The sequence below is a fragment of the Thermanaerothrix daxensis genome (genome assembly GCF_001306145.1).
GTDB lineage: Bacteria > Chloroflexota > Anaerolineae > Anaerolineales > Anaerolineaceae > Thermanaerothrix > Thermanaerothrix daxensis.
Genome location: NZ_LGKO01000006.1, coordinates 1 through 226,809, shown reverse-complemented (window position 1 = coordinate 226,809; position 226,809 = coordinate 1). Strand labels below are relative to the sequence as shown.

The 226,809-nt window shown below is 64.3% G+C and carries 197 protein-coding genes, 5 tRNA genes, 3 CRISPR repeat arrays and 1 riboswitch (1 of these 206 only partly in view); of the genes, 95 read left to right on the top strand and 107 right to left on the bottom strand.

Features of this window, described 5'->3' with window-relative positions:
• Nucleotides 1-36: direct repeats of the CRISPR family, unit length 37 nt (it extends 3,510 nt beyond the left edge of the window).
• Between the two features lie 263 nt (nucleotides 37-299).
• The 7 genes from SE15_RS13665 (at nucleotide 300) to SE15_RS13640 (ending at nucleotide 4,097) form a co-directional block, all read left to right on the top strand.
• Nucleotides 300-1,355, top strand: a complete 1,056-nt coding sequence (locus SE15_RS13665) for a hypothetical protein (protein ID WP_054522682.1) — start codon at nucleotides 300-302, stop codon at nucleotides 1,353-1,355.
• Nucleotides 1,355-1,759 carry a hypothetical protein gene (locus SE15_RS13660; RefSeq protein ID WP_054522681.1) on the top strand — a complete coding sequence of 135 codons (405 nt, stop codon included), beginning with the start codon at nucleotides 1,355-1,357 and terminating at the stop codon, nucleotides 1,757-1,759. The genes SE15_RS13665 and SE15_RS13660 overlap by 1 nt, the downstream gene beginning before the upstream one ends.
• 3 nt (nucleotides 1,760-1,762) lie before the next feature.
• On the top strand, nucleotides 1,763-2,167 hold the full coding sequence (locus SE15_RS13655; RefSeq protein ID WP_054522680.1) for a hypothetical protein: 405 nt from the start codon (nucleotides 1,763-1,765) through the stop codon (nucleotides 2,165-2,167).
• A gap of 37 nt (nucleotides 2,168-2,204) precedes the next feature.
• Nucleotides 2,205-2,918, top strand: a complete 714-nt coding sequence (locus tag SE15_RS13650) for a Crp/Fnr family transcriptional regulator (RefSeq protein WP_054522679.1) — start codon at nucleotides 2,205-2,207, stop codon at nucleotides 2,916-2,918.
• A 152-nt stretch (nucleotides 2,919-3,070) separates the two neighbouring features.
• Nucleotides 3,071-3,226: a cupredoxin domain-containing protein gene (locus tag SE15_RS14530; protein ID WP_160316717.1), complete on the top strand. Its 156-nt coding sequence runs from the start codon at nucleotides 3,071-3,073 to the stop codon at nucleotides 3,224-3,226.
• A 20-nt stretch (nucleotides 3,227-3,246) separates the two neighbouring features.
• Nucleotides 3,247-3,507: a hypothetical protein gene (locus SE15_RS13645; RefSeq protein WP_054522678.1), complete on the top strand. Its 261-nt coding sequence runs from the start codon at nucleotides 3,247-3,249 to the stop codon at nucleotides 3,505-3,507.
• Between the two features lie 17 nt (nucleotides 3,508-3,524).
• A complete protein-coding gene (locus SE15_RS13640; RefSeq protein WP_054522677.1) occupies nucleotides 3,525-4,097 on the top strand; it encodes a hemerythrin domain-containing protein in 573 nt (190 codons plus the stop codon).
• A 47-nt stretch (nucleotides 4,098-4,144) separates the two neighbouring features.
• Here SE15_RS13640 and SE15_RS13635 read toward each other — a convergent pair whose 3' ends face one another.
• From SE15_RS13635 to SE15_RS14660, 18 genes are all read right to left on the bottom strand, one after another.
• Nucleotides 4,145-7,672 (bottom strand): ABC transporter permease subunit, encoded by a 3,528-nt coding sequence (locus SE15_RS13635; protein ID WP_054522676.1) that lies wholly within the window; start codon nucleotides 7,670-7,672, stop codon nucleotides 4,145-4,147.
• Nucleotides 7,673-7,781: 109 nt separating this feature from the next.
• Nucleotides 7,782-8,090, bottom strand: a complete 309-nt coding sequence (locus tag SE15_RS13630) for a phosphoribosyl-ATP diphosphatase (protein WP_054522675.1) — start codon at nucleotides 8,088-8,090, stop codon at nucleotides 7,782-7,784.
• A 2-nt stretch (nucleotides 8,091-8,092) separates the two neighbouring features.
• A complete protein-coding gene (gene hisI / locus SE15_RS13625; RefSeq protein ID WP_054522674.1) occupies nucleotides 8,093-8,449 on the bottom strand; it encodes a phosphoribosyl-AMP cyclohydrolase in 357 nt (118 codons plus the stop codon).
• Complete coding sequence (hisF, locus tag SE15_RS13620; RefSeq protein WP_054522673.1) at nucleotides 8,446-9,228, bottom strand: imidazole glycerol phosphate synthase subunit HisF; 783 nt, start codon at nucleotides 9,226-9,228, stop codon at nucleotides 8,446-8,448. Before hisF ends, hisI begins: the two co-directional genes overlap by 4 nt.
• Nucleotides 9,218-9,970, bottom strand: coding sequence for a 1-(5-phosphoribosyl)-5-[(5-phosphoribosylamino)methylideneamino]imidazole-4-carboxamide isomerase (gene hisA, locus SE15_RS13615; RefSeq protein ID WP_054522672.1), 753 nt, complete (start codon nucleotides 9,968-9,970; stop codon nucleotides 9,218-9,220). The genes hisF and hisA overlap by 11 nt, the downstream gene beginning before the upstream one ends.
• 12 nt (nucleotides 9,971-9,982) lie before the next feature.
• Nucleotides 9,983-10,603: an imidazole glycerol phosphate synthase subunit HisH gene (gene hisH, locus SE15_RS13610; protein ID WP_054522671.1), complete on the bottom strand. Its 621-nt coding sequence runs from the start codon at nucleotides 10,601-10,603 to the stop codon at nucleotides 9,983-9,985.
• Nucleotides 10,596-11,216 carry an imidazoleglycerol-phosphate dehydratase HisB gene (gene hisB, locus SE15_RS13605; RefSeq protein ID WP_054522670.1) on the bottom strand — a complete coding sequence of 207 codons (621 nt, stop codon included), beginning with the start codon at nucleotides 11,214-11,216 and terminating at the stop codon, nucleotides 10,596-10,598. Before hisB ends, hisH begins: the two co-directional genes overlap by 8 nt.
• Nucleotides 11,197-12,315 carry a histidinol-phosphate transaminase gene (gene hisC / locus SE15_RS13600; protein ID WP_054522669.1) on the bottom strand — a complete coding sequence of 373 codons (1,119 nt, stop codon included), beginning with the start codon at nucleotides 12,313-12,315 and terminating at the stop codon, nucleotides 11,197-11,199. The genes hisB and hisC overlap by 20 nt, the downstream gene beginning before the upstream one ends.
• Entirely contained in the window at nucleotides 12,312-13,346 is a 1,035-nt protein-coding gene (gene hisG / locus SE15_RS13595) for an ATP phosphoribosyltransferase (RefSeq protein ID WP_054522668.1), read from the bottom strand. The genes hisC and hisG overlap by 4 nt, the downstream gene beginning before the upstream one ends.
• Before the next feature lie 302 nt (nucleotides 13,347-13,648).
• The gene (locus SE15_RS13590; protein WP_054522667.1) at nucleotides 13,649-14,056 is read right to left on the bottom strand and encodes an OsmC family protein; all 408 of its coding nucleotides are present in this window, start codon (nucleotides 14,054-14,056) and stop codon (nucleotides 13,649-13,651) included.
• A gap of 58 nt (nucleotides 14,057-14,114) precedes the next feature.
• Entirely contained in the window at nucleotides 14,115-17,576 is a 3,462-nt protein-coding gene (locus tag SE15_RS13585; RefSeq protein ID WP_054522666.1) for a diguanylate cyclase, read from the bottom strand.
• A gap of 238 nt (nucleotides 17,577-17,814) precedes the next feature.
• Nucleotides 17,815-18,798, bottom strand: coding sequence for a 6-phosphofructokinase (gene pfkA / locus SE15_RS13580; protein ID WP_152965643.1), 984 nt, complete (start codon nucleotides 18,796-18,798; stop codon nucleotides 17,815-17,817).
• A 148-nt stretch (nucleotides 18,799-18,946) separates the two neighbouring features.
• Nucleotides 18,947-19,348, bottom strand: coding sequence for a cytidine deaminase family protein (locus SE15_RS13575; RefSeq protein ID WP_054522665.1), 402 nt, complete (start codon nucleotides 19,346-19,348; stop codon nucleotides 18,947-18,949).
• A complete protein-coding gene (locus tag SE15_RS13570; RefSeq protein ID WP_054522664.1) occupies nucleotides 19,345-23,241 on the bottom strand; it encodes a DNA polymerase III subunit alpha in 3,897 nt (1,298 codons plus the stop codon). The genes SE15_RS13575 and SE15_RS13570 overlap by 4 nt, the downstream gene beginning before the upstream one ends.
• Nucleotides 23,242-23,363: 122 nt before the next feature.
• Nucleotides 23,364-23,834, bottom strand: a complete 471-nt coding sequence (locus SE15_RS13565; RefSeq protein WP_054522663.1) for a calcium-binding protein — start codon at nucleotides 23,832-23,834, stop codon at nucleotides 23,364-23,366.
• A gap of 11 nt (nucleotides 23,835-23,845) precedes the next feature.
• On the bottom strand, nucleotides 23,846-26,221 hold the full coding sequence (locus tag SE15_RS13560) for an EAL domain-containing protein (RefSeq protein WP_054522662.1): 2,376 nt from the start codon (nucleotides 26,219-26,221) through the stop codon (nucleotides 23,846-23,848).
• Between the two features lie 83 nt (nucleotides 26,222-26,304).
• The gene (locus SE15_RS13555; RefSeq protein ID WP_054522661.1) at nucleotides 26,305-26,667 is read right to left on the bottom strand and encodes a hypothetical protein; all 363 of its coding nucleotides are present in this window, start codon (nucleotides 26,665-26,667) and stop codon (nucleotides 26,305-26,307) included.
• Between the two features lie 366 nt (nucleotides 26,668-27,033).
• Nucleotides 27,034-27,240, bottom strand: a complete 207-nt coding sequence (locus tag SE15_RS14660) for a transposase (protein WP_201778117.1) — start codon at nucleotides 27,238-27,240, stop codon at nucleotides 27,034-27,036.
• A 206-nt stretch (nucleotides 27,241-27,446) separates the two neighbouring features.
• Between SE15_RS14660 and SE15_RS14655 the strand changes: the two genes are divergently transcribed.
• Complete coding sequence (locus SE15_RS14655; RefSeq protein WP_236690044.1) at nucleotides 27,447-28,070, top strand: hypothetical protein; 624 nt, start codon at nucleotides 27,447-27,449, stop codon at nucleotides 28,068-28,070.
• A 101-nt stretch (nucleotides 28,071-28,171) separates the two neighbouring features.
• Entirely contained in the window at nucleotides 28,172-29,437 is a 1,266-nt protein-coding gene (locus SE15_RS13545) for a cysteine desulfurase-like protein (protein ID WP_054522660.1), read from the top strand.
• Between the two features lie 14 nt (nucleotides 29,438-29,451).
• On the opposite strand, the gene SE15_RS13540 is transcribed toward SE15_RS13545, so the two are convergent.
• From SE15_RS13540 to SE15_RS13520, 5 genes are all read right to left on the bottom strand, one after another.
• Entirely contained in the window at nucleotides 29,452-32,943 is a 3,492-nt protein-coding gene (locus tag SE15_RS13540; RefSeq protein ID WP_054522659.1) for a transglycosylase domain-containing protein, read from the bottom strand.
• Nucleotides 32,944-33,034: 91 nt separating this feature from the next.
• Nucleotides 33,035-33,814 carry a CPBP family glutamic-type intramembrane protease gene (locus SE15_RS13535; protein WP_054522658.1) on the bottom strand — a complete coding sequence of 260 codons (780 nt, stop codon included), beginning with the start codon at nucleotides 33,812-33,814 and terminating at the stop codon, nucleotides 33,035-33,037.
• An 87-nt stretch (nucleotides 33,815-33,901) separates the two neighbouring features.
• Entirely contained in the window at nucleotides 33,902-36,106 is a 2,205-nt protein-coding gene (locus SE15_RS14650) for a TadE/TadG family type IV pilus assembly protein (RefSeq protein ID WP_054522657.1), read from the bottom strand.
• Nucleotides 36,107-36,198: 92 nt separating this feature from the next.
• Nucleotides 36,199-38,019, bottom strand: coding sequence for a vWA domain-containing protein (locus SE15_RS13525; protein WP_054522656.1), 1,821 nt, complete (start codon nucleotides 38,017-38,019; stop codon nucleotides 36,199-36,201).
• A gap of 1 nt (nucleotide 38,020) precedes the next feature.
• A complete protein-coding gene (locus SE15_RS13520) occupies nucleotides 38,021-38,722 on the bottom strand; it encodes a TadE/TadG family type IV pilus assembly protein (protein ID WP_160316716.1) in 702 nt (233 codons plus the stop codon).
• Between the two features lie 189 nt (nucleotides 38,723-38,911).
• On the opposite strand from SE15_RS13520, the gene SE15_RS13515 reads away from it, so the two are divergent.
• Both SE15_RS13515 and SE15_RS13510 read left to right on the top strand, forming a co-directional pair.
• Entirely contained in the window at nucleotides 38,912-40,783 is a 1,872-nt protein-coding gene (locus SE15_RS13515; protein WP_054522654.1) for a tetratricopeptide repeat protein, read from the top strand.
• A gap of 9 nt (nucleotides 40,784-40,792) precedes the next feature.
• The gene (locus SE15_RS13510) at nucleotides 40,793-43,636 is read left to right on the top strand and encodes a penicillin-binding protein (protein WP_054522653.1); all 2,844 of its coding nucleotides are present in this window, start codon (nucleotides 40,793-40,795) and stop codon (nucleotides 43,634-43,636) included.
• Here the strand turns inward: SE15_RS13510 and SE15_RS13505 are convergent.
• Genes SE15_RS13505 through SE15_RS13490 form a run of 4 tightly spaced genes read right to left on the bottom strand, consistent with a single transcriptional unit; the run spans nucleotide 43,633 to nucleotide 46,241 of the window.
• Nucleotides 43,633-44,364: an ABC transporter permease gene (locus SE15_RS13505; protein WP_054522652.1), complete on the bottom strand. Its 732-nt coding sequence runs from the start codon at nucleotides 44,362-44,364 to the stop codon at nucleotides 43,633-43,635. The two genes, SE15_RS13510 and SE15_RS13505, sit on opposite strands and share 4 nt — an antisense overlap.
• The gene (locus tag SE15_RS13500) at nucleotides 44,354-45,298 is read right to left on the bottom strand and encodes an ABC transporter ATP-binding protein (RefSeq protein ID WP_054522651.1); all 945 of its coding nucleotides are present in this window, start codon (nucleotides 45,296-45,298) and stop codon (nucleotides 44,354-44,356) included. Before SE15_RS13500 ends, SE15_RS13505 begins: the two co-directional genes overlap by 11 nt.
• Nucleotides 45,298-45,612 (bottom strand): winged helix-turn-helix domain-containing protein, encoded by a 315-nt coding sequence (locus tag SE15_RS13495; RefSeq protein WP_054522650.1) that lies wholly within the window; start codon nucleotides 45,610-45,612, stop codon nucleotides 45,298-45,300. The genes SE15_RS13500 and SE15_RS13495 overlap by 1 nt, the downstream gene beginning before the upstream one ends.
• Nucleotides 45,609-46,241, bottom strand: coding sequence for a hypothetical protein (locus SE15_RS13490; RefSeq protein ID WP_054522649.1), 633 nt, complete (start codon nucleotides 46,239-46,241; stop codon nucleotides 45,609-45,611). The genes SE15_RS13495 and SE15_RS13490 overlap by 4 nt, the downstream gene beginning before the upstream one ends.
• Before the next feature lie 297 nt (nucleotides 46,242-46,538).
• Here SE15_RS13490 and SE15_RS13485 point away from each other — a divergent pair, with 297 nt between their 5' ends.
• The 12 genes from SE15_RS13485 (at nucleotide 46,539) to SE15_RS13430 (ending at nucleotide 56,063) form a co-directional block, all read left to right on the top strand.
• Complete coding sequence (locus SE15_RS13485) at nucleotides 46,539-47,456, top strand: DNA-methyltransferase (protein WP_160316715.1); 918 nt, start codon at nucleotides 46,539-46,541, stop codon at nucleotides 47,454-47,456.
• A complete protein-coding gene (locus SE15_RS13480) occupies nucleotides 47,456-48,664 on the top strand; it encodes a hypothetical protein (protein WP_054522647.1) in 1,209 nt (402 codons plus the stop codon). Before SE15_RS13485 ends, SE15_RS13480 begins: the two co-directional genes overlap by 1 nt.
• 312 nt (nucleotides 48,665-48,976) lie before the next feature.
• Nucleotides 48,977-49,813 carry a DeoR/GlpR family DNA-binding transcription regulator gene (locus tag SE15_RS13475; protein WP_152965642.1) on the top strand — a complete coding sequence of 279 codons (837 nt, stop codon included), beginning with the start codon at nucleotides 48,977-48,979 and terminating at the stop codon, nucleotides 49,811-49,813.
• A complete protein-coding gene (locus SE15_RS13470; protein ID WP_054522646.1) occupies nucleotides 49,785-50,300 on the top strand; it encodes a hypothetical protein in 516 nt (171 codons plus the stop codon). Before SE15_RS13475 ends, SE15_RS13470 begins: the two co-directional genes overlap by 29 nt.
• Nucleotides 50,301-50,303: 3 nt before the next feature.
• Nucleotides 50,304-50,621 (top strand): PTS sugar transporter subunit IIB, encoded by a 318-nt coding sequence (locus SE15_RS13465; RefSeq protein ID WP_201778115.1) that lies wholly within the window; start codon nucleotides 50,304-50,306, stop codon nucleotides 50,619-50,621.
• A 41-nt stretch (nucleotides 50,622-50,662) separates the two neighbouring features.
• A complete protein-coding gene (locus SE15_RS13460; protein ID WP_054522645.1) occupies nucleotides 50,663-51,961 on the top strand; it encodes a PTS galactitol transporter subunit IIC in 1,299 nt (432 codons plus the stop codon).
• A gap of 64 nt (nucleotides 51,962-52,025) precedes the next feature.
• On the top strand, nucleotides 52,026-53,123 hold the full coding sequence (locus SE15_RS13455; RefSeq protein WP_054522644.1) for a M42 family metallopeptidase: 1,098 nt from the start codon (nucleotides 52,026-52,028) through the stop codon (nucleotides 53,121-53,123).
• A gap of 63 nt (nucleotides 53,124-53,186) precedes the next feature.
• On the top strand, nucleotides 53,187-54,002 hold the full coding sequence (locus tag SE15_RS13450) for a BtpA/SgcQ family protein (protein WP_054522643.1): 816 nt from the start codon (nucleotides 53,187-53,189) through the stop codon (nucleotides 54,000-54,002).
• Nucleotides 53,999-54,676, top strand: coding sequence for a ribulose-phosphate 3-epimerase (locus SE15_RS13445; RefSeq protein ID WP_054522642.1), 678 nt, complete (start codon nucleotides 53,999-54,001; stop codon nucleotides 54,674-54,676). Before SE15_RS13450 ends, SE15_RS13445 begins: the two co-directional genes overlap by 4 nt.
• Nucleotides 54,660-55,148, top strand: coding sequence for a PTS sugar transporter subunit IIA (locus tag SE15_RS13440; protein ID WP_054522641.1), 489 nt, complete (start codon nucleotides 54,660-54,662; stop codon nucleotides 55,146-55,148). The genes SE15_RS13445 and SE15_RS13440 overlap by 17 nt, the downstream gene beginning before the upstream one ends.
• A gap of 155 nt (nucleotides 55,149-55,303) precedes the next feature.
• Nucleotides 55,304-55,816: a cyclic nucleotide-binding domain-containing protein gene (locus SE15_RS13435; RefSeq protein ID WP_054522640.1), complete on the top strand. Its 513-nt coding sequence runs from the start codon at nucleotides 55,304-55,306 to the stop codon at nucleotides 55,814-55,816.
• Nucleotides 55,791-56,063 (top strand): NifU family protein, encoded by a 273-nt coding sequence (locus SE15_RS13430; RefSeq protein ID WP_054522639.1) that lies wholly within the window; start codon nucleotides 55,791-55,793, stop codon nucleotides 56,061-56,063. The genes SE15_RS13435 and SE15_RS13430 overlap by 26 nt, the downstream gene beginning before the upstream one ends.
• On the opposite strand, the gene SE15_RS13425 is transcribed toward SE15_RS13430, so the two are convergent.
• Nucleotides 56,055-56,444, bottom strand: coding sequence for an SHOCT-like domain-containing protein (locus SE15_RS13425; protein WP_054522638.1), 390 nt, complete (start codon nucleotides 56,442-56,444; stop codon nucleotides 56,055-56,057). The two genes, SE15_RS13430 and SE15_RS13425, sit on opposite strands and share 9 nt — an antisense overlap.
• Nucleotides 56,445-56,475: 31 nt before the next feature.
• Between SE15_RS13425 and SE15_RS13420 the strand changes: the two genes are divergently transcribed.
• Nucleotides 56,476-57,090 (top strand): chromate transporter, encoded by a 615-nt coding sequence (locus SE15_RS13420; protein WP_152965641.1) that lies wholly within the window; start codon nucleotides 56,476-56,478, stop codon nucleotides 57,088-57,090.
• Between the two features lie 73 nt (nucleotides 57,091-57,163).
• Entirely contained in the window at nucleotides 57,164-58,495 is a 1,332-nt protein-coding gene (locus SE15_RS13415; RefSeq protein ID WP_054522636.1) for a hypothetical protein, read from the top strand.
• On the opposite strand, the gene SE15_RS13410 is transcribed toward SE15_RS13415, so the two are convergent.
• A complete protein-coding gene (locus SE15_RS13410; protein ID WP_054522737.1) occupies nucleotides 58,492-59,265 on the bottom strand; it encodes a tryptophan-rich sensory protein in 774 nt (257 codons plus the stop codon). The genes SE15_RS13415 and SE15_RS13410 overlap by 4 nt on opposite strands.
• Before the next feature lie 245 nt (nucleotides 59,266-59,510).
• On the opposite strand from SE15_RS13410, the gene SE15_RS13405 reads away from it, so the two are divergent.
• Together SE15_RS13405 and SE15_RS13400 are read left to right on the top strand one after the other, a co-directional pair.
• The gene (locus SE15_RS13405; RefSeq protein ID WP_054522635.1) at nucleotides 59,511-60,452 is read left to right on the top strand and encodes a hydroxyacid dehydrogenase; all 942 of its coding nucleotides are present in this window, start codon (nucleotides 59,511-59,513) and stop codon (nucleotides 60,450-60,452) included.
• Between the two features lie 33 nt (nucleotides 60,453-60,485).
• Nucleotides 60,486-61,988 (top strand): carboxypeptidase M32, encoded by a 1,503-nt coding sequence (locus SE15_RS13400; protein ID WP_054522634.1) that lies wholly within the window; start codon nucleotides 60,486-60,488, stop codon nucleotides 61,986-61,988.
• Between the two features lie 185 nt (nucleotides 61,989-62,173).
• Here the strand turns inward: SE15_RS13400 and SE15_RS13395 are convergent, their stop codons facing one another.
• The gene (locus SE15_RS13395; protein ID WP_054522633.1) at nucleotides 62,174-62,977 is read right to left on the bottom strand and encodes a polyphosphate kinase 2 family protein; all 804 of its coding nucleotides are present in this window, start codon (nucleotides 62,975-62,977) and stop codon (nucleotides 62,174-62,176) included.
• Nucleotides 62,978-63,155: 178 nt separating this feature from the next.
• Here SE15_RS13395 and SE15_RS13390 point away from each other — a divergent pair, with 178 nt between their 5' ends.
• The 3 genes from SE15_RS13390 to recF are packed head-to-tail and all read left to right on the top strand — an operon-like array spanning nucleotide 63,156 to nucleotide 66,675.
• A complete protein-coding gene (locus SE15_RS13390) occupies nucleotides 63,156-64,856 on the top strand; it encodes a cyclic nucleotide-binding domain-containing protein (RefSeq protein ID WP_083461959.1) in 1,701 nt (566 codons plus the stop codon).
• 44 nt (nucleotides 64,857-64,900) lie between these two features.
• Entirely contained in the window at nucleotides 64,901-65,407 is a 507-nt protein-coding gene (gene def / locus SE15_RS13385; RefSeq protein WP_054522631.1) for a peptide deformylase, read from the top strand.
• Between the two features lie 47 nt (nucleotides 65,408-65,454).
• A complete protein-coding gene (gene recF, locus SE15_RS13380) occupies nucleotides 65,455-66,675 on the top strand; it encodes a DNA replication/repair protein RecF (protein ID WP_152965639.1) in 1,221 nt (406 codons plus the stop codon).
• Nucleotides 66,676-66,795: 120 nt separating this feature from the next.
• On the opposite strand, the gene SE15_RS13375 is transcribed toward recF, so the two are convergent.
• The 6 genes from SE15_RS13375 to SE15_RS13350 form a co-directional block, all read right to left on the bottom strand.
• Entirely contained in the window at nucleotides 66,796-68,073 is a 1,278-nt protein-coding gene (locus tag SE15_RS13375; RefSeq protein WP_054522629.1) for a DapH/DapD/GlmU-related protein, read from the bottom strand.
• 28 nt (nucleotides 68,074-68,101) lie between these two features.
• Nucleotides 68,102-68,662, bottom strand: coding sequence for a hypothetical protein (locus SE15_RS13370; RefSeq protein WP_054522628.1), 561 nt, complete (start codon nucleotides 68,660-68,662; stop codon nucleotides 68,102-68,104).
• Nucleotides 68,631-69,467, bottom strand: coding sequence for an alpha/beta fold hydrolase (locus SE15_RS13365; RefSeq protein WP_054522627.1), 837 nt, complete (start codon nucleotides 69,465-69,467; stop codon nucleotides 68,631-68,633). Before SE15_RS13365 ends, SE15_RS13370 begins: the two co-directional genes overlap by 32 nt.
• A gap of 22 nt (nucleotides 69,468-69,489) precedes the next feature.
• Nucleotides 69,490-70,029 carry a GTP-binding protein gene (locus SE15_RS13360; RefSeq protein WP_054522626.1) on the bottom strand — a complete coding sequence of 180 codons (540 nt, stop codon included), beginning with the start codon at nucleotides 70,027-70,029 and terminating at the stop codon, nucleotides 69,490-69,492.
• A 28-nt stretch (nucleotides 70,030-70,057) separates the two neighbouring features.
• Complete coding sequence (locus tag SE15_RS13355; RefSeq protein WP_054522625.1) at nucleotides 70,058-70,867, bottom strand: DUF4388 domain-containing protein; 810 nt, start codon at nucleotides 70,865-70,867, stop codon at nucleotides 70,058-70,060.
• 208 nt (nucleotides 70,868-71,075) lie between these two features.
• Nucleotides 71,076-72,056 carry a LysM peptidoglycan-binding domain-containing protein gene (locus SE15_RS13350; protein WP_054522624.1) on the bottom strand — a complete coding sequence of 327 codons (981 nt, stop codon included), beginning with the start codon at nucleotides 72,054-72,056 and terminating at the stop codon, nucleotides 71,076-71,078.
• A 176-nt stretch (nucleotides 72,057-72,232) separates the two neighbouring features.
• Here SE15_RS13350 and SE15_RS13345 point away from each other — a divergent pair, with 176 nt between their 5' ends.
• The 3 genes from SE15_RS13345 (at nucleotide 72,233) to surE (ending at nucleotide 75,856) form a co-directional block, all read left to right on the top strand.
• The gene (locus SE15_RS13345; RefSeq protein WP_054522623.1) at nucleotides 72,233-72,892 is read left to right on the top strand and encodes a hypothetical protein; all 660 of its coding nucleotides are present in this window, start codon (nucleotides 72,233-72,235) and stop codon (nucleotides 72,890-72,892) included.
• 246 nt (nucleotides 72,893-73,138) lie between these two features.
• Nucleotides 73,139-74,944 carry a TIGR04190 family B12-binding domain/radical SAM domain protein gene (locus SE15_RS13340; RefSeq protein ID WP_083461957.1) on the top strand — a complete coding sequence of 602 codons (1,806 nt, stop codon included), beginning with the start codon at nucleotides 73,139-73,141 and terminating at the stop codon, nucleotides 74,942-74,944.
• Between the two features lie 99 nt (nucleotides 74,945-75,043).
• Entirely contained in the window at nucleotides 75,044-75,856 is an 813-nt protein-coding gene (gene surE, locus SE15_RS13335; RefSeq protein ID WP_054522622.1) for a 5'/3'-nucleotidase SurE, read from the top strand.
• A 15-nt stretch (nucleotides 75,857-75,871) separates the two neighbouring features.
• On the opposite strand, the gene SE15_RS13330 is transcribed toward surE, so the two are convergent.
• The 7 genes from SE15_RS13330 to SE15_RS13300 form a co-directional block, all read right to left on the bottom strand.
• Nucleotides 75,872-77,344, bottom strand: a complete 1,473-nt coding sequence (locus SE15_RS13330) for a LysM peptidoglycan-binding domain-containing M23 family metallopeptidase (protein WP_054522621.1) — start codon at nucleotides 77,342-77,344, stop codon at nucleotides 75,872-75,874.
• Nucleotides 77,345-77,370: 26 nt separating this feature from the next.
• Complete coding sequence (locus tag SE15_RS13325) at nucleotides 77,371-79,026, bottom strand: hypothetical protein (protein ID WP_152965638.1); 1,656 nt, start codon at nucleotides 79,024-79,026, stop codon at nucleotides 77,371-77,373.
• On the bottom strand, nucleotides 78,947-80,473 hold the full coding sequence (locus SE15_RS13320) for a LysM peptidoglycan-binding domain-containing protein (protein WP_054522619.1): 1,527 nt from the start codon (nucleotides 80,471-80,473) through the stop codon (nucleotides 78,947-78,949). Before SE15_RS13320 ends, SE15_RS13325 begins: the two co-directional genes overlap by 80 nt.
• Nucleotides 80,474-80,485: 12 nt before the next feature.
• Nucleotides 80,486-80,842, bottom strand: a complete 357-nt coding sequence (locus SE15_RS13315; RefSeq protein ID WP_236690043.1) for a histidine triad nucleotide-binding protein — start codon at nucleotides 80,840-80,842, stop codon at nucleotides 80,486-80,488.
• 5 nt (nucleotides 80,843-80,847) lie between these two features.
• On the bottom strand, nucleotides 80,848-81,963 hold the full coding sequence (locus SE15_RS13310; protein WP_152965637.1) for a polysaccharide deacetylase family protein: 1,116 nt from the start codon (nucleotides 81,961-81,963) through the stop codon (nucleotides 80,848-80,850).
• A 91-nt stretch (nucleotides 81,964-82,054) separates the two neighbouring features.
• Nucleotides 82,055-83,140 carry an inositol-3-phosphate synthase gene (locus tag SE15_RS13305; protein WP_054522617.1) on the bottom strand — a complete coding sequence of 362 codons (1,086 nt, stop codon included), beginning with the start codon at nucleotides 83,138-83,140 and terminating at the stop codon, nucleotides 82,055-82,057.
• A 107-nt stretch (nucleotides 83,141-83,247) separates the two neighbouring features.
• Entirely contained in the window at nucleotides 83,248-83,979 is a 732-nt protein-coding gene (locus SE15_RS13300; RefSeq protein ID WP_054522616.1) for a YceI family protein, read from the bottom strand.
• A 155-nt stretch (nucleotides 83,980-84,134) separates the two neighbouring features.
• Here SE15_RS13300 and SE15_RS13295 point away from each other — a divergent pair, with 155 nt between their 5' ends.
• Entirely contained in the window at nucleotides 84,135-86,381 is a 2,247-nt protein-coding gene (locus SE15_RS13295) for a hypothetical protein (protein WP_054522615.1), read from the top strand.
• Here the strand turns inward: SE15_RS13295 and SE15_RS13290 are convergent.
• The 5 genes from SE15_RS13290 to gatC form a co-directional block, all read right to left on the bottom strand.
• The gene (locus SE15_RS13290) at nucleotides 86,378-87,067 is read right to left on the bottom strand and encodes an acylneuraminate cytidylyltransferase family protein (RefSeq protein ID WP_054522614.1); all 690 of its coding nucleotides are present in this window, start codon (nucleotides 87,065-87,067) and stop codon (nucleotides 86,378-86,380) included. The genes SE15_RS13295 and SE15_RS13290 overlap by 4 nt on opposite strands.
• 13 nt (nucleotides 87,068-87,080) lie before the next feature.
• Complete coding sequence (locus tag SE15_RS13285; RefSeq protein ID WP_236690042.1) at nucleotides 87,081-88,796, bottom strand: M3 family oligoendopeptidase; 1,716 nt, start codon at nucleotides 88,794-88,796, stop codon at nucleotides 87,081-87,083.
• A 32-nt stretch (nucleotides 88,797-88,828) separates the two neighbouring features.
• Nucleotides 88,829-89,275 carry a hypothetical protein gene (locus tag SE15_RS13280; RefSeq protein WP_054522613.1) on the bottom strand — a complete coding sequence of 149 codons (447 nt, stop codon included), beginning with the start codon at nucleotides 89,273-89,275 and terminating at the stop codon, nucleotides 88,829-88,831.
• An 89-nt stretch (nucleotides 89,276-89,364) separates the two neighbouring features.
• Nucleotides 89,365-90,843 (bottom strand): Asp-tRNA(Asn)/Glu-tRNA(Gln) amidotransferase subunit GatA, encoded by a 1,479-nt coding sequence (gene gatA / locus SE15_RS13275; RefSeq protein WP_054522612.1) that lies wholly within the window; start codon nucleotides 90,841-90,843, stop codon nucleotides 89,365-89,367.
• Between the two features lie 3 nt (nucleotides 90,844-90,846).
• Entirely contained in the window at nucleotides 90,847-91,134 is a 288-nt protein-coding gene (gene gatC, locus SE15_RS14980; RefSeq protein ID WP_054522734.1) for an Asp-tRNA(Asn)/Glu-tRNA(Gln) amidotransferase subunit GatC, read from the bottom strand.
• 230 nt (nucleotides 91,135-91,364) lie between these two features.
• Between gatC and SE15_RS13265 the strand changes: the two genes are divergently transcribed.
• Nucleotides 91,365-92,639 (top strand): MFS transporter, encoded by a 1,275-nt coding sequence (locus tag SE15_RS13265; protein WP_083461956.1) that lies wholly within the window; start codon nucleotides 91,365-91,367, stop codon nucleotides 92,637-92,639.
• Nucleotides 92,640-92,664: 25 nt separating this feature from the next.
• Here SE15_RS13265 and SE15_RS13260 read toward each other — a convergent pair whose 3' ends face one another.
• Nucleotides 92,665-93,417 (bottom strand): DUF6062 family protein, encoded by a 753-nt coding sequence (locus SE15_RS13260; RefSeq protein WP_054522611.1) that lies wholly within the window; start codon nucleotides 93,415-93,417, stop codon nucleotides 92,665-92,667.
• A 47-nt stretch (nucleotides 93,418-93,464) separates the two neighbouring features.
• Nucleotides 93,465-93,528: riboswitch (Fluoride riboswitch) on the bottom strand.
• 137 nt (nucleotides 93,529-93,665) lie between these two features.
• Between SE15_RS13260 and SE15_RS13255 the strand changes: the two genes are divergently transcribed.
• From SE15_RS13255 to SE15_RS14390, 7 genes are read left to right on the top strand one after another with little or no spacing between them, the layout of a single operon-like run.
• Entirely contained in the window at nucleotides 93,666-94,613 is a 948-nt protein-coding gene (locus SE15_RS13255; protein ID WP_269082284.1) for a phosphoglycerate dehydrogenase, read from the top strand.
• 29 nt (nucleotides 94,614-94,642) lie between these two features.
• Entirely contained in the window at nucleotides 94,643-95,419 is a 777-nt protein-coding gene (locus SE15_RS13250; protein WP_054522609.1) for an SDR family NAD(P)-dependent oxidoreductase, read from the top strand.
• 5 nt (nucleotides 95,420-95,424) lie between these two features.
• Nucleotides 95,425-96,249, top strand: a complete 825-nt coding sequence (locus SE15_RS13245; RefSeq protein WP_236690041.1) for a 6-hydroxymethylpterin diphosphokinase MptE-like protein — start codon at nucleotides 95,425-95,427, stop codon at nucleotides 96,247-96,249.
• Entirely contained in the window at nucleotides 96,246-97,238 is a 993-nt protein-coding gene (locus SE15_RS13240) for a glycosyltransferase family 2 protein (protein WP_083461955.1), read from the top strand. Before SE15_RS13245 ends, SE15_RS13240 begins: the two co-directional genes overlap by 4 nt.
• A gap of 38 nt (nucleotides 97,239-97,276) precedes the next feature.
• Nucleotides 97,277-98,782 carry an ArnT family glycosyltransferase gene (locus SE15_RS13235; protein WP_160316714.1) on the top strand — a complete coding sequence of 502 codons (1,506 nt, stop codon included), beginning with the start codon at nucleotides 97,277-97,279 and terminating at the stop codon, nucleotides 98,780-98,782.
• Nucleotides 98,779-99,576 carry a glycosyltransferase family 2 protein gene (locus tag SE15_RS13230; protein WP_054522606.1) on the top strand — a complete coding sequence of 266 codons (798 nt, stop codon included), beginning with the start codon at nucleotides 98,779-98,781 and terminating at the stop codon, nucleotides 99,574-99,576. Before SE15_RS13235 ends, SE15_RS13230 begins: the two co-directional genes overlap by 4 nt.
• Nucleotides 99,577-99,909 (top strand): YkvA family protein, encoded by a 333-nt coding sequence (locus tag SE15_RS14390; protein WP_054522605.1) that lies wholly within the window; start codon nucleotides 99,577-99,579, stop codon nucleotides 99,907-99,909.
• Here SE15_RS14390 and SE15_RS13220 read toward each other — a convergent pair.
• The 5 genes from SE15_RS13220 to SE15_RS13200 form a co-directional block, all read right to left on the bottom strand.
• Nucleotides 99,900-100,640 carry an ABC transporter ATP-binding protein gene (locus tag SE15_RS13220; protein WP_054522604.1) on the bottom strand — a complete coding sequence of 247 codons (741 nt, stop codon included), beginning with the start codon at nucleotides 100,638-100,640 and terminating at the stop codon, nucleotides 99,900-99,902. The two genes, SE15_RS14390 and SE15_RS13220, sit on opposite strands and share 10 nt — an antisense overlap.
• A complete protein-coding gene (locus SE15_RS13215; RefSeq protein ID WP_054522603.1) occupies nucleotides 100,637-101,287 on the bottom strand; it encodes an ABC transporter permease in 651 nt (216 codons plus the stop codon). The genes SE15_RS13220 and SE15_RS13215 overlap by 4 nt, the downstream gene beginning before the upstream one ends.
• A 14-nt stretch (nucleotides 101,288-101,301) precedes the next feature.
• On the bottom strand, nucleotides 101,302-102,138 hold the full coding sequence (locus SE15_RS13210) for a substrate-binding domain-containing protein (protein WP_054522602.1): 837 nt from the start codon (nucleotides 102,136-102,138) through the stop codon (nucleotides 101,302-101,304).
• A gap of 1 nt (nucleotide 102,139) precedes the next feature.
• A complete protein-coding gene (locus SE15_RS13205; RefSeq protein ID WP_054522601.1) occupies nucleotides 102,140-103,111 on the bottom strand; it encodes a substrate-binding domain-containing protein in 972 nt (323 codons plus the stop codon).
• Nucleotides 103,112-103,259: 148 nt separating this feature from the next.
• Nucleotides 103,260-104,729 carry a potassium/proton antiporter gene (locus SE15_RS13200; protein ID WP_054522600.1) on the bottom strand — a complete coding sequence of 490 codons (1,470 nt, stop codon included), beginning with the start codon at nucleotides 104,727-104,729 and terminating at the stop codon, nucleotides 103,260-103,262.
• 406 nt (nucleotides 104,730-105,135) lie between these two features.
• On the opposite strand from SE15_RS13200, the gene SE15_RS13195 reads away from it, so the two are divergent.
• Genes SE15_RS13195 through SE15_RS13185 form a run of 3 tightly spaced genes read left to right on the top strand, consistent with a single transcriptional unit; the run spans nucleotide 105,136 to nucleotide 106,657 of the window.
• A complete protein-coding gene (locus SE15_RS13195) occupies nucleotides 105,136-105,753 on the top strand; it encodes a MarR family winged helix-turn-helix transcriptional regulator (RefSeq protein WP_054522599.1) in 618 nt (205 codons plus the stop codon).
• A 15-nt stretch (nucleotides 105,754-105,768) separates the two neighbouring features.
• The gene (locus tag SE15_RS13190) at nucleotides 105,769-106,035 is read left to right on the top strand and encodes a glutaredoxin family protein (RefSeq protein WP_054522598.1); all 267 of its coding nucleotides are present in this window, start codon (nucleotides 105,769-105,771) and stop codon (nucleotides 106,033-106,035) included.
• Nucleotides 106,036-106,075: 40 nt separating this feature from the next.
• The gene (locus tag SE15_RS13185) at nucleotides 106,076-106,657 is read left to right on the top strand and encodes a protoglobin domain-containing protein (protein ID WP_054522597.1); all 582 of its coding nucleotides are present in this window, start codon (nucleotides 106,076-106,078) and stop codon (nucleotides 106,655-106,657) included.
• Between the two features lie 1,087 nt (nucleotides 106,658-107,744).
• On the opposite strand, the gene SE15_RS13180 is transcribed toward SE15_RS13185, so the two are convergent.
• The gene (locus tag SE15_RS13180; RefSeq protein ID WP_054522596.1) at nucleotides 107,745-108,632 is read right to left on the bottom strand and encodes a helix-turn-helix domain-containing protein; all 888 of its coding nucleotides are present in this window, start codon (nucleotides 108,630-108,632) and stop codon (nucleotides 107,745-107,747) included.
• Between the two features lie 596 nt (nucleotides 108,633-109,228).
• On the opposite strand from SE15_RS13180, the gene SE15_RS13175 reads away from it, so the two are divergent.
• The gene (locus SE15_RS13175; RefSeq protein ID WP_152965635.1) at nucleotides 109,229-109,450 is read left to right on the top strand and encodes a hypothetical protein; all 222 of its coding nucleotides are present in this window, start codon (nucleotides 109,229-109,231) and stop codon (nucleotides 109,448-109,450) included.
• 42 nt (nucleotides 109,451-109,492) lie between these two features.
• On the opposite strand, the gene SE15_RS13170 is transcribed toward SE15_RS13175, so the two are convergent.
• Together SE15_RS13170 and SE15_RS13165 are read right to left on the bottom strand one after the other, a co-directional pair.
• Entirely contained in the window at nucleotides 109,493-110,005 is a 513-nt protein-coding gene (locus tag SE15_RS13170) for a flavodoxin domain-containing protein (RefSeq protein WP_083461952.1), read from the bottom strand.
• Nucleotides 110,006-110,087: 82 nt separating this feature from the next.
• A complete protein-coding gene (locus SE15_RS13165) occupies nucleotides 110,088-110,600 on the bottom strand; it encodes a DinB family protein (protein WP_054522594.1) in 513 nt (170 codons plus the stop codon).
• A gap of 200 nt (nucleotides 110,601-110,800) precedes the next feature.
• On the opposite strand from SE15_RS13165, the gene dnaN reads away from it, so the two are divergent.
• Both dnaN and SE15_RS13155 read left to right on the top strand, forming a co-directional pair.
• A complete protein-coding gene (gene dnaN / locus SE15_RS13160) occupies nucleotides 110,801-111,931 on the top strand; it encodes a DNA polymerase III subunit beta (protein ID WP_054522593.1) in 1,131 nt (376 codons plus the stop codon).
• Between the two features lie 6 nt (nucleotides 111,932-111,937).
• Nucleotides 111,938-114,361: a PEP/pyruvate-binding domain-containing protein gene (locus tag SE15_RS13155; RefSeq protein WP_054522592.1), complete on the top strand. Its 2,424-nt coding sequence runs from the start codon at nucleotides 111,938-111,940 to the stop codon at nucleotides 114,359-114,361.
• Between the two features lie 86 nt (nucleotides 114,362-114,447).
• On the opposite strand, the gene SE15_RS13150 is transcribed toward SE15_RS13155, so the two are convergent.
• A complete protein-coding gene (locus SE15_RS13150) occupies nucleotides 114,448-114,837 on the bottom strand; it encodes a NifB/NifX family molybdenum-iron cluster-binding protein (RefSeq protein ID WP_054522591.1) in 390 nt (129 codons plus the stop codon).
• A gap of 193 nt (nucleotides 114,838-115,030) precedes the next feature.
• Between SE15_RS13150 and nrfH the strand changes: the two genes are divergently transcribed.
• Both nrfH and SE15_RS13140 read left to right on the top strand, forming a co-directional pair.
• A complete protein-coding gene (gene nrfH / locus SE15_RS13145) occupies nucleotides 115,031-115,519 on the top strand; it encodes a cytochrome c nitrite reductase small subunit (protein WP_054522590.1) in 489 nt (162 codons plus the stop codon).
• A gap of 30 nt (nucleotides 115,520-115,549) precedes the next feature.
• On the top strand, nucleotides 115,550-116,863 hold the full coding sequence (locus SE15_RS13140) for an ammonia-forming cytochrome c nitrite reductase subunit c552 (protein ID WP_054522589.1): 1,314 nt from the start codon (nucleotides 115,550-115,552) through the stop codon (nucleotides 116,861-116,863).
• Nucleotides 116,864-116,947: 84 nt separating this feature from the next.
• Here SE15_RS13140 and SE15_RS13135 read toward each other — a convergent pair whose 3' ends face one another.
• The 10 genes from SE15_RS13135 to SE15_RS13090 all read right to left on the bottom strand — a co-directional run bounded on the left by SE15_RS13135 (nucleotide 116,948) and on the right by SE15_RS13090 (nucleotide 126,577).
• Complete coding sequence (locus SE15_RS13135; RefSeq protein WP_083461951.1) at nucleotides 116,948-117,406, bottom strand: rhodanese-like domain-containing protein; 459 nt, start codon at nucleotides 117,404-117,406, stop codon at nucleotides 116,948-116,950.
• A 353-nt stretch (nucleotides 117,407-117,759) separates the two neighbouring features.
• Complete coding sequence (locus tag SE15_RS13130; protein WP_054522588.1) at nucleotides 117,760-118,098, bottom strand: SCP2 sterol-binding domain-containing protein; 339 nt, start codon at nucleotides 118,096-118,098, stop codon at nucleotides 117,760-117,762.
• On the bottom strand, nucleotides 118,091-118,903 hold the full coding sequence (locus SE15_RS13125) for an HPr family phosphocarrier protein (protein ID WP_054522587.1): 813 nt from the start codon (nucleotides 118,901-118,903) through the stop codon (nucleotides 118,091-118,093). Before SE15_RS13125 ends, SE15_RS13130 begins: the two co-directional genes overlap by 8 nt.
• 17 nt (nucleotides 118,904-118,920) lie before the next feature.
• On the bottom strand, nucleotides 118,921-119,526 hold the full coding sequence (locus tag SE15_RS13120; RefSeq protein ID WP_054522586.1) for a class II aldolase/adducin family protein: 606 nt from the start codon (nucleotides 119,524-119,526) through the stop codon (nucleotides 118,921-118,923).
• A 20-nt stretch (nucleotides 119,527-119,546) separates the two neighbouring features.
• The gene (locus SE15_RS13115; protein WP_160316713.1) at nucleotides 119,547-120,482 is read right to left on the bottom strand and encodes a 1-phosphofructokinase family hexose kinase; all 936 of its coding nucleotides are present in this window, start codon (nucleotides 120,480-120,482) and stop codon (nucleotides 119,547-119,549) included.
• Between the two features lie 63 nt (nucleotides 120,483-120,545).
• Complete coding sequence (locus SE15_RS13110) at nucleotides 120,546-122,003, bottom strand: PTS galactitol transporter subunit IIC (RefSeq protein WP_054522584.1); 1,458 nt, start codon at nucleotides 122,001-122,003, stop codon at nucleotides 120,546-120,548.
• Between the two features lie 167 nt (nucleotides 122,004-122,170).
• The gene (locus SE15_RS13105; protein ID WP_201778113.1) at nucleotides 122,171-122,467 is read right to left on the bottom strand and encodes a PTS sugar transporter subunit IIB; all 297 of its coding nucleotides are present in this window, start codon (nucleotides 122,465-122,467) and stop codon (nucleotides 122,171-122,173) included.
• Nucleotides 122,458-124,032 carry a BglG family transcription antiterminator gene (locus SE15_RS13100; protein ID WP_054522583.1) on the bottom strand — a complete coding sequence of 525 codons (1,575 nt, stop codon included), beginning with the start codon at nucleotides 124,030-124,032 and terminating at the stop codon, nucleotides 122,458-122,460. Before SE15_RS13100 ends, SE15_RS13105 begins: the two co-directional genes overlap by 10 nt.
• A gap of 866 nt (nucleotides 124,033-124,898) precedes the next feature.
• Complete coding sequence (locus SE15_RS13095) at nucleotides 124,899-125,906, bottom strand: hypothetical protein (protein WP_054522582.1); 1,008 nt, start codon at nucleotides 125,904-125,906, stop codon at nucleotides 124,899-124,901.
• An 11-nt stretch (nucleotides 125,907-125,917) separates the two neighbouring features.
• Nucleotides 125,918-126,577 (bottom strand): deoxynucleoside kinase, encoded by a 660-nt coding sequence (locus SE15_RS13090; protein WP_054522581.1) that lies wholly within the window; start codon nucleotides 126,575-126,577, stop codon nucleotides 125,918-125,920.
• Nucleotides 126,578-126,806: 229 nt separating this feature from the next.
• Here SE15_RS13090 and SE15_RS13085 point away from each other — a divergent pair, with 229 nt between their 5' ends.
• Together SE15_RS13085 and SE15_RS13080 are read left to right on the top strand one after the other, a co-directional pair.
• Nucleotides 126,807-128,084 carry a glycosyltransferase family 87 protein gene (locus SE15_RS13085; protein ID WP_054522580.1) on the top strand — a complete coding sequence of 426 codons (1,278 nt, stop codon included), beginning with the start codon at nucleotides 126,807-126,809 and terminating at the stop codon, nucleotides 128,082-128,084.
• On the top strand, nucleotides 128,009-129,988 hold the full coding sequence (locus SE15_RS13080) for an ArnT family glycosyltransferase (protein ID WP_160316712.1): 1,980 nt from the start codon (nucleotides 128,009-128,011) through the stop codon (nucleotides 129,986-129,988). Before SE15_RS13085 ends, SE15_RS13080 begins: the two co-directional genes overlap by 76 nt.
• A gap of 123 nt (nucleotides 129,989-130,111) precedes the next feature.
• Here SE15_RS13080 and SE15_RS13075 read toward each other — a convergent pair.
• Nucleotides 130,112-130,184: transfer RNA gene (locus tag SE15_RS13075), tRNA-Lys, on the bottom strand.
• Between the two features lie 155 nt (nucleotides 130,185-130,339).
• Between SE15_RS13075 and SE15_RS13070 the strand changes: the two genes are divergently transcribed.
• From SE15_RS13070 to SE15_RS13050, 5 genes are all read left to right on the top strand, one after another.
• Nucleotides 130,340-131,230, top strand: a complete 891-nt coding sequence (locus SE15_RS13070; protein WP_054522578.1) for a pirin family protein — start codon at nucleotides 130,340-130,342, stop codon at nucleotides 131,228-131,230.
• Nucleotides 131,231-131,597: 367 nt separating this feature from the next.
• Nucleotides 131,598-134,314: direct repeats of the CRISPR family, unit length 36 nt; unit sequence GTCTTAATGCCCTTACGGGCATTTGATGATTCAGAC.
• 527 nt (nucleotides 134,315-134,841) lie between these two features.
• Nucleotides 134,842-135,150 (top strand): hypothetical protein, encoded by a 309-nt coding sequence (locus SE15_RS13065; RefSeq protein ID WP_054522577.1) that lies wholly within the window; start codon nucleotides 134,842-134,844, stop codon nucleotides 135,148-135,150.
• 215 nt (nucleotides 135,151-135,365) lie between these two features.
• A complete protein-coding gene (locus SE15_RS13060) occupies nucleotides 135,366-138,011 on the top strand; it encodes a hypothetical protein (RefSeq protein ID WP_054522576.1) in 2,646 nt (881 codons plus the stop codon).
• Nucleotides 138,012-138,181: 170 nt separating this feature from the next.
• A complete protein-coding gene (locus SE15_RS13055) occupies nucleotides 138,182-139,786 on the top strand; it encodes a histidine kinase N-terminal 7TM domain-containing diguanylate cyclase (protein ID WP_054522575.1) in 1,605 nt (534 codons plus the stop codon).
• 113 nt (nucleotides 139,787-139,899) lie between these two features.
• A complete protein-coding gene (locus SE15_RS13050) occupies nucleotides 139,900-140,538 on the top strand; it encodes a sulfite oxidase-like oxidoreductase (RefSeq protein WP_054522574.1) in 639 nt (212 codons plus the stop codon).
• Nucleotides 140,539-140,544: 6 nt separating this feature from the next.
• Here SE15_RS13050 and SE15_RS13045 read toward each other — a convergent pair whose 3' ends face one another.
• Nucleotides 140,545-141,276 carry a PilZ domain-containing protein gene (locus tag SE15_RS13045; protein WP_054522573.1) on the bottom strand — a complete coding sequence of 244 codons (732 nt, stop codon included), beginning with the start codon at nucleotides 141,274-141,276 and terminating at the stop codon, nucleotides 140,545-140,547.
• A 180-nt stretch (nucleotides 141,277-141,456) separates the two neighbouring features.
• Between SE15_RS13045 and SE15_RS13040 the strand changes: the two genes are divergently transcribed.
• Nucleotides 141,457-142,149 carry an HAD family hydrolase gene (locus tag SE15_RS13040; protein ID WP_054522572.1) on the top strand — a complete coding sequence of 231 codons (693 nt, stop codon included), beginning with the start codon at nucleotides 141,457-141,459 and terminating at the stop codon, nucleotides 142,147-142,149.
• On the opposite strand, the gene SE15_RS13035 is transcribed toward SE15_RS13040, so the two are convergent.
• Nucleotides 142,131-142,991, bottom strand: coding sequence for a DegV family protein (locus SE15_RS13035; protein WP_054522571.1), 861 nt, complete (start codon nucleotides 142,989-142,991; stop codon nucleotides 142,131-142,133). The two genes, SE15_RS13040 and SE15_RS13035, sit on opposite strands and share 19 nt — an antisense overlap.
• A gap of 167 nt (nucleotides 142,992-143,158) precedes the next feature.
• On the opposite strand from SE15_RS13035, the gene tatC reads away from it, so the two are divergent.
• Together tatC and SE15_RS13025 are read left to right on the top strand one after the other, a co-directional pair.
• The gene (tatC, locus tag SE15_RS13030; protein ID WP_054522570.1) at nucleotides 143,159-143,902 is read left to right on the top strand and encodes a twin-arginine translocase subunit TatC; all 744 of its coding nucleotides are present in this window, start codon (nucleotides 143,159-143,161) and stop codon (nucleotides 143,900-143,902) included.
• Between the two features lie 43 nt (nucleotides 143,903-143,945).
• The gene (locus SE15_RS13025; RefSeq protein ID WP_236690039.1) at nucleotides 143,946-144,140 is read left to right on the top strand and encodes a twin-arginine translocase TatA/TatE family subunit; all 195 of its coding nucleotides are present in this window, start codon (nucleotides 143,946-143,948) and stop codon (nucleotides 144,138-144,140) included.
• 10 nt (nucleotides 144,141-144,150) lie between these two features.
• Here SE15_RS13025 and SE15_RS13020 read toward each other — a convergent pair whose 3' ends face one another.
• On the bottom strand, nucleotides 144,151-144,498 hold the full coding sequence (locus SE15_RS13020) for a twin-arginine translocase TatA/TatE family subunit (protein ID WP_054522568.1): 348 nt from the start codon (nucleotides 144,496-144,498) through the stop codon (nucleotides 144,151-144,153).
• Between the two features lie 227 nt (nucleotides 144,499-144,725).
• Between SE15_RS13020 and SE15_RS13015 the strand changes: the two genes are divergently transcribed.
• The 3 genes from SE15_RS13015 (at nucleotide 144,726) to SE15_RS13005 (ending at nucleotide 148,389) form a co-directional block, all read left to right on the top strand.
• A complete protein-coding gene (locus SE15_RS13015) occupies nucleotides 144,726-145,922 on the top strand; it encodes a DNA double-strand break repair nuclease NurA (RefSeq protein ID WP_054522567.1) in 1,197 nt (398 codons plus the stop codon).
• 94 nt (nucleotides 145,923-146,016) lie between these two features.
• Nucleotides 146,017-146,649: a hypothetical protein gene (locus SE15_RS13010; RefSeq protein ID WP_054522566.1), complete on the top strand. Its 633-nt coding sequence runs from the start codon at nucleotides 146,017-146,019 to the stop codon at nucleotides 146,647-146,649.
• 12 nt (nucleotides 146,650-146,661) lie between these two features.
• Nucleotides 146,662-148,389, top strand: a complete 1,728-nt coding sequence (locus SE15_RS13005; RefSeq protein WP_054522565.1) for an ATP-binding protein — start codon at nucleotides 146,662-146,664, stop codon at nucleotides 148,387-148,389.
• A gap of 7 nt (nucleotides 148,390-148,396) precedes the next feature.
• Here the strand turns inward: SE15_RS13005 and SE15_RS13000 are convergent, their stop codons facing one another.
• The 3 genes from SE15_RS13000 to xseA are packed head-to-tail and all read right to left on the bottom strand — an operon-like array spanning nucleotide 148,397 to nucleotide 150,355.
• Nucleotides 148,397-148,852: a divergent PAP2 family protein gene (locus SE15_RS13000; RefSeq protein WP_054522564.1), complete on the bottom strand. Its 456-nt coding sequence runs from the start codon at nucleotides 148,850-148,852 to the stop codon at nucleotides 148,397-148,399.
• Complete coding sequence (gene xseB / locus SE15_RS12995) at nucleotides 148,852-149,100, bottom strand: exodeoxyribonuclease VII small subunit (protein ID WP_054522563.1); 249 nt, start codon at nucleotides 149,098-149,100, stop codon at nucleotides 148,852-148,854. The genes SE15_RS13000 and xseB overlap by 1 nt, the downstream gene beginning before the upstream one ends.
• A complete protein-coding gene (gene xseA / locus SE15_RS12990) occupies nucleotides 149,093-150,355 on the bottom strand; it encodes an exodeoxyribonuclease VII large subunit (RefSeq protein ID WP_054522562.1) in 1,263 nt (420 codons plus the stop codon). The genes xseB and xseA overlap by 8 nt, the downstream gene beginning before the upstream one ends.
• 108 nt (nucleotides 150,356-150,463) lie before the next feature.
• On the opposite strand from xseA, the gene SE15_RS12985 reads away from it, so the two are divergent.
• Genes SE15_RS12985 through SE15_RS14230 form a run of 6 tightly spaced genes read left to right on the top strand, consistent with a single transcriptional unit; the run spans nucleotide 150,464 to nucleotide 156,959 of the window.
• Nucleotides 150,464-151,411 carry a glycosyltransferase family A protein gene (locus tag SE15_RS12985; protein ID WP_054522561.1) on the top strand — a complete coding sequence of 316 codons (948 nt, stop codon included), beginning with the start codon at nucleotides 150,464-150,466 and terminating at the stop codon, nucleotides 151,409-151,411.
• 8 nt (nucleotides 151,412-151,419) lie between these two features.
• Entirely contained in the window at nucleotides 151,420-152,424 is a 1,005-nt protein-coding gene (locus tag SE15_RS12980) for a glycosyltransferase family A protein (protein ID WP_054522560.1), read from the top strand.
• Entirely contained in the window at nucleotides 152,421-153,887 is a 1,467-nt protein-coding gene (locus SE15_RS12975; protein WP_054522559.1) for a CDP-glycerol glycerophosphotransferase family protein, read from the top strand. The genes SE15_RS12980 and SE15_RS12975 overlap by 4 nt, the downstream gene beginning before the upstream one ends.
• Nucleotides 153,884-154,906, top strand: coding sequence for a Gfo/Idh/MocA family protein (locus SE15_RS12970; RefSeq protein ID WP_054522558.1), 1,023 nt, complete (start codon nucleotides 153,884-153,886; stop codon nucleotides 154,904-154,906). Before SE15_RS12975 ends, SE15_RS12970 begins: the two co-directional genes overlap by 4 nt.
• Entirely contained in the window at nucleotides 154,903-155,736 is an 834-nt protein-coding gene (locus SE15_RS12965) for an SDR family oxidoreductase (protein ID WP_054522557.1), read from the top strand. The genes SE15_RS12970 and SE15_RS12965 overlap by 4 nt, the downstream gene beginning before the upstream one ends.
• Nucleotides 155,730-156,959, top strand: coding sequence for an acylneuraminate cytidylyltransferase (locus SE15_RS14230; RefSeq protein WP_083461949.1), 1,230 nt, complete (start codon nucleotides 155,730-155,732; stop codon nucleotides 156,957-156,959). Before SE15_RS12965 ends, SE15_RS14230 begins: the two co-directional genes overlap by 7 nt.
• Here SE15_RS14230 and SE15_RS12955 read toward each other — a convergent pair.
• Nucleotides 156,956-157,717: a DUF429 domain-containing protein gene (locus SE15_RS12955; protein WP_054522556.1), complete on the bottom strand. Its 762-nt coding sequence runs from the start codon at nucleotides 157,715-157,717 to the stop codon at nucleotides 156,956-156,958. The genes SE15_RS14230 and SE15_RS12955 overlap by 4 nt on opposite strands.
• 245 nt (nucleotides 157,718-157,962) lie before the next feature.
• A CRISPR array of direct repeats spans nucleotides 157,963-158,810; the repeat unit is 37 nt; unit sequence GTTGCAACCCCCTCGATCCGTTAGTGGATACTGAAAC.
• Between the two features lie 588 nt (nucleotides 158,811-159,398).
• Between SE15_RS12955 and SE15_RS12950 the strand changes: the two genes are divergently transcribed.
• From SE15_RS12950 to SE15_RS12935, 4 genes are all read left to right on the top strand, one after another.
• The gene (locus SE15_RS12950) at nucleotides 159,399-160,058 is read left to right on the top strand and encodes a polysaccharide deacetylase family protein (RefSeq protein WP_160316711.1); all 660 of its coding nucleotides are present in this window, start codon (nucleotides 159,399-159,401) and stop codon (nucleotides 160,056-160,058) included.
• A 123-nt stretch (nucleotides 160,059-160,181) separates the two neighbouring features.
• Complete coding sequence (locus tag SE15_RS12945; protein ID WP_054522554.1) at nucleotides 160,182-160,901, top strand: methyltransferase family protein; 720 nt, start codon at nucleotides 160,182-160,184, stop codon at nucleotides 160,899-160,901.
• Between the two features lie 669 nt (nucleotides 160,902-161,570).
• Nucleotides 161,571-162,848 (top strand): serine--tRNA ligase, encoded by a 1,278-nt coding sequence (serS, locus tag SE15_RS12940; protein ID WP_054522553.1) that lies wholly within the window; start codon nucleotides 161,571-161,573, stop codon nucleotides 162,846-162,848.
• A gap of 4 nt (nucleotides 162,849-162,852) precedes the next feature.
• The gene (locus tag SE15_RS12935) at nucleotides 162,853-163,350 is read left to right on the top strand and encodes a DUF456 domain-containing protein (protein WP_054522552.1); all 498 of its coding nucleotides are present in this window, start codon (nucleotides 162,853-162,855) and stop codon (nucleotides 163,348-163,350) included.
• A 50-nt stretch (nucleotides 163,351-163,400) separates the two neighbouring features.
• Here the strand turns inward: SE15_RS12935 and SE15_RS12930 are convergent, their stop codons facing one another.
• Nucleotides 163,401-163,895, bottom strand: coding sequence for a ferritin (locus SE15_RS12930; protein ID WP_054522551.1), 495 nt, complete (start codon nucleotides 163,893-163,895; stop codon nucleotides 163,401-163,403).
• A gap of 255 nt (nucleotides 163,896-164,150) precedes the next feature.
• On the opposite strand from SE15_RS12930, the gene SE15_RS12925 reads away from it, so the two are divergent.
• A tRNA-Ser gene (locus SE15_RS12925) sits at nucleotides 164,151-164,241 on the top strand.
• 129 nt (nucleotides 164,242-164,370) lie between these two features.
• Here the strand turns inward: SE15_RS12925 and SE15_RS12920 are convergent.
• Genes SE15_RS12920 through SE15_RS12890 form a run of 7 tightly spaced genes read right to left on the bottom strand, consistent with a single transcriptional unit; the run spans nucleotide 164,371 to nucleotide 171,308 of the window.
• Nucleotides 164,371-164,898, bottom strand: a complete 528-nt coding sequence (locus SE15_RS12920) for a c-type cytochrome (RefSeq protein ID WP_054522550.1) — start codon at nucleotides 164,896-164,898, stop codon at nucleotides 164,371-164,373.
• On the bottom strand, nucleotides 164,889-165,425 hold the full coding sequence (locus SE15_RS12915; RefSeq protein WP_054522549.1) for a quinol:electron acceptor oxidoreductase subunit ActD: 537 nt from the start codon (nucleotides 165,423-165,425) through the stop codon (nucleotides 164,889-164,891). The genes SE15_RS12920 and SE15_RS12915 overlap by 10 nt, the downstream gene beginning before the upstream one ends.
• A gap of 13 nt (nucleotides 165,426-165,438) precedes the next feature.
• Nucleotides 165,439-166,878: an NrfD/PsrC family molybdoenzyme membrane anchor subunit gene (nrfD, locus tag SE15_RS12910; RefSeq protein WP_054522548.1), complete on the bottom strand. Its 1,440-nt coding sequence runs from the start codon at nucleotides 166,876-166,878 to the stop codon at nucleotides 165,439-165,441.
• Nucleotides 166,868-167,581 carry a 4Fe-4S dicluster domain-containing protein gene (locus SE15_RS12905; RefSeq protein ID WP_054522547.1) on the bottom strand — a complete coding sequence of 238 codons (714 nt, stop codon included), beginning with the start codon at nucleotides 167,579-167,581 and terminating at the stop codon, nucleotides 166,868-166,870. The genes nrfD and SE15_RS12905 overlap by 11 nt, the downstream gene beginning before the upstream one ends.
• Nucleotides 167,582-167,604: 23 nt before the next feature.
• Nucleotides 167,605-169,746, bottom strand: a complete 2,142-nt coding sequence (locus SE15_RS12900; RefSeq protein ID WP_054522546.1) for a molybdopterin-containing oxidoreductase family protein — start codon at nucleotides 169,744-169,746, stop codon at nucleotides 167,605-167,607.
• Nucleotides 169,747-169,773: 27 nt separating this feature from the next.
• Complete coding sequence (locus tag SE15_RS12895; RefSeq protein ID WP_054522545.1) at nucleotides 169,774-170,310, bottom strand: cytochrome c3 family protein; 537 nt, start codon at nucleotides 170,308-170,310, stop codon at nucleotides 169,774-169,776.
• A gap of 26 nt (nucleotides 170,311-170,336) precedes the next feature.
• Nucleotides 170,337-171,308 (bottom strand): c-type cytochrome, encoded by a 972-nt coding sequence (locus tag SE15_RS12890; RefSeq protein WP_054522544.1) that lies wholly within the window; start codon nucleotides 171,306-171,308, stop codon nucleotides 170,337-170,339.
• Nucleotides 171,309-171,595: 287 nt separating this feature from the next.
• Between SE15_RS12890 and SE15_RS12885 the strand changes: the two genes are divergently transcribed.
• The 4 genes from SE15_RS12885 (at nucleotide 171,596) to SE15_RS14640 (ending at nucleotide 175,845) form a co-directional block, all read left to right on the top strand.
• Nucleotides 171,596-171,684 (top strand) — tRNA-Ser (locus SE15_RS12885).
• A gap of 14 nt (nucleotides 171,685-171,698) precedes the next feature.
• Nucleotides 171,699-171,789: transfer RNA gene (locus SE15_RS12880), tRNA-Ser, on the top strand.
• Nucleotides 171,790-172,062: 273 nt separating this feature from the next.
• A complete protein-coding gene (locus SE15_RS12875) occupies nucleotides 172,063-175,539 on the top strand; it encodes an HD domain-containing phosphohydrolase (RefSeq protein WP_054522543.1) in 3,477 nt (1,158 codons plus the stop codon).
• Between the two features lie 9 nt (nucleotides 175,540-175,548).
• Complete coding sequence (locus tag SE15_RS14640; RefSeq protein WP_201778112.1) at nucleotides 175,549-175,845, top strand: hypothetical protein; 297 nt, start codon at nucleotides 175,549-175,551, stop codon at nucleotides 175,843-175,845.
• Between the two features lie 21 nt (nucleotides 175,846-175,866).
• Here SE15_RS14640 and SE15_RS12870 read toward each other — a convergent pair whose 3' ends face one another.
• Nucleotides 175,867-176,664, bottom strand: a complete 798-nt coding sequence (locus SE15_RS12870) for an aromatic ring-hydroxylating oxygenase subunit alpha (RefSeq protein ID WP_201778111.1) — start codon at nucleotides 176,662-176,664, stop codon at nucleotides 175,867-175,869.
• Between the two features lie 297 nt (nucleotides 176,665-176,961).
• Between SE15_RS12870 and SE15_RS12865 the strand changes: the two genes are divergently transcribed.
• Nucleotides 176,962-177,954 (top strand): DUF1848 domain-containing protein, encoded by a 993-nt coding sequence (locus SE15_RS12865; RefSeq protein ID WP_201778110.1) that lies wholly within the window; start codon nucleotides 176,962-176,964, stop codon nucleotides 177,952-177,954.
• On the opposite strand, the gene SE15_RS12860 is transcribed toward SE15_RS12865, so the two are convergent.
• From SE15_RS12860 to SE15_RS12840, 5 genes are all read right to left on the bottom strand, one after another.
• Nucleotides 177,951-180,761 carry a LuxR C-terminal-related transcriptional regulator gene (locus SE15_RS12860; RefSeq protein ID WP_054522542.1) on the bottom strand — a complete coding sequence of 937 codons (2,811 nt, stop codon included), beginning with the start codon at nucleotides 180,759-180,761 and terminating at the stop codon, nucleotides 177,951-177,953. The two genes, SE15_RS12865 and SE15_RS12860, sit on opposite strands and share 4 nt — an antisense overlap.
• A gap of 167 nt (nucleotides 180,762-180,928) precedes the next feature.
• A complete protein-coding gene (locus tag SE15_RS12855) occupies nucleotides 180,929-181,537 on the bottom strand; it encodes an HD-GYP domain-containing protein (RefSeq protein WP_054522541.1) in 609 nt (202 codons plus the stop codon).
• Between the two features lie 83 nt (nucleotides 181,538-181,620).
• Nucleotides 181,621-183,006, bottom strand: coding sequence for a glycerate kinase type-2 family protein (locus tag SE15_RS12850; protein ID WP_083461945.1), 1,386 nt, complete (start codon nucleotides 183,004-183,006; stop codon nucleotides 181,621-181,623).
• Entirely contained in the window at nucleotides 183,003-186,230 is a 3,228-nt protein-coding gene (locus tag SE15_RS12845) for a diguanylate cyclase (protein WP_054522540.1), read from the bottom strand. The genes SE15_RS12850 and SE15_RS12845 overlap by 4 nt, the downstream gene beginning before the upstream one ends.
• A complete protein-coding gene (locus SE15_RS12840; protein ID WP_054522539.1) occupies nucleotides 186,227-187,381 on the bottom strand; it encodes a polyamine ABC transporter substrate-binding protein in 1,155 nt (384 codons plus the stop codon). The genes SE15_RS12845 and SE15_RS12840 overlap by 4 nt, the downstream gene beginning before the upstream one ends.
• A gap of 58 nt (nucleotides 187,382-187,439) precedes the next feature.
• Here SE15_RS12840 and SE15_RS12835 point away from each other — a divergent pair, with 58 nt between their 5' ends.
• From SE15_RS12835 to SE15_RS12820, 4 genes are all read left to right on the top strand, one after another.
• A complete protein-coding gene (locus SE15_RS12835) occupies nucleotides 187,440-187,964 on the top strand; it encodes a hypothetical protein (RefSeq protein WP_054522538.1) in 525 nt (174 codons plus the stop codon).
• 182 nt (nucleotides 187,965-188,146) lie between these two features.
• Nucleotides 188,147-189,358, top strand: coding sequence for an LCP family protein (locus SE15_RS12830; protein ID WP_083461944.1), 1,212 nt, complete (start codon nucleotides 188,147-188,149; stop codon nucleotides 189,356-189,358).
• A 17-nt stretch (nucleotides 189,359-189,375) separates the two neighbouring features.
• Nucleotides 189,376-190,644 carry an imidazolonepropionase gene (gene hutI / locus SE15_RS12825; protein ID WP_054522536.1) on the top strand — a complete coding sequence of 423 codons (1,269 nt, stop codon included), beginning with the start codon at nucleotides 189,376-189,378 and terminating at the stop codon, nucleotides 190,642-190,644.
• Between the two features lie 36 nt (nucleotides 190,645-190,680).
• Nucleotides 190,681-190,766, top strand: a tRNA-Leu gene (locus tag SE15_RS12820).
• 88 nt (nucleotides 190,767-190,854) lie between these two features.
• Here the strand turns inward: SE15_RS12820 and SE15_RS12815 are convergent.
• The 10 genes from SE15_RS12815 to SE15_RS12770 form a co-directional block, all read right to left on the bottom strand.
• Nucleotides 190,855-191,052, bottom strand: a complete 198-nt coding sequence (locus SE15_RS12815) for a hypothetical protein (protein ID WP_054522535.1) — start codon at nucleotides 191,050-191,052, stop codon at nucleotides 190,855-190,857.
• 165 nt (nucleotides 191,053-191,217) lie between these two features.
• The gene (locus tag SE15_RS12810; protein ID WP_054522534.1) at nucleotides 191,218-192,402 is read right to left on the bottom strand and encodes a M20/M25/M40 family metallo-hydrolase; all 1,185 of its coding nucleotides are present in this window, start codon (nucleotides 192,400-192,402) and stop codon (nucleotides 191,218-191,220) included.
• A gap of 27 nt (nucleotides 192,403-192,429) precedes the next feature.
• A complete protein-coding gene (locus SE15_RS14635) occupies nucleotides 192,430-196,221 on the bottom strand; it encodes a pre-peptidase C-terminal domain-containing protein (RefSeq protein WP_054522533.1) in 3,792 nt (1,263 codons plus the stop codon).
• An 81-nt stretch (nucleotides 196,222-196,302) separates the two neighbouring features.
• A complete protein-coding gene (locus tag SE15_RS12800; RefSeq protein WP_054522532.1) occupies nucleotides 196,303-196,971 on the bottom strand; it encodes a hypothetical protein in 669 nt (222 codons plus the stop codon).
• Between the two features lie 30 nt (nucleotides 196,972-197,001).
• The gene (gene mutM, locus SE15_RS12795; RefSeq protein ID WP_054522531.1) at nucleotides 197,002-197,835 is read right to left on the bottom strand and encodes a bifunctional DNA-formamidopyrimidine glycosylase/DNA-(apurinic or apyrimidinic site) lyase; all 834 of its coding nucleotides are present in this window, start codon (nucleotides 197,833-197,835) and stop codon (nucleotides 197,002-197,004) included.
• Between the two features lie 11 nt (nucleotides 197,836-197,846).
• On the bottom strand, nucleotides 197,847-198,878 hold the full coding sequence (locus SE15_RS12790; protein WP_236690038.1) for a ribose-phosphate diphosphokinase: 1,032 nt from the start codon (nucleotides 198,876-198,878) through the stop codon (nucleotides 197,847-197,849).
• Nucleotides 198,857-199,399: a GNAT family N-acetyltransferase gene (locus tag SE15_RS12785; RefSeq protein ID WP_054522530.1), complete on the bottom strand. Its 543-nt coding sequence runs from the start codon at nucleotides 199,397-199,399 to the stop codon at nucleotides 198,857-198,859. Before SE15_RS12785 ends, SE15_RS12790 begins: the two co-directional genes overlap by 22 nt.
• Nucleotides 199,400-199,443: 44 nt before the next feature.
• Nucleotides 199,444-200,763, bottom strand: coding sequence for an aspartate--tRNA(Asn) ligase (aspS, locus tag SE15_RS12780; protein WP_054522529.1), 1,320 nt, complete (start codon nucleotides 200,761-200,763; stop codon nucleotides 199,444-199,446).
• A gap of 29 nt (nucleotides 200,764-200,792) precedes the next feature.
• A complete protein-coding gene (meaB, locus tag SE15_RS12775; RefSeq protein WP_054522528.1) occupies nucleotides 200,793-201,821 on the bottom strand; it encodes a methylmalonyl Co-A mutase-associated GTPase MeaB in 1,029 nt (342 codons plus the stop codon).
• Nucleotides 201,822-201,838: 17 nt separating this feature from the next.
• The gene (locus SE15_RS12770) at nucleotides 201,839-202,255 is read right to left on the bottom strand and encodes a cobalamin B12-binding domain-containing protein (RefSeq protein WP_054522527.1); all 417 of its coding nucleotides are present in this window, start codon (nucleotides 202,253-202,255) and stop codon (nucleotides 201,839-201,841) included.
• 438 nt (nucleotides 202,256-202,693) lie between these two features.
• Between SE15_RS12770 and SE15_RS12765 the strand changes: the two genes are divergently transcribed.
• Together SE15_RS12765 and SE15_RS12760 are read left to right on the top strand one after the other, a co-directional pair.
• Nucleotides 202,694-203,461, top strand: coding sequence for a polysaccharide deacetylase family protein (locus tag SE15_RS12765; RefSeq protein WP_054522526.1), 768 nt, complete (start codon nucleotides 202,694-202,696; stop codon nucleotides 203,459-203,461).
• 322 nt (nucleotides 203,462-203,783) lie between these two features.
• Nucleotides 203,784-204,206, top strand: coding sequence for a hypothetical protein (locus SE15_RS12760; protein WP_160316710.1), 423 nt, complete (start codon nucleotides 203,784-203,786; stop codon nucleotides 204,204-204,206).
• A gap of 9 nt (nucleotides 204,207-204,215) precedes the next feature.
• Here the strand turns inward: SE15_RS12760 and SE15_RS12755 are convergent, their stop codons facing one another.
• On the bottom strand, nucleotides 204,216-206,750 hold the full coding sequence (locus SE15_RS12755) for a DUF2298 domain-containing protein (RefSeq protein ID WP_054522524.1): 2,535 nt from the start codon (nucleotides 206,748-206,750) through the stop codon (nucleotides 204,216-204,218).
• A 238-nt stretch (nucleotides 206,751-206,988) separates the two neighbouring features.
• Here SE15_RS12755 and SE15_RS12750 point away from each other — a divergent pair, with 238 nt between their 5' ends.
• On the top strand, nucleotides 206,989-207,990 hold the full coding sequence (locus tag SE15_RS12750) for a class I SAM-dependent methyltransferase (protein WP_054522523.1): 1,002 nt from the start codon (nucleotides 206,989-206,991) through the stop codon (nucleotides 207,988-207,990).
• A gap of 1 nt (nucleotide 207,991) precedes the next feature.
• Here SE15_RS12750 and SE15_RS12745 read toward each other — a convergent pair whose 3' ends face one another.
• Nucleotides 207,992-209,257 (bottom strand): hypothetical protein, encoded by a 1,266-nt coding sequence (locus tag SE15_RS12745; RefSeq protein ID WP_152965628.1) that lies wholly within the window; start codon nucleotides 209,255-209,257, stop codon nucleotides 207,992-207,994.
• Nucleotides 209,163-209,636, bottom strand: a complete 474-nt coding sequence (locus SE15_RS12740) for a hypothetical protein (RefSeq protein WP_054522521.1) — start codon at nucleotides 209,634-209,636, stop codon at nucleotides 209,163-209,165. Before SE15_RS12740 ends, SE15_RS12745 begins: the two co-directional genes overlap by 95 nt.
• Before the next feature lie 224 nt (nucleotides 209,637-209,860).
• Here SE15_RS12740 and SE15_RS12735 point away from each other — a divergent pair, with 224 nt between their 5' ends.
• From SE15_RS12735 to SE15_RS12710, 6 genes are all read left to right on the top strand, one after another.
• Nucleotides 209,861-211,744, top strand: coding sequence for an ABC-F family ATP-binding cassette domain-containing protein (locus SE15_RS12735; protein ID WP_054522520.1), 1,884 nt, complete (start codon nucleotides 209,861-209,863; stop codon nucleotides 211,742-211,744).
• Between the two features lie 102 nt (nucleotides 211,745-211,846).
• A complete protein-coding gene (locus tag SE15_RS14520) occupies nucleotides 211,847-212,413 on the top strand; it encodes a hypothetical protein (RefSeq protein WP_054522519.1) in 567 nt (188 codons plus the stop codon).
• The gene (locus SE15_RS12725) at nucleotides 212,356-213,156 is read left to right on the top strand and encodes an aminotransferase class I/II-fold pyridoxal phosphate-dependent enzyme (RefSeq protein ID WP_160316709.1); all 801 of its coding nucleotides are present in this window, start codon (nucleotides 212,356-212,358) and stop codon (nucleotides 213,154-213,156) included. Before SE15_RS14520 ends, SE15_RS12725 begins: the two co-directional genes overlap by 58 nt.
• 215 nt (nucleotides 213,157-213,371) lie before the next feature.
• The gene (locus SE15_RS12720) at nucleotides 213,372-214,094 is read left to right on the top strand and encodes a prolipoprotein diacylglyceryl transferase family protein (protein WP_054522517.1); all 723 of its coding nucleotides are present in this window, start codon (nucleotides 213,372-213,374) and stop codon (nucleotides 214,092-214,094) included.
• Complete coding sequence (locus SE15_RS12715; RefSeq protein WP_054522516.1) at nucleotides 214,091-214,960, top strand: nitrilase-related carbon-nitrogen hydrolase; 870 nt, start codon at nucleotides 214,091-214,093, stop codon at nucleotides 214,958-214,960. Before SE15_RS12720 ends, SE15_RS12715 begins: the two co-directional genes overlap by 4 nt.
• A gap of 11 nt (nucleotides 214,961-214,971) precedes the next feature.
• On the top strand, nucleotides 214,972-215,799 hold the full coding sequence (locus tag SE15_RS12710; protein ID WP_054522515.1) for an NAD+ synthase: 828 nt from the start codon (nucleotides 214,972-214,974) through the stop codon (nucleotides 215,797-215,799).
• Here SE15_RS12710 and SE15_RS12705 read toward each other — a convergent pair.
• Together SE15_RS12705 and SE15_RS12700 are read right to left on the bottom strand one after the other, a co-directional pair.
• Complete coding sequence (locus tag SE15_RS12705) at nucleotides 215,796-219,128, bottom strand: C25 family cysteine peptidase (RefSeq protein ID WP_054522514.1); 3,333 nt, start codon at nucleotides 219,126-219,128, stop codon at nucleotides 215,796-215,798. The genes SE15_RS12710 and SE15_RS12705 overlap by 4 nt on opposite strands.
• Before the next feature lie 280 nt (nucleotides 219,129-219,408).
• The gene (locus tag SE15_RS12700; protein WP_054522513.1) at nucleotides 219,409-220,404 is read right to left on the bottom strand and encodes a LacI family DNA-binding transcriptional regulator; all 996 of its coding nucleotides are present in this window, start codon (nucleotides 220,402-220,404) and stop codon (nucleotides 219,409-219,411) included.
• 244 nt (nucleotides 220,405-220,648) lie between these two features.
• Between SE15_RS12700 and SE15_RS12695 the strand changes: the two genes are divergently transcribed.
• The 3 genes from SE15_RS12695 to SE15_RS12685 are packed head-to-tail and all read left to right on the top strand — an operon-like array spanning nucleotide 220,649 to nucleotide 223,805.
• A complete protein-coding gene (locus SE15_RS12695) occupies nucleotides 220,649-221,389 on the top strand; it encodes an HPr family phosphocarrier protein (protein ID WP_054522512.1) in 741 nt (246 codons plus the stop codon).
• Nucleotides 221,386-222,342, top strand: coding sequence for a 1-phosphofructokinase (pfkB, locus tag SE15_RS12690; protein WP_201778109.1), 957 nt, complete (start codon nucleotides 221,386-221,388; stop codon nucleotides 222,340-222,342). The genes SE15_RS12695 and pfkB overlap by 4 nt, the downstream gene beginning before the upstream one ends.
• Nucleotides 222,343-222,374: 32 nt before the next feature.
• Nucleotides 222,375-223,805 (top strand): PTS fructose transporter subunit IIC, encoded by a 1,431-nt coding sequence (locus SE15_RS12685; protein ID WP_054522511.1) that lies wholly within the window; start codon nucleotides 222,375-222,377, stop codon nucleotides 223,803-223,805.
• Between the two features lie 105 nt (nucleotides 223,806-223,910).
• On the opposite strand, the gene SE15_RS12680 is transcribed toward SE15_RS12685, so the two are convergent.
• Nucleotides 223,911-224,546 carry a CAP domain-containing protein gene (locus tag SE15_RS12680; protein WP_152965626.1) on the bottom strand — a complete coding sequence of 212 codons (636 nt, stop codon included), beginning with the start codon at nucleotides 224,544-224,546 and terminating at the stop codon, nucleotides 223,911-223,913.
• A gap of 154 nt (nucleotides 224,547-224,700) precedes the next feature.
• Nucleotides 224,701-226,809 (bottom strand): WD40 repeat domain-containing protein (locus SE15_RS12675; protein WP_236690050.1); only part of this gene is annotated, 2,109 nt, incomplete at its 5' end.

Below are 226,809 nucleotides of genomic sequence, written 5' to 3'. Positions count from 1 at the left end.
TTTCAGTATCCACTAACGGATCGAGGGGGTTGCAACCCAGATTTTCAACCCTTATTATACCATAAAATCTCAAAAAAACGTTCTACGTGCTTCTAGAAGGCCATTTTTAACCCACTCCTTTCTCTCCCTCTGCACCGCGTTCGCAAATCGCATTTTGCTTAAAAAACCGGGGGGATTTGCGAAAAAAGATCCCCCTTGCCCCCGGGAGGTGCCGCGCCACCTACTCAGCCGGGTTCGTCCCTCTCTTTGCGGCAGCGCAAGGACGGTTTCCCTCTCATCAACGCAAAATTAGTTTACCGATGCGTCCGATCCGCCTTCTCCTGCTGCTGGCTTTCCCGGCACTGCTGGCGGCCATCTGGGGCGGTTGGCACCGCCTGGGATGGAGATTGCCCACCCCACCGGCACTGACCACCGCCCACGGCCCGTTGATGGTTCTGGGATTTCTGGGAGCGCTCATCCCCCTGGAGCGCGCCGCCGCCCTGCGCCGCCCCTGGATGCTGGCCGCACCGCTGATGGCCGGCGCTGGCTGGGTGGCCTTGCTCATCGCCCCGCGCCCGGGAATGTTCCTCCTCACCCTCAGCAGTTGGGTCACCGTGCTCATCCTGGGGGTCATGCTCAAACAAGAGCCGCGCCCACACACCCTCACCATGGCGTTGGGCGCGCTGGCCCTGGCAGTGGGAAATGCACTCTGGCTGGCTGGCCAGCCCATTTTCAAAGTGGTCTACGCCTGGATGGCCTTTCTGGTCCTGACCATTGCCGGCGAGCGCCTGGAACTGAGCCGCGTCCTGCGCCCCTCCCCCGCTCAGATAAGCGCGTTCCTGGCCGCTGTGGTGCTTCTGACCCTCGCCACAGGCCTCATTTGGATCAATCTGGATAGGGGTGCCCGCCTCTTCGGGCTGGGAGCAGTCGTATTCGGTCTGTGGGGTTTGCGCTACGACCTGGCGGCGCGCAACCTGCGCCACCCGCAACCGCTCACCCGCTACATGGCCGTTAGTCTTTTCAGCGGCTTCATCTGGCTAAGCGTGGCCGGCCTCCTTCTCCTCATCCTGGGCGCACAGGTCGCCGGGCCGCTCTACGATGCTCCCCTGCACGCCCTCTTCGTCGGCTTCGTGATCACCATGATCTTCGCCCATGCCCCCATCATCCTGCCCACCCTGTTGGGACGCTCATCGGGCTTCACGCCCTTCTCCTACCTGAACCTGGGGCTCCTGCACGTCTCCCTCCTCCTGCGCCTGGTCGGTGACCTGACCCTGCAGCCCACCCTGCGCAGTTGGGGTGGGTTGTTCAACGGCGTGGCCATCCTGCTGTTCTTATTTTTCACCCTGGTCGCTCTCATGCGCAAGCGAGGTGCTTGATGCCCACCATCACCCGCTGGTTCGTTAAAACCTCCTTCGTATTTCTGGGAGCCGGCCTGGCCCTGGGGGTTTACCTGCTCCTCCCGGGCCGACCTGTGGGCGGGCTTTTTCCCGTCTATCTCCATCTGCTCACCGTGGGCTGGCTCACCCAGTTGATCTTCGGCATTGCCATCTGGATGCTGCCCAAATTCAGCCTGGAACGTCCGCGTGGCTATGAGGGCCTCAACTGGCTGGTTTACATCAGCCTGAACTTGGGATTGGGACTGCGGGCCATTTTTGAGCCCCTACCGATGGAGGCCCTGGCCCCCTGGCGCGGGGTAGCGCTGGCCGCCGCCGCGGGGCTGCAGTGGTTGGCCGGGGTGGTTTTCGCCGCTCAGGCCTGGGTGCGGGTCAAAGGACGGTAAGCCATGCCCCTGCTTTCCCGCATTGCGGTGCGCCTGGCGCTGATCAACCTTGCTCTGGGGATCACCTCGGGGGCGCTGATCCTGGTCCAGAAGGGGCTGGGCATCTTGCCGTGGACCTGGGCCACTCTGCCAGCGCACGTGGAATGGATGCTGGTCGGCTGGATGACCCAATTTGCGCTGGGGATCGCCTTCTGGATTCTGCCGCGCCTGCCCGGGCCGGCCCCGCGTGGCAACGAGGTGCTGGTCGCATTGGCGCTGGGGCTGCTCAACCTGGGCCTGGGGCTGATCCTAGCAGCAGCGTTCCTGCCCTGGCCCGGCAGTGGCGGCGTGGGGCGCCTGCTGGAAGCACTGGGCGTGCTGATATTCGGGTGGGGAGTTTGGCCGCGCATCCGCGCCCTGCACACCTGATCTGGGCCAAAACGGCATTTTAGGGTATATTTGGAGTGTGACCTACACCCCCACCGAGATCGAAACCATGCTTCAGCGGGTGGAGGCGCTCCGCCATGCTTCCCCCGAGGAGGTGCGCACGCTGGTTCGCCTGGGCCTGCCGCGCGCGGTGGAAGAAGACGGCTTCTTCTTTTTTCAGGATGACCCGGCCGAGCGCGCTTACATCCTGCTCGCAGGTCGGGTGAAAATGATCCAGGTCACCCCCGCGGGTCAGCAGGTCACCCTGCGCACCATCGGCCCCTACCGGCTATTCGGTGCCATCGGCGCGGTGAACCCCACGGCCACCTACCCCGCCAGCGCCCAGGCCTTACAAGACAGCCTGGCCTGGGGCATCGCCAGTTCCGATTTCCGCCGCCTCCTGCAGAACAACCCGGCGCTCCTGCTGGACCTGACCCACATGACCACCGACTACCTGCGCGAGATGCAGGAACGTTACCGCGAGATGGTCACCGAGCAGGTGGAGCAGCGCATCGCACGGGTGGTGGTGCGCCTGGCCGGCCAACTGGGGCGGCGCATTCCCGAGGGGATTGAACTTACCTTCTCGCGCCAGGACCTGGCCGAGATCGCCGGGACCACCCTCTACACCGTCAGCCGCGTGCTGAGTGGCTGGGAAAAGCGCGGCCTGATCCTGACCGGGCGCGAACGCCTGGTGATCCTCCACCCCCACGCCCTGGCGCAATTGGCCGCGGGCAGTCTGCCCCCCGCTCCCTGACCCCTCACCGGCCACCCGGCGACCCACCGCCCACCGGAATACTACCCGCCCAGAGTTTGCCCCAGCGCAAAGAGCCGGCGGGCTTTTTCACTTAATATCAGGGCTGAAAGAATCCTCTGAATTAAATCGCCCATGAGGCCAAGTCGGCAGAGATGGTGGAATTCAACATCGAGGTGCCCGGTTGTGACATCCCGGTGGATCATGCCCTCTCACGCCTCCAGCGTGGCCTGGCCGGCTACCTGATCGTCGAGGGCGAACCCAACCCGGAGATCTTCGCGACCACACTCGTGCCCGGCAGTGGTCACTAGTAATAAAGGGAGGAGCCCCCATGGAACGCCCCCGCATCACTCCGTACACCCTGGTTGCCGAAGCCCTGGCCCTCGGGCGGGAGATCGTGTTGCTCTTCCTGGAGTGGCGCACCGAGTGCGTGGGGTGCTCCCTGGTGCGCTTCTGCACCCTGGAAGATGTCAGTCGCTACTACGCCTTAGATCTCGATGCCATGATTCAGGAAATTGAAACCGCGCCGAACACGCTCGAGGCGTCCGCAAGTCCACCCCTTAGATCTCGATGCCATGATTCAGGAAATTGAAACCCGGAGCATTGCCCATGGAAGCCACTCACATCCTTAAAGAAGAACATGAGGTCATCGAACGCGTCATCGCAGCGCTGGAAAGCGCCGTCCAAAAATTGCAGGCGGGCCAGGATCTTCCGCCCACCTTCTTCCTGGAAACGGCTCAGTTCGTGCGCGGCTTCGCCGATGGCTGCCACCACAAGAAGGAAGAAGACGTGCTGTTCCCCGCCATGGTCGCCTACGGCATGGCCGTGGAGGGGGGCCCTATCGGGGTGATGCTGGCCGAACACGAGCAGGGACGGCGCGCCATTCGCGCCATGGTTGCCGCCGCCGAACGCTGGGCCAAGGGTGACCCTGCCGCTCGCGCCGAGGTCGTGCGCCACGCCCTGAAATACACCGCGCTACTGCGCCAGCACATCGAGAAAGAAAACCACATCCTCTTCCCGCTGGCCGAGGACATTCTGCCCATGGAAACCCAGGCGCGACTGGTCGAACGCTTTGAACGCTTGGAACACGAAGAGACCGGGGAGGGCATTCACGAGAAGTACCTGGCCCTGGCCGAGCGCCTGTGCACCGGGGTGGGGCTCTCCGGACACATCCACTCTTAGAGCCCCCACTCCCTTGCGCGGCGGGTTGCCCCGCGGCGCCCTTTTTTCTACCACCCGCTCATTTCACGGCTGAGCATGAGCAGGCTCAGCGCCGTGGTCTGACCCACCTTGCGCAAACGCTCCGGGTCAATGGAATTCAGATCATCCTGAGGGGTATGCGCCCATTGATCGGCGCCATCCCAACTGATGTAGGCGGTCAGCGCCGAGCGCCCTCCAAAGCCGGCCTGAACGGGCAGATCGGCATGCGGACCGCGCCCACGGGTGGTGAGGCCCACCCCCAGGCGGCTGGCCGCGCGCTGGAAAAGCCGCACCAGCCGGTAACTGCTTCCCTCCCCCAGGAGCATGTGCTTCCCCGTGCCTGCAGCCACCCCACTGAGTTCCAACACGGCCTCCACCGTGAGCGAACTGAAGCCGGTTTTTGCATTCATGACGTTGACCACGCTCAAGCCCTCACCGCGTTCGCCCCCTGCCCAGGCCACAAAAACCACCGCGCGCTTGGGTGGGTAGGGGCTTTCTTTCAAGAGGCGCGCCAATTCCAGGAGCGCGGCCACGCCACTGGCATTGTCATTGGCGCCGGGGTAAAGCGTGCCATCCGGGCCCACCCCCAACCCATCATAGTAGGCACTCACCATGATCACGTAGTGATCCAGGTTAAGCCCTCCCGGCACCTGAACCTCCGAGCCACTGCCGGGCAGATAACCGATCACATTGTAGTAGTTTTCATCCACCCCCGAATCCAAGGTAGGCAGGACCTGCATCTGCACCACCGCCCCCGGTGGGGTGAGCGCCACCTCACCCGCCCGCAGTTCGGCGGCGGAGGCGTAAAAATCGGCCAGGGTGCTCCCCGCCGTGGCCAGCAGGACCTCAGCCGCCTGGGGACTGATCCACATGATGGGCTGGCGACACAGGCCGCGCATGGCCTGGGGGTAGAGGAAGCGCCGCTGCAAGTTATGCGCATCCTCACTGATGACCAGGATGCCCGCGGCAATCTGCGGGGGCAGGCGCTCAAAATCCTCCTCGCGCATCAGGAGGATGTACTCACGCAGGTTGCGCCGGTTCAGCCCATAGGGATCCGTGGGGGACTCTTCCAGTAACGGCCCGGTGGTCACCCCAATAACGCGCCCCTGAGCCACCCCCGCACAGGCATGCGGCACCAGCCGTTCGGCAAAATCCTGACGGTAAACGAAAGACAGCAGGGAATGCCCTTGCGCATCCAGAAGTTCCAGGCGGGGGGGCTGGGTAAGATGGTAGCGCGGGTTCACCAGGGTCTGGATGTAGGTGTTGTTATCACCTGCCGGCAGGAGGCCAATGGCTTTCATTTGATCGGCAATGTAGCGGGCCGCAAACTCAGCGCCCGGCGTACCGGTTTCGCGCCCGCCCATGGCCGGGTCGGTAAGCGCCCGGATGTGCGTCAGGGCGCGCTGCGCATCAAACTGCACGGCCACGCGCTTGTACTGGCTGAGCGGCGTGGTGCCGGCCGTGGCCCAATTCAGGACCACCCCAATCACAAGCAGCCCCGCCAGGACATACCGATTGAATAGGCGCATCAGGTTCAGGTGCACCTCTGCCAGCAAGCGCCGCAGTCCCTCGCCCCACAGGTTGAAAGCCAGGATGGTGAGGAAAAAGGCCACCCCCGGGTACCAGGCCATCCAGGGATAACTGCGCCACCAATCGCGGATGTTGGCAAGCAGGGCGGCCCACTCGGGGATATCTGAAAAGCGCGCAATCACCGGCATCATCCGCCCGGTTTCGGCAATGGCGAGCTGGTACCCCCCGCCCAGGAAGATATTGAGGAAGCCCAGTTCGGCCAGGAGCATGAGCACACCCCCCATCTCCAGCACGGCCATGGTGATCAGCGCGGGGAACAACTGCGGCAGAATGTGGTAGAGCAAGATGCGGCGCGTGCTGGCGCCAATCACCCGGGCCGCCTCCACGAAAGGCTGAGGCTTCAGGCTGAGCACCTGACCGCGCACCATTTGGGCAATCTCTCCCCAACCCACCAGGCAGATCGCCACGATGAACACCCAGGCGCCCTGCTGGATGCCCAGGGCCTGGATGACGATCATGGCAAAGAGCGTGAGCGGAAAAGCCGCCCACACCCCCACCGCGCGGGAGATCAAACGATCCAGCCACGAGCCCTGCCACCACCCGGCCAGCAAGCCGAGCAGTGTGCCCAGCAAGATGCGCGCCAGCATGCCCCAGAACGCCAGGGTCAGGGTAGTTCGCGCCCCGTACAGCACCAGGGCTTGAATATCCCGCCCAATGTGGTCGGTGCCCCAGGGGAAAACCGAAGAGGGCCGATAGGGAGGTGCCCCGATCTTGCCCTCAATCATCATCACCCCATGAATTTGATACGGGTTGGCCGGGGTCAGGCGGGGGCCAAACACCATCAGCCCCACCAAGCCCAGGACAAGCCCCGTGCCGAGCACCAGCGCGGGGTTGCCCAGAATGCGGCGCACCCACCAGCGCCGGCGAGCGCCCTGCGTAGCCGCCGAAGGCGCCTCCATTACCACCGGCACGGTCCGTCGAGGCAGTGCCGCAAGCCCGATGCGTTCGCGCGGTTTGCGCCACGTGTGCACCCGCTGCCACAGATCGCGCCAGGCCGCCACCATCCGCGCCCAGCGCTGTGCCCAGGTGGGGCGCTCCTCTTCCTGGTGAAGGTCGTTCTGACGCAGGCGCGGATCCAACCAGGGGTAGAGCACCTCAACGATCAGATTGACCCCCAGAAAGAGCAGCCCCAGTAGCAGGATGAAATCGGTCACCAGTGGGATCACACCCGCCTGAATGGCTTCGATCAGCGTCAGGCCTACGCCGGGCCAGAGGAAGAAGAATTCCACAACCGGCAGAGTGGCCAGCGAGTAACGCAGGGAGGTGGCCGTGGTGGTGAAGAAGGTCACCCAAATATTGCGCAGCGCATGGCGGGCGCGAATCAGCCGCCGGGGCAGGCCTTTGGCCTGGGCCACGCGCATGAAATCCTGTCCCTCCACTTCGGCAAGCGCCACACAGGTGACTTGAGCGATCTGAGCCAGCGGACGCATGGCCAGCACCAGCGCCGGCATGAGCATGTGCGCATCCCAACCAAAGCCGGTAGGAGGCAGGGGCGGAGTCCCCAACCGGCGGGCCAGGGCGATGTTGAACACCCACAGCAGCATGCCCAGGAAGAAACTGGGCGTGGAGATGCCCAGGATGGAGAGCACGAGCAAGAGGGTGCGCCCCAGGCTGCGCCGTTCGGCCATGGCCACCCCCAGGGCAAAGCCCAGGATGGCCGCCAGCCCCAACGAGAAAAGGAGCAGGCCGGCACTGCGCCCAAAGATGGTCAGCACCAGCGCAGCAGCCGTCCACTCCTGGTGCTTCCACACGTAAGTACCGGGGTGATGAAGCAGGTAATCGGCCAGGCTGACCAGCGCCTCGCCGGCTGTCTGGAGCGGTTGCGCGGGCAGGCCACTGCGCCCGCGTTCGGCCAGCAGGAGGCCGAGGATGGTGAGGTAGGCAATGACCAGCAGGGTTAAGGCTGCTTCACCCAAACGACGTAACAAGGTTCGAGCCAGATGAGAGCGGACCGACGCAGATGGCATAAGATGGGCTCAAGCGGGAGCAAAATTGAGGATCGGCAGATGGCATCCCCACCGCAGGCAGGCATGTGCCCTGTGCCTTATTTTACTCCCACCCCTTTTTTAAAACGTTTCAAGCCGGGTTTTCCGTGCCGCCGCTCCGCTGCAGGTGGCGGCGCATCAGTTCGGCCTCCACATCCGCCGGGCGCAGGCCATGCAGGGCCAGCAGTACCAGCAGGTGGTAGGTCAGGTCGGCTACCTCCTCCACCAGGCGCTGATCGCCCTGGCCCTTGGCCGCCACAATCACCTCAATGGCTTCTTCGCCAACCTTTTTCAAAATCTGGTCCTCGCCGCGGGCCAGCAGATGGCTGGTGTAAGAATCGGGGCGCGGAGCATCGCGGCGCTCGCAAATGATCTCATACAGCCGTTCCAGCATGCTCATGTTCAGGCTCCTGTCTCAACGGAGGGATCGGCCGCCAGGTCTTCCAGGCGACGGTAAAAGCAAGTGCGGTTGCCGGTGTGGCAGGTGGGGCCCGCCGGGCGGACGCGGATGAGCAGGGCGTCGGCATCGCAATCCACGCGCACCTCCACCACTTCCAGGGTGTGCCCCGAAGTCTCCCCCTTACGCCAGAGAGCGCGGCGCCGGCGCGACCAGAAGTGCACCTGCCCACTTTCCAGCGTGTGGGCCAGCGCCGCGGCGTTCATCCAGCCCAGCATCAGCACCTCGCCGTTGGCCGCATCCTGCACAACGGCCGGGATCAGCCCCTGCGCGTCGTAGTTCAGAGCGGGCAGGCTGTTCATACGGCCTCCCGGAAGGGACGGATGGGAATGCCGCGCGCGGCCAGAAAAGCCTTGAGGTGCGGGATGTGCACCAGCCCATCGTGGAAGAGCGTCGCCGCCAGGGCCGCATCCGCCCCGCCGGTGGTCAGCACCTCGGCAAAGTGCGCCTCGCACCCCGCCCCGCCCGAGGCAATGATCGGCACGGGCAAGGCCGCAGCGAAGGCGGCAGTCAGTTCCAGGTCGTAACCGGCGCGCGTGCCATCGCGATCCAGGCTGGTGAGCAGGATCTCCCCGGCCCCCAGTTCCACACCACGCCGCCCCCATTCCAGGGCATCCAGGCCGGTGGGGGTGCGGCCACCGTCAATCATCACCTCCCAGCGCGGGGGGGTACTGCCGGGCACGCGGCGGGCGTCAATTGCCAGCACCATGCACTGGCTGCCAAAGCGCGCCGCGCCCTCGCTGAGCAGATGGGGCTGGCGCACCGCCGCCGAATTCAGGCTGATCTTATCCGCCCCGGCCAGCAGCAGGCGGCGCATGTCTTCCAGCGAACGCACCCCGCCGCCCACCGTTAGGGGCATGCGGACCTGCTCGGCCACCTGCGCCACCAGGTTGACGACCGTGGCGCGCCCGGCGGGGGTGGCTTCAATATCCAGGAAGACCAGTTCGTCGGCACCCAGCGCATCGTAAAGTGCGGCTTGTTCCACCGGGTCTCCCGCATCGCGCAGGTTGACGAAATTGACCCCCTTAACCACACGCCCCCCTTTGACATCCAGGCAGGGGATGATGCGCTTAGCCAGCATGGGACGCCTCCGCCAGCAGGGTAGCCAGATCGAGTTCGCCGGTGTAAAGCGCGCGCCCGACAATCACCCCTGCCAGCCCTCGCGCGCGGGCCTGGCGCACCTCCTCAAGGTGGGTTACTCCCCCAGCAAGGATGACGCACAGGCGCGGATCGCGTGCCAGCGTCGCGGCGGTATCCAGGTTGGCACCGGTCAGCATACCATCACGCTGTACGTCGGTAAAGATGACCCAACGCAGGCCGTAATCGGCCAGGCGCGCGAGCACCTCGGCTGGGTCATACGGCGCGCTGCGCTGCCAGCCATGGATCTGCACCTCCCCCTGGCGCAGGTCAAGGCTGTAAGCGATGCGCTCGGCTCCCCAGCGCGCAATGGCCGCCGCCAGCGTCTGCGGCTGCTGGATGGCCAGCGTGCCCAGAATGACGCGGCCCACTCCCATCCCCAGCAAGCGGGCAATGGCTTCCATCGAGCGCACCCCACCGCCCACCTGGATCTGCGCATCGTACTCTGCCGCCAGCGCGGCAATTTGGGCAATGGCCACTTCGTTGGCCTGGGCCGCCGCCGTCTCGCCCAGCGCGCCATCCAGGTTGATCACGTGCAGCCAGCGCGCCCCGGCGGTCAGGAAGCGCCGGGCCACCTCGGCGGGGTCGGTGCTGAACACCGTCTCGCGCGCCGGGTCGCCCTCTTGCAAGCGCACCACCCGCCCCTGGCGGAGATCAATGGCCGGAAACACGGTAAATTCAGGCATCGGGAACCTCCCTCACAGGCTCAAGAAATTGCGCAGCAGGCGTTCGCCCACCGCCTGGCTCTTCTCGGGGTGAAACTGCACCCCGAACAGATGATCCTGGGCCAACGCGCTGACAAAATCCAATCCGTAATCCGTCAGGCTCAGTGCGACCGCTGGGTCGGACACCTGGCAGTAGTAACTGTGGTTGAAGTAGGCGTAATCGCCGGGGCAAAGCCCCTGCCAGAGGGGGGATGTGCGCTGCGGCCAGAGCTGGTTCCAGCCGGTATGGGGCACTTTGTAGCCTACCGGCAGGTCAAAGCGCACCACCCGCCCGCGTACCAGGCCCAGGCCGGCATGCGCCCCCATTTCCTCACTCACTTCCAGCAGGGCCTGCATGCCCACACAGATGCCCAGCAGGGGGCGCCCTGCGGCCGCCACCTCACGCAGCGCCTCCTCCAAATGGCGCTCACGCAGGCCGCGCATGAACTCGCCAAACGCCCCCACCCCCGGCAGGACCACCCGCTCGGCACGGCGCACCACCTCGGGATCGTGGGTCAGCGTGACCACCGCACCGCACTTGCGCAACGCCGCCACCACCGAGCGCAGGTTGCCCGTCCCCGCATCCACCACCACAACCGGGATTGGCTCAGACATCCAGCACCCCCTTGGTGGAGGGAATCTGACCCTGACGGCGCGGCTCCAGGCGAGTGGCAGCGCAGAGGGCCCGCCCCAGAGCCTTGAAGAGGGCCTCGGCCCGGTGGTGGTCATCCCGCCCATAAAAAACGCGCGCATGCAGCGCACAGCGAGCGCGCTGGGCAAAGGACTCCAGGAAGTGGGCAAAAAGACTGGTGGGAAGTGTCCCCAGTAAGGGGGCCTGCCAGCGCACCTGCACCACGGCGTAGGGCCGGCCAGAAAAGTCCACCACCACCCGTGCCAGGCTCTCATCCATGGGGGCGTAGAAAAAGCCCATGCGGGTTAACCCGGCGCGTTCACCCAGAGCGCGGTCGAACGCCTCGCCTAGGGTCAGCGCCACATCTTCCAGCGTGTGGTGAGGGTCAATGTGCAAGTCACCCTGCGCCTCAATCTCCAGGTCAAACAGACCGTGGTAAGCCAGTTGCGCCAGCATGTGGTCCAGAAAGCCGATGCCGGTTTGAATGCGGTGCCGGCCGCTGCCATCCAGGTTGAGCGCCACACGGATGCGCGTTTCGGCAGTTTCGCGGCGCACCTCCGCGCGCCGACCTGCCGGTTCAACGGGATCGGGAATCATCGCCAAGCCTCCTTAAGACCGCGATCAGCGTGTCGCTATCTTCAGGACGTCCCACGCTGATGCGGAGGTAGTTTTGCAGATAGGGGGTATCGAAATAACGCACGAAGATGCCCTCGGCGGCCAGGGCTTCCTTGAGCACCCGCGCCGGGCGGTCTAGAACGCGGCAGAGGATGAAATTGGCCTGTGAGGGGATGGGCCGGAGATACGGAAGGGTGGAGAGCAAAGCCAACAGACGCGCCCGCTCGCGGCGCAGGCATGCCACACGTTCGGCCAGAGTGTCCAGGTCCCCCAGCGAGGCAATGGCGGCGGCGCTGGCGGCAACGTTGACGTTGTAGGGCTGTTTGGCCTTCCACAACGTGGGCAGTAGCCATTCCGGGAAGACGCCGTAACCCACGCGCAGGCCGGCCAGCCCGGCCCACTTGCTAAAGGTGCGCAAGACCACCACGTTCTCGCGTTCGAGCGGGGCACGGATGCTGCTCAGGCGCTCCCCCAGGCGCCCGCCATCTTCGGCAAACTCGATGTAGGCCTCATCCAGCACGATCAGCGTGGGCCAGGTAAACAGGCGCGCCAGGGTGCCGGCATCCAGCAGACTGCCATCGGGGTTGTTGGGGCTGGCGAGCAAGACGGCCTTGGGGCGGTAGGTGAACACGGCCTGCTCCATCGCTTCCAGGTCCAGGCTGAAATCGGGGCGGCGCGGGATTTCGATCACCTCGCCGGCATTGAGGCGGGCATCAAAGGCATACATGCCGAAGGTAGGCGGTGCGATGAGAATGCGGTCGCCGGGGCGGAGCAAGATGCGCAGGAGCAAGTCAATCAACTCATCGGCGCCGGCACCGGCCAGGATGTGGGCCATCGGCACGCCCAGAAAATCGGCTAGGGCCGCGCGCAGAGCCCGGCTCTCCGGATCGGGGTAGATGTGCGCCCATTCCAGGTGCGCCAGAGCCTCCAGGGCGCGCGGCGAGGGGCCATACGGGTTCTCGTTGGCGTCCAGTTTAATGATCTCATGCGGGGCACGCCCGTAACGCGCCGAGAGCACCTCGAAAGGTTCAATGGGGGTGTAAGGAGGGAGTTGATCCAGGTGGGGTGCAATTTGCATCATGCCTCCTCCTGAAAGGTGTAGGGCAGGGGAGGGGGCGCTTCCCGCTCCAGGGCGCGCAGCAGGGCCATGTAGCGCGGAGGCTCCTCATCGAAGATGTAGGTGACCGGGGTTACCACCACGCCGCTCCCCCCAACGGCGCGCAACTGGTTTACCGCCTGGAAGATCTCGTCCTTGCGCACCACCACGTGAACGGCATACCAATCGCCGTTGCCACCGGGAGTGATGACGGGGGAAAGGGTGGGGCCCTGCAAACCGCGGATGGTGCAGTGATCGAAAATGCGCTGGGCCACCTCCTGGGGCGATTTACCGCGCATATTGGCGAACACAGAGTAGTTATCGGCGGCGCGCAGGTGGGCTTCGATGAATTCGAGCAGGTGGCGCGCCAGGCTCAGCGCGGCGGGGTTGTGCTTGAGGGTGGCAAAATTGGCAATGAGGACGGCTTGAGAATCGAGAATGCGCCCGCTTTCCAGGGGACGCAAGCGGTTATCGCGCAGGGTTTGCCCGGAAGCCACCAGATCGCTGATCAAATCCGCATAGCCGATGGCAGGGGCGGTCTCCAAGGTGCCCTCGGCGGAGATGAGGGTATGGGGGATGCCGTGGCGGGAGAGGAAATCCCCACTTAGGCGAGGAAACTTGGTAGCCACACGCAGGGGACGGCCCAGGATGGTCGCGTGGCGGCGCAGGTCATCCAACGTCCACACATCCTCCCACGTCTCGGGGATGGCCAGGTAGAGACTGCACCCGCCGAAGCGCAGGGCCTCGTGCAGGATCAGCAGGGGGGTGGGCAGGGGAGTTTTTTCCAGCACCATATCCAGCCCGGTGATGCCGAAATCCACACTGCCATCAGCCACGCTGGCAACGATATCGCCGGGGCGCTGGAAGAGGACTTTGAGATCGGGCAGGCCGGGCAGGAGGGCCTCATACTGACGCGGGTTGGGTTTATAAACCGGCAAGCCGCAGGCTGCCAGGAACGCCAGGGCATCTTCGGCCAGGCGGCCTTTGGAAGGGAGGGAGATACGAAACGACGCCATACGCAACACTCCGCATGGGAATAGAAAACTCCCTCCGCCGATCGGCGGAGGGAGGCTTGTGCGGGAGGGGAATAAGAGGAGCGGACCTCGCTGCCGATCAGGCGGAGGGGAGTGCGTGCAAATGATGATGGAAGCGAACGATCCGCAACTGCATGATTGGCTCAAGTTTACGTAAAGGGCGCAAAATTGTCAAGGTTTCGTGTTAGTTCACATAAAATGTTACCGAAGTATCCTCGTTCCTTCAAAACAAAACGTTACCAATCCTCAAATTTTACCATCCGCCCAAGAGCACTGCCCCCTGCTCAGGCCTCTTCAATCTCGTAATCGTAGGTGATCTCGGCGCTGCCGCGCACCGTGGCCGCAACCGAGCAGTATTTCTCCTCCGAAAGGCGAATGGCCTGCTCCACTGCCTCCGGGGTCAGATCCGGCCCGCGCAAGGCATAATGCACGTGTATCTTGCGGAACGTCCAGGGTGGTTCAACCTCCTGCTCCCCGTGTACGCTGATGCGCAGGCCGCGCAGGTCCAGGCGCTTCTTGCGCAGAATCTCCACCACGTCCACGGCTGTGCAGGCGGCCAATGCCACCAGGAGCAATTCAGAGGGCTTCATACCCACCCCCTCATCCGGCGTCGAAAGCACCACGCTGTGGTGGGTCGAATCCATCCCCACAAACCGCTTGCCGCCAATCCATTCAACCGATGCCGTTGCCATGCAGGCCTCCCAAAATAAGATAGATGAACGGCCCTAGTTTAACCGTAAACCCCCAATTTCAGGAAGCCAATGCACCCCCGTTTTCGTGCACCGTCCCGCGCGGGTGGAGCAGACTCAGCGCCCGTCGCACCATCCCTTCTACCGTAAGGCCCTGCCACTCCGCCCGTGCTGCGTTCCCCGCCTCTTCGGTCACGGCCGCGCGGTCCAGGTCGCGGTAAACCACCTCGGCCCGTTGGCGAATTTCATGCACGGCCTGAGGATGCCCCCTCAGGCTCTCCAACAGCGCCAGGGCGTGCGCGATCTGCCCCTGCCGCGCCCACAGCGCGGCCACGTTGGTCAGAATCTCCAGCAGCAGCGGCCAGGCCTGGCTGTTCAAAGCCACCACCAGACCCTCACCAAAGGCATGGGCCGCCGCCTCCCACTCCCCCAGCCCGGCGTGGACCTTCCCCAAAGAATCCAGCACCGCCGCACTCAGAGCCGCCGCCCCCACCCGCCTGGCCATCTCCAGACTCTCGGTGAGCCAGGCGCGCGCCTGCACAAAATCCCCCTCCTCCAGGGCCACGTTGGCCAGGTTGTTCAACGCGCGAGCGACCTGGCCCTCGTAGCGCAGCGTGCGCCCCAAATCCAGCGCTTGGCGGAAGTACGCCGCCGCCAGCGCATTATCGCCGCGCTGATAGGCCGCCACCCCCAGGTGATTGATGACCTCACACACCGCACGCAGGTTACCCGCGCGACGGAAAAGATGCAGTGCCCGCTCCAAACGCGCCTGGGCTTCCTCCAGCCGCCCCAAGGCGCGCAGCGTGCTGGCCAGGCTATCCAGCGCCAGGGCATGCGCCTGGACTTCATTCTCGGCATCCAGCAGAGCAAGCGCCTGCTCCAGGTAGCCCAGGCTTTCCTCGTAATGTCCCAGGTGGTAGGCAAATTCCCCGCGCCGCACCAATACCTGAGCCAGGAAGCGCCGCGCTTCTGCCTCAACGGCGACCTCCTCTGAAGCCAGCGCCAGCAGGGTCTCATTCAGCCAGTGAGCCGCTTCCAGGAAGCGCCCGCGTGTGCCCAGCAGGGTACTGAGCGTATCCAGCGCTGCGAGCAACCAGTCGTAACGACGCCGTTCCAGCGCCCACGCCCAGGCCTGGCGCAGATTCGGGTAATCCTGCTCCAGCGTTTGCAGAGCCCGGGCTTGCTCGGCCCCATACAGCCGGGCATTGGCTTGTGCTGCCCGCCACAGCATCCACTCAGCATGGCGGTAGCGGGTTTCCTCCTCCAGCTCGGGCAAAGCGTGCAGATGATCTCTGGCATACTGGAGCAAGATCGGGTGAGCCCGGTACCGGCCCTCCGGCTCCAGGCTCAGGTAGGCTTTACCCGCCAGCCCATCCAGAAAGAAGATTGAGGCCCCTGCCACTACCCGCGCCGCATCGGTGGTAAAGCCACCCTGGAACACGCTCAACCGCATCAGCACGCGCTGCTCCTCCGGCGAGAACAGATTCCAGAACGAATCCAACACCCCCCGCAAGCGGTGCTCCCCGCCCGGACTCAGGCTCAGGTCCTCCGACCAGGGGGGGCGCTGGCGGATCAGGCGCAGGGCTTCGGCACAGCCGAGTGAAGCCGCCCACGCCGCCACAATTTGAATGGCCAGCGGCAGCCCTCCGCTCAAATGGCATAGTTCTGCCACCTGCTGGCGCTCATCCCCGCTCAAGGCAAAGGCAGGCTGAAGCTGGCGCACCCGCTGCAAGAACAATTCCACTGCCGGATAGGTTTCCAACCCCTCTGCCACTGCCGAAGGGGGGCAGGCCAGCCCGCGCAGTGGATACAGCCACTCCGCCGGCAGGTGCAGCGTCTCCCGACTGGTGACCAGCAGGTGAACGCGCGGCGCACCATCCAAACACTGCAGCAGGAAGGTGCGCAATTCGGGGTAGTGCTCCGTATCTTCCAATAAAAGCAGCAGGTGACGCGGGCGCAGGTGATCCAGCAGTTGCTCCCAGAGGGAAAGAGCGGGATAATGGAAGGTCAGACCAAGCACCTCACCAAGGCCCAGGGCCACATCTTCGAGTGAGTTGGCCTCCGCCACCGAATAGCGGAAGACCCCATCCGGAAAATCATCCAGGTGCTCCCAGGCCACCTGCATCGCCAGACGGGACTTGCCCACCCCGCCCGGCCCAACCACCACCGCCAGGCGGCGTTGAAACACCATCCGTTCCAACGCCCAAAGCTCCTCTTCGCGCCCCACAATCGGGGACCACAGCAGGGGTTCAGGCAGGTTATGCGGAGGCCGCGGCGGACGCAACTGCGCCGGATCCAGCCCTGCCCAGGCCAAAGGCGCCTGAAACTGCCACCCGGCCAGGGTGGGCAGCAGCACCTGATGCGCAATCAGTCCCTCGATCAGATCTTCCAGCGCGCCGGGCAGACCACTGCTGGCCGCATGCAGCCAGGCCAGGAGATCCGGCGCAGGTTCCATCTGCAACGACTGGCGCACCCACAGGCGCGTGCCGTATTCCGAAAGCGGACCCAAACGGATAACGGAAAAAAGTGAGGCGCGGAAATCGCCCGCCATACCTTGGGTGGTGTAGACCACCCCCAGCGGCCAGGGCGTTTCTTCGCTCAGCAAGGCCCGGATCGCCTGCAGGGAAGCCGCATCTATCCAGGCGGGGTTGTCCACCGTGATCAGCAGGCCGCGCGCGTTTTGGCGCGCCACTTCACGGAAGAGAGCGGCAAAAAACGGCGCCAACCCCTGCGCAGGGCGCACCTCTAGCGGCCAGGTGCGGGCGGCTTCGCTGAGTGCCCCCAGGTGGCGGCGTGAGAGCGCCGGGTTGCCGTTCAGGGCCAGCACGGCCAGCCCGCGCAGATGTGCCAGGCGCCGCACTTCTTCCAGAAAGCGCGTCTGGCCCCCTTGCGGAGGGGCTTCAATGCGCAAAACCCCACGATAATGACTTTCCAGATCGTTGAACCAGGTCCGCAGTGTCCCCAGGGCCGCTTCGCGCTCGATCAGGCGCGGCGGCACCAGCGGCAGGTAGCGCCATTCCAGCGCCGGGCTGTACGGCCCGACCACCTGCCCCTTTCCGCTACGCTTGGCCTGGTAATGACGCCGATCCGCCACCCCCAGCAGAGTCTCGATCTCCGTCCCATCCTGCGGGTAGAGGGCCACCCCCAGGCTTAGGCGCAGGCGCAAGGGAGGCTCGCCCGAGAACTCCTGATTTTGAACGCTGGTGACCAGCTCTTCCCCCAGCGCCACCGCGGCGCGGGCTTCCAGATTGGGCAAGAGGACTAGAAACTCATCCCCGCCGTAACGCACGACCAGGCCGCGATCGCCCAGAAAAGCGCGCAGGTGCGCCGCCAGCGTCGCCAGGATGGCATCGCCGCGAGCGTGGCCAAACGCATCGTTGATGGACTTAAAATCGTCCAGATCCAGAAAAAACAGCGCCCAAGGCCGCTCAGGGGGCTGGGCCCGGGCCAGCACGGCCTGCACCAACGGCATCAATGCGGCGCGCGAATAAACGCCGGTCAGGGTATCTAGGGGTAAGTCCACATTCCACCTGCACTTTCTATCTCTCCCCGTTTAAAAACGGTGCCTGTATGGACGCCCTGAGGAACGTTCGGGAACGCTTCCATCTCCCGGCGCCGGTGAAGGGTAAAGAATAAGCGCCATATACAACCGCCCAACGTTCTCTAAAACGCATAAACCCTCTTGAAAGGGGCGGGATGCGTGCGGGAATGACGAGGGTTGTTGAGTTAAGCGCTACACTCCCCCTGACGGTCATCAGGGGCTACCGCGCCAGCGTTATCGCCATCTGGTAGTATTCCATGGGCAGTTCGCGCTTGCGGCTGGCAACATCGGCCAGGTCAACCGCGACCACCTCGCGGCCGCTCAGCCCCACCATCACGCCGCGCCGTCCTTCGCGTAGGAGTTCCACTGCCCTGGTGCCCAGGCGCGAGGCCAGCAAACGGTCAAAAGCGCTGGGCTTGCCGCCACGCTGAATGTGGCCCAGAATGGTCACCCGCATGGTGAATCCCACTTCCATCTCATCAATCTGGCTGGCCAGTTGCGCGACCGATGGGCGCGCTCCTTCTGCCGCCACAATGATGGCGTGGGTCTTCCCACGGCGGTACGCATCTTGAATGGCCTGAGCCACCGCCTCCACCGAGGTTTCAATCTCCGGGATGAGCACCAGTTCGGCCCCACTGATGATGCCGGCTTGCAGGGCCAGGTAGCCCGACTCGTGCCCCATGGTCTCGACCAGGAAGGCGCGGTTGTGCGAGGAAGCCGTATCGCGCAGTTTGTCAATGGCATCCACGATGGTGTTGAGGGCCGTATCCACACCGATGCAGATATCGGTGCCGTAGATGTCGTTATCAATGCTGGCGGGGACGCCCACCACCGGCACGCCGCGCTGATGCAGGGCCAGCGCCCCACGCTGACTGCCCCCACCGCCGATGACAACCAGCGCATCCACCCCGGCAGCGTTGAGCTGACGCAGTGCCTCCTGCTGGGCAAACGGTTCCAGGAAGGTCTTACTGCGCGCGGTTTGGAGGATGGTGCCGCCGCGCTGGAGAATGCCGCCCACGTCGCGCGCGCCCAGCGGCGTGAAGTTGCCCCGGATCAGCCCATCAAAGCCCCCCACCACGCCCAGGACCTTCATTTCGTAATTCAGCGCCGTGCGCACCACGGCCCGAATACACGGGTTCATGCCCGGGGCATCGCCCCCGGCGGTCATCACGGCCAGCGTGCGAATTTTCGGCGTTGCATCCATGCCGTTCTCCCTCTGCATAATTGCCTGATCAACGTGCTGTGCGTTGCCCTGGATTGTACCCGACTCTCCGCCGGCGTGGAAGGGGCACGGGTGGCGGATTTAATCCCCGGGGGCGGGTATGACCCAACCCGTGGCATGGGGGATGACGCTACACACCCACATAAGGGTGGGGCAGTAAATCTGCCAGGCACACCACCCAGTGCTCGCCCAATATGACCTCGGTGTGGGCCAGGTTGCTCTCGTCAACCTGAGCCATGAATTCGCGGCAACGGCCGCACGGCGGGAGCACGCGTCCCCCTTCGCCCACCGCCACGATTTTCGCAATCGCCGTTTCGCCCGCGGTGACCATCGCCGCAATGGCGGCGTGCTCGGCACAAAAACCGATCCCACTGCTCACGTCTATGCACACCCCATAATACAGGTGTCCTCCGGCGCTGAGCAGGGCACAGGCCACCGAGCCGGCGGAGTGACCAAAACCCAGGGCTCGCGGGTAGCACAGGCGCTGCGCCGCCGCGATCATCTCTGCCGGGGTGAGATCGGGCGTGCTCATTGCACCCGGATGGTTTCCATGAAGATGTTGGTCTGCCCCACCAGGCGCACCAGGCTCTGGATCAGTTCCGGGGTGATGCCGGTGCTCTCGTTGGGAAATTCCAGCAGGTAGCGCGCGCCCCCCTCGAAGACCCAAAAGGCAAAGCGATCCCGCCCGGGCGAGGAGCGCAGCAGGTAGTAGGCGTGCCGGATGCGGCGCACATCGCGCACCTTATCACCGCTGGAGCGGAAGACCAGCGTGATCATGCGCAGATCCACCGGCAGGGTGGTGCCATCGGCGGCCAGCGGCGCTGGCGGCAGCAGGTAATCCACCTCGCCCATCCAGGGCGGCGGGGGCGGCTCAAAGGGGCCTGACGGCTCGGCAGCGGGGCGCGCGGTCCCGTTAGTGCCGGGCGCGGACAGGAGCAAATCGTCCACCGCATCCTCCGGTGCATGGCCCGCCCGCACCTCCAGCAGGGCCTTGGGCAGGGCGTCGTCGGCAAAGAGGGACTCCACCTCGCTCTCCGCCTCCTCCACCGGCGGGAGCAGATGCCAGTCATCCGGCTCCGGCGGCGGAGGTGGGATGGTGTAGGGCGCCCGCTCCTCACGCAGGGTGGGCGGCGGCACAGGGGACAACCCCTCTTCGTCCTCCACCGCCACAGCCGCGCCGAACGGCGATTCGGGCAACGGCGAAGCGGGCGGCGAGGCTTCCGCCGCTTCGGGCGAGAGCACCTCCAACGTATCCACCAACACGGCCGGCTCGTCCTTGCTCAGGTCCAGCGTTCCGCTGACCAGCACCACCTGATCGCGCGCCAGCAGACCGCGGTACTGCTCCCAGGCTTTTGGGAAAAGCACCAGTTCCAGGGTGCCCTGCAGGTCCTCCAGGGTGACAAACCCCATTGCCTTGCCGCTCTTGGTCTGGTAAGTGCGCCACTGGCTGATCAGACCGGCCACGCGCACCTTCTGGTGGTGAGCGCCGTTGGGCAAATCGGCCGAAAAGTGGGTCACCTCACGGCGCAAGCGCCCCAGGTAGGGCATCAGCGGATGCGAAGAAACATACAGCCCCAGCAGTTCACGCTCCCATTCGAGGTACTCGCGCGGGTTGACGTGGGGCAGTGCCGGCAGGGTGATGGGCTCTTCCACCCCGGCAACCGCGCCGAAGAACGAGAGTTGCCCGCTGGCCAGGGCGCGGAAGTGGCTGTGGCTGAGCGCCACCAGGCGATCCAACACCTCCAGAATGGCCTTGCGCGGGCCCAGGGCATCCAGTGCCCCCACCCGCACCAGGCATTCGAGGGCACGCCGCCCCACCTGGTGCAGATCTACACGGCGGGCAAAATCGTTCAAATCACGGAACGGGCCACCCTCACGCCGCGCCGCCAGGATCAATTCCACCGGCCCCTGGCCCACGTTCTTGACCGCACCCAATCCGAAGCGGATGGCCGCCCGACCGTCCGGGCGATCCTCAATGGAAAAATCGTACTCGCTGAAGTTAATATCCGGGGGGAGCACCTCAATGCCCATGCTGCGGCAATCGGCCACGTAGAACGCCACCTTGTCGCTGTCGTTCATCGAGGCCGAGAGCAGGGCCGTCATGTACTCCACCGGGTAATGGGCTTTCAGGTAAGCCGTTTGCACGGCAATGATGCCGTAATCGGCAGCGTGGGCCTTGTTGAAGCCGTAGCGGGCAAACTCTTCCCAATCTGCGAAGATGGCTTGGGCTGTGGCCTCTTCCATGCCCCGCGCCACCGCACCTTTGATGAATTTATCGCGGTGCTTCTCCAGTTTGTCCTTCTGCTTCTTGGCAATGGCCTTGCGCAGGTCATCCGCTTCTGAGAGCGAGTACCCCGCCAGTTCCACCGCCGCGCGCATGATCTGCTCCTGGTAGATGGGGATGCCGTAGGTCTCCTCAAAGATCGGCTGCATGGCCGGGTGGCGGTAGGTCACCGGCTCCTCGCCGTGCATGCGGCGGATGTAGGAGGGGATGAATTCCAGCGGGCCGGGGCGGTAGAGCGCCACCATGGCAATGACATTGGCCAGCGTCCGGGGACGCATTTGCATCAGGTAGCGCGTCATCCCCGCACCTTCTAACTGGAAGACGCCCGCGGTGTGCCCCTCGCTGAGGAATTCGTAGGTGCGGGGGTCATCCGTGGGAATGTTGCTCAGGTCGAGGTGCACGCCGTGGCGCTGTTCGATCAGGCGGCAAGCGCGCTGCATGATCGTCAGCGTCGCCAACCCCAGAAAGTCCACTTTGAGCAGGCCCAGCGATTCGAGAATGGACATTTCGAACTGGGTGACCGTCTTGATTGGGCTGTCTTCATCCCCGCCGGTGGGACGGTGCAGGGGCACGTACTCGATGGCCGGGCGGTCGGTGATGATCACCCCCGCCGCGTGGGTACCCGCGTTGCGGATGGAGCCCTCCATCTGCGCCGCGGTGTCAATCAACTCTTTGAGGTAAGGCGCTTCCTCGTAGAGCGCCTTTAGTTCGGGCACCTGCTCCAGTGCCTCCAGGATCGAGACCGGCTTGCCCGGCGTGTTGGGGATCAACTTGCTGACCCGATCCACCTCGCTGAGGGGAATGTCCATCACCCGCCCCACATCGCGGATGGCCGCGCGCGCCCCCAGGGTGCCAAAGGTGATGATCTGGGCCACCCGGTCATCGCCGTAACGGCGGGCGCAGTAGGCCAGCATCTCGTTGCGGCGGTCATCCTGGAAATCAAGGTCGATATCCGGCATGGAGATGCGCCCGGGGTTGAGGAAGCGTTCGAAGATCAGGCCGTGCTCCAACGGCTCCACATTGGTAATATCCAGCACGTAGGCCACCATCGAACCCGCGGCAGACCCGCGCGCGTTGTACCAAATGCCCTGACTGCGCGCATAGCGGCACAGGTCCCATACAATGAGGAAGTAGGCATCGAAGCCCATCTCGTGGATGACTTTGAGTTCATACTCCAGGCGCTGACGCACCTCCGGGGCATTGGCCCGCGCGCCGTAGCGCCGCTGTAACCCCTCTTCGCACAGATTGCGCAGGTAGGTCTGAGTATCGTACCCCCCCGGCACCTCAAATACCGGCAGGTGGTAGCCCTTGGGCGAGAGGTCCACGTTGGCGCGCTCGGCCACCCACAGCGTGTTTTCCAGGGCCTCCGGCACCTCGGCAAAAAGGCGCGCCATCTCGTCGGGTGGGCGCAGGTAGTAGGTGGGGTCGGTCATGCGGAAGCGATTGGGGTCGCTGAGCAGCGCCCCGGTCTGGATCGCCAGCAGAATATCCTGCAGGCGGGCATCTTCGGGGTTGATGTAGTGCACGTCGTTGGTGGCAATGAGATGCGCCCGGTAGCGCTGGCGCAGCTCGAGCAGTGCGCGGTTGACCTCGTGGAGTTCGGGAATGTTGTGGTGCTGCAACTCAATGAAAAAGCGCTCACGCCCAAAGACCTCAAAGTACCAGTCCAGGCAGCGCTGGGCGGCTTCGTGTCCTTGCCTCATCAGGGCCTGGGGCACCTCGGCGGCCAGACAGCCCGAAGTGGCGATCAGGCCCTCGGCGTGGGCGGCCAGAAACTCCCGGTCAATGCGCGGGTACTGGTAAAACCCCTCCAGTTGCGCCGCCGAGGCAATGCGCAGCAGGTTACGGTAGCCCGTCTCGTTCTCGGCGAGCAGGAGCAGGTGGTAGGCGGAACGATCTATTTTGGGATCGCGGTCCTGCATGCGGCGCGGTGCAAGGTAGGCCTCCATCCCGATGATCGGCTTCACCCCTGCCGCCTGCGCCGCATTGAAGAACTCAATCACCCCGTACATGGCGCCGTGGTCGGTAATCGCCACGGCGGGCATTCCCAACGCCTTCACGCGCTGAACGAGTTTTTTAACATCGCTGAAGCCGTCCAGCAGCGAGTATTGCGTGTGGACATGCAGATGGACAAAAGACATGCCGAACCCCTAAACCTCATGCGCTCGGGATGAATCACGGGGACGCTAAGATTATAGCATGGGGGGACCAAGCCCCACCGGCGGGGGGCTTAAAAAATGGGGGTTTTTAAGAGAAGCGTCGGCTACGGGTATATCTCCTCACATGAGTCGAAACTATCGGCCCCACCCCTACCGTAGCAGATATCATACCCGGGTCCGCCGATCAGCACGTCACTACCCGGGCCGCCGTCAAGCACATCATCTCCGGGGCCACCGATCAGCACGTCATTACCCTGGTTCCCATAAAGGGCATCATTCCCGCCCCCGCCCAAAATACAATCTCCGCCCTGGTTCCCGTTAATCACGTCATTGCCCGGACTGCCCAAAATCAAATCGTTGTTTTTGGTGCCATTGAAGGCGCCGCTGCCCACTATCAGGTTGCTCAGGCTGAGCGCGGCGCAGGCTTCCGGCTTGAGCGCATCGGCCGTGACGGCAAAGCGGCTCTCTCCCAGCCAGGTCGGCGGGACCACGTTAGCGGCGCTGGCCGCCACGCCCACGCTCAACAGCAAAAGCAGCACCAAACCCGGCAGCACCATCCAACCGCGCCTGCGCATGTCCACCTCCTTCACGCCAGATCGAGCAGAATCGGCGCCAGCAGGGACTGGCGACGCGCCATGAAGAGCGGCACATCTTCCGCCGCCAGGGGCGGGCTGATCAGGTAGCCCTGAGCCTGGTCGCAGGCCTGGGCGCGGAAGAGGCGCAATTGCTGCAAGGTCTCCACCCCCACAGCCGCCACACGCGCCTGCGCCTGGTGGGCGGCGGCAATCCAGCGCCCCACCGCCTCCGCCGCCTCGGCGGTTGCCGCCAGGCGCTGCAGGGTGGCATAGCCCAGTTTGACCACATCCACTGCCGGCACACTGCGCCAGGCCCCCCAATCCGCTTCATTGATGGTATTGAGGGCCAGGGCAAAACCGGCCTCGCGCAAGGCCTGCAGGGTCTGCGCCACTCCCGGGTCCCCTAGCGGCGCGTCCTGAGGAATTTCCAGCATGATCTGCGCCGGTGCCACCCCCATCTCCGCCAGAATGCGCCGGGCCTGCGCCACCAGGTCCGGAGATTGCAGGCTGGCGCGGGAAAGGTTGATCGCTACGCGGTAGCGCAGCGCCGGCAGCGCTTCGGCCTCCGCCGGTACGCTTTCGCCATGGGCGGGTTGGGTATTCAGCCAAGTGCGCAGGTGTGCCGCTACCTGACGTAACACCCAGGCATCCACCACTGCGGCCAGGCCAGCGGCTTCTACCTGCGGCCAGAACGCCGCCGGGGTCAGCAGGCCCTGGGTGGGGTGCCGCCAACGCAGCAGGGCTTCCAGGTGGGTGAGGCGCCCATCTTCCAACGAGACACCGGGCTGGTAGTAGAGCACGAACTCCCCCGCCTCCAGCGCGCGCTGCAAGGCCATCGCATCCGGTGCGCCCCATGTCTCCCGGTAGAGGTACAGCGTATCCCCATCGCGCAGGTAGTACTCCACCTGGGGCGGCTGGGCGTAGAGGAACAGCGGCAAGCCGCTCTTCTCGGCCAGGCGCAGCAGATCCGCGTGGCGCTTGAGCATCACCGTGCGTCCTGCGGAGGTGAGCGGGCGATCAATTTCGACCACCTGGCCCCCGGCGCGCAGACGCGCGGCCAGTGCCGGCGCCTGGCGGGTCGTCCAGGCTTCCACCCCGGCCAGGAGCAGCAGGCCCAGCGCGGTCATCCCCAGCCCCAGGCCGGCCATCCAGCGCGCCAGCCCAACCGGCAGCGCCAGCCCGAAGATGGACAGGGTATTGGGCCGGCTGACCGAGCGCGTGAGCGTGCCCTCCGCCAGCGGGGCCAGTGGATCGCCTGACTGGCCACCCTCGCGCAGCAGGTACACCTGCTGTTTCTCCACCGCAAACTTCAGCGCCGGTGCAAAGGTCGCCTCCAGGGGCTGACCGGCCAGCGCTCCCATCACCTGCACGTTCGGCGTGACCGAAAGGGTGTACTGGTGGGGCTGCACCCCGGTAAGGGCCTCGGTCTGGCGTAGAAGTTGCTCGAGCAGGCAGAGGTTGAGATCGGCCTGCGTTGAAAAGGCCGTGCCGCTGAAATAGCCCGTCTCTTGCAGGGGGAAGGTGCGCCGCCAGCCATTCGGGGCGGCAATCTCGGCCTGCAGGCGGTACGTCCCACCCCCCTCAAACGGCGCACGGCTCTCCAGGCGGTAATCAAAGGTCAGCGCGACCGTGCAGGCCAGATGGGGGAAGAGCGCTCCACCGCTGGGCACGTGATCGGCATCATACACCCCGCTGACGCGCAGGGGGGCCGTATACGCAAAGGCGCCCCGCTGGGTGTAGGGCAACGCCTCAGGCACCTGCAGCCTGAGCGGGCGGGTGAAGGCAAACAGCCCCAGCACCAGGGAGAGGAAGCCCAGGATGTAAAGGGCCAGCAGGGTGCCCTCGGCGTGATCGGCCAGCCCACCGCTCAGGTGGGTGAGGGCACGGCGGGCCTGCTGGCGCAGGCGCGCACGGGGAGAAGGGGTCTCAGGGGTCATCAGCGTCACTCCAGCCAGGAAGATGAACAGGCCCATCAGGGTTGCCAGGGCGCCGGGCGTGCGCAGAGCGAGGATGGCCGTGCCACCGCCCGGCAGGTGCAGCCAAAACTTGCCCAGGATTTCCGCCGCAGTGGGGGTGTAGCCATCCACCCAGGTGTTGTGATCGCCTTGGAGGAGAAAGCGTTCTCCCACGCGGTCAATGATGCGGTGAAAGACCACGCCCACTTCAGGGTGGCGGTAGGCCACCAGATCGCCGACCTGGTAAAAAGGAGCCGGGCGCACCAGCACCAGATCACCGCGCGCAAAGCGCGGCAGCATGCTGTTGCCGTTGAGGATCAGGTAATCCACACTGCCGCCGAAGGCACGCGGAGCCAGCAAGGCCCACAACACCACCAGCCCTGCCAGGGCCGCCGCCAGCCGCACCCGTGAACCGCGCCACCACCACCGCACCGGGGCACCTCCCGATATGGAACGCAGGGCGCGCCCACATACCGGCCCGCGCGCCCTGCGCCCAATTTTACCCGATTTGGTGATTACTGCGCCGCCACCACGCGCAGGTACGCGGCATCATAAGCACTCACCGCACCCCCTACGTTGCAAGAGTACGTGCTGAGGCTCAGCGTGCAGGAGTACCAGTCCCCGCCGTTCACCAGCTGGATTTTGACCGTTTGGGGAGTATTCGCACCGCTCAGGGTAAATTCCACGGCACTGATCACACTGGGATTAGTGGTGTCCAGAACGTAGTGCACATTGCTGACGGTGTAACCGCTGATGGTGTTACTGCCATCGCCGGCGGAGGAAGCGGGCACCGTGTTGGCCGCCGCGTAGGCAAAGGTCACCGCCGCCAGCACCAAAGCGATTAATAACGGATAGAATAAGCGCATACGCGTTTTCATGAGAGTTACTCCTTTCGGTATCGGGGAATTAATGGGGGATTAACCATGATTCTAAGCACCTAATTATTAATTTCAATAATAGGGAGTGTAATTGTAAGGGAATTGTAAAGCCTGCCGGTGCCACCTATCTCCCCGGCACCGCACCCAGCCCGGCATTCGGCTTCGGCGCGTTTCCGGGTGAGATGCTCACCCCGCCCCGGCCCACCGGTGCCGACAAAGCGTTGAGGCCTAGATGATCGCCTTTTGGGTTAACAAAGCGGCCTGTTCAAGCCCCATGCCGGATTTGCCAGCCGAGGGCCTTCAACCAGTCCGGGGCGGTGGATTCGATCTCAGAACGGGCAAGTACGCCACCGGCCACCCCGACTTTCAGAGATCCAGCGTCGGGTTTTCCCGGTCCAGTTCCCAGCGGATCGGATTATCGGATATGTACTGCCGGATGCGGTTCAACGCTTCATCGTTGCGGATGATGTGTTCGTAGTAATTGCGTTGCCAGACCGCAACGTTGGCGGTTTGGCGGCATTGATTAATCCGTCGCGCCGAAAACGTTTTGAATTGACGAATGATTTCGGGCAATGCGTGTCGTTTCGGTTTCGCCGTGGTCGTGGTGGTAGGGGCGGGTTCGTGGTGGTAGGGGCGGGGTCCATGGCGGTAGGGGCGGGGTTCGTGGTGGTAGGGGCGGGGTTCGTGGTGGTAGGGGCGGGGTCCGTGGTGGTAGGGGCGGGTTCAGAACCCGCCCCTACAGTCACGTCGTCCGGGGCATCGGTGATGATCACAATGCCGTGCACGTGGTTTGGCATGACGACAAACGCATCCAATACGATTCCCGCCACATGATTGACCAAATCATGCCATGTGAATTCGACGATCCGGCCGTATTCATTCAACTGCATTTGCCCCTCCACGACCTCACCGAACAAACACGCCCGGTCCTGGGTGACGATGGTGACGAAGTACGCCCCGGCCCGGGTGTAATCGTACCCCTTCAGGCGGATGGAGCGGCGGTGATGGCAGCCCGGCGGGGTCTGGCCGGGGCCCAGTGGCCGCCGTTCGGGGCCCAGTGGCTGGCGTTTGGGGCGCAGCGGCCGCCGTTTTGGGCGCAGCGGCGCTGCGCCCGTACAAGAATCGCTCATAGGCCTCTCCCCTTCAAAAATCGTTCCGCATCCTGCACGCGGATCTTGCCGCCCCCCAAAGGTGCTTTTCAAAACTGGGGGTTGCGCCATTGGTGGTTTTCTCTGCCATGCCTTTCCCTGCCCTGGATCAAAAATCTACCATCCACCGAATGCGGTCGGCTTGCACAGGCGGTTAAAATTTGTTACGATTGTTCCAACGCCTATACCCCCAGATTGCGCCGTCATCACCGTCGCGCCGCGAGCCACCGCCATGCCCATGGACTTCGCAGTTAAGTATAACAAATCCCACCAGCCTGCCTGCAACCGGAAGGCCGCGCCCGTGAGCGCGGTGTTTCCTCTATCCCCCTATCCCATTCGCCGCGGAGGTTTGTGATATGACCCTCGACCTGAACCTGATTCGTGCGCGTTTTCCCGCCCTGCGCCGCCCGGTGATCTACTTTGATAACCCCGGCGGAACGCAGATCGCCCAGCCCGCTTTGGAGCGCATGATGAACTACCTCACCCTGCACAACGCCAACCACGGCGGCGCCTTTGCCAGCAGCCGCGAGTCGGATGCTGTGCTGGAAACCGCCCACCAGGCCGTGGCCGATTGGCTCAACGCCGCCCGCGCCGAGGAGATCGTCTTCGGCGCCAACATGACCACCCTCACCCTGCACATCAGCCGCTCCATCGCCCGCACCTGGCAGCCCGGAGAGACCATCGTGGTCACCCGCCTGGATCACGATGCCAACATCTCGCCCTGGCTGCTAGCGGCCCAGGACCGCGGCTGCCGCGTGCGCTGGGTGGATTTTCACCCCGAAGACGGCACGCTCGATCTGGACGACCTGGCCCGCGCGCTCGAAGAAAAGCCGCGCCTGGTGGCGGTGGGCTACGCCTCCAACGCCCTGGGGACGATCAACCCGGTCCGGCAGATCACCGAGATGGCCCACGCCGTGGGGGCCTGGGTGTACGTGGATGCCGTCCAGTACGCCGCCCACGGCCCCATAGATGTGCAAGCGCTGGGCTGCGATTTCCTGGTCTGCTCGGCCTACAAGTTCTTCGGCCCGCACGTGGGCGTGCTCTACGGGCGCTACGAGCACCTTGAGGCGCTCACCGCCTACAAAGTGCGCCCGGCACCGGGCACGCCCCCCGGCAAGTTCGAGACCGGCACCCAGAATCACGAGGGCATTGCCGGTGTGCTGGGCGCGCTGGAATACCTGGAGTGGGTCGGGCGCACCTTCGGCGCCGCCATTGACGGTGCGGAGGTGATGGCCTACACCGGACGGCGGCGGGTCTTCAAGCAGGCCATGCTGGCCATCCGCACCTACGAGGCCGAACTCAGCCGTGCCCTGCTGGAAGTGCTGGAAGCCACCCCCGGCGTCACCCTCTACGGCCTGCGCGACCGCGCCCGCCTGGATGAACGCGTCCCCACCGTCAGTTTCACCCTGGAGGGGTGGCACCCGCGCGCGGTGGCGGCGGCACTGGACCGCGCCGGCATCTACGTCTGGGACGGCAACTTCTACGCCCTGGCGGTGACCGAGCGCTTGGGCCTGGAAGAGCGCGGCGGGCTGGTGCGCGTGGGCCCGGTGCACTACAACACGCTCGAAGAAATCCAGCGCCTGGGCGAGGCCCTGCGCCACCTACAGCGCGAAGCCGCCTGAAGCCCCGGGGCGGGCTAACCCGCCCCGGCAGCAGTTGGGCTCGGCGTTTCGGCGGGCGTGGGGGATAGCGTGACCGTGGGAGTCAGCGTGGGGGTGGGGGTCACCGTGGCCGTGGGGGTGGGGGTCGGGGTGGGCGTGGGCACCTGAATATTCAGGTGGATGCGTTTTTCGGCGTAGGTATCTCGCTGGCTCTCCACATATAGGCGCAGCGTCACCCGCCCGGGCGGCACCTCACGCAGGTCCCAGGTCGTCAGCAGGCGCGGCTGGTTCTCACTGGTGTTGCCCGTTGCCAGCGTCGTCCACTCGCCGGGGTCATCCCCCAGCCCGTATTCCAGGCGAAACTCGCGGAACGGCTCCGGCACGGTCACCAGGGCGTAGATTTCCAGCGGGCTGGTGGTGATGGTTTGCCCCTCGCTCAGGTTCGAGAAAAGCAGCAGAGGGCGCGGGTCACCCGGCCGGCACTCCCGCTCGGGCACGAAGACGATGGGATCCTTGAACCCGTACTGCTCCGCCCAGCGCCGCCCTTCTTCGGTCTCGCGAATCCACTTGATGGCGAAGGGGTCGGTGACGTTGAGTGCCAGCACCTCTTTGATAGAATCGGCGCAGGCCGAGGTTGCCCGCAGGCCGGTCCAGGTGTCGATCACCACCTTCTTCCACAGATCGTCCTCTTTGGGCAGTGGCAGCTGATCGTAGGCAAAGTACTCCAGGCGTTGGGAGGGGCACCACTCCGAGGGTTCAGCCCCCGAAACCTCGCAGATGATCTTCTCCACCACACCCGCCGGGCGGATGAAGGGGGTAGGCCGCCCATCGGTGAGTTTCTGGATGGCCGCCTGCATGAATTCGGCCCAGATGGGCGCCGCGCCGGTCAGGCCGGTGGTATTCTGCATGGGGGTGTAATCGGCGTTGCCCACCCACACCCCCACTGCCAGGTCGGGGGTGTAGCCCAGCGTCCAGTTATCGCGGAAGTCGTTGGTCGTGCCGGTCTTGGCGGCCACCGGGAAGGGCAGATTGAGCACCGAGTTGGTGCCAAACATCGGCGCGCGGGCCTGATTGTCGGAAAGGATCGAGGAAATCAGGAAGGCGTGCTCCGGGCGCACCACCTGGTCACCGGCCGGAGGCTGGTACTCATAGACCAGATTGCCCTTGTAATCCACAATTTTGGTGATCGCTACCGGGGGCACGCGCCGCCCGCCGTTGGCAAAGACGGCGTAGGCAGCGGTCAATTCCAGCAGGCTGACATCTCCCCCGCCCAAAGTCAGCGAAAGACCATAATCGGGGCGGGTTAGCGTGGTAATGCCCAGGCGCTTGGCAAAGTTGATCAGCCCGTCCGGCTGGGGGGTGTTGGGGTCATCGTAGATGCCCACGAACTGCAGGGCCTTCACCGCGGGCACGTTGTAGGAATTGGCCAGCGCCACGCGCACGGTCACCGGGCCGTGGAAGCGCCCGTCGTAGTTGACCGGACGGTACGGCTCACGCGGGTCGTTGGGGTTGCCGGAGGGCGGAAACTCGCTCGGCACGTCCCAGATCAGCGTGGCCGGGGTCCAGCCTTTCTCAAAAGCGGCCACGTACGTCAGCGGCTTGATGGCCGAGCCGGGCTGGCGCGGCGCCAGCGTCATGTTGACCTGGCCGGAAATGGCCTCGTTGTAGAAATCGGCGGAGCCTACCATGGCCAGGATCTCCCCCGTGGTGGGGCGGATGGCCACCAGCGCCCCGTTGGTCACGTGGCGGTCGGCCAGTTGGGCGATCTGGCGCTTGACCATCTCCTCGGCCTGCTGTTGCAGGTCCGGATCGAGCGTGGTGTAGACGGTGAAGCCCGAGCGGTAAATGGCATCCGCGCCGTACTGCGCCTCCAGCAGTGAGCGCACATACACCACCCAGTGGGGAAAACGCATCACGTTGGTGGGCGCCTGGAACTGGTAGTTTTCCATCTCGCGCGCCGCTAGCGCCACGTCCTCCTGGGTCACGCATACCGGCTGCAGGCTGGTGCTGACCTCAATGCAGCCCTTCTCCTGGCTCATCTCGTACATCAGGCGCAGGACCTGGCGAAAGCGGTTGAGCGTGACCTCGCGGTTGGTCTCAATATCGTACACCGCGGGCGATTGGGGCAACCCGGCCAGGAAAGCCGCCTGCGCCAGGGTCAGTTTTTCGGCGCTGGTGTGAAAGTACGTCTCTGCCGCCGCCTCAATCCCGTAAGCCAGTTTGCCGTAGTAAATCTCGTTCAGATAGAGTTCCAGAATCTCCTCTTTGGAGTATTTACGGGTGATCTCGGCGGCCAATACGATCTCGCGGGCTTTGCGTTCCACACTGCGCTCGGCGCGTTCATCCGGGGAGAGCAGCAGCGCCCGCGCCAGTTGCTGGGTAATGGTCGAGGCACCCGAAACCACCTCGCCGCTGGTGTAGTTCTGCCACAGAGCCCGTGCAATGGCCCAGGGGTCAAAGCCGGGGTGGTTGTAAAATTCCTTATCTTCGGTGGCCAGCGTGGCGGCGATGAGGTAAGGCGAAATTTTCTCCAGCGGCACGTAGGTGCGCCGCCCGGCGCGCGGGTCAATGATCTCGTAGATCAGGTTGCCGTTACGGTCGAGGATGCGCGTGGTCTCGAACTGCGAGGCGCGCGCCTGCAGGTTGTCCACGCTGGGCAGGTTGGCGGCAATCGAGAAGTAGCGGTAGACCAGGAACGAGCCGATGGCAATCAGCACCACCACCCCGGCAAAAACCAGGGCAATGGCAAGGCGCAGCAGGCAGCCCAGGGCGCGCTTCCTGCCATTGGTCGCGGGCGGCGGGGGTTGGGTGGGCACGCGGGTCTGCGCCGAACGCGGGGGCGGCGGCGCCGGACGGGAGGGGGTGGCCGAGGCCGCCGGGCGTGCCGGGGGCGGCCCGCCGCTGGGGCGCACCGGCGCACCGCTACCGGCGGCGGGAGGACGCGACGGGGGGGTTGGCCGGCTGACGCGGGTCAGGTTGGGATCGGGCACAATCGTCACCCGCTGTGGGGCGCGCGGCGGTGGTGGGGGAGGCGGCAAAGTAGCCTGCTCATCGGTGGCCGGCGGGGAAGGAGGCAGGACACCCTGCGCGTCGGGGGTTGGTGGGGTCGGAGTCTGCGGTGGGAACAGGTCCTCACCAAACCACCCGCCGGTGCGCTCCGGCAGTCCGGTGGGGTGATGCCGCAGGGCCTGGGTCTCGGTGGGAGTTGGCGGCGGTGGGGGCGGTGGGGACGCAGGAGCCGCTTCGTCGGCTTCGGCGCCAGGCGGCGCAGGGGTTGGCGGGGTAGAGGGTGCTTCCGTGGCCGGGGGCGCCTCCGGTGCGGGTTGCTCCGCAGCCAGCGGGGGGGCCGGCGCCGTTGTCGGCGGGGGCGGTGTTTCCACCGGCGGATTTTCTGAGGATGGCGCGGGGGCCGGGGGTGGCACCGCCGCGGGCGACTCCTCCTGAGCCGCAGCGGTCAATCGGCGTAAACGCTCGCCGGGACGGGTGGGTTGCGTATCCTCCAGGTTGCGCGTTTCGTTCTCGCTCATAGGTCTCACCTTTCGGCGCGCCGCCGGGCAAGGGCGACCGACCCGCGCGGCGCGGAGTGTCTCCATTCTAACACAAGAGGAAGGGGGAGGATTAGATCAGCAGGTACCAGGCCAGGCCGCCCAGGACCAGGTTGACGCCCATGTGCGCCCAAGCCGCCGCTTCCCACGATCCCCGGCGCAGCGCCAGCCCGCCCAGCGCCAGCCCGAGGACAAACGCCGGCAGGAGCAACAGGGGCCGCCCCTGCCCGAGGGCAAACAGCGCCGCCGAGAGCATCACGGCGCGCGGACGGCCCCACCGCATAGCAGCCGCATCGAGCAGCGTGGCGCGGAAAAAGCGCTCTTCCACCCACGGTGCAAGAAGCAAGCCAGTTGCCAGCCACAGACCCAGCGCCAGCGGGGGCAGGCCCGGAATGCGCTCCGCCGTGCCGGGCCAGCGACTCTCGAACCCGGCCAGGAGCAGGGCATACCCCAGCCCGGCCAGCCCCCCCAGCCCCAGCCCCAGCAAAAAGGCCGCGCCCTGCCGGCGCAACGAAGCCCATCCACGCGCCAGCAGTACGCTCGGGGGCGGCCACGGCACGGCCAGCGCCAGCGCCAGCATCTGCCACAGATACAGCCAGGGCTGTCCCAGCACCAGCACCTGAGCCGTCCAGGGCAGGGTTTGCGCAGCCGGAGGTGTGCTGATCCCCAGCACGCCCAAGTACAGCCCCCAGGGCAGCAGGTAAGCCAGGCCGAATACCCCCGCCACCGCCCAGCGCGGCCGGCGCTGCAGCCAGCGCAGCACCCGGCGCAACCCGCCCAGCGCCAGGCTCAAAAGCCCCACCAGCAGGGCCAGCAGAATCAGCAGGGGGCGCAGTTCGGCAGAGGTGGGCACGGGCGGTATCGGCAGGCGGGGGCGGTTCCTGCGCGCGGGTCGGGGAAACCCGGGCCGGAGGAACCGCCCCTGGGGGATCCGGTGAGGTTATCCGCAGCCGCCCATGTCCGGCGGGGTCAGGCAGGGCGTAGGCGTGCGGGTAGCGGTCGGACGCACCGTGTTCGTCGGCGAAGGGGTGCGCGTGGGCGTCCGGGTAATGGTGGGCGTGGGAGTAATGGTACGCGTGGGGGTAACGGTGCGCGTGGCAGTGGGCGGTGCCGGCGTGTAGGTGCGCGTCGGCGTGCGGGTAATGGTGGGCGTGCGGGTAATGGTGCGGGTGAAGGTTGGGGTGGGGGTCGGCGCCTGCAGGACCAGCGTGGTCACAATCAGGCTGGATTTCTGGCGGGTGTCGTTGTTGCGCGCCAGGATCGCCACGGTGTAGGTACCGTTCTGGATCACCTGCCCGGGGCGGCTTGAAGCCCCCTGCCACCAGGTATCAACGCCGACGCGCCGTGTGGTACAGTTGCCTTTGCTATCACCGAATAGACAGTAAATCGGTGAGGTATCCTTGAAGTAGTGCACCAGATTACCGGCGCTGTCGTAGACGAAGAAGTACACATAGCGCACGTTTTGATCCCACTTACCGCTCCCCTGGTTGCCCTCCACGCGGGCGCGCAGGCTGAAGTTGAGCCCGGAAATGATCGGCGTGGGTTGAATGTTCGGCCCCATCAAGCCGGTGACGTTCATGGCGCAGGCCAGCGTCGGCACCGGCGTGGGTGGGACGATGTTGTAGTAGATGGTGCCGTTGAATTCACCGCTCCAGTAGAAATTCTGGGATTCCACGGAAACCGGCGTCACACTCATGCGCGGGGTGGGCGTTCCTGGGCCAACCACCGGGTAGGAATTGACGTAGGGCGTAATCCAGAAGGTAAAGGTGTTCTGACCCGGGTTGGGCGAACCGTACACCCATTTGAACCAGGTGCTCCCCAATGCCCCCAGGTTCTGGTTGCTGGGATTGACGAAGGTGTGGGCAAAAGGGTAGGTGCCGGTATCCGACGGGTCGAAAATCTTGGTGTTGTTGTTGTTATTGGCGTACCAGTTGAAGATATGACCGGGACGCGGTCCCTGCATCTGGTTGTGCCAGTTGCCATTCCAGTTCAACGCCGCCCCACTAAATTGAATGAGATAGGGCCCGGTGTTCTGCAATTGAGACTCGAGCACATACCCCCCACTGCTCAGATTCTGGAAGGCAAGGCCTTCCGGCCCAATATTTTGCAGTAGCGAGCAATCCGGCCGTGGGGTGGGCGTGCGGGTGGGGGTGGGAGTATTGGTACGGGTAGGGGTGCTGGTGGGCGTATCGGTGGGGGTCAGAGTAGAGGTGGAGGTGGGCGTTTCAGAGGGGGTGGGGGTGAAGGTGGCCGCCATACCGATCGCGCCGGCCAGGCCGGTCACGCGTGAGACGCGGAACTTTTCCACAATGCCCTCGCGCTGTGCACTGATCAGCAACCCATCCCACCAGGCGCTGGCACCCGGCGTCCACAGGGCGGCCACATTGGGCAGCGGGGTGATCAAGGCATGGCGGTAGGTCAGGGTCACCCGCACGCGGTCGCCCGGCCCGCCGGGATCATCCATGTAACGGATGATATTGCCGTTCTCGTCCATTTCGATGCACACAGGCAGATAACTGTGGTACTGCGAGTCGAGGCGCTCGGCGGTGAGAAAGCCGAAGCGCGGGCTGCCGTCATCGTAATGGCGACTGCTGCAAACCGAGATGGCAAAGTACCCCGTGCGGTTGGGATTCCCGCGGTACTGCGTGCTGAACGAACCAAACGGATGACTGAGGTAGCCGAAGTAATCCTGCGCGATGGTGAAATCATCAAAGGCGGCGGCAATGCCCATGGCGCCGGCTAGCGCCGCATCACGGATCGAAGGCAGGCGCGCCCAATCCTGCAGGCGGTTGGTCATCTCCTCAGCCAGGCGATCATCCTCGGAGGTCACTTTGCCATCGCCGTTCCAATCCCGGCGGGGCGGTACCTTGCAGTCCACCTTACCGTCGGCCAGGTCTTCATCGCCCAGCCCGTAGATGGCATCCGCTTCATCGCAGTAATCGGGGTTATAAGCACCGGTGACGGCGTAACGCACCCCGAAGCGGGCACCGTTTTCCAGCGCCAGCCAGGTCTGCATGAAGCGCCCAAATTCAATGATGCCAAAAACGAGCAGTAAGAGCAGGGGTAACGCCAGCGCAAATTCCACCAGCGCCTGGGCGCGGCGGCGCGGGGCGCGCTTTTTGAAGCGCTCAGGTTCAGGTCGCATCGTTCTCCTCCCCCATCCCACAGACGGGATGAACACGGTAAAAAGGTCGTTGAATGCACAAGCCGATCCTGGAAGCCATCCGGCAGTCCTTTCTAGTCGGTAATGCGCGTGTAGATGCGCGAAGCAATGTCCTCAAAAATCTTGAGCAGGCCACTGCTGGTGCTGGTGTAGTAGTACTGCCCACAACTGCGGTAGGCAGGGGTGGCGGCGCAGGGGTCGGTGGTGCGGTCGCCATCATCGCCCACTGCGGCGGCGTAGCGCAGCAACTTCTCGCCCAGGGCCACATTGCCCAGGCCAATCGAGTAGATGGCCACGTCGTTGCCGCGGGGCTCGCGCGGGTTGGTGGATTTGGTCAGCGCCAGCTGGTCAATCATGTCCATGGCGTAGTCCATAACGCTGTAGCGGTAATCCTGGGGATTCTGAAGCACCCAGGTAGTTCCGGGTGGGCAGGTAGCCGAGTCGGCATCTATACAGTAGCGGGGGGTCAGCGAAGTGTCTTTGCACATGCCCGGCCACCAACCCTGGTTCAGTTTGCCGTTGCAGAAGCCGTTGGGGTAGGCCGCCGGGACGGCCCCGCCGGTGTTGGGGGTATCACCGGGGGTCGTGCCGCCGCTGCCGTAGGTATCACTGAGGTTGGCAAACCCGTCCGAGAGCAGTACCATCACCCAGATGCTATCGGGGCGGGCATCTTCGAAAACGCGCGTGCCGGCACGTATGCCGCAGCCGGTGCAGGTCGAAAGGAAGGACAAAGAGGGTTTGAGGCCCGGCACCCCGTATTTAGCGCGCTCTTTGTCGTAGTAGGCCATACTGGCATCGTGATCGGCCTGAGTGAAGACACCATCCCCGTCCCAATCAAAGGCATCCAGTTTGCCGTTATCATCACAGGGCACCCCGCCAACACCAAAGGGATTGGGAGCACCCTCATCGGTGCTCCACCAGCGGTCGGCCACGCGTGGGTCGGTCATCGGCGGGCAGGTGTAGCCCAGTTTGGCCGGATTGTCGTAATCCGCGCCGTCGCCATCCAGGTCTTCGGGGTTGACCGGGTTATACAGCCTGTAATTTCGCCAGGGCGCCCACATCTTGCCAAAAGGCGGATCGTCGTGCAGTTTAATGCGGTCAATGGCCGCCTTGACCTGATCCAGGTCGTCGCTCATCATGACCAGGTTGCCGTTTTTATCCGGAATGGGGTAGATCACCGCCTGCGAGTCGAAAGTCACCACCCCCACCCGGTCGTAACCGTCGTAGAGTTTGTCCACCAGCACCTTGGCGGCTTCCTTGGCATCACGTAGGGCTTTGCACGAATTGTTCGTATTGCAGCCACCCGGTCCATCCGGGTCGTAATCCGGGCCAAAGCCAGGAGTGCCTTCGGCCATAGATTCGGAAATATCAATCACGATGACCAGGTCCACCGAGGCGGCTTCGGAAATGGCGTCGGTGGTCAGCGGAATGCTCTGAAATCCCATCAGGCTCAGGAAGTACAGCGGAGCATATTGGGTGGCCCGCACATACACCAAGCGGCGTGGGGCCTCACCGCTCGTGGTATCCGGGCAGCGGGTGTAGAAGAACGGCGCCTCCGTTTGTAAATTGGGGTCGGGGCCAAGGACACCGTCGGCATCGCAAATGCGCACCACCAGATCCACCTGACTCATATCCAGGTTGTGCAGTTCCAGCGCTTCCTCCGCCGAACCGACCATGCGGGTGAGGTCCATGGTGCCATCCGGTCTGCGGTTCACCTCACCGCGCTTGAACGAGTTCGCTGCCGCCACCGAGGCTGCATCCACCGCACGCTTGAGATGCCCGTAGGTCACGTAGAGCGAGCCGGCATCAATTGCCAGACCGACGAAAAAGACCAGCGCCAGCAACGTGACGGCGAAAACCACCAGAATTTGACCACGCGGATGGGAGGCGTTCATCTCAGGGCGCTCCAGGAGTGGGAGTGGGTTGGGCCGCCGGCAGGGACATGATGGTGTAGGTCGTAACCTGGAACGGGTCCGGCACAAAGGCGGTAAACACGGGGAGTTTAAGCATCTGCTCATGGCAGTAATACACCTCAACGGCCACAAAGCCCTTATTGGGGGTGGAATAATCCGAAAGCAGGCCTTGCACCACATCCCGGGTGAAATGCGGCGTGGTGCGCACCACGTTACCCCGGCAATCTTTGTTCCAGTTCCCGTAGAGGGAGTAAAAACCTTGCGGCTTGGGCCATACATCGGTCACAATGTTGCCGGAAACGGTATACACGGAAATCACCACATCATCGGTGGCGGGGTTCAGGTAAATGAAGGGGTTCATCCCATTACAGAAGGCGGGATCGGTGCACAGCGAAGACCCCTGCGGGGGCGAAAAGACGCAGGAGGTGGTGAACCAAAAGTCGTAGTACTCCACATTGCTGCACGAACGCTCGCCGATGTGGGCGCTCTGGAAGGGATCTCGCACCGAAGCGAAGCGCGCCGCCTCGCGGGTGAGGTCGAGCAGGTCGAGGTACCGCCCGATAAAAAAGGCCACCTCCACCACCCCCAGCAGCAGGATCAACAGCACCGGCAGTACCAGCGCCAACTCAAGGAAAGATTGGCCGCGCGGCCTGGGGGTACGAATACACAACAAAGGACGTCTCACAGGGCTGTTCTCCATTGATCTAGAAAGGCCAATCGGTTAAGCACCGCCTGGGCTTTCCCTCCAGTACGGCCTGTTTTTACAATAGCCGAAAGCCGGCCCAACTGTCAAGCCATCCTTAGGATTCTGTAAGGTGACTGTCATGGTTTTATCACCATTTTTTCATCTAATTTTCACAATCGAGACGGCACAATGCCGCGGCTCCTGGCTTCTCCTGCCAGAGCAGAACTGGGGCACCTCATCTTGCCCCTGCGGGCGGGCTGTGCTACACTTTTCACCAGAATGGCCGATGAAAAGATCCTCGAAGAAGTGCGCACCGCTCTGGCCCAGGGGCAGCGCGCCCGTGCGCGCGACCTGCTGACCCGGCTGCTGCGCCGCGACCCCAACCAACCGGAGTACTGGCTGTGGATGAGCGCCGCCGTGGAGACGTCCAAAGAGCGCCTCTACTGCCTGCGCGAGGTCCTGCGCCTGGATCCCGATAACCTGGATGCGCGGCGCGGTTTGATTCTCATGGGGGCCCTACCGCGCGATGAGCGCCTGGTGGTCCCGGCAGCCCTGCAACGCCGCTCCTGGCAGGTTGAACTGGAAAAGCCGCGCGATGAAGCCACCCACCACCTGTGGCGGCGCATCGCCCTCTACGGCGGTCTGGTCCTTCTGGTCGTCGCCCTGGTGACGCTGGGCGTTTTCAGCGTCAACCGGCTGCGTCAGCGCGCCCAACCCACCCGCCCCGCCATCTCGTTCCAGCCCTTGCCCACCGCCACCCCTCTGCCCCAGGCGCAGACCGCCGCCACTCCCAACCCCGCCTTCACCCCCACCATCACCCCGCCCTGGGCCGCCCTCGCCGCCACTTACACCCCCACCCCGGCTTATGGGCGTACCCCACACCCGATCATCGAGGCGTACGGCCTGGGCCTGCGCGCCTTTGAGCGCGGAGATTACAACCGCGCCATCCAGTACCTGGATCAGGCGGCTCAGATTCAACCCGCCGCCGATATCTACACCCTCATCGGGGATATCTACCTGAGCCGGGGGGCTTACACCCAGGCTTTGCAGGCCTACAACCAGGCCGTCCAGACCGATAAAACCTATGCCCCGGCCTACCTGGGGCGTGCCCGCGCTCTGCGCAAGAGCGCGCCCAATTCCGAAAAAGAGGTCCTCCGCAACCTGGAAGAGGCACTGCGCCTGGATCCCAACCTGGCCGAGGCGCACCTGGAACTGGCCATGCTGGCTGCCGAACAGAATGACCTCGCCGAAGCCACCCGCCAGCTGGAGCAGGCAGCCGCCCAACTGCCGGATTCCCCGCTGGTGGCTTACTACCGCGGCTGGATCGCCCTGCAGGCCAACGACCTGGATGAGGCCCTGCGCCAGGTGCAGGAAGCCCTGCAACGTGACCTGGCGCTGCTGCCGGCATACCGCCTGTTGGGGCAGATCTACCTGCTCCAGGACCGGCCTGCACAGGCCATTCCTCCCCTGGAGGTGTACCTGACCTACGGCCCGCCCTCCCCCGACGTAGAGGCCCTGGGCTGGCTGGCGCAGGCCTATGCCCGCGAGGGGCGTACCGGGCCAGCGCTAGCCCTGCTCGACCGCGCCCTGGCCACCGACCGCCTGAACTTGGCCCTGTGGCTGCAACGCGGCGAGGTCAACCTGGAAGCCGGTAACTACGCAGACGCCCTGGAAGATTTCAAGGCCGCGCTGAACCTCAACCCGCGCTCCTTGGCGGCCAGCCTGGGCCTCGGGCGCGCCCTGTTGGGGCTGCAGGCTTACGGCGATGCCTACATGCAGTTGAGCAAGAGCGAAGGGCTGGCACGCAGTGAGGCGGACAAGGCGGCCATCTACTACTGGCGCGCCCAGGCCGTTGAGTCCCTTGACCCCCGCGCGGCCTACGCCGATTGGCAGCGCCTGCTGGCCCTGCCCGAGACGGCCATGCCCGCCGCCTGGCGTGCCCAGGCACAGGCGGCCCTGGCCCGCCTGGCCACCCCCACACCCACCCCGCTGTATTCTGCGACCCCCACCGGCACCCCGCCCAAAGCCACCCCCACCCGTGCGGCTACCGCCATCCGCTGAGGGCAGCCGATGCGCGCATTGTGGGTGCACCACTGGCTCAAAGCCCGCCGGCAGCGTCAGGCCGTTCAGCGACGCAGCCCCAGCCACCGGGCTCTGCGCGCTGGCATCGGGCTGGCACTGGTCCTCAGCCTTGTTCTGGCACTGCTCAGCCTCACCCTGGCGTTTGCCTATGCGGCGCTGACCGCCGATTTGCCCCCGGTAGAAGCCCTGGAAACCCTGCTGGCCCCCTCCACGGGGACGCTCACCCAGCCCACCCGCTTCTACGACCGCACCGGCACCCACCTGCTGGCCGCCCTGGATGGCGGCGTGGGTGCGCGCACCTTCCGCAGTGTGGACCCCGGTTCATCGGAGGCGTTCAGTCCGCTCCTGGTGCAGGCCACCCTGGCGCTCACCCAACCCGATTTCTGGACCAGCCCCGGCTTCGCCCTTTCCCTGGACCCCGCTCCTCAGACCCTCGCCGAGCGCCTGGTGAGCGACCTGCTGCTCTGGCGCGAACCGCCTTCCCTGCGCCGCACCCTGCGCATGCGCCTGCTGGCCTGGCAGACGGTGACGCACTACGGGCGAGCGCAGGTGCTGGCGTGGTACCTCAACAGCGCCCGCTTCGGCCCCCAAACCTACGGCGCCGAAGCCGCCGCACGGCGCTACCTGGGTAAAACGGCCACCCACCTGGATGCGGGTGAGGTGGCTCTGCTCCTAGCGGCGCTGGAAAGCCCTGCCCTCAACCCCCTGGATACCCCCGAGGGGGCGCTGGAGCGCCAGCGGCAGGTGTTGGAACGCCTGCTGGGCGCCGGTGTGATTGACCTGCCCACCTACGAGCAGGCCCGCCAGCATCCCCCCACCCTGCTCCCGCGCCGTGAGGTGCCCCCTGCCTCGACCGATGCCTTCATCCACCAGGTCCAGGCGGCCCTGGCCGAGAACTACCCGCCAGAGGTGCTCGAACGGGGCGGGCTGCGCCTGCTCACCACCCTGGATGAGGCCTTACAGCAGCAGGTCACCTGCGCGCTACGCGCTTATTTCCAGAGCCTGGGGGCTGTGGCCGCCGCAGAAGACCCCACCTGCGAGGCCGCCCGCGACCTGCCCACCCTGCCCAGCGCGCTCTGGCCCGCACACCCCGAGGAGCTGGCCGGCGGCGCTGTGGTGGTGGATGTGACCAGCGGCGAGATGCTGGCGCTGGTGGAGGTAGACGCCCGTGGCCTGCCCACTTCCAACCTGAGCCGCCGCCCCACCGGCAGCCTGCTCACCCCCTTCCTGGCACTCTCGGCCTTTGCCCGTGGGATGAGCCCGGCCAGCCTGGTGTGGGATGTGCCCCCGACCTCCGACGAAAGCCCCCTCGCCACCTCCCGCTACCACGGCCCGGAACGCTTGCGCCTGGCACTGGCGGGCGATGATGCCGGTGCGCTGACCCGCCTGCTGGAGCAAATCGGCGTACCGACCGTGGCGCAAACCGTTCGCACGCTGGGCGTACCCCTGACCGTCGGCGACGCTGCCGCCTTCCTCACCCAGGGTGCCCCCCTCACCCTCCCGGAGGTGGCTCAGGCGTATCTGCCTTTGGCCACTCTGGGGCTGGGCTACCGCCTGCCGGGCTGGCCGGAATCACAGCCCCTGGCCCTGCGCCGCCTGGAAGGGAGCGATGGGGTGCTGTGGATGCAGGGAGAACCGGCCCAGGTGCGCCCACTGATCAGCGCACAACTGGCCTACCTGGTACACCACGTGCTCAGCGACGGCGAAGCCCGCCGTCAGCGCCTCGGCAGTCCGGATTGGCTGGACCTGGGGCGCCCGGCGGCGGCCAAATTGGGCCAGGTGGCCGATGGACAGACCGCCTGGGCGGTGGGATACACCCCGCACTACCTGGTAGCGGTGTGGGTGGGCTACCGCCCCGGTGCCGGCGGCACTGCGCTCAATCCCCGCCTGGCCGCTGCCTTGTGGCACGGCCTGATGCAATACCTGCACCGCGAGGTGCCGGCCAGCGATTGGACCGCTCCGCCGGGGCTGACCCTGGTGAATGTGTGCGATCCGTCCGGGTTGCTCCCCACCCCTGATTGTCCCCAGGTGGTGCGCGAGATCTTCCTCAGCGAAAACCAGCCCACCCAGTACGATACGCTCTACCGCCGCTACCCGATCAACCGCGAGACCGGGCGCCTGGCCACCGCCTTCACCCCTCCGGAACTGGTGGAAGAGCGCGTTTATTTGGTTGTCCCGCCCGAGGTCAGCGCCTGGGCCGCGCAGGCCGGCTTGCCGCTCCCTCCCACCCAGTACGATAACATCCAAAACCCCTCCACCAACCCGCAGGTGCGCTTCAGCCAGCCCGCGCCGTTTGCCTACGTGCGCGGTACGGTCACCCTGCGCGGCACGGCCACCGCCCCCGATTTTGCCGAGTATCGCATTCAGGTGGGCGAGGGCCTCAACCCGCGCGCCTGGGTGACCCTCACCCCGGCCAGCAGTGGGCCGGTGGAGGAGGGAGTGCTGGCCACCTGGGACACCCGCGGCCTGCCCGAGGGCCTCTACATCCTGCGCCTGACGCTCGTGCACCTGGATCAGCGCGTCGAGACGGCCCTGCTCCAGGTGACCGTGGATAACACGCCGCCTCAGGTGGAGGTGCGCCTCCCCGCTCCCGGCCAGGATCTCCTATTGCCCACCAACGGGATGCTCAGCCTGTATGCCGAGGCCAGGGATGCCTACGGCGTGCGCCGCGTGATCTGGCAGGTAGATGGGCGCGAGGTGGGTGAAAACCGCACCCCTCCCTACATCCTGGTGTGGAAAGCCACCCGCGGCGAACACACCCTGGAAGTGCTGGCCGAAGACCTGGCCGGCAATCGCGCTTCCTCGGGGGTGCTCCGCTTCCGCGTGCGCTAATCCAGCAGCAGGCGCGCTCTCTGGAAGCGCCGGAAGCACAGGCTCAGCACGGCCAGATTCAGAACCAGCAGCACCCCCATCACCCCCACCGCTACGCTCGCCAGGTCCAGGCGCATCAGCGCATCCAGAAGGCGCAGGCGCAGATCGGTAGGCAGGAACTGCACCCCGAAAGGCAAGAAGTAAAACACCAGCAGAAGCAGGCTCAGGCGCTGGTAAGCCTGCCGCGCCGTCGCGGCGCGCAGGGAAGCCAGCACGCCCAGGCCGGCAAAGAGCCCCGTACTGAGCAAACTGAAGCCCAACGCTGCCGCCAGAAAACCGGGGGCGTAGAAGTACGGCCCATTCTTCAGGGCCAGGTTAAGGGTGAGCGCCGCCAGCAGCAGGCTGAGCACGGCCACACTCCACCCATAGAGCACTGCCGCCAGGAGCTTCCCCAGCAGGATGGCCGCATCCGGCAGGCGGGTGGAGAGCAGGGTTTCCAGGGTGTGGCGCTCACGCTCGCCGGCGAACGAATCGGTCACCATCCCCAGGGTGAGGAAAATGGGCAGCCACGCCCAGACGATCAGCGTCAGGGGCTGGGTAAACCAGTCGGCACCCACCTGCAGAGGCAGGAAGACGCCCAGCATCCCCAGGATGATCAGCGTGGAAAGCAAGGTGCCGCGTCCGGCGGCACGCCGCGCAAAGAGTTCTTTCCACTCCTTCCAAAGCATGGTCTGAATGTCATATCCCATGTTCGTTCTCCTGCACCAGGTTCAAAAAGACCGTTTCTAAACTGGCGCCTTCACGGCGCACTTCTTCCACGGCAACCCCCTGCCGGACCAGGTACGCCACCACCGCAGCCGCCGATTGCTGCGGCCCCAGGTTCAGCACCAGGTGCCCGTCAGCCGCTCCCGGTTGGACGACCTCGGCACCGAAAGTGGCACGCAAACCCTCCAGCACCGCCGGAGAGAGCCCTGTGGTCACCACGTGCACCGGGGCCTGGCGCTGCCGGCGCAGTGCCTCCGGGCTGCCCACCGCCAGCAGACGCCCCTCGCGGATCACGGCCACCTGCTGACAGAGCCTCTCGGCTTCGGTGAGGTTGTGGGTGGTGAGGAAGATGGTAATGCCCTCCTGTCGGGCCAGGGCAGCCAGGTCCTCGCGCAGAGCCGCGGCAGCCAGGGCATCCAGCCCGGCAGTGGGCTCATCCAGGAACAGCAGCGCCGGGCGGTGCAGCAGCGCCCGGGCAATGGCCAGTTTCTGCTTCATCCCGCGGCTCCAGGTGGCAATCGGCTCAGCCCGGCGCTCCCACAGTCCCACATCGGTGAGCAACTGGCGGATGCGCGCCCGGCGCTCGGCGCGCGGCAGGCGGGCCACCCGCCCGAAGAATTCCAGGTTGTCCTCGGCGCTCAAACGCTCGTAAAGGCCGGTATGCTCCAGCAGAGCGCCACAACGCGCTCGCACGGCATCCGCCTGGGTGCGCACGTCGTACCCGAGGACGAACGCCGTGCCGGTGGTGGGGGGCAGCAGACCCAGCAAAAGGCGGATGGTGGTAGTTTTACCGGCACCATTGGGGCCCAGAAAGCCAAAGATAATCCCGGCAGGCACCTCCAGGTTGAGATCGTCCACCGCGCGCAGGGTGCCAAACGCGCGCGAGAGGTGTTCGGTACGAATGGCATACAGAGACATCAGGATGCTCCTTCAGAAGGGGGATGGATCAGGTGGCTGAGTTGCTGGCGGTAGGTCTCGAATGCGGCGCGTCCGGCCGGGGTCAGAGCGACGAGCGTGTGCGGGATCTTGCCGCGGAAGGTCTTTTCGATGCGGACGTAGCCGGCCTCTTCCAGTTTGCTCAGGTGGGCCGATAAATTGCCCTTGGTCAGGCCGGTCTCGTGCAGCAGGTAGAGGAAATCGGCTTGCTCCACAGCGTAGAGCAGAGTCACGATCATCAGCCGGGCCGGCTCGTGAATCACCCGATCCAGGTCGCTCCAATGCGGCGGGGTCATTGGACCTCCTCCGCGCTCGGGGGATGGGTCTGGCGCAGGTAGTGCCACAGCGCCCAACCGCCCGAAGCCAGCCAGCCCAGGCCGGTCAGGCCGAAGAAAGCCAGGGCATCCAGGGGCTCCGCCGGCGCCAGCCAGGTGATCAGCGCCCCTACCCCCAGGATGTAGAGGGCCAGCACCAGAAAGCGCATCAGGCGTAGGCGCACGCCCAGCGCCGCGACAAAGGCGATGATAAAGGCGCTGACCATGGGCAACCAGCGCTGCCCGAAGGTGGCACCGATGCGGGAGACCAGGGCGGCCAGTCCAAGAGCGATCAGGAAAGTCAGGGCGATCAGCCAGCGCCGCCGCGCCGGGGTGGGCTGACGGTAATTCACCCGGCCGGTGCGGGGGTAGGTGATGCGCTCCTTGAGGTAGCGCACCAGGGGGCGTGCACCGAGCACGGCGCCAATGACGACCAGGGGCTGTAAAATGCCCATGACCAGGCCCTGGTGCGAGGGCAGAAGCAAAGGGACCAGGTAGGTCAGCGCCACGAGCACAAAAACCCCGCCCACTGCCATCTCGGTGAGACCATCAATGTACCAGTAGCGCTGGGGGCGGCGCAGCCAATCTTCGAGAGGGGGTTGAGGGGCCATAGATGAACCTCACATACTAGTTTGCACTACAAACCTGTTTGCAATTACTATAAAGCATAAAAAAGGGAATGTCAAGAGCTTGACCCAGTAACCGGCTAGCGACTCATTCAACCACTCGAAAATCCCATGAGGTCTTTTTATTCTGGAAGTGACCCGATGGTTTAAACTTTTGATCTGACCAAAACGTAAACGTCCACGGGTGCGTGCCACTTGCTTGACACACCTCCAACCTGAAAGTAAGATGAAGAACAAAGCACATTGGCTGGAGTATGAGAGAGCACGAAAAGGATGGGGCACTTGAATACCATTTACTGCCACTCTTGTGAGCACATGCCGGAATTACCAGACGATTGCGTGGCCTTGACCGTTACATCACCTCCGTACTGGAACGCCATTGATTATGATATTCACGCCACTAATAGCGAGCAGTATTATCGAACACGGCGCTACGCTAACGGGTACAGAGATTACGAAGAGTATCTGGATTGGTTAACGCGCATCTTCCAGGAAGTTTATCGTGTCACGCGCCCGGGAGGGTTCTGCGCCATCGTCATTGGTACCGTCTTGCTTGAGGGTCGGTTGTACCCTGTTCCTTTTGACACCGTAGCCCGTCTCACCGCCAGTGGCTGGCTGTTTCATCAGGACATCATCTGGCATAAGTGCACCGCAGGGGTCAAGCGAGCGGGGGTGAGCATCCAAAACCCTTACCCTGGTTACTACTACCCTAACATCATGAACGAGTACATTTTGGTCTTCCAAAAACCTGGGCCCAAGCCCTATGCGGGGCGCACCCAGGCCGAGAAGGAGGCAGCGCGCTATCCCATTGATCGTCTCTTTACGCTTGACATTGCCAACAACATCTGGCACATCGCCCCCGTCCCCCCTGGGGTCATTGACCACCCGGCTCCCTTCCCCGAAGAAATTCCCTATCGCCTGATTCAGTTGTATTCATATCCGGGCGATCTCATCCTGGATCCATTTACCGGCTCCGGCCAGACGCTTAAGGTGGCCCATCACCTGGGTCGCCAATTTGCGGGGTACGAGATCATTGAAAGGTATGTGCAATTAGCCACACAACGCATTAATGAACCACTGGCACTGCGAGCCCAACAGCTTGTAGCAGTTTTTGAAAAAGTGGATCTAAACAAGTCAGCCTCATTTCAGCATAAACCCGCCGAGGAAACCACACAAATCCCACTATTTGAAGAACCCTGATGCCAACGTTATCTGACCCCACCGCCACACTCATTTTGCAAATTGCCAAGATCGGAAAAGAACACCCCTCCCACCCCGACTTAAGATTCATTGACCCCTTTGCTGGTATCGTCCTTGCCGATGGGAACCTGGACATAAACCATCTCGATGATTTAGACGGCGCCATAACCCGACGCGAGCTCTTAGCACGTTTTCTGTTATTGAGCGCTGTGCTGGATCAGGGCCCTGACATGGTGGGACTGCGCCAATGGGTTCAACGGATTACTAATGACCTGTATCGCCAGCAGATAGACTTTTTGCATAACCCCATACGTTTCTTTGAGAAATTAAGGGTGGGCATTGACAAATTATTGGAACAACACGAGTGTGTTAAGAAGTTGCGTGCAGAAGATTGGGCAAGGTCCAATCGGACCAATCCCAATCGCTACAATTTGTTCATGGATAATGCCCGGCAGGCGCTTGGTTATGCTGTGTTCCGCTGGGGAGTACCGCTTGCGCTAATCCATCTTTTACACCAAGATCGGGGCGATTCAACGACACCCCTGCTGGACCACCTTGAAACCTATCCATCCACAGAGAAGATGACTCAAAAAATTAAGGATGATCCGAGATATGGCCTGGGGAAGGCCATTGGGGACAAGGGAGCCCATTTGTTTGGCAAGTGGCTGGTATCCTCCTTTTCACTGATCCGCCGTCAGGAGGAATCGTGGCAAGGACTCTCTTACGAGGTACCTTTCGACTCAAACGCCGGGCGTGTTCTGTGGCGCACAGGTTATCTGTTGAAGTGGGCCACTGAAGACGACTACACTCACCACAAAACCCCAGTCCTTCAGAAAGGGCGGGGAAAAGGTGGGAAAAATTACTTGCGCGTCACCAACATTCGTGGAATGTCCCCCTCCAGGAGATTAAATCTTCCCTCTGAAATTTGTGAGGCTTATAACGAAATTTGCATCACGCACTTAAAGACCCACACCAAAGCACCGCAAAAAATAGAAATTCAACGCATTCAACACGCCTATCTATTGCTACATAACAAGGAAAATCCTGCTTCACCCCTTTCGGCGGGGGATTTCGATGATGGGCTAATCTTCATTGGCACGCATTATTGCTTCAACCATGACAAACCCCAATGCCCCGAGTGTCCCATCTCAAACCACTGCGAGGGGTACCAGAAACGTCAAGACCTGATCACTGAGTATCGCACATAAGCATTTAGGGACTTTATCCAGGTGGTGCTCCCCACCTCAACTACGAGTCACCCCCACAAATCAACTAATTTCCTCCGCCGCTGAGCACAAACCATCAATGTACCAATAGCGCTGGGGGCGGCGCAGCCAATCTTCAAGCGGGGGTTGAGGGCCCATAGGTGAACCCCACATACTAGTTTGCAATACAAACCTGTTTGCAACTACTACAAAGCATAAAAAAGGAAATGTCAAGAGTAAAATTACGAAAAAACCAATTGACATTCGAACAAAAAATTTGTAATATATAAACACAATCGAACATAAGGAAATCGGATGATGAATACGGCGGAACGTCATGCCAAAATTGTGGAGTGGGTGCTCGAGAAGGGCAGCATCTCCATTGCGGAGATTGCCCGCCTGTTCAACGTCTCAGAGATGACCGCACGCCGCGATCTGAATGAGCTGGATCGCCAGGGCCTGCTACGCCGTGTCCACGGTGGAGCCATTGCCAACCTGGGGCGCAGTTATGAACCCCCCTTTAACACCCGCGCCACCAAGAACCAGCCCGCCAAACGGGCTATTGGCCGCAAAGCCGCCGAGCTCGTCTACGACGGCGACAGCATCGCCCTGGATGTGGGGACCACCACCCTGGAAATCGTCCCCCATCTAAAAGCCCGGCGCAACCTCACCATTGTCACCTCATGCCTGCAGATCGCCAATGCGGTGGTCAATCACCTTTCTCTGGAGGTGGATGCACGCCTGATCTTGACCGGCGGGATCGTGCGCCCGCGCGAGCTTTCAATGATCGGTGCCATGGCCGAGCGCATCTACCAGGAACTGCATGTGGATAAGGCATTTATCGGCGTCGGGGGCATCAGCCTCGAAGACGGGCTGACCGAATACAACCTCGAAGACACACAGATCAAGCAGGTCCTGTTGCGCACAGCGCGCGAAAAAATCGTTGTCGCCGACAGCAGCAAATTCGGAGTCACCGCCTTTGCTTCCATTGCCCCCCTTTCTGCCATTGACGCGATTGTCACCGACACCAATGCCCCCCACGCCATGGTGGAAGCCCTTGAAAAAATGGGCATCCAGGTCTACCTAACAGAACCCGATTCTGAAATGGCATTTGGAGGCAGGGATGAACCTTCAACTCGATCCCACGTTTGAGCCTCCGAGGGTTTTGCCCGCCCACACCAAGACCTACACCGCCTTTCGCAGCGACATTCTCAAACCCCCGGATGAAGACATGCACCTGCGCCACATCTTTCGTTTTTACATGGCGCGGGCGTTGTACAACCGCGGCGAGGAAACCATTTACATTTTGCCCCGCGTCTTGCTGGGTGAGCACTCTTTTGTTGTGGATGTACTGGCCGCGGGGCCTGAGAAATTCATTGCCGCCATCTGTGAACCGGGTTCCATCACTCCCGAAACCGAGGCACTGCTCGATCTTCTCAAAGAGGCCGATAACACCGAGACCATCATCCTGCATTCCCAGTTCGGCAATCCCGGCAATGTCCCCGAACGCTTCCGTGAGCAACTCGCCAGCAAAAAGTTTCGCCTCCTGGCTGTCGTGCCGCCTCCGTTTGATGATGCCTATGAATACGATATCTGGATGTTTGAACTCACCTTTCGCGATCTCTTCTCCGGAGAGTAGGCTATGATGACCACCACACCTCCCAGATCCTTCACCATCCTGGTGGCCTGTGGAACGGCCATTGCCACTTCGACCCACGTGGCGCTGAAGATCAAGGAATTATTAGGAGAACGGGGCCTGGACGTCCAGACCGTTCAATGCCGTGTGCAGGATCTTCCCGGCATGGCATTGAACGCCGATTTGATCGTCGCGACGGCTCAGGTCCCTTTTGATGTGAACATCCCGGTCGTGGATGGGATTCCGTTTTTAACCGGCATCGGCACAAAGGAGGTGGTAGATCAAATTGAGCAGATTTTGAGACAATCCCCCCCAACCCCCTAATTTCATCATTCATTCAGTTGGAAGGAAGAAAGGAGTAAAAAATGGAGGCGATCAAGTCCATCTTCGATTTTCTCACCGGCCTGGGGTCGCCGGTCATGCTGCCCATCGTCATCTTCATCCTGAGCCTTATCCTGGGTCAGAAGCTCAGCCGTGCCTTCATCTCCTCGCTCACGGTGGGAGTGGGTTTCATCGGCCTGGGTCTGGTCATCAACCTCTTGTTCCAGGCGTTGGGCCCCGCCACTGACGCGTTAGTAAAATCCACCGGACTGCAGTTGAACTCGCTGGACGTGGGCTGGGGAGTCGCTGCCGCCATCGCATTCGGTACAGTAGTGGGTTCGCTGGTCTTCGTGATAGCCTTCGGGGTCAACCTGATCATGCTGATCTTCAACTGGACCAAGACCCTGAACGTGGATATGTGGAACTACTGGCACTACGCCTTCACCGGCTCCCTGGTGTACCTGGTCAGCGGGGGCAACCTGGCGCTGGGATTGCTGGCCGCCGCCATCCACGCGGTGGTAGCACTGCTGATCGCAGACTGGGTGGCCAAAGACGTGCAGGGCTTCTTCAAACTGCCGGGCATCTCCATCCCGCAGGGGTGGGCCATCACTTCGGTTCCCATTATCAAGGTCTTGAACTGGGTTGTGGAGAAAATCCCCGGCTTGCGCGAGGTCTACTGGGATTCCGAAACCCTGCAGAAGCGACTGGGGATCTTCGGCCAGCCCATTATCATGGGCGCCATCCTGGGCTTACTGTTCGGTGTGCTGGCCTATGGCATTAACCCAGCCGGGATGACGTTCAACGAGATTCTCGGCAAAGTGCTCATGCTATCCGTCCAGATGGCCGCTGTGATGCTCCTGATCCCCCGCATCATTGCGATCTTCATGGAAGGGCTTACTCCGCTTTCAGAGGCCGCCCGCACCTTCATGCAGAAGCGCTTCGCCGGCCGTGAATTTTATGTTGGGTTGGATTCCGCCATTCTGATTGGTCACCCCATCACCATCGCCACCGGTATCCTGCTCATCCCCATCACCCTGCTCCTGGCGGCGATCCTGCCCGGGAACACCACCCTGCCCGCCGCCGACCTGGCCGCTACCGCTTTCTTCGTGTGCATGGTGCCGCCTCTGACGCGCGGCAACTTCTTCCGCTCGGTCCTCTACGGCATCCTGATCATGACCATGGTGCTTTACATTTCCAGCGCCTTTGCACCCCTGCTCACCCAAATCGCCAAGGACATCGGCTACGCCATCCCCGAAGGTGCCGTCCAGATCACCGGGCTTTCCGGCGGCAACTGGATTGCCTGGGTGCTGACCACCCTCACCCGCCTCATCTTCGGAGGCTAGTTTATAATTCCATGGGGAAGGGGCAACATGCCCCTTCCCCAACCTATTCAACCAGGGTAATCCCATGACTTCATACGACTGGCAATTACTGGAAACTCTGTGCGCCATTCACGCTGTTTCGGGTCATGAAGATGAGATGACGGCGTTTGTGCGCGATCTCATTCGCCCGTGGGTGGATGAGGTCGCCGTAGACAACCTGGGGAACGTTACGGGCATTCTCCGGGGAACCACGTTTCCCGAGCATCGCCTGATGCTTCAAGCGCATATGGACGAACTCGGGCTGATGATTCGCAATATCACTCCCGATGGCTTCTTACTGATTGAACGCATTGGCGGTATGCCCGAAAAAACCCTGCTGGGCCAGCGGGTGGACATTAAAACCGAAACCGGGCAACGGATTACAGGTTACGTGGGCGCCAAATCTCATCACGTGACCGGGGCAGAAGAGAAATTCAAAGTACCCTCGGTACACGAGATGTTTATTGATGTGGGGCTGAGCAGTCGTGAGGAGGTCGAAAGGGCGGGCATTCAGGTGGGGAATACCGCCACCTACCACCCGAACTTTACCCGCTTTGGCGATGGCATGATCTGCTCAAAAGCCCTGGATAACCGTGTGGGAGTCTTTATTCTGCTCGAGGTCTTAAAATATCTGTATAACCACCGTCCCGCCTGTACGTTGGTGTTTGCCTTTACCGTCTTGGAAGAATTCAGCATTCGCGGCTCGCTACCGGTTGTAAATGCCACCCAGCCCCACGCCATCATTTCGGTGGACATTACCGTGGCCGTAGATACCCCCGCCGAAGCGCCGCTTCACCCCGTCGCCATGCGCAAGGGCCCGGCGGTAAAGATGATGGATTTTCACGGGCGGGGAACCCTGGGCGGCCTCTTCTCGGCGCCCAAATTGCGCCGCTTTATCGAAGCCATTGCCCAGGAGCACCAGATCCCACTGCAACGCGAGGTCATTGTCGGCGTGATCACCGACCCCGCGTTCCAGCTCTACCTTGGAGATAAGGGGTATGTGATTGCGGGACTGTCCATCCCGCAACGTTATACCCATTCGGCCGTGCAAATGTGTCATGAAGCGGATATTCGCCGGGCCATTGACCTATTAAAGGCAGTGGCGCTGGCTTTCTCACCCAACCTCGACCTCACGCGGGGGTAAATCATCATTTGGGACTCTACGCAACCATCATCCCACCCGAGCAACCCAAATCGGAGGCTTTGCATGAAAACGTGGCTTAAAGAGCTGTTCGGTGTCTCCAAACCCATCATTGGCATGTGCCATCTGCGTGCCCTCCCCGGCGATCCGGGTTATGATGCGCACAAAGGGATGGAATGGGTTTATGAGTGCGCCTTGGCCGATGTTCGGGCGCTCCAGGAAGGCGGGGTAGATGCCGTATTGTTTTCCAATGAATTCAGCCTGCCCTACCTCACCCAGGTAGATACGATTACCGTGGCCTGCATGGCGGCGATCATTGCCCAAATTAAACCCCATTTGCACCTTCCCTTCGGCGTCAATGTGCTGTGGGACGCGCGCGCCTCGCTGGATCTGGCCATGGCCACGGGAGCGCAATTCGTGCGCGAAGTCTTTACCGGCGTGTACGGCTCCGACTTCGGTCTGTGGAACACCAACCCCGGCGCGGTCATCCGCCACCAGCACCACATTGGCGCGCAGAACGTGCGTCTGTTCTTCAACATTGTGCCCGAGTCGGCGGCTTACCTGGGCGAGCGCCAAATCGCCGACATTGCCCGCTCCACGGTCTTCAACACCCAGCCGGATGCGTTGTGCGTTTCGGGCCTGACCGCCGGCGCACAGGTCTCGGCCCAGACCCTCAAAATTGTCAAAGACGCGGTGCCCGAAACCCCCGTCTTTGCCAACACCGGGGTGCGGTTGGAAAACGTGGTCGAACAGCTCAGCGTTGCCGACGGCGCCGTGATTGGTTCGGCCTTCAAGGTAGACGGCTACACCTGGAATCCGGTGGATGTTGAGCGGGTCAGGGCGATCATGAGCCGGGTGCGTGAGTTAAGGTCAGCGCTATGAGCGTAAAAATCTCGGCTTCGCTGGCGGCGGCCCCCCTGCACCGCCTGGAGGACGTAGTGACCGCCCTGAGCGAGGGTCAGGTGGATTACCTGCATTTCGATATTGAGGACGGGGTCTTCGTCCCGGCCATGACGCTGGGGGTCAAGATCATCCAGGACCTGCGTCCCCTGACGCACCTGCCTTTTGATGTTCATCTAATGATGGTCAACCCAGAATGGCTGATTCCAGACCTGGTGCGCATGGGGGCCGACCGCATCTCGGTTCATTACGAGGCCTGTCCCTACCCCCGCCGCACCCTGCGTAAGATCGTCGAAGCGGGCGCCCGAGCCGGCATTGCCCTCAACCCGGCCACCCCCCTCCCCGATTTAGATTACCTCCGCCCCTATCTGGATTTCGTCCTCATCCTGAGCAGCGAGCCGGAGATTCCAGATTGTCCCTTTTTACCGGCGGTGCTCGAAAAAGTGCGCCGGGGCAAAGCCCAGCCCACGCTCCACAGCCTCGAGTGGATCGTGGATGGAGGCATTAACTCAGACAACCTTGCCCAGGTGCTGGCCGCCGGCGCCGATACCCTGGTGATCGGACGCGCCCTTTTCAAAAATAATTCCATCCAAGAAAACCTGCATACCCTACGGCAGGCCATTTCGGGAGCCTCGCGCCATGCAGTATCGCCTTAAGGATCTCCTTCGCCCGGAACACATTCTCCTCAACCTGGACGCATCTTCGGCCAGGGAGGCCATTGACCAAACCGTGGCCGCGCTGGTCCGCACGGGTCACGCCGAACCTGCCTTTGCCGAAGATGTCTGGCAGCGTGAGCAGGTTTTTCCCACCGGCCTGCCCACCCAGCCCCTGGCAACCGCCCTTCCCCACGCCGATCCGGAGCATGTGCGGCAAACCGCCGTCGCCATCAGCACCCTCAAAGCCCCGGTCAGGTTTGGGCAAATGGGCACCGATGGTTCTATCGGGCTGGATGTGCACATTCTCTTCCTGCTGGCCATCAAAGAACGTGAGAAGCAAGTCGAACTCATTCAAGAAGTGGTGGGGTTGCTGCAATCGCCGGGGTTACTGGAGCAACTCATGAGCGCTCAAAGCCCCGAACGGGCCCTGCAGGTCTTGCACCGGGCTTTGAATGCGACATCAGCGCCCTGAAAACCGGGCTTTGCCCCCCTCACAAACCTGATGGGCTTCCCACCAGGGCGCCATGGCCGCCCGATACCTTTCCCGCTTAAGGCGTGAGGGGTCATCCTGCAGAAGATGACATTTGCCACTTCAAACCCGGCAGGGCTTTGCTTAATATAAGGTCAATGTCCAGACCGGAACTGCTCGCTTTTCCGCTTTTCCAGGGCTTCAGCGCCGAACAGGTCGAGCACCTGCTCACCCTGATGGAAGAGCAAACCTACCCGCCCGAAACCGAGATCTTCGCCCAGGGGGCGCGGGCCGAGTACTTCTACATCCTCTTCTGCGGTGAAGTCACCATTCGCTACAAGCCCTACGATGGGCCGCCCCTGGTCGTGGCGCGCATCCTGCCGGGGGGCGTTTTCGGCTGGTCGGCGGCGCTGGGGCGCGAGACCTACACCTCAACGGCCACCACCGCCCAGGAAAGCCGGGTGCTGCGCATCCGCGGCGAGCAACTCCAGCACCTGTGCGAGATGTTCCCCGATACTGGCGCCGTCCTCATGGAGCGCCTGGCCAGCCTCATCCACGAACGGCTGGACAATTTACGCGGGGACGTGTTAAATATGATTGGACGCGGGATGGATCTTAAGGGCGACTGTCTGCGGAGGATTAAAAATGGGCGATCAAGCACCCCAGTTTAGCACAGAAGAACAGATCCGCGCGCTGATCGAGCAACTCAGCGCCTACATTGAAACCTATCATGGCGGCTCGGTGGATTTTGTGGCCTTTGATGGGAAGGTGGTGCAGGTGCGGCTGGGTGGGGCCTGCCTGGGCTGCCCGCTCTCCCCGGTGACGCTCAAAGGCTGGGTCGAGGGCACGGTGCGGCAGTTCTTCCCCGATGTAACCGTCGAGGCGGTCGAGGTTGCACCCGGCGGTGCCTCACTCTAAAAAGATCTCCACCCGTTCCCCCTCTTCGGCATCAACGACTTCCAGGATCGGCCCGTAGGTGCCGGCCCGCACCGCGCGCAGGATCTGCGCGCGCTCATTTTCTCCCATGCCCGGCGCAAAACGCGCCCCAATACGCGCCCCGGCTTCCAACACCGAAACCGGCAACCGCACATTCACCCGCGTGCGCCCACTGGCCAGCTCGGTCACGCGCACACGCAGCCAGCGCGGCCCGCTTTCCGCAGGTGAGGCCGGGGATGGTGCCGGTACGGCGGGGGTTGGGCGCTCCAGGGCTTCAATCAAACGCGCGCCCTCTTCGGCAGTAATCAGGCCCTGCGCCACCATCTCCAGCACACGCAGGCGTTCTTCACGGATAGCATCCATGTGCAAATGATAACCTCTTTTATAATTTTACTTGAGATGGGCGCAGCGGGCATGGGCGCCTCAAGATTGGCTTGACCTTTTTCCATCCCCCCTTCCGCAGGATGTAAGAAAGGACGGTAGCGTGAACAACCTCTGGCCGCTTTTCTGGATGTTCCTGAAAATCAACCTGCTGACCACTTCCGGACCGGCGTCGGTTGGGCTGCTTTATAAAGAAGCCGTGGAACGTGGGCTGATGACCGAGGCCCAGTTCGTCGAAGCGGTGGGCTTCTCCAGCGTCCTACCGGGGAGCGACGCCCTGCAACTGGCCATGTTCGTCGGCTACAGCGTCGGCGGGCTTCCCGGCGCCCTGGTTGCGCTGCTGGGCTCCATCCTCCCGCCGACCGTGCTGATGCTGGGGGTGGCCTCGGCGTTACGCTGGCTGAGCGGTGAGGCCTGGGTGGGTGGTTTCGTGCGCGGCCTGGCCCCCGCCGTGGCGGTGCTGATGGTTTTGGTGGCCTGGAAGGTCTTTCAGGGAGAAGCCACCGCCTCGGTCAACTGGGTCTCCATTGCCATTGCCGGCGGCAGTCTGATCGCCTACCTGCTCAATGTGCCCGCACCGCTGGTGCTGGTCGCGGCGGGCTTTGCCGGCATCCTCTTCCTGCGCTAGGCCGACCGGGGAACCCCCGGCCTCCTCAGGACGTCTAGAATCTAGACTTCGAACCCTAAGAGAGGAGATACTCATGTCGCGATCGTTGCCCTTCATCCTGGGGCTGGCCCTGCTCCTGCTGGCCGCCTGCCAGCCGGTTGCCCTGACCCCGCCCCCCGATGTCAAAACCCCCCTGCCCGGCGGTCTGCCCACTCCCCCCAGCGCCGCCACCCCGCTGGAACCCACCACCCTGCGCGTGGTCACTGCCGCCCAGGCCGATCTGGCACAGCGCCTGGGACTGCCGGCGGAAGGCGTTACCATCCTTTCTGTGGAGCCGGCACAGTGGCCGGATGCCTGTCTGGGCCTGCCTGCCCCCGACGAGGCCTGCGCCGAGATGATCGTAGAGGGCTTTCGGGTGGTCCTGGAGGCCGAAGGACAAATCTACACCTACCGAACCGACATGGAGGGCCGGCAAATGCGCCTGGAAAATCTGAGCACCAGCACGTCGCCCGCGGTGGAAGCCGCGCGACGCTACCTGGCCGAGCGCCTCGGCCTGAGCGACCCCAATGCCATTTCGGTGATTGCGGTGGAAGAGGTGACCTGGCCGGATGCCTGCCTGGGCCTGAGCCAGCCCGGTGAGATGTGCGCCCAGGTGCTCACCCCCGGCTACCGCATCACGTTAGAAGCCCAGGGCCAGCGCTACACCCTGCACACCAACCAGAACGGCAATGCCATCCGCCTGGCCGAGGAACCCGGAGGAGAGAGCAGCCTGCCGTTGGTGCGCTGGCAGCGTCAGACGCCGAACGCCTGCCTGCAGGCCAGCGCCGACCTGCTGGGGCTGACCTACGGAGCCTGCGGCGCCACCTCACAGCGCTGGCCGTTCAAAGCGCCCCAGTATGCCGCCGACCTGAGTGAGTGGGTGCAGACCTACGCCCCTTTTGAAGCCGAGACGCCGCTGGGCTGGGTCAGCCTGGCCGGCAAGGGCCGCCAGACCGCCACCCCGGCCGAACAGCGCAGTCTGGCGGCCTGGATGATGGCGCTGGTAGCCACCGCCCAAAACCTGGAATTTGAAGGGGGCATCGGCCTGGTGCTCTCCTGGAGGCGCAGTGGCGGCATCGCCGGGATGTGCCACACCCTGCGCGTCTACGAATCCGGCTGGGCCGAGGTCTACGATTGCCGTAGCCCCGAGGCCGAACCCACCCTGGTCGTCCGCCGGCGCCTGACCGCCGCAGAACTGGAAACCCTCTTCACCTGGGTGGATGCATGGCAGCCGCTGGGGCTGGAGATAGAGGAGCCCTACCCGGATGGCTTCGGCTACCAGCTGGCCTTCAACGGACGGGGTGAAGCCGTTCCCGATGCCGCGGGGCAGAAAGCCCTGTGGGATTGGGCACAGGCGGTGTTTCAGCGCCTGATGACAGGGGGCTAAGCCTCACGGCCCTCACCGCGCCGGCGCGGCAGCAGCAAACTGCCGAGCGCCTGCAGAGCCACCCCACCCGCCGCCAGGTAAGCCGCCGTGGCCACCAGCGGCAGCGCACTTTGCTTGACCCCAATGCCGGCCAACGCCCACACCAGCACCAGCAGGTAGATGACATCCCGGCGCGTCCAGGCCATCACCCCGGCCAGGAGCACCACCACGCCAAAGAGGATCAGCACCCACGTCTCCGGCGCCAGACCGCCGCCGTTCCAGCCCAGATCGTACAGCACATCCGTCACATTGGCAATCGTCGCCACGCTGATCCAGCCCAGGTACAGGCTAAAGGGAGCGTGCACCAACCAGCGTTCCGCCGGCGAAACAACGCGGCGCTGCACACCCAGGCGCACGTAGATCACCACCAAACTGATCAGCAGGGTTAGCATGGCCACCAGGGTGAGCGGGAACTGCTCATAATGCCAGAGGAAAAGCCAGGTCATGTTGGCCACGCTGGCCAGCCCAAACCAGGGGAAAATGGCCCGCAGGTGCGGGTTCTGACGCTGGGCGGGCAATGCCTGGAACACGGCAAAACCCAGCAGGCCCAGGTAGATCAGCCCCCAGATGGCAAAGACATAACCGGCAGGGACGAAGTAAACCTGAAAGCGGTCTGAGATCTCGGCCGTGCTCAGGTTGTTGAAGGGCAGGGCATTGGCCAGCCCGTTGACGACCAGGGTTGCCAGAACGAGCAGAAGCGTCAGCCATTGACGAAGGGTGTCGCGATTCATGAGAAACCTTTCACTTGAAAAAAATTTAAGCACCCAGTGCTGTGATTTCATTATAGACTCTTCCCGCCAGTGCGTCGCCTTTTGTATGGGGTTTGTCAAACCCTCTCGCCATCGCCCCGAAGTGCCCACGAACCCGCCCAAAGAGGGGAATTTTGCGCTCCGGTCCATTTAGGGTAGAATATTAACGCCGGGTACTCACCCCCCGCAGTCCTTTCCTGAACCACCCCACTCAAAGGAGACATGCCATGCCCGAATGGAAGATTCTGCTCACCGATGGCCTGGAACAGAACGGCCAGGAAATCCTGCGTGTCGCCGCGCAGGTGGATAACCGCGCCGGCATCTCCGCCGACGACCTGCTCAAAGTGGTGGCCGACTACGATGCGCTCATCGTGCGCGGGCGCACCAAAGTCACCGCCGCCGTTTTCGACGCCGCTGCCCGCCTCAAGGTGGTGGGTCGCGCCGGCGTGGGCGTGGACAACATTGACCTCAACGCCGCCAAAGCCCACAAGGTCATCGTGGTCAACTCCCCCACGGCAACCACCATCGCCGTGGCCGAGCTCACCCTGGGTCTGATGCTCGCGGTTGTGCGCGAGATCCCGCGCGCCGATGCCACCATGAAGGCCGGCCAATGGATCAAAAAAGAACTGGAAGGGCGCGAGTTGTGGCGCAAAACTCTGGGCGTCATCGGCTTTGGTCGCATCGGCACCGAAGTCGCCCGCCGCGCCAAGGCCTTTGATATGGAAATCATCGCCTACGACCCCCTGCTCCCTACTGAAGCCATCCGCCTACGCGGGGGCGAGCCGGTCTCGTTGGAAGACCTGCTGGCGCGCGCCGACATCATCACACTGCACGTGCCGCTGGATGAAAACACGCGCAACCTGCTCAATGCCGAGGCCTTCGCCAAGATGAAGGACGGCGTTTACATCATCTGCGCCGCGCGCGGCGGTGTCATTGACGAAGATGCCCTGCTCCAGGCGCTCAATTCGGGCAAAGTCGCCGGGGCTGGCCTGGACGTATTTGCCACCGAACCCCCGGGTGCTACCGCCCTGGTCACCCACCCCAAGGTCGTGTGTACGCCGCACATCGGCGCCCAAACGCTCGAAGCCCAAACCCGCGCCGCCGAAGATATTGCCACCGAGGTGCTTGCCGCTCTGGAAGGCAAACCTTTGCGCTGGCGCGTGGCCTGAACCCCATCCCATTTCTACACCCTGAGGAACTGCATGGAAGCGAAACTTCAACAACTCAAAACCCTGATGGCCGAGGTGATGGACCTGCAGGCCGCCGCCGCTCTGCTTTCATGGGATCAGCAGACCTACATGCCCCCGGCCGGGGCAGAAGAGCGCAGCGAGCAACTGGCCACCCTCTCGCGCCTGATCCACCTAAAATCCACCGCCCCCGAAGTGGGCCAACTGATTGAAGACCTACTCCCCTACGCCGAGACCCTGCCCCCCGATTCGGACGATGCGCGCCTGATCCGCAAGGCCAAGCGCGCCTACGACAAACAGACCAAAGTGCCGGCAGATCTGGTGGCCGAATTCACCCAGGTCACCACGCTGGCCCAGGAGGCATGGGTGCAGGCACGCGCCGAAGCCAATTTCGCCCACTTCCGCCCCCACCTGGAAAAGATCGTCGAACTGCGCCGTGCCTACGCCGCCTGCTTTGCCCCCTACGACCACGTGTACGACCCCCTGCTGGATGATTTCGAGCCGGGTATGAAAACCGCCGAGGTGCAGGCCATCTTCAACGCCCTGCGCCCCCGCCAGGTTGAACTGGTGCGCCAGATCACCACGCGTCCGCAGGTGGAAGATGGCTTCCTCTTCCTGCGCTACAGCGAGAAAAAGCAGTGGGATTTCGGGGTCGAGGTGATCACCCGCTTCGGCTACGACTGGAAAGCCGGGCGGCAGGATCGTTCGGCCCATCCTTTCACCACGGCGTTCGGCCTGGGGGATGTGCGCATCACCACCCGCATCCACCCCCGCAACCTGACCTCGGGCCTTTTCAGCACCATGCACGAGTGCGGGCACGCCCTCTACCACCAGGGCATCGGGCGCAACCTGCGCCGCACCCTGCTGGCGGATGGCGCTTCCATGGCCGTCCACGAATCCCAATCGCGCATGTGGGAGAACCTGGTGGGGCGCTCGCGGCCCTTCTGGCAATTTGCCTACCCGCGCTTGCAGGCGCTCTTCCCGCGCCAGTTGGGCAATGTGAGCCTGGAGGCTTTCTACAAGGCCATCAACAAAGTGAAGCCCTCCTTCATCCGCGTGGAGGCCGACGAAGCCACCTACAACCTGCACATCATGCTGCGCCTGGAACTCGAAATCGCCCTGGCCGAAGGCAGTTTGGAGGTCAAAGACCTGCCCGAGGCATGGAACGCACGCATGCAGGAGTACCTGGGCATCGTCCCGCCCAATGACCGCCTGGGAGTTCTGCAGGATGTGCACTGGTCGGCAGGGCTGATCGGCTACTTCCCCACCTACGCCCTGGGCAACCTGGTCTCGGCGCAGTTGTGGGAGGTCATCCGCCGCGACCTCCCCGACCTGGAAAGCCGGATTGCGCGCGGCGAGTTTGCCGACCTGCTGGCCTGGCTGCGAGAAAAGATCCACCAGCACGGCGCCAAGTTCGAGCCGCAGGACCTGATTCAGCGCGTCACCGGCTCGCCCATCACCCCCGAACCCTACCTGCGCTACCTGACGGCCAAGTACGGCGAGATTTACGGGCTGTAAACCCTCCGGCCCCATCCATCCTCACACCGGTTGCCGTGCCCCGCACGATCCTGCGGGGCGCGGCGCTTTAAGGGCCCCTGCTCCGCCTCGCCGGCGGGCTGCCTCAGCAGGTGTGCCGGGCCTTCCTTACTTTCCCCCAGGGGGCACAACCCCCACCCAACCAAGCGTAAAGCCGGGTAACCCGCTCATGGGATCACCACCCGGCTCAGGTCGTCTTTGGGCTGGGGGTACTGCATGTGCAAACCCTTGAGGGCCTCCACCAGCACACTCGCAACCACATAATTGCGGTACCACTTTTTATTCGACGGAACGATGTACCACGGCGCGTAGTCGGTGCTGGTTTTGCTCAGCACATCCTCATAGGCCCGCATGTACTCCGCCCAAAGCGCGCGTTCTTGCAGGTCGCCGGGGTTGAATTTCCAGCGCTTGGTGGGGTCATCCAGGCGTGCCTGCAGGCGCTTTTTCTGCTCGTCCAAATCAATGTGCAGGAAGAATTTTAAGATCAGGGTGCCTTCCTCGGCCAGCATCTGCTCAAAAGCGTTGATGTGCGCGTAGCGCCGCTGCCACACCTCTGCGGGTACCAACCCGTGCACCCGGACCACCAGCACATCCTCATAGTGGCTGCGGTTGAAAATGACCATCTCGCCTTTACCGGGCGTCTGACGGTGGATGCGCCAGAGATAATCGTGGTCGAGTTCCTCAGGCGTCGGCACCTTGAAATTGGCCACCCGCACGCCCTGGGGGTTGACCCCTTCAAAAACGTGGCGGATGACGCCGTCCTTGCCGCTGGTGTCCATCCCTTGCAGAACGATCAGCACTTTATGCTTATGCTCGGCGTATAACAACTCCTGCAGTCTTTCCAGGTCCCGATTCAACGCCTCCAGGCGTTCCTTGCCCTCGTCCTTATCGCCATCCAGCAAGTCGGTCTCATTGGGATCCCAGTCCTTCAAGTGAATCCTCTGCCCCGGTTTGACACGGTACTTCTCCATCCCTGTACCTCCGCTCAGGATTTCCAAGAGGATTATAGCCCCGCCGGGGCAAAACCCTGGCCTCCTTCGCCCCCCGTTTGGGCCGGGGTGCATCGCCCTGCCCTCACACCTCCGGATTCTCATATAATAATTTAGGGTTGCCCGCGCCTCCTCTCGCCGCGGCAGATTGGGCTATACTATGAGCATGGAAATCCCGCAGGAACAGGTGCTGGCACTGTTGCAGCAGTGCCACCTCTTCCGCAACCTCAGCGAAGAACAGCGGCTGAGCGTGGCGGCACGCTGGCAGGCGCTCTTCTACGAGGAAGGGCTGACGCTCTACGAAGCGGGCCAGGACGCCACGGCTTTTTTCCTCATTTTCAGCGGGCGCGTTCGCCTGAGCCACCGCCACGGTGACCGCGAAGAGATCACCTACCTGGAAGAGGGGGATTACTTCGGCGAGGAAGCCCTCAGCCCCACCCCGCTGGCGCGCCGTGCCACGGCCAGCGCCGCGGCGCCGCTCATCGTCCTGCGCCTGGAAGCGACCGACTACCAGGCCCTGGTGCGCGAAATCCCCCACCTGGCCCCCACCTTCCGCCTGATCCTCAACAGTTATCTGCTGGCTTCCCGAATGTCGTTCCACTGGCGCGGCCCACGCGAGGCCGTGCGCTACCTGGCTCGCCGCCACCCCTTTTTCCTCTTCCTGCGCGCCGCCCTGCCGGCACTGGTCACGACCGCCCTGGTGAGCCTGTTTGCCTTTCTGACCATTGTCGTCTGGCACGGGGCGTTTCTGCCCACCCTCCTGCTGGTTCTCAGCCTGGTCGGGGGACTGGGCTGGCTGGCGTGGTCGGTGATTGATTGGAGCAACGACTACGTGGTCATTACCAACCGCCGCGTGGTACTCCTGGAACGCATCCTCCTGCTCTACGAAAGCCGCCAGGAAGTACCCCTGGAAGCCATCCTGGCCGATGAGGTGCAAACCGACCAGATCGGACGCTTCATCAATTACGGCAACCTGATCGTGCGCACCTACACCGGGCAGATCATCCTGGATCGCCTGGCCGAGCCCCAGCGGGTGCTGGCCCTGCTGGACGAACAGCGCGAACGTGCCCGCCGGGGCCGCCGCCGCGCTCAGCGCGAGGCCATCGAAGCCACCATCCGCAGCCGCCTGGGACTGCCCACCCCCACCCCGCCCGCCGAATCGGTCCCCACTCCTGCCGAAGAAAGCCCACCCCCACCTCCCACTTCCGGCCAGCGCCTGGGCAAAACCCTGGCGCGCCTCTTCATGCTGCGCCAGGAAGAAGGCGATACAATCATCTACCGCACCCACTGGGCCATCCTGCTGGCCAAGACCGCTCTGCCCACGCTGTGCCTGCTCCTGGACCTTGCGCTGGCCCTGCTCATCCTGAGCCAGCGCCTGCCGCTGCCCCAGCGCCTGGGCTGGGTGCTCCTACTGATCGGCCTGCCGGCCCTGTGGCTGTGGTGGCTTTATCAGTATGTGGACTGGCGCAATGACCGTTACATCATCACCCCCGAGATGATCATAGACGTGTACAAAAAGCCCCTGGGAGTTGAAGAAAAGCGCAGTGCGCCTTTGCGCAACATCCAGACCATCGAGTACGCCCGCAAAACCCTCATCCACCTCCTGCTCAACTTCGGCACGGTTTACATCCGTGTGGGGGATACTCAGTTCACGTTTGATAATGTGTACAACCCCTCCGAAGTCCAGCGGGAATTGTTTCAGCACCTGGTGGCGGCCCGCCAGCGCGAGGAACAGCGCGCCGAACAGGCCCAGCGCGAACAACTGGTTGAGTGGATTGAACTGTACCACCGTGTGACCAACACCCCTCCCCCTCCACCCCCCGCCGCCCAGACGCCCCCACCCGCCTCAGAATCGGGGTAAAATAGGGGTACTTCGTTCGCGATGATTTAGAGGTGAAACTGCTCATGGCATTACGTGAAATTGTCACCGTCCCCGACCCGGTTTTGCGGCGCAAAGCCCAAAAAGTGCGTCAGTTTGATGCCGATTTGCAGCAATTGATCGAGGACATGGTCGAAACCATGCGCGCCGCGCCCGGCGTGGGCCTGGCCGCTCCCCAGGTGGGGGTTTCGCAACGGGTGATTGTGGTGGAGTACGGCGATGACGAGGATGAAAGCCGGCCGCCCCGCCTCTACGTGGTGGTCAACCCCGAAATCGTGGAAGTCTCTCCGGAAACCGAGATGGGCGTGGAGGGTTGTCTCTCCATTCCCGGGCTGGTGGGTGAAGTCGAACGCCACCAGCGCATCGTGGTCAAGGGCCAGAACCGCCGCGGCCAGCCGATTAAACTCAAACTGCAGGGATGGGTGGCGCGCATCTTTCAGCACGAAATTGACCACCTGGAGGGCATCCTCTTCACCGACCGCGCCGTGCGGGTCTGGAAGCCCAGCCCCGAAGAAGCCATCCCGGTGGATTGAGCGCGGCGGCCACCGGTGCGCCGACGCCCCTGCTCAACAAGGCGTGGATGATCCTGACACACCTCTCGCTGACCAACTTCCGCGCGTTTGCGCGCCTGGACGTGGACGTCCCGCGCCCCACCCTGCTCATCGTGGGGGAAAATGCCCAGGGCAAGACCACCCTGCTGGAAGCCATTTACTACCTGGCCACCCTGACCTCGTTCCACACCGAGAGCGACCGCCAGTTAATCAACTTCCTGGCGGCGCGCGAACCCCTGGCGGTGGCGCGCATTGTGGCGGAATTTCAGCGCGGCGAGCACCTGCACCGCCTGGAAGTGCGCCTGATTCAGGAGAACGCCGCCCTCAACGGCAACCGCCTGCGCCGCGAAATCCTGGTAGATGGGGTCAAGCGCACCGCGCGTGAGGCGCTGGGGCACTTCAACGCCGTGCTGTTCCTGCCCCAGATGACCAACATCATCGAGGGAGCGCCTGAGGAGCGCCGCCGTTACCTCAACATGGCGCTGGCCCAGGTCATGCCGGGCTACGCCCAGGCGCTCAGCGAGTACGCCCAGGTGCTCAGCCAGCGCAACGCCCTGCTCAAACAACTGGCCGAGCGCGGCGGCGACGCCACACAACTGCACTACTGGGACAGCCTGCTGGTGGAACGCGGCGCGCTGATCATCCAGGCCCGCAGTAAAGCCCTGAACGAGATGGAAAGCCTGGCCGCCCGCATTCACGACCGCCTGACCCACGGACAGGAAGTCCTGCGCCTGGTGTACCAGCCCGCTTACGACCCCGCCGCCCCCGAGAACGGCCAGATGGCCCTCCGCTTGGATACCGTGGTGCGGCGCGATCACCTCAGCCTGAATCAGATCCAGCAGGGCTTCTTGCGCCGTCTGGAAGCCCTGCGCGGTGAAGAGATCCAGCGCGGCATGACCCTGATCGGCCCGCACCGGGATGAATTTCGCATCCTCAGCAACGGGATTGACTTGGGGGATTACGGCTCGCGCGGCCAGGTACGCACGGCGCTGATGGCGCTCAAACTGGCCGAAATGGCCTGGATGCGCCAGAAGAGCGGCGAATGGCCGGTTTTGCTGCTGGATGAGGTGCTGGCCGAACTGGACGCCCAGCGCCGCCAGGACCTGCTGGCCTTCCTGGCCGAGGGCGAGCAGAGCCTGCTCACCACCACCGACCTCAACCTGTTCACCCCCGCCTTTGTCCGCCGCGCGGCCATCTGGAACATCCGCGCCGGCTGCATCGTTTCCAGCGAGTTGCCCGCGCAGGCCTGAAGCCCCCCACAACCCGCTCAGGCCGCAAAGCAGACCCCACCCGCCCTGCCCCTGGTGCGCCGCTAACGCCCGCTTCCCCCTTCTTTCGGCAGAGATCTGGCCGTGTGCCAGACCTCTGTTTTACCACGTCTCGGGAGTGGCCTCACCGGGGCGGGGGTAGAGGCGGCGGTGCAGGTGCGCAATGGGCAATTGGTGGTGATCGCTTTGCTCGTAGGTCACGTCTTTGTCAATTACCCGCCGCTCCTTAGAGGCAAAAAGAATCACATCCGATTCAATGGTGCGGGCCGGGTAAACGATCATCCCCGCCCCAATGCGGCAGTTGTGCCCCACGCACCCCCCCAGCACCGGGCGGTTGGAGGGCACCAGGTTGCCGTTGGCATCCCGCGCGCGGATGGGAGTCGGCAGCAGGTTGAAATCGGTGAAGGTCGAGCCGGCGCCGATGAACGTGTTGCGCCCCACCACGCACATCTGCAGGCAGGTGTTCTGCGCAATCAGGCAGTTGTCCATTACCGTGGTCATGAACAGCGAGGCGCGGAAGGGCAAAAAGGTGCCATCACCCACCACCGAAAGCATCAACTGGCAGCCCTGCGAGATGTTCACATTGTCGCCGATGATGCAGTTCTCGATCACCGCCCCCGCGCCGATGGTCACATTGTCGCCAATGGTGGTGGGGCCGTGGATGACGGCGGTGGGATCAATCGAGCAGTTGCGCCCCACCTGGACCAGTTTGGAGCACTCCAGCACCTGCTTGCCTTCGTAGAGCGCCCGCCAGAGGATGGAAAGTTTGAAGCCCAGGTCGTGCTTCAGGCGCTCCTCAAAGCGCGCCCCGCGCCCAAACAGCCCGAAGACGCAATCCGCAATGAAGATGTGCACCCACGAGTCAATCGCAATCAGACTGCGTAGCGGCACCTGATACACCAGATCGCCGCTCTGCGCCGCCATGTAGGTCGGGACGTGGTAGTAGCCGATCTCGCGCGCCTGCAGGTCAATCACCAGCGGCTCGGCATAGGGCTCCGGTCCGTTGGGATAGTACCACAGGTCGGCCAGGTAGAGATCGCCCGCCGGGGTGTATGAATCGGAAAGCGGCAGGCAGTGCTCACGAAACGCCGGATCGTTGATGGAAAACGCTGCCCGCGAGGGGTAGGGGCGCTTGCGCGCTTCTTCCAAGAAGGCGGCCATGTAGGGGGCATCAAAAAACAGGTTATCCCGGTACACCAGGCAGGGCTCGCGCACCTGGGGCAGGCGTGCATCGGGGGGCAGTTCCAGTTCGTGGGTGGTGTAGGGCGCCAGCACATCTCGCTGGGCCAGCCACAGCGGCTTATTTTGAATGCGCAGGTCGTGCGCGCGTTCGTTGAACGGAGCAATGTAGCGGGGTGATTGCAGGATGATCTTGAGCATGGCAGGCCCTCATCCGGCAGAAGCGTGCTCAATCCAGGGGCTCACGCCCCAGGCTCAGGCGGCAGGGGTGCCGGGCCGTCGGGTCGGCCGCACAGGTCAGCCCGCGCAGGGGATACACCCGCGCGCCGCCCGCCCAGGCCAGAAATTCCTGCACCAACCCGGCCAGGAACCAGCACCACAGGTGCGCCGGGTCGGCAGTCGGTGCCGGGACGGCATGCAGGTCCAGCCGCCACTCGTGCGCCGTCTCCTCCAGGCTCACCCCCCACCCCCCGGCCTGGCAAAAGGCCACCAGCGCGCGCAGTCCCTGGCTCAGGCGCCGCCGCGGGGGCAGCAGCCAGTACTCCAGCCCCTCCAGCCCCAGCGCCGCCGGGTTGTGCCGGCGCAGATCGTTCCAGGCCACCCGACCGGCGCGCCAGGCCAATCCCTGGGCTGTGGGCGGGCCGTAGCGCATGGGCAGGCCTTCCAGCAGACCCGCCGAGGTTTCTGCTTCCAGCGCCGCAAGCACGGCCTTCCCTGCCACCGTTTCCACCCCCTGGCGCAGGAGTGCGTACCAGGTCTCAGAGGGTAACGGGCGGTTGTCGGGGTTCATAGACGGGTTCCTGGGGTTGTGGGGTGCGCTCCAGAAATGCGTGTAGGGTGCTCATGAAAGATTGCGGCTCATCCAGCATGATGAAGTGCCCCGCGCGGGGGTACTCCACCAGGTCGGCGTGCGGCACCCCCCGGCGCAGCACGCGCCCCTGATAGGGGTGGACAATGTTATCGCGCAGGCCGTACATCCCCATCACCGGCACGCGCACCTGATCCAGGTGGGAGCGCAGGTCGGTGCGCCGCAGTGAGGCAATGCTGGTGAGGAATGATTCCAGCGTGGTCTGCGAAAGATCCCGGTCCATCATCTCCGGGAAGCGCGGATCGCGGCAGATGAGCGGCGAAGCCACGCGCATTCCCCAGCGGAAAAGGCCGAAGAAGGTGAACAGCAAGAAGGCAATCGGGCGCAGGCCGGCCAGTTTGAGCGCCGGCGCCAGCGAAGCGCCGGCAATCGGCGAGCCGATGACCACTACCTTCTCCACCCGCCGGGGGTAGCGCATCGCCACCAGCAGACTGACCGTCCCGCCCATGCTGTGTCCCACCAACGGGGCACTGCTCAGGCCCAGGCGCTCCATAAATTGATCCACCAGGTCCACAAAATCGCTAACCTGGTAGGTATCCAGTTTCTTGCCCGATTCGCCAAATCCCCAGAAATCCAGGGCGTAGGTGCGGTAGTAGCGTCCCAAGTAGGCCATGGTATCCTGCCACAACCCCCACGAACCCAACCAGCCGTGCAGCAGGATCACCGGCTTGCCACGGCCGTACACCTCGTAGTGAAGGATGCCCTGATCGGTCGTAATGGACGACACAGCCACACCCACCGGCCCGCGTTCAGGACCGGCCCTCCTCCATCTCGGCCAGGATGCTGTACAGCAGTTCCAGCAAAACGTTCTTGACGGCCTCCTTTTGGGTCGCCACACAGGGGAGCAGTTTGACCTTGCGGTCCAGGCGCAGCGCCACGCGCATATCCTCCAGGTCCCAGGCATCGGGGCTATCTTGCTTGTTGGCGGCCACCACGTAGGGGGTCGGCGCGTAGGCGCGGAAGGTCTCCAGGATGCTGCGCGCTTCGCGGAAGGTCTCCGGGCGCGTGCTGTCCACCATCACCACAAACCCCAGCATGCCCTCCGAAAGTATCTCCCACATGAAGTCAAAGCGCTTTTGGCCGGGAGTGCCGAAGAGGTAGAGCACGAGGTCGTCATCCACCGTGATGCGGCCAAAATCCATGGCCACCGTGGTCTGGTCCTTGACCCGCTCAGCCGCCGTGGTGATCTTGCGTTCGGTCGAAACCACGTCAATTTCGCTGATCGAACGGATGAAGGCGGTTTTGCCTGCATTGAAGGGACCGGTTACCACAATCTTGACATTTTGCATACCAGCGTGCTCTCCGGGGATCAAAGAATCAGATCGAGCGAATACGTTCTATCAGGCGGTTGATCAGCGAGCGCTGCTGCTCCTTTTGGGCGGCGGGCAGCGAGCGGGTAGCCGGTAGGGCGCCGGCCGGACGCACCAGTTCCACAATCCCCGCCTGCAGCAGGGCATACACCACCCGGCGGATTTCCAGTTCGTTCATCTTGGTGGCCTGGGCGATCTGGCGCAGGGTGTTCTTCGGGTTGACGTAGGAGATGACCCGCCACTCCTCCAAACTGAGGTTGAGGTTGCGCAGGTTGCGCCCCGGCCGGTCGGTGAATTTGAGTGCCATGTCCAGGCTGGGGATTTCCTCTTGCAGTTGCTCCCACTCGCGCAATTGGCGCGTGCCCTCGATGATCAGGTTCTGCAGGTCAATGCGCAGGGGAATCTTGCCATTCGGGATGGGTACGTTCGGCTCAAAGTTAAACAGCCCCTCTACCCAGGTAAACAGGCGCCGCACGATCTCCAGCGTGTAGGCCTGCAGGCTTTCCAGGATTTCCTTTTGGGTCAGGTAACCGGCGTTGATCAGCAGCAGGCCCAGTTCCTTGTCGCTCATCCCCCGGGCGCGCTCATGCAGGATGCGCACCTGGTTGGCGCTCAACTTGCGGTTGCGGTAAAGCACGGTTGCCAGGTCGCTGGGGGTTTGGCCGATTTGCGCGTAACTGAGTTTGCCCTCGCGGAAGTACACCTGGGCCGTCTCGCTGGCCCCCTGCACCGTCAGCAAGCCGGTTTTGCGCGCCAGGTGGATCAGGTTGAACAACTGGGTAATGCTGAAATCGCGCAGATTGCCCTTAAGTGCCATGCAAGTGCCTCATTGGGGGGATAGCCTCCCGCGGCCCTGCCCCCTGACTCCGGTCCTCCGGCAGGAGATAAACCCACACCTATCATGCAGATTACGATCCACGAACGATTATACTTTTGGCCCGGGGGGGCGTCAATGCGCGCTACCTTAGGATTTCTTTACAATTTGGTTTGAAAACGGTGTGCCCGCTCCCGGCACGCCGTGCCCCTCAGGGGCGGGCCTCCACACGCACCTCGGCGCGGGCCATCGGCGCGCCGCTGGCATACACCCATAGGCGGAACGGCAGGCGCTCACCCGGCGCCAGCGGTGCGGGGCTCTCCCAGCGGCGCACGCCCACCACCTGCCCGGCGCCATCCAGGGCCATGCCCAGCACCCACACCTGCTGGGCCGTCTGGCTCACCCCGGCGGCCAGTTGCACCTCCCCCTCCAGGTAGGCGCTCAGGCCATCGGGGCTCAGCGTCTGCGTCACCTCCACCACCTCGGCATCCAGGTAGCGCGGTGCCCCGGCGGGGATGGGCAGAGCCGTCAGTACCTCGGCATCCACCTGGTAGGTGCGCGGAAGCGGCGGCGGGAAGAACACCGCCAGGGGCAGGGCCTCCCCCGCGGGCAGGCGGTTGAGTAAGGGGGCCACATTCTGAGCCTCAATGGCACCGCTCTCGACATCCAGGCGGCGGAACTGGGCCGTCACCCCCTCCACCGCAAAGGACTGGGGGTTGTGCACCCAGGCAAAGCACCACAGCCCGCCTTCCGTGCTGGGGGCGCAGAACGGCGCATCCAGAGTCAGGCCGATGGGGGTGGGGGTGGGCGGGTTGTTCGGGTCGGGGGTGGGCACGGCGGCGGGGATGCGCAGTTGGGTGCCCACGCTGAGGAACTGCGGGGTAACGGTCGGGTTGGCCGCCAGCAGGGCCTCCAGGCTGATCCCGTAGCGCAGGGCAATGCCGAAGAGATCCTCACCGCGCTGCACCACGTGCGTACGCGGGGTGGGCGTGGGGGAAGGCAGCGGGGTCGGACTGCGCTGTGGCCGGGTGGGAGTTGCGGTCAGGTATGGGGTGAGAGTGGGGGTAGCGGTTGGGCTGGGCAGCGGCGCAGCGGTCGGAGTAAAGAGTGGGAAGACCTCCGCCGTGCAGCCCACCAGCCCCAGCAGAAGCGCCAGCACCAGGCCGGCGATGAAACGCGAGGGAATGTTCACCCCGGGAATTATACCCGATTGTAAGCGCCATCTCCGCGTGCTACAATCTCAGCAGGAAATCTTAGCGGAGCGCCGTCCACTTGCGGTTTACGGCCCACCCCACGATCGCAGCGCAACCTGCACGGCGAGACGTCTAAGACGGGAAATCTCACCATCCTTTCAGGGAGGGAACTGACATGGTTTCAAAGGCTCGATGGCCAATCCTGTTTCTGCTCCTGGCCATGGGGTTAGCGGCCTGCGCCGGGCCGGCGACGGCGCCGCCCGCCCCGTCTCAACCCCCTCCATCTCAGCCCGCGCCTGCAGGCTCAGCCACCCCGGCGGGCCAGGCAAGTGCGGCGGGGTGGCTCAGCGCCCGGGAGGCGGTTGCGCTGGCCTATGCCAACCTGCCCGACGCGTGGAAAGACACCGCAAAACTGGCCTTTGTGGGCCGTTATTCCCACTACTGCAACACGAAATGTTCTCCCCTCGTGGTCGAGGATGATCCGGGCATCGGCTCGGACGGCCGTCAGGCTCATTGGGTGGTCATTTTTGCCAAAGACGCCTCCGCTTCCCCCGCCCGGGCGTTCTACGTCGAAACCGACAAAGTGACGTTGGTCGCGGAGGATTTGGCGGTGATTCGACCGGATGAACTTTTTGACCGGGAGGGGTGGGTGGATTCTACCGAGATCCGGTGGCACTCCTCCCAGCCCGCCGGCCTGGAACTGCGCACCAGCGACCTGTTTGAGGACGTGGACGCCGAACTGGCCACCTACCCTCTGCTCTGGCTGGCCGAAACGTCCTTCGGACGCTTTGACGTCTACGATGCGCGAACGGGTCAATTCATCAAATCGCGCTGAGGCGCCTCGCCCCATGGGCAGCCCCGCCCGCTAAGCGCCTGAACGCCTCACCCTCAGGTAGATCGGACGGCTCTCCCTGCCTTCCAAATGCGGGGGAGAGCAGGTAGGAGATTCGTCAGATTCACCTTGTGAAAGTATTCACATTTTTTAACCGAAAACGTTCCAAAGTGCTATAATGGAGCACGGTTAAGCACGTTCCCCAGTTGCTGGGGAACACATTTTAGTTCGACCCGGAGCGAAACGCCCATGGCAACCCCCGATTTGATCTTCCTGCACGCTCCCAGCGTCTATGACTTCCGCCGTGAGGCCATCCTCTTCGGCCCGGTCAGTGATCTGGTGCCCTCCACCCCGGTCTTCGAAATGTACCCCATTGGCTTCACCACCATGGCCGAGTACCTGGAACGCCACGGCCTGCGCACGCGCATCCTCAACCTGGCCGTGCGCATGCTGGATGACCCCGACTTCGCGGTCGAACCCTACCTCCGGCACCTGGATGCGCTGGCCTTCGGCATTGACCTGCACTGGCTGCCTCACGCCCACGGCGCCATTGAGATCGCCCACATGGTCAAGCGTCTGCACCCGCACCGCGCCGTCATCTTCGGGGGCTTCTCATCCTCCTACTTCCACCGCGAACTGATCGCCGACCCGGCAGTAGATTTCATCCTGCGCGGCGATTCCACCGAGCACCCCCTGCTCCTGCTGATGCAGTACCTGCGCCGCGGCGGCGCGTTCCGCCCTGCCGCCACCAGCCCTGCCGCGCGTGCCCTGGAGGCCATCCCCAACCTGGTGTGGAAAGATGCCGAGGGCGAGGCGCACGTCAACCCGCTGACCTACTCGCCCGAGACGCTGGATGACCTACTCCTGGATTACACCCACGTCCTGCGCTCGGTGGTGCGCTACCGCGACCTGGCTTCTTACAAGCCCTTCCGCAACTGGCTGCGCTACCCCATCACGGCGGCGCTTTCGGTGCGCGGCTGTTCCTACAACTGCGTCACCTGCGGCGGCTCGGCCTGCGCCTTCCGCCACATCCACGGGCGCACCCGCCCGGCTTTTCGCTCCCCCGAAAAACTGGCCCAGGACATTCGGCGTATCGGCGAGTACAGCCGCGGCCCGGTCTTCATCCTCGGGGATATCCGCCAGCCGGGCGAGGCCTACGCCCAGCGCTTCCTGGAAGCCATTGCCGGCTACGATCAGCCGGTATTCATTGAACTCTTCGACGCCGCCCCGCCGGAATTCTTCCGCCAGGTGGCGCGTGCCCTGCCCAATTTCACCGTGGAGATCTCCCTCGAATCGCACGATGAGGCGGTGCGGCGCGCTTTTGGCCGTCCCTACTCCAACGCCGCCATCGAGGCCAGCATGGAAGCCGCCCTTGACGCCGGCTGTCAGCGCCTGGATATCTTCTTCATGGTCGGGCTGAAGGGGCAGACGTACGACTCGGTCATGGCCACGGTGGATTACGCCCGCACCTTGTTGGAGCGCTTCACCCCGCTCTACGGCCCGCGCCTCATCCCCTTCATCTCTCCGCTGGCGCCTTTTCTCGACCCCGGCAGCCGGGCTTTTGAAGAGCCCGAAAAGCACGGCTACCGCCTCTTTGCGCGCACGCTGGCCGAGCACCGCCAGCGCCTGTTGGCGCCCTCGTGGAAGTACGTGCTGAATTACGAAACGGTCTGGATGAACCGCGATCAAATTGTGGAGGCCACCTACGAAGCCGGCCTGCGCCTCAACCTGCTCAAAGGGGAGTACGGGGTGATCGAGGCGGCCCAGGCCGAAGCCACCGCGGCGCGCATCCGCCGTGCCCGCCGCCTGATGGCCGAGATTGACCGCATCGTCGCCACCACGCCCGAAGGCGAGCCGCGCCGTCAGGCCCTGCGCGCGCTCAAAGCCGAGGTGGACCAGGCCAACCTGAGCACCGTGTGCGACAAGCGCGAACTGGAAATCCCCGTGCGCGGCATGCGCATTAACCTGCTCCAGGCCGCCCACACCGTCCTCGCCGACTGGTGGCAGAGCCGCCTGGCCGGGCGCCAAGTGCCCCTGCGCCACCCGCCCGAGTAGCCCGCGCTCTTCCGCGCCCTCGAAAAGGCCTACCTGGCCGAGGCCGGGGACGGCTGAGCCCCCATCTGCGGGTATAATTGACCCGTGGAGGACCCCCCCATGACGCATATCCTGGTAACCAACGACGATGGTGTGACCGCGCCGGGCCTGCTGGCCCTCGCCCAGGCCATGCGCCGCTTCGGCCGGGTGACGGTGCTGGCCCCCGACCACAACTGGTCGGCTTCAGGGCACGTCAAAACCCTGCACCGCCCCCTGCGCGTCAAAGAAGTGACCCTGGCCGATGGCACCCCCGCCCTGGCCAGCGATGGCGCGCCTTCCGACTGCGTTGCCCTGGCCGTGCTGGGACTCATCCCCCACCCGATAGACCTGGTGGTCTCGGGCATCAACCCCTATGCCAACGTGGGCCACGACGTGACCTACTCCGGCACGGTGACCGCCGCCATGGAGGGCACCATCTGGGGCATCCCCTCCATCGCGTTCTCGCTCGATTCCAAAGAAAGCAACCACCTCGACCGCCTGGATTACTCCGCCGCCGCCCACATTGCCGCCCTGGTCGCCGAACAGGTGCTCACCCAGGGCCTGCCCCCCAACGTCCTGCTCAATGTCAATATCCCCTACGCACCCCTTGCCGAAATCCGCGGCCTGCAGATCACCCGCCAGGGCCTGCGCATCTACCACGATGAACTGATCCGCCGTGAAGACCCCCGCGGCCGCCCCTACTACTGGATCGGCGGCGACGCGCCGGGCGGCGTGGCCGAAGAGGGCACCGACATCGGCGCACTGGCGCGCAACTACGTCTCCATCACCCCCATCCAGCTCGACCTGACCGCCCATCAGTACCTGGAAACCCTGCGCCGCTGGCCCTGGCCGGCCTGGGAGACCCCCACCAACCCGCCCCCTGCGGCCGCCTAAGCCCCGCCCTGCACCCTACGGCCGGGATTCCACCTGGCTGGCCCGGTCGGAGCACAGGCAGGCGCGAATGCGCTGGCCGCGCTGGACCAGGTAGCCCTCGTAGGGCACACTGCCGTTAACCGCCACCCAGCCTTCCAGGTTGAACGCCAACGGCCCATCCGCCGGGATCCACTCGCCGTTGTAGCGGCGGGCAATGTGCACATGCGTCCCGGTGGCCGTGCCCCCCTCGCAGGAAGGTCGCCCGATGGGGTCGCCGGCTTTGAGCCGCGCGCCCAGTGCCGGCAAACTATCTTGCGCCAGGTGCAGGTAGTAGATTGTCCAGCCGGTGCGTTCATCCCCATCCCCGTCCAGGTCGAGTACCACGCTGGCCGTATCCACCCGCGCGATCACCCCATCTGCCACGGCGGTGGCCCACTCCTCGCTGGGCCGGCACCCCCCCACCACAGCCGGTGGGGCAAAATCCAGCGCCGCCAGCGGATCGCCCGTGCCCCAGGCCGTGTGCGGCCCCCCGGTGAAAGACCAGCGCTTGCCCGGCGCAAAGGGGAAGCGCAGAGCCGGCTGCTCCAAACTGCCGGGCAGGTGCGGCTGCACCTCCTCCCAGGGATCGCCGAAGAGGGTGCGGTAGGTCGCCGCCAGCCCATCCGGCCCAATGGCGCGGTCGTAGGCCTCCCCACCCAACACGCGTGCAAAGTAGTAGTGCAGCGCCGCGCTGGCCGCATTCTGCCAGGGGTCAATGGTCTCCTCGCGCCCGTCCAGCAGGTCCAGCGAGATCAACGTGCCGTTGCGCCAGCCGTAGTAGCCGTTGTTGAGTGTGTTGGCCGCCCAGGTCAGTTGCTGGGCCAGTCCCGGGTAGCGAGTGTCGCGGTAGCCCAGCGGGTAGGGCCCCAGGTCGGCGGGCTGGTCGGGCCGGCTGAGCGCGCCGGTCTGGTATTCCAGCAGGGCCAGCAGCAGGCGCGGGCTGAGGCTGTAGTTTTTGGCAATGTGCGCCACGATCTCCCCGCCGCGGCGATTTTGCCCGCCCAGGTACGCCGTGTAGGATTTGAACCAGCCGGGCTGGGCATCCACGAACGCCACCGGGTCAAACCCCTGCTGGGCCGGCCCGTTGATGAAAAGGCTATCCGGCAAAATCGGGTAGGGGTTGCCCCACAGTGGACGGTAGTAAATGGGGATTTTCATCGGCAGGCCCGGCGGCAGGGTCGTCACCCGTTCGGGCAGGATGGGGTTGGCCGCGCGGATCTCGGTCTCGGTGGTGTTGAAGCGCGCCGCCAGCGCGGGCAGGGTATCCCCGGTCTGGGCGGTGTAGTCCACCAGCGTGCCGGGCGGGTAGGGCGGGCGCGTGGCAAAGGCGGTGGCCGTCACGGCCGGGGTTGGCGTTGCCGCCAGACGTGTGGCCGCCAGGTCCACCAGCGGCTCACGAGGTGCAGCAGGCGCACAGGCCACCAGCGCACTGAGGAGCAGTAGCAGTCCCAAGAGGTGCAATCGGTGCATCAAAATTCGTTCTCGCCCGCCGCGGCTCAGCGCGCGGGGCGGGTAATGTGGGTTGCAGATGAGGCGCAGGTGCAGGCTTCCACCACCCGGTCGTCCTTCACCAGGCGGCCCTGGTAGGGGGCGCCGCCCGCCTGGGCGCGCCAGCCATCCAGGACGAACGGCAGAGGGCCATCGGCCAGCACCCACTCACCGTTGTACTTGCGGGCCACATGCACGTGGGTGCCCGTGGCCGAGCCGCCTTCGCACGAGGGATGCCCAACCAACGCCCCTTGTTCCAGCCAGGTGCCGACCGGGGGACGGCCCTCGCTGGCAATGTGCAAGTATAACACCACCCAGCCGGTCTGCTCGTGCCCGTCCCCATCCAGGTCGAGCACCACCACGCCTTTCTCCGAGCGCACCACCTGTCCGCTTGCCACCGCCGTGACCCACTCCTCCGAAGGCGCACAGCCGCTCTGCGTGGAAGAGGGCGCAAAATCCAGCGCCGCCAGCGCGCTATCGGGCCCCCAAGCCGAATGCGGCCCGCCGGTGTAGGCCCAGGTGTGGCCGGGCAGGAAGGGCAGGATGAAATCGGGTTGGGTGGTGCCCGGTGGGATCAGCGGCTCCACCGTCCGGGCGCGCAGCCAGGGACTGCCGAACATGCGCTCATACAGGGCCGGGAAGCCGGCATCGCCGTACAGCACCGCCTGCCAGCGTGGATAGGGGTAGAGTTGCGCAAACAAAACCTGCAAGGCCACCGACCCGGCGTTCAGGTTCGGCGCCAGGCGCAGGCTGCTGCCATCCGGGAAGGTCAGCGTGGTCAGCCGCCCCTCACGCCAGCGGTAGTAGCCGATGAAGAGATTCTGCACCGCCCAGGTCAACTGCTTGTAGAGGCCCTTGCGTTCCAGCGCCACATACCCCAGCGGATAATCCACCTTGGCCAGCGAATCCGGCTGGCCGTACACCCAGCCGCTCTGGTACTCCACCAGCGCCAGGAGCAGGCGCGGGTTGACCGAATTCTCGACGGCCACCCGCTCGATCACCCCGGCCCCGGTGTAGGTGCGGTCGGTCAGGTACTCGCGGTAGGCCGCCAGGTAGCCCCCCGCGGATTTCACGAACGCCTCAATATCAAACCCCAGTGCCGAGGGGGAATTGACCACCTCGCTGTCCGGCAGGAGCGCCTGATCGGGGCCCAGGCCATCCAGGCGGTTGGGGATGATCAGCAACTGGCCGGGCGTGATCAGCCCGGTGGCATCGAGCGGGTCGGGGGAGGTGATCTCCTCCGGTGCCACCCCGTAGCGCACGGCCAGCGCGGGCAGGGTATCCCCGGCTTGGGCGTAGTAGAGGATGGGCGGGCGCGGGGTGCCGGCCTCGGTGAGAATGGGGCTGGGCGTCGGCGTGGGCGGCGGTAGGGTTGGTGCCTCGTCCGGCGTGGCCGCCTGGGCCGGCGGCGTTGCGGGGGCGCCGGGCAACCCGGGCGGCGGTGGGGTGATCTCACTGCCGCCGCCGGCACCGCTGTGCCGGGCTGCCGTGGCGGTCAATTCGGCGGAACTCAGGTAGGCCTGCCCGCCGCAGGCCAGCGTGAGAGCCACCCAGCCCAGCAGGATGAGCAGAATTCCCAGGCGCTCAGCGCTGGATCTGATTTTGGGGAATGCGCCGTCCCGAGGCTTCGAGTACCACGCCATCACGCACCAACGTTCCTTCATATTCTACCCCCTTCCCCTGCGAAATCCAACCATCCAGGTTGAAGGGGAGCGGGCCGTCCGCCGGAATCCACTCGCCGTTGTAGCGGCGGGCAATGTGCACATGCGTGCCGCTGGAAATCCCGCCCTCGCAGGAGGGGTGCCCAATGCGCTCGCCGGCTTTGAGGCGCACCCCCGGCGCCACCCGGTCGGCGGTGGCGATGTGCAGGTAGAAAAGGCTCCAGCCGGTTTGCTCGTAGCCGTCTCCATCCAGGTCGAGCACCACCACCGCCGGCTCAGAACGCACCACCAGCCCATCCGCGGCGGCGGTGACCCAGGCATCGCTTTCGCGACAGCCGTAGCGCCCATCCGAGGGAGCAAAATCCAGCGCCGCCCAGGCCGAGCCATCCCCGTAGCCGCCGTGCGGCCCGCCGGTGAACGACCAGGTCACCCCCGGCTCAAACGGCAGTTGGAGGGGCGGCTGGCTCAGGTCCGCGGGCAAGAGCGGCTCAACGGCCCAATCGAAGGGGTAGCCGAAAAAGCGCTGGAAGGTGGCAAACACCCCCTGCTCGCCCACCGCGCGCTCCCACTCCGCGCGCCCGTAGAGCAGGCTGAAGAGGTACTGCACCCCCGCCGTCCCCGCGTTGACCGTGTTGGCCGCCGGGACAATGCTGCCATCTGCCAGCAGAAAGTGCCCCAGCGCGTTCACCCGCCACAGGTAGTAACCGCGGTTCAGATTGTTGGCCGCCCAGGCCAGTTGGCGGTACAGCCCCTTGCGCCGCAGGTCCACGTAGCGCAGGGGGTAATCCTGCCAGGCCGGGTCGGGCTGTGGTTGGGTGACCCAGCCGCTCTGGTATTCCAGCACCGCCAGGAGCAGGCGTGGGTTGACCGAGAAATTGCGCGCGATTTCGCTCACGATCTCCGCCCCGCTCAGCGTTACCTCGCCCAACGTCTCCTGGTAAGCGGCCAGGTAGCCGCCCTGCCCGGCGATCCAGGCGGCCGGGTCGAAGCCCACCGTGGCCGGGCCGTACACCAGTTCGGAATCGGGGATAATCTTGAAGGCCGGGGCGCTCCCGGCGGGCGTCGGCGCCGGGATGACCAGCATCTGCCCCACGTAGAGCAGGTCGGGGTTGGTCAGTTGATTGGCTTCGATCAGTGCATCCAGGCTCAGCCCGTAGCGCGCCGCAATCTGCCCCAGGGTATCGTTGGCCTGGACCACGTAGGTCTCCTCTTCCACCCGCAGGGTGGGGAGCACACGCGGGGGGTCGGGAGTGGGGGTGTAGATGGGCGCGCCCGGCGGACGGGTGGGGGGCTGAAAGGGCAGCGGCGTGATGCCAGCAGGCGTGGTGCCGGCCGGCAGGGGCGATGCCGCCGGCACCCACAGCGGCGCCCGATCCGCGTAGCGCACGCAGGCCAGCAGGGTCAGGCCCAGCCCCCACACCAGCGCGAAGATGAAACCCCGCCGGCGCATGCGTCCTCCCCCTCAGGCGCGGAACGGCATGTGCCGCCCGGCAATGAAGTGCATGTGCAGGTGAAACACCGATTGCCCGGCGTGCGGGCCGGTGTTGACGATCAGGCGGTAGCCGCTCTGGGTGACGTGGTAGGTCTCGGCCAGGCGGCGCGCCACCGTGAACATCCGCCCCAGCGCCGCCTCGTGCCCCGCCTCCACGGCGTTGACCGATTCCAGGTGCACGTTGGGCACAATCAGGAAGTGCAGAGGCGCAATGGGACGAATATCCGGGAACGCCGTCACCAGGTCATCCTGATACAAGATGCGGGTATCGGTCTGTCCCCGTACAATACGGCAGAAAGGACATGCCTCCATCCAGACATCGGTCATGAGTCTCACTCCGCAGGCAAAGGCTCCGCAGCCGAACAATTCTGACGGTACCAGGCCAGTTCCTGCGCACGGCCGGCCTCCGCCGCCGCACGCGCTTCCTCGCCGATGGCCACCGCCGCATCCAGGTTGACGTAGGCCGTGGTGCCCCAGTAGCGCGGCAGGACCATTAACGGGTCGTGCATGGCCTGCTCGGGCGCCCCCAGGGGAATCCAGTTGAACATGAGCGGGCCGCGGGCGTAGGCGGTGAAGCCCAGGTCGTAGCCGGCCTGGCGGGCCACCTGAATGGCGCGCGGGGTGAAGTTACCGCCGGGCCAGATGAAGGCCCGCGGGCGCACCCCCAGGTGCGCTTCCAGCGCCGCAATGGGGCCCTCGATCTCCTGGTGCAGGATCTCCTCGGGTGTGGTCTCGGTGAAGTAGGTCTCCGCATTGTGCAGAAAGCCGTGCGCCTGCACCTCCACCCGGCCGGTCGCCACCAGGTCGCGTATCTCCTGCCATTCCCGTTCATTGCCCACGCCGGTAATATATGCCATGGTCAGCGTCCAATCGTAGGTTTCCAAAAGGGGCAGAAAATGCGTGCGCACCGACCCCTGGGAGCGGTCATCCACGATGATCAGCAGGGAGCGGGGCGGGATGTAGGCATTGTGGTGCAAGAAATCGGCCAGTTGCGCCGTGGTAATGGTCTGAAAGCCCAGTTCGTGGGCGTGTTTCAGGCTGGCTTCCAGGTAGGCGGCGCTGACGGTGATGTTATCGCGGATGGGGCGGCCGCTCTGGCGCACGCTGTGGTACATGAAGGGCACCACGATGGTCCCCGGCGCGGCGTTGCCGGGCGTCCAGCGCAGGCGCAGGTAGGTGCAGGCATCCAGGTAGGTCTGCGGGGTAACCCCGCTCAGCAGCAGGCGGGTCTGGAAGGGGGGCAGCGGGGTGGCCGTGGGAAGCGGGGTGGGAGTGGGCGATGGGGCAGTGGGGGTGGGGGTGAGTGTGAAAAGGGCGGAAGACGGGCCGGCGCTGGGCTCGGCCGTGGGGGTGGCGGCCCGAGTCTGCGACGGGGGCGCCAACGCCGTTGGGGTGGCCACGGGGGTGGCCCCCCAGGCCGTGGCACAGGCGCTCAGCCAGAGGCTCATCACAAGCCAGAGCGCCCATCGGCTGGGTCGCCCGTGCCGGCCCACAGGAGAGGAGAGGAGATTCATCACCGCGAACGGGTTGAATGCGTCGCTACACCTTCTCGCCACGGATGAAGGCCTCGGTCATCTCGCGGGCCACCTCATCCTTGAACTGCTTGGGCGGGGTCTTCATGAAGTAAGCCGCCGGGCCGTAGAGCGGGCCGCCAATGCCGCGGTCCAGCGCCAGTTTGACACAGCGAATGGCATCAATGACCACCCCCGCCGAATTGGGCGAGTCCCACACTTCCAGTTTGGCTTCCAGGTTGAGCGGCACCTCGCCGAAAGTGGTCCCCTCCATGCGGATGTAACACCACTTGCGGTCGGTCAGCCAGGGCACGTAGTCGCTCGGCCCAACGTGAATGTTCTCTTCCGGCAGGGTGTAGGGCAGCATACTGGTCACCGCGCCGGTCTTGGAGATCTTCTTGGATTCCAGGCGCTCGCGTTCCAACATGTTCAGGAAGTCGGTGTTGCCGCCGAAATTCAACTGGTAGGTGCGATCCAGACGCACCCCACGATCCACAAAGAGGCTGGTCAGCACGCGGTGCAGAATGGTGGCCCCCACCTGGCTCTTGATGTCGTCGCCGATGATGGGCAGATTCTGCTCGCGGAAGCGCTTGGACCAGTACTCGGAACTGGCAATGAACACGGGAATGGCGTTGACAAAACCGCACCCGGCATCCAGCACCTGCTCCACGTACCACTTGGTGGCCATCTCCGAGCCGACCGGCAGGTAATTCACCACCACATCGGTGCCGGTGTCTTTGAGGATTTTGACAATGTCGGCGGTGGGGCCGGGCGCCTTGCGCACGATCTGGCTGAGATACTTGCCCAGCCCATCGTGGGTCATGCCGCGGTAAACCGGCACGTTGAGGTGGGGCACCTCGCAGAATTTGTAGGTGTTGTTGGGGTAGGCGAAAATGGCCTCGGAAAGGTCCTTGCCCACTTTGGTGTCCACCACATCGAAGGCAGCGGTAAATTCAATATCGCGGATGTGGTAGCCGCCCAGATTGACGTGCATCAACCCCGGGATGCGGTCGGTATCGGCCGCGTTGCGGTAAAAATAGACCCCCTGCACCAGGGAGGAGGCGCAGTTACCCACGCCAATGATGGCCACGCGGACTTTTTTGCCTTCACTCATCGGTCATTACTCCTGCACGAAAGTTATTATTAGATCATCAAAGGGCGCTGTGGAATCAGCACCCTTTGATTATACCCTCCGCAGAGGGGGAGCGGGAGGGCGGTTTTTTACGGCCGGGCCACAAACTTCAGAGTCAATTTCACCTCGTCCTCGGTGCGCAGGATGCCCACCAGGTCAATCGGACCGATACCGAAATCGCTCATGCGAATGGTGGTGGTGGCCGTACCGCTCAGCGTCTGGCCTTCCAGCCGTGCCGTCACCTCAAAGGTGACCGGGCGGGTGACCTCGCGCACGGTCAGGTTGCCGCTGACGCGGAAGGTGTAGTCCTGCCCCTCGGCGTAGGTGGTGGGCAGGCCCTCCACCGCGGTGGGGGTGAAGGTGACGATGGGGTAGCGCGCCGATTCGAGGGCATTGTTGCGGATGTAATTGTCGCGGCGGCTGCTGTCGGAGCGCAACTGGCTGACATCCACGGTGATCGGCCCCAGGCGGCTGGCCGGCGGGTCGGCCAGGTTGGCTTCAATCTGGCCCTCCACGGCGCTGGTGACGCCAACCGCCACGTTGAAGCGGTTGTTCTGGTTGAAGAAGGTCTCGCCCACCTCGTAGGTGGCCTGCGATTCACCGGGGACGATCTTGAACACCACGATGCCGCCCCCGGCGGTGGGAGCCGTTGGGGCAACCTGCGGCGTGGCGGTGGGGAGCGGGGTGGGTGAGATGGCCGCGGCAGGGGTGGACGTGGGGGGCAGGGGCGTGGGAGTCGGCGCGGGGGTAGCGGCAGGCGCACAGGCGGCCACCAGCACTCCCATCAGCACCCCCAGGGTCACGAGCAGCGTGCGTTTCATAACACCTCCGTTTTCCTTCCAATCCGAATGGAGCGCCAATATTGGCACAAAGTTTACCATATTTATAAACATATCGTTTGAAGATTGCATGAAGATTTTCGCCGCCACATGCCCGACCCCAACCCCGCGCTTGCCCAATCGGTTAAAATCAATGTATGGATATCAGCGCCGAGCCATATCTCATCGGCAGCGGCCGCCTCCCCACCCTTCCCCTGCAACGCTACCTCCCCCGCCTGCCCGAAGACAGCCTGGGCCACTGGTTGCGAGCGCACGTGCCGCCCGGCGCCTGGGTGCTCGACCCGTTGGGCCTGCATCCCCAGGTCAGCCTGGAAGCCGCCCGGGCGGGCTACCGCGTCCTGGTGGCCTGCAACCACCCGCTGATGGCCTTCATCCTGCAGGTGCTGGCCCAGGCGCCCCCGCTCGCGGCTTTTCAAGCCGCGCTGGCGCACCTGCTCACCTCCCGCCGCGGCGACCAACGCCTGGAAGTCTATCTGAGCGCCCTGTACCAGACCCCCTGCCCGCGCTGCAAAGCCACCATCCCGGCGCGGGGCTTCCTCTGGCAGCGCGGCGCCGCCCAGCCCTACGCCCGCCTGCTCCACTGCCCCCACTGCGGCGAACAGGGCGAGCACACCCTGGCCCCCGAAGACGGGCAACTCCTGGCCCAAATCGGCCATGCCGCCCTCCACCGCGCCCGCGCCCTCGCTCGCATTGCCACCGAAGCCACCGGCGAAGCCCGCGCCGCCGCCGAGGCCCTGCTGCGCTTCTACCCGCCCCGCGCCCTCACCGTGCTCTTCACCCTGCTCAACCGCATCGAAGGGCCGGGAGTCACCCCCGAGCACAAGTCCCTGCTGACCGCCCTGCTCATCTCGCTGTGCGACCGCGCCACCACGCTCTGGCCCTGGCCCGAGACCTCCCTGCGCCCGCGCGCCCTGCAAACCCCGCCCACCTTCATCGAGCACAACCTGATGCTGGAACTGGAGCACAGCCCGGCCGCCTGGACGGCAGGGACAACTCCGCTCCCGCTGACCCACTGGCCGGACCTGCCCCCCGAAAGCGGCGGCATCTGCCTCTTCCGCGGGCGCATGCGCGCGCTGGCCGCTCAGCCCCACCTGCCCCCCGTGCGCGCCGTGCTGGTGGTCATCACCCGCCCCAGCCCGGCCTTTTGGAGCCTTTCCACGCTGTGGAGCGGTTGGTTGTGGGGCGAGGAGGTCGCGCGCCCCCTCTACCCCCTGCTCAACCCGCGCACCCAGTCCTGGCACTGGCTGGCCGGCGCTCTGCAAAATGCCCTGCAGCCGGCCCACCGCTGTGCCGACCCCGCCGCACGGCTGTGGTTCTTCGGCGATGAACTGACCCCCGCCACCGCCCTGGCCGGCCTGCTGGGGCCGCATGCCTCCGGCTGGGGATTGGTGGGGCTGGCTTTCGACCCGGATGCTCCCGCCGTGCAGAGCACCTGGCAGGCACGCTTACCCGCCCCAAAAGAAAATTCGGAGAACCCCAAGACGGTGCTTCAGCAGGCCGTGCGCCGCACCCTGGCCGATTTCGGCGAGCCCGCCGATTACCTGCCGCTCTACCTGGCCGGCTTGCTGGCACTGCTGCGGGCGGGCCTCCTGCCCGCGCACCTGGGCGATCTCACCCCAGGCTACGCGGCGCGCTTGCAGGCCATGCTGGATGAGGTGCTGGCCGACACCGGCCTGGTCACCCGCCTGCACGCCCGCGCCGAGGGCGAAAGCGGCCCGCGCTGGTGGCTGGCCGAAACGCCCTGGCAGGGCACCCCCCTGGCCGACCGGGTGGAAAAAGCGGTGCTTTCCCTCCTGCTGAACCAGCCGGAAGTGACCCGTGAAGACCTGGCGCAGGCCCTCCGGCGTGCCTTCCCCGGCTGGGTGACCCCCCGGCAGGCCCTGGTGCAGGCCATCCTCACTTCTTACGCCCAGCCGCTGGAAGCCGACCCCAACCGCTGGCAACTACGCCCGCAGGAACAGCCCGCCCAGCGCCGCCGCGACCTGAACGCCGTGACCCAGGCCCTACGCCGCCTGGCCGAGCGCCTGGGCTACCGCGTCGAAGGCGAGACCCCCCTCCTGTGGGTGCACCCGACCAGCGCCGAGGTGAGTTATGCCTTCTACGGCCTGGCTTCGGCCATGGTGACGCGCTTTTTACAGGCCCCGCACCCCACCGCGCGCCATCACGTGCTGGTCCTGCCGGGCAGTCGCGCCGGCCTGCTGGCCTACAAAATGCAGCGCGACCCGCGCCTGGCAACCGCTCTGCAACGCGGCTGGCACGTGCTCAAGTTCCGCCACCTTCACCACGTCGCCGGTCAGGCCGACCTGAGCCACGACCTGTGGGAAGCCCTGCTGGATAGCGACCCGCCCCTCTGGCGCGAGACCGCCCAGATGAGCATGTTCTAACCGGCCTGCCCCTGCACACGCTGGCGCAGCAGCAGATCGGCAATGGTGAAATCCAACGGCTCGTCAATGTCCAGCGCCTCTTCACGCGGGATCTCGAAAAGGTAGGGGCGCTCCCCAATGCGGTTGCGCCGCTGGATCAGCGTCTGGCGCGTGAAGAGGTAAATGCACGAGTTCTCCTCGTACACCGGCGGCAGGTCTTGCGTGCGCAGCAGGATGTTGGGGTTGTGGTTGATCGGGCGCGCCAGTTGATCCCACAGGCGGGTCTGCACGCGCGTAACCCCAAAGAGGCTGTCGTAGGCCGGGTAAAGCCCCAGCAGGGTCTGGATGGCACGCTCGATCGTCTCGGCGCGCAAAAGCGGGTTGGTGCTGTGGGTTTGCAGGTAAAAATCGGCCTCCACCAGCGCCGTATCGTGCATCAGAATCTCGTTCATCGGCACGGCATCCCCGCGCAGGTGCTCCGGGCGCTCGATGACCATCACCGTGGGGAAGTGCTCGCGCAGTCCGGCGATGATGGTGGGCGAGTCGGTATCCACCGCAATCCGGTGGATCGAGGGGCAGTTCAGCAGCGTTTCCAGGATGTGGTGAAAGAGCGGTTTGCCGGCCAGGGGGCGGTAGTTTTTGCCCGGCACGCGCTCGGAATGGTGGCGCATCGGCACCAGGGCCACAACGGTAGGGCGTTCGGTCATCGGCACTCCCTCCTCAGGCACTGCGCTCCCAGGTCTGCATGGCCGCGTGCATGGCCGCGGTCACCTCGCGGAACACCCCCGCCTCGAACGACAGGCGCGCGCCTGCGGTGCGGTAGAGTTCGGGCAGGGGGCGACTGCCCCCCAGCGCCAGGGCGCGGCGGTAGGCCGCCACCGCCTCCGCAGGGTCGCGTTGAGCGTTTCGCCACACCTGCAGGGCGCCCAACTGGGCCAGGCCGTATTCCACGTAGTAGAAAGGCACCTCGTAGATGTGCAGTTTGCGCTGCCAGCCGGTCTTCATTTCATCGTCCAGGCCGCTCCAATCCACGCCGGCCATGAAGCGCTCCCACAGCGCCCCCCAGGCCGCATCACAGCGGGCCGGGTCCACCGCTTCCTCCGGGTGGGTGTACGCCCAGTGCTGGAAACCATCCACCACTGCCATGTAAGGCCAGAAGAGCAGCGCGCCTTCCATTTGATTGAGGCGGGCGCGGTCGGCGTCCTCCGCCGAGTAGAACCCGCCCTGCGCCGCTTCCAGGTAGGGCAGGGTCAGGTACTCCATGCTCATCGAAGCCACCTCGGCGAACTCCATGGGGATTTCCAGCAGGTGCACCAGGCGGATGGGTGCCGTCTCAAACACGTGGAAGGCGTGTCCGCTCTCGTGGACCAGGGTGCTCACGTCGTCGTGGATGCCCACTGCGTTCATGAAAATGAAGGGGCGGCGCTGAATGGCAAATTCGGTGCAAAACCCGCCGGGGGCTTTGTTCTTACGGTTTTCCAGGTCCAGCAGATTTTCGCGGCGCATGGTCTCGAAGTAGGTCGCCAAGGTGGTATCCAGACGGGCAAAGATGCGCGCGGTGCCGGCAACCAGTTCCTCAACCTCGTTGAAGGGCTTCAGCGGCGGACGCCCCAGCGCATCCACCTCGGTATCCCAGGGGCGCAGGTGGGGCAGGCCCATCTGCCGGCGGCGCTGCTCGTAGCGGGCTACCGCCAGCGGCACCACCACCTCGGCAATGGCCTCGCGAAAACGCTCGCAATCGGCGGGGGTGTAATCAAAGCGCAACAACTGCTGCCAGCGGTACTCGCGGTAACTGGCGAAGCCGGCGTTGTGGGCGATCTGCTGGCGCAGGCGAAAGAGTTTGACCCACAAGTCGTTCAGCGCCTCGCGGTCGGCCAACTGGCGCTGGGCCACCTGCCGCCAGGCCTCCTCGCGGCGGGCACGGTCGGTTTCCTGCAACAGCGGGCGCATCTGCTGGACGGTGCGCTCCTGACCCTCCCACTCCACCGTTTGGGCCCCCAGAATGCGGTCGTACTCCTGAATCAGTTTCTGCTCCTCGGCCAGCAGGGGCAGGTTCTCCTCGCGGAAGAGCGCCACCTCGGCGCGCATGTTGCGCAGGGGCATCTCAAACCCTGCCGGCTCCAGCCCGCTGGCCAGCAGTTTCTGCTTCAACGCTTGCTCGGCGGCCATGGCCCGGGGAAACAGATGGTCGAAGAAGGCCTCCAGGCGCTGGCGGGCCACTTCGTCGGCGGTGTTGACGGCAGTGGCCACGTGCAGACGACTGCGCAGTTCCATCAGGCGCTCATCCAGCGCCGACCAGTCTTCCAACCAGGCCTGCACGTTCGCGGCGTTCAGAGGGCGCTGCTGCAGGTCCTGGTAGTACGGCTCAAAATCCTTCCACTCCCAGGTAATCAGGGTTTGCGGATCGGAGGGCAGGGCATTCCACATCATGCGCATGGGCTCCTTCTCAGTTGGTGATGAAGTAAAGGTCACAGGCGGGCCAAGGTGGTGACAAACGGCACCTGGTCGAACATCCAGAACGCGAGGGGCAGGCCCAGCCCCAGGCTGAGGCCGGTGAGCAGCCACGCCATGCCCATCCACAGCAGGCTGAACCACCAGCCGATGAGCAGGAAGTAAGCCGCCCGCACCAGGAAGGGATATTGGGGCAGGTCGCGGCGGCGCAACAGCACCCGCCCATTGACCACCACCACCTGCGTTTCGCGGCGCACCGGGTGCAGGGTCATGATCACGGGCAGGCGGTTGAGCAGCCACAGCCCCAGCGGCAGGCCGATGATGGTAATGTTGAGCACCCAGGCGATCAGCGTGACCGCCCCGCCCACCCACAGGCCGATGAACACGAAATACAACAGCCGAATCAGGCAGCCGGGGCCGCGTTCTTCGGGTAGAACCATCACCGGAGGTTGGGTCTGGCTCATGGCGCATTCTCCTTACTAAGGCCGGTAGTGCTGACCACGGCGGTCAGCCCCTATATCTACGCAGCCGCGCGCCGGGGGTTGCACCGGCTTCACAGCAGGGGTGGCTTGCGCAGATGCCAATCGGTGACCTGCTGGTAAGCATGGGCCACCCGGAAAAGCACCTCCTCGCGGAAGTGCGGCCCCATCAGTTGCATGCCGATGGGCAGGCCGCGGCCATCCAAACCGACCGGGAAGGCCAGCCCCGGCACCCCCGCCAGGTTGGTGGGCAGGGTGAACACATCTTCCAGGTACATGGCCAGGGGGTCTTCGGTGTGCTCCCCCAGGCGGAAGGCCGTGGTGGGGGCCACCGGCGCCGCAATCACATCCACCTGCTCGAAGGCGACTTCAAAATCGCGCTTGATCAGGGTGCGCACCTTCTGCGCCTGGCCGTAGTAGGCCTCGTAGTAGCCCGCAGAAAGGGCGTAGGTGCCCAGCATGATGCGCCGCTTGACCTCGGCGCCGAAGCCCTGCCCGCGCGTGCGCCGGAACATCTCCCACAGGGCGTCGCTTTCCACGCGCAGGCCGTAGCGCACACCATCGTAGCGCGCCAGGTTGGCCGAAGCCTCCGCCGGGGCAATCAGGTAGTACACCGGCAGGGCGTACTCGGTATGGGGCAGGCTGACCTCGTGGACGCTGGCGCCGAGCGCCTCCAGCACGGCAATGGCCTGGCGCACGGCCTGCTCAACCTCGGGCTGCAGCCCGCCGATGAAGTACTCGCGGGGCACGCCCACGCGCAGCCCGCGTAAATCGGGCTCGGCAGGCAGTTCAATCGGTGGGACGGGCACATCCAGGGTGGTGGAATCGAGGGGATCGTGGCCCGCCATGAGGTGAAAGAGCAAGGCCACATCGGCCACATTGCGCGCAAATGCGCCCGCCGTATCCAGCGAGGAGCCGTAGGCCACCAGCCCGTAGCGCGAGACGCGCCCGTAGGTCGGCTTGATCCCGCTCACCCCGCAGAACGAGGCCGGCTGGCGCACACTGCCGCCGGTATCGGTGCCCAGCGCCGCCGGCACCATGCGCGCGGCCACCGCCGCGGCACTGCCCCCGCTGGAACCACCCGGCACCCGCTCGGTATCCCAGGGGTTGCGGGTGGGGCCGTAGGCCGAATTTTCGGTTGAAGACCCCATGGCAAACTCATCCGTGTTGGTCTTGCCCACCACCACCACGCCGGCATCCAGCAGGCGCTGCACGGCAGTCGCGGTGTAAGGGGGCACAAAGGTCTCCAGGATGCGCGAGCCGCAGGTACAGCGCACGCCCTCCAGCGCCAGAATGTCCTTGACCGCAATGGGCAGGCCCAACAGCGGCGGCAGGGGCTCATCGGGATGATGGCGGGCGGCAGCGCGGCGCGCATCCGCGGCCTCGGCCTGCGCCAGGGCGCGCTCCGGGGTCAGGGTGATAAAAGCATGCAGGACGGGTTCCAGGCGCTCGATCTGCGCCAGGCAGGCGCGCGTCAGGTCCAGGCTGGAGACCTGTCCTTGCGCCAGCGCTTCCAACGCCTGGTGCACGGTGAGATCGGTCAGTGCGGTCATGGGCTACTCCAGCACAGGCGGCACGCGGAACTGGCCATCTTCGACCTGGGGCGCATTGCGCAGCAGATCTTCGCGGCGGAGGCCGGGGCGCGGCTCATCCGGACGCAGCACACTGCGCGGCGGCAGGACACTGGCCGTGGGCGGGATGTCCGCCGTATCCAGCGCCTGCAGACGGGCGGCATACTCCAGGATGGCCGAGAGTTGCTGGCGGTAGCGCTCCTTTTCCTCTTCGCTCAGTTCCAGGCGCGCCAGATGGGCAATGTGTTCCACTTCTTCACGTGAAAGGCTCATGCCCGCAATTATACGCGATTCTGCGCCGGCACGCAGGCGTGTTCTGGCCGAAACCTGCCCCTCCCCAAAGCCGGCCGGGAAGAGTATTATGCTTCTATCCTCAACACTCTGACGCGGAGGCGATGAGGCCCGCCCCGCACGAAGCATCACAAATTCGGAATGACCGATGATAGCCTCTACCCATTCCACGGTAGAGGCCTTTTTTATTGGCTTCGAATTTGGAGGTTCCCATGACACCGCTCTCGGCTTCAGCCCAAGCGTCGCAAAGCCTGACTTCCGCGCTGGCACTGCGCTTTGTCTTGCTGCTGGGGGGCGTTAGTTTGCTGGCCGATATGACCTATGAGGGAGCGCGTAGCATCAATGGGCCCTTCCCGGCATTGCTGGGAGCCAGCGGCCTCACCGTGGGGGTAGTTTCCGGAGTGGGCGAACCGGTGGGGTATGGGCTGCGTCTGGTTTCGGGCTACCTGGGCCAGCGCACCCGGCGCTACTGGCTGATCACGCTCATCGGGTATGCCCTCAACCGGCTGAGCGTGCCGCTCCTGGCCTTGAGCGGCCACTGGGGCGTTGCCGCCCTGTTGAGGATCAGCGAGCGCATCGGCAAGGGCATCCGTGTGCCGCCGCGCGATACCATGCTCTCCTTTGCCACCCAGCCGATGGGACACGGGTGGGGCTTCGGCCTGCACGAAGCCCTGGACCAGATCGGTGCCATCCTAGGGCCGCTGGTGGTGGCGGGCGTCCTGGCCTGGCAGGGGAACTACCGCCACGGCTATGCCATTTTGACCCTGCCGGCCCTGCTGGCGCTCAGCGTGCTCCTGGTGGCACGCCGGCTCTACCCCAACCCCCGGGCGCTGGAAACCCCATCCCCAACCCTGCGGTTCGGTGGCTTCGACCGTACCTTCTGGATCTACGTGCTCGCTGCAGGTGGCATCGCCACCGGCTTTGCCGATTTTCCCCTCATCGCCTACCATTTCCAGAAAGCCGCCGTCGTCCCGGCCACCCTGGTGCCCGTCTTTTACGCCCTTGCCACGGGGGTAGATGCCCTGGCGGCACCGCTCTTTGGCCGCCTTTTCGACCGCCTCGGCCGGGTCACCATGGTCCTGGCGGCCGCCCTCACCGCTTTCTTCGCCCCGCTGGTTTTTTTGGGCGGCACGGTCAGCGCGGCGGTGGGCATGGGGCTGTGGGGGGTGGGCATGGGCGCCCAGGAATCCGTCCTGCGGGCCGGCGTGGCCGAGATGATGGTTCCCGAACAGCGCGCCCTGACTCAATTCCGCCGCACCTGGGAGACCAGCCGGGTAGAGCACCTGATGAACTCACAACTGCTCTACGTCACCGAAGAAACCCCCGTGCTGAAAGCTGCCGAAATCATGATCAACAGCGGGAAGCACCCCCTGCCGGTCCTCCGCGAGGGGCAGATCGTGGGGGTGGTCACCCGGATGTCCCTTGTGCGCGCCGTTCTGGAAAGCCGGGAGGCGGAGGAACACACCGGGCAAGAAGCGCGCGGCTGATTCGGCGCCTGCCCGCCGCGCCGCTCTAACCGGGCTTTCGATGGAGCAGGTCCGAGGGAGCGTACCCGCTGAAAAAAGCCAGATTTTCCTGCCAGGCGCGCTGTTCGGCCTCGCTCATCGGCTCATTGCGGTACTCCCAGGCATGTTTGCGGATGTACTCGCCCATGGCGGCGATCTGGGCATCCAACCGGGCCAGGCGCGTTTGGAGCACAAACCTCACCGCCTGGGGGTAGGTCTCTGCCAGGGTCAGCGCCAGCCGCAAATGGCGTAAACACAGTCCGTCCGATTCTCGGTAAAGCGGTTGCCAGTCCTCGGCCTGGTGCTCCAACGCCTCCAACAGCCCGGCCAGGGCGTTGCGGGCGCTCGATTCAGCCGTGGTGCAGATGGGGCAGGCAGGTGGAGAAGCAGGACTCCGCCGGGGGGTGCGCAAGCGTCGTAAAAAGCGCACCAGACGCCCGCGTGGTCGCTCGAGGCGCGGGAGGTGTTCCAGGACCCGCGCGAGTTCCTGGCGCACATACAGGCTGAGCGATTCATACAGGATATTGGTGCCCAACCAGTCGTTGAACATGGCCTGCTCTACCTGCGCCACCAGGCGCGTATGGGCCGGGCAGTAGCCCCAGGCGGCCAGAAACGTTTGACGGGTGGCCGGGTCGTTAATATTCTCCCAGTGCAGGCTCTCCACGTAGCGCCAGGCCGCCCGATCGTAGATTTTACAAACGGGGCACCCCGGCTGATTTAACAGGGTTTTCAGGTCGAAAACAGCGCTCAGAAACGACATGGACCTCTCCACTCTCTTAAGCACAAAGCCTCTACCGACCTGAGGATTCAGGGGCAGAGGCTATCAGTCGTGAACCGACGGTTTCAGGCGAGCCTCATCGCCAGCGAGATCCATTGTACCACCGCAAGCGCGCCGGGAACGTTAAGTAAATTGCCGCCGCCTGATGGTATAATCCCAGGCGCACATCAACCTGCGAGGGACGACCCTTGGGCTACACCGTTCTCATTTCTGCGCCGTACTTCCTGGCCGTGCTGGAACGCTTCCGGCCGCTGTTCGAGGCGTACCAGATGGACCTGATCACCCCGGCAGTCACCGAGCGCCTGGAGGAAGACGCTCTGCTGGCCTACGCCGGGCAGTTCGATGGGGCGCTGTGCGGCGACGACCGCTTCAGCGCACGCGTGCTGGAAGCCTGTGTCCCGCGCCTCAAGGTCATCTCCAAGTGGGGCACGGGCATTGATTCGATTGACCGCGAGGCCGCGGCGCGCCTGGGCATCCAGGTGCGCAACACCCCCAATGCCTTCACCCTGCCGGTGGCAGATACCGTCCTGGGCTACATCCTGGCCTTTGCCCGCCAACTACCCTGGATGGACCGCACGCTCAAAGCCGGCGGCTGGGAGAAACGAGCCGCACGCTCGCTCAGTGAATGCACCCTGGGCGTGATCGGGGTCGGCAACATTGGCAAGGCCGTCTTGCGGCGGGCGCGCGCCTTTGGCATGACCCTGCTGGGCAACGACATCGTGCCGATCGCGCCCGATTTCATCGCCGAGTACGGCGTGGAGATGGTTCCCCTGCGCCACCTGCTGGAACGCGCCGATTTCGTCAGCCTGAACTGCGACCTCAACCCCACCAGTTACCACCTGATCAACGCCGAAACGTTGGGGTGGATGAAGCCCACCGCCGTGCTGATCAACACCGCGCGCGGGCCGGTGGTGGACGAAGCCGCGCTGATTGCCGCCCTGCAGGCCGGGCGTATCGCCGGGGCGGCGCTGGATGTCTTCGAGGTGGAGCCCCTGCCCCTCGATTCGCCCCTGCGCCGCATGGAAAACGTCCTGCTGGCCGCCCACAATGCCAATGCCAGCCCGGCGGCCTGGGAGCGCGTGCACTGGAACACCCTGCGCAACCTGTTCGACGGCCTGGGACTGCCCACAGAGCCGTTAGCCACCTGGCAGGCGCGCCTGCGCCCGCCGGAGGTGTGAATTCATCCCTTGATGGAGGTGAGGTTGCCATGACCTCAACGACTGCCCCTGAGAACCGCGTGGTCCTGATCACCGGTGCCGCCGGCGGCATCGGCCGCGCCACGGTGCGCCTGTTTGCCGAGCGCGGCTGGCGCGTCATCGGCGTGGACCGCGCTCCCTTCGGTGCGGATTTTCCCGCCGAGGGCCTGTTCATCCAGTCCGATATCTCGCTGGCGGAAAACATTGCCGCCATCTTCGAGCGCGCCCAGATCTTCACCGACCGCCTGCATGCGCTGGTCAACAATGCCGCCATTCAGATCGCCAAGCCCTTCCTGGAAACCACGGTGGAAGAGTGGGATGCGGTGATGGCCTCCAACCTGCGTTCGGTATTCCTGGGGGTCAAACTGGCCTACCCGCTGCTGAAAGCCGCCGGGGAGAGCGCCATTGTCAACGTCTCCTCGGTGCATGCCATCCAGACCTCGGCCAACATCGCCGCTTACGCCGCCAGCAAGGGCGGCCTGCTGGCGCTGACGCGCGCCATGGCGATTGAATTCGCGCGAGATAACATCCGCGTGAACGCCATCCTGCCCGGTGCCGTGGATACCCCCATGCTGCGCGCCGGCCTGAACCGCGGCCACGTGGGCGGCGAGGATGTGCACGAGCGCCTGGAAAACCTGGCCCGCCGCACCGTCAACGGCCGCGTAGGTCAGCCCGAGGAAATCGCCCGCGCCATCTACTTCCTGGCCGACTCGCGCGAATCCTCGTTCATGACCGGCCAGGCCCTGGTGGTAGATGGTGGCGCCACCGCCCGCCTGAGCACGGAGTGAGGCCCGTGAAGCGCGACGCCCTCAAGCCCTTCATTCCCCCGCCTCTCTGGCGCCTGGGCTCCCGCACTTACTGGGGCTGGCGCAACCGCGGTCGGCACGTGCTGGCCCGCTGGCTCAGCCCACGCTGGGCAGCCAACCTGCGCCGCCTGGAAGCCTACCGCAACCGTCACGCCGGCCAGCGCTGTTTCATCATCGGCAACGGCCCCAGCCTGCGTAAGATGGACCTTTCGCCCCTGCGCCATGAGATCACCTTCGGCCTCAACCGTATCTACCTGCTCTTCCCCGAGGTGGGCTTCACCACCACCTACCTGGTTTCGGTCAACGACCTGGTGCTCCAGCAGTGTGCCGAGGAGATGCGAGCGCTGGCCCTGCCCAAGTTCATCACCTGGCGTGCGCGGCGCTGGTTCGCCGATGACCCCAACACCCTGTTCCTGGATACCGACTACACCGGCCCCGAGACCTTCAGCGGCGAGGCCACCGGCCGCCTGTTTGAGGGCTTCACAGTCACCTACGTTGCCATGCAACTGGCCTTCTTCATGGGGTTTTCGCAGGTCATCCTGATCGGGGTAGACCACAACTTTGCCACCCAAGGCCCGCCCAACGCGGCGGTGGTCTCCCAGGGCAATGACCCCAATCACTTTTCCCCCAACTACTTTGGCAAGGGCTTCAAGTGGCAACTCCCCGATCTGGAAGGCTCCGAACGCGCCTACCGCCTGGCGCGCGCGGCTTACGAGGCCGCCGGTCGCACCATCCTGGATGCCACCGTGGGCGGCAAATTGACCATCTTCCCCAAGGTGGAGTACACCCGCCTGTTTGATGCAACCGCATGATGCACCCGCTGGTTTCGATCATCACCCCCTCTTATAACCAGGCGGCTTTTCTGGAAACCACCCTGCGTTCGGTGCTGATGCAGGATTACCCGCGTATCGAGTACCTTGTGGTGGATGGTGGCTCCACCGACGGCAGCCTGGAGATCATCCGCCGCTACGCCGACCGCCTGGCCTGGTGGGTCTCCGAGCCCGACCGCGGCCAGGCCGAGGCCATCAACAAGGGCTTTGCCCGCGCGCAGGGCGAGATCGTCGCCTGGCTGAATTCGGACGATTGCTACTACACGCCCAAAGTGGTCAGCCAAGCCGTGGCGGCCCTGGAAGCCCACCCCGAAGCCAGCATGGTGTACGCAGATGGGGTGATGGTAGATGCCCAGGGCTACCTGCTGGACTGGCACCGCTACCCCCGCTACGACCTGGTGGACCTGCTGGCCTTTGAGGTCCTGCTCCAGCCCACCGTCTTCATGCGGCGGAGCGCGCTGGAAGCCGCTGGCTACCTGCGCCCCGAATTGCACCTGATCCTCGACCACGACCTGTGGATTCGTCTGGCCGCCGTGGGCCCGCTTTATCATGTCGAGGAGATTTGGGCGGTGGAACGCACCCACGCGCAGGCCAAGACCACGGCCCAGGCGGCCACGTTTGTGCACGAAGCCTTTGCCCTGATTCAATCCCTGGAGCAGATGCCCGCCTTTGCTCCCACCTTTGCCCGTCACCGCCGGCGAATTTACGCCGGTCTGCATGTCTTTGCGGCGCGCCGGCTGATCGATGCCGGCCAACCCCGCGCCGCCCTGCGCCATTTTGCCCACGCCTGGCGCCTGCAGCCGCGCCAGGTCCTGCGGCGCTGGTACAAGGTGGTGCAGGCTCTGGGGGGCGCCGTCGGCCTTCAGGCCCTCTTCCTCGGCTACCGCGCTCTGCGGCGGCGCGCTCAGCACGGGCGCAAGCGCCTGATGCTGACGCAGAACGGCTTCCAATGGGTGAGCGAAGCCCCATGAACGACCTGCCGCTGGTGAAATCAATGTCAGGAATCACAATGAGACACAAAAACTCCTTCTGGATAACTTTTTGGGTCAGCCTCTTTCTCCTGATTGGGCTCGGCATTCGCCTCTACGACCTTACCGATTTGCCCCTCGATTTCCACGCCACCCGGCAACTGTTCTCAGCCCTCAAAGCGCGTGGCCTCTATGCCGCTTTTGCTACCAATATGCCTGAATGGCAGCGCCAGATCGCCATACGCCAATGGAGAGAAATCGGGATCATCGAGCCCCCTATCATGGAATTCCTGGTTGCCCAAACTTATCGCTTTACGGGCCTACAGTTGTGGGTGGCACGGATATATTCCAGCCTCTTCTGGGTGTTGGGGGGACTTCCCGTGTTCTGGCTAGGACGCCGGCTGGGGCGCAATTGGGTCATCGGACTGATTGCCTTGGGGGTCTACCTTTCCGTCCCTTATGGCGGTATCGCTAGCCGCTCCTTTCAACCCGACCCGTTGATGGTCTCCCTGATGGTTTGGGCCTGGTGGGGAGCCTATACCTGGTACGAATCCCCCACCTTCCAACGCGCTGTCGTGGCAGGTTTGCTGGCCGGACTGGCCATTCTGGTCAAAAATTTGGTGGTTTTTCTCGTCCTACCCCCCCTACTTCTACTCTTATTCGAACGCTACCACTTGCAAATCTGGCGTCAACCCCAGGCCTGGGTGATTCTCATCCTGTCCGTTCTGCCCACAGGGGTTTACACCATATACGGGGTCTGGATCAGCGGCTTTCTTAAAAGTCAGTTCAGTGGCCGTTTCTTCCCACAATTGTGGATTGACCCCGTTTTTTACATTCGGTGGTTGGGGCAAATCGAACATGTGGTTGGGTCACGGTATTTATTCGCCCTGGGTTTGGCCGGCATATTCTTAAGCGCCTCTCCCACCCACCGACGTTGGTTACTCATTTTGTGGCTGGGTTATTTTGCCCTCGGTTTTGCCTTTTCTTATCACTACATGACCCACGACTACTATCACCTTCCTCTGATCCCCCTCATGGCGCTCTCCATCTCCCCAGTCGTGGATACGGTTTATCAGCGCTTGCGTGAATTAACGTTCAGTAAGTTTGCAACGGCTGTCCTGATCGGGGTATTGGTGATCCTTTTTGCCAACAATCTGTGGGATATCCGGGTAACCCTGAAGCGCAACGATTACCGCCATGAGGCCTCTTTCTGGGCAACTCTGGGTGAAAAACTGGCAAACGGCAGCGTCATGGCACTGACCCATGATTATGGCTATCGCCTGGCCTACTGGGGATGGAAAGATGCTGGTATTTGGCCCACTCAAGGGGATCTCTTCCTGCGTCAGTTGAGTGGCGGTTCCCCCGAAGACATCTTGCACGAATTCCAGGCCCACATTGAAGGCTTTGATTATTTTTTGATCACGTTAATGGGCGAATATGAGAATCAGCCTGTTCTTAAACAAACCCTGGAACAACACTATACACTTCTGGACCAGGGGGATGGCTATCTGATTTTTGACTTACGTCATCCTAAGGGAACCCCATGAACGACCTGCCGCTGGTCTCCATCGTCACGCCGTCCTTCAATCAGGCGCGCTTCCTGGAAGCCACCATCCGCTCCGTGCTCAGCCAGGACTACCCGCGCTTGGAATATATCATCGTGGATGGCGGCTCCACCGACGGCAGCCTGGAGATCATCCGCCGCTACGCCGACCGCCTGGCCTGGTGGGTCTCCGAGCCCGACCGCGGCCAGACGGATGCGATCAACAAGGGCTTTGCCCATGCCCACGGCGAGATCCTGGCCTGGCTCAACTCCGATGACACCTACGAGCCCGGCGCCGTGCGCGAGGCCGTGGCCTACCTCCAGGCTCACCCCGACGTGGGCCTGGTGTACGGGGATGCCCACTACATTGACGAGCACGGGCGCGTCATCGGGCGCTTCCCGGCCGCCCAGACCGATTACCGCCGCCTGCGCCGCGGCTACGTGCACATTCCCCAGCAGGCCGCTTTCTTCCGCGCCGCCCTGTGGCGCAAGGTCGGCCCGCTGGACCCCACCTTCTACTTCGCCATGGACTACGACCTTTGGGTGCGGCTGGCACGCGAGGCCCCCCTGCACTACGTCCCGCGGGTGTGGGCCAATTTCCGCCTGCACGGCGACGCCAAGACCATCCTGGCCGATGACCGCTGCTGGCCGGAGATGCTACGCGTCCACTTCCGCGATGGGGGCAGTTGGTTTTCTCCCATCGTCGCCAAGTACCTGGTGCGCAAACTGGTTGCCCCCTACCTGCGCTGGCGTCGCCGGCGCCTCTTTGAGCGGTATAATGAACGCGGAGGTGAATAAATGCCCCGCTCACTCCCCCGATCCATTCAGCCCTTCGAGGGCGGTAACCTGATCACCCGCGCCCGCCTGATCTTGCGCCTGCTGCGCGATCGGCGCGTGCATCCGCTGATCAAACTCATCCCCGTGCTCTCGCTGGCTTACCTCTTCATCCCCGACCTGGTCATCGGCCCGCTCGACGATGCCGCCGTGGTCTGGCTGGGCATGGCCATCTTTGTGGAACTCTGCCCACCCGAGGTAGTGGCGGAGCACTGGCGCGCCCTGGTGGAGGGCCCGGCGCCGGCTTCCACCCCGCCCGAGGTGATCGAAGGCGAATTCCGCGAGATTCAGGAATAGGCCGCGCGTTCCTCCGCCCCCAGGCGCCGGAGGTAGGCACCCACGGCCGCATTGACCGGCCGGGCAAAGACCTCTTGCACAGGCCCCACCTGCACCACCCGCCCCGCGAGCATGACCGCCACCCGCGTGGCCAGGGTGCACGCTTCTTCCAGTTCGTGGGTGACCAGGATGGCGGTGGTGCGCGTCTCGCTCAGGATGGCGTGAAAGTCCTCGCGCAGGCGCTCGCGGGTGGGTGCGTCCAGCCCCGCAAACGGCTCATCTAGCAGCAGCAAGGTGGGTTCCAGCGCCAGCGCGCGCGCCAGGCTGACCCGCCGGGCTTCACCCCCCGAAAGTTGGGTTGCCGGCCGCCCGGCCAGGTGCGCCACCCCCAGGCGCTCCAGCCAGCGCCGGGTGCGCTGGCGGATCTCCGCGGCGGGTAGCCCCCGAAACCGCAGTCCCAGCGCCACGTTGTTCCACACCGTGGTGCTCACCAGCAGGGCATCCTGCAACACCAGCCCCAAATGCCGGCGGTAGGTCAGGTCATCCCGGATTTCCTCGCCGTTCAGGCGCAGGCTTCCCTGCGTCGCCTTGAGAATGCGCGCCAGCCCCAGGAGCAGGGTTGTCTTCCCCGCTCCGTTCGGGCCGATCAGCACCAGGGTCTCGCCGGCATACACCGTCAGCCGCTCCACCTGCACGGCAAAATGGGCATTACGCGGTACGCACAACCGGTGGACTTCCAGCAAAGGCTTCATCGTCGTCCTCGCTGTTGCAGGAGGGTGAGCCCCCAATTGACGAGGAAGGTCAGCCCCAGGAGCAGCGCTCCCAGCGCCAGCGCCCGATCAAAGGCACCCCTGCTGGTTTCCAGCACAATCGCCGTGGTCAGCACGCGCGTCTGCCCCTTTATGTTGCCCCCCACCATCATCGAAGCCCCCACCTCCGAGATCACCGCCCCGAACCCCGCCATTAGCGCGGCCAGGATCGGCAGACGCGCCTCGCGCCACAGCACCAGCACCATCTGCACCCGCGAGGCGCCCAGCCCGGCCAGTTGCCACTGTAGGCGCACATCCAGTTGTTGCAGGGCCGAGGCGGTCAGCCCGGTCACCACCGGCAGGGCGATCAGGGTTTGGGCAATCACAATGGCAGTGGGGGTGTAAATCAGGTTCAGCCCACCCAGCGGGCCGGAGCGCCAGAGCAGCATGGCCACCACCAGCCCCACCACCACTGGCGGGAGCCCCATCCCGGTGTTGATCAGGCTGAGCAGAAACGTCTGCCCGCGGAAGCGCCCCAGCGCCAGCCAGGTGCCCAGGGGCAGCCCCAGGAACAGGCTCAGCCCGGTAGCGGTCAGGGAGATGCGCAGCGAGAGCGCGGTAATCTGCCAGATCTCGGCCTCTGGGATCATGTGTCTTCCTCACGTCAGGGGGTTATGGCATCGGGCACAAACAGAGGTTCGCCGTAGGTTTCCACCCCGAATGTACCGATCCGGCGCTGCGTTTCGGGGTCAAGCAGAAATTCCAGGAAAGCCCGCGCACCCACGTAATTGACGTGCGGCCACTTTTCGGGGTTGACGGTAATGACGTGGTAGATGTTTTGCAGGCGGGGGTCGCCTTCCACCAGCGGGCGCAGGCCGATCTTCGCGCGGTATGCCAGGTAGGTACCCCGGTCGCTCAGGGTGTAGGCCCGCTTCTCCGCCGCCACCATCAGCGTGGCGCCCATGCCCTGCCCCGTCTCCAGGTACCAGGCCTGCCCCTGCGGTTGGAGGCCGGCGGATTCCCACAGGCGCAGTTCCAGAGCGTGGGTGCCCGATTGATCCCCCCGTGAGACGAACCGCGCCCCCCGGGCCGCAATGCGGCGCAATGCCGTGAGGATATCTGCCCCCTGCACCTGGGCCGCATCCTCCGGCGGGCCCAGCAGGATGAAATCGTTGTGCATGACCTGCACGCGATCTTTCCCCCACCCGGCCTGCATAAACGCCTCCTCGGCCTCCGGGGAATGCACCAGCAACACATCTGCGTCGCCCCGCTCCCCCATCTTAAGCGCCTGGCCGCTCCCCACCGCCACCACCTTGACCGGATAGCCGCTCTGGGCTTCAAAGCGGGGGATGAGCACGTCCAGCAATCCGCTATCCTGCGTGCTGGTGGTGGTGGCCAGGATCAGCGTGGCCGGGGGCGTCACACCCGCCGGGCGGGCGGCACAGGCGGCCAGCCCCATGCTCAAGGCCACACTCACGAGGAAAGACCACCAACGCTTCATATCATTCCTCCAACGAGAGAAGAGTTCCGCTCTGAGCGGGATCGTAGCCGGGCAGAGCGCGCACGCGGCGGCGATAGGCCGCGCTTTGCAGAAAATCCAGCAGGGGCGCGAGGCGCTCGCGCTGTTCCATGCCAAAGACCAGGTCGTAGCGCTCGGCAAACAGGGGGATGAAGACCAACCCGAAGCGCGCCGCCGCGGCTTCCAGCCCCACCGCCACATCGGCCTGCCCCTGCGCCACCAGTGCCGCCGCCTCGGTGTGGGTGCTGACCACCTGCCGGGGGGCCGGCAGGGCCAGCCCCAGGCGCCGCACCGTCTGCTGCATCCACAGGTGCGTGCCTGACCCCGGGTTGCGCCCTACCCAGCGCAGCCCCGGGCGGGCCAGGTCGCTCAGGTCACGCAGGCCGAGGGGGTTGCCGGGAGCCACCATCAACCCCTGGATGCGGTACGCCAGGGTGACCACCCCCACGGTGCGATCGGGGAAAAGGTGGCGCAGGGTGGGCAGGTTGAAATCGCCTCCGGGTTCATGCAGGTGCGCCCCCGCCAGGTGGCAAAGCCCCTGCCGCAGGGCCACCAGCCCATTGAGCGAGCCCTGCGGCATGGCCAGGAGCAGGAGGTGGGGTTCCAGCGCTTCGGCCAGTTGCTCCAGCGCCAAGTCGTGACTCCCTGCGAAGATGACCACGGGTTGAGAAACCGCCGGCAGTACCCAGTGCTGGAAAAGCAGTCCCTCGCTGCACGCCCGGTAGTACTTCTCAGTGACACGCCCGCGCTTGCGCACCTCGCTTAATTCCACCACCCCGGCTTCCACCAGCACGCTGAGGTGGTGGCGCACCCAGGCCGGGGATTGCCCCACCGCCTGCGCCAGTTGGGTGAGAGTGGCCGGCCTGCGCATGAGCAGGCCCAGCAGGCGCATCCGGTGCGGGTCGCTGACCCGGCGCGCCACCTCGGGATCGGAGCAGAGGAACACCTTGCGCATGACGTTTAAGGAAAAACTTAATCGTTACATCCATTATAGTTATCTGCGCTCCACGGGTCAATGCTTTCATGCGCCCGAATGTTCAGGCTGCCCGGCGGTTTATGCCCCGCGCCCCTTGCCCGATCCCGGCCCTGCCTGCCCACCCCCCTCAGCCTGCCGACTCAGGGTCGGGCAAGCCGAACCTGGCAACGATATCCTTCAAGGAGCCCGGATCGGAGAGCACCAGCAGCACGTCCCCACCCTGGAGCACGGTGCCCCCGCTTGGCAGCACAAAATCCTTCCCGCGGGCAACCAGGATGATCAAAAAGTCGTCCGGAAGCCCCAGTTCCACAATGGCTTTTCCAACCAGTCTGGAATCAGGGGGGATGTGGATTTCCTTGAGTTCGCCCTTCAATCCCTCCATGGGGGTGTATTCAATGGGATACACACGGCGGGGGAGAAGGGGCGCATCCACGCCCAGCCATTTGGCCACATAGGGGATGGAAGTGCCCTGCAGTAACACGGACGTCAGCACGACGAAGAAAATCACATTGAAAATGAGTTCGGCTTGCGGAAGCCCGGCGAGAAAGGGGAACGTCGCCAGAATGATGGGGGCCGCACCGCGCAAGCCCACCCAGGAAACGAACGCCTTTTCCCGCCAGTGCAACGCGCTGGGAAGCAAACTAAGGAACACACTCAGAGGACGGGCAACCCCCATTAACCAAACGGCAATGAGCAATCCCGGCCCCAGAATGGGAACCAGGCGCGAAGGAAAGACCAGCAAGCCGAGCGTCAAGAACATGATGATCTGCATGATCCAGGCCATCCCGTCATGGAAGCGTCCCAGACTCTTCTTGTGGATGAAATGATGCTGCCCCAGAACCAACCCGGCCAGGTAGACGGCCAAAAAGCCGCTTCCACCGCAGACCGCGGTCAATCCAAAGGTGAGGAAGACGAGCGCCAGGGTCAGGACGGGATAAAGCCCCTCGTACCCCAATTTGAGGTGGTTGATCAGGTACAGCATGACCCTCCCCATGCCATACCCCAGGCCGGCGCCGATGAGCATCTGTTTGAAAAATAACCCCACCAGCGCCAGCGGCGAGGTCTCGGGCTGCTGGATGTACTGGATCAAACCGATGGTGAGGAAGATCGCCATTGGGTCATTACTGCCCGACTCCAATTCCAGCAGGGGCTTGAGTTTGCCTTTCAGATTTATCCCTTTGGAGCGCAGCACCGAAAAAACCGCCGCCGCATCCGTGGATGAGACGATGGCGCCGAGCAGTAGCCCCTCCATCAGCGAGAGATTGAGCAGCCAGTGGGCAAAAAAGCCCACCGCCAGCGCCGTCAGAAGCACCCCCAGCGTGGCGAGCAGCAGCCCCTCCTTAGTCACCAGGCGCACCTTCTTCCATTCCGTGCTAAGCCCGCCCGAGAACAGAATCAGAATCAGCGCGCACACCCCCACAAACTGCGCCACCGCCGGATCATCGAAGTAGATACCGCCCGGCCCATCCGATCCGGCCAGCATTCCCAGAATCAAGAAGAGCAAGAGAGCCGGCACGCCAAAGCGGTCGGAAATCTTACTGGCCAGAACACTGATGAGGAGAAGGGCAGAAGCCCCAATCAGAACGTATTCGTTCAAAACCTGCTCCTCACAACCCCTGCGGGAGGGGGGCACACCGCGCCGCTCCTGAGCGGGTGCCCGGAATGCCCGGGTGCGCTCTGCCCACCAGCCAACCGCCCTACCCCGTCCAAGGCTGACATTGCGTACGAACTCCCATCTAGTCCATACGAAGGACGGGCGTTAAGGTATTATAACGGAAGCAGGGTGGCAGTGAACCGAAAAGAGCCTCATCGTCGCCAGGAAGGGCAGGTTGGTGGCATCAAGGAGAGCCTGCTGGCGGCCCTCTAGGTCATCAGACGACGGCCCGTTGGTCCGGGCGCGTTTTCCCCTTTCATCTACCGCGCCTTTTGAGCCGGTGCTCCTGCCCAGATATATCTTGACAAATTTACTCTATTTTCCTATAATTATTTAGGAGTACGAAATAATGTCAGGTTTAGATCCGCGTTCCCGCACCACCCCCCTTGCACAGACCCTGGTAGGGCTGTACCGCCTCAGCCAGGGGCTACAGCACCGCCTGCGCGAACGGGCCCAGGCACATGGACTTTCCCCGGCTCAGGCTCAGGCCTTGCTTTTCCTCAAGTATGCCCGCCCGGGTGTGCGCACCATCGGCGGGCTGGCCCAGCGCCTGGGTTGCGCGCCCGCCACTGCCAGTGAAGTGGCCGATGCGCTCGAACGCAAGGGGCTGATCCGGCGGCAGCCTCTCCCCGCCGACCAGCGCGTCATCACCCTGGCACTCACTCCCGCCGGCGCACACAAGGTGAATGCCCTCGAAGACCTGCTCGATGACCTCGAAGCGGCCCTGGCGACCCTGCCGCCCACCCAGCAGGAAGCCCTGCTCCAGGCCACTCAGGCGCTGGTGCGCGTCCTCCAGCAGGCGGGCCACGTGGTGGTGTACGAAATGTGCTGGGGCTGTCAGTTTTTCCGCCCCAACGCCCACCCCAACGACCCCACTGCGCCACACCATTGCGCCTTCGTGGATGCCCCCCTGCCCGAACCCAATACCTACTTAGAGTGTCCCGATTTCATCCCGCGTTCCCCCTGAAAGGAGGTGATGCCCATGCCCGTCTCGATCACCCTCTTCGGTGCCCAGGATTGCGAGGATACCGCCCGCACCCGGGCTGACCTGCAAGCACGGAGCGTACCCTTCCACGAAGTCAATATCGCCAACGATCCTACCGCCGAGCACTTCGTGATTTTCATCAACCACGGCTTCCGCAGTACCCCCACGCTGGTGATCGGGACCGGCAAACGCAAAATTATTCTGACCGAACCCCAAGCCACCGACCTAGATTGGGCACTGTCTCTGCTGCCCGCATTGGAATAAACCCTCTGCATTCCCATCTATCCCCAAAAGGAGGTTCACCATGAGCGCCATTCCCGGTTACACCTATGGCTTGACGGAAGCGCGTTCCCCGCTAAGCCCGACCGATCTGGAGCACCTCAAACAGGCCGTGCTCTTCGGCCCGGAAGACGAGCACTACCTGCGTCTGGCCGGTGAGGTGCTGGCCGACCAGATCGAAGAGATCCTGGACGTATGGTACGGGTTTGTGGGTTCTCACCCCCACCTGGTTTACTACTTCACCGATGGCCACGGCAACCCCAACGCCGAATACCTGGCTGCCGTACGCCGGCGGTTTGGGCAGTGGATCCTGGATACCTGCACCCGCCCCTACGATCAGGACTGGCTGAACTACCAGCACGAGATCGGCTTGCGCCACCACCGCAGTAAGAAAAACCGCACCGACGGCGTCGAGGCCGTGCCGATCGTGCATCACCGCTATCTGGTGGCTTTTATCTACCCCATCACCGCCACCATCAAACCCTTCCTGGCGCGTAAAGGCCACAGCCCCGAAGAGGTGGAAAAGATGCACCAGGCCTGGTTCAAATCGGTGGTGATGCAGGTGGCCCTGTGGAGCGCACCCTACGTACACCCGGAAGACTTCTAAAGAGTCAGGGGCACCCCACCAGCCGGGTGCGTGACCCACGGCAAGGAGCGACGCCTCCGGGCGGGGGCGGTGCCCTATCATTAGTCTACCGCGCCCCGCGCCGGGGTGTCAACACCCCCGCGGGCGGAAAAGCAAATGCCCGCCCGCTGAGCGCCGGTTTGGGGCTGGGCCGGCTCTCGAGGCGCACCTTGCGCCTTATCCCCCTGCCCTTAAATCGGCGGGGGGTGCGGCACCGTGGCCCCGCCACCCCCCAGCCCTGCGTCACCCCCCTTTGCCCTTCTAAAGGGGTTCCGGGCAAGGGGGATGACGTTGAGAGCCCCAGCACGAGGGCGGGACTTCGAACTTGACAAACTCCCTGTCCACACACAGCACATTGACATTCCGGGTTTCCTCCCCTTCCTCCGTGATAAAATCCACCACCGCCTGCCATTCGGGACCGCTTCCATACCATGTAGGCCTCCCAGATCACCAGTTGAACGTCATCCGCATTTATATGTACAGCGCCGCCTGCCCGACGATGCCGCAGAAGGGAATAGTCCCCGGTAAGCAGGCCCGTATTGTGCTTCGTTCCCCCTTCCAGGCCGGTAAATTCGCGGTACTCGAACACTACCCCTTCCGCAGTGCAATCAAAGCACCAGACATCCACCTGCCATTTCTCGTCCTTATTGGTGAGTGCCAAAGTCCGCCGTCAACCACCGCGTTTGTTTTTTGAGGTCCGGGCTGTCGTCTCGATACAGGTAGGCCTTGAGGCTATCGCCTGTATTATGCTCCTCAATATCACCATCCCCGGCGGACAGTCCGAACACATATTTACCATTGGAGATCCCGGTATCCAGGTGCTATCCACCTTTTAATTTTAGTTTGGCCCGCCTCGTCCACGAGGTACGCCCGCGGGCTGTTGGCATCCACGTAGGTGTGGCCGGTCAGCGTGATCACCCCCTGGGGGAAGAGCGGTTTTCCCCCATTTCCACCGGTTCAACGGGGCACCCCCACCAGAACCCCGCATGCGCCCAGGACCCCGCCGGCCCCGCGGCGATGGTCCCACCGCGCCGCCCAACGGGCCGGTAAGCCGCAACCCCGCAGGCTTTTACAGCGCGTCGCGAAAGCGCACCAGCGCGCTCTGCAGGTCTGCCACTTCCTCCGCGCTCAGGCAAGCCCAGGGGGCATAAAAGTAGCGATCCGTCGTTTCCTCGGCCGCCTGGCGGATTTCGTTTCCCACCTCGGTCACCCGGTAGGCCCCTGCGCTTTCTGCCACCCAGCCGCGCTCGAGCAGCGCTGCCAGCGCGCATTGGTAATCCTCGCGCGTAAAGCCGCGGTGCTTCAACTTCTGGCACAGGTCATCCAGCGTGGCGGCCTCCCCGCGCCAAAGGTAGGTGAAGGCCTCCCACGCCGGTCCTTCCACGGCGTGAGGGCGCCAGGCGGCCAGGTGAGCGTCGTCGCGGTAGGCTGCCAAATCGCTCAAATACTGATCAATGCGAATCACCCCACACGCCTCCGCGCCGGGGTCCATCCTCCGCGAGAGCCGCAAGCACTCCTTTTCGGGGGGCTCGGGGGCCGCCAGGCAAGACCGCACCAGACGCATGAGGAGATCGGCCAGGTGCTCCAAGGCCTCCTCCGGCAGGGGCTGGAGCGTGGTCATCTGCGCATACCCGGCCTCAACCAGCCGTTCGGCGGCCCACCGGCCCAACTCGGTCAGGCTGTAGGCCTGCGGCGTGCCGGGCACCTCTGCCAGGAACCCCTGCCCGGCCGCGGCGGCCAGGCGCTCGTTGTACCACTGGGGGGACGTGTAGGGAGAACGCAGGCGCAAGCGCGCCGCCGAGATGGGTTCGGGAGTGAACAACCATGCCTCCAATAACCAGCCATGCCAGTCGGGCAGGCGCAACTCGGCCGCCACCCGATTCATCTCGGGGGTGTACTGTCGGCCCAGCGCGCGGAGCGCTTCCAGCGCCGTGGGCCAAAGCCGGATTGCCTGCATGGGCCACCTCCTTTCAGCACCAGTACCTCAGGTCTTCGGTGGAAACGCCGCGCGGGCAGGGCATTCACGCCACGCCAAGGGAGATCCTCCGCCCCCCTCCGGCAGTCCCGGCGGGTGCCTGGCCCAGGTGCCCGCCGACCCCGCGCCGTGGATGGGCTTTCACCCCCGCCGTTTCCTGGCCTGCGCTTACCCGTCCGGTTGGGCGCTCCGACCAGGGATCTGCCCACACAGGGTTTTCCGCATCTCACTTCGTTTATAGCACACCCACGGGCCCGGGACAACGACCCCCCGCCCGATGGTGGCTCGGAACGAGAGAGCCGCTCCCCTCCAGCAAGGCCCGGGGGTGGTGCGTGTGGGGGGAACCATGCAAGTGCCTCACCCGGTGCGGCAACAGCCTCCCATCGCGGATCGCCGAATAGCAGGAGCACCTCCGGGCCGAGGGTGAGCCGGCCGTCTACCGAACCCCCCATAAATCACAACCTTCGGTCTCACAGGGCACCTTTCCTTTCCGGAGGAGAAACACCGGGCCGATGAACGGCCTGAGCAGCAGCGGGGCGAAGCCCAGCACGGGCACGCGGAGCAGAAGGGCCTGCGCCATGCCGAACTACGGCCGGGCGGGCGCCGGCCGCTGGAGGATCCGCCAGGCCGTCAACGTCAGCCAGCGCGAGGGCGTGCTTTTCTGGCCAAACCCCCATGCTTTCCATGCCGTCCAGATAAGCTTCATGCGCTTCATCTATACCCCCACCCCCGAGTGGACGGCCCGCCCAACCCCGCATATCTGGCGGTTATACTGGCCAATGACGCCAGATATGCGGTAAGTCTCTCTGCGCTCGCTGGCGGTGGGGGGGCCCGCACCCACCTCAGGCTTCTGCCAGCGCCGCCGTAATCCGCCGGGCCCAGCCCTCAATCATCGCCCAGTCGCGAAAATCACCGATGGGGGCTTTGAGCGCCTTGAGGATCAGCCGCTCCGCCAGATTCAATTTCTCCGGCCAGATGGCGCCGTGGAAGAAAGCCACGTCCCGCGGACGGATCTGCTCCGCCAGCGCTTGCAGGTCCTGCGGGAAGCGCCAGCCCTGCATCAGCGCCACCGGGTCGCCGCTCCCGGTTGGCCCGGAGGAAAACAACCAGGTGGGACGCTCGGCCAGCGCCCCGGCATGCGTTTTCAGATACGCGGCGGCAGGCGCCAGCCAGCGCCCGGCGTACACGCCACTGCCCAGCACCACCGCGTCGTAGGCAGTGGGCGAGCCGGCCCGATCAACCTCGGCCAGGGTGACCTGGAGGCCGGCCTGGCGCAAAACCTCGGCGATGCGCTCGGCAATGCCGCGCGTCGCCCCGTACTTGGTGGCATAGGCCACCAGCACATGCAGAGTCATGGGGAAAATTCCTTTCTCAGATAGGGATGGGGCAACCCAGGGCACGCCCGTGCCGCCCGTATTTCAGATCCGCGGTGGGGTCTCACCACTCACCGGCGTAATCCACGCGGTACGGCTCGGCCAGGCGGCGCTGGCGCGCGTAGCGCAATTCCACCAACTGGCGCAGGTGCAGGGTATCGTGCGCCACCCACGCCGCCAGCAAATCCCCCGCACGAATCGGGCCCGAAGGCGCCGGGTAGGTGGCCTCCCAGTCCGCCGTCTCTCTGATCCTGTCCAGCCAGACCACCGAGCGCTCGCGTTCGCGCATGAACTCGCTCAGCACCTCGTCAAGGTCGCGCTGGTTGTAGTGGGCCAATTCGGGCGCGCTGGCCGGGTCAATCGGCGTCCAGGATTGTTCGGGGTGGAAGAGTACCCCCTCCAGGCGCGGGCGAAAGTCGTGGCGCTCCTCCTCGATCAGGTGGCCCAGCACTTCCAGCGCCGACCACGCCCCGGGCGCCGGGCGCTGACGCGCCTCCTCCGGCGGAAACTCCACCATCAGGCTGTAGATGATCCCCGCCGCATGAGCCAGGTCTTGAAACAGGGCTTTCACATGCATTGCGCTGCCTCCTCTTTTATCCGCTCACTACCAGAGCATTGACCGTGCTAAGCCCATTATACAACCTGGCCGAACAACACACAGGCCGGGGCAAGCATGAGTTTTTTGGGCAGCGTGAAAGACTGGTCATTTGGGCACTCTCGTTGTATACTTTTGGCAAAGTTTCTCAATGCGCATCTTGCGGGAGGGTGGCAGCCAACATGAAACTCACCGTTCAGCAACCCCATTTAGCCCATGGCCTGAGCCTGGTCTCACGTGCAGTCGCCACGCGCAGCACCCTGCCGGTGCTCTCCAACGTCCTGCTGGCCACCGACGAGGGCCGCCTGCGCCTCTCGGCCACCAACCTGGAACTGGGCATCTCTTGCTGGATCCCGGCGCAGATTGCCGAAGAGGGCGCACTGACTGTGCCCGCGCGCACGCTGAGCGACATGGTCAGCGTCTTCCCCAGCGAAAGCATTGCCCTCGGCCTCAAAGTCGGCAGCGGCAACATCCTCAGCCTGCAGTGCAGTAGCAGCCAGGCCGAATTGCGCGGCATCTCGGCGGATGAATTTCCGCCCATGCCCGCCCCCGACAGCAGTGATGGCCTCGTCTTCAAAGCCGCCGAACTCAAGGAGATGATCCAGCAGGTGGTGTTCGCCGCCTCCACCGACGAAAACCGCCCCGTGCTGCAAGGCGTGCTGATCGAGATTGCCGGTGAGGAAGTGACCTTTGCCGCCACAGACGGCTTCCGCATCTCGGTGCGCAAGATGACGTTGGAAACTCCTGCCGCGGCCCCCCTGCGCCTCATCGTCCCGGCGCGCGCGCTCAACGAACTGGCGCGCATCCTGACCGATGGCGAGCAAACCGTGACCATGCTCGTCCCGCCCGGGCGCGGCCAGGTGGTCTTCCGCCAGCGGGAGGTCGAACTGGTTTCGCAACTGATCGAGGGCAACTTCCCCGACTACAAGGTCATCATTCCGCGCGCCGCGCGCACCCACGTCGTGCTTTCGACCGGCGCCTTCGCCAAGGCCTGCCGGCAGGCCGAGATCATCGCCCGCGAGGGCAACAACGTGGTACGGCTGAACCTGCAGCCCCGCGCGGATGCCCCCGGCCTGGTGGAGGTCTCCGCCCAATCCGAGCAGACCGGCGCCACCCAGGTGAGCCTGGATGCCAACATCGAGGGGCCGGGCTTGCTGATCGCCTTCAACGTGCGCTTCCTGCGCGAGGTGCTGGATGTGATCAAAACCCCCAGTTTCGCCCTGGAGATGAACGCCAACAACGCCCCGGTCACCATCCGGCCAATTGGCGATGAATCGTTTATTCACGTGTTGATGCCGATGCACTTAGGTTAGGAGGCAATGGGGTTTCCGTCCAGTCAGACCGATCGCCTGATCGAGATTTACCTCACCCTTGGGCAATATCCGATCCTCAGCAGCCGCATCCGCGAACGGATGCGGCGCGAATTATATGCCCGCGGATTGGTCACGCCGGCAGCGTTTGAGGCGGAGGCGCGCGAACTGGCGGTGCGCTCACAGAGCCGCGAGGGACTGCGCGATCCCTTCAGCGAGGAGCCGGCCGAGGTGTGGGAGATGCGCCTGGCGCGCGTGCGCGATCAACTGACGGACCTCAAATTCAGCCAGTACCTCACCCTGGATGACCTGGAGCGCCTGATCGCCGAGGTGCTCAGCGAGCGCGGCGTGGATGCCGCCGGGCTGATGCTCTCCATCAATCCCGAACTGGCCCCGATTGACCTGGTCTTCGAGCAGGCCCTCACCATCGAGCGCCTGCCCCCACCCCAGCGCGCCCGCTATGAGGCGCGCCTGCAGGAAACCAAGGTGGTGCTCATCCGCCACCTGATCAGCGACCAGTTGCCCTACGTGACCATTGCGCGGCGCTGGTTCACCGTGGGCGATCTGCTGCACATCCGGCGGCGCAAGATCGGCCCCGGGCGCATCGGCGGCAAAGCCGCGGGGATGATCCTGGCCCACCGCATCCTGCAAGCGGTGGCCGATTTGGGGCCCGGGGTGAGCCTGAGCATCCCCGAATCCTACTTCCTCGGCGCGGACGTGCACTACGCCTTCATGGCCATCAACAACCTCTACCACTGGAACGACCAGAAGTACAAGACCGAAGCCGAGATGCGCGCCGAGTACCCGCAGATCGTGCGCGATTGCGAGGCGGGCGAGTTTCCGCCGGACGTCCTGCAAAAATTGGAGATTCTGCTCAGCAATGTGGGCAAACAGCCGCTGATCGTGCGCTCCTCCAGCCTGCTGGAAGATAACTTCGGTACGGCGTTCGCCGGCAAGTACGAGAGCATCTTCCTGCCCAACCAGGGCACCCCGGAAGAGAACCTGCACGCGCTCACGCGCGCCATTGCCCGCGTTTACGCCTCCACCTTCAACCCCAATGCTCTGCTCTACCGCCGGGAGCGCGGCTTGCTGGATTACGACGAGCGCATGGCCATTCTGATCCAGGTGGTGCAGGGCGAACGCTACGGGCGCTACTTCCTGCCCCAGGCGGCGGGGGTGGCTTTCAGCCGCAACCTCTACCGCTGGGCGCCTCAGATCCGGCGCGAGGATGGCTTTGTGCGCCTGGTGTGGGGGCTGGGAACGCGCGCGGTGGAGCGCGTGGGCAACGATTTTCCGCGCCTGGTGGCGCTCAGCCACCCGCTCCTGCACCCCTCCAAGGACGTGCGCATGATCCGGCGCTACTCCCAGCAGTACGTGGATGTCATTGACCTGGAAGATAACACCTTCAAAACCTTGCCCGTGGCGGAGGTGCTCAAAGCCGACTACCCCGCACTGCGCTACCTGGCGCAGGTGGAGGAAGAGGGTTTCCTCACCTCCCTGCGCGGGCGCTACCTGGCCGGCGATCCGCGCCGCCTGGTGCTGACTTTTGAAGACTTCCTGCGCCGCACGCCCTTTGCCGCCGCCATGCGCCAGTTGCTGCGCACGCTGGAAACGCACTACGGCGTGCCGGTGGATGTGGAGTTCACCGCCCAGGTGCGCGAAAGCGGCGAGGGCCCGCACCTGCACCTGACCCTGCTCCAATGCCGTCCGCAGAGTCAGTTACAGCCCCGCGCCGCGGCGGCCCTGCCGCACGCCCTGCCGGAGGAGCAGATCATCTTCCGCACCCACTTCGTGGTGCCGGAGGGCACGGTGGAGCGCATCACCCACGTGGTGTTCATCCCGCCGGAGACGTACTTTGCCCTGCCGGCCTACCTGCTGCGCCAGGAACTGGCGCGCGCGATTGGGCGGCTCAACACGGCCCTGGCCGGGACGTGCTTCATCATGATCGGGCCGGGGCGCTGGGGCAGTTCCAACCCCGATCTGGGGGTGCCGGTGGGCTACGGGGATGTGTACCACGCGCGTGCGCTGGTGGAACTGACCGGGCACAGCCTGGGACTACCGCCGGAGCCCTCGCTGGGCACGCACTTTTTCCAGGACCTGCTCGAATCGCAGATTTACCCGCTGGCCATTGACCTGGACGACCGCCACACCCGCTTTGCGCGCGCCTTCTTCTACGAGACCCCCAACCGCCTGCACGAGGTCCTGCCCAATCACCACGCCCTGGGCGAGGCCCTGCGCCTGATTCGCGTCAGCGATTACTGCCCCGACCACCATCTGGACTTGGTGATGAGCGACGAAAAGGGCGTGGCAGTGGCCTTCCTGCACCCGGATGCCGAGCACAACGGCCGTCTGGGGACGGCCACGGTGCGCCCGCCCGTGAGTGTTTCACGTGAAACCGATGAACCCGCCGCGCCGCCTGAGATTCTGGAATGAGCCGCCGGCTTCACGCGCCATCCGGCCGCCCGCAGGGCGGCTTTTTTACATTGCCCCCTGCCAGCCCATGGTTTCACGTGAAACCTTCACCCCTCACCGTGGCGGTGCACGCGCCGCGGGTCGGAGCGCAGCGTCCCGGCGCGGTAGGCCGCCAGCGCCGCGCTGACCGTGCGCTCGGCCACCAGGTAGACCGTCAGCCCCTGCGCTTGCGCCCGTTCATACGCCGGCTGGCCCATACCCCGTGCAATGAGCACCTGGCAGTCGGCAATCGCCGCCAGCATGGCCGCACCGTGGCCCCCCTGGTGCGCCCCGGCCGCGTGCCTTTCAGATGGTTCGTGCGAATGCGCCGGTTTGGCCCGCCGTTCCAGGGTGGTGCTGCCGTCATCGTTCAACGTCACCACGGTAAAATAGGGCGCCGCGCCCAAGTGCGCGCTGATCGTTTCATCCTCTTCAGTGGGAAATGCGATTTTGACCATACTCACCTTCCTGCGGGTTTGCCACCGCTTTATCGGAGATTGGGACTATTTATTATTATAGATGCGCCTAGCGCGCCTCAGGTGACCGGGCTTGTGACGAACGTCACAACATCGGGTGATTTTTATCATTTTGACTTAATATATCGTATATGGTAAATTAAAGGCAGGTTAATCCCATCCCTGAGGAGTGACCATGCGCCTGCCCCTCATCGTTGGATTGGTGTCCCTCGCTCTGGTGCTGATAGTGGGAGCCGTCGTCACCGATTTCACCGCCTACCTGGGCGATGACCCGGTGGCCTGCAACAACTGCCACGTCATGGATGCCGCCTACGAGGGCTGGTACCACGCCGGCCACCAGCGCTGGGCCACCTGCAATGACTGCCACACCCCCCACGCCTTCATCCCCAAGTACTTCGTCAAAGCCCGCTCCGGCTTCAACCACGTCACCGCCTTCGTCAGCGGGCACATCCCCGAGCCCATCCGCGCCAAAGAATCCACCCGCCGCATCATTCAGGCCAACTGCCTGCGCTGCCACGCCGAAACGGTCGCCATGATCGGCGATGGGCAGATGGACGCCGGACGCTACTGCTTCGAGTGCCACCGCGAGGTCGCCCACGGCCCGCGCGGCCTCAGCCTGCTGCCCTACCAGGATACAGGGCGCTATCATCCCACCCAACCCTGAATTCCACACCCGGACAAAGGAGTTGCTCCCATGGGCACAACCCCCAAATCCTCCAAAGCGCTTCCCATTGCTCTGACCGTCATCATCCTCATTCTGGCCGCTACCACGTTGGGCGTGCTGCTCTTCCTGGCCAACCAGCCCGTGCAGACCCGCGGCCTGCCCACCCTGGTGGCCATTGACCCGCTGGAGCCCGATAGCAGCCAATGGGGCTTGAATTTCCCCAACCAGTACACCTCGTTCCTCAAAATGCGCGAGAACGCCGCGCGCACCGAGTTCGGCGGCTCCCAGCCCTACCAGAAGGTTGACGCCGATCCGCGCCTCAAGCGCCTTTTCGCTGGCAACGCCTTCAGCAAGGACTACAAAGAGGACCGCGGGCACGTTTACTCGTTGCAGGACGTGCGCGAGACCCAGCGCGTCAACGAAAAGACCCCCGGCACCTGCTACTCGTGCAAGACCGCCAACGCCCCCCAGTTGTGGGCCGAGATGGGGCCGGTGGCGTTTGCTAAAACCCCCTTCAAGGACCTCGGCCAGCGCATTGATCAGCCCATCGGGTGCGCCAACTGCCACGAGGCCGGCACGATGCGCCTGATCGTTACCAACCCGGCGCTCGAGGCGGCGCTCAAAGAGCAGGGCAAGGACTGGCGCACCTTCACCCGCCAGGAGATGCGCACGGTGGTGTGCGCCAACTGCCACGTGGAGTACTACTTCGCCGGGGAGGAAAAGGTGCTCACCTTCCCCTGGGACCACGGCGTGAAGGTGGAAGCCATTGAGCAGTACTACAACGAACTGGGCTTCAGCGACTGGAAGCACGCCGAGACGGCTGCCCCGATGATCAAGATGCAGCATCCGGAGTACGAACTCTACACCGCCGATAGCACCCACTACAAAGCCGGCGTGGCCTGCGCGGATTGCCACATGCCCTACGTGCGCGATGGCGCGGTCAAGTACAGCAGCCACAACGTGCACAGCCCCCTGCTCAACCCCCAGCAAGCCTGCGGCGCCTGCCACACCAACGTGGATTACGTGGTGGCACGGGTCGGCTTGATCCAGCGCCAGGTGGCGGTGACCATGAGCGCCAGCGAAGATGCCCTGGTGGCGGCCATTGATGCCATCGTGGCAGCGTCCCAGAACCCCAATGCCGACCCCGCCCTGCTGGAAGAAGCACGCCAGTTGCACCGTGCGGCGCAACTGCGCTGGGATTTCATTGCCGCCGAAAACAGCATGGGCTTCCACAACCCCGAGGAGGCCCTGCGCATCCTGGCGGCTTCGATTGACCTGGCGCGCCAGGCGCAGTTGAAAGCCCTGCAGGCCGTCAGCACGGGTGCCCTCCAGGCCCGGCGCTAGCGCCGCATTCGTCCCTCTGCCTTTGTCACTTCGGGGCGCCTGCAACGGCGCCCCGAAAGTCATATCCCGGCGGATGGCGGGTGCTTACGGGCCGGAGACGGTGGGCAGGCCCGCGGCCGCCCAGGCCCGCACCCCGCCCTGCAGGCTGGTCACCCGGGTAAAACCGGCCCGCCGGAGAATATCCCGCCCCTCCTGACTACGGTTGCCGGAACGGCAGACCACCACCACGGTGCGGTCGCGGGGCAGTTCCTCCACGCGCGCCGCCAGTTGCCCCAGCGGGATCAGCGTTGCGCCGGGGATGTGGACCTCCACCCACTCCTCCGGCTCGCGCACATCCAGCACCAGCGCACCCTGCTCGCGCAGGGCGGCGGCCTGGCGCACATCCACTTCCAGCGGCAGGGCGCTGACCGGGCGGGGGTTCAGCAGGGCCGGAATCAGCACGGCCCCCAGGCCCAGGAGGAGCACCCCCACCAGCCAGCCCCAGGCGGGGATGACGGGGAAGTGCTTCCGAGCAGTTGATGATGCAGCGGTTCGTCTGGCCATGAGCACCTTTCTGGACATTTGAGATGGGTTTTCTGTCATTTAGATGGGGGAGGGGCTGAAAAGTTGCACCCCGCCGGGATGCACACCGGCGGGGCGGGCGGAAGCGGCGGGCCGTCCCCTTCCCGGTTGGCCCGCTCCGGTACGGCCGGGGCGCGTGAGGCCCGTTGCGGCGGGCTAATCGCCTTTGTCGCCCTCATCCTCGCCGCCCGCACCCCCCGTACCGAAGGTGCGCCCCAGCCCCTGGATGAGGGCCTCCTTTTCTGCCGGGTTGAGATGCGCCTGGGGGGTGCAAGGGCCGATACAGCGCCGGGGGCATGCGCCCCTCCCGGCTCATCTCCGCTTTACACGCGCGCTCAACCGAATTTAAAAATACGGGGCATTTGCGCCAGTAGTGGAAAACTCCCGGTGGCCAGGAAACGGCGCTCCATCATTGCCTTCTCCCACGTCAATTCACCGCGCAGAATCGCTTTCCACACGTCACAGTCTACCCGCAGAGTCAGTTTGGGATACAGGGCCTCACCGAGATGGAAAGTGCATGCGGTTTTGGTCATCCGCAGGTAGCAGGCGCCGCTTTCCGCTCCACTAAAAAAGAACTGGATCTCCCCTTCCTGCCCCCGCGCTGCCGCCGGATCAAAACGTTGGGCCAGCATGGCAACCAGATCAAAACAGGCAGGGGTCGGATTCTCACTCATGACTGGCATTTTCCTCCTCGCCGAAATTACTTTCGATCAACCCCATCAATGCACGTAAAGCAGCGTCATGCTGCTCACCCCGTGTCTCAATGATAATACGCTCCCCCGCCTTGATTCCCAAACCCAGCACGCTCAGAATGCTCTTGGCGCTGACACGTCGATCTGGCTGATCGGCTCGCGCCACCTGGATTTCACAGGGATACTTAGCCGCCGTCTTGACGAAGAGCGCGGCCGGGCGCGCATGCAACCCCACCGGATGGCGAATGACCGCCTCCCTACGCGCCCAGGAGTTAGCACCGGTCTCCTCGGACGCCTCCACAGTCGTTGAGGTGGCGGGCTCGAAGAGGGCGCTCAGCACCTTCACCACCTCACGCGCTACTGAGGCGTTCAAAATGCGCTCAATGTTCTCCGCCTCCTGGCATAAATCAATCAGTTTTTGCAGAGTCTTGACCTGATACTCTGGACGGGTCACCGAGAGCATGAACACCACCCGCACATCCAGTTGCTGCGTAGGATCCCCCATAAAACCAAACTTAACCGGATGACGTAGTACCCCCACGGCAATGGCAGGACGCAGACAATGGCTCACATCTGTATGTGGAAAGCTTACCGGGATAGGAGTCGGCAACGCGGTGGGAAATTGCTGCTCCCGTTTCAGGACAGCCTGAGGGTAGGTAGATTTGACATAGCCATGGGTCAGAAGATGGTCCGCCATCCTCTGGATAACCTCTTGGAAATGGTGAGCCTCTAGATTAAGTAAGACCAAGTCTTCGGAGAGTGGAATGCTCACATCTTGATCCATCATAGATTCCCCCTGGGGCTTCAATGAATTAATCGCGCCATTAGAGCGCAATAGGCGCTTACATCTATACGTTCCAAGGCATCGTATCCAGATTCCAAATCACGTGCAAAGACAAAAACCCCATGCCGTGGGGCCAGTACTGCGGCTGCCTGCTTACGCACCCGCTCTAACTGCTCCGCCATCGCCGCGCCGATGGCATCGGCCAGTTCTTGGGTGTGGGCCGGCGCATCTTCCACCAGGCCAATCTCCCCAAACTTGTCGGTTGCATAAAGCATGGAGGGTATAGGTCGGTTAAGACTGCAAAAGACCAGGGCATTACGGGCATGGCCGTGAACGACTGCCGTGCCGATGGGGTAAAACTCATTCAATAATTTCAGGTGCACACGCACCTCACGAGATACCTCTCCTTCGCCCTCCAGGCGATTGCCGGCCAGGTCAAGCACCAGAATCTGCTCGGGACGCAGTCGCCATAAATACTTGCTGCCTGCATAACGCGGTGTCATCAGGATCACTTCGTCCACGCGCAGGCTGATATTGCCCCCTGCCGAATCGGTCAGGTGGCGCGCGTACATCAGCGCACCGATCTCGGCAATGCGTTGACGCAACTCAAAATACGCAAGTTCCATGATAAAGCGCCTTTCTTTTCCTAAAGTTCGATGTGGGTCAACTGTACCTGGGGGAGTAACGCCTCAACATCCGCCCGGTGAATGAAACCAGCCCCGAGTACCTGGGTGTTTGCGGCTCCACACGCCACTCCCCAGCGAACGATCTCCGGCAGGCGCAGTCCGTTCATCAACGCGTAGGTCATCCCAGCAAGCAGCGAATCCCCACATCCCATTACATTGATCACGGTGTTCATTTTCAATGAACCCTGCCAGAGGGTTTTTCCATCGGTGACCATAAGCCCATCCTCCCCCTGGGTGACGGCCACCAGCGCAATACCCAGACGATGCACCCGCAAGAGGGCTTCAATCAATTGAGCCGGGGTCTCCAGGGTTTCGCCCAGCCACTCCTCCAGCTCCTCACGATTGACTTTAACCATAAACGGCTGAGCCTGGATGCCTTCCCGTAATGCCTGACCCGAACTATCCAGCACGCACACAACCCCTCGCTGCTTGGCCTCACTAATCATATCAGCCAGCAAACGGGCCAACGCAGGGCTCTGGGCTGAGCCACAAAAGAGCGCTATCTGAAAACCGCCGATCAGTTGCAAAAACTGGGCCTTGAGTTTCCGCATTTCCTTTTCGCTGACCGCCTGTCCCGGCTCGTACAGGGTATACCCATGACCTGTCGCATTCTCTATCAGTAAAGTGGAAATGCGCGTGGATGCGCGACAGCTCACAAACTGGGTGGGGACCCCCTCACGCTTGAAAGCCCGGCGGGCAATTCGCCCCGTCCAGCCTCCTTGAAACCCAAATGCCAGTACGGGGGCTCCCAGGCGATGGAGTGCCCGCGCCACATTGTTTCCTTTCCCGCCCCCGTATTCACGCACCACCTGCACGCGGTTTACCGCATCTGGGCGCAACTGGTGGGCGGCTAAAATTCGATCCAGTGCAGGATGAAAGGTGACCGTGAGAATCATGAGCAACTCCATATTGACGGGGCTCCCGGTAGAGCCAACCGTTCTACCGGGAGCCCGGGGAGGCTAATCGGCAGAGGCGGATTCGGCCGCCTTCGGTGCGGCTTCAGGATAGGGCAATGGATTGCCCGAAATGCCACCGCTCTGCTGAGCCGCTGCATTCTCACGACGCTTCATCGCCGGGAAGTAGTACCAGACACAGAATGCCAGGATGACCAGCGCAATGAGACCGGCCACTATATTCCCATTGAGCATATCGAGGATGGTAAAGACGAGCAAACGCATCCCCGCCGCATTGGTCTCCAGCCATGTAACCATGCCGAACCCTTCGGGAACTTGAATTGCTCCTGTTGCCACGGCTAGGTTGGTCAGGTAAGGAGCGAAGTAAGTTGCCGCTCCCAGGTAAACCGGAATACCGATGATGGAGAGCAAGAGTGATTTCACCAGATCCCCTTGAGTGAGCACTGTGACGGTAGCCACCAGCGAAACGGCAATAATACTGGCGAAAGGAAGGGTTTTGTTGAAGGGAAGGAGGATGGCAAAGAGCAAGATCAGCGGAGCGATGAGAATGCCCGTCACCCATAGCGAGTCAATGCCGGCCAACACCGGCCAATCCAAGCCGATGTAGAAGCTGCGCCCGGGGAATCGCTTCTGCATAAACTCCTGCGCGCCCTCGGCGACCGGTGCCAAAGCCCGCGCAAACAGGCCCGCCAGCAGGGGGAAAAGGGTCACAATAGCAGCACATTGGATCATCAGCGTTGCGATCCCCTTAAAGTCATAGCCTGCCAACAGCCCAAAGATCAGTCCCAAGATAGCCCCGATGACGTAGTTTTCTCCGAAAACCCCGATCCGGCGGCGTAGGTCGGCAGGGCTGGTTTTGATCTTTCCCAGTCCGGGGATTTTCTCGATCAGATCCAGGACGGGCGCCATCCACATAATATCCAACAACATATTGTGGGAAACAGCAATGCCCGGAATGCGGGTCAGGTTGTACACCTGCTCGCGGGTGTGATCGGCGCTGATAAGTTCCAGCACCACCCAGATGCCGGCGACCAGGAAGCCCAACGGTAAGGCCAGCCCGGGCAGGCTCTGCCCTACCAGAGCGGAGACAAACGCACCCAGCGTGGCCTTATGCCATACGTTCCACATATCCACATTGAGGCACTTAGTCCACCCCAGTGCCAACATAACGATATTAATGGTAATCTGGACGGGGAACATCAGGAAAGCATAGGGCCAGGCCCACGAAATTACCGAGGCAACCGTCCATCCCATGTCGTAGGCCTCGAATTTCAGCCCGGGGATGCGCTGCACCATGGCTTGCCCCGCCTTTCCGAGAACCGGGAAGGCGAAGTCAAACAATACGAAAATGCCGGTAAATGCCACACCCAGCATCAAACCGGCGCCAATGGCTTTTCCAACCCGCATGCCCAGGACCAAGCACAGCAAAAACATGATCACCGGTAGGGCAACATTGGGGCCGTAATCCAAAAAACTACGGATGGTATCTAATGCGGCTTGCATTTTTCCTAACTCCTTTCCTTGGGGGGAACTAAAACGGTTTGGTTACAGGTTTACCGATGGAAGGGGGATGATTCAGGGCTGCTACAGGCAAAAAACTACCTCACCTCCTCTCTCCAGGGGTGTCGAATCCGGACTTTGGTTGAGATCTCAGATGGGCAGAGATGAAATTACAGTTTGAGAATCTGTTTGATTTGTTGGATCACATCTGCCGTACCAACTCCGGTGAGCAAAGGAATGCCGTTGATAGAAGGAATAGGCAACTCCTTATCCCGGATGGCATAAGGGGTGATGGAAACAAGCAAATCGGCGACTTTGGCCTCCGCCTCCAGGCTTTTGATATCCACCGCTCGCACATCCACGTTGTGATAGCCTTGTTCGCGGAGCAGGTTGCGCAGTTTTTCTGCCGCCACATTCGATGTGGCCACCCCAGAACCACACGCTACGATAATACGCTTCACCGGCATACCTCATGCTCCTTTTGTGCGGTTAATATACGTCGAGAGTGAATGACATTAAGTTGCGCTTTGATGCGTTGAATATCCTCCTCTCCCAGCAAAGGATTTACCGTGAGCACCGGCCACCGCCCTGCCGGTATCTTCACCGTTGAGATGACCAGATCTACTGCCAGTCCATCCAGGCGGGATAACTGGCGCAGAGATAGGGTATCTACTATTTCAATTTCCGGGAATGCATTTTGCAAACGATACACCAATAACCGCGCCATGACGCCCCCGGTTGGGCAGGCCACTAAAACGCGAAAGCGTGGCTTCTGACTCTGCTCCGCCAGTTGCACCGCTAACGCCAAGTACATGACCAAGTAAGCCACCTCCTCGGCGGGAATGGTCAAATCAAATTGCATCTTGAATTGCTGAACGACCTCCATGGAAGGTTGCCAGAGATGCGCGTAGGCTTGTTGCACTTCCTGAGTGAGTGGATTGTACAGGGGTAGTCCTGCCTGCAGGCGAGTAAGGGTTCGTGCAAGGTGCATGGCCATCTGATTGAGAATATCTGGTTGGCACAAGTTGTATCCCAGTCGTTCTCCCACCCTTTTTAGCATCTGCTCAGCCACCAACCGACTGAGATCGGTCTCGGAAGCGACTTTTGTTGATGTTGCCAGGGTCAATTGCCCCTGACAGGCTTTTATTTCCACCACCAGCTGAATCACTTCGTCACGAGGAATTGGCGTACCATGGGCAGCCGAGAAAGTTTTCACCAACGCTTCAACTCGGGCCACCTCTTGCGCCGAGAGGATGACTTCTGCCGTTCGCTCCAAAGGGGAGACCAGCCGCTGACGCTGAATTCGTTGAAGCGCCAGCGCCCAATACAGCGTCAGGAACAGTAAATCATCATCCATTAGCGTCAGCTCCATTTCGCGCTCTAACCGAGCCACGAAACGGCGCGCTACGGATAGATTCCATTCTTTCACCTCTGCCAGCAGGAGCCGTTGAAACGCGGCGTATGTGGTCAGGTCAACCTTGCCGCGCAGGCTGAGTTCAGTTAGGGCCTCATCCAAACCGGCATGCAGCAACATCTCGATTATCAGATGCCGCTGGACTGCTTCTGGGCCGAAAATTTGCAACCCTTGCCGACGTGAACGCCTGAGAAGCAAACCTTTCTCATTCAAGCGCGATTCCATGGCTCGCAAATCGCGCAATAACGTGGCCCGTGAGACGCCTAATCGCTGACGTACTATTTCAAGCGTGAGTTTTTCCCGTGCCACTAAGACCAGGAACAGAATATAAGTGGCACGTTCGTTGCCGCGCAGTACAGGCAGGCAGTCCCCTTGTTGCAACTCAACCCGCAGGCGCTGTCGAATTTCGACCGGTGCATTCAGTTGCAATCCCTGGCGGGGCTTTGCTACCAATTCAACCCCATATCGGGATAGCCAGGTTTGCAACAGCGGCAACCGATAGCGCAAGGTGCGGGCTGAAATGCCCAAACGCTCCCCTAGGCGCTGCGCCGAAAGAGGGTGTTCGGCATCCAGCAAGGCGAGTAAGGTCGAGACCTGTAGAGCATCTAGCCGGGTCATGATAATTTCATTATGACATTATCAGAAATGAATTGCAATAAGGTTCAAACCCATTTGGATCATAATGAAATATGACAAATTGAGACAGTAATGCATTTTTGACTTTATACTCCATAGCCACATACTTGTCAGACAAAATTGAAATTTTTCTGCTTTTATTTTTAATGCAAGTTTAAATTTTTTTATGTATAATAAGAGTTGCCACAGGCCGAGGTGCCCCCCTCACCCCGGCCTGTGGCGCTTTAATGCACCGTTTCCCTGCCTCCCCTCTTCCCCCATACATCTCCCGCTTCCAACGGCCGGATCGGCGTTTTTGGGCCCCGGGGCGTGTTATCCACCACACCCTGCGTTTGTTTCTCCCCATTCTTTATTCATGTTCATAAGTGAGTTAATAATTTCGTAGCCGTCGTAGGGCCTGGGGATATGTGGATAAGTGTGCCCCTGTCCCCATCCCTGGCGTGGTGCAGTGCAAGGGGCTCCACCCGTGCGGTCAAAGGGGCATTGTTTATCCCCAGCCGACTGTGGATGAAAAACGGATAAACCGGCCTCCGTTTTGCCCTCTCCGCAGGCGGTGGAATTGCGTAGAGTCATTAACGCGGGGATGTGGTGCGGAGCGCCGACCGCCCCCCACATATGGGGGGTAAGGGGCATTTGGCCGGGGCGGGGATTTTCCCCAAAATCGGCCGGTTTTCCACAGGTATCCCCGCTTATCCACAGTTTTAACCCGGTTATCCACAGCAGATGGGGAAAATGGGCCTGCCGGGCGCCCCCCAGGGGTGGCGTGGCCCGGTGTGCCGGTGCTGCGGGCACGCAAAGGCCACCCGGCGTGGGTGGCCATCTCTGCGTGTCAGGGGGGAGAGGAGGAATCAGATGCGGGCGCCGTGGTCGCTGGCCCACTGATCCAGCGTTTCTTCGACCGTATCCAGGTAGGCATCCAGCGCGGCCAGTTGCCGCGGCAGGTGGCTCATGCCCAGGCCGAGCGCCTCGCCGGCTTCCTGCCATGGGGCAAAGAGGGGCGAATCCTGCCCCAGGTGCACCAGCGCGCGCGTCCAGGTGCGCCACTGGAGCCACCAGGCGGCCAGGGGCTGGTCTGCGGCCAGGGCCTCAACCGGGCGCTGGTAGTAGGCGCGGCGGGCGGCGCTCAGGCGCGGCGGGGCATCCGGGTGCCGGGCTACGGCCTCCAGCGCCTCCAGCCAGGCCGTTTTCCAGGTGTGCAGGCCCTCGCGCGCGGCGCTCTCCCCGCCGATGAGGTCGGTCAGGCCGGCGGCCAGGCCAGGACGGGCCACGGCCTGCGCGCGGGCGGGGAAGTTCAGCACAAAGCGCCGTTCGGTCAGGGGGGCGCCGCTGAGGCAGGCGATGGCATTGGCCGCCTGGGTCAGGGCATCCAGCAGGCCCCAGGCGGCGGCCAGCGGCGCGGGGGCGCTCTCGCTCAGATCGCGCCACTTCGCGCGGGCGGCCTGGGCCAGGCTCTGAGCGCGGGCGTAGACGTTCTCGGCCAGGTTAAACTGGGCGGTGCCGCTGGCCTGGGTGAATTCGAACCAGTGCTGGCGGTCGTACAGCACCAGCGGGTTGCCCCACAGGGCCGCGCCCAGCCAGGGGTCGTGGCGCAGGCGGCGTGCCGGCTGAAACGCCGCAACGCCCAGGTGGGCCACATCCAGGGTGATCTCATCGCTCAGGCGCTGGACCTCACGCGGGGCCGGCGGCTCGACATCGTGAACGACGACCAGGTCAATATCGCCGCTGCCGCCCAGCAGGGGCTCTTCATCCAGCAGGGAGCCGATGAGGAAGATGCAGACCACATCGCGCTGCCGGCGGGCGGTCCGTTCGGCCGTCTCACGGGCCAGGTTGAGCAACATCTCGCGGGTAATGCGCATAGGTCATTCCGTCAGTCAGAAGCAGGGTGGGAAAGGGGGGATTCCAGGGGCAGTTCGGGCTGATAGGGCGGCAGGCGCAGGGCGCGGCGGATGGCGGCTTCGATGGTATCGAGATCGGCCTCGTACTGCACAAAATCCAGGTCGGCGCTGTCAATCACCAGCACGGGCGGCCCCTGGCGCGGGGGCAGGAACTGGGCGTCGTAAGCGCGGTTGAGCGCCTCGATGTAATCGCGGTCCATGTTGCGCTCGTAGGGGCGATCGCGCAGGGCAATGCGCCGCATCAGGGTTTCGGTGTCGGCGCGCAGGTAAACGATGAGATCGGGGGGGAGCATCTTCTCGGCCAGGGCCTCGTGCAGGCGCAGGTACACCTCCCACTCATCGCCGCTCAGGTTGAGGCGGGCGAACAGTTTATCCTTCTCGAAGGTGTAGTCGCTGATCAGGGGCAGGCCGGTGCTCAGCCACTCGGCGGCCTGGCGGAACTGGTGGTAGCGGCTGAGCAGGAAGAACACCTGGGTCTGGAAGGCGTAGCGGGCGCGGTCGGCGTAGAAGCGCGCCAGGAAGGGGTTTTCCTCGAAGGCCTCCAGCAGCAGATTGGCGTTGAAGCGCGGCTGAAGCAGGCGCGCCAGGGTGGTTTTGCCGACGCCGATGACTCCTTCAATGGCGATGAACATGGGCTCCTCGATCCGTGAAGAGATGACGGTGATGTCAGCGTGATGGGATTAATATACCATAACTTGGCCGCCCGGCGGCTGGCCGCGGCGGGGATGGGTGGTGCGGGTGTGAGGCGGGGAAATTTGAAAACCATTTGCAAAGGCGTCACCGCCCCATTGCCTCTATAATAGGGGCAGATTCCTTATCACCCAGCCCCCTGCCGTGTGGCTGCTGCCCGTCGAGGATGCCGTGTGCGCCCCTGACCTTCCCCCGCCGACCGCCCCCCTGCCCTGGCAGGAGCGCCGTTTCCTGCGCCTGCTGGCCGGGCTATGCCTGCTGGCCCTGCTGGGCTACGCGTTCTTCACTCTTCAGCAGATCCAAAAACGGGGGTTCTTTGAGTACGTGGGGATTGATTTTCGGCTGTTCTACGCCAGCGGGCAGATCTGTCGCATCCACGGCCCCGGCGGCATTTACGACCCGGCCCTGCAGGCGCGCTACCAGGCGCCGCTGTACGAGGGCTTTGCGCGCCCGGCGGAGGGCCTCTCCATGCCTTTCTGGCCACTCGCTATCCCGTATTTGCCCCTCTTTGCGGCTCCCTTTGCCCTGCTCTCGCGGTTGCCCCCGCTGACGGCTTTTGGGGTCTGGGTGGCCCTCAACGGTGGGGTGACGCTGGGGTATTTGCTCCTGTGGAAGCGGCGCCTCGGGCTGGGGTGGGCGGGGGGCTGGCCGGTGGCCGCCCTCTTTTTGAGCAGTGCGGGGTTTCTCAACCTGTTTTTCGGGCAGGTCAACGTGCTGTTGCTCATTGCCGTCGGGGAAGCCCTGTGCAACCTTCAGCAGGGCCGGCCCGGGCGGGCCGGACTGTGGCTGGCACTGGGGTGGATCAAGCCTCAGATGATCTTGCTCCTGGCGGCGGTGGCGCTGGTGGCCCGCGAGTGGCGCTTTGGGCGCGGCTTTGGGGTGGGCTCCTTGCTGGTGGTGGGGGCATCTGCGGTGCTGGGGGGAATGGAGGGCCTGCGGGGGGTGTTTGAGACCCTGCAAAACTGGCCCACGGCGCTTAGATCCAGCGGGATCACCTGGCTCAGCGCGGCGGATCACCTGAGCCTCTGGGGAGTGCCCGCGCCGCTGGCGCTGGGGGTGGGTGGACTGATTGCGCTGGGCGCGCTGGTGGTGTGGGCGGCCATCTTGCGCGTGTGGCTCGGCCGCCGGGAGCCGGCCCGCTGGCCGGTGCTCTTTCTGGCGACGCTTGCTGTTGAGACGGTAGTGATGCTCCACGGTAATGTGTACATGGCGCTGGCGCTGGGGGTGCCCTGGCTGGTCGTGTTGGTCCGCGCCCGGGATGGCTGGACGCGCTGGCTTTTTCTCGCCTGGACCCTGCTGACGGGGCTGGTGTTCGTGGCGGATGCACAGCGCGCGGTGGGGCATGCCCACAATCTGCTGGGAATGCTCGTGCTGTGCACCCATATTCTCATTCTGGTGCGGCTGTACTACACCCGGGGCGAGGGGGAGATGCCTTCATTGGCGAAGTGATGAACGGGATGCTGCCGTTTGGGCTCAATGCCGGGTTGGGGGTGGGGCTGGTCCTCCTCCTGGGAGTGAGCGGCCTGGGGCTGGGGCTACGCCTGCTGCGCCGCTTTTTTGAGGGGGCGAGCCTCACGCTGGCGGAGCAGGGTCTGATGGGGCTGGGGCTGGGGCTGGGGGTGGCGGCCTGCGGTGGGCTGGTCCTGGGAGGGGTGGGTGGGCTGCACCGCCCGGCCCTGCTGGCCTGGCTGGGGGTGCTGGCCCTGCTGGGAGCGCCGGAGGGGGTGCGCTTTACCCGGTGTGCGGTGGCGGCACTGCGCGCGGAATGGGCACTGCCCGAACTGCGCCACCTGCGCGGTGGGCTGATCCTGCTGGGGCTGATCGGGCTGGTGGCTTTTTTAAACGCGCTGACCCCGCCCTGGGATTACGACGGGCTGATGTACCACCTGGAGGGGCCGCGGGAGTTTCTGGCGGCGGGGCGGCTGGTGTTGCTGCCGGAACTCTGGCAGGCCAATGGCCCTGCGAATGGCGAGATGCTCTTTCTCTTTGGGCTGAGCCTGGGCAGTGATGTCTTTCCCAAACTGCTGCACGGGCTGTTCGGGGTGCTGTGGGTGGGGCTGGGGCTGTGCCTGGGGCGGTGGTTGGGCGGGCCGGGGCTGGGCGTGCTGACGGCGGTGGTGCTGTGCAGTATGCCGTACCTGCCGTTGCTGGCGGGCTGGGCCTACATTGATTTGATCTGGTTCACCTGGGAGGGGCTGGCGCTGTACCTGCTCTTGCGCTGGGGGCTGGCCGAGCGGCCGCCAACCACCTGGCCCACCCTGAGCGGCCTGCTGATGGGCCTGGCGCTGGGGAGTAAGTACCAGGCGCTGGCGGCACTGCCGGCGGCAGGGGCGCTGTTCCTCTTTCTGGCGCGCCGGGTGGGTTTGCGCCGGGCGGTGGAAGCAGGCCTGCGCTTTGCCCTGCCCGCGCTGGGCGTGGCGGCGCCGTGGTACCTGAAGAACCTCATCCTGGGGGGCAACCCCGTCTATCCGTTGTTCTGGGGCGGGGCCGGATACCCGCCCGAGCGCTGGGAGTTGCTCTCGGTTTACCTTTACGATTTTGGGCTGGGGCGCCGCCTGGTGGATCTGATCCGCCTGCCGGCGGCGCTTTACCTGACCCGTGAACGTTTTGCCACCTTTATGGGCTTGGCAGATGTGCCGCCGCTGCTTTTGCCGCTGGTGCTGACCTGGCCGCTGGGGCGCCGCGGCAGGGAGCGCGCGGCGGTGCTGCTGGGGTTGGGGCTGGTGCGCGCTCTGGCCTGGTGGCCGGGCACGCAGCAAACGCGCTTCCTTTACCCGGCTTTTCTCTGGCTGAGCCCGTTGGCGGCGGCGGGGTTGGAGGCGCTGGCCGAACGCCTGGGGGCGCGTGCCGGCTGGGTGTTGCGTCAGGGGCTGGTGCTGGGCACCCTGGGGGCAACGCTGGCGATCCAGGTGACCACCTTTGGGCAAATTCTTCAACCCTGGCGGCTCTGGCTGGGGCAGGAGCGGGTGCAGGCGTGGCTGGTGCGCCCCTGGCCCGATTTTGCCGTGCAGCAGAACCTGCCCGCCGGGGCGCGGGTGCTGCTGCTGTGGGAGGGGCGGGGGTACTACTGTGCACCGGTGTGCCTGCCGGATGCCGACCACACGCGGGGGGTGCGCCTGGCCGAAGCCGCTGCCGGGCAGGTGACGGACCTGGCCCGGCAATTGGCCGCGGCGGGGGTGACCCACGTGCTGCTGGACCGCGAGAGCGCGCTGTTCAGCGTTTACCACGATCCCACGGGGCGCCATCGGGCCGCGCTGACCTTTTGGGAGGCGGTCTTCCTGCCGCGCTGTGGCGAGGTGGTGCGGGCCGGGACGTGGGCGCGCCTGTACCGCCTCACCTGCACGGGGGAGTGAGGGCGCCGGGGCCACCTGCGGCGGGTGGCGGTCCCAACGCGGGCATAAAAAATGAGCCTGCCAGCAGCGGCAGGCTCGCACGAAAGTGCGGGGGCGGCGTTCCCCCATGAGTGCGCGCGGGTGTGACTCACCGGGGACTCGAACCCCGAACCCGCTGATTAAGAGTCAGCTGCTCTACCTGTTGAGCTAGTGAGCCATGTGGTGCTTTCTCGCATTCCTAATTATACCGATTCTGCGCCGGGTGTCAATCCACCCGCGCCGCCGGCGCCCACACGGCCTTCGACCCGCGTGCTCGTCCGCGGTTAAAATAGGATATAATCAATCAAAATTATATCCGAAAGAGAGGCGGTCATGGCATCTGAGGTACGGCCCATTCGTGAGGTGATCCGGCCGCAGTTGGTGATCGAGGGCGCGGGGGTGCGCTTGCTGCGTTCGTTTGCCCCCCAGCGCTCCAACCCCTACGATCCCTTCCTCCTGTTCGATCATTTTGCGTTCAACGATCCGCGCGAGGGGCCTCTGCGCGGCTTTCCCACTCACCCGCATCGCGGTATTGAGACGGTGACCTACATGCTCGAGGGCAGTGTGCGCCATCGGGATAGTTTGGGCAACCTGGGGGTGATCGGCCCCGGGGATGTGCAGTGGATGACCAGCGGGCGCGGCATTCTGCATGAGGAGATGCCCACGCGCGGGCCTGCGGGACGCGTGCTGGGCTTTCAGTTGTGGGTCAACTTGCCGGCGGCGCTGAAGATGAGCCCGCCGCGCTATCAGGAGGTGGCGGCGGCGCGCATTCCGCAGGTGGAGGTGGCCGGGGTGCGCCTGCGCGTGGTGGCCGGTGAGGTGGCCGGGGTGCGCGGCCCGGTGCGCGAGATTGCCGCTCAGCCGCTCTACCTGGAGGTGGCCGTGCCGCCGGGCGGGGCTTTGGAGTGGGCCACCGACCCGACGCACACCCTGCTGGCCTACCTCTTCGAGGGCGAGGGCACGCTGGAAGACGGGGCGACGGGCCGCGGGGTGACCCTGGCCGCGCCGGTGATGGTGGTGTACGGCGCGGGGGAGCGCCTGCGCTGGCGCAGTGCGGCGGGGATGCGCGCCATGCTCATCGGCGGGCGCCCCTTTGGCGAGCCCATCTACCCCTATGGGCCGTTTGTGATGACCACGCGCGAGGAGATCGAGCAGGCCCTGCGCGACCTGCGCGAGGGGCGGTTTGTGCAGGGGGAGGTGGAGGGGGGTCTGCGCGCCCCCTGAGGGGCGTCGGGCCGTCCCTAATGATGAAGCCGATGACGATCATGGCCACCACGGCAGGGGTAATGACGCGACCTTCGATGGTGATAACCCCCCCCAACAGAATGAGTTTTGACCTGCAACGGCCGGTGGGCCGTCTCTGGGCATAGGGCGGCACCGCGCACCCGGTGCGCCCCGGGCGGTGCGCCCGCGGTGTGGCCGGGTATGCGGTGGGGTTGGCGCGGGTGAAAAACCCGTTTGATGAGGGGCCGACGCATGGGACCTCCTCACCCCTTGAGCCTGGTGAGTGCCGGGTGGGGCTCAAGGCCCTGGGGCATGGGAGGCTTCAGCCATTGCCCTTTTTATTATCGGCATGCAGAGGCTTGCTTGAGCCTGAGGGCCCTTACGGGCATTTGATGATTCAGACAGATCAGCAAGACATTTGGTGATGTGTGGATTGAGACACAAGGTCTTAATGCCCTTACGGGCATTTGATGATTCAGACAAGTATGAACGCTTATGCCGCCTGGCACCAGGCCGTGAAAGTCTTAATGCCCTTACGGGCATTTGATGATTCAGACAGAGGTGCGGTGCGGGAGGTGAGTTCGAATACCCAACGCAGTCTTAATGCCCTTACGGGCATTTGATGATTCAGACGCAGGATGGGGAGCGGCCGGCAGTTGGTCGCAATCATGTCTTAATGCCCTTACGGGCATTTGATGATTCAGACTCCTAGACCGCATCGTCGAGGGCGGCGTTCGCGACTTGGTCTTAATGCCCTTACGGGCATTTGATGATTCAGACACAGCGTGAAGGATGGCGTAGGCATTCACGCTGCCACAGTGTCTTAATGCCCTTACGGGCATTTGATGATTCAGACCGATCCGGAGGCCGCGGTTGAGTACGCGCAGCACGTGGGTCTTAATGCCCTTACGGGCATTTGATGATTCAGACCTATTCGTGCCAAAATGTTGAAGGTCAAGACCGTAAAGGTTGGTCTTAATGCCCTTACGGGCATTTGATGATTCAGACATTATTTGCTCGTGAGTTCCCTGAAGCCCGCCTCGCTGAGTCTTAATGCCCTTACGGGCATTTGATGATTCAGACATACACTGCTCATATGTGAGTGCGGGGGTGAATTTGGTCTTAATGCCCTTACGGGCATTTGATGATTCAGACTCGGACTGACAAGGCGGGGTGGATGGTCATTAGATGTCCGTCTTAATGCCCTTACGGGCATTTGATGATTCAGACCCCGACGCGCGCTATCGGGGCGAGTACGAGGAATGGGGGTCTTAATGCCCTTACGGGCATTTGATGATTCAGACCAAGCTGAGTTTCTCGACGCGATGCGCGGAAGGGTGATGGTCTTAATGCCCTTACGGGCATTTGATGATTCAGACGGTGTAACCATGACCACAAGCGAATTTGAATTTACAACCGTGTCTTAATGCCCTTACGGGCATTTGATGATTCAGACTTAACAATTTCCATGAGTTCAGTGTGTTCCTTAAGGCCGGCGTCTTAATGCCCTTACGGGCATTTGATGATTCAGACAAAATGGCGTACAGGCTCGGGGCACTTTGTTAATTTTGTTTTCGGTCTTAATGCCCTTACGGGCATTTGATGATTCAGACAAGCAAGAGGCGCGCGAGGCACTGGGGTTCAACTACGAAACGTCTTAATGCCCTTACGGGCATTTGATGATTCAGACTTTAACTCTGGTTGAGATCGGAGCAGACGAATCAGAGTTTTTGTCTTAATGCCCTTACGGGCATTTGATGATTCAGACTTTTTTCTCGGCGCTCCCGCGCCGGCACCTACATAATAGGTCTTAATGCCCTTACGGGCATTTGATGATTCAGACCTATCACCCCGTGGGGGGAGGATGAGGATGGAAATGAATTCCCCAAGTCTTAATGCCCTTACGGGCATTTGATGATTCAGACATTTTGCTGTATCTGCTGTTCGATGCCGAGATCCGCAAGGTCTTAATGCCCTTACGGGCATTTGATGATTCAGACGATGAATGCCGTCGTAGAGGGTATGAAGTCGAATGGAAGTTTTAGTCTTAATGCCCTTACGGGCATTTGATGATTCAGACCTGGTGGTTGCCGATAGCAGACATCAGCAAATGGCGCGAGGAACGTCTTAATGCCCTTACGGGCATTTGATGATTCAGACGCTCTATCGTTTGCCAGAGCGTGCAAGCGGAGAGGGTACGAAGGTCTTAATGCCCTTACGGGCATTTGATGATTCAGACTGGCTAAACGAGCTCGAGAAGGCCATTGAGGAAATGAAGAGGGAGAGTCTTAATGCCCTTACGGGCATTTGATGATTCAGACTTATAGGTTAGGCCATCGATCACAATCATGCTGCTACACCTGTCTTAATGCCCTTACGGGCATTTGATGATTCAGACCGTATGGCCAGACGGTCGCGTTGAAGAATATTACTCTGTCCTGTCTTAATGCCCTTACGGGCATTTGATGATTCAGACCGCCTGGAAATCCTTCCACGAATTCCGCCATGCCCTGAATATGTCTTAATGCCCTTACGGGCATTTGATGATTCAGACGCGCTTCGCCTCCGGGCTGGCGTTGCGCGTGCTTTCCGGTCTTAATGCCCTTACGGGCATTTGATGATTCAGACTATTTAGAATAAGTGAGCAATTGCTATTTGATAGCGCAGATGTCTTAATGCCCTTACGGGCATTTGATGATTCAGACAAAAAAAACAAAGTGAGGTGTATCATGAAAATTCGTACGTCTTAATGCCCTTACGGGCATTTGATGATTCAGACTAACCATTGCCGATGCCGTTGAAAGCATTACCTTCGCTGGTCTTAATGCCCTTACGGGCATTTGATGATTCAGACATAAAACATGACGCACTACTATTAGTTTAACTTTGTGTTCCGTCTTAATGCCCTTACGGGCATTTGATGATTCAGACGCACGTAGCTCATTCTGGCTAAAGAAGGTTTCAGGTTGTACGTCTTAATGCCCTTACGGGCATTTGATGATTCAGACTTATCATATTGGCGTAGGCGGTGCGCAATCTAGAACCTTAGTCTTAATGCCCTTACGGGCATTTGATGATTCAGACTGCAGACATCTAGACAATTGAAAGTGGGAGAAAATTCGCACTTTCGAGCGTTTTTGGGGGGCAAAACAGCGCTTTTCCTCCCACTCGAGGGGGTAATTTCGGCCGTTTGATGCACCCTTTCTACCCCACGCCGATTTTTGCGTACCCCCCTCCCGTTCGGGCCCGTTTTCGGCTCATTTTCGAGGGGGGGTACGCAAAAGTGAAATCTTTCACAATATGCCCCTCGCGCGGCGCCCGCTACCGCGTGGATGGGCTCTCGTTCTTTCCGCCCTATGCACTTGTTAAGGTGCGGTGGAACTGCACTGCTCTTATTATAGAGAATTCTGTACACCCGCGCAAGCCCCCCACCGGGGTTTTTTTGGGGTGCCCACCACAGATTTGCCGTTTTGTCAAGTCGTCACTTTAACGAGGGGGTGGCCCCTTTGCCCCCCTTAACCCTCGTTAAAGATGCAGGTTGCCAAAATCGCCCCTCTGCGCTATGCTTGGGGCAGGATGATAGAACAAACATTCTAAATCCGAGGAGGCCTATGGACGCACCCCTTCCCCCCGTTCCTTCCCGGCGCCGCCGCGGCGGTGCCCTCAGCGATGAGATCCGCATCTTGCGCGCGCTGATGCGCCGTGTGGAGGCCCTGCCCGAAGCCGGCCCCCACCCGGCGGTCGGGCTGGATGCGCGCGGCGGCCTGGTCACCCCGCTGGGCGCCCCCTGGCCGCTGGGGCGCAGTGCATTGGGCGAGTGGGCCCAGCCGCTGGGCGATTGGCCGCTGCAGCCCCTGCGCCTGTGCCACCTCACCTGGCAGGCGGGGGTGGGCCTGCGCGTGCACCCAACAAAATTGTAAGGCGCGGCGCCCCCGCACCTAACAATTCTGTAAGAGAAAACGGCCCCCTCTTCTGCTACAATGCAAATAACCCCGCAGATAGTGGCAGCCCGGTCTTCGGGCCGGGCTGACCACCTGAACACCAAAACGACACCCCAGGGGGGCGCAGATTCCGCGCCCCTCCTTTTTGACCGCCTGCGGGGCACGATCCTGCACACGCCAGAGGGACGGTAATCATGGGATGGTGGAGCACCCTGCGTCGAAATATCAAATGGAGCACGCTGTTGGGCCTGGGGCTGATGGCCGGGCTGGGCCTGCTGACCGTGCAGGCGGCGGATCCGAGTTACTTCGGCACCACCGTGCTGGTCTCGAAGGTGGCTACCGAAGGGGGAGGGTTCAGCCGCGGCGATCAGATGAGCAACTACGTTTCGGTGGCGTGGTTCAACGAGGATTGCGATGGTTCTCAGCGTTCGGACGACCCGTACAACCCCTACTGCAACACCGACGTGCTGGATGCGCCCCCGCGGGCGGCGTTTGCCTCCCGCGCGACCAACCTGGTTGAGGGCATGTCGGATGAGGAAACGTGCGGGGTGGATGCGGAGGGCAAGACGGTGTACTGCGCCGATATTTTCCTGGCCCGAAAAGGCTCGGACGTTGTACGCGCGCTGACCCTGGGAGGGGGTTTCACCCAATACCCCAAGGGTGACGCCATGTTCCCCACCCTCTCGCGAGACGGCCGCTGGGTGGTGTTCCAATCGGCCAGCGAATATGCGGAGATTGAGGGCGGGGATGATACCCCCGAGACGGATATCTGGCTGATGGACCTGCGCGACCCCGACAATCTGCGTGGGCCGTACCGGGTTTCTAATCACGATACCAGCACCGGCCCTGATGTGGATGCCGATTCGGGCAACGTGGCCTGCCGCCTGACTGCGGACGAGACGCCGGAATGCGACCGTTACTCAAACGGCACGACGAAACCCATGGTGGAGTACCCCCATCCGGTGGCGGATGTGTACTGGCAGGACCTCAATAACGACGGTCAGGTGGACGTTTATACCGAGGTCTTTGTGGCCTTTGAGTCCATTGCCAGCAACCTGGACATTCAAGACGGTAATGGGCACATCAAGGACATCTTCCTCGGGCAGGCCTCGGATAAAGGTCACAGCCTAGAGCCCCAATTTGAGCAAAGAGGCTCGCAGTTGCTGACGCGCGCGCCGACCTGCGACCAGAGCGGTCAGCCCACCGCCTACGATCGGCCGACCGACGGCGATTCTTACCACCCCGTCTTCGTGGATATGCCCGGTAAAGCGCAAGATGGGCGCTACCTGCTCTTCGTCTCGCGGGCCACCAACCTGATCTGCGGGCTGAAGGAGCACTACCCGGCGGATGATCCGAACGCGCGCCCCTACGCGCGGCGGGCCAATCTCTTCCTGCTGGACCGCGACAACGACGGCAACGGCACCTACGATGAATTTGATCAGCCGGGCGGCGTGCGCATCTACCTCATTTCGCAAAATGCGAGCGGCAAGCCCGCCAACGGCACCAGCGAGTACCCGGCGGTGGCCTACGTGGAGGAGAACGGACAGCCGCGGTTGTACGTGGCGTTCCAATCCCGCGCCAGCGACCTGGCGCCCATCAACCTCCCCGAAGGCAAGAGCGCCGATGACAACGGCTTTACCGACATCTATCTCTTCAAGTGGGATCTGACGAACGGTTCCATTCAGGAGCGCTACCTGGTCTCGGTGCCGTCGGTGCCGCTGGACGACGAGAGCCAGCGGCCTGCCGCGCTGGCCAACCTGGCTTCCTACGCGCCGGCCATCTCGCGCGATGGGCTGGTGATCAGTTTCCACTCCTACGCCGACAACCTGATCGAGGGCGATACCAACAACATCTGTCCCTACACAACGGGGGAGGGCATTGAGGGCACCCCGACGACCAGTTGCCCGGACGTGTTTGCCCACGATTGGAACGCCCGGCAAACCTGGCGCGTTTCGCTGACCTCAAACGGTCAGCAGGGGGCACCGGATTCGGTGTACGGCGGGCTCTCGGCCACCGGCCAGTTTGCCTTCTTTGCCTCCTACGCCGACCTGGACCTCAACAACGAGACCCCAATTTACCAAAACGTGCTGCAGATTTACCTGCGCGATATGGGCAACCCCCCCGGCAACCCCAACGTACAACCGACCTTCCAGGACTGGGGCATTCTGCACTTGAACCAAGGGGGGGAGCCCAGGCTCTTCACCGTGCGCTTCCTGGGGAATTTGTACGTCAGCGGGGTTACCTTTACCCCGAAGGATATTCCCAACGGGGAGAATCCCTTCACGTTCAGTCACCAATGCCAACTTGACGAAGAGTATGGGCGCGGCGAACACTGCACCTTCACCGTTGGGTTTAACGGCGGAAGCGTGCCGGATAAGGAGTACGCCGGCGAGGTTTTGCTCGCGGTCAAACGCCAATCGAACGATAGCCCGCGCACCGTGCGCATCGGCGTGCGGGCCAAGACGGCCTATTACGGCGTCCTGGCCACCCCGAACGACCTGAGCGCCAGCGCGACCCCGGGGAGCACGCTGACCTACACCTTCGAGGTGCAAAATGCCGGAGATCTGGCCGAGGACCTGACCTTGCGGGATGTGCATGCCGGCAACGGCTCCTGGGTCAGCGCCTTGCCCGAGGGGCTGGAGAACGTGGCCCCTGGAAATGAGGATACGCGCACGGTGCAGGTGCAGGTGCGCGTGCCGGCCAGCGGGGTGAGCGTGGGCGAGAGCCACGTGGACCAGATCGAGGTTTGCTCTTCCCATGACCCCGCGGCCTGCATGGTGGTCAGTCTGACCACCACGGTGGACCAATTCCGCGTCTTCATCCCGGCGGTCATGCGCTAACCCGGCCCTGGTGCTTGCAAGCGTCACCCCGGCGGTCCCCCCACCCGGGGTGGCGCGGCTTCCGGGCGCGCGGGCGTCCGTGCGCCCACACGACTTGCCCGCCGCTTTGTCGTGGGGGCGGCCGGGTGTAAAATGAAAGTAGTCCCCTGGGTGGGGCGGGCAGGCCGAGGATGAGTGTTTATGAGGTGTTTCTGATTCTGGCCCTGGCCGCAGAGGTACTGCTTCTGCGCCAGGTGGGGGTGCGTTTGCGCATGCCGCACCTGAATACCCCGCTGGCGCTGTTCTGGTTTCTAATCGCCGGGGCCGCGCTCCTGCTAACCCACAGCCTCACCCTGCTGGCGGCCGCGCCGGGGGCGGCCCTCCTGGGGGCTCAGTTGCAGTATGCCTTCCTGGTCACCCTGCCGGTGCTGTGGCTGTTCTTCGCGCTGGATTACAGCGGCCAGCGAGCGTGGCTGCAGCCGGCGCGCGCCTGGCTTTTCGGCGTCATTCCCCTGCTGACCTTCCTGCTGGTGCTGACCAACCCCCGGCACGGGCTGATCTGGGCGGACCACAGCCTGATCGAGCGGGGGCGCTATGTGCTCTTTCAGGTGGGGCAGTACGGTGCGTGGTTCTGGGTGCACCTGGTGTACGCCTACGCGCTGATGGCGGCGGGGGCGTATTGGATTCTGCGCGCTCAGGGCGGGGCGCGCCTGCCCTACCGCTGGCAAGCGCGCTGGTTGGTGATCGGGGCGCTGATTCCCCTGCTCTTCAATCTGGTGGATCTCCTCTTTCTCCTGCCGCAGGGCCAGCAGGCGATCACGCCGCTGGGGTACGTGCTGGCCGGGGGAATCATCGGGGGCACGGCAATGCGCTACGATTGGTTGGGGGTGACGCCGATTGCCCGCCAGGCCGTCTTCGATGACCTGGGCGAGGGGGTGGTGGTGCTGGATGCCCGGCAGCGCGTGGTGGACCTCAATCGGACCGCCCGGCGCCTTTTCGGCCTGGAGGGGGTCGCCTGGGCGGGGGCGCCGGTAGGGGCGGTGCTGCCCTTCTGGCATGCCGACCTGCTGCCCACCGGTGACGCACCGGTGGGCGAGGATCTGTGCCTGCGCGATGGGGAGTCGGCCGCGGCGACCTACTACGAGGTGCGGGTGACCCGCCTGCTCCACCCGCGCGGGCGGGTGCTGGGCTACGCGGTGACGCTGAGCGATCAGACCGAGCGGATGCGCTACCTGCAGGCGGTGGAGCAGGAGGCGCAGACGGATGCCCTGACCGGGCTGTTGAACCGGCGCATGTTTCTGCAGGTGGCGGCGCGGGCGCTGGCGCATCACCGCGCCTCTGGCCAGCCGCTAGCTCTGCTGGAACTGGACATTGACCACTTCAAGGCCATCAACGACGCCTGCGGCCATCCCATGGGGGATGAGGTGCTGGTGGCGATCTGCCGCCGCGTCCAGGGGGCACTGCGGGCCACGGACGTGCTGGGGCGCATCGGCGGGGATGAACTGATGGCCATCCTGCCGGGGGTGACGCCGGAGGATGTGGCGGGAATCACCCGCCGCATTCAGCACGAGGTGGCCGACCACCCCATTGAAGCGGGGGGGTGGGCGGTCATGAGCACGGTCAGCGTGGGGGTGGTGGTGAGCGATGCCACCTGCGCGCTGACCCTGGAGCAACTGGTGGAGCGGGCCGACCGCGCGCTCTACCGCGCCAAGCGGCGGGGCGGCAACGCCATCGAAACCGAGTGGGCCACGTACGAGGCCCCGGGCGACCCGGCGGGGCACGTCGGCGCGCCCTAGGGCGAATGGCGGGGGAGCGCTCCGTGCCGGGGCGGTTTTCCCCCGGCTAACCTTCGGCATCCGATTCCGTTATTCTGACCTTGTGGGTATAATTCGGATCAGGAGAGATACCCATGGTTGAGGATATTTTTCGACGCAAAGCCGATGAACAACGCTGGCGCGCCGAGCGCCGCCTGCCCCCCGGCCAGGCGCTCACCCAGCGCTTCCCGGTGCTGCATTACGGCCCCGTGCCCCGGGTGGACCTGAGCACCTGGGATTTTCGCATTTGGGGGGAGGTCGAACAGCCCCTGCGCTTCACCTGGGAGGAATTTAACCGCCTGCCCCACACCCGCGTGACCCTGGATATTCACTGTGTCACCCGTTGGAGCAAATTGGATACCGTGTGGGAAGGCGTCAGCGTGCGCACGCTGGTGGACCTGGGACTGCTTAAACTCAAACCCACGGCGCGCTACGTGGTGCAGCACGCCGAGTACGGCTTTACCGCCAACCTGCCGCTGGAGGTGGTGCTGGCGGAAAATTTCCTACTGGCCACCCACTACAACGGCGAACCGCTCACCCCCGAACACGGTTTCCCCCTGCGCGGGGTGGTGGGCGCCATCCCGGGCCGCGAGGATCTCAAGGTGCCCTACTTCTGGAAAGGCGCCAAGTGGCTGCGCGGCCTGGAATTCCTGGCCGAAGATCGCCCCGGCTTCTGGGAACAGGCCGGCTACCACAATGAAGCCGATGTGTGGAAGGAGCAGCGCTACGCCTGAGCGCGGCTAAAAGTAGAGGCCCAGGCTCTGCCCGACCTCGCGCAGTTCGCGGGCGCGCTGTTCCAGTTCGGTGAAGATGGCCACGCGCCGCTCGGCCACGTAGAGGTCCAGCCAGCGCTCCTGTTCCAGGGTGGGGAAGAGGCGGGCGCCAACTTGCCACAGGTGCTCTTCACGGCAGTGGGCGTGGATGACTTCGCCGGCCACGGTGATGCGGTGCTGGCTGGCCAGTTGCAGGGTCACATCCATCCTCAGCCCCGCCGCCAGGCCGGCAGGAGGGGTCTCCACCAGGCTGTCGAAGAGCAGGCCCACCCCGTGCACGCTCAGGTTCGTCATCAGGGCCTGGAAGGGCAGGCGGTCAACCCACACGGTGACGGGGAAACTGCCCTCGGGCTGCACCCGCGATTCACGGCGGGGGCGCCACGGCGCTGCCAGGAAGCGCAAACCGGTCAGGTGCAGGGTACAGCCTTCTTCCATCAGCCACTGCACGTGGCCGCGCACGGTGGCGGGTAAAAAGCGGCTGTGCAGGTAGGCCGTCTGGTAGATGGCGGCGCACAGCTGGGGCTTGGGGGGTGGGAAGTACACCCCGTGGGCGCTGAAAGAACGCGGTTGAAGGGTTTGCTCCAGCACCAGGCCCTTGTAGGGCACGGCCAGCGTCAGCGGAATTTGCTGGACCGCCAGCGCACGCAGAACGGGCATGGGGTCGCGTTTCCGGGTCAGATCGGGCGTCTCGACACTCATGATCGGCTCTTCTTCGCTCCCCTACGCTTCAACACGTTTTATCCTTTCTCCATTTTACGGAATTGGGAGCCAAAAAAATTAAAATAAAATAAGAATCCGGGACGGCCGGCGTGCATTTTGCAGCGCGGCCCGGTAAAACGGGTATAATCCGGGCGAATGCGAACCTAAAGGAGCCCCTGCATGACGGTTAAAGCCCTGCTCTTCGACCTGGATGGCCTGCTGGTGGATTCGGAGCCGCTTTCACGGCGCGCCTGGAACGAGGTCATTGCCCGGGTCGGCCACACCCTGAGTGATGAGGTGTTTATGCAGATGGTGGGGCGCTCGGAGAGCGAGGTACGCACGCTGTTTGAGCGCGTTTTCGGCCCGGATTTTCCCTTTGAGAGGGTGACCCGCCTGCGCCAGGCGCACTTTCTGGAAGCGCTGGCGCGCGAGGGGGTGCCGCCCAAGCCCGGCGCCCACGATCTGCTCGCTTATGTGACCCGGCGCGGCCTGGCCAAGGCGGTGGCCTCTTCCACCTCCCGCGCCATGGCCGAGGCCAAGTTGCGCAGTGCCGGCCTGCGCGATTTTTTTGAGGTCATCGTCACCGGCGAGGACGTGCCGCGGGCCAAACCCGCCCCCGACCTCTTCCTGGAAGCGGCGCGCCGCCTGAACCTACCCCCGGAGGCGTGCGTGGTGCTGGAAGATTCCAGCGTTGGGGTGCAGGCTGCCCATGCGGCGGGGATGCGCTGCATCCTCATCCCGGATGTGCAGCCGCTGAGCGCGGAGATTGTGAACCTGGCCACCTGGCAACTGCGCTCGCTGGCCGAGGTGCCCGCCCTGCTGGAGCGCCTGCGCACGAACGGGCGCGACCCGCTTCAGGCGGGTTCGGCGTAGCCGCAGAGGGCAATGGCGCGCGGGCCGGTGTGGGCACCCAGCACCGGGCTGGGGACGCGGATGATCAACTCCGCCGGGTGGTAGGTGGCTTCAACCCGCCGGGCCAGCGCCTCGGCATCGGCCGGGCAGAGGTTGTGCAGGACGGCGATGTGCAACGGGCGGCTGGTATCCAGGCGCTTGAAGAACTCGCGGAAGAGGTTTTCAATGACCCCGGTGCGGGAGCGGGCCGGCATGGAAGGCGCCACCGTGCCGTCGCTGGGCTTGACGTACACCAGCGGTTTAATCTGAATCAGCGAACCCAGCAGACGCGCCGCGGCACCGATGCGTCCTCCCTTTTGCAAAAAATCCAGCGTATCCAGGGCGACGAAGTAAACCATGGCCTCGCGCACTTTCTGCGCGGCGCGCAGCATCTCGGCCACATCTCCGCCTTGCTCGCGCACGCGGGCGGCGGCCATGATCTGCCAGCCCATGCCCATGGAATTGTTGCAGCTATCCACCACGTGCACCGGCACGGGCGATTCGGCGGCGGCCTGCAGGGCCGAGCGGTAGGTGCCGCTCATGTGGCTGCTGACCACGAAGGTGATGATTTCGCGGGCGCCTTGCTCGGCGGCGCGGTGAAAGGCGCGCACAAAGGCTTCGGGGGGTGGCTGCGAGGTGGTGGGGTGCTCACCGGTGCGTTCCAGCCGTTCGTAGAACGCTTCGGGGGTCATGTCTATCCCATCCAGAAAGACCTCGCGTCCAAAGATGATCGTTTGCGGAACGATCAAAATTCCGTAGCGCTCCACCCATTCGGGGGGCAGGTCGCAGGTGCTATCGGCGATCAAGGCAACGGGGTAGGTCATAGGACGCTCCTGAGGCAGGCTGAGAATGGGGTCTCCATGAAAGATTCTACCCCCACTTTTCCCGGGCCGCTTATGACGCAAGTCATGCTGTGGGGCATAAAGCGCACTGCCCAAGCGCGGTGAGGCCGGCGAATTTGGAGCGGGAGTGTGGTAAAATAAGCAGTGCCATGGCCACGTGGCAAGAAACCCTGCCCCGCACGGAGGAGACGGCCCAGGTCCCAGCGGCGATGAGCCTATGGGAGCACCTGGAAGAACTGCGCGGGCGCCTGCTCAGGGGATTGATGGCGCTGGGGCTCACCACGGCGGCGAGTTTTGCCTTCGGCGAGCGCCTAATTGACCTGCTGGCGCGCCCCATTGGGGGAGTGGACAAACTGGTTTCCATTGAGGTGACGGAGAACATCGGCGTGTTCATGCGCGTCAGCCTGCTGGCCGGGTTCATCCTGGCCCTGCCGTACCTGCTCTACCAGGTGGTGGCTTTTGTGCTGCCCGGGCTGACGCCGCGTGAGCGGCGCGGGCTGTTCATCGCCATTCCGGCGGCCAGCACGCTTTTCATCGCGGGGGTGCTGTTTGCCTATTTGGTGATGCTGCCGGCGGCGCTGCCCTTCCTGATCAGTTTCATCGGCATTCGCACCACGCCGCGCTTGGCCAATTACTACGCCTTCGTCACCAACCTGCTGTTCTGGATCGGGGTGGCGTTTGAGACGCCGCTGGTGGTCTTTGTGCTGGCCAAACTGCGCCTGGTTACGCCGGGCCTGCTGGCGCGGCACTGGCGCATCGCCGTGATCGTGATCGCCGTCCTGGCGGCGGTCATCACCCCCACCCCCGACCCGGTCAACATGACCCTGTTGATGCTGCCGCTGCTGGCCCTCTACGGCCTGAGCGTACTGCTGGCGTTTGCGGCGGTGCGGTGAGGTGGGGTGGGGAAATCCGATTTAACTCAAGGAGAGCATACCCATGTGGCGACCCGGTTTACCCGAACTGCTGATTGTCCTGGTGCTGATTTTGCTGCTGTTCGGCCCGGGGCGGATTACCAAGATTGCCGGGGAACTCGGCAGTGGCATCCGCGCCTTCCGCGAGGGGCTGGAGAAGAAAGAAAGCCCCGAAGCGCCGGCCGATAAAAAGGACGAGACCACCCCACCCAGCCAGTGAGCCGCAGGGCTCAGCGGGGGGCGGAGCCGTTGCCGGAGGGAGGGCCGTCGTCGGGCGCCGGTGGCGGCGCGGGGGGCTGGACGGGCGCGGCGGGCTGGGATGGCAGAAGGCTCTGGCCGGAGCGTCGGAGTTCTTCTTCCAGTTCGTCCAGCCCGGCTTCGCGGATCAGGCGGGTGGGCACCTGGCGCACTTCGCGGTCTACTTTGCGCAGGGAGGCCCACAGGGGGGAATGCAGGATTTTGCGCAGCAGCCGGCCCAGGTTGCGGGCGGCTTGAACCATGCCCTGCGGGCCGAGCAGGATGAAGGCCAGCAGCAGAATCAGGGCTAACTCTAAGATGCCGACGTTAAAAATTTCCATGGTCGTCCTGGTGAAGGGGTGACACGGCCTGCATTGGTGCGCCCGGCGGCGCCGGCTCTGCCCGCCGGAATGGGCAAACGAGCGCAATCGCGAGCGGGATTGGCTTCATTATAGCACGCGGAGCGGCGCGATCAAGGGGCCGGTAAGCCGATTTTTTAAGGTTATTTACCTTGCGCGCGGCGCGGTTCGCGGTAAAATTAGTACAAATGTTCAAGGGGTGATAGGGCATGACGATCAATTTCGTGGAAGTGCATCGTCAAATTCAGCAGGCCGGGGAGGCAGCCCGGCGGGAGCAGAAAGCCCTGCGGGAGCGCCTGGCGCAGGCGCATGAGGCGCTGGAAGCGTGGGCGAACCACCTGGATGACCTCATCGCGCGGGCAACGCAGGCCCTGGGCTACAACCCCTCGCTGCGCTGTGCCCTACCCTGGCAGGAACCGCTGAATGCCCGCTTTGCCGCGCCGCCCCCACCGCAGGCCGGCCTGCTGCTGGCCGCCGACGGCTCGCAGGCCAACCCCAACCATCACGACCGCATCCCCTTCGGGCTGATCAACATCGGCCTGTTTGCCTGGGATCTGAGCCACCGCCGTGCGCCGGAGGAGATCATCCAGACCGAGTTACTGCTCAACCAGGACCTTTACGACGAGTTCGGGATGATCGGCGAGGAGCGCATCGCGCTGGAACGCGACCTGCGCGAGCGGCGCGCCCTGCTGGAACGCCTGGAAGGCGCGGCGACCTCCCCGCTGATCACCCTCACCGACGGGCCGCTGGAACTCTACCGCCAGCCGCGCAACGACCCGGAGTTTCAGGCGCTGTTTGAGGCGTACCTGGATGTGCTGGCCGGGCTGGCCGCCCGCGGCGCCGTGGCGGCCGGCTACGTGGACAAGCCCCAGGCCGACCTGGTGGTGCGCCTGCTGGAATTGGCCCTGCTGGAGGAAGCCAACCTGCGCCAGGCCGGGCAGGAGCGTCCCCTGCGCGGCGTCACCGACCGCATGCTCTTCAACACGCTGCTGTTGCCCGGCGAGCGTTCGGCCATCTTCGGCATTCAATCCACCAGTGCCGAGCGCTTCCGCCAGTACGAAGGGGGACAACTGGGGCTGTTCTTCTTCTACCTGAACGTGGGGGTGGAGAACCAGCCCAAGGTGGTGCGGGTGGAGATCCCGCGCTGGGTGGTCGCCGATGCGCCGGCTGTGGCCTGCCTGCACGCCGTGCTGCTCCAGCAAACGCGCATCACCCCCAACCGCCGCTACCCCTATGCGCTGACCCGCGCCCACGAACTGGCGCTGGTGACCCACCAGGACCGGCAGGCGGTTGCGGCGATGATCGAGCAGGAATGGCACCGCCAGGGGGTGGTCGTGGGCGAAGAATCGGACAAGCAGCAAGCCAAACGTGATTTGCAGATGACCAGCCGGAGGAGCCCGGCATGAACCCATCTCCCGGGCCCTGTGCCCGCCGCCGCGTTGAGGGGCAGGGCGCCATTTGCCGTCTTTTGACCCCACTCTCTGAGGTTGGAGTGATTCGATGAGCGAGTACCCGCTACCCCCTTCCACGTCTCTTGAAATTGGGCGCATGCTGCGCGCCGACAACACCCGCTGTGTGGTGGGCTGTCGTGCCGGGCAGGCTAACCTGCCCGCGCTGGGCAGTCTGGTGCGCCTGCCGGTTGAAGACACCTACCAGGTTTACGGCCTGGTGGCCAATGTGCAGATTTTTGACGATGGGCTGACGCGCCAGGTGGTGGTCAGCGATACGATTGACCCCAGCGTCATCTTGGATAACCAGTACAACCGCAACCTGCCGCTGGAGATCGGCGTGCTCTTCGTGGGCTACGAGCGGAGCGGTGCGCTCAGCCACCTGCTGCCGCCGCGCCCCCCGCTGGTGCTGCACGTGTTGTACACCTGCACGCCGGAGGAGGTGCGCCGCTTTACCGCGCACGGGCGTTTCGGCTACTTCCGCCACATCCTGCGCGCCACCGACCAGCCGATTGACGAACTGCTGGCCGCGCACCTGCAACAGGCCCACGCCTGCCACCGTCAGGCGGGCAACACCGCCTGGGCGCGCGAGGCCGCCCGCGAACTGATTACCCTGCTGCGCGACGATTACGCCACCCTCACCAACGTGCTGAAGACGCTGGCCGATACCCAGTTGGAGTTTTAGGGAGGTTTCCGCATGACGGCATTTCCACTTTCGGTTTCCGATCGCGAAGGCCGCACCATCGGCTATGTGGTGGGCGGCAGCCTGCAAAGCACCCTGCGCGTGCGCCTGACCGTGCCGCCCCAGGACATCCAGGAGGGCAGTTTCGTCACCATCCGCTCGGGCAACTGGCAGTTCTACGGCACGGTGGTGGACCTGAAACTGGACGCCACCAACCCGCGCTTTGCCGATGAACCCTCGGAGGCGCGCCTGCCCGCCGGGCTGGTGGACCTGCTGCACGGGCAGACGCTCTACACCAATCTGGAGGTGCTGCCCAAACTGATGGCGGAGATTGGCCCGGAGCCGGGCACGCCGGCCTACGAAGCCTGGGTGCGGGAGCATCCGGAGGGAGGGCGCATCATGAGCGTGCGCACGGTACCCCTGCACCATGCCACCGTGCGCCTGGCCAGCGCCGGCGATGTGGCCGAGATTTTCGGCGAGCCGAGCGAGCGCAACTTTGTCCTGGGTTACACCCGCGAGCAGGGCCATCCCATCCCGATTGACCTGGAAAAGTTCGTCCAGCGTTCGGCGGGCATCTTCGGCGCCACCGGCACGGGCAAGTCCTTCCTCACCCGCATGATCCTGGCGGGGCTCATTCACTACAACCAGGCTTCGGTGCTGGTTTTCGACATGCACAACGAGTACGGCTTCGACGACATCGCCTCCGACACCCGCGAGACGGTGATCGGCCTGCGCACCAAGTTCCCGGCGCGCGTGCGCGTGGTGGCCCTGGGGCAGAACGCCATCATCCGCGGGCGCTCGCCCGATTTCAACCTCGTGCTGGGGGAACGCGACCTGGAGCCCGAAGACATTGAGATGCTCACGCGCGAACTGAACCTCAAAGAGACCACCCCCACCACGCTAAGCGCGCTGGTGCAGTCCTTCGGCGAGAACTGGTTCCACGAGTTCCGCCACATGGAAGTCGGTAAGGAGATCCCGAATGAAGATGGCAAGAAGGTGCCCGCGCCGGACAGTGTGGCCGCATGGGCCAACGCGGTGGGCACCAATGTCATGGCGGCGGAGGGCCTGCACAACAAACTGCGCCGCCTGTTCGAGAAGCCCTACATCGTCCCCGACCCGCCTCCCGGCGCCACCATCCAGCAGATCATCCAGTGCCTGGAAGCCGGGCAGCATGTGGTGCTCTCGTTCGGTACGTACGAGAGCGACCTGGATTACCTGCTGGTGACCAATGTGCTCACCCGCCACATCCGCGAGGCCTGGGTGAAGAAGGCCGAGACCTACCGCGCCCACGGGCGGGAGAAGGCGCCGGCGCCGCGCCCGCTGGTGATCGTGCTGGAAGAGGCGCACAAACTGCTCAACCGCGAACTGGCCGGGCAGACCACCTTCAGCACGATTGCCCGCGAAATGCGCAAGTACTTCGTCACCCTGCTGGTGGTGGACCAGCGCCCCTCGCAGATTTACGACGAGGTGATGTCGCAACTGGGCACGCGCATCAGCGGCTGGCTGGGGGATGAGAGCGACATTCACGCGGTGCTCTCCGGCCTGGCCGACCGCGATCAGTTGCGCGGCATGCTTGCCCACCTCCAGCCGCGCGAGGAGGTGCTGGTGATGGGCTGGGGCGTGCCCATGGCCATTCCCATCCGCAGCCGCCGCTACGACGCGCGCTTCTGGGAAGACCTGCTGGGGTCCTCCAACCGACTGCCGACCAGCCTGGAAGAGGCGAGCAAAAAACTGGGGTTCTGACCCACCCTCAGGGCCGCCACAACCACCACATACCCAGCGCAATGGCCGCGCCGAGCAGGCTGCCCACCGCCACCTGGCGGGGGGTGTGGCCGAGCATTTCCTTGAGGCGCTCCTGCGAGAGGGGTTGTCCGCTGAACAGTTCTTGCAGGAGGACATTCAATTTTTGGGCATGCACCCCGGCCTGACGGCGCACTCCGGCAGCATCGTAAAGCACGATCATGGTGATGGCGACCCCCAGCGCAAAGACCGGGTGGTCAAATCCGTAGTACAGCCCCACCGAAAGCGTGGTGGCGACCATCAGCGCGGCGTGCGAGGAGGGCATGCCCCCCATGCTGAACCACATGTTCCAGTTCCAGCGCCGGTTGACCCAGTAGTCAATCGGCACTTTGAGAAACTGTGCCAGCCAGAGCGCCAGCAAACCCGCCAGCAGGGGGCGATTGGCCAGCAGTTCGTTCCACACCATCAGGGCGCCACCTCCTCCTCAGGGGGTTCGCCTTCCGGCGCCGCGCTGGGGCCGAGTTCGCGCACGCGCAGTTCGGCCTGGTCCAGCAGGGCCTGGCAGTGGCGGATGAGCGCCTGCCCGCGCTCGAACAGGCGGATGGCCTCTTCCAGCGATTGCTGGCCGCTTTCCAGGCGCTGCACCAGTTGCTCCAGTTCGGCATAGGCCTCTTCGTAGGAGAGGGACTCCACGGTTTTCCAGGGCTCAGGCATGGTTACCTCCTTCCGGGGCGGTTGGGGGGCGGGGGTGCACGGATTCCACCCGCGTGCTCAGGTAGCCATCGGCCAGGTGGGCGTGCAGAACCTCACCTGCGGTGGCCTGGCTCACCCGCTGGACGGTCCGGCCGTCGGGGCGCTGTAAGATGGCGTAGCCGCGCGCCAGTACGGCGCGGGGGTTGAGCGACTCCAGGCGCGCCTGCAGGCCCTGCAGGTGCAGGCGGCGCAGGCGCAGGGCGCCGGCCATGTGGTGGGCGGCCCAGGTGCTCAGGTAATCCAGGCGCTGGCGATCTTCGCCCACACGGCGCAGGGGCGAGGCGCGCTCCAGGCGCTGGCGCAGGTGCAGCAGGTGGCGGGCGTTTTCCTGCACCTGAGCCGCCAGGGCGCCGGCCAGGCGGTGGGCCAGGTGGCGCACCTGCTGGCGCAGTTCGTCTCCATCCGGTGTGGCCAGCATGGCCGCCGCCGAGGGAGTGGGAGCGCGCAGGTCGGCGGCAAAATCGGCCAGGGTGAAGTCGGTTTCGTGGCCGATGCCGGTGATGACGGGGGCCTGAGAGGCGGCAATGGCGCGCACCACGCGCTCATCGTTGAAGGCCCACAGGTCCTCCAGGGTGCCCCCGCCGCGCGCCACGATGATCACGCTGGGCTGTTCGCGTCGGTTCAGGTCGGCAATGGCGCGCACCACCTCGCCGGCGGCTTCTTCCCCCTGCACGCTGACCGGCGCCAGCACCACCTCCACCAGGGGGTAGCGGCGGCGGATGATGTTGAGCATGTCCTGAAGCGCCGCGCCGGTGGGCGAGGTGACCAGGCCAATGCGCTGGGGGAAGGCGGGGATGGGGCGCTTGCGCGCGGCTTCAAACAGCCCCTCGGCTTCCAGGCGGGCCTTCAGGCGCAGGAATTCCTGAAAAAGTACCCCCTCACCGGCCAAGCGCAGGGCATCTACGTACAACTGGTACTGCCCGTCGCGCTCGTACAGGCTGATGTAGCCGTGGGCTTCGATGGCCAGGCCGTTTTGCAGGGCCACGCGCAGGCGCTGGGCGTGCGTGCGCCAGATGACGCAGCGCAGGGCGGCGAATTCATCCTTGAGGGTGAAGTAAATGTGGCCCGAGGTGGGGCGGGAGAGGTTGGAGATCTCCCCCTGCACCCACACATCTTGCAGGAGCGCATCGCTTTCCAGCAGGGTGCGCAGGTACCGGGTGAGGGCGCTCACACTCAGCGCCGGGGCCGGGAAGAGGGGGATCTGCTCCAACACCATGGCGATTCAAGGATACCCTGCCCGCCCGCGACTGTCAACGGAATGAGAGCGGCGGGGTGTGGTAGAATACAAGACGGCCCGTCGCCTTTTTGCGGGCCGGGAGTGCACATGCGCATTGGTCAAAACCCTGCCAAATTTGTCCATGAGGTGGCGCGCCCGGAGCGCATCACCGTGGCCATTCTCAACTACATTCCCTTCCTGAGCGGCTTTTACGCCGAGATGCTGGAGGTTCTGCGTACCTGCCTGGAGTCGGTGCGCCACGAGGCCGGCCTGCCGTTCGATCTGCTGGTGTTTGATAACGGCAGTTGTGCAGAGGTGCAGGATTACCTGCTGGGCGAGCAGCGCGCCGGGCGCATCCAGTACCTGTGGCTCTCGGAGAAGAACCTGGGCAAAGGGGGGGCGTGGAATCTCATCCTTAGCGGGGCGCCGGGTGAGATCATTGCCTACGCCGATAACGACGTGCTTTTCTACCCCGGCTGGCTGAGCGAGAGCGTGCGCGTGCTGGAAACTTTCCCCCGCGTGGGCATGGTCACCAGCCGGCCTTTCATCACCAAGCCCGAGTACCTGACCCACACCCTGGCCTGGGCGCGCAGCGACCCCGAAGCCCGGGTGGAGGAGGGCAAATTCATCCCCTGGGAGACCTACTTCGAGTTTGCACGCTCGCTGGGTCAGGAGCCGGAGGTCATCCGCCAGGATTTTGAGAAAGATACCTGCTTCCGCATCACCTACCGCGGGGTGAGCGCCATTGCGGGCGCCTCGCACTGGCAGTTTGTGGCCTACAAATCTGTGCTGGCCGAGTTTCTGCCCTTTGACATGAACCGCCCGATGGGGCAGGTCAAGCAACTGGATGAGCGCATGAATCAGGCCGGCTACCTGCGCCTGATGCTGACCGAGCCGCGCGTGATGAACATGAGCAACACCCTGCGCGGCATCCGCCGTCCGGAAGTTCCGGCATCCGGCCCGGCGCGCCGGTGGCGCGTGTGGGATTGGGCACCCGTGCGCAAGGCTCTGCTGAGCCTGCACGATGCCATCTTCCGCCTGTACTTTGATCGTTAGAGGAAGCCATGCGTCTCGGTCAGAACCCGGCTCGCATTGATACTCCGGCTTACTCCCCCCAGCCCCTGGGCCTGGCCTCGCTGGTGTTCATTCCCCACCTGGAAGGCTACTTTCAGCACGGGCTGACCATTTTAAAGGCGCACCTGCTGAGCCTGCATGCCCACACCGAGGCGCCCTTTGACCTGCTGGTTTTCGATAACGGCAGTTGCCGCGAGGTGAAGGTGTTTTTGCACGAGATGCAGGCGGCGGGCTGGATTCGCTGGCTGGTAACCTCGGAGGTCAACCTGGGCAAGACGGGGGCGCTGAACTGGATTCTGGCGGCCATGCCCAACCCGATCATCGGTTATGCCGATGCGGATGTGTTCTTCCGGCGGGGCTGGTGGCCGGCCAGCCGGGAGTTGCTGGAAGGCTTCCCCCAGGCCGGCATTGTGACCGCCCAGCCCTGCTTTTTTGATATTTTGCGCGGCGAGGGGCAGGCTGCGGGGCGCCTCTTTGCCCCGCACCAGGTGGAAGCCTACACCCCCGACCCCGAGGTGGTGGAGGAGTACTGCCGCGGCATCAATGCCCCGGAGGACCTGCGCCAGCGCTACCTGCGCACGCCCCTGCCGGTGGTGCGCAATGCCCAGGGCGTGCCGGCGGTGCTGGGCGCTTCGCACATGCAGTTCGTGGCCCGGCGCGAGGTCTTGCGCCAGGTCTTACCCTTGCCGGCTACGCGCGGCCTTTCACCGGAGGAAGACCGGGTCTTCAACCAGCGCATTGACGAACTGGGACGGCTGCACCTTTCCACCCTGCGGCCCTGGGTGGTGCACATGGGCAATACGGTGGATGCGCACCTCCAGCCCGAGGTGGAGGCCGTGCTCGGCACGCCGCTGGCCCCCCCGGCGCTGCCCACCCCGGCGGTGGAGGGCAGTTTGCCGCGGCGCTGGCTGGGCAAACTGGCCCGCATGCCGCGTTTGCGGCGCTACTTTTTACGTCTTTATAATGCCCTGTATGAAATTTATTCGGAGCGATGACCCTGAACCCACAGAAACCGCGTATTTTTATCTCTGCTGATCACGGCCTGGCCGTGGTGTACTTCCTGCAAAGCGATGTGGTCCCCACCCTGTTGGAGGCGGGGGCCGAGGTGATTGTGCTCAGCGACGACAGCCTGACCGAACAACTGGCCCGGCGCTTCGGGCGCCCCGGCCTGACCTTTGAGGGCCTGCGTCTGGCTCAGGCGCGCGCCTACGAGCAGCAGCACGACCGCGAATGGCAGTGGTGGCTGGGCTTTTTGCGCCGGGTGGGCAGTTCGCGGCGCATCAACACCGGTGCCACCGATAGTTACATCCGCCAGGTGATGGTGGAATCGGGCAACCGGCGTCGCCTTTTCCTGCCCCTGGCCCTGCTGGCGGTACTGGCCCTGCGCCACAGCCGGGCGGCACGGCGGGCCCTGCGCCGCGCTCAATTGCGCTACACCCCCGGCCTGTACACCGATCTCTTCGAGCGCTACCACCCCGACCTGGTGGTGGCGGCCACGCCGGGCTGGCGCCTGGATCGCTACCTGCTGCGCGAGGCGGCGGCGCGCGGCATCCGCACGGCTGCCGTGGTGGTGGGCTGGGACAACCCCAGCAGTTACAGCCTGCCCGGCGCCCCGGTGGATTGGATCACCTGCTGGTCGGCCATCCAGAAAGACGAACTGGTGCTGGGCTCCGATTGGCCGCCCGAACGGGTGCACATTGGGGGCATCCCCTCCTACGATGGCTACTTCCGCCGCACCTGGCTGATCCCGCGCGAGGCGTACTTCCGCCTGCATGGCCTGGACCCCCAGCGCAAATTGATTGCCTACGCGTGCAGTTTCGTGTCCTTCTCGCCGAACTACCAGAACGTGGAGGCCCTGGCGCGCCTGGTAGCCAGCGATGCGCTGGCCGAACCGGCCCAGTTGTTGGTGCGCCTGCACCCCAACCACTTCTGGAACGTCAAACTCTTCCGGGATGAGGCGGATAAGATCCGCCGCTTGGCGCGTGAACTGCCCCACGTGCACGTGGTGGAGCCGGTGCCGCTGGGGGGCGAACTGGGGCACTACTCGGGCGAGGACATGCCCGAAAAGGCCTCGATGATGGCGCACGCGGATGTGTTTACCACGGTTTACTCGACCATGGTGGTGGAGACGGCCATTCACGACCGCCCCATTGTCAGCGTGTGCCTGGATGTGCCCGGCGGCTGGAACGTGCCGCGCAAGTACTCACTGCCGCTTTCCAAGATCGGCAACTGGCCCACTCACCTGCGTTTCCGCCGTTCGGGGGCGGGAAAGGTGGCGCTGAACGAGCGCGAATTGGCGGCGGCGCTCAACCACTACCTGCAAAACCCGCAGGCCGATCACGAGAATCGGCAGCGCTTCATCCGCGAGGAGGTCACCTTCACCGATGGCACGGCGGGGCGGCGTACGGGCGAATTCCTGTTTTCGCTGTTGCAGCGCCCCGCAGGAGGTTGGGAATGAGAGTGCTGATTGCCGGTTTTGGCTCCATCGGACGGCGCCATTTTCGCAACCTGCTCATGCTGGGGGAGCGGGATCTGATCTTCTACCGCACCCAGCGCAGTACCCTGCCCACCGATGAACTGAAGGACTACGTGGTGGAAACGGACCTGGAAGCGGCGCTGGCCCACCGGCCGGATGCGGTGATTGTGGCCAACCCGACCGCTCTGCACCTGGAGGTGGCCATCCCGGCGGCCCAGCGCGGCTGCCACCTGCTGCTGGAAAAGCCCATTTCGCACTCGCTGGCGGGGGTCGGCGCCCTGCGCGCCGCGGTGGAGCAGAGTGGGGTGCGCGTGCTGGTGGGCTTTCAGTTTCGCTACCACCCCAGCCTGCGCCGCATCAAGCGCTGGCTGGAGGAGGGCGCCATCGGCCGCCCGGTGCACGCACGTGCCCACTGGGGCGAGTACCTGCCGGGCTGGCACCCCTGGGAGGATTACCGCCGCAGTTACGCCGCCCGCCCCGACCTGGGGGGTGGGGTGGTGCTCACCCTGTGTCACCCCTTCGATTACCTGCGCTGGCTGTTGGGCGAGGTGGAGAGCGTCAGCGCCAACCTGGCCACGCTGGGCGATCTGGGCATCCCGGTGGAAGATACGGCAGATATTGGCCTGCAGTTTCAATCGGGCGCGCTGGCCCAGGTGCACCTGGATTACCTCCAGCGCCCGCCCAACCACCACCTGGAAATCATCGGCACGGCGGGCATGATCCGCTGGGATAACACCTACGGCACCTGCCGCGTGTACCGCGCCAGCACCGAAACCTGGGAGACCTACACCCCGCCGAGCGGGTTTGAGCGCAACGATCTGTTTTTGGACGAACTGCGCCACTTCCGGCGGGTGGTGGCGGGGGAGGAAGCTCCCCACTGCACCCTGGAAGACGGCATTCAGGCGCTGGCGATTGCGCTGGCGGCGCACGAGGCGGCGCGCAGCGGGCGGCGGGTGCGCCTGAGCGAGTTTCTGACTTCAATGACGGAGGCAAGCCAATGACCCCCATTTTGGAGCGGTTCAGGTTAGATGGCCGCGTGGCCGTGGTCACCGGCGGGGCGGGCCTGCTGGGGCGCGAATTTGCACGCACCCTGGCCGAGGCCGGGGCGGCGGTGGTGGTGGCCGATATTCAAACGGCGGCGGCAGAAGCCGTGGCGGCGGATTTGCGCGCCCAGGGCTACCCCGCGCAGGGCGTGCGCCTGGATGTGACCGACCCGGCGTCGGTGCGCGACCTGGTGGCAGCCACCCTGGCGCATTTTGAGCGGCTGGATGTGCTGGTCAACAGCGCCGCGCTGGACCCCAAATTCGACCCGGAGGCGCTGGCACGCGGCATCGTCCCGGGGCGCTTCGAGGATTTTCCACTGGACCTGTGGAACCAGGCGCTGGCAGTCAACCTGACCGGGGTTTTCCTGGTCACCCAGGCGTGTGTGCAGCCCATGCTGGCGCAGGGCGGACGGGGCAGCATCATCAACATCTGCTCGACCTACGGGCTGAACGGCCCCGATCAGCGCATTTACGTGCGTTCGGATGGGCAGCGCGTGGGCTACAAGCCGGTTTACTACACCGTGACCAAGGCGGGGGTGCTGGGCTTCACCAAGTACCTGGCCGCCTACTACGCCGGGACGCAGATCCGGGTGAACGCGCTCACGCCGGGTGGGGTTTATAACCAGCACGATGAGGAGTTTGTGCGCAATTACGCCGCGCGCACCATTCTGGGGCGCATGGCGCGCAAGGACGAAATGAACGGGGCGCTGCTCTTTCTGGCTTCGGATGCTTCTTCGTACATGACGGGGGCAAACCTGATTGTGGACGGAGGGTGGACGGCATGGTAGCGCCCGAGGTGCTTGCACTCATCCCGGCGCGCGGAGGCTCCAAAGGCATCCCGCGCAAGAACATCCGCCCGTTTGCCGGGCACCCGCTCATCGCCTACAGCATTGCCGCGGCGCGCCAGGCCGAGACGGTCACCCGGGTGATTGTCTCGACGGACGATGCCGAGATCGCCGAGGTGGCGCGGGCGTACGGCGCCGAGACGCCCTTCCTACGCCCGCCCGAACTGGCGCAAGATGCAACCACCGACCTGCCGGTTTTTGAGCACGCCTTGCGCTGGCTGGCCGAGCAGGAAAACTACCGGCCGCAGGTGGTGGTGCAGTTGCGCCCCACCTCGCCGGTGCGCCCGCGGGGGCTGGTGGATGCCGCGGTGCGCCTGCTGCTGGCCCACCCGGAGGCCGACTCGGTGCGTGGGGTGGTGCCCGCGGGGCAGAATCCTTTCAAAATGTGGCGCATTGATCCCCACAGCGGGGCCCTGCAGCCCCTGCTGAGCCTGCCCGGCGTGCCCGAGCCCTACAATGCGCCGCGCCAGAGCCTGCCGCCGGTCTTCTGGCAGACCGGTCACATTGATGCCATCCGCCCGAGCACCATCCTGGAAAAGCACTCCATGAGCGGGGCGGTGATCCTGCCCCTGCAAATTGACCCGCGCTACACGGTAGATATTGACACCCCCGCCGACTGGCAGCGCGCGGAGTGGCTGGTTTACTTCGGCGGGCTGGACATGGTCCAGCCGACCCCACGCCGCCCTCTGCCCGAGCGGGTGGCGCTGGTGGTGTTTGATTTCGACGGGGTGATGACCGATAACCGCGTCTGGGTGGATGGCGAGGGGCACGAGTTTGTGGCCGCCTACCGCTCCGATAGCATCGGCCTGCACCGGCTCTTTGCGGCGGGCATTCAGGCGCTGGTGCTTTCGGCGGAGACCAACCCGGTGGTGGAGGCGCGCTGTCGGAAGATAGGGCTGCCCTTTTTGCAGGGGATTCGGGATAAGGCGACGGTGCTGCGCCAGGTGCTGGCCGAGCGCGGGCTGGAGGCCGCGCAGGTGGTTTACATGGGCAACGACATCAACGACCTGCCCTGCTTCCCGCTGGTGGGGTGTGCGGTGGCGCCGGCCGATGCTCAGCCGGAGGTGCTGCGGGCCGCCGATCTCATCCTCACCCGTGCGGGGGGGCACGGCGCGGTGCGCGAGTTGTGCGACCTGCTGGTGCTTCGGCAGCAGGCGCGCGCTTAGACGGCCGATTCGACCTGACCCTGGGGGATGAACGCCTGCCCCGTGGCCGGATCGCCCAGGGCAAGCACCTGCTCGGGGTGGTGGAGGACCAGCCAGGCGGTGTAGGCCGCCACCAGGGCGTTCAGTTCGCCGGGAGTGTGGATGAGGTGCAGGGGGAGTTGCCCGCGGCGCAGGCGGTAGCGGGTGATCTCTTCGAAAAAGCGCATGGGGTCCTGAATGCCCAGGCCGGCATCGGCGAGGAGGATCTGGCGCTGCCAGCGGCCTTCCAGGCGGTGGGCCGGGAGCAGGGTGTGCCCCAGGAGCGTGGTGAAGGCGGCTTCGGCGGGCACTTCGAGCCACTGGCGGGGCGCTTCGGGATGGGGGTGGGGGCGGTAGCCCAGTTCGTCCAGGCGCTGGTAGAGGGCAAAGGCGCGGCGCATCCAGGGTGGGGCATCTGCGGCGCGGGCGGGGGTGAGGTAGATGGGCAAGTTCCGGGTGCGCAGGTCGTGTTCGACCGGGCGCAGGGGGGCGGATGAACGCCGTGGGGGCGCGGCCGGGGGGTGGGGGTCGGCCGTGCCGGAGTGGTGCGCCGGGCGCGGAGGAGCATTGAGGGCGACCAGGGCGCGGTGTTGCCCGGCCAGGAAGGCCAGCACATCCGCCAGGCGGCCCGTGCCCAGCGCCAGCAGGCGCAGGTCGGCATCCAGGGCGGCGTAGCAGAAGGGCGGCCGCCCGCCGGTGGGGTCAACGCCGATGCAGGTTGGGGAGGCAAAAGCGGGCATCGCTTTTAACTTTAGCCCAAAGTGCAGTGCAAAGCAACGTCCAGGGGGCGGTGAGTTTGGCGGGGGGCAGGTGGTGGGGGCAGGAACAGGTGGTTTTTCGCAAATCCCCCGGTTTTTTAAGCAAAATGCGATTTGCGAACGCCGTGCAGAGGGGGGAAAAGGAAGGGGTTGAAAACGGCCTTCTAGAAGCACGTAGAGCGTTTTTTTGAGATTTTATGGTATAATGGGGGTTGAAAATCTGGGGGGTTGCAACCCCCTCGATCCGTTAGTGGATACTGAAATTATTTCGGCATATTTGGGTATTATTTAGTAAGAAGGTTGCAACCCCCTCGATCCGTTAGTGGATACTGAAATACGGATTTTTGTTGGTCCTGGGCTACTACTTCGGTAGTTGCAACCCCCTCGATCCGTTAGTGGATACTGAAATATTATTTAACATAATCGGAATTAATCCGCGGCGGGTGTTGCAACCCCCTCGATCCGTTAGTGGATACTGAAATTGCATTACATGCACATTTCGCGCGCCTGGGACTGGAGGTTGCAACCCCCTCGATCCGTTAGTGGATACTGAAATCTCAATCCGGGCATGGGCTTCGTCCCGGTACCAATCGTTGCAACCCCCTCGATCCGTTAGTGGATACTGAAATACTCCAAGTCGTCGGATAATTCAAGTTGAATAATCCGAGTTGCAACCCCCTCGATCCGTTAGTGGATACTGAAATTGCCGTACCCGAAAGCCGTGTCAAAGTCGCTGGCAAAGTTGCAACCCCCTCGATCCGTTAGTGGATACTGAAATATCTACCAACCTACGTGGTGGTGGATTGGCGGGGGCGTTGCAACCCCCTCGATCCGTTAGTGGATACTGAAACTCGAAATACGATTTTAGGGTGGCGCGTATGTTCTGCCAAGTTGCAACCCCCTCGATCCGTTAGTGGATACTGAAACGCGAATACACTCCCATCGATAGATATACCTGGTCAATGTTGCAATCCCCTCGATCCGTTAGTGGATACTGAAATTCGGATGGGGACAAAAACTCAAATAGCTGCTCCAATTGTTGCAATCCCCTCGATCCGTTAGTGGATACTGAAATAATGGGTGGTCACAAGAATGGCGTTCCAGCCTCCCAGCACAACATCTGGTGCGATAGAGTGTGCCGAGAGATCGTAGATAGATTCTTGAAAGCAAAATCACTCGCAAATAGGAGGCTGGGATGGGGGAGGGTTGTGTTCTTTGGATTGCCATGATCACTATGATCGTCATCGGCAAGATCATCGAAATGGACGACAAACGACGGAGAAGATAGGGGGCAGAGGAGAGCTTCAGGCACAGCACTTTCCGCGGCGGAGCGGGTCGTTTTCGCGATTTTTAGGAAGGGTGATGGGGTGTTGAAAATGGTTGTCTCTAAAAAGGGGGTGGTATATACTCTATCGTAGAAAGGCTGCGCAGGTGGTTGGATATTTCAAATTTTAGATAATGACCTTGCTATCTAGGAGTGATGATGCGTAAAAGTGTAATGGTTCAAGTAAGTAATTAGCCCTTTTTCATAAGTGAGTGCAGTATGTCGAATATATCACGCCGATCTTTTTTAAAGTTGATGTTCTCGATCATTGGTTATCCCTTTGTTAAACCTTTACTGAATCTCACCTGCCCCCCAATAGTGTGGTATGGTAAAAGGAACATGCGAGCAGTTTCTCTGACGTTCGATGATTGTTATGACTACGCCCTGCTTAGTTGTATGGAAAACTTTCTTGATGATCACCCGAATGTCAAGGTTACATTTTTTCCGACAGGAATTGCGCTAATTCAAACCTCGTTAAAAGATCCTTGCATATGGAAACGATTTCTCATTAAGGGTCACGAGATTGGCTATCATGGTTATAACCATGATATGCCATCAACGATGGATTTACGGCAGTCGACTATTGACTTCGAAAAATGGCAAGAAACCCTAACAGATGTTCTGGGGACCGCCACAAATGTAAGATTCGCCCGTCCTCCTTATGGTGATATAAGTTACAACTTTTTGAGAGTATGCTGTGAGAATAATCTTATCGTAGTTATGTGGTCTGCGAATTGGAGTACAAGTCATTTGACCGACTACCGCGAAGTGTACTTCGCACAAGGGGGTGATATTGTTCTCTTCCACGTTCGAGCACAAGATGTTCAGAATTTTCAAAGTGTACTGCCGATCCTTCAAAATAGGTCTTTAGATGCAGTTTGCTTGTCCGATTTATTGCTTGACCAAGAAGCAAAGCTTGACATCCATCCCGCCAGTAGAGAGATTGAGTACGAGACCAGTAGTTCTTCAAATCGAAAAGCCAGAACTTGGGTGAGATAAGGGTTCTGATCATGCCTTATGCGGGTTAACCCGCACCTCCACCTGACGCCGCTCCGCTCGCACTGGTGAAGCGCAAGCCGTTGGGCGACTGGTTGAAACCTTACAAATCAATAAGTAAAAGAGATGGGCGCAAAATCAGGTAAGTCCTCTGTCAATACCGGGATTCCATGGCAGGCGGGGATCCGCTTCTTCATCACCACCATCTTTATGCTGGGAGTGCTTTTCTTGTCAGCAGGACGCCTGCAATGGTGGGAGGGCTGGGCCTACATAGGCATGACCCTGTTTGTGCTTGTGTTGAGCCGGGCACTGATCATCCTAAAGAACCCGGATTTGGCAAGAGAGCGTGTAGAAGCCAGTAAGAAAGAGGACATCAAGGTTTGGGACAAGATCCTCGTTCCGTTGATTGCGATCTATGGGCCGCTAATTTCCTGGATCATCGCCGGGCTGGACGAGCGTTTCGGTTGGACGCCTGATTTGCCTGACTTCATCCAGATCATTGCGCTTGGGGCGATGTTCCTCGGCAGCATGATTGCCACCTGGGCGATGCTAGTCAACCGGTTCTTCTCATCCCACGTCCGTATCCAGGCCGACCGTGGCCACACTGTCGTCAGTGCTGGTCCGTACCGCGTGGTGAGGCATCCGGGGTACGCAGGCAGCATATTGGCATGGATTGCGGCGCCGGTCTTTTTCAGCTCGTATTGGGTAGCAATCCCGTCTATCGTGGTCATCACGCTCACCATAATCCGCACGGCGTTGGAAGACCGCATGCTGCAAAAAGAACTCGCGGGTTATCGCGAATACGCAGAGCGGGTGCGCTACCGTTTGATACCAGGGATTTGGTAGGAGACAGGCCTTCATTACGCGCGTCTACATGATGCCGCACCAATCGTTGGGATGACAATCCAATGAATGGCACGAAGGGGCTCAAATGCCCTGAATTCAGAATTTGCTGGGGGGGAATTAACTGGAAAGGTGCCGCTTAGCCGTTCGAACGGCTCTCGATCACAAGCCACCCGCACCGAACGGAGGCGCAGTAGCACTGCGTCTGCCAGGCGGCCGCGTCTCCCCTCTCTGAATGATGCGGGCAGTAAAGGTGCGCCGTCGGGCACTGCGCGTCCCGCGCCGCAATCGCCCTGCGGCGGCGCGAGCGAGAAACCGCCCATTCCCCGCCCCTTGACATTCCCTCTGCCCCCGGTATAATCCGGTTAAACCCCAAAGACCCGCCCGGGGCTGCGCATCCGGCGCTCGTGCAGAGAGCCGGCGGCAGGTGCGAGCCGGTCGAAACGCGGATGCTTTCCACCCCGGTGGCCTGCTCAGGCAGGCCGGTCGCCTCCGCAGGCGCCGTGATGCGCTACGGCGGTAAGGAGGACGGTGGAGGGGGCCGTTATCCCCCCGTAACGAGGCCGGTAGCCCCACCCGGGGCAATCGGCGAAGGCAGGTGGCACCACGAGATGCTTCCCCCCTCGTCCTGCGCAGGCGAGGGGGTTTCCATTCCACACGGAGGTGGCTTGAATGCTGGATTTAACGCTCATTCGTGAACATCCCGATACCGTGCGCGAGGCCCTGCGTGCCCGTCAGATGGACCCGGCACCGGTGGATGAGGTGCTGGCGCTGGATGCGCGCCGCCGCGCTCTGCTCACCGAGGTAGAGGCGCTCAAGGCCGAACGCAACGCCGTCTCACGCGAGATCGGGCGGCTGAAGGACCCCGCCGAGCGCCAGGCCAAGATTGAGGCCATGCGTCAGGTGGGCGAGCGCATTGCCGCGCTGGATGAGGAGGTGCGCCAGGTGGAAAGCGACCTGCGCAACCTGGTGGCCACCCTGCCCAACCTGCCCGATCCGGCGGTGCCCTACGGCCGGGGCGAGGCGGATAATGTGGTGATCAAGACCGTGGGCGAGCCGCCGCACTTCGATTTCACCCCCCTGCCGCACTGGGAATTGGGGCCGCGCCTGGGCATCCTGGATTTTGAGCGCGGGGTTAAACTGAGCGGTTCGCGCTTCTACATCCTCAGCGGGGCGGGGGCGCGCCTGCAACGGGCGCTGATCGCCTGGATGCTTGATCTGCACATCCGCCAGGGCTACCTGGAAAAGTACCCCCCGTTCATGGTCAAGGGCGAGGTGCTCTTCGCTTCGGGGCAGTTGCCCAAGTTTGCCGATAACCTTTACCGCGATATCGAGGAGGACCTTTGGATGGTGCCCACGGCGGAGGTGCCGCTGACGGGCATGCACATGGATGAAATCCTGGAAGAGGCGACTCTGCCCCTGCGCTACACGGCCTACACGCCGTGCTTTCGCCGCGAGAAGATGAGCGCCGGGCGGGATGTGCGGGGCATCAAGCGCGGCCACCAGTTCGATAAGGTGGAAATGTACATCTACTGCAAGCCCGAAGATTCGATGCGCGAACTGGAGAAGATGCGCGCGGATGCCGAGCAGACCTGCGCCGAACTGGGTCTGCCCTACCGCGTGGTGCAATTGTGCACCGGCGACCTGGGCTTTGGTGCGGCCATCACCTACGATATCGAGGTGTGGGCGGCGGGGTGCGGCGAGTGGCTGGAGGTCTCCTCGGTCTCCAACGTGACCGATTTTCAGGCCCGGCGGGCCAATATCAAGTACCGCCCGGCGGATGGCGGTAAGGCGCGCCTGGTGCACACGCTCAACGGCTCGGGGTTGGGCCTGCCGCGCACGCTGATCGCGGTGCTGGAAAATTACCAGCAGCCGGATGGTTCGGTGGTGGTGCCGCCGGTGCTGCGCCCGTGGATGGGCGGCATCGAGGTCATCCGCCCCGAGGGCTAGCCGCATGGAGGCCCTGCGCGATGTGGCTTTCCCCCTCGTCCTGCTGGCGTTCATGCTGGTTGGGCTGCTGGGGGTGATCATCCCCATCTTGCCCGGGCTGGTGATGATCTGGGCGGCGGCGCTGGTGTACGGCCTGGTGATGGGCTTTCAGGGCGCGGGGGTGGTCCTCTTTGCGCTGATCACCCTGCTGATGCTGGTGGGCAGTGTGGCCGATAACCTCCTGATGGGCGGGAGCGCACGGCGCAGTGGGGCCTCCTGGGTGGCGGTGGGGGTGGCCCTGCTCGGTGCGCTGGTGGGCAGCCTGCTCTGGCCGCCGCTGGGCGGGCTGGGGCTGGCGCTGGTGGGCATTTTTGCCGTGGAGTACCTGCGTCTGCGCGATTGGCGTAAGGCCCTGGATTCGACGCGCGGGCTGGCGGTGGGGTGTGGCTGGGCGGTGGTGGTGCGCGCGCTGATCGCCCTGCTGATGATCGGGCTGTGGCTGCTCTGGTGGCTGGCGCTTTAAAAGGCGGGCGGGCACCCCGGGGGTGCCCGCCGCGGTTGGCGCATTAATCCTCAATCCTCCTCGGCCAGTTCGGGCAGGTAGAGTTCGAGCAGGGTGCTGTTCTGCTCGCCCAACCGGCTGGCAATGCGCAGCAATGTGTCCATGGTGTTGACTTCTTCCAGTTGCTCCTCAACGAACCAATCCAGGAAGTGACGGGTCTGGTAGTCTTTTTCTGCCACGGCCAGGTCCACCAGGTGATGGATCTGGCGGGTCACTTCCTCCTCCCAATCCAGCGAGAGGCGGAAAGCCTCCTCAATGCTGGCGACGCTGGGCTGGGGCGCGGGCACCGCCGGGATGGCGACCGAGCCGCCGGCTTCGACCACGTACTTGACGAAGCGCAGGGCGTGATCGCGCTCTTCTTCGGCTTGCTTGTAGAAGAAGGCGGCCAATTTGGGGTAGGCGTGGCTGTCGAAGTGGGCGGCCAGGTTGGTGTACTGAAGTGAAGCGGCGAACTCGCGCCCGATCTGGGCATTAATGGCCTCGTTTAGGGTTTTGCTGAGTGCCATGGGTTCAACTCCTTGGTAAGATGTATTTGAGCAAAATGCTCTGATTAAGATTATAGCATGAAAGGTCGTGCCCTACTCCCATCTGTGCATTGTTTGGGGGGGCGGTGACTCCCCGTGTGCTGCTCCCGGGCGTCCGGGTTGAGGGGCATGGGGCGCACCTTCTCTGCGTCTTGCCCGGTGCGCGGGGCTTCACGGCCGGCAAATTCGGTTATAATTAAAGTGCGCCCGCGCAGGGATGGGCCCGCGGGCGCCCACGGAGAGGTAGCGTAGCCTGGCCTAACGCGCGCGCCTGGAGAGCGCGTGTACCGATGAGGTACCGCGGGTTCGAATCCCGCCCTCTCCGCCACTTCCGCCCGGGGTGCCGGGCGGTTTTTTTATTGCCCCGTTCGTGAATGGATCTCTCACGCCTAAAGAGAACCGACCCGCTCTGAACCGGCGGGTCGGTCCCAAAAGTGGGGAGGAAGCGGGGGGGAGATCAGGGCGCGGCTTGCTGCTGCAAATGGCGCACGTAGTTGACAACATCCCAACGCATTTGAGGCTCGGGGAGGTTTTCGATCAGGGCGGGCATGCGCCCCTCGATGCCGTTGGTGATGGTGAGGAAGATGGCGCCGTCGCTTAATTGGCGCGCGTTGGCCTCCGGCGCGACCAGGTTGGCCGGCGGGTACTTGACCAGGAAGCCGGAGAAGGGCCCATCGCCCTTGCCCGTCGGCCCGTGGCACAGGGCGCAGGCCACGTCGTAGTAGGCTTTGCCCCGCGCCAGCGAGGCTTCATCGGCGGGCACGGGGTTGGTGGGCGCCCCCAGTTCGGGGATGTAGGCGGCACCCTGCACGGGCACCGAGCGCGGCGGCAGGGGCAGGGGGTCTTCCATGACGCGGTAGGAGGGTTGAATCTCCATCAGGCTGATCCACTCGATCTTGATAATGTCGTAGGTGAAGAGCAGGCCAATTGCCAGCGGGCTGGCCAGGATCACCAGGACGATGAGCAGGCGCTTCATTACGGCCATAGACGTTCCTCCTCAACGTTGTGCACAATCTCGGCGCCCAGCGCCCGCAGAGCGGCGTGGATGTCTTCCTCTATCTGGGCCGGACTGCTGAAGAGGATGCCGATGTGACCATCGCTGACCTTGGGATGGTAGCCGCGCGGCCCAAAGGAGGGGGAGATGGTTTCCACGAAGACCCCGATGAAGGTGCTGATGAGCAGGCCCAGCATGGTCAGTTCGAAGATGACCACGATGGAAGTGGGGATGGGCTGGAAGGGCATGGCGGCGACGCGAATGGGGTAGAGCAAGGGCGTTCCGAAGGACAGGAATACCGCCACCAGGAAGCCGACTACCGCGCCGGCCAGGCCGATGCGCCCGACGGTGGTCCAGGCCATGGGACGCCCCAGGATGCGCTCGGAGTAGGGAATGCCGGAGATGACCGAGATGTCGTGGTCGCTCACGCCCAGCGCGTGCAGGCGCGAGATGGCCTCGGCGGCGTGATCAATCTCGGTTTCTTTGAACAGAGCCAGGTGAACCACATTTGCACCCATAGAGGCCCTCCTTTTATTCCAATTCGGTGACGCTGGGCACTTCGGCTTTGCCCACCCTGCGCAGGGTATGGGCCATCTGGCCTTCTTGCACCTCCCACACCGGCACCAGCGGGATCAGCCGTGAGGCCAGCAGGTAGAGTAGGAGGAAGAGCGCGAACGTGCCGATGACGATGCTGATTTCGGTGGGGCGTGGGGTGTAAACGCCCCAGTCAAAGGGCATGCGCTGGTGCCCCAGGGTCAGCGGGATGATGGTGTAACGCTCGGCGTACATGCCGACGTTGATCAGCAGGGTGATGATGAACATGGCCCAGGGGGTGCGGCGGATGGTGCGGTTCCACAGGGTGAGCCAGGGGATGAGCACGTTGCAGATGAGCATCAGGTACCACACCCAGGCGGCGGGGCCGGTGGCGTGCAGGGTGAGGATGCGCCGCGCGGCCTCTTCTCCGCCGTACCAGGTGAGCAGGTAGTCGTTGAAGAAGAAGTAGGCCCAGGCCATGGAGAAAACCAGCAGGAGTTTGCCCAGGGCGTCGAAGTGCTCTTTGCGGATGAAGTAGTCCATGTGCTGCATGGTACTGCGCAGGACGAAGAGGATGCTGACCACTGCGGCTACGCCGGAGAGGATGGCGCCGATGATGAAATAAGGACCGAAGATGGTGGAGTGCCAGCCGGCTACCACCCCCACGGCGAAATCCCACGAGACGATGGTGTGGACCGAGAACATGACCGGGATGATGGCGAAGGCGAAGATGGTGATGGCCCGGCGCAGGCGGTGCCACTCGGCCTCGGTGCCGCGCCAGCCCAGCGCCAGCAGGCGGTAGAGGGTGTGCCGCCAGCCCGTGGTGCGGTCGCGCGCCATGGCCAGGTCGGGCACCAGGGGCAGGTAGAGGTAGATGGTGCTACTGAGCAGGTAGGTGGTGATGGCCAGGAAGTCCCACACCAGGGGGGAGCGGAAATTGGGCCACAGCCAACGGGCGTTGGGGTAGGGGATCATCCAGTAGAAGACCCACACGCGCCCCAGGTGGATGAGGGGGAAGAGCGCGCCGGCGGCCAGCCCGAACGTGGTCATCAGTTCGGAGGCGCGGGTAAAGGGACGGCGAAACTCCGCCTTGAAGACGCGCAGGATGGCCGAGACGAACGTCCCGGCGTGGCTGATGCCGATCCAGAAGACAAAAGTGACGATGAAAAGGCCCCAGAAGACGGGGCGGCGAATGCCGGCCAGGCCCATGCCGGTGAGGATCATGTTGCCCCAGGCGCCGAAGAGGCAGATCAGCACCACCAGCGCCAGGCCGATGACCCAGGCCCAGTAGCGGCGCGAGGTGGTGGTCATGGCTTCCATGATCATGCGGTTCATCTCCTCGCGCGGGCGCGGGTCGAACATCAGGTGCTCGCGCGGATCTTCTTCGACGTGGGCCGCCGGTAAGACCGTTTCCAGAGGCTTGGACTCAACCGCCATGGTTTCCCACTCCTTTCAGGTAAGTCACGCGGGGCAGGGTGCCGAGTTCTTCCAGCAGGTGGTAGCGGCGCTGGCTGCGCGCCAGTTGACTGACTCGGCTTTCGGGGTCGCTCAGGTCGCCGAAAACCAGGGCTTCGGCGGGGCAGGCCTGGACGCAGGCAGGCTGGATCTCGCCATCGCGCAGTTCGCGCCCTTCGGCGCGGGCTTTCTGCCGCCCGCGTACAATGCGCTGGACGCAGAAAGTGCATTTTTCCATCACCCCGCGGCGGCGCACGGTCACATCGGGGTTGAGGTATGAACGCATCGGCTCCGGCAGTTCATAATCGAACCAGTTGAACACGCGGGCGAAGTAGGGGCAGTTGTTGGCGCAGTAGCGCGTGCCCACGCAGCGGTTGTACACGGCCAGGTTGATCTGCTCTTCCTCGCTGTGCACCGAGGCATAAACCGGGCAGACCGGTTCGCAGGGGGCGTTGCCGCACTGCTGGCACATGACCGGCTGGAAGGTGGGAGTCACGGCGGGGTACTCCCCCTCCCAGTAGCGCTGGGTGCGGATCCAGTAGAGGGCGCGCCCGTAGGCCACTTCATCCTCGCCGACGAAGGGCACGTTGTTTTCCATGGAGCAGGCCGCGATGCAGGCGTTGCAACCGGTGCAGCGATCCAGGTCTACCACTAATCCCCATTTTGCAGGTCGTTCTTCAGCCATGGTGTTGTCTCCTCTCGAAAGGGCTAATGTTCGCCGTAAACTCCGTCTTTGCTTTCCACGCGCGCCAGGGGGCGGCGGCGCCCGGTGGGCATCAGGGTGGCTGTGGTACCGATAAAAGCGGGGTCGCCAGCCGGGTTGGTGGCGGCAGGCAGGATCTGAGCGGGGTTGCAGCCGCGGCCCTCGGCCCAGCGCCCCAGCGCGGTGTGTCCCTGCCCGAAAGGAATGGCAATGGTATCCGGGCGGATGGCGGGGTAGCGGTACACGCTGGCTTCCACCGCGCCGTAGGGGGTGGTGATGCGCACCACGTCATCGTCCTTCAGCCCCAGATGCTCGGCGGTGGTCGGGTGGATCTCCACCCAAGTGTTCCAGGTGACGGTGGTCATGGCATCGGGCAGTTCTTGCAACCACGGGCGGTTGGCGCCGCTGCCGTCGCCGAGGTGGTTGGTGTAGGTTAGCAGGTAGAACTGACCTTCCGCGGGGGCAGGTGGCGGGGTAAGCGTCCCAAACGAGGCCGGCAGGCGGGGCGATCGGGGGGCCGGCAGACCGGCGGCGGGCGTCCACCAGCCGCCGTATTGCAGCCAGCGGCTCCAGAAGGTGAGGATCTCGGGCGCGGTGTAGAAGCCGCCGGCGTTGAGGAGGGGGAGAATCTTCTGCTGGATGAAATCCACTTCATCGCGGTAGGGCAGCGCGCGCCCGATGGCCTGGGCGGCGGCCAGCAGCACATCCACGGTGGCGCGGGTGTTGTAGAGCGGCACCACCACCGGCTGTGAGGCCGACCAGGCAGGGCGGTCGGCGCCGGCCAGGCTGCGCTGGTAGCCGAACGATTCCAGCGCCGAATGGTCGGGGAAGATGTAATCGCTTTGCAGGGCGGTTTCGTCGGGGAAGGGGGCGAAACTGATCACCAGGGGGACGTTTTCCAGGGCGGCGGCAAAGCCGAGCGCGGCCGGCAGTTCAAACAGCGGGTTGACGCCGTGGATGAAGAGCACCTCAATCTCGCCGGCCTGCATGCGCCGGACCAGGTCGCTCACGGCGGTGAGGGGGGCCGGGGTGGCTTCAGCCGGCGTGAGGAACACGCCGCCGGGCTGTCCGAGGTTATTGACCAGCGCATTGAGCGCCAGGACGGCCTGGGCGGTGACCAGACCGTTGGGCTGGGTGAGGGCGCTGCCGCCCACCAGCGCCAGGGGCCGCTCGGCGGTGGCAAAGGTCACGGCCAGGTCTTCGAGTTGGGCGGCGGGGATGCCGCTGACCCGGGCGGCTTCTTCCAGGCTGACGGCGCGGAACGCTTCTGGCACGGGCAGGCCGCGCAACTCGGCCACGCGCCCTCCCAGCGCCAGCGCCACATGGGCCTCACTGCCCGGGGCAATGGGCACCCAGCGGTCGGCGTTGCCGGCGGTGAGGGACTGGCGCGGTTCAAAGACGATCAGTTCGCCGCGCCGGCGTGGGTTGCCCTGGCGCATGTTCCCGTAGGCGCGGGTGTAGGTCACCGGCGATAGCCAGGCTTGCAGGAAATCGGCGCCGAAGGCCAGGGTTACCTCGGCCTGGGCCAGATCGAAGTAGGGCAGGGCCGGGGTGTCGAAAAGGCGCCGGGTGGCTTCGAGCAGGGTGGTGCGCCCATCTAGCGCGGCCAGCGCACCGTAGCGCAGGGGGGGCGGGGCGCCCAGCGCCTGCGTCAGTTCACTGACCAGATCAAACAGGTGATCGGGCACCAGCCCCAGCAGAAAGGCAATGCGCTCGGGGGGCTTTTGCAGGGCACTGCCCACCACCTGCACGGCTTCTTCCCAGGTCAGGTCGCGGGGCGGGGAAGTGGGCTTGCCGCGTCCCTGGAAGCGCGGCCCGCGTACGCGGTCGGGGTTGTAGAGGCCCTGCTGGGCGGTCAGGCCGCGTGCACACAGGCGGCCGCGGTTGACCGGGTGATTGGGGTTGCCTTCAATGGTCAGTGCACGCCCCTCGCGCGTGCGCACCAGGATACCGCAGCCGGCGGGGCACTCGCGGCAAGTAGAGGCGTAGTAGGTGCTTTCGCCGGTCTGGTTGTACTCGGGCATTTGGGTGTAGGGGCGGCGCACCACGTAGCGCGACATGGGGCCGCAGCCGGTCATGACCGCCGTGGCCGCCGCGCCCATGGCGGTGAGTTTGAGGAAATCGCGCCGGGTAATCTTCTCGCTCATGCTGCTCCTCGATTCATGGCGTGGGGGTTAGTAGTGGCAGGTTGCGCAATCAGAGAGGCGCACGAAGTCGTTCGGGCGCATGCGCTGATGGCAGTCCAGGCACCAGCCCATGTTCTGGCGCGGCTGGGGCAGGGCTACCGTCATCTGAGAGACGGGGCCGTGGCAGGTCTCGCAGGCAATGCCGGCCTGGACGTGGGGCTGGTGGTTGAATTTGACGAAATCGGGTTGGATGGCGACCGGCACCCAGGGGATGGGCTCGTTGCGCTGGACGTAGCCGGCCAGTTTTTCTAACTCGGGAGATTTCTTCTGCACCTGCTGGTGACAGCCCCAGCATTTGGAGATGCCGGGCAGGCCGGCATTGGGCCCCCAGGCCGCCGCCGGGTGGCAGTAGGTGCACTGGGCGCCGAGCGCCACATGCGTTTTGTGGGGGAAGGCAATGGGTTGCTCGGGGGGAATTTGGGAAAGGTAAATACCGCTGACGGCGCCGCCGAACAGGATCAGCAGGACCAGCGCCAGGGCGATGCGCACGCCACCGGATTGCCACCAGGGTTTTTTAACCTGCATCGTGTCTCACTCCTTTGCGTTTCAGGTTATTTACGCGAGCGCAGAATCCACACCACCACCAGCAAGATGCCCACCAGCAAGCCGCCCAGCAGGAGGGCGAAGCCCAGGCTGGTGGCCATGGCTCCCAGGGCGGTCAGGATGCCGGTCAAGAAGTTCTGAGCGGGGCCGCCGGGCAGAGGTGCCGGCGTGGGGGCCTGCCCGGCCAGGGGCGGGGTGACCTGGGGCTCCAAGCCACTGGGCAGGCTCTGCGCATAAGCCAGGACGTCGCGCCCGTCCTGGGGGCTCCAACCCAGGGTGAAGCCGATGGGCATTTCAGGGGCGCGGGCCACGCCGAAGCGGGTGCGGTGCAGGAAGCGCCAGGGGTCCTGCACGGCCAGCGAGGCCAGCGATACCTGCATGCCCTGGTAGCGGAAGGTGATTTGCTGCCCATCCGCGCCGTGGCAGGCGGCGCAGGTCTGGGTGTAGAGGGCCTGCCCGTGTGCCGGATCGCCCCCCACCACCTTGCGGCTGACCAGATCAATGTACTGGCGGTCGTCAATCACCCCCTCGCGGATGAAAACGGCCAGGGCCCGCATCTCGGCCGGGGTCAGGTAAGCCGAAAAATCGTGCTCGGGGTCGGGATTGCCGCTGAGCAGGCGGGTAAGGGTCTCGATGGGCAGGGTGCGGGCTGTGTAGATGCCGGGAAAGCCGGTGTAATTGGCACCGCTGCCCCAGGCGCCGTCTTTGCCCTGGTAGTCCCAGCCGTGGCAGGTGACACAGCGCCAGGTTTCCGGCCCGCTGAGGGTGTTGGTATACTGGCGTGCCCAGATGGGGTGACTGCCGGCCGGGGGTGTGACGCCCTTGACCTCGGTCCAGTCATCGTAGAGGCGGGCGCCGAGCACCAGGTCATCGGCGGGCGCGCTGCCCTGGGCCTGCGCGGCCCGAGACCCGGCCAGCCCGAACCAGGTGCCCATGATCATGAAAAGGAGGATAACCAAACCAACGCCAGGTCGCTTCATAACCCGCTCCATTCACCCGCATTTAGTAGAATATAGAGACGTTTTGCCCCCTCTGAGAGAATTATACATAGAGCGCCAAATTAATCCCCTGTTAATGGGTGGGTGATTTTTGTTAACCCCCCGGATGGTCCGAGCGGTGGCGCAGCTCGGCCCGCGGCGCTGCGGAGGAGGGCCCGGGGTGCCATGCCCTCGGGAAGGAGTGCGCCGGGGTGGGTGCCGGCGGAAATGGGGTGGTCCATGCTTGCTTAGCGGGTCAATTTGTGCTAAAATTTAGAACGCCAACAGCCGGAGGGATGGCCGAGTGGTTTAAGGCGCCTGTCTTGAAAACAGGTGTGGGGCTGACGCCTCACCGTGGGTTCGAATCCTACTCCCTCCGCTGGCCCTGAACCCGGGGAGGTGCCAGAGAGGTCGAATGGGGCCGCCTGCTAAGTGGTTGTCGGGGTTAAAACCTCGACCGCGGGTTCGAATCCCGCCCTCCCCGCCTCGCGCACGCCCGCTGTGCAGGCGGGCGGGTGCTTTTAATCCAAGCGTGCCGGGGGATGAAGAGTCAGGCGATTGTAAGCCGAGGGGACTTGCCGGGCGGGCTTTCGTGTGGCACAATAATCAAGCCGATCTACTTATTTGTCTGGTCAGCGCGACCACGACTCTCATTAACGGTGGATGCATGGAGATGGGGTGAGCGAAGTGCATGGAACGGCCCAAGCGAACGGGCCCGGCGGAGGCGGGGTGGGCCTAAACCGGGGGAAGAGCGCAGATGTGGCGGTTTAAGAGTCTGCGGGTGCGTCTGATGGCCCTGGTCTTATTGGGGGCGTTGCCGCTCATCGGCCTGGCGCTGGTTGCGGCGGCGCAGTTACGGGGGGAGGCGCTTGCCCGAACCAGCACCACTGCGCTCAGCCTGGCGCAGCTGGCCGCCACCTCGCAGAACGCTCTGATCACCCAGGGGCATGAGACCCTGCTCCTGCTGGCACGCATGGAAGCCGTGAGCACCCTGGATCGGCCGCGCTGCAATGCACTGCTGCGCGATCTCTACTACGCGCACCCCCTCTATACCCTGGTGGGGGTGGTGGATGAGCAGGGCAACCTGGTGTGTGCCTCGCAGCCTGTCGGCCAGGCAGTGAACTACGCGGATCGCGAATGGTTTCAAACGGCGGTAGAGACGGGTGTCTTTACGGTGGGCCCTTACGTGGTGGGGCGCGTGAGCGGGCTACCGGTTTTGCCGCTGGCGTTCCCGCTCAAAACCGGCCCGGCCGGCTTGCAGGGGGTAGTGTTTCTGGGTCTGGACCTGCGCTGGCTCAGCCGCACCTTTGCTAACCTGGAAATGCCGCCCGGCACGACTTTCACGCTGGTAGATTACCAGGGGACCGTTCTGGCGCGCTACCCGCAGGAGAGCCTGTGGTTTGGGCGTTCGATGCGAGAGCGCGGCTTGATGCAGGCCGCCCTGGCGCACGCGGGGCCCGGGGTGATCGAAGAGGTGGGCCTGGATGAGGTGCCGCGGCTGTACGGCTACGTCCCGATGGAACATGCCGGCCTGCGCTGGGGCTATCTGTTTGTGGGCATCCCGGTGGAGGTGGCTTATGCCGCGGTGAACCGCACGCTAGGCACGTTCCTGGGGCTCATGGCGGGGGCGATTCTGTTCAGCCTGTTCCTGGCCTGGGGGTGGGGCGAGCAGATGGTGACACGGCGGGTGCGGCGCATCCTGGAGGCCATGCAGCGGATGACCGCGGGGGATCTGAGCGCCCGCACCGGCTTTGCGGCCGGTGGGGATGAGATCGGGCAGATCGGGGTGGCCTCGGATGCGCTGGCCGAGGCGCTGGAGCAGCGTGAGGCCCTGCGTCAGCAGGCTGAGGCGGCCCTGCGCGAGAGCGAGGCGCGCTTCCGCCGCCTGGCCGAGAACGCCCCGGATATCATCTACCGCTACCGCCTGCGCCCAACGCCGGGCTTTGAATACGTCAACCCGGCAGCGAGGTCCATTGTCGGCTACACCCCCGAAGAGCACTACCGCGATCCCAACCTGGGCGTCAAGTTGATCCATCCCGAGGACCGCCCCCTTTTGGAGAAGATTGCCCGCGGCGAAATTGTGCCGGGCGAACCCGTGGAACTGCGCTGGGTGCATAAAGACGGTCACATTGTCTGGCTCGAGCAGCGCAATGTACCGGTTTACGATGCCGCCGGCAACCTGATTGCCATTGAGGGGATTGGCCGCGACATCACCGCGCGCAAGGAAGCCGAGGCGGCCCTGCGCCAGGCGCACCAGGCGCTGGAACGTGCACAGGCAATTGCGCATTTGGGGTCCTGGTCGTTTGACCTGGCCGCCAACCGCCTGATCTGGTCGGGGGAGATGTACCGCCTGTTGGGGCTGAACCCGGCGGAGGTTGACCCCTCCGATGCACAGTTCATGAGCCGGGTGCACCCGGAGGATCGTGAGCGGGTGATGGTCGCCTGGCAGGCGGCGTTGGAGGGGCAGCCCTACCACCTGGAATTCCGCGTGGTGGTGGATGGCGAAACGCGCTGGCTGGAAGAGCAGGTCGAGATCGAGCGCGATGAGCACGGCTATCCCGTGCGCCTGGTGGGTTACACCCAGGACATCACCGCCCGCAAAGCCGCCGAGGTGCAAATCCAGCAGCAACTGGACACCCTGCGCGCGCTGTACATGGCGGCCCAGCGCCTGGCGACCAGCCTGGAACCGCAGGCCATCGGCGAGACGATTGCGCGTGCCGGCGTGGAACTCTTCGGGTTGGCAGTGGCCTGGGTGGGGGTGGCGGAGCCGGATGGGCGTGTGCGGTTGCTCAGCCAGTTTCCACCGGATCATCCGTACCCGCGCAGTATTCGGGTGCGCTGGGACGACACTCCGGAAGGCCGGGGTCCGGTGGGGCGGGCCATCCGCAGTGGGCTGCCGCAGATCACCCCCGATCACGCCACCGACCCGCGCTTTGCGCCCTGGCGCGAGACGGCGCTGGGGCTGGGGTTGCGCAGTAATGCGGCCCTGCCGTTGATCCACCGCGGTCAAATCATCGGTGCGCTGGCGCTTTACAGCGACCGCCCCGACTTTTTCAACGCCGAGCATCTGAGCACACTGCAGACATTTGCACACCAGGCCGCAGCGGCCCTGGAAAATGCCCGTCTGTATGAGGCGGCCCAGCGACGCCTGGAGCGGGTGCAGTCCCTGCGGCGGATTGATATGGCGATCACCGCCAGCCTGGATCTGCGCCTGACGCTGGAGATCGCGCTGGATGAGATCATGGACCAACTGGGGGTGGATGCGACCTGTGTGCTGCTGTACGACGCCCGCACCAACACCCTGGATTACTTCCTGGGGCGGGGCTTTCGCACCGCGGCGTTGCAGCACACCCACCTGCCCTGGGGGAAGAGCCTGGCCGGGCGAGCGGCGCAGGAGCGGCGCGTGGTGCACGTCCCCGACTTGCGCGCCCAACCGGAGGTTTTTTTCAACTCGCCCGAATTTGCGGCCGAGGAGTTTGTGACGTACTACGCGGTGCCGCTGCTGGCCGAGGGCCAGGTGAAAGGGGTGCTCGAACTCTTCCACCGCCGGGCCGTGGAGCAGGATGCCGAGTGGCGCGATTTTCTGGAGGTGCTGGCCGGTCAACTGGGCATTGCCATCCACAATGCGGCTCTGCTCTCGGATCTCCAGCATACAACCCAGGCCCTTTTACGCGCTTACGATGCCACGATTGAGGGCTGGTCCTATGCACTGGACCTGCGGGATCGGGAAACCGAGGGGCACACCCAGCGGATGACCGAACTGACCCTGCGCCTGGCGCGTGCGCTGGGGCTGAAAGGCGAGGTGTTGGTGCACCTGCGGCGCGGGGCTCTGCTGCACGATATCGGCAAGATGGGGGTGCCCGACAGCATCCTGCACAAGGCCGGCCCGCTGAGCGAGGAGGAGTGGGTGCTCATGCGGCAGCACCCGGTGTTTGCCTACGAAATGCTCTCGCGGATCGAGTACCTGCGGCCGGCGTTGGAGATCCCCTACTGCCACCATGAAAAGTGGGATGGGAGCGGTTACCCACGGGGGCTGAAGGGGGAGGAGATCCCGCTGGCGGCGCGCATTTTCGCGGTGGTGGATGTGTGGGATGCGCTGACGAGCGATCGGCCGTACCGCCCGGCGTGGACGCGGGAGCAGGCAATTGCCTACCTGCGGGAACAGGCAGGCAAGCATTTCGATCCGCACATCGTAGAGGTGTTTCTGCGCGAGGTGCTGAAGGTGGAGGAGTGAGGGTGGGGCATGCTTGAAGGCGGGGGAGAAGGAACGGCTCAAGAGATGTCCGGTCCCATGCGCTGGCACGTCACTGCGTGGATGGCACTCTTGCGCGAGAAATGGCTGCCCCGGCCCGGCATTTCTGAGCAGGTCGGTTCACTGCCCACCCTTGGCTTGTCTTTGCAATTCGGCCCGCCTGCGCCGGTATTCGATGATCGGCAGGTCGCCGTGGATGAGAATCTCACCGCTCTTCAAACCGCTGACCTGAGGCTGATGGGTGATCACTACCCGCCGATCCTCATGAGCGATGTAGAGGTTCATTAGCATGGCGAGTTTGGCCGTAAGTCAGCCAAGGACCGGTAGGCGGTTGAAGCGCTGGTAGAAACGCAGGTAAAGGAGGGTGTGTTCTTCATCCACCGGTACGAAAGCCGCCACAATGCTCACTTTATCCGTGATGTAGTTCTGCCATAAATTGGGGAAGAGGAATTCAAGATATTGGCTGCCTTCCGGTTTCGGCGCCAGTTCCGCGGCGCGCCTGGCAGGACGGCCGTCGTCAACGCGGTTGTATACGTAGATGCGGAACCTCTGCTCGCCTTTCCAGACGACCACCGGGCCGTCCACCACGGTGCGGTTACCGCGACCGATTGTGTTGCGGTGAACGAAGGGCAGGTGCATCACATCTAACTGGTTCTCGACCACCCGGGAGTAATGCACGTTCCACAGGTCCTGTGCCGAAGCCCACTCATAACTGCTATCCAGGTTATCAAAGAACTCGGGGGGTTGCAGGTCCTGGGGGACGGGGTTTCCCCACCAGATCCAGATGAAGCCGTGCGCTTCGTAAGTCGGGTAGGTGCTTAAGCGCAGCGCGCGGGGAATGACGCCGTGGCGCCCGTATGCCGGCACCCGTGTGCAGGCGCCGGAGGCGTCATATTCAAACCCGTGAAACGGGCATTGCAGATGATCTTGTACGACTTTTCCGGCGCTGAGGGCTACCCCCCGGTACGGGCAGCGATCCACGGCGGCCCGGACCCGGCCGCTCTTCTCCCGCCAAAAGACCATTTTTTCTCCCATGCGGGTTACGCCGATGGGGCGGTCTTTCACTTCACTGGATTCCAGGACGACATACCACTGATTGCGAATCACCGATGCCTCCTCAGGTTCGTTATGAGTGTTCATTGGTTTTATGAGGGAAACCTTGTTAACTACGGACCCGCCTCATCCAACCGAGTTTTTTGTGGAAAGCGCTTTTTCAGAATGTGATGAGTTCTTATCGGCTCTATTTTAGACTCTCCTTTCAGGTGAGGGTTAGCGATTTTAGGACCCATTTTCGGCGTTGCGGCATTTTTCGGCATGGGAATCTGCCGCCAGTGCTCTTATCCTGCCGGATTTGGAAACCCTTATTACGGAGGCAGAGGATGCGCTACAATGGAGGGCGGGGCCGTGGCCGCCCATTCCCGCCCCGGGGTGTGCCCGGCTGAGCGGGCCGGTCCGCGCCCCTCAGGAGGAGGGATGATCATCAGCGCCAGCCGCCGCACGGATATCCCGGCGTTTTACGCCCGCTGGTTCATCAACCGGGTGCGGGCAGGCTTCTGCACCGTGCCCAACCCCTTCAATCCCCGCCAGGTCAGTCGGGTTTCGCTGCAACCCGAGGCGGTGGAGGTCATCGTCTTCTGGACGCGCAACCCGGTTCCGCTCCTGCCCTACCTGGATGAACTGGATGCGCGCGGATTGCGCTACTACTTCCAATACACCGTGCTGGGGAACCCGCGTGCCCTGGACCCGCGCTGCCCGCCCCTGCCCCAGGCGCTGACCACCTTCCGGCGTCTGGCCGAGCGGGTGGGGCCGCAGAAGGTCATCTGGCGCTACGATCCCATCGTGCTCACCCCCCACACCGATGTGGCGTTTCACCTGGCCACCTTTGCCCGCATTGCGCAGGCACTACGTGGGGCGACCCGGCGGGTGGTGATCAGCCTGGTGGACCGCTACCCGCCCGCCGAACGGCGCCTGGCGCGCGTGGGCTACCCGCTGATGGACGAGCGCCTTCCCCCGGGCGAATGGGAGCGCCTGATCTGCACGCTGGCGGAGACGGCCACCCGTAACGACATGGAGATCGTCAGTTGCGCCGAGGAGCGCGATCTAAGTCCTTACGGCGTCCGCCCGGGCAAGTGCGTGGATGATGCGTACATCCGTCAGGTCTTCGGAATTGAGGTGACGCACCGCAAGGACCCCCACCAGCGTAAGGCGTGCGGGTGCGTAATCAGCAAGGACATCGGCGCTTACGACACCTGCTGCTTTGGGTGTGTGTACTGCTACGCCACGCGCAATTTTGAGCAAGCCGGGCGGCGCTACGCGGCCCACGACCCCGATGCGCCCTCGTTGGTGGGCTGGTGCGACATCCCGTCATCCCCAGAAGAGCCGTCTGGGGCGGGCTAGTTCAGCAATCCCAGACGGCGGGCGCGCGCTACGGCCTGGGTACGCGTGCGTACCCCCAGTTTCAGGTAGATGTTGTTCAGATGGCGCTTGACCGTGTTGAGCGCCAGGCACAGGCTCAGGGCAATCTCGCCGTTGGAGTAGCCCTGGGCCACCAAATGCAGGATTTCGCGTTCGCGGGGGGTGAGCAATGCCGCCTTGGCAGATGCGGCGGGGGTGGGTGCGGGGGCTTCCGCCGGGTGTGGGGGGGTGGTGAAGGCTTCCATTAGATGGTGAACGAACGCCGGGCTGGGTGGGGCGAAAGGTGCGGTGCGGTGGCGCCGTGTGCTCTGCAAGTGCCCCAGCAGAGGCAGCAGGGCCGGCCCCTCATCCAGGAAGGGGCGGCGGAAGCCTTCCGGCTCGGCCAGGGCCAGGGCGTGGCTCAGCGCCGCCAGCGCGTCGGTGCGCTCCCCCAGGCGTTCCAGCGCCAGTGCGCGCAGGAGGTGGGCTTCAATTTGGGCTTCGACAAAATCGGCCTGTTCCAGGCGTGGCAGCAAGATTTCTAGAATCTGCAGGGCCTGTGCCGCCGGGAGGGGCTCGCCCTGGACGCGGGCCAGGGTGAGGCACAGGCGGGCCAGGTTCAGGCGGATGTACAAATCCAGGATGGGCGGTTCGGCGCAGGCTGTGAGGTTGGGGCCTGTGGCGCTCAGCCAGCCCTCGCGGTGCGCCCATTCCAGCGCTGGCGCCCACTCACCCCGTAGCAGGCCCAGGCGCAGGCGGTAGAGGTGGACGATGCGGTCGTCCAGTTCGCTCTGGGTCAGGCTGACCATGGCGTGCGCCCGTTCGAGCGCTGCCTGCGCCCCCTCCACGTCGCCCAGGCAGTGGCGCAGGTGGGCCAGATGCAGGTAGCCTTCCAGGGCAATGGAAGTGGGCAGCCAGGGCTGGCACAGTTCCAGCCCGCGTGCCAGGTAGGTTTGCGCCGCCGCTAACTCGTTGCGTTTGAGGAGAATTTCGCCGATTTCGATGTGCAGGTCGCCGCGAAAGCCCAGCGGATCGTGGGCCAGGTCGGTGGTCAGGGCCAGGGCGTGCTCGAAGGTCTCCAGGGCTTGTGCCAGCCGCCCACGCGCGGCTTGCACCTCCCCCAGGTGACAGCGCGCCATCATCATCAGCATCCAGTTGCCGGCGGTTTCTGCCAAGGCAATGGCCTCCCGGAGCGCCGCTTCGGCGCGGGGGAATTCGGCGGCCAGGGCGTGGTGCAGGGCCTGATTGAAAGCCACGTAACTGCGTGAGAAAACGTCTTCGGGGGGGAGCACTTCCAGCGCGCGGCGGGCCAGCGCGAGGGCTTGCTCGCCCTCGCCGCGCAGGGCGGTAATCATGGACTGCACGGCCCACACCCGCCCCTGCATTTCGGGGGTGGGCGCTTGCTGCAAGTGCTGTTCGGCGACGCGTGCCCAGGCGGCGGCACTTTCCAGATCCAGCGCCAGGGTCAGGCAGGTGGCGTAGAGCAGAGCCAGGCGCGGCTCGGCTTCGAGCAGGGCAGGGGGAAAAGTGCGCAGGTGGCGCAGTAAAAGGTGCAGGTGACCGTGTTTGAGCAGAGCCTCGCCCTGGCGGGCCATGAAAGCGGCGACAAAGGCCACATCTCCGCTGGCCAGGGCGTGGGTCAGCGCCTGTTGAAGATCGCCGTGGGTTTCCAGCCAGGTGCTGGCACGGCGGTGCAGGTCCGCCAGCAGGGGAGCCGGGTGGGTATCTTGCAGACGGCGGCGCAGGGCTTCGGCAAAGAGGGGGTGGTAGCGGTAGCAGGTGCCCTCGGCATCCAGCGGTTGCAGGAAGAGGTTGGCATGTTCCAGGCGGTGTAGTAGGGCCTGGGCTTCGGCGGCGTCCATGGGGGTGGGGGCCAGCGCGGCGCACAGGGCGGGGCTGAGCGTTTCCAGGATGGAGGTGCGCAGAAGAAAATCCTGCACCCCGGCTGGCTGATGATTGAGCACCTCCTCGAGCATGAAATCCAGCACGTAGTCATGCCCGCCGGTGGGGGATGGGGTGGGAGGCCGGGCGCCGCGGCTCAGGGCGAGCAGTTGCAGGCCGGCAATCCAGCCCTCGGTGCGCTGGAGCAGGCTCTCCACCTCGACCTCGGTGAGGGTCAGCCCCATGACCTGGGTGAGGAAGGCATGTGCCTCCTGCGGGCTGAAGCGCAACTCCGTGGCGCGCAGTTCGGTTAGCAGACCGCGCGCCCGCCAGCGTGCCAGGGGCAGAGGTGGGTCGTGGCGGGTGGCAAGCAGCAGGTGGAGATGCGGGGGGAGTTCCTCGATCCAGTCGGCCAACGCGCGGAGGAGAAGGGGGGTGGTGAGCAGGTGAAAATCATCCAGCACGACGGCCAGCGGCGTGCTCAGAGCCTCGAGGGCGTTGGTCAGGGTGATGAAGGCGCTTTCAAAGGCCGCCGGGTGACCGTGGAGGGTCCAGGTGGCGGCTTCGGTGGGCAGGTCCGTCAGGCCGGCCTGGCGCAGTGCCTCCCCCAGGTAACGCAGGAAGAGGATCGGCTCGTTGTCCTCGGCATCTAGGGTCAGCCAGGCCAGGGGATGAGCCCAGGTCTCTGCCCACTCGGCCAGCAGAGTGGTCTTGCCGAAGCCCGGCGGGGCCGAGAGCAGCACCACCCCCTTCTGCAAGCCGGTGTGGATCTGGGCTACCAGGTGTGGGCGGGGGATGCGGGCGTGGCGCAGGCAGGGCGGGCGCAGTTTGGCGCGGCGCAGGGGCAAGGAGGACAGAGGGGACGTGGCAAGGGCCGCCCCCGGCTCGGATGGGCTTAACGGACGGCCGGTGTTGGAAAAGCGGTACATGGGCCTTTTCTCCCGCCCGCACGGCCCCATGGTTGGGCCGGAGTGCACTTTTAGTATAGCACCCCTTATCGCAGCGGGAACCCCCTCTCTGTGTAGGCGGTTTTCTTCGCGGGGCAGGTTAAGGGTGTTTTTGGCGTGAGGGGTTGAAGGGAGAGGCGGGGGAAGGATTAATCGGCGGGCTGGGGGGCCAGGGTAGGGGTTAGATCCCGTCCGTTGCGCTGGAGGATCTCCCAAAAGGCATCCACCACCTGGGGGTCAAACTGGCGGCCGCGGTTGGCCAGGAGGTAGGCGCGTGTCTCCGCTTCGCCCCAGGCGCGGCGGTAGGGCCGGTCGGAGCGCAGGGCATTCCATACATCCACAATGGCGAAGATGCGGGCGACCAGGGGGATGGCCTCGCCGGCCAGGCCGAAGGGGTAGCCACTGCCGTCCCACTTTTCGTGGTGGTAGAGAGCCACTTCCAGCGCCGGATGGAGTTCGGGCAGGGGGGCGAAAAAGTCGTAGGCGTAAAGCGGATGGCGGCGCATCAGGCGCCACTCCTCCGCATTGAGCGGGCCGGGTTTGTAGAGAATTGCGCGCGGGATGGCCAGTTTGCCAATGTCGTGGAGCAGGGCGCCGCGGCGCAGGTGGCGCAGGGCTTCTCCCTGCAGCCCAAACTTGCGCCCCAGGCGCAGCGCCAGACGGCTGGCCAGTTGACTGTGCCAGGAAGTTTCCTGAATTTCCTGCTCCATCAGGCGCACCCAGTAGTTGACCCAGCGATCAATGGTTTGGCTGTTCATGCACGCCCCGGGGTAAGTGGTGTCTCCGGGTATCATGCATGCAAGTCCCGTGCCAGGTGGGCTGTCCGTTGGTCGAAAGGGGTTCAGAAGGCGAACAGGAAAGCCAGGTCGTTGACGTTGGTCTGGGTAGGGCCGGTGATGAGCAGGTCGTCCAGGGCATGAAAGAAGGTGTGCGAGTCGTTGCGCGCCAGGTAGGCGTGGGGATTGAGCCCCAGCGCCTGGGCGCGGGCCAGGCTGGCTCCGCTGACCACGGCCCCTGCGGCTTCGGTGGGTCCATCGCCGCCATCGGTGGCCAGGGTGAGCAGGAGAACCTCCTCCAGGCCGGCCAGGTCGGCAACGGCACCCAGTGCCACTTCCTGATTGCGCCCGCCGCGCCCATCGCCGCGCAGGGTGACCGTGGTTTCGCCGCCCAGGATCAGGCAAGCGGGGCGGGGCAGGGGTTCGCCGGTGGTAGCCACCTGACGGGCCAGCGCGGCCAGGAAGCGCCCGGCCTGGCTGGCTTCGCCCTGCAGGTGGGTGGTCAGGAGCAGGGCGTGAAAGCCCTCGGAACGTGCCTGGGTCAGCGCCGCCTGGGCGGCCTGGTAGTTGTTGCCCACGATGAGGGTGTGCACGCGCTCAAAGAGCGGATCGCCGGGTTTGGGGGTTTCGGGGATGGCGCCGGCGGCACCGCGTTGCAGGTGCGCCAGAATGGCCGGAGGCACCTGAGGGGTGAGCCCGTAGCGCTCCAGGATGGCCAGGGCATCGGCGTAGGTGGTGGGATCGGGAACGGCCGGGCCGGAGGCGATCACATCGAGGGGATCGCCCACCACATCGGAGAGAACGAGCACCAGCAGGTGAGCGGGGGCGGCCAGGCGGGCCAACCCACCGCCTTTGACCCGATCCAGGTGCTTGCGCAGGGTGTTGATCTCATGGATGCTGGCGCCGCAGGCCAGGAGCAGGGAGGTCAGGTGCTGCAGGTCTTCCAGGGAGATGCCCTCGGCGGGGGCGGTGAGTAGGGCCGACCCTCCGCCGGAGAGGACGAGGAGGACCAGGTCCTGGTCGTTGCAGGTGGCCAGGTGCTCGAGCAGGGTGTGCGTGGCCGCCACGCCGTGAGCATCGGGCAGGGGATGACCGGCCTCATGGGTGACCACCCCCCGCGCGCGCAGGGAGGCGGCCAGCGGGCCGCCGTGGCCGTACTTGGTGATGATCAGCCCGCCGCTGAGATCCTCGCCCAGCACCTCGGCGACGGCCCAAGCCATGGGCACGGCGGCTTTGCCCGCGCCGATGAGCCAGAGATGGCGCAGACGGCGCAGGTCGTAGGTCCGGCCTGCGGCGAGGAGCACCTCCCCGCGGCGCGCCAGGTGTTGCCGCACAGCGTGGGCCGGCTCGACCGCCTGCAGTGCCGCGCCCAGGATGCGGCCAACGGCCTGGGCGCGTGCCTCGCCCAGCACCTGCAGGGTGTGGGGCTGATTGCGCAGGATGGGGATCATTCGAGAGGGCCCTTCCACAAGACGGCCTGGTTGCGCCCGCGCTCTTTGGCCTGGTAGAGCGCGGCATCCACCTGCTTCAGCCATTCGTTCAGGTCGGGGTGGTCCTGGGTGAAGGCCACCACACCGAGCGAGAGAGTGATCTGGATGGAACGATCTCCGCCGTTGAAGGGCGTCTCGGCAATGGCCCGGCGCAAGCGCTCGGCCACCCCCAACGCGGCCTCGGCATTGGCTTCGGGGAGCACGATTAAAAACTCCTCGCCGCCGTAGCGCCCCAGGATGTCGAAATCGCGCAGTTGCTGCTGACAGCGCTGGGCCAGTTCGTGCAGGACCTCATCGCCCACCAGGTGGCCGTAGGTATCGTTGACGCGTTTAAAGTGGTCAATGTCGGCCAGGATCATGGCCAGGGAGCGGCGGTAGCGCCGGGCGCGCTCGATCTCACGTTCGGCCAGTTGCAAGGCGTAGCGGCGGTTGTAAATGCCGGTCAGGTCGTCGGTGATGGCCAGGTGCTTCTCGCGCTCGTAAAGGCGCGCGTTGTGGATGGCCAGGGCGGCCTGATCGGCAAAGGCCTTGAGTAGGGCCAGGTCCTCAGCGGTGAAGGCATGGGTCTCGCGAGTGCAATCCAGAGTGATGACCCCGACCGGATGGTCACGCAGGAACATGGGGGCGGCGATGGCCGAACGCACGGCGCGCACTTCGGCAATCTCACCGTCGTAGCGCACCTCGTCATCCGCGCGGGCATCGGGGATCAGGATGGGCCGTTCCTCACGCAGGGCTTTGGCGGCGTAGCCCGCCTCACGCGGAAAGCGCATTTCGTAGATGCGCGGGTCGGTGTAGCCGTAGAGGGCTTCGATGACCAATTCCCCACGTTCGGCATCCAGCAGCAGCAGCACACTGCCACGGTCGGCGGCGGGGATGGCCTCGGTGGCGGCTTCCAGCACGCGCTGGAGCAGGGGCTTGAGTTCCAGTGAAGAGGTTAGGGCGGCGTTGACTTTGGCCAGGGCCTCGGCACGACGGCGCTGGCGGCGCTCGTTTTCCAAAATCCGCGTGTTGCGGATGGCAATGGCGGCCTGCAAGGCGAACAGGTTGAGCAGGTTGACCTCCTCCTGGCTGAAGGAACGCTCGCGGTAGGTGGCCACGTTGAGCACGCCCAGGAACTCCTCCCCCCACTGCACCGGCAGGCCGATCACGGCGTAGACTTCGGATTCCTGAGGCAGGTTGGTCAGGCGGCCTTCCCAGTGGCGGTAGTCGGAGACGAGCAGGGGCTCGCGGCTCTGTAGCACGCGCCCGGAGAGGCTCTCGCCGCGGCGGATGATCAGCCCCAGCGGGAGCGCATGCTCTCCCAGGCTGACCACGCGCACGAGGTGATCGTGCTCGGGCTCGTAGAGGTAGAAGCCCCCGGCGTCGGCATCTACGATCTCAACCGCGCGGCGCACCAGGGAGTTCAGCAGGGTGGAAAGGTCGAGGTGTGCGGTAAGTTCAAGGGTGGCCTGGCGCAGGGCTTCCAGTTGCTGTTTCTGGCGCTGCAGCCGCTCTTCGGCGAATTTTTGCTCGTTGAGGGCCAGCATCAGTTGGCGGTTGAGACGGCGCAGTTCCTGGGTGCGCTGGTGGATGCGTTCTTCCAGGTCGGCGTGGGCCTGATGCAGGGCTTCTTCGGCCCGCCGGCGCTCGTGCAGTTCTTTCTGCAGGGCTTCCTGCAGGCGCAGCGTCTGCACGGCTGCGGCCAGTTGGTCGGCCAGCATGGCCAGCCAGCGCTGTTCGTCCTCGCCCCATTGCTCGGGCGCGGCGGCTTCCACGCGCAGCAGGCCCAGCAGGTCATCCCGCCCGCGCAATCCGATCAGCGCGCGCGGGCCTTCCACATACACCTGGGGGATGGTGCCGCTCAGCCAGCGCTGGGGGTTGGGGGCGGTGGGGGGGAGAGCGTCCGGGGAGGAGGGGGTAGAGGCAGTGTTGGGGGCCTGGCGTGAGGCCACCAGCACCAGCCCCCCGGCGGCATCGCGCATGAAGATGTAGGCCGCGCGGATGAAGGGGAAAAGGGCGTAGAGACTATCCAGGGTGTGGTTGCAGAGGGTTTCCAGGTCGCGGCTGGCGTTGAGGAGCAGGCTCAGCTGGTACAACCGGGTCAGGGCTTCGGTCTGGCGGGTGAGGGCGGCTTGCTGGCTCTGCAGGGTCTGGGCCATGGTGTTAAAAGCCTGTGCCACCTGGCGCAGTTCCTCCGGGCGTTGGAGGTTCAGGCGGTGCGCCAGGTGCCCGGCGCTGAGCGCCAGCGCTCCCTGACGCAACTGCTCCAGGGGGGCCAGCACCTGGCGGCGCAGGTGCGCATCGGCCCCCAGGGAGAGGAGCACGGCCAGGAGCAGTACCCCGCCACCCAGAATGCCCAGGCTGAGCAGGCTGGTGGCGTGTGCTTCTGCCTCGTTTGTTTCGGCCACGAGCACCCAGTCGGTGGCGGGGACGGGGGCAAGGGTGCGCTCCACCCAGCCGCCGCTGAGCCCGGTGGCGAAATCAAAGTGCATTGGGGCTGTAAGATCCGTAAGGTAGGGGAGAACCTCTGCCGGCAGGGTCGTATTGCCGAGCACCACCTGAGGATCGGGATGGGCCAGGATGTGCCCGCTGCGCTCGACCAGGTAAACCACCCCGCTGCGGCCCAGGGCGGTGGTGCGCGTCATCTCCCACAGGGGCTCGAGCGAGACCTGCGCAATCACGACCTGCCCGGTGCGGGTGGGGGTGGCCAGGAGCAGGTAAGGCCGGCCCTGGGGGGAGATCTGAAACGGGCCAATGTAGGTGCGCCCTGCCCGCGCCTCGGCCAGCCAGCGCGCCTGGGGCAGGGTGATCAGGCCCAGGGCGGGCACTTCTTCCCGGCTCAAGGTGGCTTCCAACGTGCCGTCGGGGGTGAAGACCTGTACTCGGTCGAAGACCGGGTAAAGATCGAACAGGCGCTGGGCCTGCTGCGGATGCCGGGTGGCCTCATCTATGCCGATCAGGGCAAAAGCCTGTAGGTGATTGGTGGTCTGCTCCAGAAACGCCCGGATGCGCAGGCCCAGATTGTGGGTCACCTCGGCCTGGCGCTGCTGCCAGTCGCGGGATTCGGCCCGGTAGATGAGGCCGGCCGTCATGGCCAGGACGAAGCCCAGGGTGAGCAGGATTAAACCGCGCAGCAGGCTTTGAAAGGTGCGGCGCAGGGAGGGGGAGCGGGCCGGGATCGGCGGGGGAGGCGGGGTGGATTTCATCGGGGCGCCGGCGAGGCAGAGGGGGTGGGGGCAGAGGTGGAGCGATCGCGGAGGAACTGCTCCCAGATTTGATTATACGTCATTTCGGCTTCGGGACTAAGCGGCAGGGTCAGTTCGGCGTTGCTGAGCGCCTCGGCAGGCGGGAAGATCAGCGCCTGGAGCTCGGGTTCCAGGTGCACCTGTGACCACGAGGCCTCGTTGGCCGTGGCCCACAGACTGCGGGTGGTGATCTGCGCGCTGATCTCGGGGCGCAGGAGGTAATTCAGCAGGCGCAAGGCGGCTTCGGGGTAGCGGGCGCCGCGGGGAATGACGTAGTGCTCCATCCACAGCAGGGTGCCCTCGGCCGGCAGGGCATAGACCAGGTCGGGCAGGGCCTGGCGGGCAAGGATGTAATCCCCCACCCAGGCCACGGCTACCCAGGCCTGCTCCTGGCGCAGGGCTTCACCGAGCGCCTCTGGCTGGTAAGGGACGGGCGGGAGGGCCGCTAACTGGCGCAACTTGAGCGCGGCAATCTGAAGGGCCTGCAGGTCGGCGGTGTTGGCCGAGTAGCCCAGGGCTTTGAGGGTGAGGCCGATGACCGTTCGTGGGTCATCCCAGAGGAAAATGCGCCCGCCGTAGGCCGGCTCCCACAGGTCGGCCCAGCGTTGCGGAGGCTGGGGAACGCGCTCGGGGCGGTACACCAGGCCGGTGGTGCCCCAGGAGTAGGGCACGCTGTAGCGGTTGCCGGGGTCAATCACCAGGTCGCGGAAAGCCGGCGCAATGTAGCGGAAATTGGGCACCCGGGTCAGGTCAAGCGGGAGCAGACGCTCGGCCCGGATCAGGGCGGGTACCTGCTCGTTGGAGATGATGGCCAGATCGCAGGGCTCGCCCTCGAGCAGGCGCTGGCGGGCCTCTTCAACGGTGTAGTAGTGGCGCAGTTCGACCGGGATGCCGGTTTCGGCGGTGAAGCCCTGGAGGATCTCGGGGGGGACATCGTCCTCCCAATCCAGCAGGATCAGCGAGGCGGCCGGTGCGGGAGAGAGGGTGGTGGGCGTAGGCAGGGGTGCGCAGCGGCTGAAGCCCCACGCGGCCAGCACGAACAGGATGGGCAGCCAGGTGGGTAGGCGGAAGGGTCGAACCGGGGTCGGGGTACAAACAGGTTCGTCGCTCACATTGCACTACCCCAGGATGGACGACGATGAAGCCGCGATGCACGGTGAGGATTAGGGTTTGCTTGATTATAACAAACTTCAACCCCCCATGGCTAGGGGTGAGATTAACAGAATTGCAAAACGACAAATGATTTCGGGCACGTTCTTTGCACGGCGCGCTCTGCCGCGTTGCCCGGAGGCGGACTGCCCGGCGTGGAACTTTTTGCCCCTTTTCAGCGTATTAATTTTCAGCAGCCGTCGCACCCGCCCCGGCCCGCCGGGCAGTGGCGGGGAAGATGCCGGGCTGATCTGCCCCATAAAGAAGGGGCCGAATGCAGGTGGCCCTTACAAATTTGTTGGGCCGGGAAGGTTCGGCCTGACAAAAGTGTTGGGAAAGGCGGTATGGCCGTTAACTACAATGAGAGTAACCGCAGAGGTGCATCAGGGTTTAACCCTGCAAAGGCACAAGCGGTTGGGTGGTCAGACTCCCGTGAGGGAGGGGAAGGAGGAAGTCAACATGGCGTTCATCGTATATGCGGTGGTTGCGTTGGTGGGCATCTTGTTCCTGGGATGCACGTTGCTCGGGTTACGTTCTTCGGAGTGAGTCGCGTCGCGTGGTGGGCAGCGGGCATCTCGCCGGTGCATGGTCTGTGATGCCCCCCGTCGTTGGGTCGGGGGGTGGGTAAGGGTTGTTTTTTGCTCCTCCTGGGGTTGGGCAGCGGGTCGTCGTCGTGACGGCCCGCTGTTGCTTTGGCGCAGCGGCGGCTGTGCTATAATGCCGGCAGGATGGCATACCGTGGGTCTTTTCTCGGACTGCGCCGGTTGAGGTGGTTATCCCTGGGCTTGGCAGGGCTGATGCTGGGGGGACTGGCCGCCTGTGCCGCCCAGCCTGCGCCTCCGCCGTTGCCGCCAACCCCCAGCCTGCCTGCGCCCACTTTTACGGCTACCCCCTCGCCGACCCACACCCCGCGCGCCTTTGCCACGCCGCGGGTTACGGCGGAGGTGCCCATTCCCCCGCCGCTGAGGGTGAACCTGCCCGCTGAGGTGCGCACGCTGGTCCTGCTGGGCAGTGATGCCCCTGCCCCCCACATCGGACGCACGGACGCGATCTTGCTGGCGTTTTACCACCCCCGCCTGGGGCGCGCCAGCCTGCTCTCCATCCCGCCGGATCTATATGTGTATCTGCCCGGGCTGTCTATGCAGCGCCTCAATGTGGCGTATGCCCTGGGCGGGTGGCGCCTGCTGAGCGAGACGCTGGCGTACAACCTGGGGGTGCGCCCGCAGGATTATGTGCTGGTGCACCTGGAAGATTTCGTTTATCTGGTGGATGACCTGGGCGGGCTGGAATTGACGGTCACAGGCCCTCTGCCCCCCATGTGCGGGGACATTCCCGTGGGGACGCACGTCCTCAGCGGCGATCAGGTGATGTGCTACCTGCGCGTGCGCGAGGGTGAGGCCGAGGCAGAGCGCAACGCCCGCCAGCAGCAGGTGCTGGAGGCGCTCTTCCTGCGGCTGGTGCAGGGGGGCAACCTGGTACGCCTGCCCATGCTGTACCGCACTTACCGGGCCAGCGTGGAGACCTCGTTGGGCCTGGAGGACCTGCTGGCCCGCATCCCGTTGGCTCTGCGCCTGGGCGATCCGGGGCACCTGGGCTTCTTTCGCTTCTCCGCGCAGGCACTGACCCCCTTCTTGCTTGCGGAGCGACCGCGCACCAGCGTGTTTCTGCCCAACCGCGCGGCATTTCAAGCCGAGATCCAGGATGCCATTGACTACGTGCTCACCCCGGTGCCGTTCTCGCAGGTGGTGCTGACGCTGGAGTACGAACTGACCATCTCGCCCACCCCCACCCTCACCCGCACCCCCACCCCGACCCCCAGCGTGACCCCGACTCCCACACTCACCCCCACGCCGGAGGTGACCCCCACGGACACGCCGACTCCCAGCCTGACCCCCACACCCTCGCTTACCCCGACCCCCACCCTCACGACATCCCCCTAGAAACGGAGATTCCGCCCATGCTCATTCACTCGGCAAGTCAGCTCTTGACCCTGGCCGGTGGTCCCCAGCGCGGACGCGACCTGGGCCGCCTGGGACTGATTGAAGACGGCGCCGTGCTGGTGCGCGGCGGCCGTATTGAGGCGGTAGGCCCCAGCGCGGTGCTGCGCGCGGCCTATCCCCATGAGGAGACCTGGGATGCCAGCGGACACGTGGTCATGCCCGGTTTTGTGGACCCCCACACCCACCTGGTATGGGCCGGGGATCGGGCGCAGGAATTCGAATGGCGCACCCAGGGCAAGACCTACCAGGAAATCGCCGCGGCAGGGGGCGGCATTCTGGCTACCGTGCGCGCCACGCGGGCGGCTTCCCTGGAGGAACTGCTGGCGCAGGCGCGTCAGCGCGCCTGGACGATGCTGCGCCACGGGACGACCACCGCCGAAGCCAAGACCGGCTACGGCCTGGAGCCCGCCACCGAGTTGCGCCTGCTGGAAGCCATCCTAGCGCTGAATGCCGAAGGCCCGCTGGAACTCATCCCCACCTACCTGGCGGCGCACGATGTGCCCCCCGAATTCCGGCACGATCCTCAGGGCTATGTGGATCAGATTTGCATCGAAATGCTGCCCGAGGTGCGGGCGTGGTGGCAGGCCCATGTGCCGGGGCGCCCTTTGCCGTTTGTGGATGTCTTCTGCGAGCGCATTGCGTTTGACCTGGCGCAGTCGCGCCAGATTTTAGAGCGGGCGCGGGCGCTGGGCTTTGGGCTGAAGATCCATGCGGATGAGTTTGAGGCCCTGGGCGGAGCACGCCTGGCGGCTGAACTGGGGGCAGTCTCTGCGGACCACCTGGTCAAGACACCCCCGGAAGACATTCGTGCGCTGGCGGCAAGTGCGACGGTGGCAGTCGCTCTGCCCTGTACCCCCTTCGGCCTGGCCCAGCCTGAGTACACCCCGGCGCGGGCGATCCTGGAGGCGGGGGGACTGCTGGCACTGGCGAGCGACCTCAACCCGGGGACGGCGTGGTGCGAGAGCATGCCCTTTGTGATCGCGCTGGCGTGCCGCTACCTGAAACTCACCCCCGCCGAGGCCATTGCCGCGGCGACCATCAATGCCGCGGCGGCGATCGGAGTGGCGGATCGCCTGGGCTCGCTGGAGCCGGGCAAGCAGGCGGACCTGCTGGTGCTGGAGGTGGCGGACTACCGCCACCTGGGGTATCGCTTCGGCACTAACCCGGTCAAGCGGGTGATGAAGCGCGGCGTCTGGGTGGTAGAAAATGCGCCGTCAGGTGCTTGACGTCCCGACGGCTTGGGGTAGAATTTAACCAGAATTGGGGCGGTGGCGGAACAGGCAGACGCAGTGGACTTAAAATCCACCGGTGCGGGAGCACCTTGAGGGTTCGAGTCCCTCCCGCCCTACTATGGAAAACATTCCCCCTGACCGGCGCCAAAAGCGGCGCCGGTGGTGTGTTTTATGGACCGGACAGGGGGCTCCCGACATGCGGCTTTACTCGGCCAGCGGCAGGGGCATTTGTTCGTGCAGTGTCTGCAAGATGCGTTCCAGGGTTGCCTTGCGTTCCTTGAGCATGGCCTTGTAGCGGATGTTATCGGTGTTGGAGATTTGCATGCGCATGTCCGAGATGCACGCTTCCAGCATCTGCATCAGGATGCGGGCTTCTTCCAGGGTCAGTTCCAGGGTCAACATGGCGCACCTCCTTCATGGCGTTAAACAGGCACAGCCGTCCGTTTTCATCACCACGGACGGCTGTGCGCGCTTTCGTGATTCCGGGGGAGGCCCGGCTCCGCGGACCTCAGCCATGCGCTGTGCCATGCACTTACATTTCCATTATACGAAAAGCGACGGGGAAAGTCAATCGCGGTCGGGGCCGGCGCTCAGCCCCTGGGCCAGCGCCTGGTAGCCGCGCAAGGCGGCCAGAAAATCCTCCAGGGCAATGAACTCGTTCACCTTGTGGGCCAGGGTAATGCTGGAGGGGCCGTAGAGCAAGGTGGGCAGGCCCTGCTCACCGGCGGTGGTGCTGGCGTTGGTGCAGTAGGGGGCAATGAAGGTTTCGGCCCGCAGACCGGCGGCACGCAGGCTGGCCAGGGCCTGCTGCACCCAGGGGGTGCTTTCGTCCCACAGCCAGGCAGGATGAAAATCGGGTGCCGTCAGGGTGGCCCCGGTGTAGGTGTTCAGGTGAATCGTTTCAAAGCCGAAGGTGAGGTCACTGCGCCCGGCAAATGCCCGGCGGTAAGCCGCCAGGACGCTTTCCGGCGTCTCGCCGAGCACCAGACGGCGGTCGTAGCGGATGTGGCACGCGTAGGGCACGGTCGAGGCGCTGGGGTAGGGTTCGGAGTGAATATCCAGGGCTTCCATCACCCCTTGGCCCAGGTGGGGGTGTGCGGGCAGGGGCAGGGCGCGAATGCGCTGGATTACCTCGGTGGCGAGGTAGATGGCGTTCACGCCTTCTGCGGGGGTGGAGGAATGGGCGGGCCGGCCGTGGGTGGTGAACCACAGGCGGGCGCGCCCCTTTTGCCCGATGCCCAGGCGGCCGTCGGTGGGCTCGCCAACGATGACCCGGTCGGGCCGCAGGCGGGCGCAGACCTGCCCCAGCGCGGCACCTTCCAGGGCCTCCTCGCCTACGCTGGCCACCACCGTCAGCGTCCCCCGAAAGGCCGTGGTCGGCAGGCGCCCCAGGCCGATCACCATTGCGGCCAGGCTGCCCTTGGTATCGGTGGCGCCGCGCCCCCACAGGCGTCCCCCGCTCAGGTGACCGCTGTAGGGGTCGCCACCCTCCCAGGCGCTGGGGTCGCCGGGGGCTACCACGTCCATATGGGCATCGAAGAGCAGGTGCGGGCCAGGGGCGTGCCCCCGACGGGTGGCGATCACATTGCCCCACTCATCCCGTTCGACGTGGTCGAAGGGCAGTTGCCGCATTTTGGCTTCTACCCGGTCGGCTACGGCCCCTTCCTGCCCGGAAAGGCCGGGGGTGCGCACCAGGTCTTGGAGGAAGGCGATGGCTTCGTCATCAACGGAGGAGAGGGAGGAGGGCATCATGGGAAAATCTCCAAGGGCGAGATTGGGTTAGCGACTGATCCAGGGTAAGTATAACTGATGGGCGCAGCTGTATTGCACACTGTAACGCGCCTCACTGCCGGCCAAGCCCGCCACCAGCGGGGTCAGGCGCAGGTAGTAAGCGCCGGGCTGGGGGGGCGTCCAGACGAAGAAGAGGGATTTCCCTAAATCCGGGGCGGCAAAGGTGGCCAGGGGGGTGCCGCCCGCGGCGGTGGCGTAGATCTCGGCACGCAAGGCCGCGCCCCCGCCCAGGCTGGTCAGTGTCACAAGCAGAGGGTGCGTGTCGGCGGCTTCGAGGATCAGCCAGTCCTCATCCCCCAGCCCGCTGCCGGCGCGGCACAGGGTGTGCTCCTGGCGCTCGTCCATGGCCAGGCGGATGGCACCCGCCGGGGTGTCATCGCCGCCTTCATACGGATCGGGCTGGCAGGCGGCTTCGATCTGGGTGGTGCGCTCGGCGGACCATGGGCTGAGGTTGCCGGCCCAGTCTTGTGCCTGGGCGCGGAAGGCCAGCGTTTGCCCAAACGCGCCCAGGTACCAGGCGCTGCCCTGGGGCACGCTCGGTGAACCGCTGAGGGTTTGCCAGTTGCCGTCGGCGCCCCTGGCCTGCAGGCTCAGGCCGGCCACACCGCTTTCCCCATCCTGGGCCGTCCAGGTCAGACGGACCGCCGTGCTGCGGTTGAGAGCCGGCAGCGCTTCCAGGGTGACGCTGGGGGGTGTTGTATCCACCCGCAGGCCCAGGCGCAGGTCGCCGCTGCGGTTGCCGGCAAAATCCACCGCCTCTACGTACAGGTCGCCCTCTACCAGGGTGGTGGGGTTGGTGGTCCAGGTCCAACCGTCGCTGTCGTTCCAGTCCTGCGCCAGGCGTTGCCAGGGACTGCGGGCATTGGGCCGCCAGTAGATGTTGACCAGGGCCACGCCGCTGCCCGTGTCGCTGGCCTCGGCCTGCACGGTTGGGGCGCCATTGGTCAGCCAGATGCCGGTCGGGCGGGTGAGGGTCAGGCCGGGGGGTGCAGCATCCACCTGTGTTTGCAGGGTGTAAGTCAGGCCGGGGTCGCCCGTGCCGGGGTGACCCCAGGCGCGCACCTTCAGGTAGTAAGTGCCCGTGGCCGGCAGGGTGATCCCGATGACCGGGTCGTTCATTTGGCCCTCCACCAGGTCATCGCTCTCGGCCAGGCGGTTGCCCTGGGCATCGTAAAGGGTGAGCACGGCATCCAGGGGCGAACCATCGCGTTGGGCATCCAGACGGATGGCAAGGCGCTGACCGGCCTGCCCGCCGAAGCGGTAGATGTCCACATCCCCGGCCGGGCAGATCACGCCGGCCACGCTTTGCCCCGGGTTTATCGGCGTAGCAGTGCTCAGTGTGTCGTTGGGGGTGCTTTCGGCGCAGGCCGGGGGCGCGTCGGCGGTGATGCGCAGATCGTCAATCACCCAGCCGAGGCTGCTGTTGTAGTACGCATCCAGGGAGTTGTGGTGGAAGCGAATGCGGATGGTCTGGCCGGCGTACGAGGCCAGGGAGATGGCAGGGCTCTCCAGCCAGGTGCGAGGAGGGTCCTCGTAAAACGCGTAAACATTGCGGAATAGGCCATCGTTCCCGGCTATTTGCAGCCAGCGTTGATCCCAATAGGGGGTGGAGGTTTCAGCATCGGCGTAGTAGCGGAAGCGCAGGTAGTAGGTTCTGTCGGCGGGGAGGGTGATGGGTGGGGAGGTCAGGTCGCCCTTTCCATTACCGCCGGCTACCCAGGCCGGGCTGGCACCGCTCAGGGGCGGGGTGCGCCACTGCCAGACCCCGCTGGCCAGCCAACTCCCGTTATCTGCGTTGAAGGTGGTTTGATAGGGCAGGGTGAGGAGGTCACCGCCGCTCAGGTAGGGCGGAAAGACCTCAAAGGATTGCTCCGCTGCCTGAGTGCTGGCGGAGTTGGAGGCGGTGACGCGCCAAACGTACTTGGTGGCTGGGCTGGCGGCAGGCAGGGTACCCAGGACGGCGGCGGGGGCGGCCAGGTTATCGGCCGTCCATACGGCCTGGTCATCGCTGTGGCGACGCACGTCCACGCGGTAGCGGGTGGCGCCCTCAGTGCGGAAGGTGAAGAAGAGCGTGTCGGGCTGGTCGAGATCGGCGGCGTAAGCGGGGGTGATCAGGCTGGGCGAAGTGGGAACGGTGCTGCGCGCCTGCACTTTTAGGGAAGAAAGGCGCCCACTGCCGAGGGGATTATCGCCCAGGTCGGGGTCGTTAGCCTCCAGGGCTTCGGTGCGTCCCTCGTAGTTGGGCAGGTCGTAGAGCAGGGCGCGCACATTACTGCCCACCAGGATGGAGGCGGCGGCGTTATCGCCCACACTGCCGAAACTGCCGGCATTGCTGTAATTGCCCACTCCCAGCACAACGCAGGTGCCCTGGTAGTTGGGCTGGCTGAAAAGCGCCACCTGGCTGCTGGTGATGGAGCAGGCCGGTGGGGGCGGGGCGCAGTTGGAGCGGTTGAGCACGGTACGCACGCCGAGGGGATCGGGGGAGCGATTGCCCTCGTAATCCCAGGCGTAGAAGGCCACATCCACCGGGCCGTTGGGCAGACCCAGCGTGCACAGATCAATCTCGCCCACGAAGGGGCTGGTGGTGAAGGCCGTGCCGATTTCGCGCCACTGCCCATCCAGCCCGCGCACGATGGGCTGGATGCGGGTGACGGCAATATCATCGCTGGCGGTGCCCTGGATGAGCACGCGCCCGTTGGTGATCACCTCCCCCGCGGCGGGTAGAACCAGGTTGCCGGTGGGGGGAAAGGCGCCGTAGTTGCCCGAGACGTACTCATCCTGGCATTGGGTGCCGTAGGCTGGCCAGCGGCTGGCTTCGTAGCAATTGCGCGGGGTGCCGTCATTGATGCTGACATCGTCAAAGCGGATATCCACCGAGGACCCCCAGTACCAGGTCGGGTTGGTGTGGACGTGAAAATGGAGGTGGTGGCCGGTGCTGTAGCCGGTGTCATCGGCATTGCCGATGTACTGCCCCTGGCGCACCACCGCGCCGACCTGACGCAGGTTGGCGGGGATGCTGTCGTAGGCCAGATGCAGGTAGAGCTGGTAGGTGGTGGGGGCGGTGGTAACGTCTTTCAGGACGATGTAGTTGCTGCAGGTTTCCGAGCCGTTGGGGCAGTCCCATTTGGCCATGTACACCGTCCCGCCGCGCGCGGCCAGGATGGGGAACATGGTGCCGTCGGCAAAATCATACGCGTAGCGGCAGTAATCAATGGAACATGAGTTGTACCAGAGGAAATGGCCGATGGAGCCGCTGAGGCGCTTTTTCAGCCCGCCGGCCCAGGGCAGTTTGTAGCCCCGGTAGACGGTTGCCAGGGCTTGCAGTTGATCGGCGCTGGGGGCGGCATAGCGGGCGCGCACCTCCGGGTCGAGCAGGTCATCGGGAACCTCGGCCAGCGTTTGGGCCCAGTCGGCATCGGCCTGCAGGGTGACCTGCCAGTCGCTGCTCAGGCCCTGGAAAGCGGCGCGGCGGGCCACTGCCAGCCCCGGCTCTGCCGGCACCTCCTCTCCGGTGGTCGGGTCCACCAGCGCCAGCCAAAGCACGGCCAGGCTGCCATCCGGCGCTTCTACTACGCGCTCGATCTTGACCCGGTAAAGTGTGAAGGCCAGCACTTCCAATTCGTGCTGGGTGATCTTTTCCTGCAGGGCGGCTTCCAGGGTGGATTCGACGGGGGTGGTTTGGGGTTGAGGCGGGGGCGGGCTGGCCAAAGCCGATGTGTGCAGCCCCACGAGCAGAGCGGTGAGGCTCAGCCCCAGCGCCAGAAGGTAGTATTTGGCCATGGTAACACACCTCCAGGAGCGAGTTTGAGCAGCCCCGCGCGGGGGTGGTCCTGGCGCCGGGCGGGTGAAGAAAGCAGGCGATCAACCCTCCCAGCGGCGCACGGCTTCCTGGATGATGGAGCGAATGCCCTCGTCGGGCACCTCTTCGATGCTCCCGTAGCGTTCCAGGCCCACCCACACCACCACGCCGTGGTGGGGTTCTTCAACCAGGCGAATGCGGTGGTTGGCGTAGGGGGAGTCCACCAGTAAGTCTTGCAGGATGGCATCGATCTGCTCCACAATGCTACTACCCATGCGGGCGGGTGACTCGGGTGGGGTAAGCAGGCTCTCGATGGGGGCGGTGAAGACGCTGGGCGGGGGCGGTGCAGGAGTGGGGCTGGCGGGCGCGGGAGGGTGCAGACCCAGCCACAACGTCCACCCTTCGGCGGCGGTGCTAAGGCGCTGGCGCTGCTCATCGGTCAACGTATCTGGCGTTGCATGAAGCATGCCATCTACCTCCACCAGCAACTGACCACTGCTGCGATCGCGCCACAGCCGGGCGACAAAGACGTGGGAGGCCTCGCTGAAGGGCGACTGGCGCAAGGGTGAGGTGGCCGAGGAGGACTCAGATCCCGACTCGGGCACGGCCTCTTCAGTGGCATCTGCGGTGGGGGAAGCGCGGCGTTCGCGTTCGCTCCAAAACCAGACCACCAGTGCGCCCAACAAAAAACCGAACACACCGACCAGAATATGGAGTAAGACCTGTTGCATCTGACCTACCTCGAAAAATGGGGTTGCCGATTACCCCTCGGGAGGGGGCTGACAATGGGGGCAAAAGTGGCTGCCGCGTTGCCCGATGACCAGACGCTGAATGGGGGTACCGCAGCGCCGGCAGGGCTGACCGGCGCGCCGGTACACGGCGAAATGATTCTGAAAATCGCCCCCGCGGTACACCCAGTCAATGCTGGCGCCGTGGTGGGCAATGCCCGCCTGGAGGACCTGGCGGATGGCGTGAAAAAGGCGCTCCGCCTCCGGCGGGGTGAGGGTGTGCGCCGGGCGCAGGGGATGCAGTCCGGCCTGGAAGAGGGCTTCATCGGCGTAGATGTTGCCCAGCCCGGCCAGGAAGCGTTGATCCAGCAGGAGGGCTTTGAGGCGGGTGCGGGAGCGCCGCAAGCGGGCATAAAAATCCTCGGCGCTGAATGCGGGGTCCAGAGGTTCCGGGCCCAGATCGCCGAGGACGGTTTGTTCATCGTTGACCAGCCACACCCGCCCGAACTTGCGAGGGTCGTTGAAGCCCAGGCGCCACCCATCCGCAAAGTGGAAGACCAGGCGGTCGTGGGGATGGGGGGCGGCGGCCGGCGGGGGCTGCCAGCGCAGATCCCCGCTCATGCGCAGGTGCAGCAGGAGCACGGCCCCATCGTCGAGCCAGATGCGCAGGAATTTGCCGCGCCGCCCAATGGCGGTGACGCGCCGACCCGGCAGGCGGGCGATGAAGGTGGCGGGATCGGGGGCGGCGAGGGTGCGCGGCCAGAGCACCTCCACAGCCTGGAAGGTGCGCCCGAGGAGCGCCGGGCCCTCCGGACTGCCTTCGCGCAGCCAGCGGGCAATGGTTTCAACCTCGGGCAGTTCCGGCATGGGGGCTCCCCTTACTCGTTGAAGAGTTCGCCGACGCTGCGCCCCTCGTTGGTGCGGCGGATGACCTCGCCCAGCAAGGGGGCGATGGTCAGGATTTTGAGGCGCTCGCCGAATTTGGCGCGCTTTTCGGGCGGGATGGGGATGGTATCTGTGGTGACGAACTGACGCACCGGCAGGGTGGCCAGGCGGTCGGCGGCATCCAGCGAGAGCACCGGGTGCACGAAGGAGACATACACATTGCGTGCGCCGTTGTCTTTGACGAGGTTCACCGCCTGCACCACCGAGACGCCCGTATCCACCTCGTCATCCACCAGGATGACATCGCGGTCGTACACATCGCCGATGAGGGTGAGGGCTTCGGCGCGGGCATCGTTGGCCACCCGCCGCTTCTCAATGAAGGCAAGTGGCAGGTGCAGGGCCTGCGCGTAGTTGCGGGCTTTCTTGGCGAAACCCAAATCCACGGTGACCACCACCGGGTTGTACATCTGCGGCAGCAGGGTCTTGAAGTAATCGGTGAGCAGGTAGAAGGCGGTCAGCACGTCGCCGGGGATGGAGAAAAAGCCCTGGATTTGCCCGGCGTGCAGGTCCATGGTGATGTAGCGATCGGCACCGGCCACCTCGATCATATCGGCGACCAGGCGGGCAGTGATGGGCACGCGGGGCTGATCCTTCTTGTCGGAACGGGCGTAACACAGGTAGGGCACGACCGCGGTGATGCGCGCCGCCGAATCCAGGCGCAGGGTCTGGATCATGATAAGCAGTTCCATCAGGTTGCGGTGAACCGGGGCCGACGTGGTCTGGATGACGTAGCAGTCTTGCCCACGCACGCTGGAATGCAGGCGGACGAAGAGATTATCATTGGGAAAGGTGATCACATCGCGCCCGCACAGTGGCAGGCCCAGGTACTGGGCAATGGCCTGGGCGAGTTCGGGGCATGCCGTTCCGGCGAACAAACGGATGCCGCCGTACATCATGCGTTCATGACGGGTGTGGTTGGGCATGAGACTACCGACCTCCTCTCCTACTCCTCGGGTTCGTGCCATTCACTGCGCAGCACGCTCATGATCAGTTCATCCACGTAACGCCCGTTTTGGTAGCGGGCCTGGCGCAGGCGCCCTTCGTGGACAAAGCCGGCGTGCTCGTAGGCGCGAATGGCACGGGGATTGGTCTCGTAAACGCGCAAGTACACGCGGTTCAGGTTCAAGGTGTGAAAGGCAAAGCGCAGCAGCAGGATGACGGCTTTACGTCCGTAGCCGCGGTTCCAGAACGCCTTTTCGCCGATGGAGATGCCCAGTTCGGCCTGGCGGTTGACCCAATCAACGTTGTGCAGGCCGCAGGTGCCGATCAGCGTCCAGACGCCCCCCACTTCCACCTCGATACCCAGCACCTGCTCGGCGGGTGGACGCTGAAGCATCTGCTCGTACCAGCGCTCCTCCTGGGCCAGCGAGAGGGGGTACACCAGGCTCAGGCCCTGGCGTACATCGGGGTCGTTTAGCCAGGTGACAAAGCGAGGCAAGTCCTCGCGTTCGATGGCCCGTAAACGAATTCCGTTGCCGATAATCACGCATTCCCTCCGAGTCGGATTCTAACGAGTGCACAGGCCCGCGCTCATGGATGCAGGCGGTTAGGCCCGCGGAAGAGGAAGACCGCTTCGCGGATGTTGGGCAGGTTGAGCATGACCATCATCAGGCGCGAGAGGCCCAGCCCAAACCCGCCGTGGGGCGGACAGCCATAGCGGAAGAAATCCAGGTAGAACTGGATGGGTTCGAGGGAAAGGCCTTTTTCGATGGCCTGCTCGCGCAAGATGGGGTAGCGGTGTTCGCGCTGGGCGCCGGTGACGATCTCGGTGCCTTTGGCGATCAGGTCGAAGGAGCGGGTGAGGTCGGGGCGGTCGGGGTGGCGCATGTGATAGAAGGGACGCACCGTCCAGGGCCAATCGGTGAGGAAGAAGAAATCGTGGTTGTACTCCCGCCGCACAAACTGGGCCAGGGTACGCTCGCCACCGGGGTCAATATCACCCTTCTTTTCCGGGGGCAGGGTGTAGCCCTCGCGCTTGAGGATTTCAACGGCCTCTGCCATGGGGATGCGCGGGAAGGGCACGCTGGGCACTTCGAGTTGCACGCCGAAGTGGGCTTCGATGGCGGCGGCGTGCTTTTCGGCGACGCGCTGATAGACGTAATGGAGCATGTTCTCCAAAAAGCGCATCACATCTTCATGTGACTCGATGTAAGACATCTCCATGTCCAGGCCGGTGAATTCGGTCATGTGGCGCGAGGTGAACGAGGGGTCGGCGCGGAAAACCGGCCCGATCTCAAAGACGCGCTCAAAGCCGGCGGCCATGGCCATCTGCTTGTAGAACTGGGGCGACTGGGCGAGGTAGGCCTTGGTATCAAAGTACTGCACTTCAAAGAGTTCGGCGCCGCTCTCGCTGGCAGAGCCCATCAGTTTGGGTGAGTGAATTTCCACAAACCCGTGTTGCAGCCAGTACTCGCGGAATGCCATCTCTAACGTGGTCTGGATCTCGAAGAAGGCCGTAACCGGGGCGCGGCGCATATCCAGGAAGCGCCAGTCCAGGCGGTAATCCAGGGAGGGCAGCACTTCGGCTGTAGGGTCGAGCGGCAAGGGGGCTTCGGCCAGGCTTTCGACGGTGAGGGTTTCCAACTGCACTTCCAGGCCGCCCAGTTTGACAATGGGGTTTTCCACGACCGTACCGGTGATGGTCAGCACGGATTCATTGGTCAGGCGGGAGATTTGCTCGGCCAGTTCGGGGTTGGCTTTCTTGTAGAAAGCCACCTGTACCATGCCGCTGCGGTCGCGCAGGATGAGGAATTGCATCGTCTTCTGGTCGCGCAGGGTGTGCAAAAAGCCCTGGATTTTGACCTTTTGACCGATGGCCTGGGGAAGGTGGGCGATAAGTGTTCGTTCCATGCAGATCACTCCTCAGAAAAGGTGGCGTTTCATGGAATAAGGCGCGGGGTCTCCGCGCTCGGGAAGGGCGACAGGTTGAGCAGGGCTTCCAGGGCCTGGTGCGGGGAGAGTTCGCGACGCAGCAGGCGTTGGACAACTTCCTGGTAGTGGCCCTGGGGCAGGCTGGCCTGCCAGCGCGCCAGCAGGGCAGCCTGGAGCATGTGGTCCAGGATGTCTTTGAGGCGGGCTTGTTCGCGGGCGTGCCACCGGCTGGTGGCCCGCAGGTAAGCCGCGTGGGCGTGCAGTGCCTGCACCACCTCGGCAATGCCTTTGCCCTCGGTGGCGACCGTGCGCAGAATGGGGGGCACCCAGGTTTCGCCGGGCGGGGGCTCAGCCACTGCCCAGGCTTCCGGGCGATGGTGCCCGTGGGGGTAGCCCAATTCGAGCATGCTGCGCAGGGCACGCTCGGTCAGATCGGCGCCGGGACGGTCGGCTTTGTTGATCACCAGGAGATCGGCGATTTCAAGCAATCCGGCCTTGATGGCCTGGATGTCATCGCCGCCGCCGGGAGATTCCACCACGATGGTCGTATGGGCCAGGCGCGCGATTTCCACCTCGGCTTGGCCGGCACCAACGGTTTCGATCAAAATGACCTCGAAACCGGCCGCATCCAGCGCCTGTACCACAGCGGCAGTGGTGGGGGCCAGCCCGCCCAGCGCGCCCCGCGAGGCCATTGAACGGATGAAAACACCGGGGTCGCCGCTGAGATCGCGCATGCGCACGCGATCTCCCAGCAGGGCGCCGCCACTAAAGGGGCTGGTGGGGTCCACGGCAACGATGGCCACGGTTCGGGGGGGCTCGCCGTCTTGAGGCCGGCGCAGGGCGCGGGCGATTTGATTGACCAGCGAGGATTTGCCGACGCCGGGGGCGCCGGTGACCCCGATCAGGTGGGCCTGGCCGGTGCGCGGGTAAAGCGCATCCAGCGCCGCCCAGCCTTCGGGGGCATCATTTTCAATAAGGGACAACAGGCGGGCCAATGCCAGCCGCTTGCCCGCCAACACCTCATCCACCAACGGCATAGGACGTTCCCTTGACCTCAAGCCACGCTGCCCTGGGCTTCGAGCACGGCGCGGCGGATGTCCTCGACAATGGTCTGGGTGGGGGTGCCGGGGCCGTAAACCGCTTTGACCCCCATGGCGAGCAGGGCGGGCACGTCTTCTTCGGGGATGATGCCGCCGACGAAGACCAGCACGTGCTCCTGACCGTTGGCCCGCAGCAATTCCAGGACGCGCGGCACCAGGGTCATGTGCGCGCCGGAAAGGATGGAAAGACCGACGACATCTACATCTTCCTGGAGGGCTGCCTCGGCGATCATCTCCGGGGTCTGGCGCAGGCCAGTGTAGATCACCTCCATGCCGGCATCGCGCAGAGCACGCGCCACAATTTTGGCCCCGCGGTCGTGACCGTCCAGGCCGGGCTTGGCGATCAGGACGCGAATCTTGCGTTGATCCATACGTTGCTCCATTTAACCGAGTTCAAAATAATTATACCCCGTTGGGCCGGGGATGGGGAAAACGGCCGCTAAACTTGCGCCCCGCGTGGACTTGTGATCCCTGCGGGGGTGCTGTAGAATAACGACAATGCACGGATGGCTTAGGGTATCTGAAAACACCTTCATCTACTATTTATATTCTGTGGCTGGAAACCCCTGGGATGTGAATAAGAGAAGCGGTCCACAGGGGTAGTTCTGGATCTGGTGTTGTGGGTGGGGTGGGGCTGGCTCACCGCGTGCGCACCTTCGTCTGCCCTGACCGTGCCGGTGGATGTTCCCGCTTACCCCACGCCGGAGACCATTTCTACGCCCTCCTCCTTTCCCCTTCCCACAAGGTCCATCACGCCATCCCCGATTGTTTCCATCACCCCTTCTCCACTTCCCACGCAAATGCCGAGTATGACGCCTTCCCCTTTGCCCCTGCTGGTGCATCAGGGGCCGGGAGAGGTCATTCTTCCTATTCTGCTTTATCATCATGTGCTTGAGTCTTCACTGGTCAACCCTTATACGCTCGCCCCGGCCCAGTTTGAAGCCCAGATGAGGCTCCTGTGGGAACGGGGCTACCGCACAATCTCGGTGGCGCAGTTCTTGACTGCCCTCGAAAGCGGGACTGACCTGCCCATCTGTCCGGTTCTAATTACATTTGATGATGGGGATGAAGATGTTTATACTCAAGCCCTGCCCATTTTGCAGCGGTATGGCTTTACCGCCACGGTTTACCTGGTGGTAGATTACCTGGATAAGCCGGGCTTTTTGCGCCTGGATCAGGTTCAGAGCCTGCTGGAAGCCGGTTGGGAAGTAGGAAGCCACAGCCTCAGCCATCCTGATTTAACCCATGTGGATGTGGGGAGAGTATGGGAGGAGGTGGCAGGTTCGCGGGCCCGCCTGGAAGCGCTGTTGGGGGTGCCGATAACGACTTTTGCGTATCCCTATGGAAGCGCCTACCCGCAAATCCTGAAAAAAGTGCGAGCGGCGGGTTACCAGGCAGGGATGGGGCTGGGCCTATCGTACCGGCATTCTCCTGGTTCACGTTTCTATCTCAGCCGTCGGCCTATTGAAGCCCGCACCACTCTGGCGGAGTTTGCAAATCTACTGCCGTGGCACACCTGCGGGGAAAAGACCAGAACAACGATCTCCGGTTCAACGCCGTCCCTGCCCCTCCATTAGAGGAATCGGATACCCCCTGATTGGCAATTCCTCGATGGTTAGAGAGCGGTGTTTTTAAGGCCCGGGGGTGGCAAAAAAGGGGGTAAAATCAGGGCGATGCCGGATAAGTGGGTGCACGTCGGCTTACTGGGGATATGGGCATTGGGCTGGGCGCTGGGGGGCTACGCACTGGTGCGACGCGCGTTTCGACTGCAGCCAGCCGAAGACCTGGTCGTGGGCGTGACTGGGGGGTTGCTCCTGCAGGGGGTGCTGGCGCCTGCTGCCGTTCTCGGGCTGGTGGGTCGGGCTGGCGGTGCTGGCGATGACCCTGGGCGGCCTAGCCATGCTCAGCGGAGGGGTTTTTCTGGCAGTGCAGATGACGGCCGTGGGGCAGCCCGTGGCTTCTTACGACCTGACCAGCCTGGATGTGCGCATGTTCAATGCGCACTGGAATCGGTTGGAGGTGGGGGCGCTGATCTTTGATCCGCGGCCTTCGCGGGCACCCACGTTGTTTGGGCGCTTTACCCGCGCGGGAGATACCTGGTATCACTTCAAACCCGAGTGGCTGAATCTGGTGGAAGCGCCAGAACCTCATGCCCTGCGCGCTGCCGGATTCACCTATGCGTATCTGGATGCGCACACCTGGCAACAACTTTCACCGGCGATCCGGGCTGCCTGGCAGGATGCATGCGTGCGTGAGGTGGATAGGGTGGAGAACCGCAAGGGTGATTTCCGCTGGCTGGTGGACCTGCGTGCCTGCCAGTGAGCTGCGCCCTCAGCGTTGGTAGATGACCACATCCCCACGCTGGAAAACGCGGCGCATCAGGCGCTCGAACTTGGTCTCTTCCAGCGGGCGGTACCACTGCCGTTCGAGGTCGCTGATGATCACGTAGGTGATCCGGTAGTGCTCGAGCAGCAGGCGGGCTTCGATCTCATCTCGCGTCTGGTAGAGGGCGCGAATGTCCTCCTGACGCCCGCTGACCTGCCCAAAGTACTCGCCGCGCCACTGGGCTTCGTGGTTGGCCCATCCCATCAGCGTGGGGATGCCGGTCGCCATGGCAAAGCGCGAGGAACGCCCTTCAATCCAGTAGGCGCCGCGCGAACCCTCCAGGAGCACTGCGCCGGGCGAGGCATTTTGCTGCAGCCACTGGATGGCCGCCCAGTCATTGGGGTAGGCGGCGGCGAAGTAAGCCATGCCGTCAAGGGTGGGCAAACCGGCGAAGTTGCCCGTCTTGGCCGGCAGACTGCCCGGCAGGTAGTAAGCCCCCAGGCAGATGCCCAATGCACTCACCCCCAACCCCAAGGTGCGCGCCACCCGCCCGGCTTTTTGCGCCAGGTACCACAGCCCGAACGCGCCCCCCAGGCTCCACAGCACCCAGGTCTGGAAGTAGAACTTGAAGAGAGTGTTCATGCGCGTGCCGAAGTTATCGCGCAGGTAGATGAATTCCGGGGCCAGCCAAAGCAACGCGCCGGTGAAGAAGAAGGCCAGCATCATCCACAGCGCCGGGCGCTCTTCGGCGGGCGGCCAGGCAGTGGTCGCATTCCCCCGGCGCAACCAGCCCACCGCCAGTCCGCCGGCCCAGGCCAGGCCGAGGGCCGCGACCAGCGAGGTCAGCCCATCCACCAGACGGCGTTGCAGCCATAATCCCAGCGCTTGCGAAACGCTCAGGGGGCCGAGTGCCTGGAAAATCAGGCCGCGCAGGTTGGCGTTGAGGCTCAGCACCAGGGTGAGCAGCAGCGCCAGGAGAGCCAGCCCCACGAGCATTCCGCCCCCGAGGAGCCAGGCGGCCCGGCGGTCGAAAGCGGCGCGCCCGCGAACGCGCAACCAGAGCAAGAGGCCCATGACCGGCAGGAGGAGGGGGCCGAACATGACCACGGCTTGCTGGAAGCGAGTGGGGTAAATCAGGTTGGGCAAGATGCCACCTGCTTGGGATTGGAAGGTGACCAGGAAATAGGGCCAGTAGAGGGCCAGGCTGAGGATACCCAGCACCGCCCAGACGCCCACCCGGCGCGGAAAGGCGGCGCGCAGGGCCTCCCAGCCGGCGCGCAGGCCGTACCCGCCCAGATCTGCCAGCGCCACCAGAAAAAGGTAGATGGGGAAGTCCCAGGTGTTGAGGAAAGCCAGCCCGCCCAGGATGAGCGCCGAGAGCAGGGCGAACGGCCAGTCTTTGCGCCAGACCGGCGATGTAGCGGCCTGGGCGCGCAACAGCCAGGCCAGGGCCAGCCCCGCCCCCAGCACGCCGAAGGGGAGTGCCAGGACGTGCGGGTGCAAGTCGCCCAGCAGGAAGGAGAAAGCCGGGAACTCGTCAATGGCCTCGGTCTCCCGGCCCAGCAGATCGCGGTCATGCAGGGTGCGGGCGGCGAAGAACCAGTTGCCCAGCTCCCAACGCCACCCGGGGGTTGTAGCAGGTGGTAGGGGATCCGGTTTGAGATCGAGCCAGGCCCACAGATTGACGCGCCCAAAGCGCACTCCGGGCATCTGGCTGCCCCCCTGCGCCAGATCCCCGAAATCGTAGTACAGCGCCGGTATCTGCGCCTCGGCCAGCAGGCGGTTCTGGCGCGCCAGGTCGAGGATGCCGTAGAAGTTGCCGATCAGCAGTAGCAGTAGGGGGGCCAGCAACGCCGGGGCCAGGGCGCTGAGCAGGCGGGGTGGGGTGGCGGTGTGTGCCCGCTGCACCCACAGGATCAGGTTGAGCACCACCCCCAGCGACGCCTGGACGCTGAGGGCGAAGAGTGCCGCCAGCGCCAGATTGAAGGCAACGGCGGAGGGCACGGCGGTGAGGCGGGTAAGCAGGGCAACCAGGTAGTAACCGAAGTAGTAGTAACTGATAGCATGGTCGGAGAGCCAGGCATCCTGCGGCGGCAGGCTGGGGCTGCGCAGGATGGCATTGAGGAACATGTACTCCATGGGCTTTTCTGTGCCCAGGATCTGCGGGTTGTAGGCGCGCACCCATGTCCAGATAAGGAAAGCCGCCAGGAAGATCCCCTCAACGGCAAAAACGTAGGCACGCTCACGCCGCAGCCAGGCACGTAGGTCGGCCCAACCCTGGGGGCCAAGCCAGAGCGCGCCCAGCCCGGCAACGGCGAAAGCCCCCAGCAGGATGCCGCCGCTCTCGTTGCCGGCCAGGCCCAGCGAGCCCAACAGCCAAGCGGCGTACCCCAGGGTGAGCCAGCCCAACAGCCGCGCCAGGGCATAACCGCGCTCGGGCAGGCGAGCGAAAAGACGAAACGCCAGCGGCAGGCCCAGGGCCTGTAGCAGCGCCAGCGCCAGCACCCACTTGAAGAAAGCCAGCCAATCGCTCAGGGGCATGGGGAAACCTCAACACAACGGAATGGCCATGGGGAGGCAGGGTCCCCGGTTATTATAAACTGGAAGCGGTCATTCGGCGGTTCCTCGCCCGGCGCGGGTCTACCGGTGAAGAGGGAGAGAACCACCATGGAGCAGTGCTCTGGACCTGCCCCTTTGCGCCGCAGGGGCAGGAGATGAGGGGAGGTCGGCGGGAAGAGAAGCCCCCTGCCGGGAGAGAGTTCCTGCTATAATCCTGGCGATGTTACCCGTTTTTCCCTGGTCCGCTTTTGAACGCGCGGTGGCGCGGCGGGCGCCCGGCCTGCAGGCCGGGCATTTGGGCGCGTGCCGTCTCTTTGCCGGGTTTTACGAGGGCTTTCCCGACCTGGTAGTGGACCTGTACGCGCGCACGCTGGTGCTTTTCAACTACGCGGAGCCACCCGAGGCGCTGGCGGGGCTGATTCCGCAGGTGCAGGCATGGCTGGTGGCGCAGTTTCCATGGGTGCGGGCAGTGGTGCTCAAAGAGCGCTTTGCCGCCGATTTTGAGCGCCGCCGCGGGACCCGGATCTGGGGAGACGCTCCGGATGACCGCATCTGCGAAGACGGGGTCTGGTACGCGCTGGATGTGCGTCTGAATCAGGATGCCAGTTTCTATCTGGATACCCGTCACCTGCGCGCCTGGCTGAAGGCGACAATGCGGAATAAAACAGTGCTCAACACCTTTGCCTACACCGGGAGCCTGGGCGCGGCGGCGCTGGCGGGTGGGGCACGGCGCGTGGTGCAGACCGACCGCAGCGCACGCTTCCTGGCGCTGGCGCGTCAGACCTACCGTCTCAACGGCTGGCAGGTGCCCCCCACCGACCTGGTGGTGGCCGATTTTTACCGCCAGACGGCTGTTTGGCGGCGGCAGGGTCTGCGCTTTGACTGTGTTATTCTCGATCCACCTTTCTTTGCCGAAGATCACAGCGGGCGGGTGGACCTGCAAAATGCCTATCACCGGTTGATTAACAAAGTGCGGCCGCTGGTGGCCCATGGGGGCTATCTGGTGGCGGTCAACAACGCCCTTTTCCTCAGCGGGCAGGCTTACCTGGATCTGCTCCGTTCCTTGGCGGATGAAACGTATCTGCGCCTGGAGAGGCTCATCCCCGTGCCGGAGGATGTCACCGGGTATGCGGAGACATGGGTGAGCGCACCGCCGGCGGACCCAACGCCGTTCAATCACCCCACCAAAATCGCGGTCCTGCGGGTGCAGCGGGGCGGGTGAGTTACCTTGCATCCGTCACGACGTAGAGCGTCCATCCATAGGTGAAGGGGCGGCGATCCAGAAACGGCTCGGCCTGAGCGCAGTAATTGAGGTGGGGCAGGGCAAAGCACAACCCACGCGGCCAATTAACGTTGAAGAGGCGCAGGCTTTGCGTGAAGGTGGCTATGGGATGGGCCGTCGGTGCCTGAGCGGCCAGGAATTGCGCCAGCGAGGCGTTCCAATGCGCCTGGGTGGGCTCATACACCCCCAGGCGCACACTCAGACGAGGCTGATTCTGAATGCTCGGGCTAAGGACGTAATAGGGGGTGGCATACGCCGTATCCGGTTGGAAGGGCTGCAGGTGAAGATCGGCGCGGGCGTACTGCGTGCGCAAGCGCAGGCCGATTTGCTCATAGTACTCGTTGGGATCCTGGAGATTGATCAGCAGAGTGGCTTGGGGAGGAAGGTGCGCGGCGACGTAGCGCAATGCTTCGTCGTTGGCCCGATCTACGGCAACCTGGAGGCGGGCGTTGGTAAGGTGAGTCGGCAGGGTGGAAAGGAAGAGCAGCAGGCTCAAACCCAGCCCCAGCGCCATCAGCGGGCGCTGTTCGCGGGTGCGCAGGGCCCGTCCGGCTTCAACCAGGCCAACGGCCCCCAGAACGGCGGCGCCGACGCCGAACGGCAGCATATAGTACTCAACCATGTACACCCAGGGCAGGAAGATGACCATCCAGCCGGCCATCCACACCAGCGCTTCCAAGGCCAGGCTTGCCCCGGGTAAGGGCTTGCGTCTGAGCCAGAGGTAGAGCAGGAGCGCTGCCAGGGGGAGCAGGTAGAGAAAATCGCGCAACAGCCACCCCGCCCAGCGCGTGAGTGAGGCCAGGATGGCCGACGCGGTCAGGGCATAGGCGTTGGTGTAGGTGCCGGCAGTCAGCGCCGTGGGAATAACCAGGCGGCGCAGGGCGTAGAAGAGCCCCCCGGCGAGCCAACCGGTCACCGCAAGCCCCAGGGCCGGCGCGGGCGACCCGGTTTCAGGATGACGGCGCGCGTGCCAGAAGCCCAACAGCACCCAGCCCAGTCCGATGGGGCCGATTACCAATGTGGTTTCCTTGACCCCGGCGGCCAGGAGAAAGAGGAGCATGGCACCCGCCCAGCGCCAGAGCCGCTGGCGAAGCAAGGGGTCCGCTCTCGCTTCAAGCAGGTTCAGCCCGCCCAGGATCAGCACCACCTGTAAAAGTTCGCTCTTGGAGAGGGTGTACACATTCTCGATGACGGGCCCGGAAAGCACGAAGAGGCCCGCCGCCAGCCACCCCAGAACGGGTTGGCCGGAGCGCCGACCCGCCCACCGTGCTAGAAGTACCCCCGCCAGGTTCAGGAGAACCAGGTTTACCCACGAACCACCCCAGGGGATGCGCATCTGCCAGTCGGTACAGCAGCGCGTAATATGTCCAGTAGACGGGACGAAAGCGCCCGGCATCCAGATCGAAATCTACCCGCCACTGGCCCTGGGTGATCTGGTGAGCGACGGTCAGGGTACGCCCGTCATCCAGCAAGCCGAAGGAGGGGGAGAGCAGGCGCGGCAGGAGGATGAGCAGGCTGAGCCCAAGCAGCACGAGCATGGGCCAGTCGGTTCGTGGGAAGCGGAGGAACTTCAGGTTGGGAGTCATGGAAGATCCTCTCCGGGAAGTGAATTGCGGGCGCTTACATTATACAGGCACACGCGTGGGCCGCCGATTGTCCGTGCCCCTTCTCTTTATGGATGTTCGAAAGGGTGCCGTGCCGGGTGCGAGCGCGCTGGTGATTGCCAACCCCGGGAGCGTGGCGAGCGGGTATTGCCTGCGTGTGGAGGCGGGGTGGGCATGTTATACTTTGGGGAGAAGGATAGGTGTTTATGTCACTCCTCATCGCGAAGGATCTGGCCAAGGCGTTTGGAGCGCAAGATGTGTTCAGCGGGGTCACGCTGAGTATCCCGCGCGATGGGCGCATTGGACTGGTGGGAGCCAACGGGGTAGGCAAGACGACCCTGCTGCGCATCCTGGCCGGGCTGGAGGAGCCCAATCAGGGGGAGGTGGAGCGTGCTCGAGGGCTGCGCCTGGGGTACCTGCCGCAGGAAGTGCCCCTGCCCGACCCCCATTTGAGCGTTTGGGCGTTCTGCCGTCAGGCCTTTGCGTCTCTGCTGGCAATGGAGGAGGAATTGGGGCGCCTGGCCGCCCAGATGGACGACCCGATCCAGGGGGAGGCGGCACTGGCGGCCTACAGTCGCTTGCAGGAGACCTTTGAGCAGCAGGGGGGTTACACCTACGAACAGCGCCTGCGCCAGACCCTGAGCGGGTTGGGATTTTCCGAGCGTGAGTGGCAGCGTCCGCTGGGGCAACTTTCGGGCGGGCAGCGCACGCGGGCGTATCTGGCACGCCTGCTGCTCGAATCCCCCGATTTGTTGCTGCTGGATGAGCCCACCAATCACTTGGACATTCAGGCGCTGGAATGGTTGGAGAAGACCCTGCGCGAGTGGTCGGGCGCGGTGGTGGTCTCTCACGACCGCTACTTCCTGGATCATGTGGTGACAGCGATTTGGGAACTGACGCCGGAGGGATTGGAGATTTACCGCGGTAATTACTCGGCGTACTGGCAGCAGCGTCAGGAGCGCTACCAGCGCCGGCTGGAGGAGTATCAGGCGCAGTTAGAGCGCATTGAGAAGGAAGAGGCGTACATCCGGCGCAACCTGGCCGGGCAGAACGCGCGCCAGGCCATTGGGCGACGTAAGCGCCTGGAACGCTTGTTGGAGCAGGTGCGCCGTCCCCCGCCCCCACAGCCGCGGCGCATCCACCTCAACTTTGGCGAGGTGACACGTTCGGGTGATTTGGTGCTGCGCACCCAGGGCCTGGCGGTGGGCTACCGTGAGGAAGGGCGCCCACTGTTCCACGTCCCGGATTTGCTGCTCAAACGCGGCGAGTGTGCCGCCATTTTGGGCCCCAATGGCGCGGGCAAAACCACCTTCTTGAAGACCCTGCTGGGTGAGGTCCCGCCCTACGCCGGGGAGGTGATCCTCGGCGCCAGCCTGAAGATTGGCTACTTTGCCCAGGCTCATGAGGGCCTGGAGGTGGAAAAAACCCCGCTGGAGATCATCCTGGAGGCGCGCCCGACCTGGTTGCCGGCACAGGCACGGAATTACCTGGCACGCTTTCTCTTCAGTGAGGACGAGGTCTTCAAGCCGGTGGCGGCCTTTTCTGGCGGCGAACGGGGACGGCTGGCGCTGGCCTGCTTGGCGCTGCAGGGTGCCAATTTTCTGCTGTTGGATGAACCCACCAACCACCTGGATGTCTTTGCTCAGGAGGTGCTCCAGGCGGTGCTGGCCGAGTACAGCGGCACGATCCTGCTTGTTTCGCATGACCGCTACCTGATTGACGCGCTGGCAACCCAGATTTGGGAGGTCGTGCCAGAAGAAGCGACTCTACGCGTGTTTGAAGGCACTTACAGCGCCTACCGCGAAGCCCAGGAGGCGGCCCGTGCTCCGGCCAGGGCAACGCCCCCTTCGGCTCGCCCGCGCCGTCCCGCGCGGGAGCCCAAACCCCCCCACCGCACGCAGCAAGCCCTGGCGGCGCTGGAGGCCCAGATTGCGGCCCTGGAGGCCGAACTGGCGCGGGTGACGCAAGGGTTGGAGCATCCCCCCAAGGATCCGGCAAAAGTGGCCGAACTGGGGCGCGAGTACGAGCGTTTACAGCGCCTGCTCGAGGAGCACTGGCAACGCTGGGCCGAGTTGGCCGAGGCCGGGTAGGTACGAGCAGCGTTATTGGGGCGATTTTCCGGGCGCCGGCGCCTTTGGAATTGACTACAATGGAGGGGGAACAGATTTCACTCTGGGAGTGGGAGAACGACCATGACCGTTTTGGCTCCACCTGATGAGCCCGTGTTTGCCCTGCCGGAAGCCAACCGGGTACCGGTAAGCGATCATCTGGCCCGAATGGCGCCGTTTGAACCGAATCGCATGTTCTACATCCGCCAGTCCCTGGAGGTTTTCAAGCGCCGCTACCCCGGCGCGCCCACCTTTGATGCTTCGCAGGGGGATGGCGGGGCCAGTCTGCCGGGCACTCCCCGCCATCTGCTGGAACGGGCAGCGCAGATGCAGATTGCCCACGGCACGGCCTACGACCTGCCGAATGGGACGCTGGAGTTTCGGCGCGCGGTGATCGAAAAATACTGGCGGCTGGATCCCGACCTGGGGTACACGACCGAAAATGTGATGGCAACCGCCGGCGGGCGGGATGCGCTGCTCAAAGCGTACATGGCGGCGCTCTACCTGGGCTACGGGCGGCAAGGGGATGTGGTGATCACCTCCCGGGTGCCCTGGGTGTGTTATACCTGGGGCCATACGGCCTGGGGGCGAATGTGGTGTGGGCGCCGGGGCGAGCCGAGCAGGGCTGGGCCTATACTCCGGAAAGCATAGAGGCCAGCGTGGCATATGCCGCCCGACACGGGCGTAAAGTGGCCGCGCTCATCCTCACCTCACCGGATAATCCCACCGGCTTGACCTACTCGCCGGAACAGCAGGCCCACCTGGCGCGCACAGCCCTGGCGGCGGGGGTGGCTTACGTCATCTTCGACTGGATGTACCACTACATTACCGACGAATCCCCCATGGACCTCAATGCCTTTCTGCGCCTCTTTACCCCGGAGGAGCGGCAGCGGTTGATCTTCATGGATGGGATCACCAAATCGCTGGGGGGCTCCAACATCCGCAATGCGCACCTGATTGCCAGCCAGGAGGTCATTCGCTTTCTGACCGTGTGGGCGACGCACAGCACCGTGCCCACTTACTACGCCATGGCGGTGGCAGTGGCGGCCTATGAGATGGGCTTTGCGGAAGCGAGCCGCCCGCTGGTGGAGCCGGTGAATGCCTCGCGCCGCCTGCTCAAGGAGTTTCTGGATGAGCAGGGGCTGCATTACATCCTGGGCAAGGGGTACTACGCCTTCATCCACGTGCGGCCCTGGCTGGAGCGTCGGGGCTGGGCCAGCGCTGAAGCGCTGGGGGGCTTTCTGGCCGAAACGTTTGGGCTGGCGGTGGTGCCGGGGGATTACTTCTCGCCCTATGGGCGGGAGTGGATCCGTTTTTCGTATGCCCTGCCCCCAGAGACTACCCTGGGTGCCTTGCAGCGCCTGATGGAGGGGCTGAGTGCGCTGGAACGGTGAGCAGGCCGGGGGAAGGCTACCGGCGGTGCACCATGTGCTTGAGAATGATGGGTTCTAGCAGGTCAAGGTTGGCCAGTTTGATGAAGTAGTCGCAGTGTTCCCACAGCCGTTCAAAATCGGCGCGGCGGGCCAGCCTTATACACAAAATTGGGAAATGGGGGGTTAGAACGCCCGCGGTGGGGGCTCTGCCTTTATAATTCACATCAGGTGGCGCGATGAATCCCTTTTCCCTGTGGCTGGCGTTAGGGGTGACCCTGGGGTTGTGGCAAGTGGCGCATACCGGCCCACCGCGCGAACGCTTTGTGCACCTGGGCCTGGGAGTGGTGGTGCTGCTGGCGGCGCTGGCCGGGGCCCGGCTGGGCTATGTGCTGCTCCACCTGGGGCCGTTTCGCGCTCAGCCCGGCCTGGTCCCCCAGGTCTGGCAGGGAGGGTTGACGTGGGTGGGGGCGCTGCCGGGGGCACTGTTGGGCCTGGGAGGGCTGGCCTGGGGGTTGCGTCGGCCTTTCCTGGGGCTGGCCGAGCGCCTGCTGCCGTTGTTGCCGGCGGTGGGAGCGGCGGCCTGGCTGGGATGCTGGGGAGCGGGGTGTGCTTACGGTGCCCCGGCCTCGCCAGCGACCTGGTGGGCACTGCCTGTGGTGGATGAACTGGGGCAGTCGAACTGGCGCTGGCCGTTACAGCCTCTGGCGGCGCTCACCCTCCTGGGGGGCTTTGGACTGCTGGAAGCCTTCCTGCGCGAGGCGCCCCCGGCGCGGCGCGTGGGCTGGGGCGGCCTGTGGTTTGCCGCGCACACGGCGCTTTTCTCGCTGGGGCGCGCGGATGTACCGCCGGCCTGGCACGGGCAGCGCCTGGACCTGCCCTTGTGCCTGATTCTGGGAGCGTCGTGCACCGGCTTGCTGGTGAGTACGTATCTTTCTCGCGGGAGGAAAGCAGTACGATGAAACTGACCCTGGCCTTGGCTCAGATCAACACCCGCCTGGGCGTGCCCCAAGCAAACCTGGAAAAGCACCTGGCTCTGATCCGCGATGCCCATCAGCAGGGCGCGGACCTGATCCTCTTCCCGGAACTCTCGCTGACCGGCTACGTCCTGCAAGACCTGGTGCCCCGGGTTGCGCACCGTCCGGTGGCGGATGACCCGCTCTTTGCCCCCTTGTTGGAGGCCAGCCACCACCTCGACATCATGGTTGGTTTTGTGGAAGAGGATCGGCGCAGCCGTTTTTACATTGCGGCGGCGTACCTCTCGCAAGGTGAGGTGCGGCACGTCCATCGTAAAGTCTATCTGCCGACCTACGGGCTATTTGATGAAGGGCGCTACTTTGCCTGGGGAGATGCGATCCAGGCGTTTGACACGCGCTTTGGACGGGTGGGGATGCTCATCTGCGAGGATTTCTGGCATGCTTCCCCGCCCTACTTGCTCTGGCTGGATGGGGCCGATCTTTTCCTGTTCGCCTCGGCCTCCCCGGGGCGCGGCCTCAGCCAGGACGAGCGCCTGGAATCGGCACGCTGGGTGGATCACATCAACCGGGCTTACGCCAGCCTGTTCACCGCCTTTGTGGCGCACACCAACCGCGTGGGGTATGAGGACGGGCTGAACTTCTGGGGCGGCTCGGCGGTGTACGATCCAAACGGCAAGGTGCTGGCGCAGGCCCCCTATCACGAAGAGGCGCTGTTGCTGACCGAAATTGACCTCAATCAACTGCACCGCACGCGCTACCGCCTGCCCCTGCTGCGGGATGAGCGCACGGCGCTGGTACAGCGCGAGTTGAACCGCATTCTGGGGCAGCGCCAGAGCAACAGCGGGCGCTAGGGGAGGACGCGATGACGACGATTGATTTGACCATCAACACCGACCTGGTGCGCAAGATCCTGACCGGCTTCATCCGCACGGAAATCACCCGCATGGGCTTCGAGCGGGCGGTGGTGGGGCTTTCGGGGGGCATTGATTCGGCGCTTTCGTGCTACCTGACGGCCGAGGCGCTGGGGCCGCAGAACGTCTTGGCCGTGCGCATGCCCTACCGCACCTCCTCGCCCGATTCGCTGGAAGACGCGCAGAAGGTGATTGACGCGCTGGGGGTGCCCTCGATCACCATCCCGATTACCGAGATGGTGGAACCGCTGTTTGAGCGCTTCCCCGACATGAGTGCGGTCAGGCGCGGTAACATCATGGCACGCGCGCGCATGATCGTGCTTTACGACCAATCCGCGGCGTTTGGCGGACTAGTGGTGGGGACGGGCAACAAGACCGAAATCCTGCTCGGCTACACCACACTCTACGGCGACTCGGCATGTGCCATCAACCCGCTGGGCGATCTGTACAAGACGCAGGTGCGCCAGCTGGCGCGGGCCATGGGGGTGCCCGAATCCATCCTCACCAAACCCCCTTCGGCGGATCTCTGGAAGGGACAGACCGACGAGGGCGAACTGGGCTTTACCTACGCCGAGGTGGATCGCCTGCTCTACCTGCTGGTGGATGAGCGCTTCAGCCCGGAAGAATGCATTGAGGCGGGGTTTACTCCGGAATTTGTCCACGTGGTGACGGAGCGCATCCGCCGCAACCAGTTCAAGCGGGTGCCCCCCATCATTGCCAAACTCTCCAACCGCACCGTGGGCTACGATTTCCTCTACTTGCGCGATTGGGGCACCTAACGCCCCACCAGGGGCAAAAAGAGCAACCGGTCGGTGATGTTGAGCGCGGCTGTGAGGCAGGCGACCGCCTGGGGGTCGTGGCCGGAGGTGGCGCACGCCTTGAAGGTGGCGCTGCCTTTCGGGGCGTTGGGGGGCACGTTCAGCGTGAGCAGGCAATTTTGACTGGCCCCCGCAGCGAGATCCAGCGAGGCGCAGTCGTTGGGGACGGCGAGGGTCAGGGGTGCCGCTACCTGAAAGGTCAGATCCAGGCGGTCGCGCAGGTTGCCGAGGTTGGTCACTTCCAACCAAAGGGTGGCGGGGCTGCCGCGGGGGAGGTACGGGGGCGGTGCTGGCAGGCGCACCTGGGGGTGGGCAAGAGGTAAGACGATGAGGGTGAGATCCAGGGTGTGGATTTGTGCGGGCGTTTCCTCGGCATGGGCTTCGAGATGCAGGGAAGCCACCTGGTCGGCGGGGGCGTTGGCAGGGACGCTGACAAAGAGCGCCAGCGTGCGCGCTTCCCCGGGCTCCAGCGATTGGGTGCTCAGCGGAGAGTGAGCCCAAGCCGGGGTGAGAGTGGGGGTCAGGTCAAGCCTGAGCGGTAGTGTGCCCGTGTTGCGCAGGGTCAGGGGAATGGGCAGGTTCACGCCGGGGAGGGTGGTCAGGGCGGTGGTGGGGGTTTCGAGGGTGAAGGCGGCGTAGCGGCGGCGACTGTGCAAGGTGGCCTGAGCGGTGATGCCGGCATCTTCACGGGCGGTGGCGGTAAGGGTGGCAGTGTCTTCCACGACGCTCCCCTCCTCGGGCAGGGAGACTTCAACCCGGATTGCGGTGCTTTCCCCCGCGGCCAGGGTGAGCGGGGTGGCCGTGCGCAGGGTGGTCGGCCAGGCGCCGGGGGTCAGGCTCAGGTCGAAGGTGGCCACGGCACTGCCGGTGTTGGTCAGGGTCAGGGTGTGGGTGAGGGTCCCGGCAGGGCTGCCAGTGTTCGTGCTGAGGGCGGGTAGCAGTGCCAGGGCGTAGCGGGGGCTGGCCTGGCAGGCGCTGACCCGGATGTCATCCAGCCAGGCGCCGGGGCTGGCATTTCGATCATCACTGCCCAGCCGCCAGCGTAGGCGCAGGTCTTGCCCGGCGTAGTCGGTGAGGTCGGCGCGCACCTGCGTCCACACGCGTTGCCCACACCAGGCGGTTTGCCCACCCAGGGGATTGGCGGAGGAGGTGGCGACAATGCCCGTCGGACCGCCTTCCAGGTAGGCCGTGGGAGGAAGGGATTGCCAGGTGGCGCCATTGTCGGTGGAGATTTCCAGCACCAACCCATCGAAGCAGGTCGCGCCGTTCCCTTCCAGATCGGTGTACAGCCAGAAACTCAGGGTTAGCGGGAGGGTATCGAGGCTGGCCGGGGGCAGGGCAATGACGGGGGCGTTCAGGCCGGCGGTGGCGGGGTTGGCGGGAGCGGCAGCGGAGAAGGCGTAGGGGGTGGAATGAGCCGGTTGGGTGCTGATGGACCAGCCTTGCAGGGCCCACTGCGGTTCACTGTTGGCCACGCTGGTGGCAAAGTGATCCACCGGGGTCGCGTCGGGCGGGCAGGTGCCCGGGAGCGGGCGAGTGGTGAAGTAGATTACCGGGGAGAGGCTCTCGCCACACGGGTTGTGGGTGCGCACGCGCGCGAAGAGCAACGTATGAGCCGGGAGGGGGGTGCTGGGGGTGTAGGTGGTTGTGCTCAAATCTGTGACGCTCAGCACAGGCGCGGAGAAGGCGCTGTCGTGAGCGACCTCCAGGGTGTAAGTCTGGGCGGTGGGGCTGGCCGGCCAGGTGAAGGTCGGTTGGAGCGGTACGCCGCTTGCGCCGGGGGCGGGTTGGATGATCTGGGTTGGGTCGGGTGGCGCCGCCGCAACTTGTAGGGAGAGCGGCAGGCTGTGCGAGAGGCCCTCGGCGCGGCCCTGGAGGGTGAGAAGATACGGCCCGGCGGGGGTGGCTGGGGAAGTGCTCAGGGTGAGGAGGCTCTCCCCGGGCGGGGTGCGCCAGGGGGGAACGAAGGCGTACTGTGCTCCGGCGGGCAGGTCGGCCAGTTCCAGGCTGACCGGGGCGCTGAAGCCGTTGAGTGCTCCCAGCGCGACCTGGGCGGTGGTCAGGCTGCCCCGGCAGAGGCCCAAGGCGTTGGGCTGTACGCTCAGGCTGAAATCCCCGGCCAGCGAAAAGAGGCGCAGGCGCAGGGACGGGTCGCCGAGGAGGGTGTAGGCCTCCCAGTAGCGGCGGGCGCTGTCGGGGTAATCGGCGGCCAGGGAAGCCAGGGCGGTGTGCAGGGCCTGGCCGAGGGTGGGGGTGGGGCTGGCGAAAAGGGCGGCATGAAAGGCGCGCGCCGTGTAATGATCCAGCGCCGTTTGGGTTTCCTGGGTGGCACCGATGAAGGTCAGCGCGCCGTGCTCCGGCTGGCGCACCCAGGTCTCGCCGAACGCCTCGCCCAGGGTGAAATCGGCACTGCGCCCGGCCAGCGAGAGCACCAGGGGGACGGGGTTGGCGGCGAGGGCCCGCACGTCGTTTTGGTCGAAAGCGGGGGCTTTCCAGGCGCTGAGCATGCTACCGCCGGGCAGGGCCGTGAAGGCCATCTCGCCCAGGTAAACGACCAGACTGCGCCCATTGTTCAGCGCGGTTCTGACCGCCTCGCGATCGGCGGCATAGGTGTAGGCGTAGAGGCGATCGCCGCCGAGTTGCCCGGCGGAGGGAAAATCGCCCTGGTAGCCGCGCGGGGCGGTGTAGGTGCCGATCACATCGTTGAGGATGGCTTCTGCCGCTGTGCGGGCATCCGGCGCATCGGTGGCGAGGAAGGCGGCCCGGCGCAGCCAGGCTTCATTCCCGGCCAGCCCGGCGTAGGCCTGCCAGGCGGCGATGATGCGGCTCAGTTCGTCGGCGGAGCGCACCGGCAGCCGTCCCAGGTGAAAGTTGGGGGTGATATCCTGGCTGCCGTCCATGGTGGCGTAGTAGAGATCGGTTTGCCGGTTGGGGTTGATCTGCGAGGGCCAGGGAGGCAGACGCTCGGCACTGCCCACCAGGAGGACATACGCCGGGGGTGTGGGGCTTTGGTAGGCGTTGCGCAAGCAGGCTTTGATCTCGGCAGGTGTGCTCCCGCAGGCTTCCAGGGTGAGCAGGGAGGTGGTGAAGCCCTGGGCCTGTTTGAGCGCCAGCAGGGGCTGTAGAGCGGGGGTGTATTCGACGGGAGCGAGGATCAGGTAGTGAGGCGGAGGGGGTTCGAAGGCCCCGCGCTGACCGGAGGCGGCACGGGGGGCAAAGAGAGTAGCGCTAAGGCAAAGCAAAAGCAGCAAAAGGGCAATGCCCCTCAGCCGCGGGGTGTGAACGGACACGGCGCACCTCACAGCGGAAGAATGGGGGGATGGGTTTCGCGGGGTGAGATGCCGCCCGGAGCGATTCTACCGGGTGGGGGGTGAGAACCGAAACCTAACCCGTTATTACCAGTTTATGCCTTGTGTGGAAAATAGCAAGCCCGGCGCGGGGGCGATTTATGGGGGGTTCCCGGCGCAGGCGGGGCGCGCCGGGGTTACACCCCTAGGAGCCCGGCCCGGTGCGCAGGTATTCTCAGTAAGGGACGTCTGGGCGAGGAGCCTCGCACAGGTTGGCGCCTTTTTATCCCTCGGTGCGGCGCAGGGTGGAGCGGCGCAGGATAAGCTGGCCTTTGAGGATCACCTGGCGGTAGGGGAGAGCGGGGTTTTCCAGGCGTTCCAGCAGCATCCGCATGGCCATGCGGCCAATCTCGTAAGTGGGCTGAGCGATCACGGTCAGCGGCGGCTCCACCAGGGGCGTCCAGGTGGTCTCGTCAAAACCGGCCAGGCCGATTGCCTCGGGGAGGGGCAGGCCGGCTTCGCGAATGGCTTTGAGGGCGCCGGCCAGCAGCAGGCTGTTGGTGGCCAGAATGGCATCCGGGCGGGGCTGAGATTGGAGCAGGGCGCGGGTGGCCTCGTAACCGGTCTGGATGTAGGGAGGGAGAAAGCGCATTTGCAGGGGGGCAAGCCCGTGTTCGCGCAGGGCCTTTTCAAAACCGCGCTGGCGCTCGCGGCCGGTGACGCTCATCTCGCCAAACAGGCCGGCCAGGCGCGTGTAGCCCTGTTCCAGGAGGTGCTGGGTCAGGCGGTACGCCGCCTCGACATTATCAATCAGCACCATGTCCACGTCGCCCTCTCTGACCGCGCGGTCAATGACAACAGTGGGGAGGGTGAGGTTGAGGGCGGTGAAATGCTCCGAGGCCTGGCGGGTGGGCGAGAAGATCAGGCCGGCGACATTGTGATCGCGCATGGACTGGAGGTAGAGAGTCTCCTTTTGGGGGTTTTCGTCGGTGTTGCCCAGAAAGAGGGTGAAGCCATGCTCATAAGCCAGGTCCTCAACTGCGCGGCTGACGTCGGTGAAGTAGGGATTGCGGATATCGGAGACCAGCAAACCGATGGTGTTGGTTTGCTGGGCGCGCAAGCCGCGTGCCACCAGGTTGGGGCGGTAGCCCAGGCGCTCCACGGCCTCCAGCACGCGCTGGCGCACCTCGGGGCTGACATAGGGCTTGTTGGCAAGCACGCGCGAGACGGTGGCGGTGGAAACACCTGCGGCCCGGGCAACATCTTTGATGCTGGTCATGGGCGGTCCGTCCTCCAAGGGAGATGAAGGCTGTGATCATTATAGCATGGATTTACAGAGGCAGGCGGGGAATTGTGAAATCGTTTACTAATTTGTGACCCGAATTTTGCCCCTTCTACGGGGTTTTGGAGCCGTTTTAAGGCAATTTTTGGGTGGGGTATTGACAAATTTGCGGAATTATCTATAATAATGTCTGTAAACGATTACAGAAGTTGCTCTGTTCGTCCCCCCTCAGGAGGTTAACATGTTGCAAATCACCCCCGCCCAGGTGGCGCTCGGGGCCCAGCCGGCAGATAAAGAAGCCGCTATCCGCGCGGTGGCCCAGTTGCTGGTTGCTTCCGGCCACATTCAGCCCGCTTATGCCGAGAGCATGCTCAAGCGCGAAGAAGTGGCCGATACTTATCTCGGCCAGGGCGTGGCCATCCCGCACGGCCTGCCCGAAGATCGGGATCTGATCCTCAAGACGGGGATTGCCGTCTTGCAGGTGCCCGCGGGTGTGGCCTGGCACCCGGATGCCACGGCGCATTTGATCATCGGGATTGCGGCGCGCTCGGACGAGCACTTGGGAGTCCTGCGGCGGCTGACCCGCCTGCTCCAGGATGGGACACAGGTGCAGCGCCTGATTCACAGCCAGGACGTGAGGGAGATTATCCTGGCACTGACGGGTGAGCCGCCTGCCGAACCGGCCGCTCCGCCTGCGCCGGACCTGAAAGAGGGGGTGGAGGTTGTTCTGCGCAACAAGCACGGGCTGCATGCCCGCCCGGCCACCGTTTTTGTGCGCCTGGCCAAGCAGTTTCAAGCCACCATTCGGGTGCGCCTGGGTGAACGGGTGGCGGATGGCAAAAGCCTGCTCTCGCTCTTGCAGTTGGGAGCCGATTGCGGCACCACCCTGCACCTCTCGGCAGAGGGGCCGGATGCTGCGGCGGCTTTGAACACCCTGCGAGAGGCCATCCAGGCCGGCCTGGAGGATGAGGTGCAGGGATGATGGATGTCGTGACCGTTACACTCAACCCGGCCATTGATCAGACCCTTTACGTGGATCACTTTCAGATCAATGCGGTCAACCGCATGCGCAGCATGCACCTCGATCCGGGCGGTAAGGGGGTCAATGTGGCTTCTTACCTGGCGGATTACGGCCTGCGCGTGGCCGTGACGGGGTTTTTGGGCAGTGATAATGCTGCCATTTTTGAGCAGTGGTTTGCCCGCAAGGGCATTCTCAACCGCTTTATTTACATCCCCGGGCGCACGCGCACCAATATCAAGATCGTGGATGAGCCGGCCCAGCAGACGACGGAGATCAACATGCCTGGCCTGCAGCCCACCCCGCAGGCGTTTCAGCAGTTGCGCGGCACCCTGGAAGATCTGGCGCTGGATTGCGACTGGTTCGTGCTCTCGGGCAATTTACCGCCCGGCCTGCCCCCCACCACATATGCGGAATTGATCCGCCAGTTGAAGGCGTGCGGCAAGCGGGTGATCCTGGATACCAGCCAGGAGGCGCTGCGCGAGGGGGTGTTGGCCGGGCCGCACATTCTCAAGCCCAACTTGGAGGAATTGCAGCAGTTGAACGGGGCGTCTTTGCCCACCCTGGAGGCGATTGAAAGCAAAGCGCGCGAACTGCTCGACCATGGCGTGGAGATGGTCATCGTCTCCATGGGCAAGCACGGCGCGCTCTTTGTGGATGCGGCGCATACCTACCTGGTCGAACCCCCGGCCATCCCGATCACCAGCACGGTGGGGGCAGGGGATGCCATGGTGGCCGGGGTGCTGGCGGCCTGCCTGCAGGGCCTGCCGCTGGAAGCGTGCGCTCGCCTGGCGACCGCCTTCGCTCTGGGGGCGCTTTCGACCGTGGGCGCTAACCTGCCGGAGCGCGCCGTCCTGGATTCTTTTGTGAACCGCGTGTCCGTGAGGGCCCTCGATTCGGACGCAGGTCTTACCTAATCCCATCAGATTTTTTAGAAAGGAGCAGGAGGATGGCAAGGATTGTAGCAGTCACGTCATGTCCAACCGGGATTGCGCACACCTTTATGGCTGCCGAAGCCATTGAGCAGGGGGCGCGCGAACTCGGTCACACGGTCAAGGTGGAGACTCAGGGCTCGGTCGGGGCAGAAAACCCGCTCAGCCCGGAGGACATTCGCCTGGCCGACGTAGTCATCATTGCGGCGGATACCAAGGTGGATCTGGCGCGCTTCGTTGGGAAACGCGTTTACCAGACCTCAACCAATGCCGCAATCAATGATGGCAAAACCCTGGTCCAGCGCGCCCTGCGCGAGGCTGTGGTGGTGGCAGCGCCGGATAAGACCGAAGCCTATGTGGCCGAGGTGGAAGCGGCCAAGGCCAAGCGCGCCGCCGAGCGCACCGGGGTGTACAAACATCTGATGACCGGGGTTTCGTACATGATCCCCTTTGTGGTAGCGGGAGGTTTGCTCATTGCAATTGCCTTTGCCGCCCGTGGTATTTACGCGTTCGATTCGGCCAAGGACTTGCAGGGCAATCCTATCACCCCCACCCCATGGACAACCTTTTGGGCCAATCTCTTTGCCGTCGGAGCCCAGGGGGGTTTTGGCCTGATGGTGCCGATCCTGGCAGGCTTCATCGCCTTTTCCATTGCCGACCGCCCGGGGCTGGCGCCGGGCATGATCGGGGGCGTGGTGGCCGGGTTGACCGGCTCGGGCTTTCTGGGCGGCATTGTAGCGGGTTTCATCGCGGGTTACTTCACCCTGTGGTTGAACCAGGCGCTCAAACTGCCGCGCAATCTACAGGGGCTTAAGCCGGTGCTCATCCTACCGTTGCTGGGTTCGTTGGTGGTCGGTATCTTGATGTTTTACGTCGTTGGCACGCCGGTCAAAGCAGCACTGGATGCGCTGACGGCCTGGCTCAACAGCCTGCAGAGCGGTAGTAAGGCTGTGCTGGGGCTGATTTTGGGAGCAATGATGGCTTTCGACATGGGCGGGCCGGTGAACAAAGCCGCCTATACCTTCTCAGTAGGTTTGATCTCTGCCCAGGTCTACCAGCCGATGGCGGCGGTGATGGCGGCCGGGATGACGCCTCCGTTGGGGTTGGCGCTGGCTACCTGGTTGTTCAAGAATCGCTTCACCTCCGATGAGCGCGAGGCGGGCAAAGCCGCGGCAGTACTGGGCATCTCGTTCATCACCGAGGGGGCCATTCCCTTTGCAGCGCGCGATCCTTTACGGGTCATCCCCTCGATCATGGTCGGTTCGGCGGTTGCAGCGGCGCTCTCGATGATCTTCGGGTGTGGGTTACGCGTACCGCATGGCGGCATCTTCGTACTGCCCATTCCCAATGCCGTGGAGAACCTGGGGCTTTATGTGGTGGCCATCCTGGTCGGGACGCTGGTCACCACGGCCATGCTGTACCTGGTGAAGAAACCGTTGAGCGAGTAAGACGCACGGGTTCTTTGGGTGGAGTGACCTCTCCAAGCGTGCCGGCAGTGCCACCGCGGGTGGCTGCCGGCATGCTGGCTTGGAGGGGGGCGCGCCGGGGCCTGCTCACGGCCCACGCCGGGCGGTGATGACAACCCAGTAGGAGCGGTAAGCCCATCCCTCGCCGGGCAGGTTGGCATAGCCGATGCCGTAATCGGTTTGCTCGGCGTAGAAGTTGTTTAGCCCCAGGAGATGAACCCTGTGTTCCTCGGAGGCCATCCAATTCTGCCAGATGGTGACCGAAACGCTTTGCCAATCGGAGAGCGTGGACGAGGCATAACAGGCAATGGACTCGATGTTGTTGGCACCCGCTTCCTGCCCGTACCAGGTCGGCAGGGGGTAGCCGGCCTGCCGAACCAGGTAGTTGGGGCCGTAGCCATCGGGGTTGATGTGACTGCAGTAATTGCGCAGGCCCATATCCTGGGCGCGTTCACGGGCAACGCGCTGCAAGATGGGATCGCAGTTGAAGGCCTGTCGCCCCTGGTTGGGGTCACTGCGCATTTTATCCAGAACGGCCTGCTCTTGCGGGGTGAGCGGCTGGCAGGCAGTGCTCTCACTGCGCATGACCAGGGGCAGGTAAAGGGTGTGGGTTGACGTCTGGCCGTGGGCCGGCGCCGGTCGGCCCAGCCATCCCAGCCCCAGCCCGATCAGCAGATACCCGGTGAGCAGGAGGTGCTTTTTCCCGCGCAGAAGGCGATGCACTGGGCTGTGAATCCACATACCTGGGCCGGATTATAAACGAAAACCGCCGCGGAGGGCTGAAAGGGGGGCTTAACAATTTTGATGGGTGGGCTTGAAAATGGGGTGCGGAGAGCCTCGCCGGGGCGGGAGCCTCTCCCGGCGGCGCCCCTGCTTTTCATTCTTCCCAGGTCAACGGCCAGGTGATGAGCGCGCCCGTGGCGGTCAGGGCCAGCAGGCGCTCGCCGTTGGGGGTCCAGCCGACCCACAGCACGTCGGCGCCCACTTCCAGGCGAGCCAGGCGCTCGCCGCTGCCCAGTGCGATCACGTCCACGGCGCGGCCCGGGTTGGGGCGATCGGCGCTGGGGCGGGCCAGCGCGGCGCGAGCGGGCAGGTACGCCTCGCCGCCCAGGGCGGCTGCCCGGCCTACCACGGCCAGGCCGCTGACCACATCCCACAGGGTCAGGCGGAGGTCACCCTGCGCCGGGTAGGTCAGCAGGTGCCGGGCATCCAGCCAGCCCACCAGGGCGTGTTCTTCCAGAAGCCGGGGCGGCGTGGCGGCGGCAAGGTCCAGCACCCGGACGCGCATGGCGCTGGCCTCAAAGACGGGCAGGTACTCCAGGGCGACCCGGCGCCCATCCGGGCTGAAGGCGATCAGGATGGGGTCGGTGTAGCCCGTGCGCACGGAGTGGCTTTCGCCCACCGCCTGCCAGGTCTCCCCGGCGCTCCGGCGCCAGACGCGCAGGATCCCCAGGGCCTCTTGCCCCTCCAGGCCGCTGGCGGCGGCCAGGGCGCGCCCATCGGGGCTCCACACCACGCGAGTGATGACCTGATCGGCGGGGAAGCCCGTCAGGACGGCTTCTTCGCGGCCTTCGGGCAGGCGCACCACGCGCAGGCGTGCTCCATCCCCGTAGGCCAGGCGCTGACCATCCGGGGAGAAGGCAGCCCCCAGAGGCCCGCGCGCGGCCCCGGGCAGGCTCAGGAGCGCCCGCCCCTCTTCGAGGGCGTAGAGCAGGCTGGTGCCGCTGGGCGGGTGGGCCAGCAGGGCCTGAGTGCCCGGGGGGTTGAGCACGGGGTGGCTGAGGGGCGCCTCAAAGCGCAGGACGGGGGCTTCTTCCCCGGCAGAAAGGGTCCAGATGGCGGCTCCGCCGTAGATCAGGTCGGCCGCCGCCCGCCGCCCATCTGCCGCGATCACCAGCGGGGCCTGCGGCCACGTCACCGGCCAGCGGTAGAGCACCTCCTCGGCGGCATTGCGCCGGGCATACGGCCAGCGCGTGAAGCGCCCATCGGCGTAAAACAGCCAGAGGACGCCGTCATCGGCGGGGTCGAAGGCCAGCGCCAGCGGCTCATGGGGCCCCACCGGCAGGCTGGCCAGCAGACGGCGGGTGCTCACCTCCCACACGCGGGTGGCGGGGGGTTCCGGGGAAGGGGCACCGGCGCCGAGCCCCAGCGATCCCAGCGCCGCCAGGCGGGTGCCGCGGGCGTTGTAAACCAGGCGCTGGGCGGGCAGGGGGAAGGGAGGGGCCGAAAAGCCGGCCACCGCGCCCTCGAAATGCCCCAAAACGGCCCCACTGCGCCCATCCAGCAGGGTCACGCCGTGGGCATCGCCCACGGCCAGCGCCCGCCCGCCGGGCGACCAGGCGAGGGCGTAGGGGGGCAGGCAGGTGGAATCGGTCTGCAGGGTCAGGCGGGGCTCCCCCGTGGTCAGGTCGAGGAAGCGCGGGCAGGGTGGCGCAAGGGCGGCCAGGAGCACGGCCCGCCCATCGGGCGCCCACAGCGGGTGAGGGAGGGTGGTGGCGGGCAGGCGTGAGTTGGGGAGGGTGGAAAGCCGGCCGCCGGGCACTTCCAGCAGGTGGAGCGGGTCGCCGCGCGCCGGGCCGATGCACTGCACCGCCAGCGTATCGCCGCGGGGCGACCAGGCCAGCCCGCAGGCGTAGGCCGCGGGCGCGGTAACGGCGTAGTGGCGCACCTCACCGCTCGCCAGGGTGAGCACGGCCACCTGACCATCGGCCAGCACGGCGGCCGCCTGCTCCCCCGTGGGGGAAACGGCCAGCCCCAGCAAAGGGGCGGGCAGGGCGCGGTAGCCGCGCTCGCGCAGTTCCAGCCCGCGGTCGGTGGGGTGGATCTCCAGCCAGGCCAGGCCGTGCGCCCAGCCCAGCACCAGGCCGCGCCCGCCGGGGAGGAAGGCGGCGGCCAGCAAGCCGCCCCGACCTGCGGGGGCGGCCGGGCCCGGCAGCAGGCCGGGGGAGGGCGGGAAGGCGGGGGCGGTGACCGTGGCGGTGGGGGC

What these genes read in the sequence shown, in the direction of transcription:
- SE15_RS13195 (WP_054522599.1), top strand. Translation starts at nt 105,136, where the DNA reads ATGTCAGGTTTAGATCCGCGTTCCCGCACCACCCCCCTTGCACAGACC.
- SE15_RS12915 (WP_054522549.1), bottom strand. Translation starts at nt 165,425, where the DNA reads ATGGGTGCAAATGTGGTTCACCTGGCTCTGTTCAAAGAAACCGAGATT.
- SE15_RS13555 (WP_054522661.1), bottom strand. Translation starts at nt 26,667, where the DNA reads ATGAAAACGCGTATGCGCTTATTCTATCCGTTATTAATCGCTTTGGTG.
- SE15_RS14390 (WP_054522605.1), top strand. Translation starts at nt 99,577, where the DNA reads ATGCCCCGCTCACTCCCCCGATCCATTCAGCCCTTCGAGGGCGGTAAC.
- hisH (WP_054522671.1), bottom strand. Translation starts at nt 10,603, where the DNA reads ATGTCTGAGCCAATCCCGGTTGTGGTGGTGGATGCGGGGACGGGCAAC.
- SE15_RS13110 (WP_054522584.1), bottom strand. Translation starts at nt 122,003, where the DNA reads ATGCAAGCCGCATTAGATACCATCCGTAGTTTTTTGGATTACGGCCCC.
- nrfH (WP_054522590.1), top strand. Translation starts at nt 115,031, where the DNA reads ATGCGCCTGCCCCTCATCGTTGGATTGGTGTCCCTCGCTCTGGTGCTG.
- SE15_RS14230 (WP_083461949.1), top strand. Translation starts at nt 155,730, where the DNA reads ATGGTAGCGCCCGAGGTGCTTGCACTCATCCCGGCGCGCGGAGGCTCC.
- SE15_RS13100 (WP_054522583.1), bottom strand. Translation starts at nt 124,032, where the DNA reads ATGACCCGGCTAGATGCTCTACAGGTCTCGACCTTACTCGCCTTGCTG.
- SE15_RS12815 (WP_054522535.1), bottom strand. Translation starts at nt 191,052, where the DNA reads ATGTTGACCCTGGAACTGACCCTGGAAGAAGCCCGCATCCTGATGCAG.
- SE15_RS12935 (WP_054522552.1), top strand. Translation starts at nt 162,853, where the DNA reads ATGGAGGCCCTGCGCGATGTGGCTTTCCCCCTCGTCCTGCTGGCGTTC.
- SE15_RS13490 (WP_054522649.1), bottom strand. Translation starts at nt 46,241, where the DNA reads ATGGCCCCTCAACCCCCTCTCGAAGATTGGCTGCGCCGCCCCCAGCGC.
- SE15_RS12855 (WP_054522541.1), bottom strand. Translation starts at nt 181,537, where the DNA reads ATGAACAGCCAAACCATTGATCGCTGGGTCAACTACTGGGTGCGCCTG.
- SE15_RS13410 (WP_054522737.1), bottom strand. Translation starts at nt 59,265, where the DNA reads ATGAATCGCGACACCCTTCGTCAATGGCTGACGCTTCTGCTCGTTCTG.
- SE15_RS13215 (WP_054522603.1), bottom strand. Translation starts at nt 101,287, where the DNA reads ATGATCCCAGAGGCCGAGATCTGGCAGATTACCGCGCTCTCGCTGCGC.
- SE15_RS14650 (WP_054522657.1), bottom strand. Translation starts at nt 36,106, where the DNA reads ATGCGACCTGAACCTGAGCGCTTCAAAAAGCGCGCCCCGCGCCGCCGC.
- SE15_RS12950 (WP_160316711.1), top strand. Translation starts at nt 159,399, where the DNA reads ATGCGAGCAGTTTCTCTGACGTTCGATGATTGTTATGACTACGCCCTG.
- SE15_RS13665 (WP_054522682.1), top strand. Translation starts at nt 300, where the DNA reads ATGCGTCCGATCCGCCTTCTCCTGCTGCTGGCTTTCCCGGCACTGCTG.
- SE15_RS12750 (WP_054522523.1), top strand. Translation starts at nt 206,989, where the DNA reads ATGTTACCCGTTTTTCCCTGGTCCGCTTTTGAACGCGCGGTGGCGCGG.
- SE15_RS12845 (WP_054522540.1), bottom strand. Translation starts at nt 186,230, where the DNA reads ATGAAATCCACCCCGCCTCCCCCGCCGATCCCGGCCCGCTCCCCCTCC.
- SE15_RS12905 (WP_054522547.1), bottom strand. Translation starts at nt 167,581, where the DNA reads ATGGCTGAAGAACGACCTGCAAAATGGGGATTAGTGGTAGACCTGGAT.
- SE15_RS13655 (WP_054522680.1), top strand. Translation starts at nt 1,763, where the DNA reads ATGCCCCTGCTTTCCCGCATTGCGGTGCGCCTGGCGCTGATCAACCTT.
- mutM (WP_054522531.1), bottom strand. Translation starts at nt 197,835, where the DNA reads ATGCCGGAACTGCCCGAGGTTGAAACCATTGCCCGCTGGCTGCGCGAA.
- SE15_RS13055 (WP_054522575.1), top strand. Translation starts at nt 138,182, where the DNA reads ATGAGTGTTTATGAGGTGTTTCTGATTCTGGCCCTGGCCGCAGAGGTA.
- SE15_RS13540 (WP_054522659.1), bottom strand. Translation starts at nt 32,943, where the DNA reads ATGAGCGAGAACGAAACGCGCAACCTGGAGGATACGCAACCCACCCGT.
- SE15_RS13435 (WP_054522640.1), top strand. Translation starts at nt 55,304, where the DNA reads ATGTCCAGACCGGAACTGCTCGCTTTTCCGCTTTTCCAGGGCTTCAGC.
- pfkB (WP_201778109.1), top strand. Translation starts at nt 221,386, where the DNA reads ATGATGGATGTCGTGACCGTTACACTCAACCCGGCCATTGATCAGACC.
- SE15_RS12685 (WP_054522511.1), top strand. Translation starts at nt 222,375, where the DNA reads ATGGCAAGGATTGTAGCAGTCACGTCATGTCCAACCGGGATTGCGCAC.
- SE15_RS12900 (WP_054522546.1), bottom strand. Translation starts at nt 169,746, where the DNA reads ATGAGCGAGAAGATTACCCGGCGCGATTTCCTCAAACTCACCGCCATG.
- SE15_RS13515 (WP_054522654.1), top strand. Translation starts at nt 38,912, where the DNA reads ATGCCGCGGCTCCTGGCTTCTCCTGCCAGAGCAGAACTGGGGCACCTC.
- SE15_RS13165 (WP_054522594.1), bottom strand. Translation starts at nt 110,600, where the DNA reads ATGCATGTGAAAGCCCTGTTTCAAGACCTGGCTCATGCGGCGGGGATC.
- SE15_RS13140 (WP_054522589.1), top strand. Translation starts at nt 115,550, where the DNA reads ATGGGCACAACCCCCAAATCCTCCAAAGCGCTTCCCATTGCTCTGACC.
- SE15_RS13315 (WP_236690043.1), bottom strand. Translation starts at nt 80,842, where the DNA reads ATGACCGATGTCTGGATGGAGGCATGTCCTTTCTGCCGTATTGTACGG.
- SE15_RS13645 (WP_054522678.1), top strand. Translation starts at nt 3,247, where the DNA reads ATGGAACGCCCCCGCATCACTCCGTACACCCTGGTTGCCGAAGCCCTG.
- SE15_RS13340 (WP_083461957.1), top strand. Translation starts at nt 73,139, where the DNA reads ATGGCAACCCCCGATTTGATCTTCCTGCACGCTCCCAGCGTCTATGAC.
- SE15_RS13545 (WP_054522660.1), top strand. Translation starts at nt 28,172, where the DNA reads ATGACCCTCGACCTGAACCTGATTCGTGCGCGTTTTCCCGCCCTGCGC.
- SE15_RS13235 (WP_160316714.1), top strand. Translation starts at nt 97,277, where the DNA reads ATGAGACACAAAAACTCCTTCTGGATAACTTTTTGGGTCAGCCTCTTT.
- SE15_RS14530 (WP_160316717.1), top strand. Translation starts at nt 3,071, where the DNA reads ATGGTGGAATTCAACATCGAGGTGCCCGGTTGTGACATCCCGGTGGAT.
- SE15_RS13320 (WP_054522619.1), bottom strand. Translation starts at nt 80,473, where the DNA reads ATGCGCCGGCGGGGTTTCATCTTCGCGCTGGTGTGGGGGCTGGGCCTG.
- SE15_RS13220 (WP_054522604.1), bottom strand. Translation starts at nt 100,640, where the DNA reads ATGAAGCCTTTGCTGGAAGTCCACCGGTTGTGCGTACCGCGTAATGCC.
- meaB (WP_054522528.1), bottom strand. Translation starts at nt 201,821, where the DNA reads ATGCCGTTGGTGGATGAGGTGTTGGCGGGCAAGCGGCTGGCATTGGCC.
- SE15_RS13575 (WP_054522665.1), bottom strand. Translation starts at nt 19,348, where the DNA reads ATGAGCACGCCCGATCTCACCCCGGCAGAGATGATCGCGGCGGCGCAG.
- SE15_RS13185 (WP_054522597.1), top strand. Translation starts at nt 106,076, where the DNA reads ATGAGCGCCATTCCCGGTTACACCTATGGCTTGACGGAAGCGCGTTCC.
- SE15_RS13470 (WP_054522646.1), top strand. Translation starts at nt 49,785, where the DNA reads ATGAACCTTCAACTCGATCCCACGTTTGAGCCTCCGAGGGTTTTGCCC.
- SE15_RS12955 (WP_054522556.1), bottom strand. Translation starts at nt 157,717, where the DNA reads ATGCCCGCTTTTGCCTCCCCAACCTGCATCGGCGTTGACCCCACCGGC.
- SE15_RS13475 (WP_152965642.1), top strand. Translation starts at nt 48,977, where the DNA reads ATGATGAATACGGCGGAACGTCATGCCAAAATTGTGGAGTGGGTGCTC.
- SE15_RS13035 (WP_054522571.1), bottom strand. Translation starts at nt 142,991, where the DNA reads ATGACCTACCCCGTTGCCTTGATCGCCGATAGCACCTGCGACCTGCCC.
- SE15_RS13190 (WP_054522598.1), top strand. Translation starts at nt 105,769, where the DNA reads ATGCCCGTCTCGATCACCCTCTTCGGTGCCCAGGATTGCGAGGATACC.
- SE15_RS13495 (WP_054522650.1), bottom strand. Translation starts at nt 45,612, where the DNA reads ATGACCCCGCCGCATTGGAGCGACCTGGATCGGGTGATTCACGAGCCG.
- SE15_RS12790 (WP_236690038.1), bottom strand. Translation starts at nt 198,878, where the DNA reads ATGGCACGAACCCGAGGAGTAGGAGAGGAGGTCGGTAGTCTCATGCCC.
- SE15_RS13040 (WP_054522572.1), top strand. Translation starts at nt 141,457, where the DNA reads ATGACGGTTAAAGCCCTGCTCTTCGACCTGGATGGCCTGCTGGTGGAT.
- SE15_RS13450 (WP_054522643.1), top strand. Translation starts at nt 53,187, where the DNA reads ATGAAAACGTGGCTTAAAGAGCTGTTCGGTGTCTCCAAACCCATCATT.
- hisC (WP_054522669.1), bottom strand. Translation starts at nt 12,315, where the DNA reads ATGATGCAAATTGCACCCCACCTGGATCAACTCCCTCCTTACACCCCC.
- nrfD (WP_054522548.1), bottom strand. Translation starts at nt 166,878, where the DNA reads ATGGCGGTTGAGTCCAAGCCTCTGGAAACGGTCTTACCGGCGGCCCAC.
- SE15_RS12695 (WP_054522512.1), top strand. Translation starts at nt 220,649, where the DNA reads ATGTTGCAAATCACCCCCGCCCAGGTGGCGCTCGGGGCCCAGCCGGCA.
- SE15_RS14640 (WP_201778112.1), top strand. Translation starts at nt 175,549, where the DNA reads ATGCTTGAAGGCGGGGGAGAAGGAACGGCTCAAGAGATGTCCGGTCCC.
- SE15_RS13565 (WP_054522663.1), bottom strand. Translation starts at nt 23,834, where the DNA reads ATGCGCAGGCGCGGTTGGATGGTGCTGCCGGGTTTGGTGCTGCTTTTG.
- SE15_RS12975 (WP_054522559.1), top strand. Translation starts at nt 152,421, where the DNA reads ATGACCCTGAACCCACAGAAACCGCGTATTTTTATCTCTGCTGATCAC.
- SE15_RS13025 (WP_236690039.1), top strand. Translation starts at nt 143,946, where the DNA reads ATGTGGCGACCCGGTTTACCCGAACTGCTGATTGTCCTGGTGCTGATT.
- hisF (WP_054522673.1), bottom strand. Translation starts at nt 9,228, where the DNA reads ATGCTGGCTAAGCGCATCATCCCCTGCCTGGATGTCAAAGGGGGGCGT.
- SE15_RS13205 (WP_054522601.1), bottom strand. Translation starts at nt 103,111, where the DNA reads ATGCGCAAGGTGTTCCTCTGCTCCGATCCCGAGGTGGCGCGCCGGGTC.
- SE15_RS13395 (WP_054522633.1), bottom strand. Translation starts at nt 62,977, where the DNA reads ATGGAGAAGTACCGTGTCAAACCGGGGCAGAGGATTCACTTGAAGGAC.
- SE15_RS13295 (WP_054522615.1), top strand. Translation starts at nt 84,135, where the DNA reads ATGGATATCAGCGCCGAGCCATATCTCATCGGCAGCGGCCGCCTCCCC.
- SE15_RS13390 (WP_083461959.1), top strand. Translation starts at nt 63,156, where the DNA reads ATGAGCATGGAAATCCCGCAGGAACAGGTGCTGGCACTGTTGCAGCAG.
- SE15_RS13330 (WP_054522621.1), bottom strand. Translation starts at nt 77,344, where the DNA reads ATGCACCGATTGCACCTCTTGGGACTGCTACTGCTCCTCAGTGCGCTG.
- serS (WP_054522553.1), top strand. Translation starts at nt 161,571, where the DNA reads ATGCTGGATTTAACGCTCATTCGTGAACATCCCGATACCGTGCGCGAG.
- SE15_RS13465 (WP_201778115.1), top strand. Translation starts at nt 50,304, where the DNA reads ATGATGACCACCACACCTCCCAGATCCTTCACCATCCTGGTGGCCTGT.
- SE15_RS13010 (WP_054522566.1), top strand. Translation starts at nt 146,017, where the DNA reads ATGAGCGAGTACCCGCTACCCCCTTCCACGTCTCTTGAAATTGGGCGC.
- SE15_RS12800 (WP_054522532.1), bottom strand. Translation starts at nt 196,971, where the DNA reads ATGCAACAGGTCTTACTCCATATTCTGGTCGGTGTGTTCGGTTTTTTG.
- SE15_RS13250 (WP_054522609.1), top strand. Translation starts at nt 94,643, where the DNA reads ATGACCTCAACGACTGCCCCTGAGAACCGCGTGGTCCTGATCACCGGT.
- surE (WP_054522622.1), top strand. Translation starts at nt 75,044, where the DNA reads ATGACGCATATCCTGGTAACCAACGACGATGGTGTGACCGCGCCGGGC.
- SE15_RS13500 (WP_054522651.1), bottom strand. Translation starts at nt 45,298, where the DNA reads ATGTCTCTGTATGCCATTCGTACCGAACACCTCTCGCGCGCGTTTGGC.
- SE15_RS12890 (WP_054522544.1), bottom strand. Translation starts at nt 171,308, where the DNA reads ATGAAGCGACCTGGCGTTGGTTTGGTTATCCTCCTTTTCATGATCATG.
- SE15_RS12850 (WP_083461945.1), bottom strand. Translation starts at nt 183,006, where the DNA reads ATGATCCCCATCCTGCGCAATCAGCCCCACACCCTGCAGGTGCTGGGC.
- SE15_RS13150 (WP_054522591.1), bottom strand. Translation starts at nt 114,837, where the DNA reads ATGGTCAAAATCGCATTTCCCACTGAAGAGGATGAAACGATCAGCGCG.
- SE15_RS14520 (WP_054522519.1), top strand. Translation starts at nt 211,847, where the DNA reads ATGACCGTTTTGGCTCCACCTGATGAGCCCGTGTTTGCCCTGCCGGAA.
- SE15_RS13290 (WP_054522614.1), bottom strand. Translation starts at nt 87,067, where the DNA reads ATGACCGAACGCCCTACCGTTGTGGCCCTGGTGCCGATGCGCCACCAT.
- SE15_RS13175 (WP_152965635.1), top strand. Translation starts at nt 109,229, where the DNA reads ATGCCGAACTACGGCCGGGCGGGCGCCGGCCGCTGGAGGATCCGCCAG.
- SE15_RS13640 (WP_054522677.1), top strand. Translation starts at nt 3,525, where the DNA reads ATGGAAGCCACTCACATCCTTAAAGAAGAACATGAGGTCATCGAACGC.
- SE15_RS12765 (WP_054522526.1), top strand. Translation starts at nt 202,694, where the DNA reads ATGACGCCTTCCCCTTTGCCCCTGCTGGTGCATCAGGGGCCGGGAGAG.
- SE15_RS13060 (WP_054522576.1), top strand. Translation starts at nt 135,366, where the DNA reads ATGGGATGGTGGAGCACCCTGCGTCGAAATATCAAATGGAGCACGCTG.
- SE15_RS12965 (WP_054522557.1), top strand. Translation starts at nt 154,903, where the DNA reads ATGACCCCCATTTTGGAGCGGTTCAGGTTAGATGGCCGCGTGGCCGTG.
- SE15_RS13325 (WP_152965638.1), bottom strand. Translation starts at nt 79,026, where the DNA reads ATGAAGGAACGTTGGTGCGTGATGGCGTGGTACTCGAAGCCTCGGGAC.
- SE15_RS13050 (WP_054522574.1), top strand. Translation starts at nt 139,900, where the DNA reads ATGGTTGAGGATATTTTTCGACGCAAAGCCGATGAACAACGCTGGCGC.
- tatC (WP_054522570.1), top strand. Translation starts at nt 143,159, where the DNA reads ATGGCCACGTGGCAAGAAACCCTGCCCCGCACGGAGGAGACGGCCCAG.
- SE15_RS13000 (WP_054522564.1), bottom strand. Translation starts at nt 148,852, where the DNA reads ATGGTGTGGAACGAACTGCTGGCCAATCGCCCCCTGCTGGCGGGTTTG.
- SE15_RS12770 (WP_054522527.1), bottom strand. Translation starts at nt 202,255, where the DNA reads ATGGATCAACGCAAGATTCGCGTCCTGATCGCCAAGCCCGGCCTGGAC.
- dnaN (WP_054522593.1), top strand. Translation starts at nt 110,801, where the DNA reads ATGAAACTCACCGTTCAGCAACCCCATTTAGCCCATGGCCTGAGCCTG.
- SE15_RS12985 (WP_054522561.1), top strand. Translation starts at nt 150,464, where the DNA reads ATGCGCATTGGTCAAAACCCTGCCAAATTTGTCCATGAGGTGGCGCGC.
- SE15_RS12710 (WP_054522515.1), top strand. Translation starts at nt 214,972, where the DNA reads ATGACGACGATTGATTTGACCATCAACACCGACCTGGTGCGCAAGATC.
- SE15_RS13070 (WP_054522578.1), top strand. Translation starts at nt 130,340, where the DNA reads ATGGCATCTGAGGTACGGCCCATTCGTGAGGTGATCCGGCCGCAGTTG.
- SE15_RS13120 (WP_054522586.1), bottom strand. Translation starts at nt 119,526, where the DNA reads ATGGAACTTGCGTATTTTGAGTTGCGTCAACGCATTGCCGAGATCGGT.
- SE15_RS12920 (WP_054522550.1), bottom strand. Translation starts at nt 164,898, where the DNA reads ATGGCCGTAATGAAGCGCCTGCTCATCGTCCTGGTGATCCTGGCCAGC.
- SE15_RS12735 (WP_054522520.1), top strand. Translation starts at nt 209,861, where the DNA reads ATGTCACTCCTCATCGCGAAGGATCTGGCCAAGGCGTTTGGAGCGCAA.
- SE15_RS13265 (WP_083461956.1), top strand. Translation starts at nt 91,365, where the DNA reads ATGACACCGCTCTCGGCTTCAGCCCAAGCGTCGCAAAGCCTGACTTCC.
- SE15_RS13415 (WP_054522636.1), top strand. Translation starts at nt 57,164, where the DNA reads ATGTCGCGATCGTTGCCCTTCATCCTGGGGCTGGCCCTGCTCCTGCTG.
- SE15_RS13180 (WP_054522596.1), bottom strand. Translation starts at nt 108,632, where the DNA reads ATGCAGGCAATCCGGCTTTGGCCCACGGCGCTGGAAGCGCTCCGCGCG.
- SE15_RS13020 (WP_054522568.1), bottom strand. Translation starts at nt 144,498, where the DNA reads ATGGAAATTTTTAACGTCGGCATCTTAGAGTTAGCCCTGATTCTGCTG.
- SE15_RS13510 (WP_054522653.1), top strand. Translation starts at nt 40,793, where the DNA reads ATGCGCGCATTGTGGGTGCACCACTGGCTCAAAGCCCGCCGGCAGCGT.
- SE15_RS13345 (WP_054522623.1), top strand. Translation starts at nt 72,233, where the DNA reads ATGGTTTCAAAGGCTCGATGGCCAATCCTGTTTCTGCTCCTGGCCATG.
- SE15_RS13405 (WP_054522635.1), top strand. Translation starts at nt 59,511, where the DNA reads ATGCCCGAATGGAAGATTCTGCTCACCGATGGCCTGGAACAGAACGGC.
- SE15_RS13130 (WP_054522588.1), bottom strand. Translation starts at nt 118,098, where the DNA reads ATGAGTGAGAATCCGACCCCTGCCTGTTTTGATCTGGTTGCCATGCTG.
- SE15_RS13505 (WP_054522652.1), bottom strand. Translation starts at nt 44,364, where the DNA reads ATGGGATATGACATTCAGACCATGCTTTGGAAGGAGTGGAAAGAACTC.
- SE15_RS13310 (WP_152965637.1), bottom strand. Translation starts at nt 81,963, where the DNA reads ATGAGCCTCTGGCTGAGCGCCTGTGCCACGGCCTGGGGGGCCACCCCC.
- SE15_RS13305 (WP_054522617.1), bottom strand. Translation starts at nt 83,140, where the DNA reads ATGAGTGAAGGCAAAAAAGTCCGCGTGGCCATCATTGGCGTGGGTAAC.
- SE15_RS12895 (WP_054522545.1), bottom strand. Translation starts at nt 170,310, where the DNA reads ATGCAGGTTAAAAAACCCTGGTGGCAATCCGGTGGCGTGCGCATCGCC.
- SE15_RS13045 (WP_054522573.1), bottom strand. Translation starts at nt 141,276, where the DNA reads ATGAGTGTCGAGACGCCCGATCTGACCCGGAAACGCGACCCCATGCCC.
- SE15_RS12700 (WP_054522513.1), bottom strand. Translation starts at nt 220,404, where the DNA reads ATGACCAGCATCAAAGATGTTGCCCGGGCCGCAGGTGTTTCCACCGCC.
- SE15_RS12980 (WP_054522560.1), top strand. Translation starts at nt 151,420, where the DNA reads ATGCGTCTCGGTCAGAACCCGGCTCGCATTGATACTCCGGCTTACTCC.
- SE15_RS12930 (WP_054522551.1), bottom strand. Translation starts at nt 163,895, where the DNA reads ATGGCACTCAGCAAAACCCTAAACGAGGCCATTAATGCCCAGATCGGG.
- SE15_RS12945 (WP_054522554.1), top strand. Translation starts at nt 160,182, where the DNA reads ATGGGCGCAAAATCAGGTAAGTCCTCTGTCAATACCGGGATTCCATGG.
- def (WP_054522631.1), top strand. Translation starts at nt 64,901, where the DNA reads ATGGCATTACGTGAAATTGTCACCGTCCCCGACCCGGTTTTGCGGCGC.
- SE15_RS13155 (WP_054522592.1), top strand. Translation starts at nt 111,938, where the DNA reads ATGGGGTTTCCGTCCAGTCAGACCGATCGCCTGATCGAGATTTACCTC.
- SE15_RS13460 (WP_054522645.1), top strand. Translation starts at nt 50,663, where the DNA reads ATGGAGGCGATCAAGTCCATCTTCGATTTTCTCACCGGCCTGGGGTCG.
- SE15_RS13260 (WP_054522611.1), bottom strand. Translation starts at nt 93,417, where the DNA reads ATGTCGTTTCTGAGCGCTGTTTTCGACCTGAAAACCCTGTTAAATCAG.
- SE15_RS13115 (WP_160316713.1), bottom strand. Translation starts at nt 120,482, where the DNA reads ATGATTCTCACGGTCACCTTTCATCCTGCACTGGATCGAATTTTAGCC.
- SE15_RS12755 (WP_054522524.1), bottom strand. Translation starts at nt 206,750, where the DNA reads ATGCCCCTGAGCGATTGGCTGGCTTTCTTCAAGTGGGTGCTGGCGCTG.
- SE15_RS13230 (WP_054522606.1), top strand. Translation starts at nt 98,779, where the DNA reads ATGAACGACCTGCCGCTGGTCTCCATCGTCACGCCGTCCTTCAATCAG.
- hisB (WP_054522670.1), bottom strand. Translation starts at nt 11,216, where the DNA reads ATGATTCCCGATCCCGTTGAACCGGCAGGTCGGCGCGCGGAGGTGCGC.
- SE15_RS13440 (WP_054522641.1), top strand. Translation starts at nt 54,660, where the DNA reads ATGCAGTATCGCCTTAAGGATCTCCTTCGCCCGGAACACATTCTCCTC.
- gatC (WP_054522734.1), bottom strand. Translation starts at nt 91,134, where the DNA reads ATGAGCCTTTCACGTGAAGAAGTGGAACACATTGCCCATCTGGCGCGC.
- xseA (WP_054522562.1), bottom strand. Translation starts at nt 150,355, where the DNA reads ATGGTGTTGGAGCAGATCCCCCTCTTCCCGGCCCCGGCGCTGAGTGTG.
- SE15_RS13630 (WP_054522675.1), bottom strand. Translation starts at nt 8,090, where the DNA reads ATGAGCATGCTGGAACGGCTGTATGAGATCATTTGCGAGCGCCGCGAT.
- SE15_RS13105 (WP_201778113.1), bottom strand. Translation starts at nt 122,467, where the DNA reads ATGCCGGTGAAGCGTATTATCGTAGCGTGTGGTTCTGGGGTGGCCACA.
- SE15_RS12970 (WP_054522558.1), top strand. Translation starts at nt 153,884, where the DNA reads ATGAGAGTGCTGATTGCCGGTTTTGGCTCCATCGGACGGCGCCATTTT.
- SE15_RS12760 (WP_160316710.1), top strand. Translation starts at nt 203,784, where the DNA reads ATGCTCAGCGGAGGGGTTTTTCTGGCAGTGCAGATGACGGCCGTGGGG.
- SE15_RS13370 (WP_054522628.1), bottom strand. Translation starts at nt 68,662, where the DNA reads ATGAACCCCGACAACCGCCCGTTACCCTCTGAGACCTGGTACGCACTC.
- SE15_RS12715 (WP_054522516.1), top strand. Translation starts at nt 214,091, where the DNA reads ATGAAACTGACCCTGGCCTTGGCTCAGATCAACACCCGCCTGGGCGTG.
- SE15_RS12740 (WP_054522521.1), bottom strand. Translation starts at nt 209,636, where the DNA reads ATGACTCCCAACCTGAAGTTCCTCCGCTTCCCACGAACCGACTGGCCC.
- SE15_RS12875 (WP_054522543.1), top strand. Translation starts at nt 172,063, where the DNA reads ATGTGGCGGTTTAAGAGTCTGCGGGTGCGTCTGATGGCCCTGGTCTTA.
- SE15_RS13280 (WP_054522613.1), bottom strand. Translation starts at nt 89,275, where the DNA reads ATGAGCCAGACCCAACCTCCGGTGATGGTTCTACCCGAAGAACGCGGC.
- SE15_RS13375 (WP_054522629.1), bottom strand. Translation starts at nt 68,073, where the DNA reads ATGCTCAAGATCATCCTGCAATCACCCCGCTACATTGCTCCGTTCAAC.
- gatA (WP_054522612.1), bottom strand. Translation starts at nt 90,843, where the DNA reads ATGACCGCACTGACCGATCTCACCGTGCACCAGGCGTTGGAAGCGCTG.
- SE15_RS13240 (WP_083461955.1), top strand. Translation starts at nt 96,246, where the DNA reads ATGATGCACCCGCTGGTTTCGATCATCACCCCCTCTTATAACCAGGCG.
- SE15_RS13480 (WP_054522647.1), top strand. Translation starts at nt 47,456, where the DNA reads ATGCCAACGTTATCTGACCCCACCGCCACACTCATTTTGCAAATTGCC.
- hisI (WP_054522674.1), bottom strand. Translation starts at nt 8,449, where the DNA reads ATGAACAGCCTGCCCGCTCTGAACTACGACGCGCAGGGGCTGATCCCG.
- hisG (WP_054522668.1), bottom strand. Translation starts at nt 13,346, where the DNA reads ATGGCGTCGTTTCGTATCTCCCTCCCTTCCAAAGGCCGCCTGGCCGAA.
- SE15_RS13590 (WP_054522667.1), bottom strand. Translation starts at nt 14,056, where the DNA reads ATGGCAACGGCATCGGTTGAATGGATTGGCGGCAAGCGGTTTGTGGGG.
- SE15_RS13170 (WP_083461952.1), bottom strand. Translation starts at nt 110,005, where the DNA reads ATGACTCTGCATGTGCTGGTGGCCTATGCCACCAAGTACGGGGCGACG.
- pfkA (WP_152965643.1), bottom strand. Translation starts at nt 18,798, where the DNA reads ATGGATGCAACGCCGAAAATTCGCACGCTGGCCGTGATGACCGCCGGG.
- SE15_RS12860 (WP_054522542.1), bottom strand. Translation starts at nt 180,761, where the DNA reads ATGTACCGCTTTTCCAACACCGGCCGTCCGTTAAGCCCATCCGAGCCG.
- SE15_RS13660 (WP_054522681.1), top strand. Translation starts at nt 1,355, where the DNA reads ATGCCCACCATCACCCGCTGGTTCGTTAAAACCTCCTTCGTATTTCTG.
- SE15_RS13125 (WP_054522587.1), bottom strand. Translation starts at nt 118,903, where the DNA reads ATGATGGATCAAGATGTGAGCATTCCACTCTCCGAAGACTTGGTCTTA.
- SE15_RS13455 (WP_054522644.1), top strand. Translation starts at nt 52,026, where the DNA reads ATGACTTCATACGACTGGCAATTACTGGAAACTCTGTGCGCCATTCAC.
- SE15_RS13445 (WP_054522642.1), top strand. Translation starts at nt 53,999, where the DNA reads ATGAGCGTAAAAATCTCGGCTTCGCTGGCGGCGGCCCCCCTGCACCGC.
- SE15_RS13635 (WP_054522676.1), bottom strand. Translation starts at nt 7,672, where the DNA reads ATGCCATCTGCGTCGGTCCGCTCTCATCTGGCTCGAACCTTGTTACGT.
- SE15_RS13210 (WP_054522602.1), bottom strand. Translation starts at nt 102,138, where the DNA reads ATGAAGCGTTGGTGGTCTTTCCTCGTGAGTGTGGCCTTGAGCATGGGG.
- SE15_RS13355 (WP_054522625.1), bottom strand. Translation starts at nt 70,867, where the DNA reads ATGGCACTTAAGGGCAATCTGCGCGATTTCAGCATTACCCAGTTGTTC.
- SE15_RS13425 (WP_054522638.1), bottom strand. Translation starts at nt 56,444, where the DNA reads ATGGATGCTATCCGTGAAGAACGCCTGCGTGTGCTGGAGATGGTGGCG.
- recF (WP_152965639.1), top strand. Translation starts at nt 65,455, where the DNA reads ATGATCCTGACACACCTCTCGCTGACCAACTTCCGCGCGTTTGCGCGC.
- hisA (WP_054522672.1), bottom strand. Translation starts at nt 9,970, where the DNA reads ATGCCTGAATTTACCGTGTTTCCGGCCATTGATCTCCGCCAGGGGCGG.
- hutI (WP_054522536.1), top strand. Translation starts at nt 189,376, where the DNA reads ATGCTCATTCACTCGGCAAGTCAGCTCTTGACCCTGGCCGGTGGTCCC.
- SE15_RS12810 (WP_054522534.1), bottom strand. Translation starts at nt 192,402, where the DNA reads ATGATGCCCTCCTCCCTCTCCTCCGTTGATGACGAAGCCATCGCCTTC.
- SE15_RS13015 (WP_054522567.1), top strand. Translation starts at nt 144,726, where the DNA reads ATGACGATCAATTTCGTGGAAGTGCATCGTCAAATTCAGCAGGCCGGG.
- SE15_RS13135 (WP_083461951.1), bottom strand. Translation starts at nt 117,406, where the DNA reads ATGGCCAGACGAACCGCTGCATCATCAACTGCTCGGAAGCACTTCCCC.
- SE15_RS13430 (WP_054522639.1), top strand. Translation starts at nt 55,791, where the DNA reads ATGGGCGATCAAGCACCCCAGTTTAGCACAGAAGAACAGATCCGCGCG.
- SE15_RS13570 (WP_054522664.1), bottom strand. Translation starts at nt 23,241, where the DNA reads ATGTCTTTTGTCCATCTGCATGTCCACACGCAATACTCGCTGCTGGAC.
- SE15_RS13065 (WP_054522577.1), top strand. Translation starts at nt 134,842, where the DNA reads ATGGACGCACCCCTTCCCCCCGTTCCTTCCCGGCGCCGCCGCGGCGGT.
- xseB (WP_054522563.1), bottom strand. Translation starts at nt 149,100, where the DNA reads ATGCCTGAGCCCTGGAAAACCGTGGAGTCCCTCTCCTACGAAGAGGCC.
- SE15_RS13285 (WP_236690042.1), bottom strand. Translation starts at nt 88,796, where the DNA reads ATGCGCATGATGTGGAATGCCCTGCCCTCCGATCCGCAAACCCTGATT.
- SE15_RS13005 (WP_054522565.1), top strand. Translation starts at nt 146,662, where the DNA reads ATGACGGCATTTCCACTTTCGGTTTCCGATCGCGAAGGCCGCACCATC.
- SE15_RS12830 (WP_083461944.1), top strand. Translation starts at nt 188,147, where the DNA reads ATGGCATACCGTGGGTCTTTTCTCGGACTGCGCCGGTTGAGGTGGTTA.
- SE15_RS13090 (WP_054522581.1), bottom strand. Translation starts at nt 126,577, where the DNA reads ATGTTCATCGCCATTGAAGGAGTCATCGGCGTCGGCAAAACCACCCTG.
- SE15_RS13095 (WP_054522582.1), bottom strand. Translation starts at nt 125,906, where the DNA reads ATGCGCATTACCCGCGAGATGTTGCTCAACCTGGCCCGTGAGACGGCC.
- SE15_RS13525 (WP_054522656.1), bottom strand. Translation starts at nt 38,019, where the DNA reads ATGAACGCCTCCCATCCGCGTGGTCAAATTCTGGTGGTTTTCGCCGTC.
- SE15_RS14635 (WP_054522533.1), bottom strand. Translation starts at nt 196,221, where the DNA reads ATGGCCAAATACTACCTTCTGGCGCTGGGGCTGAGCCTCACCGCTCTG.
- aspS (WP_054522529.1), bottom strand. Translation starts at nt 200,763, where the DNA reads ATGGAACGAACACTTATCGCCCACCTTCCCCAGGCCATCGGTCAAAAG.
- SE15_RS12720 (WP_054522517.1), top strand. Translation starts at nt 213,372, where the DNA reads ATGAATCCCTTTTCCCTGTGGCTGGCGTTAGGGGTGACCCTGGGGTTG.
- SE15_RS13360 (WP_054522626.1), bottom strand. Translation starts at nt 70,029, where the DNA reads ATGCAAAATGTCAAGATTGTGGTAACCGGTCCCTTCAATGCAGGCAAA.
- SE15_RS13400 (WP_054522634.1), top strand. Translation starts at nt 60,486, where the DNA reads ATGGAAGCGAAACTTCAACAACTCAAAACCCTGATGGCCGAGGTGATG.
- SE15_RS13300 (WP_054522616.1), bottom strand. Translation starts at nt 83,979, where the DNA reads ATGAAACGCACGCTGCTCGTGACCCTGGGGGTGCTGATGGGAGTGCTG.